The sequence below is a fragment of the Streptomyces sp. NBC_00239 genome, assembly GCF_036194065.1.
Classification (GTDB): Bacteria; Actinomycetota; Actinomycetes; order Streptomycetales; family Streptomycetaceae; genus Streptomyces.
This window is the reverse complement of sequence record NZ_CP108095.1, coordinates 1,716,537-1,947,222: the sequence shown is the minus strand read 5'-3', so window position 1 is coordinate 1,947,222 and position 230,686 is coordinate 1,716,537. Positions and strand designations below refer to the sequence as shown.

Below are 230,686 nucleotides of genomic sequence, written 5' to 3'. Positions count from 1 at the left end.
GCAGGGTGCGCGAGCGCGCCCGCACCCTGCTCGCGGCCGCCCGGGAGCACGCCGAGGACGGCGCCGCCGACGTGGTGCGGACCGTCACCGACGAGTACGCGCTGCTCAACCTGACCGACCTGTTGGGCGTACCGGCCGCCGACCGCGGACTGCTCCTCGACTGGACGGTGCGGATCATCGGCTACCAGGACCCCGAGGACGCGCCCGCCCCGGTCCTCGACGCCGCGGGCCGGCCCCTCAACCCGCGCTCGCCCGCCCTGCTCGGCGAGATGTTCGGCTACGCCCGCGAGCTGGCCGCGTACAAGCGCCGGCGCCCGGCGGACGACGTCATGACCGTGCTGGCCGGGGCCGGGCTCGACGACGCCGAACTGGAGATGTTCTTCTTCCTGCTGACCGTCGCCGGCAACGACACCGTGCGCAGCGCCGCCCCCGGCGGACTGCTGGCGCTGGCCGGCGCGCCGGGGGAGTACCGGCGGCTGCGCGCGGGCGAGGTGGGCACGGCGAGCGCCGTCGAGGAACTCCTGCGCGTCCACCCGCCGGTGCTCAGCTTCCGCCGCACCGCGGCCGCCGACACCGAACTCGCGGGACAGCGCATCGCGCGCGGCGACAAGGTGGTCGTCTTCCACGCCGCCGCCAACCACGACGAGCGCGTCTTCGCCGACCCGCTCCGCCTCGACCTCGGCCGCAGTCCGAACCCGCACGTCTCCTTCGGCGACGGGCCGCACGTCTGCCTGGGCGCGCACTTCGCCCGGCTCCAGCTGCGCACCCTGTACGAGGAGTGGCTCGCCGCGATGCCGGCCCCCGAACTCGCGGGCCCGCCGCGCCGGCTGGTCTCCAACTTCATCAACGGTCTGACACGGCTGCCGCTTCGGGTGTCCGCGCCACCGCGGTGACGTCGGCGACGAGCTCGGTCACATCCGGGCCGTACGCGCGGGAGTTGACCACCTTCAGCAGCAGCACGAACGGCCCGCTGCCGTACCGGCGGGCCAGCCGCTCGTGGTGGCGGGCCAGGTAGCGGGCCGCGGCCTGGTTGCTGACCGCGGTCTGCCCGCTCACCAGGAACACCGGGCGCGCCCCCTCCTCGGTGGTCAGCCGGGCCAGCAGGACGTGCTCGACGACGCCCTTGCGCCACCGGTAGGTCTCCCCGCCGACCCGCAGCGCGCCCCGGTCCGGGCCCTCCGCGGTGCTCGTGTCGACATCCACCCCCGGCAGCATGGACGCCAGGTGGGCGGCGGTGCGCAGGTTGGAGGCGGGCCCGCCGACACAGAACTCGGCCCGCTCGCCGAAGCCCTGGCGGGCCCCGTCGTGCGTGACGATCTGTACGTTCGCCCCGCAGTCCTTGATCAGGGCGGAGATCTCCAGCAGCGCGAATGCGTCGTGCCGGTGCACCGAGCCCTCGGTTCCGCCCATCTGGCGGTTGACGACGAACAGGCAGTCCGACCCGGTGGGCAGCCCGAAGAAGGCCTGCTTGCGGCGGAGCCTGCGCAGCCAGAGGTAGGTCCGGGCGAACCATCCCAGGGACCCGCTGACGCCGGTGCCTATCACTCCGAGGAGGACGTTGCGCAAGTCTTCGTTCATGCGCGGGATGGTAGTGGCAGCCGCCGCGAAGTTACTCTGCGCGGGTCGCCGTTGACCGGAGGTCTTGATGCGCCGCTCCCGCACACGCTCCCTGGCCCTGCTCGCCCTCGCCGCGGCCCTCGCCGCGACGGGTGCGACCGCCCCGCCCACCGGGGCCGCCCCGCCTGCCGCGCCCGCCCGTGCCACCCCGCCGAAGGTGCCGGTCGCCGTCGGCTACGGCGGGGCCGTCGCCAGTGCCGACGCGGACGCCTCCGCCGCGGGCATCGCCGTGCTCCGCGCGGGCGGCAACGCCGTGGACGCCGCCGTCGCCACCGCCGCAGCGCTCGGCGTCACCGAGCCGTACTCGGCGGGCATCGGCGGCGGGGGCTACTTCGTGTACTACGACGCCTCCCGGCGGCGGGTGTTCACCGTCGACGGGCGCGAGACCGCGCCCGCCACCGCGGACGCGCACCTGTTCCAGGAGAACGGCGCGCCCATCCCCTTCGCCGAGGGCCAGACCAGCGGCCTGGGCGTCGGCGTCCCCGGCACCCCCGCGACCTGGCGCGCCGTCCTCGACAGCTGGGGCTCGCGGCCGCTGCGGACCCTGCTGCGGCCCGCCGAGAAGCTGGCCCGCGACGGGTTCCCGGTGGACGCCACCTTCCGCGCCCAGACCGAGCTGAACGAGGCCCGGTTCCGGGACTTCCCCGACACCGCGCGGCTGTTCCTGCCCGGCGGGGTGCTGCCCGTGGTCGGCAGCACCTTCAAGAACCCCGAACTGGCCGACACGTACGCCGAACTGGGCCGTACGGGCACGGCCTCGCTCTACCGCGGCCGGCTCGCCGGGGACATCGTCCGCGCGGTGCGCAAGCCCCCCGTGGACCCGGCCGCCACCCGCGTCGTGCGGGCCGGCGACCTGACCACCGCGGACCTCGCCGGGTACGCCGTCAAGCGCCAGGACCCCACCCGGGTGGGCTACCGCGGGCTGGACGTCTACTCGATGGCCCCCTCGTCCTCGGGCGGCACCACCGTCGGCGAGGCCCTCAACATCCTGGAGCGTTCCGACCTCGGCGCCCTGAGCCAGGCGCAGTACCTGCACCGGTACATCGAGGCCAGCCGGATCTCCTTCGCGGACCGCGGCCGGTGGGTCGGGGACCCCGCGTTCGAGGACGTGCCCACCCGTCAGCTGCTCTCCCAGCGGTACGCCGACTCCCGCGGCTGCCTGATCGACCCGGCCCGCGCCCTGACCAGCCCGCTGGCGCCCGGCGACCCGCGGCACCCGGCGCGCTGCGCGCACACCGGCAAGGCCGCCCCGACCACGTACGAGGGGGAGAACACCACGCACCTGACCACCGCGGACCGCTGGGGCAACGTGGTGTCGTACACGCTGACCATCGAGTCCACCGGCGGCAGCGCGATCACCGTGCCGGGCCGCGGCTTCCTGCTCAACAACGAGCTGACGGACTTCTCCTTCGCCCCGGCGGCGCCCGGCGTGCCCGACCCGAACCTGCCCGGTCCCGGCAAGCGGCCGCGCTCCTCGATCTCCCCGACGATCGTGCTGGAGCACGGCCGTCCGGTGCTCGCCGTGGGCTCCCCGGGGGGCGCGACCATCATCACCACGGTGCTCCAGACCCTGATCGGGCACCTGGACCGCGGCCTGCCGCTGGTCGACGCGATCGCCGCGCCGCGCGCCAGCCAGCGCAACCAGGCCACCACCGAGCTCGAACCGGCCCTGTGGAACAGCCCGCTGCGGGCCGAACTGGAGGCGCTGGGCCACGGCTTCCGGCTGAATCCCGAGATCGGCGCGGCGACCGGCGTGCAGCGCCTCCGGGACGGCCGCTGGCTGGCCGCCGCGGAAACCACCCGGCGCGGCGGCGGCTCCGCGATGGTGGTGCGCCCGTACGGGCGGTAGCGGTGCCGTCCGGCCCCGGCCCGGACGGGATCGTCCGTACGGGCCGGGGCCCGCGCGTCACAGGGCGGTGAGGATCCTCGGGCCGGCGGCGGTGATCGCCACGGTGTGCTCGGCGTGCGCGGCCCGGCTGCCGTCCGTGGTGCGCAGCGTCCAGCCGTCGCCGTCGGTCAGGTAGTCGTCCCCGCCGCCGGCGATCACCATCGGCTCGATGGCCAGCACCATGCCGGCGCGCAGCTTCGTGCCGCGGCCGGGCGGGCCCTCGTTGGGCACGCCCGGGTCCTCGTGCATGGTGCGGCCCACGCCGTGGCCGCCGAATCCGTCCGGGATGCCGTAGCCGGCGCCCCGGCAGACCCGGCCGATGGCGTGCGCGATGTCGCCGATGCGGTTGCCGGGCACGGCCGCGGCGATGCCCGCGCGCAGGGCCGCCTCGGCCGCCTCGATCAGGGCGAGGTCCTCGGGGCGGGCCCGGCCCACCGTGAAGCTGACGGCCGCGTCGCCCACCCAGCCGTCGAGCACGGCGCCGCAGTCGATGCTGACGAGGTCGCCGTCGCGCAGCCGGTAGCCGTCCGGGATGCCGTGCACGATCGCGTCGTTGACGGACGCGCACACCACGGCGGGGAAGGGCACCGGGGCGAACGACGGGCGGTAGCCCAGGAAGGGGGACCCGGCGCCCGCCCCGGCCAGTACCCGCCGCGCCACCTGGTCCAGGTCGGTGAGGGTCACGCCGACCGCGGCGGCCTCCCGTACGGCCTGGAGGGTGCGGGCCACGACCCGGCCGGCGTCCCGCATGCGGGCGATGGACTGTTCCGTCTTCAACTCAACCATGCCCATTACTATACCGGTATAAGAATGGGGTGCCGGCGGGGGATCCGGTATTAGAATGACGTCATGGTGCGCACCCCCCTGACCCCCGAAGAGCGTGAGCGCGGCGAGCGGCTCGGCCTGCTGCTGCGCGAGGCCCGCGGCGGCCGCAGCATGGTCGACGTCGCCGCCCAGGCCGGACTCTCCGCCGAAACCCTGCGCAAGATCGAGACCGGCCGGGCCCCCACCCCCGCCTTCTTCACCGTGGCCGCGCTCGCCGACGCCCTCGGCCTCTCCATGGACGACCTGGTCCGGCGCTGCGCGCTGCTGCCCCTCTGAGGGTCCGTTCGGCGCAATCCGCGGTGCGGCGCCGCCCCGGCGGGGCACACGTGAACGCGTGTCTGAACTGAACGCATCCAAGCGACTCGGCCTCGGAGTCGTCGGAGTACTGCTCGCGGCGGGACTTCTCCTCGCCGCCTGCGCCGCACCCGACGGCCGGGCCCACGGCAAGAGCGTCACCGACGTCGACTTCCGCCACCCCGGAGTCGTCGTCGGCCGCGCCCAACTGGCACACGCCAAGAAGATGGTCGCCCAGGGAGCCGAGCCCTGGGCCTCGGCCCACGCGGCGCTCGCCGGGAGCCGGTACGCCGCGCCCGGCTACACCGCCCACCCCGCCGACGTGGTCCCCTGCCCGTTCGACGCGGGACCGCAGTCCTGCCTCGACGAACGCCAGGACGCCATCGCCGCCTACACCCACGCCCTGCTCTGGTCGGTCACCGGCGACACCGCGCACGCCCGCAAGGCCGTCGAGATCATGGACGACTGGTCGGCCGTCATGACCGGGCACACCGGCGGCAACGCCGGACTCCAGGCCGCCTGGGCCGGCGCCACCTGGGCCCGGGCCGCCGACATCGTGCACGCCGGTTACCCGGCCTGGCGGGCCCCGCGGGTCCGGCGCTTCCAGGACATGCTGCGCACGGCCTACCTGCCCACCGTCCGCGACCAGGTCCCCGCCTTCAACGGCAACTGGGAACTGGCCATGACCGACGCCTCCATCGCCATCGCGGTGTTCCTCGAGGACCAGGAGGTCTTCGCCGAGTCGCTGCGCCGCTTCCGGGACCGGGTCCCCGCCTACTTCTACCTCGCCTCCGACGGCCCGCGGCCCAAGGCGCCCGCCCGCGCCGGCATCGACACCCCTGACCAGGTCAAGGCGTACTGGTTCGGCCAGGGCACCTACCGGGACGGCCTTGCCCAGGAGACCTGCCGCAACCTCATGCACGTCGGGTACGCGCTCGCCGCCTCCGCGCACATCGCCGAGACCGCCTGGCTCCAGGGCGTCGACCTGTACGGGGAGGAAGCCGAGCGGCTCACCAAGGCCATGGAGTTCCACGCCCGCCACCAGCTCGGCGAGAAGGCGCCCGACTGGCTGTGCGGCGGCACGGTCGAGCGCACGATGGGCCCTGACCTGGAGGTCGCGCTCGCCCACTACGAGGGCCGCACGGGAGCGCGGCTGCCGCTGACCCGCGAGCTGGCGCGGCGGATGCGGCCGGCCGGCACCGACGACCTGTTCGTGGCCTGGGAGACGCTCACCCACGCGACCGGGGCGGTCGCGGGTGCCTCGGCGGGTGCTGCTGCGGGGGCTTCTGTGGGGGCCGGCGGGGCAGGGACCCCCGGCGCCGTCTGATCCGTACGGCCCGCCTACCCTCGGCCCATGACCCTGGAAGAGCTCGGCCGCGGCAAGTACGTCAGCCTCACCACCTTCAAGAAGGACGGCACCCCCGTCGCCACGCCCGTGTGGGCCGCCGCCGACGGGGGCGAGCTGTTCGTGTGGACGCGCACCGACTCCTGGAAGGTCAAGCGGATCCGCAACAATCCGCGGGTCGTCCTCACCGCGTGCGACGTCCGGGGCCGGACCGTACCGGAAGCGCCGGAGACGGCCGCCGTCGCCCGGCTGCTCGACGAGGCCGGCACCCGCCGGGTGCGCAAGCTGCTCGCCCGCAAGTACACCTGGCAGTTCTGGGCCGTCGACTGGCCCGCCACGCTCGCCCGGCTGGGTCGCCGACCGCACACCGCAATCGCCCTCTCACCCGCCGTCAACCTTTGAGGCTCCCGTAGCCCGCCCGTAACACGGGTGCGATGCAATGCGGCCATGGACAGCGGAGAAGCGACAGGCTCGACCGGCCCCGTGGACCGACTCGCCGCACACATGCGGGGATTGACCGATCTCCTCGATCCCGCGACCGGCTGGTACGCGGAGTTCCTCAGGCGCGATCCGGACGGCATGCGGGCCTGTCTGCACGGCGCCGCCATCCCGCCCTGGGACGTACTCCAGTCCCTGCTGCACGACTTCGCGGAGCTGCGCGGGCCGCAGCCGGCCGCACGGGAGAGCGCCGTCGCCGCCCGGCTGCGCGCTGCCGCCGTTACCGCCCACGACCAACGGCCGGGCGGCCAAGTCGAGTTGGCCGAACTGCTGGCGGCCGCGCAGGCGCAGCGGAGCGGCTCGGAGGCCGCCCTCCAGCAGCTGACCGCGCAGCTCCAGGCCGCCACCGGCCACGCGCGGGCCGAGGCGCTCACCCGCGAACTGTCCTGGACCCACGACGACCTGGCCCGCGCCCGCTCCCGCTGCGCGGACCTCACCGCCCGCCTGGAGGACCTGGCCGCCCGCGCGACCGCCGGCGCGGCCGCCGTCCCGAACGAGGCCACCACCCCGGGCGCGGCCGCCGCCCCGGACGAGGCCGCGCGGCAGCGCGCCCTGGGCGGCACCGGCCGCCGGCTGCGCGGCGGTGCCCGCGGCCGGGGCGCCCGCTACGCCCCCACCCCCGACCCGGCCCCCACCCACCGACAGCCCGCACCGCCAGCCTCTCCGGCCCCCGCCCCGCGCGGCGCCCGCTACGCCCCCGCCCCCGACCCCGTACCCGCCCCGGCCGATCCGCCGACCGGCACCCATGGCGGCGGCGGGGTCGGCGGCGGGCCCGCGCCCGCGCCCGGCTTCGGACACGGGCCGGACCCGGACCTCGCATCCGGTCACGGGTCGGGCTTCGTGCCCGGACCGGAGTCCGGGCCGGGCTTCGCATCCGCATCCGGATCCGGCGTCCGGCTCGCGCCCGACTTCGTATCCGGGTCCGGGGTCGCGCCCGGCTTCGAGCCCGGAGTCGGCTCCCAGCCCGGGGCAGGCTTGGGGCCCGAGCCCGGCTTCGGATCCGGTCCCGGGGCCGCGCCGGACCCCGCTGCGCGGGGCCGCAGCGGGGTGGACCGGTCGGGCGCCCAGGCCGGCCCGCCGGCCCCGGGGCCCGCGCCCGCGCCCGGATTCCCGGCGGCCGAGCCCGCCCCCGCCGCCACGCCCGACATCGCCGCGCGGGTCGCGGAGCTCGTAGGGCTGCGGGCCGGCGGCCGTACCGGCGAGGCGCACGTGCTGCTCTGTGAGGCGGCGGCCTGGCCGGCGCCCCTGTTGCCCGCGCTCGCCGGACAGTTGGAGCGGGCCGGGCTCGGCGCCGACTGGGCCACCCTGCTCTGGGAGGCGGCCTCGCTGCCGCCCGCGCGGCTCGCCGCCGCCGCGGCCGCCCTCAGCGCGGCCGGCCGGGAGGCCGACTGCGGCCGGCTGCTGCGCCAGGGCGTGGTCCGCCCGGCCGCCGAGATCGCGGACGCGGCCCTGGTGCTGACCGCGGCCGGCCGGGACCGCGAGGCGGGCGCCCTGCTCGGGGCCTTCGTGCAGGTGCGGACGGCCGAGGAGTCGGCGCGGCTGGCCCGGCAGGACCCGCAGCGCCTCGCGCCCCGGCTGCTGACCGCCGCCCGCGGGGTCTCCGAGAGCCGCCACCGCGAGCTGCTCCACGCCCTGCGCGTGGCCGGCGTCGCCGTCGGTTAGCGAGCGCGCACCGGACAGCCGAAGCTGCCGCGCGGTGGCCTGAACTGTCCGGTCCGTGCGCGGAACCGATCACCATCCGGCAGAACATGATCGACTCTGCCGGTTGACGGCGATGGTCTTGCCCAGGTCCCGGACGGGGCTTACGTTCTCCTATCTACGCATTCCGTCTACGTGCGTAGAAGCTCTCTGACGTCCCGTCGAAGGAGCAGCTCATGGCCCACATCGTCCGCGCCGCACTGGTCCAGGCCTCCTGGACCGGCGACAGCGAATCCATGATCCTCAAACACGAGGAACGCGCCCGGGAGGCGGCACGCCAGGGCGCCCAGATCATCGGGTTCCAGGAAGTGTTCAACGCCCCGTACTTCTGCCAGGTCCAGGAGCCGGAGCACTTCCGGTGGGCCGAACCGGTGCCCGACGGCCCGACCGTCCGCCGGATGCAGGAGCTCGCCCGCGAGACGTCCATGGTGATCGTCGTCCCGGTCTTCGAGGTCGAGCAGTCCGGCTTCTACTACAACACCGCGGCCGTCATCGACGCCGACGGAAGCTACCTCGGCAAGTACCGCAAGCACCACATCCCGCAGGTCAGGGGCTTCTGGGAGAAGTACTACTTCCGTCCGGGCAACCTCGGCTGGCCCGTGTTCGACACGGCCGTCGGCAAGGTCGGCGTGTACATCTGCTACGACCGCCACTTCCCGGAAGGGTGGCGCCAGTTGGGCCTGGGCGGCGCCCAGCTCGTCTACAACCCGTCCGCCACCTCCCGCAGCCTCTCCAGCCACCTCTGGCAGCTGGAGCAGCCCGCCTCCGCCGTCGCCAACGAGTACTTCATCGCCGCCATCAACCGGGTCGGCCAAGAGCAGTACGGCGACAACGACTTCTACGGCACGAGCTACTTCGTCGACCCGCGCGGCCGCTTCGTCGGGGACACCGCGAGCGACAAGGAGGAGGAACTCGTCGTCCGCGACCTCGACTTCGACCTGATCGACGAGGTCCGCACCCAGTGGGCGTTCTATCGAGACCGCCGCCCCGACGCCTACGGAGGACTGGTCCAGCCGTGATCTCGCCGCTCTCCCTGCACAGCCGCCACCGCGGGGTCATGCCCGACTGGATGGCCCTCTACTACGACCGCCCCCTGGAGATCACCCACGGCGAGGGCCGCCACGTCTGGGACGCCGAAGGCAACCGCTACCTCGACTTCTTCGCCGGCATCCTCACCACCATGACCGCCCACGCCCTCCCCGAGGTCACCAAGGCGGTCGCCGACCAGGCCGGCCGGATCATCCACTCCTCCACCCTCTACCTCAACCGGCCCATGGTCGAGCTCGCCGAGCGCGTCGCCGCGCTCTCCGGCATCCCCGACGCCAGGGTCTTCTTCACCACCTCGGGCACCGAGGCCAACGACGCCGCCCTGCTGCTGGCGACCACGTACCGGCGCTCGAACCAGGTCCTGGCCATGCGCAACAGCTACCACGGCCGTTCCTTCTCGACCGTCTCCATCACCGGCAACCGCGGCTGGTCCCCGACGAGCCTCTCCCCGCTCCAGACCCTCTACGTGCACGGCGCCGTCCGCACCCGCGGCCCCTTCGCCGCCCTGACCGACGCGCAGTTCACCGAGGCGTGCGTCGCCGACCTCCAGGACGTGCTCGGCCAGACCCGCGGCTCGGTGGCCGCCCTGATCGCCGAACCGATCCAGGGCATCGGCGGCTTCACCTCCCCGCCCGACGGCCTGTACGCCGCCTTCCGCGAGGTGCTCGACCGGCACGGCATCCTGTGGATCAGCGACGAGGTGCAGACCGGCTGGGGCCGCACCGGCGACCACTTCTGGGGCTGGCAGGCCCACGCCGAGAACGGCCCGCCCGACATCCTCACCTTCGCCAAGGGCATCGGCAACGGCATGTCCATCGGCGGGGTTGTGGCCCGCGCCGAGGTCATGAACTGCCTCGACGCCAACTCCATCTCCACCTTCGGCGGCTCCCCGGTCACCATGGCCGCCGGCCTCGCCAACCTCGGCTACCTCCTCGAACACGACCTCCAGGGCAACGCCCGCCGGGTCGGCGGACTCCTGCTGGAACGGCTGCGCGCCATCGGCGCCACCGTCCCGCACGTCCGCGACGTCCGCGGCCGCGGCCTGATGGCCGGCATCGAACTCACCCACCCCGGCACCGACCGGGCCCACCCCGAGGCGACCGCCGCCGTACTCGAAGCCACCCGGGCCGCCGGACTGCTGATCGGCCGCGGCGGCGGGCACGACACCAGCGTGCTGCGCATCGCGCCGCCGCTCTCCCTCACCGTCGCCGAGGCGGAAGAAGGCGCCGAAATCCTCGAACAGGCCCTCAGGAGCCTCTAGTCGGCGGGAGCCGCCCCATGAGCACGCGCACCCTGATCCGCGGCGGTCTCGTCGTCACCGCCGCCGACGAGATCCACGCGGACGTACTGATCGAGGACGGCCGGATCGCCGCACTGGCCGCGCACGGCACCGCCGCGGCCGACAGCTGGACCGCCGACCGGACCATCGACGCCACCAGGAAGTACGTCATCCCCGGCGGCGTCGACGCCCACACCCACATGGAACTGCCCTTCGGCGGCACCGCCGCCTCCGACACCTTCGAGACCGGCACCCGGGCCGCCGCCTGGGGCGGCACCACCACCATCGTGGACTTCGCCGTCCAGAGCGTGGGCCACACCCTGCGCGAGGGCCTCGACACCTGGTACGCCAAAGCCGACGGCAACTGCGCGATCGACTACGCCTTCCACATGATCCTCTCGGACGTCAACGAGGGCTCCCTGAAGGAGATGGACCTGCTGGTGGAGGAGGGCATCACCTCCTTCAAGAGTTTCATTGGCTCGCGTGACCAGGAATCTTCACGGGGACTCGGCGACCTAGTCGGTTCGGGAGCCACGTGATGAGCGATGCGCGGCATCGCGTCGCGGTACGCCGGCATGGCGCTGGCTGCTGCGGCCGACGGGGATACTGCATTCCGTTCGGTACCCCCGTCGGTGGCCCTCCGACTCCGGCATTCTGACGGGAAGGGATTCCTCGGATATGACCAGAACTCTCATTACCGGCGGCCTTGTGATCACCGCTGCCGAAGAGCTGCACGCGGATGTTCTGATCGAGGGCGGCCGCGTCGTGGCGATGGCGACCACAGGCAGCCAGGACTGGACGGCCGATCGGGTGATCGATGCCTCCCGGAAATATGTGATCCCGGGTGGGGTCGACGCGCACACCCACATGGAGCTGCCATTCGGTGGCACCTTCGCGTCGGACACGTTCGAGACCGGGACGCGAGCCGCGGCCTGGGGCGGTACGACTACGATCATCGACTTCGCGGTCCAATCGCAAGGGCAATCCCTGCGATCTGGTTTGGACACCTGGTACGGAAAGGCCGACGGTAAATGCGCGATCGACTATGCATTTCACATGATCGTGTCGGACGTCAACGAGCACACGCTCAAGGAAATGGACGGGCTCGTCGAAGAAGGCGTAAGTTCGTTTAAATTGTTTATGGCATATCCGGGAGTGTTTTATTCGGATGACGGTCAGATCCTGCGCGCGATGCAGCGGGCGTCCTCCAACGGCGGCCTGATCATGATGCACGCGGAGAACGGCCTTGCCATCGACGTCCTCGTCGAACAGGCGCTGGCGCGCGGTGAGACGGATCCGCGCTTCCACGGCGAGGTCCGCAAGGCGCTGCTGGAGGCGGAGGCCACGCACCGGGCGATCCAGCTCGCCCGGGTGGCCGGTGCCCCGCTGTACGTCGTCCACGTATCGGCGGAGGAGGCGGTCGCCGAACTGGCCGCGGCCCGCGACAAGGGGCTCCCGGTCTTCGGCGAGACCTGCCCGCAGTACCTCTTCCTCTCCACCGACAACCTCGCCGAACCGGACTTCGAGGGCGCCAAGTACGTCTGCTCCACCCCGCTGCGGCCGCGCGAGCATCAGGCGGCGCTGTGGCGGGGGCTGCGGACGAACGACCTCCAGGTGGTCTCCACCGACCACTGCCCGTTCTGCTTCCGCGGCCAAAAGGAGCTGGGCCGCGGGGACTTCTCCAAGATCCCGAACGGGCTGCCGGGGGTGGAGAACCGCATGGACCTCCTCCATCAGGCCGTCGTCGACGGACACATCAGCCGCCACCGCTGGATCGAGATCGCCTGCGCCACCCCGGCCCGGATGTTCGGCCTGTACCCCCAGAAGGGCACCGTCGCCCCCGGCTCGGACGCGGACATCGTCATCTACGACCCGCACGCCGAGCAGGTCATCTCCGCCGAGACCCACCACATGAACGTGGACTATTCGGCGTACGAGGGCAAGCGGATCACCGGACGCGTCGACACTGTGTTCTCGCGCGGCGAACTCGTCATCGACCGCCGTGAGTACGTGGGCCGGGCCGGCCACGGGGCCTTCGCCCACCGTTCCACCTGCCAGTACCTCTAGCCGGGCGCCGGGGCCTGCACGCCCCGGCGCCCGCGCCCTCCCGCAAGGAGCGACGCATGGACTTCGGACTCGTCCTGCAGACCGACCCGCCCGCCTCCCAGGTCATCAGCCTCATGAAGCGCGCCGAGCGCAACGGGTTCCGCTACGGCTGGACCTTCGACTCCGCGGTCCTCTGGCAGGAACCGTTCGTCATCTACAGCCAGATCCTCGCCAACACCCAGCGCATGCACGTGGGCCCGATGGTCACGAACCCAGGTACGCGTACCTGGGAGGTCACCGCCTCCACCTTCGCCACCCTGAACGACATGTACGGCAACCGCACCGTCTGCGGGATCGGGCGCGGCGACTCGGCGATGCGGGTCGCCGGGCGCGCGCCCAACACCCTGGCACGCCTGGGCGAGGCCATCGACGTCATCCGGGACCTCGCCGAGGGACGCGAAGCGCAGGTCGACGGCAACCCGATCCGCATCCCCTGGATCCGAGACGGGAAGCTGCCCGTCTGGATGGCCGCGTACGGACCCAAGGCGCTGGCGCTGGCCGGGCAGAAGGCCGACGGCTTCATCCTCCAGCTCGCCGACCCGTTCCTTACGGAGTGGATGGTCAAGGCGGTACGGCAGGCCGCGACCGAGGTGGGCCGAGACCCGGCGTCCATCACCATCTGCGTGGCCGCCCCGGCGTACGTCACGTCCGACGACTCGCCCGAGGCCCTCGCCCACGCCCGCGACCAGTGCCGCTGGTTCGGCGGAATGGTCGGCAACCACGTCGCCGACCTCGTCTCCCGCTACGGCGAGCACTCCTCCATGGTCCCCGACGAACTCACCGAGTACATCAAGGCCCGCCAGGGCTACGACTACAGCCACCACGGCCGCGCCGGGAATCCGTCCACGGACTTCGTCCCCGACGAGATCGTCGACCGCTTCTGTCTTCTGGGCCCGCCGGAGGCCCACATTGAGAAACTGCGAGCCCTGCGTGCCCTCGGCGTCGATCAGTTCGCCGTCTACGACATGCACGACGCGCGGGAAGCAACCATCGACGCGTACGGCTCCGATATCATCCCGTTGTTCGACTGACGCTCGCAAGTGGGGCGGGGCCGACCCAAGAGTCGGACCCCGCAGGTCGGAGCCGTGACCATAGCTGACCACGGCTCCGGCAGTCGTTGCTTCCCACGTACGGGATCTTGAGACCACGAGCAGCCCATGGCAGGCTCGTGCCGCATGATCGATCGGTTCGCGAAAGACAACCTGCACAAGAGACTGCGGCGGGACCGTGAAGCGCTGCTCTGGAAGCTCGATGGCTTGTCCGAATACGATGTGTGCCGGCCTCTGACAGCGACCGGGACCAACCTCCTCGGCCTGGTCAAACATGTGGCCACGGTCGAGGCCAGGTACTTCGGTGAGGTCTTCGACCGCCCTTCGCCGGAACCGCTGTGCCGGTGGCAGGACTCCGATGGCAGCGATCAATGGGCGACCGGGGACGAGACCCGCGATCAGATCATCGGGTTCTACCGGCGCACGTGGGAACACTCGGACGCGACGATCAACGAGCTTCCCCTCGACGCCCCCGGCCACGCGCCGTGGTGGCCGGAGCCTTATCCCAACACGAACCTGTTCGCCATCCTCGTACATTCCTCCTCGGCGAGTCCATCCGGCATGCCGGGCACGCCGACATGCTGCGCGAGGGCCTCGACGGCCGGACCGGAGTGCGCGCCGAAAACGAGCAGCCGATCACCGAGGAAGCCCGTGCCGCCTACTTCGCGAAAATCGAGCAGGCCGCCAGGACGGCCGCACCAACCGAGGCTAAAGGGGATGGTGTGGGCGACGCGCCGTAGCTTGGCGGCGTATGGTCCGGCTGCAAACGCCGGTGGCCCCACGAGCCGTCTCGTGAGTGCCACCGGAGTTTGCCGCGTTGCCGTCACTCGTCGTGGATGTGCTCTTGGAGATTCTCCACAACTTCTACAGCGTCCATATCTTCCGCGAGTTCCCGCAGTCGACCATGATACGAGGAAGAGATCACAAGATCATCCTCGTAAATCCAGCTGCACATGGTATCGAAGGCCAGTCCATACTCGCCCACTATCAAGAATTCGCGAACATTCTTGATCACATCCTCGCGAGTGATCGGTGAGTCCTCTAGGAGTTCCTCGATCGCGGTACGGTAGGGCGGATACTGCATTTTAGGCAACTCTCACTTATACGGGTATCCGGTTATGATGCGATTGGATGCCGGCTCATAGATGACTTTGATATCTACGCCGCTGTGAGTGCCTGTGATCGCCACACGTGAAGCGCTTCCCTTCTTTGTGTAGGTAGACCCCTGAGGCCCCTTAACCCAGTCCCACTTGCTGTTTGGACTTGTCGCCACATCGGCCACGGCGTCGAGGATATCGTCCGTTCCCCAATTCGGAGGGAAGACGCTTTTCCCAGCCTGCCCTGGCCACTTATGGCCACCGCCCGTCTTGTCTCCATGAATGATGTGGAATTGAGCCTGTCCATCGATTAGCTCTCGCCCCACGCCGGTAGGGCAATTCGAATTATGTACGAGGATCGGCGTCTGACCAGCGAGTACATAGTACGTGTGCAGGTCGTCGACTGTGAGGTTGTACGTCGTAGCACGCTTCGTGAAGGGCTTGTTCGCCGTGACGATGACGGTGTCTCCCGACTCCGTCAGCAGTGTTGATCCCGGGGTGAGGTTGCGGGCTTCGACCCATGTGCGGCGGGACGGGGACCAGAAGGGGTGCTCGTGGGTTGCGGTGAGACTTTCGATTCCCTGCTTTGTTGCTATGGACAGCTTGTTGAAGTGCTTGTCGGCTCGTGTGACGATCAGGCGCGTGACCTTGCGCTTGCCGGACTTGCCCGTTACCGGATCCGTGGCCCAGACTTCGTCGCCGATCTTTACTTCTTCAATCTTCTTGGTCTTCCCGCCGGGAAGAAGGACCTTGGTCCCCGCAAGGAAGCACCTGCATCCCGGTCGGGGGGCTGAGTCCATGATTTCATCGATTGCCTCGACCGCGCCCTCGGCAAGTTTTGCGCCGAGTCGGAGTTTCGAGGCCAGGATGGCGTCCTTCGTCAGTTCGGCGCAGGCCCAGAGGTCGTAGGTCTTGCAGTTCTCGTACTCGGTGATGCCGAGTGTTTCCTTGGCCACCGCTACGATCTTGTTCATGGTGACAGTGGCCTGCGGTGCCTTGCTGACGATTCCGCAGAAGATCTGCTGCTGCTGGCACGTGCGCACCGTATTGCAGGCCAGACCGCCGAACCCGCACCTGGCCTGGGTATTCGCTGCGCGGCCGTTGCGGACGTTGTTCTGGTGGACGCGACCGCTGTCCGTCAGCTTGGCCGGTCCAGGGGTGCGGCCTGGGGTCGTGTTCTCGTGATCCGGGGTCGGACGGGTTCCGCAGTCGATCTCTGCGCAAAGGCCCGTCGGGTCGGAGTGGGTGACCGGGTTGTTGTCCGCATAGGCGTACCCGTTCATCTGGAGCGGGCTCGCGATGTTCATGACGGGGTCGGCCGATATGAAGCGGCCGCTGCTGGAGTCGTATTCGCGAGCGCCGATGTGCGTCAGACCCGTCGGGTCGTCAACGCCAACGCCGAGGAAGCTGCGCTTGTTCGGCCATGCGGCCGGCTTGCTGCCGCGGACCTCTCCGTAGGGTTTGAAGGCCCTGCGGGTGATCGGCTGACCGGCGCTGACCCCGACGGTGGTCGTGGCCGTGCCGACCTGGTCGGTCAGGAGGACGTCGAGCTTGTGGCCGGTCGTCGTCCCGTTCGTGGACCGGACCACCGTGGGGGCGCCGGGGTGGGAGTAGCTGCGGCTGGCGCGGGTGATCTTGCCGGCGGACGTGGTGATTTCCGTGTCGCCGAGGTAGAGCACGCTGCCGGACGGAGAGTTCTCCAGGATGCGGTTGCCCAGTGCGTCGTAGACGTACTTGGTGGTCGCAGAACCGTTCTTGATCGTGTCGAGCCGGTTCTCTCGCGTCCACGTCAGGTTCTGAGTTTCGCCGGGCAGCGCGCGCGTCGTGGTGTTTCCGTAGCTGTCGTAGATGTACGTGCTGCTGGTGCCGGCAGGCACCGAGGCCACCGAGGTCAGCGTGTGCGGCTGGTCGACGGACGCCGGCGTGGTGCCGTTGCCGGTGACGAGCTTGCCGTAGCCGTACGTCAGCTCCACGTTCTTTGTCGCGTCCGCCGGATCGTGCTTGACCAGGCTCGCCCGGTTGCCCAGGAGATCAAACGTGTAGCTGTCCCAGTAGCCCGTGGAGCCTGCGGATACCGTGCCGGCGGCCGGGGCAGCCGCGCCCAGCGATGCGCCGAGGTCTGCGTCCGGTGTATTCGTGTCGGACTTGCTGTCCGGTGCCTTGGCAATGGGGCCGCGGACGGCGCGACCGTCGGACCGGGCGCCCCACGTGGTGCCGTCGGAGCTCTTGCAGCCCGTGCCCGCGTTGTTGGGCGTGATGGTGGACGTCCAGGCGTGGACAAGTTCGCCCATCAGGTCGTGCGTGTAGCACTGGGTGTCCCACGTGGAGACTGCGCCGTCGGTGAGGCGCCTGCTCTGCGAGGTGATGTTCCCCGCGTAGTCGTAGGAGTAGTAGGTGTTGCTGATTCGGTGGGAGTCGGGGGTCTCGCGGTCCACCACGGCGCGCTGGAGCTGGCCGGTGTGATCGTTGACGATGTTCGTCGTCCACACGCGGTACGGCTGGGGGCCGCTCACCGTGCGCAGCACCTCGCCGAACGCCGAGTAGGTGACGTTGCTCGTGTACCAGCTGGCGCCCGAGGTGGATTTCGGCAGGCCGTCGTTGTTGTAGCGGGTGGCGACCTTCTCGGCGGCCAGGCCGCCCTTCGCCGGCAGAGTGACCGAGAGCGGCTTGCCTGTTGGGGTGTACGCGTAGGAGTAGGCGTAGGTGCCGGAGAGGCCCGCCGTCATGGTGTTGGCGGGGACGACCGTCTCGCGGCCCGTGGGCCGGTACTCGGTGTCGTAGCCGGTGATGCGACTGATGTAGTCGCCGCTCTCGTCATGCCGGATCGACGCGACGGGCTGACCCACAGCTCCCGGCAGGGTGTCGTACGTGAACTCCTTCTCCGGCGTGCCGGTGGCCGTACCGTTGCGGATCGCGGTCACGCGGTCCAGCTGGTCGTACGTCGTGTAGACGGTGCCGCGGGCATCCGTGGTGCTGACCTTGCGGTCGGCGTCGTCCCACTCGCTTGTGGTGAGCCCGGTGTCAGGATCCCTGGTGCCCACCACGCGGTGACGGGTGTCGAAGGTGTAGGACCATGTGCTGCCGGCTGGGTCGGTGATCTTGTCCTGGTTGCCGCGGGTGTCGTATCCGTACGTCGTTGTGCGCCAGGTCGAGCTGGTTGCGGCGTGCTGGATCTTCACCACCCGGCCGAGGGCGTCGGTCCATGTGTTCACCGCCGGGGCGGCTCCGCCGGGCGGGTAGGCGATGGTGTTGGTGTCTCCGTAGACCCACCGGCTGTAGTTCGCTGACACGCCACCGCGGAAGTTGGTGGCACGGACGGGCCGCTCCTGGCCGTCGTAGAGCGTGCGGGTCAGCATCGGGACGAGGGTGTCCGAGACACGCATGAACTGCGTGGCCTCCGGCTCGCCCTTGACGAGGTAGCCGGTCGTGACTTCCGAGGGCAAGCCGTGGTCGTTGTAGCGCGTGTCGGCGACGATGCGACCGGGGCCGTGTGCCTGCTTCTGGGTCTGCACCGGCCGCATCAGGCCGTCGAAGATCGTGATCTGCCGGGCGTAGGAGTCGTCGTCCTTGATGGTGGAGACGGTGACGGCGGACGGGCGGGTGACGGAGGTCGTCGCCTCGGCCGTCTGGTAGCTCACCATGACGTCGGGCTTCTGCGTGCCGGCAGAGCGGTTCGCCGACCATCCTTTGACCAGTCGGCCGAACACGTCGTACTCCATGCGCGACGTGCGGCCGTTGGTGTCGGTGACGGACAGGGCGAGTCCGCGGCCCGGGTCCGTGGTGGTGACACTGCTGTGGCCCTTGGGGTTGATCGACTTGATCGAGGTGATGGGGCCACCGGTGTCGCCCGGGGTGTACTGGGTCTCGGTGGTGCCCACCACCGGCTTCTTGACGGTGCGCACGCGTCCGAGCGGGTCGTAGGTCATGGTGGTGACGACGCTGTAGTGCGTGCCGTCGTCGTTCGACTCGGCCTTCGTGGTGACCAGGCCCTTGGTGGGTTCGGCGCCGAAGGTGAGGTTGTCGTAGTAGTACGCGTCCGCGCTTATGAGCTGGGTGGCGCCACTGGCGGTGGGGTAGTCCTCGCAGGACGTGGCCGTCTTGCGGGACTTGCTGGTGAGGCCGATCAGGTTGAGGTCGGTGTTGTGGACGTAAGCGTTGACGGTGCAGGTGAAGTCGCTGGAGGTCTCACCCGTGCCGTTGGGCTTGACCACCGAGGTCTCGATCTGCGCGGGCAGTGAGTACGTCGGGTCGGGCGTCGTCTCGGTTCGGACGGCCTGCCAAGTGGTGCCCACGGTCTGGATCTCGTCGGTCCGCTTCACGCCGGCGCGGTATGCGACCAGCGGGCCGGCGCCCCCGTCGCGGTCACGTGAGGCAGTGTCCTTCGACCAGGGGTAGTTGAGGATCCGCTTGAGGACTCTGCCGCCTTTCCCTTCGTAGACGATGGTCTCCGCTTCCATGCCCGCGTACTGCGGCTGGTCGTCGGCGATCAGCGTCCGGGTACCAGTGGAGTCCTTGACCGCACCGCCCGCGCCGCGGAAGTAGCGAGAGACGGAATACGACTGGGTCTGCGGGCTTGTGCTCACCTTGCGGCCCTTGGCCGTGGCCACCTGCTGAAAGCCGCGCCAGTCGCTGTAGGTGCGCAGCTCCGGCTTGGTGAACTCGTCGTCGGACTTGCCCCAGGCCGCGCCGGAGTAGGCGTAGAAGGTCGTGACGCGGTCGGAGACTCCGGTGATCTTGTCTGTCTCGGTGACCGAGTCGACGACGTACTTGTTGAACCAGGCCAGCGCCGGCTTCTTCTCTTCGCCGTCCGGGGACCAGCGGGTGGGGAAGCAGGTGCCGTGGTTGTCCTCGGGGGCCACGCTCGGCTGGTACTGGCAGCCGCCCTTGTAGACCACGTCGATCTGGCCGCCGTGCTCGGTGTTGACGGTGCCGATGCGGGGGCGGGTGAAGGCGGGCCGCTGGTCCTTGCTGTCCTTGCGGACCAGGTTGGGCAGCTGCTTGTCCTTGAGGTAGCCGGACAGCGGGTCGGTGGGTCCGACGGTGTACGGCTCGAAGCTGACGCCGGCTTTGGAAAGGAGCGTGCCGCTGGTGGCTCCGGCAGCGTAGGCGTAGCGGGTGATCCCGTTCAGCCACAGGCTCGGAGAAGTGCTGTACCAGTCGCGCGGGAAAGACTGCTTGAGGACGTACGAGTCCACCTTGACCAGCCCGGTGGCTCCTGGGCGGGTGGCGTAGGTGGTGACGCTGCCGAGCCGCATCCGGGACCAGAACGACGGGAAGGCGGGGCAGAGCTTCGAGTCGGACTTGCAGTTGAGGTTGCCGGGGGTGTCCCACCACGGCCGGTAGGAGGCGGGGTCCTTGGTGTTGTCGAACTTCTCGGAGTCGCAGGCCGTGCCAGAAGCGAGGCAGCGCTGGTAGAGGCCGAAGTCGACCTTCGCTGCGGGGGTTCCGCCGAGGTCGGCGTCTCGCAGGCCGTACTCGATGGAGTCCGGTATGGCGAAGCGGTAGTACTTCTCCGGCGTCTTGAACTTCTTGTTGACCGAGTAGTAGTTGGTGCCTCGCGTCCAGTTCACGATCATTGCGTTGCCGTGGACGTCGACGACCTTGTCGAGGCCCCATTGCCAGGCCTGCTGCTTGCCCGCGCCACAGCGCGAGGTTGCGAAGGCGGAGGCGTAGCAGGGCTCGCCCGGGTGGTTGCCGAAGACGGGCACCGTGGCGACTGAGCCGGTGTCGGCGTGACCGTCACCGATCTTGTTCAGGCCGTAGTAGTACTTCGTGCCGTCGGTGGTCGTGACGATCCAGTGCTCACCGTCGTTGTCGCCGTTGTCCCCGCCGGTCTTCAGCTCGGCGCGGGTGCCGTCGTCATTGCTCGACCGGTAGATGTTGCTGGTCGGGCTCTCGCGCACCAGCTCGGTGGTGCGGCCGTTGAGCGACAACACGGCGTTGAACGAGACCCAGCACAGGTCGAACGACTTGTCCTTCTTGGCGGTGTTGTTGGGTGTGCCCGCCGCAGTGGCCTTCGTGTCGTCCTTGCAAGAACGGTAGCGCCGCTCGATGTGGCCCGGATCGTAGTCCCAGCCCTCGCCGATCCAAGAGGCCTGCGGGGAGCTGGTCGCAGTCTTGCCGTCCACCCACTGCGAGTTGTAGTTGAAGCTGATACTCGGGGCCGGGCCCGCGGGGGCCGGTGGGACCGTCAGCGGGTAGGACCAGGTGAAGCCGCCCGACGAGCTGCCTGCGGTCCACTTGCCACTCCCGCTCAGAGGAGTGGTCTTGAAAGAACCTCCCTCGCCGCTACCGGAGTCGATCGCGGCGACGACAGCCTTGTCCCCGCCTGCCGCGACGGGCTGAACGTAGGCGGCCTGGACTACACCGGAGCCGGAACCCGTGGACTGCGGAGCGAACACTGGCACGGTCGTGCCGTCAGCCGTGGTGTCTACGGTGGCCGTGACCGTTTTCGTCTTGGTGTCGTTGACCGTCTCCAGCTCTTCGTACTGCTGGCACGCCTCGACGTCCGGAGTGGTGGCGTAGCACTCCGGGAACTGGACCAGGCGGATGCGTGAGGCCCAGTCCGCACCGTAGTAGTTCTGGAAATCCTGGTAGTCGACCTGCACGGAAACCGGTACCGAGCCCGAGACCGGTGCGGTCATTGTGAGGACGGTGGCGTCGATGCCGTCGGAGACCGCGGAGGTCGGGCTGGCCATGTCCACCTGCCAGGTGCCGGTCGGGGCTGGCGCACCCTCAGCCTGGCCGATCTTCACGGGGAGGCTGCCGACCGGCTTGGGTGCGACCGGTGCGGGATCCGCCGCAGGCGTGGCGAAGGCGGCCGTCTGGACCCCAGTTCCGAAGGTCACCGTGCCCGCAGCCGCCGGCGGCCGGGTCGTCGTCCCGTTTGGCGCCTGCTCGAGGTTCAACGGAACGGGTGCCCCGAGGCGCTCGAGGTTGGCATCGCGGTTCCGCCCCGAGGCGAACCTGTCGGCCGGTAGCCCTTCCAAGACCAGCGGCCCCCGCGCCACATCCTCAGTGCCTGCATCCGGATCGGGTGGCTGTGCCAATGCCTGTGCTGGCAGAAGCGCAACGAGCATCGCGGCGCCGAGGAATGGCACGACTGCGGTGTGCAGGCGGCGGCGCATGGACGGAAAGGCTGGCACGAAAGTCCCCCCGGACTCCAGAACAGGCCCTGGGTAGAGGCCACATGATCCCCATATCAAGCGTTGCTGATTCTGTGCAGTTGCGAGGAGGAAACGCCAGCGGCCAACCCGCCAAGTGACAATCCTCACGCAGTGCACTGGTGTAATCGCTATTGGTCATGGACTTTCTATGCCTTTAGGGCAACAGGGGCATCCAAGTGCGGCTCGGAGTAATCGGATAATGCTTCTGTGTCGCCAAAAATGGCACCAGGGTGCGTTGGGTGATGAAGCGATTTGCCCTTATTTGGACCTTTTGGGGGAGGGAGGTCGGTGCGTCCTGCTCCACTCTGGTCGAGTTCAACTGCCATGGGGGCCCCTAGATGCGGATGTGCAACTGCATGACTGCGACTTCCTCTTGAGTCATGATCTGCACGTCGCCATCGCGAGCGGGGGGAACTGCAGCCGCGTGATGTGGGACGGGGCGGGGCCTGTCCGAAAACCATCGGCACGGGCCGATTTTATGGGGGAAAGGGAATTCCACTCATGACGACAAGAGGGCGCCGCATGCCCGGTCGCCGTGCACTGGCGGTCGGCGTTTCGGCCGTCGTGCTGGCCTCCGGGCTGGCGTACGTCGGCCTCAATCAGTCGAACGGTGGTGGCCGCACACAGGATTCACAGACTTCTCGGACCACCGTTCCCATTGGTGAAGCCGAGGCTGTGATCAAGGCTGCCCGGACGGGAAAGCCCGTCGAGGCAACAGCCAAGAGGACCGCCTACTCGACGACGTGGGCGAAGCCCGGTGGCGGGATGACGCGTCGAATTCACGCGAGCCCGATCCGGGCCCGCGTGGGCGGCGTCTGGAAGCCCATCGATACCAACCTGGCCAAGGTTGAGGGCGGCTGGTCACCGAAGGCGACAAACACGAATATGACCTTCTCGCCCGGGGCCAGCGCTCCGGGCAAGGCGTCTCAGCGGGCTTCGCGCGCCTCCGTGCGCCGAGTGTCCCTTCTGCCAGGTGACGTCACCCCCGGCACGGGCAACGTCCTCGCCACTCTCACCGTGGGCGAGCACGACATCGTCGTGACCTGGCCGGACGCTATCCCCACACCGATCATTGACGGTTCGCGGGCCCTCTATCCGGAGATCCTCCCGGGTGCCGACCTGGTGCTCACCGCAGACGACGGCGGGTTCGCCCAGCTGCTCGTCGTAAAGACCCGCGCAGCAGCAGCGAACCCGAAGGTCGCGCAACTCTCCTACGGTCTCTCCTCGACCGACCTCACCTTCGCCCTCGACCCCCTGACCCGGATCATCAGCGCGGTCGACGAGAACGGCGACGACGTCGCCGAGTCCCCGACCCCGCTGATGTGGGACAGTGCGGGCATCCCCGCGCAGACGAACGGGGAGGGCGGCGGCACAGCTGATCCCGGACCCGAGGTACTGCCCAGTGACTCGGGCGAGCCCGTGGTGCCCGAGCCCGAGGAGTCGGCCACGGTCACTCCGGAGCCGACGGACTCCGTCAATGACGGCGATGACGGCGACATCTTCAACGAGGTGGTGCCGAGCGTGAGCGACGAGGCACCGGAACCGTCTGAGACCACCGGCACGGGAACAGCGCCTTCAGTCCCGGCGGAGCCGAGCCCCGAGCCCTCCCGGACCGGCGCGGCAGCAACCCTGTCGCTGCCCGCAGTGAACGGCCCGCAGCCGGACTCGCACGGCACGATCGTCGAGACCGACCTCGAGGGCACCGCCTGGACCGTCACGCCCGACCAGGCATTCCTGGACGACCCCTCGACGGTCTACCCCGTGTTCATCGACCCCTCGGTCAACAAGCACACCAACGACTGGACGACGGTCTACGACAGGCACCCGTACGCCAGCTTCTACAACGGCAAGAACTTCAACAAGGGAACCCACGAGGCCCGCGTCGGCTTCGAGTCCGACACCTGGGGAACCTCCCGCTCCTTCTTCAGCATCGACTGGGAGAAGGACCTGAAGGGCGCCGTCGTCGAGAAGGCATGGCTGTACGCACTGGAGACCTACTCCTGGTCGTGCAGCAAACGGAGCATGGACGTTCACATCACGACGCCCATCACCAAGACGACCACTTGGAAGAACGCGCCGCCTATGCACAAGGGCAACAAGATCGGCGGTGACACCTTTGCGCACGGCTGGAAGTCAAGCTCCTGCCCGGACAACTACGTCAGATTCGATGTGAAGCCCACGGCCCAACGTGCCGTCAACGGCGGCTGGCCGACGATGACCATCGGGTTCAAGGCCGTCAACGAGTACGACCAGTACGCGTGGAAGAAGTTCCAGGCCGATGGCGGCAGCGACCCGTACGTCCAGTTGGACTACAACCGCCGCCCCTCCCCGCCGGCCAAGCTCGACCTCGCACCCGACTTCAGCTGCGACACCAACGCCCCGTACATCAATGTCGGCGCGTCGTCCCTCACCTTCTGGGCCGAAGCCAAGGACGACGACGGCAACCTGTCCTCCGTCATGTTCGAACTGTGGAAGACCGGCGGAAGCACCAACCTGCTCGGCGCCAAGGGCAAAGCACCCGTCAACGGGTACAAGGCCAGCACGCACACGGACCCCATCCCCACCGGCAACGTTGCGGGCGGACTGAAACTGGTGGACGGCCAGACCTACTCGTGGCACGCCAAGACCGTGGACAAGACGGGCTCGGCCTCCACCTCCTACGCCCCGGCCAAGACCCCGTGCCGATTCGTGTTCGACAGCTCACGGCCCTCCCCACCGATCGTGACCTCCACCGACTTCCCGGACGCCGACGGCGATGACAACGGCTTCGGCAACGACGGCGAGGACTCGCTCTGGAGTGTCAAGAAGTTCGGCGAAGCCGGCACTTTCCGGTTCCGGGCTGCCCAGACTGACGTCGCCTACTTCGAGTACGGCTTCAACCAAGGTGCGTATCCCTTCAAGGCCGAACGCACCGCAGGCGCCGCCACGACCACCATCACGACGGTCTCCAACGCCAAACCGCCGCTGGCAGGCCCGAACGTGCTCTACGTCCGCGCCGTCGACGGCGCAGAACACCGCTCCGAGCCCCGCAAGTACCTCTTCTACCTGACCCCGCGGGACCAGCCGGACACTCCCGGCGACTTCACCGGTGACAAACTGCCGGACATGATGGTCGTCGACGCCAACGGCAACCTGCGCCTGTACCCGTCCGAATCGCAGACCGACCTCGCCAAGGGCACAGGCGACCTCGGGTTCTCCATGTCGGGTGCCTACCGCAGCAATCCGGCCAAGGACCCCAACGGCAACGACGGCCAGCCCACCTACGCAGGCGCCCCCTCCGGGTACTGGAAGAACACCCTCATCACCCACAACGGCGACGTCTACGGCGCCGACGGCATGCAAGACCTCATTGCCCGCAAGGACGGCAAACTCTGGGTCTACCCCGGCGACGGCTACGGCGCCGTCAACATCGACGAGCGCCAGGAAATCCTGCTCCCGCCGAACGCACCCGATCCAGCCGACTACCGCCAGATCATGGCCGCCGGAGACGCAACGGGAGACGGAAAGCCGGACTTCTTCGTCACCTCCGGCAGCGAGTTCTGGATGTTCACCGGCTACAACGGAGCCCTGGTCGAGCAAGCCACCCGCCTCTCGACATCAGCCTGGACCGACCGAGACCTCGTCACCGCCCAGGACGTCAACAAGGACGGCGTCGCAGACGTCATCTACCGAAACCACACCGAAGGCAAACTGTTCCTGCGCCTCGGCAAGCCCGACCCGGACGGCGGTGTCGACCCGAGCTCGCTCGCCGCGGCGGCGAACTCGGCCTCTCCGGGCGGTGTGGACATCACGTACGGCACGGCCGGCTGGCAACGCGAGAACGTACGCCTGCTGTTCGGTACACCCGACGCCAACGGCGACGGTATTCCCGACGTCTGGACAATCGCGAAGGACGGCGCCGTGCGCTTCTACGCAGGCAAGGCCGACTCCCTTCCCGGTGGCGGCACGGTGATCATTGCCAACACGGCAGGAAGCATCGGCTGGACCCAGAAGATGGCCATCGGCTGACGCAGGTTCCAAGCCCTGTGCGGACCGCACAGGGCTTGGAGCGTGGGCAGTGGTGCGAGCCCGAGGCGCTCAGGCCAGCCTCGCTCTCTCCACGGCTTGATGGCTGAACCCACGGCATTGCGGGACGCCCCGATCGTCTGAGAGAGCTCAGCCTGGCTGAGCCGGACGCTCAGCCCGTCAGGAGACTGCGTCCCCGCCCGCACGAGCCGAGTGAGAGCTCCGGCGAGACGGAGCGGGATACCGGCGGTGGCGAACTCCAGCCGCACCGCTTCAGACTCCCTCACCCGAGCGATCGCGTGGCGTAGCAAGGGGGCGAGCAGGCCGTGCTCTTCGATGAAGCCGAGGAAGTCGGATGCGGGGATGAGATGAACTCGGCAGCCTTCTGCGGCGATCACTGAGGCGGACCGGGGCTTCGGCCTCGTCCTCCAGACCGATCCGCCCGCCTCGCAGGTGGTCAGCCTCATGAAGCGCGCGGAGCGCAACGGCTTCCGCTGCGGCTGGACCTTCGACTCGGCGGTCCTCTGGCAGGAACCGTTCGTCATCTACAGCCAGATCCTCGCCAACACGCAGAAACTGCACGTCGGCCCGATGGTCACCAACCCGGGCACCCGCACCTGGGAGGTCACCGCCTCCACCTTCGCCACCCTCAACGACATGTACGGCAACCGCACCGTCTGCGGCATCGGCCGCGGCGACTCGGCCATGCGGGTGGCCGGGCGCGCGCCGAACACCCTGGCCCGGCTCGGCGATGCCATCGACGTGATCCGCGACCTCGCCGAAGGCCGGGAGGCGCTGGTCGACGGCAACCCGATCCGCATCCCGTGGATCAAGGACGGGAAACTGCCCGTCTGGATGGCCGCGTACGGACCGAAGGCGCTGGCCCTCGCCGGGCAGAAGGCCGACGGGTTCATCCTCCAGCTCGCGGACCCCTTCCTGACGGAGTGGATGGTCAAGGCGGTCCGGCAGGCCGCGGCCGGGGCCGGCCGGGACCCGGACGCGATCACGATCTGCGTGGCCGCCCCGGCGTACGTCGGCGACGACCTCGCGCACGCCCGCGACCAGTGCCGCTGGTTCGGCGGGATGGTCGGCAACCACGTCGCCGATCTGGTCTCCCGGTACGGCGAGCACTCCGGGATGGTGCCGGACGAACTGACCGCGTACATCAAGGACCGGCACGGCTACGACTACAGCCACCACGGCCGCGCCGGGAACACCTCGACCGACTTCGTCCCCGACGAGATCGTCGACCGCTTCTGCCTCCTCGGCCCGCTCGAAGCCCACATCGACAAGCTCCGCGCCCTGCGGCATCTGGGCGTCGACCAGTTCGCGCTCTACGCCATGCACGACGCCCGCGAAGCCACCATCGACGCGTACGGCAGCCACGTCATCCCGGCGGTCAACGGCTGACGGCCGGATGCCGGGGCCGCCACTCCCCGAACACGGCCGGGCGGGCACGCCGTCACGGCCGAGCACGCCATCACCGTGAATCGCTCTGCCTCCGTGCTTACAGGCAGCGGCAGCGGGGGAATACCTTCCGTACGCGCGTCCGCGCGCGGTCCCGCCTTGGATTGGAAGGATCTCGCATGTCCGTAGCCGGAAGCCGTCCCCACCCCCCGTCCGCTGCGGTCGCCCCCACCGGCGGGCCCTTGCCCGGTGCTGCCACGACCGCTCGGGCCGTGGGGATGCTGATGGCCGCGACGCCGTGCACGGCCCGCGACGCGCGGCGGATCCTCGAGGCCGCCGCCGGCCTCGCCGGCACGACTCCCGAGGCGCTGGCGGCCGCGATGGTCGCGCGAACCCCGGGCACCCCCGTTCCCGCGTCCGTCAAGCGGGCCGTGCACCGCGCGATGCAGGCCGGGCGTACCACCGTGGCGGGCGGGGAGCGGGGGAACGTGCTCACCCCGTCGTTGTCCAGGACCGAGGAGGTCCTGACGCGGCTGCGCTGCTGCCGCGCCCGGCTCGCGGCCGCGCCCGAAGACCCCGCGGCCGTGCGGGCCATGGACGACGCCGGCTACACCCTGTGCGTCCTCCTGGGCCGGGCCACCGTGTACGAGGCCGTCCTGGCGGCGGAGGCGCACCTGGCCGCGTCGGCCCCTCGGTGACGGAACGGAGCTGCTCGCCGGCCGCCGACGGGGCCCGGCCGTTTACGGGTGACTCGCGGGGTAGGCGAGGTGAGGGGGAGGCTTCCGAACGCTGCCGGGCCGGCCCGGGAGGTGGACCGTCGTGGCGAAGACGACCGCACTCGTCATCATCGACATGCTCAACACCTACGACCACGAGGACGCCGACGCCCTGATCCCGTCCGTCGCACGGGCCCTGCCCGCCGTGGTGGACCTGCTCGGACAGGCCCGGAGGCAGCGACTCCCGGTGATCTACGCCAATGACAACTTCGGGAAATGGCGCTCCCACCACGGCGAGCTCCTGGAGGCGGCCCTCGCGGGCCCGCACGCCGAGCTCGTCGAACCGCTGCGGCCCGACGAGTCCGCGTACTTCGTCGTCAAGGCACGGCACTCCGCCTTCTACGAGACCCCGCTCGCCTACCTGCTGAACTCCCTCGACGTGACCCGCCTCGTCCTGTGCGGGCAGGTCACCGAGCAGTGCGTGCTCTACTCCGCCCTCGACGCGCACATCCGGCACCTCTCGGTGACGGTCGCCCGGGACGCCGTCGCGCACATCCACCAGGACCTGGCCGAGGCGGCCCTGCGCATGATGGAGATCAACCTGTCGGCCCGCATCGTGCCCGCGGCCGACGCCTTCCGCCGGCACGCCGACGGCGGGTGAGGAGAGTGAAGGCGTCGTACCACCGCTCGCTCACCCACGCCCGGCAGCGCCTCTCCGCACCGACCCCGGAAGGAGGGCGGAAGCCATGACCCAGCGCGCCACGGTCCGAGACCTGCTGGACGAGCACGGACGGACCCACGCCGAGGAAGCCGGCATCCGGCTGCGGAACACGCCCGCCCCGCTCTACCGGCTCCTGACCCTGTGCGTGCTCTTCTCGGTGCGCATCAGGGCCGACATCGCGGTCGCCGCCGCCCGCGAGCTGTTCGCGGCCGGGATGCGCACCCCCCGGGCGATGGCCGACGCCTCCTGGCAGGACCGGGTGGACGCCCTCGGACGCGCCCACTACCGCCGCTACGACGAGAGCACCGCCACCGCGCTGGGGGAGGGGGCCCGGCTGCTCCTGGACCGCTACCGCGGCGACCTGCGCCGGCTGCGCGAAGCCGCCGGCGGAGACCCGGGCAGGATCCGTGAACTCCTCCAGGAGGTCCCCCGGATCGGACCGGTCGGAGCCGACATCTTCTGCCGCGAGGCCCAGGGCGTGTGGCCCGAACTGCGGCCCGCCTTCGACCGCCGCGCCCGAGACGCCGCCGCCGCGCTCGGGCTCCCGAAGACGCCCGCGGCCCTCTCCCGCCTCGTCACCGCCGAGGACCTGCCACGCTTCGCGGCAGCCCTCGTACGAGCCGGGCTCCTGCGGCGGGGCGCGGGTGAAGACCGGCGGACGCCGTCAGGATGACCGCACGCCGAGTACGGCCCCGGCTCCCCTTCCGGGGCCGGCGCGCCGGCGTGGTCAGCGGGCCCGGGGAGAGGGGTGCCATTCGACGAGCAGGATCGTCGCGTCGTCGCGCAGGCGGTGCCGGTGGTGGGTGAGGAGGTTCTGAACGAGGCGCCGCAGTGCTTCCGGGGCGTTCGCGCCCGAGGCGGTGGAGCGGATGACCGTGTCGGCGAGGCGCTCCTCGCCGAAGAGGTCGCCCGTCGGTGAGCGCGCTTCGGTGATGCCGTCGCTGTAGATCAGGACGCGGTCCCCGGGCTGGAGCCGGACGTGTTCCTGTTCCGGGGGGTCGGCGGCGTGGAAGCCGAAGCCGAGGGGGAGGTGGGCCGGGCGTTCGAGGGCGTTCTGCAGCACATGGCCTTCGCGGATGAGGAGCGGTGCCGGATGGCCGCAGTTGATCCAGGTGAAGTCCCCCTGAGTCGTGTCGAGTTCGGCGATGACTGCGGTCATGAGCCGGTCCGGGATCCACTGGGCCAGGGTGCGGTCGATGGTGGCGACGATGTCGGGGAGGTCGCCGCCCGCGCGGCGGGTGGCGCGGCACGCGGCCAGAGCGGCGCCGCTGGCACCCCCGGAAGCGAGGTCGTGGCCCATCGCGTCGACCAGCGTCAGGTGCAGGACCCCGTCGATGAAGCTGTGGTCGAAGGCGTCACCCCCGATGTCGTACGCCGGCTCCAGCACCGCGGAGGACGTGGCCGTGTCGGTGCCGATGGTCCGGGGCGGCAGGAACGCCCACAGCAGTTCGGCCTGGAGGGTCATCGGCCGTACCCGCTGCCCCTGGACGAGCGGGTCGTGGTGGGTGGACTTCGAGACCACCAGGAGGGTGGCCAGGCTCGCCAGCGCCCGGCCGGCCTCCAGCAGGCCGGGCCCGGGCCCGGGCCCGGGCCCGGACCCGGACCCGGAGCCGGGGGCGGGGGCGGAGCCGGAGTGGGGCCCGGGGGCGCGGGCCTGCATGACGCCGATCCGCTCGATGCCGTCGACCATGGGGAACCAGGTCGTGTCCCCGTCGCGCGTCGACTGCACTGCCTGGGTGCGGTAGGCCAGACCGCCGAGGGAGCCGTCCACGTCGAGACCATCGCGTTCCTCGGCCGTGAGGTCGGGCTGGGGCAGCGGGAGCAGCCGCTGCTGTTGCAGGTCGGCCAGGTAGAGGCGGGTCCGCGGGATCCCGAGCCGGCGGGCGGCCTCACCGATGACACCGGCCAGCTGGAGTGCGGACGCACCGTGGGAGCGCTCCAGCACCCACGCCAGAACGGGCCCCAGGCCCCCGGGCGCCGCCGGGGCGGGCTCCTGTGCGGTCACTGCCGCCCTGCTTCCACAGCTTCACGGGCCATTGCGCGCCTCGATCCTCACCGCCGGCCCCCTGTCCCATCCTCGCCCTCCCCGGCCGCGGAGGCGACCGGCATGGCGGTGGGGACCCCGGCGGGTGGGGGAATGCGTACGTGTACCAGTGCCGGCTGCGCGTACGCGTAGCGCCGACCGACCAGCCTCGGCGACGCCGAAGTGGCGCCCGGTGTGAACCGGGCGCCACTTCGTCGTGCTGGGTGGTGCGGGGTGATCAGGACCGGTCGAAGCGGTCGAGTTCCATGACCTTGGTCCAGGCAGCGACGAAGTCCGTCACGAACTTCTCCTTCGCGTCGTCGCTGGCGTAGACCTCTGCGAGGGCGCGCAGCTCCGAGTTCGAGCCGAAGACGAGGTCGGCGCGGGTGCCGGTCCACTTGACCGCGCCGGCGGCGTCGCGGGCCTCGAAGGTGCTCGCGTCCTCGGACGTCGCCGTCCACGTCGTGCCCAGGTCGAGCAGGTTGACGAAGAAGTCGTTCGTCAGGGTGCCGGGCGCCGTGGTGAGGACGCCGTGGCGGGACCGCTGGTGGTTGGCGCCCAGCACGCGCAGGCCGCCGACGAGGACCGTCAGCTCGGGGGCGCTCAGGTTCAGCAGGTTGGCCTTGTCGATCAGCAGGTACTCGGCGGGGAGGCGGTTGCCCTTGCCGAGGTAGTTGCGGAAGCCGTCGGCGGCCGGTTCGAGCGCGGCGAACGACTCCACGTCGGTCTGCTCCTGCGAGGCGTCCGCGCGGCCCGGCGTGAAGGGCACCTCGACGTCGAAGCCGGCGTCCTTGGCGGCCTGCTCGACGGCGGCGCCGCCCGCGAGCACGATCAGGTCGGCGAGCGAGACCCGCTTGTCGCCGGACTGGGCCGAGTTGAACGTCTCCTGGATCCCCTCCAGGGTGCGCAGCACGGAGGCGAGGCGGTCGGGCTCGTTGACCTCCCAGCCGATCTGCGGCTGGAGGCGGATGCGGGCGCCGTTGGCGCCGCCGCGCTTGTCGCTGCCGCGGAAGGAGGAGGCCGAGGCCCACGCGGTGGACACGAGCTGGTCCACGGTCAGGTCCGAGGCGAGGATCCGCTCCTTGAGGGCGGCCACGTCCGCGGCTCCGACGAGTTCGTGCCGTACCTCCGGGAGCGGGTCCTGCCACAGCAGCACCTCGGAGGGGACCTCCGGGCCGAGGTAGCGCACGGCCGGGCCCATGTCGCGGTGGGTCAGCTTGTACCAGGCGCGGGCGAAGGCGTCGGCGAACTCGGCCGGGTTCTCCAGGAAGCGACGGGAGATCTGCTCGTACGCCGGGTCGAAGCGCAGCGAGAGGTCGGTCGTGAGCATCGTCGGCGCGTGGGTCTTCGACGGGTCGTGGGCGTCGGGCACGGTGCCCGCTCCGGCGCCGTCCTTCGGCCGCCACTGGTTGGCGCCGGCCGGGCTCTGGAACAGCTCCCACTCGAAGCCGAACAGGGTCTCGAAGAAGGTGTTGTCCCAGGTGATCGGCGTCTTGGTCCAGATGCCCTCCAGGCCGCTGGTGATCGCGTCGCCGCCCTTGCCGGTACCGAAGGAGTTCTTCCAGCCGAAGCCCTGCTGCTCGATGGGAGCGGCCTCGGGGTCGGGGCCGACGTTCTCGGCGGGTCCCGCGCCGTGGGTCTTGCCGAAGGTGTGGCCGCCCGCGATCAGGGCCACCGTCTCCTCGTCGTTCATCGCCATCCGGCGGAACGTCTCACGTATGTCGCGCGCGGCGGCGATCGGGTCGGGATTGCCGTTCGGGCCCTCGGGGTTGACGTAGATGAGGCCCATCTGGACCGCGCCGAGCGGGCTCTCCAGCTCGCGGTCGCCGGTGTAGCGCTCGTCGCCGAGCCAGGTGGTCTCGGGGCCCCAGTACACGTCCTCGTCGGGCTCCCAGACGTCCGCGCGGCCGCCGCCGAAGCCGAAGGTCTCGAAGCCCATCGACTCCAGGGCCACGTTGCCGGCGAGGATCATGAGGTCGGCCCAGGACAGGCTCTTGCCGTACTTCTTCTTCACCGGCCACAGCAGGCGGCGGGCCTTGTCGAGGTTCCCGTTGTCCGGCCAGCTGTTGAGGGGCGCGAAGCGCTGCTGGCCGGCCCCGGCGCCGCCGCGGCCGTCGCTGATCCGGTAGGTGCCCGCGCTGTGCCAGGCCATCCGGACCATGAAGGGGCCGTAGTGGCCGAAGTCGGCGGGCCACCAGTCCTGCGAGGTGGTCAGGACCTCGGCGATGTCCTGCTTCACGGCCGGCAGGTCGAGGCCCTTGAACGCCTCGGCGTAGTCGAACTCCTCGCCGAGCGGGTTGGCCACGGCGGGGTTCTTGGCAAGGATCTTCAGGTTGAGTCGTTCGGGCCACCACTGGCGGTTTCCGCCGCCCTGGGTCGGGTGGGAGGCGCGGCCGTGTGCGACCGGGCAGCCACCTCCGCCCTCGCTGTTGGCGTCGACGACGATTGCGTCATGGTTCTCAGACATGGGAATCCTTCCGGACCAGGCGGATCACGCGGTGCTCAGGGATTGCATGCAGTGGAACGGTCGGGGCCCGGCCCCGATGGATGGCCGCGGTGGATGGCCTCGGTTTCGCCGCTCGGGAGCCTTCCTGCCCCTTGGCTAGCAATTAATCTGATCCTACGATGGACTAATTCCAAGTCAAGAAGGACACCAATCCCATATCCCATCGGATCCCGGACAACCGGCGGCGCAGCCTCGGGCGTCCCGCCGAACGCGAAAAGGTGAGCCGGTATGAGTGACCTGGTGGTGCGGCTGCGGCAGCGCGGCTGGCGGATGACGTCGCAGCGGCGGGTCGTGGCGGAGGTACTCGACGGCGAGCACGTGCACCTGACCGCCGACGAGGTGCACGCGCGGGCCGCGCAGCGGCTACCCGAGATCTCCCGGGCCACGGTGTACAACGCGCTGGGCGAGCTGGTTTCGCTCGGCGAGGTCGCGGAGGTGTCCACGGACGGCCGCGCGAAGCGGTACGACCCCAACGCGCGGTATCCGCACGAGCACCTGGTGTGCTCGGGGTGCGGCCTCATCCGTGACGTCCACCCGACCGGGGATCCCCTGGACCACCTGCCGGTGCACCAGCGCTACGGCTTCGAGGTCTCCGACGCGCAAGTCACCTACCGCGGCCTCTGCCCGTCCTGCGCCCCGTAGCCACCCCGCGCACCCTCCAGCCTCTTGGGGCTCCGCCCCAAACCCCGCGCCTCAAACGCCGGCGAGGCTGGAAGTCGCCCCCACAGCGCGCCGGCGAGGCCGGACAGTCCCGCTGAGGCTGAGGCCGCCGGGGACTGCGGCACGCAGCGCCGACACGGCTGGAGGTGACGCAGGGCCTCGTACGCAGGGCCTCGTACGCAGGGCCTCGTACGCAGGGGGTCGCGCCGACGGCGGGCTTGGCTTCATCGGGAGTCCATGCAAAGGCGGTGGGGTTTGGGCGCGGGGCGTGATGTGATGGGGGCATGATCGAAGAGTTCCTGGCACGCGACCTGTCCGACGTCGAGGAAGCCGTCCGCAAGGCGGCGGCGGTCGAGATCATGCCGAGATTCCGGCAACTGGCCGAGCACGAGGTCGACGAGAAGAGCGGCCCGCACGACCTGGTCACCGTCGCCGACCGGCGCGCCGAGGAGTACCTCACCGCCTCCCTGACCAAGCTGCTGCCCGGCTCGGTCGTCGTCGGCGAGGAAGCCGTGCACGCCGACCCCACCGTGTACGGGGCGCTGCGCGGCGACGCCCCGGTGTGGATCGTGGACCCGGTCGACGGCACCCGCCAGTTCGTCCACGGCGAGCCCGCCTTCTGCACCCTGGTGGCCCTCGCCCTGCACGGCGAGATCCTCGCGTCCTGGACGTACGCCCCCGCCCTCGACGAGCTGGCCACCGCCGTCCGCGGCGCCGGCTCGTTCGTCAACGGGCAGCGCATCCACAGCGGTTCCCCCGAGGCCGGCGCGGAGCTGCGCGTCGCCACCGCCCACCCGTTCTACACGAGCGACGAGGACAAGCGGGTCCTGGCCCGGCTCGACGTGCCGGGCGTCGTCCCCCGCCCGTGCGGGTCCGCCGGCCTGGAGTACCTGAAGATCGCCCGGGGCGAGATGGACGCCCTCGCGTTCAACTGGCCCTCCGCCTGGGACCACGCGGCCGGCCTGCTGCTCGTCGCCGAGGCCGGCGGCGCGCAGGCCACCGTCGCCGGGGAGCCCTTCCGGGTGGACCGGGACAACGTGCTGCCGTTCGTCATCGCGCGCGACGAGCCGACCGTCGTACGGATCGCGGACCTGTTGCGGGGCGGGGCCTGAAGGCCCTTGCCCGCCGCAATATCCTGGGCGCAGTGCCGCCGGCAGACGAAGGAGTCCGAAGGTGCCGTCGATTCTTGATGCGGTGGTCGTGGGGGCGGGCCCGAACGGGCTGACCGCCGCCGTCGAGCTCGCCCGGCGCGGCCTCTCGGTGGCCGTCTTCGAGGCCGAGCCGAAGGTCGGCGGGGGAGCGCGCACCGAAGAGCTCACCCTGCCCGGCTTCCGCCACGACCCGTGCTCCGCCGTGCACCCGCTGGGCGCCGGCTCGCCGGTGTTCTCGACGATGCCGCTGGCGCGCCACGGCCTGGAGTGGCTGCACGCGCCGCTGCCCATGGCGCACCCCTTCGACGACGGCACGGCCGCCGTGCTCTCCCGCTCGGTGTCCGAGACGGCGGCGTCCTTCGGCCCGCGCGACGCCGGCGCCTACCGGCGGCTCGTCGCGCCCTTCCTCGGCCGGTGGGACACCCTGGCCCGGGACTTCATGTCGCTGCCGTCCACCGCCCTGCCGCGGGACCCGGCCACGCTGGCCCGCTTCGGGCTCGCCGGACTGCCGCCGTCCACCTGGCTGCTGCGCCGGTTCCGCGACGAGCCGGCCCGGGCGCTGTTCGCCGGGCTGGTCGCGCACGTGATCGCCCCGCTCGGCGGGATCGCCACCGGCGCGGTCGGTCTGGTGTTCGCGCTGGCCGCGCACGCCGGCGGCTGGCCGATGCCGCGCGGCGGCTCCCAGGCCATCTCCGACGCCCTCGCCGGATACCTGGCCGAGCTGGGCGGGCAGATCCACACGGACTTCGAGGTCAAGCGCCTCGACGACCTCCCGCCGGCCCGCGCGTACGTCTTCGACACGTCGCCCACCGCGCTCGCCCGCATCGCCCGCCTCGGCCGGGCCTACGAGGGCTACCGCTACGGCGCCGCAGTGTTCAAGATCGACTACGCGCTGTCCGGGCCGGTGCCGTGGACCGCGCCGGAGGCCCGGCGGGCGGGCACCGTCCAGGTCGGCCCCCGGCTGCGCGACATCGACGCCGCCCTGCAGCTGGCCTCCGCCGGCCGGGCTCCCCGTACGCCGTTCCTGATCACCGCGCAGCCCAGCCTGGTGGACCCGGGCCGCGCGCCGGAGGGCAAGCACACCTTCTGGGCCTACGGGCACGTGCCCGCGGGGTGGGACGGCGATCTCACCGACGCCGTCGAACGCCAACTGGAGCGGTTCGCACCGGGCTTCCGCGACCTGGTGCTCGCCCGCGCCACCGCCGGCCCTCCGCAGCTGGCCGCCCGCAACCCCAACTACGTCGGCGGGGACATCGCCTGCGGCGCGGCCTCCGGCCTCCAGCTGCTGCTCCGCCCGAAGCTGTCGCTGCGCCCGTACGCCACCCCGCACCCGGCCGTCTTCCTCTGCTCCTCGGCGACTCCGCCCGGCCCCGGCGTGCACGGCATGTCCGGGCACAACGCGGCCAAGGCGGTCTGGCGGCAGCTGCGCGGCGGGGGCCGCTGAGCGCTCCGGCACGGGTGGGTCCGGGCGGGTCCGGGCCCGTCCGCCGGCCGTCCCCGCCGACGGTTTTCGGACCGAACGGCGGATCCGCGCGGCCGTCGGCCGCGGGCGCCATTTCTCGGCCGTCCTCGGGGAATTCCCGCGCACGGGCCTTCACGGAGCCGCAGGTCATCGCGATCCACTTTCCAGGTAAGGCGAGCCTTACGTAGGAATTTCGGCCGATGGGCGAAACGTGCGGCGCTTGACTCCCGTACATCCGTGCGGTCAAGCTGGCCGCGGCCACGTGCCGATTCGATCATTTCTCGTCTGACCCACGGGAAACATTCCCCGGCGCCGCTCCGCGCGGCGACCGTGCTGCGCACGCGACAAGGCAGCAGGCAATGGGGGCCATTGTGACCTTCGTGATCGCTGAACCATGTGTGGACGTCAAGGACAAAGCCTGTCTGGACGTCTGTCCCGTCGACTGTATCTACGAGGGTGAACGCACCCTTTACATCCAGCCGTACGAATGCATCGACTGTTCCGCATGTGAACCCGCCTGCCCGGTCGAGGCGATCTACCGGGAAAGCGAACTGCCCGCGGAATGGCAGGTGTACGAGCAGGTCAACGCCGAATTCTTCACCCGTACCACCGCACTCGGATCCGCCGGCGGCGCCGCCGTGACCGGCCCGGCCGGAGTGGACCACGCGTACGTCGCCGAGCTGCCCCGCCAGCCGGCCGCCGACTGAACGGCCCGCGCCCCGCCGGATCCGATCCACACGCTACCCGCCCACCACCCACGCGGAAGGTCAGCCTGTGACGCAGTCGAACTGGAACAAGGAGCCACACCCCGCCAGGTTGGAGGAACGCCTGGACGACGGTGTCGTCCGATGTCATCTCAGCCCCCGGAACTGCAAGATGCGGCCCGGTCAGCACGGATTCTGCATGGTGCGCGCCAATCACGACGGACGCCTGGTCACCCTGAACTACGGACGGTCCGTCCACGCCACCGAGGAAACCATCGAGACGGAAGCCGTATTCCACTACGCGCCCGGTGCCCGGATTCTCTCCATGGGCAATGTGGGATGCATGCTCAACTGCGACTACTGCCACAACTGGAAGACCTCGCAGGCGCGTTACGTGGAAGACAAGGACGTCTACCAGTACACCCCCGAGGAAGTGGTGGACATCGCCGTCCGGCACGGCATCAAGGTCATTTCCTGGACCTACAACGACCCGGTCGTATGGCATGAGTTCGTCGTGGAGACCGCCGCGCTCGCCAAGGCCGCCGGCATCGTCAACCTCTACAAGTCCGCCTTCTTCATCAGCGGCGAGGCGATCGAAGAACTCATTCCCGTGATCGACATCTTCTCGGTCTCGATCAAATCCCTTGATCCGACGTACTACCGGAAGATCACCAAGGGCTGGCTGGAACCCGTTCTCGAAGGAACGGAGCAGGTCTACCGGGCCGGCAAGCACGTCGAGGTCTCCACCCTGATGGTCACCGACCTCAGCGACGACGAGAAGACCGCCCGTGAGATGGCCACCTTCGTCGGCGAGCGGCTGGACCCGTCCGTGCCCACCCACTTCGTGCGGTTCCACCCCGACTACAAGATGACCAACACGATCCGCACCCCCGTCGACCGACTGGAGCGGGCCCGCAAGACCGCCCTCGGCATGGGCCTCCAGCACGTCTACCTCGGCAACGTGTACGACACCGAGTCGACCAACACCTGGTGCAGCCGGTGCGGACAGCTCCAGGTCACCCGCTACGGGCTCAACGCCGACCTGGTCGGCATCGACGCCGCCGGCAACTGCGTCGCCTGCGGCGGCCACGCCCCGCTCAGGCTCCTCCCGGACGCCCGGCGCCGGACCAGGGTGGCCGACCTGCCCGCCGGCGCGGACCTCGACGTGGCCGGCTTCGACTGGCACGGCGACGTACGCGCGCTGCACGTCCAGATGCGCAACGACTCCGCCGCCCCGGCCCGCGCGTACACCCGCCGGCACGGCGACGCGGCCGCCGACCAGGGCTGGGAGGTCATCGACCTCGCACCGCAGGAGAGCTTCCGGTACATCGCCGCCAAGAGCACCCCGGGCGAGATCGGCGTACAGGTCGCCATCCCCGCCCGGTGCACCTCCAGCCTCCACCAGGTCTTCGACCGGGCCCACTTCCCGACGACCGAGGTCGCCGCCGGCACCCTCAACCAGGACATCTCGCCGCTGCCCCTGTTCCAGCCGGGCACGCGCACCTGAGCCGGTCCCACGAGGACCGAGAGAGAGGGCATGCCATGAGGCACGGAACCGACTACCGGGTCCTGCCGTTCAGCGACGACACCTCGGCCGTGCTCATCACCGGCAACCACCGCCTGCTGCTCGCACCCGCCGACACCGCGCGCCGGCTGGAGGCGGGCGTGGACGGGCTGTTGCCGGCGGAGCGGCTGGCCTGGGACCGCCTGCGGGCGGGCGCCGGCATCGGCGAGGAGACCAACCGGAGCACGCTGTCGCAGAGCGCGCTGTCGGACGGCGCGGACTTCGCCGTCAACGTCAATCTGACCAACGTCTGCAACCTGGCCTGCACGTACTGCTTCGCCGAGGGCGGGGACTACGGCCGGATCACCGAGGCGATGGGCGAGCACTCGATCGCCTGGATCTTCGACTTCATCGACGCGAACACCGCGCCCGGCCAGCGGGTCCGCTTCGAGTTCTTCGGCGGCGAGCCGCTCGCGAACTTCTCCGTCATCGAGAAGATCTGCGAACGCGCCCGGGGCATCGCCGAGCGTGACGGCACCGAGTTCGTCCACCGCATCTCCACCAACCTCACCCTGATGCCGGCGGGCGTCGAGGACCTGTTCCGGCGGTTCGGCTTCATCGTGTCCGTCTCCCTGGACGGCGGACGCGAGGTGCAGGACGCCAACCGGCCCTCGAAGAACGGCAAGGGCTCCTACGACCGGATCGTCCGCAACCTCCGCCGGCTGCGCGAGGCCTGCGGCGAGGACGTCACCCTGGTCGCGCGGATGACGATCGCCACGGCCGAGCCCAGCCTGCGCGACAACGTGCACGACCTGTGGTCCCTGGACCTCTTCGACTACTTCCAGATCTATCCGGGCGTCTACCCGGTGGAACAGGGCACCAAGGTCCCGATCGCCCTGACCCTGGGCGACCGCAAGCTGTCCGAACCGCAGGGCATCACCTACATCAACCACTTCCTCCAGCCGGGCATCGTCGAGCAGTTCAAGGACTTCCTCGTCCACTACCCGGAGCTGTTCGCCGCCGGCAACCGCTTCAAGGGCGTGCTGGAGTACGAGCGGACCGTGCAGATGGTCACCGAGGGCGCCACCGCACTGGCCTTCTGCTCGGGCGGGCGCACGTACTACACCCACTCGCCCGACGGCAGCGTCAGCCCGTGCCACCGCCTCGTCGGCGACGAGAGCTTCGACGTGGGCACCGGCGCCGAGGGCATCACCCGCCCCCACCCCGAGTGGCGGCGGACCGTGGACGAGCACCCGGTCTGCGGGGGCTGCTGGGCCCGGTACCTGTGCGGCGGCGGCTGCCGGCAGGAGAACCACGTCGCCTCGGGCGACGTCAACGTCCTCAACAACGAGTCCTGCCAGTACCAGTTGATGCTCGCCGAAGAGGTCATCAAGATGCTGGCCGCCTCCGGTGCGCAGTACCGCGGCCGGTCCCGGACCCGCTACGACGACCTGTTCGTCTCGTGCGGCCGCCCGGTCGTCCCCAACGACCGGCCCGCCGCCGACCTCGCCGCCGACTACGGGCCTTTCCGGGTGCTCTGCTGACGGCTCCCGCGCCGTGCGGACACGCCTCGACACCTTCCCCAGCGGGCACCACGAGGAGCGACTGCCAGATGTCCGAGAACATCATCCGCCGCAACATCCACACGTACCCGTTCAAGTACCGCAAGCACGAGTACGAGGAGTACTTCCGCCCCGAGAGCGCCGTGCTCTACGTCCACGTGCCGTTCTGCATCACCAAATGCGGATTCTGCGACTACACGGTCTACATCAACAAGAACGAGAAGCACTTCGCGCAGTACGTCGACGCCCTGGAAAAGGAAATCCGCGCGTTCGCCGCGAACCCCGCCTTCCCGGGATTCCGGGTCGACGCCGTATACTTCGGCGGCGGCACCCCGGGAATCCTCACCGGCGACCAGACCGCCCACCTGCTCGACGTGTGCCGGGAGTCCTTCACCTTCAACGAAGGCGTGGAGATCGCCCTCGAATTCGACCCGTCCACGGTCGACGCGGAGAAGATCGCGCTGATGCGGGAGGCCGGCTTCAACCGGCTCAACCTGGGAATCCAGGCCTTCGACGACAGGCTGCTCAAGATCTGCAACCGGTCCCACGACCTGGCCACCGCCGAGCGCGCGTACCGGACCATCGTCGACGGCGGCTTCACGCACACCAACATCGACCTGATCTTCCCGCTGCCCGACCAGTCCCTCGACGACTGGAAGCACAGCGTGGACCGGGCGATCGAGCTGGAGCCCGCCTGCATCACCGCCTACGGCCTGGAGATCTGGCCGAAGACGGCCTTCCACTCGCTGATCAAGTCCGGGAAGATGTCGCTCCCCTCGCCCGAGGACGAGGCGCGGATGTACGAGTACGCCATCGACGCCCTGGAGGCGGCGGGCTTCAAGCGGCGCAGCTCGACCGGCTACTACCACCCGGACCGCTGCGCCGACTACTCGAAGTTCCTCGAGTACTACTGGCGCACCTGGCCGATGATCGGATTCGGCGTGTCCTCGAAGAGCGTGATCCACGACCGGCTCTTCGTGAACGTCAAGCCGCTCAAGCAGTACTACGAACTCGTCGACGAGGGGAAGATCCCGCTCGACTTCGCCACGTATCTCACCAAGGAACAAGAGATGCGGCGCGTCATGATTCGCGGCCTCAAGATGTGCGAGATCTACCGCCAGGACTTCCACAACCGCTTCGGAATCGCCATGGAGGATGTTTTCGGACACGAGCTGGAGCAGCTTCTCGACAAGGGATGGCTGGAAAGGCAGGGCAGCGACGTGTATTCGCTGACCCGGTCGGGGCAGCTCATGTCAACGAATGTGTACGAGATGTTCTACGCCCCTGACGACCTCAGCCCCGCAGAGGCCGATGAAGTACGCTTCGGGATATCCGAACTCGTCGAATGACCGACGGCGAGGCGTGCTCCAAGGAGGCGGAAGGGATTGTCGCACTTTCGTTTAACCGGAATCGAGAAAACCGGAATGCACAACGGGGGTAAACGGTGAACCTGATTCCGGCGTTGGTCGCCGGACTCGGTCTCGGATTCCTGGTGGCTCTTCCGCTCGGCCCGATCGGCCTGCTCTGCGTACGAAGCGTCCTCAGCAACGGACTCGTACCCGGCATCGCCATCGGACTCGGGGCGGCCCTGGTGGACGCGGTCTACGCGGCACTGGGGCTGGCCGGAGTCGGCAAGCTGCTGGATGTTCCCGTACTGCGCACCACACTGGGCCTCGCCGGCGCAGTGGTCATGGCGTACCTGGGCTTCCGCTCGGTGCGCTCCGCGTTCAAGGCCAAGGGCGCCGTCGACACCGAGGGCGAAGCCGTCCCCGCGTGGACGGCGTTCCGTACGGCCCTCACTGCCACGGCCGCCAACCCGGCGACCATCGGCTACTGGGCCGCGGCGTTCGCGGCGGCCTCCGCCGCCAACGTCACCGGCTCGCTCGCCGCGTCGGTGGCCATGCTCGTCGGCGTGGCGTGCGGCACGCTCCTGTGGTTCACGACCCTGAGTCTGGGGACCGCCGTGTTCCGGCGGTGGTTCACCTCCCGGATGCTCCAGGGCGTGGACCTGCTCGCGGGCGTGGGAGTCATGTTCTTCGGCGGCTTCCTCGCCTACCAGGCCATCGGCTGACGTCGCCGGCACGCGACGTGCCGCAGAAGGCCCGGTTCCGCCTCCGGCGGCCGGGCCTTCGTCGTCCATCCGTCTTCTGGAGAACCGGAGAACCGCATGACCGGCACCGGCGACCGCAGCCTCCCGCCCGTCGACAGGCATCCCGCCGGGCAGCCCGCGGGACGGGTGCGGCATCCCGCGCTCGTCTACCCGGCCGGCTGTCTGCTGTTCTCGGTGGGCGCCCACTTCTTCATACGGTCGCGGCTCGGGACCGACCCCCTGGACGTCTTCGCCCTCGGGGTCCTCGAACACCTTCCGCTGACCATCGGCATCTGCCAGGCGGCCGTCGCCGTCGTCTGCATCGGCATCTGGGCCGGGTGGAACCGGCGGCGCCCGGTCCTCTCGCCGTTCGTGACGTTCTTCCTCTGCGGCTCCCTGATCGACCTGCTCCAGTGGGCAGGCCTCGCCGGACACCTACGCCTCGGCGGCTACCCGCTGATGCTCGCCGGCGCCGTGCTGTGCGCGTACGCCTCGTCCCTGATCATCATGAGCGGCTTCGGCATCCGCGCGATCGACCTGGTCGCGATCACCATCAGGCAGCGGTGGAAGTGGCCGTTCTGGTGCGGGAAGGGCCTGATCGAAGCGGTGCTGCTGGCCGCCGGATGGCTGCTCGGCGGCCCGGTCGGCGTCGGCACGCTGACCTTCCTCGTCTTCGTCGACCTGCTGATCGAGCCCTTCGTCCGCTTCAACCGCCGCTACCTCGACATCCCCGACCGGGGCTTCGCGGCGCCGGCTCCCGCCCGTCAGGGCGCCCCGGTCTCCGGGTAGTGCGCGCCGCGGACGTCCGGCGCGGAGGCGAACCCCCCGAAGCGCGGGGGGATTCGAGCACGACCACACTCTTTCCGGGGCCCTGCCCGCTCGCCGCCGTCAGTGGCGGCAGTGGTGGTGACGGTGGCGCTGGCGGGTGCGGCCGTAGGCGTAGAGGGCCGCCGCCAGCAGCGAAAGGGCGCACCACGCGGCCAGTACCGTAACGATCCATCCGAGCACGCTCATCGCAGCCCCCGCTCCGTCGCCGCGGTCACGAGGAAGGGATACCCGGTACGGGAGCCCGCTATTTCATGATCGACAGCCCTGGCCCAAAGGTGGCACGGAATGCCGAAACCTCCCTCGCGGCATGCCGCGAAGGAGGTTTCGAACACGGTTCCAGGTACCACCACCCGGTCCGGGCCGGGCGACCGGCACGGACCCGCCGGGTCAGAGCGTGTCGGCGGCGATCGCGCGGGCGACCTGCTCCAGCAGCGGGCCCGCGTTCGCGATGCACTTCGCCGTGTCCGGCTCGATCGCGGTGAGCGGGTAGGCGCGGCGGATGCCGGCCGCCTGGAGGGCCTCCTCGGTCAGGGCGAGGCGCCCGCAGACCGCGACGACCTCCTTGCCCGCCGCGCGCGCGGCCGCGGCCACGCCCGCAGGGGCCTTGCCGTGCAGGGTCTGCTCGTCGAGCGAGCCCTCGCCGGTGATGACCAGGGTGGCCCGCTCCAGCGCCGGCGCGAAGCCGAGCACGTCGAGCATCAGCTCGATGCCGGGGCGGAAACTCGCGCCGAGGCCGACCAGCGCGCCGTAGCCGATGCCGCCCGCGCCGCCCGCGCCCGGGGCGAGCGCACACTCGGCCGCCTTGGGGCCGATGGCCTTCTCCAGCACGGTGACGTAGTGCGAGAGCGCCGCGTCGAGCGTGGCCACATCCTCGGGCGAGGCGCCCTTCTGCGGGCCGTACACCGCCGGGGCGCCCTTCGGGCCGGTCAGCGGATTGTCGACATCGCTCGCCAGCACCAGCTCGACCCCGGCGAAGCGCGGGTCGAGTCCGGACAGGTCCGCGGAGGCCAGGTCCGCGAGCGGCCCGCCGCCGGGGCCCACCGGCTCGCCGGCCGCGTCCAGGAACACCGCACCCAGCGCCGCCAGCATGCCCGCGCCGCCATCGGTGGTGGCACTGCCGCCTACCCCGAAGACGATGCTCGTGGCACCCGCGTCCAGCGCCGCCCGCAGCAGCTCGCCCGAGCCGTACGTGGTCGACGTCAGCGGGGCGAACACGCCCCGGGGGAGCAGCTGGAGGCCGGACGCCTCCGCCATCTCCACCACCGCGGTGCCGTCGCGCAGGGCGAAGGCAGCCGTGACCTGCTCGCCGAGCGGCCCGGTGACCCGTACCTCCCGGCGCTCGAATCCGGCCGCCACCGCGGCCGCGACCGTGCCGTCGCCGCCGTCCGCGACGGGGAGGGTCTCGACCTCCACGCCGGGGACCGCGGCCTTCAGCCCGGCCGTCACCCGCTCCGCGACCTGCACGGCCGTGAGCGAGCCCTTGAATTTGTCCGCGGCGATGAGTACGCGCGCGGCCTCAGTTACTGCTCCGTCCGTCACTTGCTGATCCCTTGCTATCGAACGTGCAGTCGCGCCACCCCGAGCCTATCCGGAGGATCCTCCTATGCCCATGCGTGCCCCAGGTCACACCCGGCGCGCCACGCCATAAAAAGGTGATATTCACCCCCATAGTGGGGCCACATGAGTACGGATTCGCTGGACCAGCCACCACCGGCCACCCCGGCCGGCGACCCCGGGGAGGGCGCGCCCGACCACGCCGTGGTCGGGATCGGAATCGCCGCTGTGCTCGCGGTCGTCGCCTGGGCGGCCTTCTCCAAGAGCTCGTTCGACACGGCGTCGAGCACCGCCCTGGCCTGGGTGCTGGACAACTTCGCCTGGTTGTTCGTGATCGCCGCCGACGTCTTCCTCGTGATGTGCGTGGTCCTCGCCATCAGCAGGTACGGGCGGATCCGGCTGGGCGCCGACGACTCCGAGCCCGAGTTCACCACCTCGGCGTGGATCGCCATGATGTTCAGCGCCGGCATGGGCATCGGCCTGATGTTCTACGGCGTCGGCGAGCCGCTCCAGCACTTCCTCGCCCCGCCGCCCGCGAGCGGCGCCGCACCGGGCACCGGCGACGCCGCCCGTACGGCCCTCGCCTACTCGTTCTTCCACTGGACCCTCACCCCGTGGGCGATCTACGGCATCGTCGGGCTGGCCCTCGCCTACGCGACCTTCCGCAAGCGCCGCGGCAACCGGCTCAGCTCCGCCTTCGTGCCCCTGATGGGCGCCCGCCGGGCCGACGGCTGGCAGGGCAGGGCCATCGACCTCCTCGCCGTCTTCGCCACCGTCTTCGGCACCGCGACCAGCCTGGGCCTGGGCACCCTCCAGGTCGCCGAGGGCCTCGGCATCACCGCCGGAGTCGACGACTCGAAGGCCGTCGAGCTGATCATCATCGCGGCGCTCTCCGCCGCCTTCGTGCTCTCCGCCTTCTCCGGCCTCCACAAGGGCGTGAAGTGGCTGTCCACGATCAACATCGTGCTGGCCGGCGCCCTCATGACCTTCGTCTTCGTCCTCGGCCCGACCGTCTACATCCTGGACGTGATCCCCGCCAGCATCGGCGGCTACCTCGACCAGCTGGTGCCCATGGCCACCCGCACCGGAGCCTTCACCGACGCCGCCTGGCTCGGCGCGTGGACCATCTTCTACTGGGCCTGGTGGCTGTCCTGGGCCCCCTTCGTCGGCACCTTCATCGCCCGCATCTCCCGCGGCCGCACCATCCGCGAATTCCTCATCGGCGTGCTGCTCGTCCCCAGCGGCGCCACCGTCGTCTGGTTCTGCGTGATGGGCGGCACCGCGATCCGCCTCGAATCCACCGGCGCCGCCGACCTCGCGTCCAAGGTCAAGGACGGCGCCGAGGCCTCCCTCTTCGCGATGCTCGACGCACTCCCGCTGGGCACCGCCACCTCCTGGGTCGCGATGGTCCTGGTCATGACCTACTTCGTGACCAGCGCCGACTCCGCCTCGCTGGTCATGGGCTCGCTCACCAGCCGCGGCTCCCTGCACCCGCCGACCTGGCTGGTGGTCACCTGGGGCGTGCTCATGGCGGCCGTCGCCGCCGTCCTCCTCGTCGCGGGCGGCCTCAAGTCCCTCCAGACCGCCACCATCCTCGTCGCCCTGCCCTTCGTCATCGTGATGCTGGTGCTCTGCTGGGCGCTGGTGAAGGAACTCCGCGAGGACCCCGGCGCCGGACCCGCCCGCCACCACGCCCTCCACGGCATGCGCGACGCCGTCAAGGCGATGGTCGGCGACGCCCTCACCGAACAGGGCCAGGCCCGCCACCCGCGGCTGCGCCGGGTCGCCGACGCCCGCCGCGACGGCGACGAGCCCGGCGGCACCCCCGCCCCATGACCGCACCGACCCTCCACGACCGGATCCTCGGGGGCTGGCTCGGCCGGATCGCCGGCAACATGCTCGGCAAGCCGGTCGAGCGCGGCGACCACTGGACGCGCGCCCGCATCGACTCCTACCTGCGCCGGACGGGCGCGCTCCCGCTCACGGACTACCTCCCGCCGCCCGGCGCCCTGGTACCGCCCGCCGCGCCCGGCGAGTTCCAGCTCCGCCCGGAGTGGCCGGAGTGCGTGCGCGGCGCCGTCCACGGCAGCTGCCGCGACGACGACGTGGACTGGTCGCTTCTCGTCCTGCGGCTGCTGGAGACCCACGGCCCGGACTTCAGCACCGAACAGGTCGGCGAGGCCTGGCTGCTGGGCATGCCGTACCTCCAGACGTACACCGCCGAACGGGTCGCCTACCGCAACCTCGTGGCCGGCCTGCACCCGCCGCTGACGGCCACCTACGACAACCCGTACCAGGAGTGGATCGGCGCGCTCATCCGCGCCGACGTCTACGGCTGGACCTCGCCCGGCGACCCGCGCCGGGCCGCCTCCCTGGCCCGCCGCGACGCGGTGCTCTCGCACACCGGCAACGGCGTGTACGCCGCGATGTGGGCGGCCGCCACCATCGCGGCGGCCTTCACCGCGCCCGGCCCCCGCCAGGCCGTCGAGGCCGGCCTGGCCATCGTCCCGGCGGGCAGCAGGTTCGCGCGTACGGTCCGCCAGGTGCTGGCCCTGCACGCCGCCGGACTCGACTGGGAGACCACCCTGGCCGAGGTGGAGGCCGCCACCGCCGGACTCGGCTGGATCCACGCCGTGCCCAACGCCGGCGTCCTCACCGCCGGACTCCTCTACGGGGACGGCGACTTCACCCGCACGATCGCCCTCACCGTGCGCGGCGGCCTCGACACCGACTCCAACGGCGCCACCGCCGGATCCGTCGCGGGCGTGCTCAACGGCGCCGCCCGCATCCCGCGGCAGTGGACCGATCCGCTCGCCGACCTGGTGCGCAGCGCCGTCGCCGGCTTCGACGGCGCCTCGATCCGCGAGCTGGCCGCCCGTACGGAACGGATGGCGGCGGTACCGGACACTCCAGGGGGTGTCTGATGGATCCTGGCGGCGTCGCGACGCCCGGCACGCACTCTCGCCGCACCGGACGGAAGCCCGAGTACGCCCGGCACGCGGGCTTCCGTCCGGCACGCCGAGAGCACGCACCGGACGCCGCTCCTTCCCCGCGGAGACCCACCGGACACCCCCTAAGGTGGCCGGGTGACCACGACTGACTACGCCACGTACATCGCGAGCCTGCCCCGGGTGCTGGCCGGGGCCGCCGCACTCTTCCGCGACGCCGGCGGGCGGGTGCTGATCGTCGAGCCCAACTACCGCGAGGGCTGGGCCCTGCCCGGCGGAACCATCGAGTCCGACCAGGGCGAGTCGCCCCGGCAGGCCGCCCGCCGCGAGACGCTGGAGGAGATCGGCCTGGACCTGCCGCTCGGCCGACTGCTCGCCGTCGACTGGGTCCTCGGCATGGACCGCCCCCGCCCGCCCGTCGTCGCGTACGTCTACGACGGCGGGGTCCTCGACGAGGCCCAGCTGGCGTCGATCGAGCTCCAGGAGGACGAACTCCTCTCCTGGCGCACGGTCGCGCCCGCGGACCTCGCCGACTACCTCCCCGGCCACCTCGCCCTGCGGATCGCATCGGCCCACCAGGTCCTGGAAACCGGCTCCGGCGCCGTCGAACTGGAAAACGGCCTCCCGGTCTCCTGACGCCGCTCGTCCTGGTTTGTGCCTGTTTCGGGCCGCTTCCGCGCGGGGACACTGCGCCCGGAAGGGAGCGCCATGACCTGGCTCGGTTGGGAAAGTCTCGGCGGAACTCTGACCAGCGGACCGGGGGTGTCGTCGTGGTCGCGCGGCCGCCTCGACACCTTCGTCCGCGGCACCGATTCCGCCTTGTGGCACAAGTGGTTCGACAACGGCTGGTCCGGCTGGGAGCGCCTGGGCGGAGTCCTCACCTCCGAACCGGCCGCCGTGTCCTGGGGCGCGGGCCGCATCGACACCTTCGTCCGGGGCACCGATTCGGCCCTGTGGCACAAGTGGTTCGACAACGGCTGGTCCGGTTGGGAGAGTCTCGGCGGAGTGCTCACCTCCGGGCCGGCCGTCGCGAGCTGGCGGGCGGGCCGCCTCGACGTCTTCGTCCGGGGCACGGACTCGGCCTTGTGGCACAAGTGGTTCGACAACGGCTGGTCGGGATGGGAGAGCCTGGGCGGGGTGCTCACCTCCGCGCCCACGGCCGTGTCGTGGAGCAACGGCCGCATCGACGTGTTCGCGGTCGGCTCGGACTCGGCGCTGTGGCACAAGTGGTTCGACAACGGCTGGTCGGGATGGGAGAGCCTCGGCGGATTCCTGACCTCCGCCCCCGCCGCGGCCAGCTGGCGGCACGGCCGCCTCGACGTGTTCGCCGCGGGCAAGGACTCCGCCCTGTGGCACAAGTGGTTCGACAACGGCTGGTCGGGATGGGAGAGCCTCGGCGGGCTCCTCACCTCCGCCCCCGCGGCCGTCTCCTGGGACTCCGACCGGATCGACGTCTTCGCCGCGGGCAGCGACAGCGCGATGTGGCACCGCTGGTGGGACCGGGTCCCCACGGTCCGGCTGCACGCCAAGGTGCTGACCGCGCCCACCGTCCCCGTCGCGACCGCCGTGCAGACGATGCGCGACGTGTACGCGGCCGCCGGCATCGCGGTCACCCTGGCCTCCACCGAGACCCTCACCCTGCCCACCCTCGACGACGTCGACGTCGGCGAGTGCCGGCTGGGCCAGACCACCGCCGAGCAGAACCAGCTGTTCGCGCACCGCGCCAACGCGGCCGCCGACGACGTGGTCGTCTACTTCGTCCGCTCGACCAACCCGCCCTTGAACGGCTGCGCGGCCCACCCCGCCGGACAGCCCTCGGCCGTCGTTGCCCAGGGCGCGACCCGCTGGACCCTCGGCCACGAGGTCGGCCACGTCCTGGGCCTGCGGCACGTCGACGACAACGACCGGCTGATGACCGGGAACGGCACGTCCAACATCACCAACCCGCCGCCCGACCTGGTCGCGAGCGAAGTGCAGACCATGCTCGCCAGCCCGTTCAGCCAGGACGTCTAGGAGGCCGCCGTGACCGTGACGATGGAACAGGTACGCCAGGTCCTCGAACCCGAGGAGCCCGACTACGCGGCGGCGGCCCGGCTGGGCCCCGGAAGCCTGCCGCACCTGCGGGAGCTCGCCGAGGGCGCCGACCCGATGCTCGCCTCCAAGGCCGTGTACGCCGCCAGCCTGCTCGACGGCGACCAGGGCGGCGCCGTGGTCGCCGGCGCGGCCCGCAGCGCCGACCCGGTCCTGCGGGTGGCGGCCGCCGGCGCCGCGGCCAACCTGCCGGCCGACGCCGCGGTGGGCCTGCTCGGCGAGCTGGTCGCCGACCCCGACGCCGGCGTCCGCAAGGTGGCCTGGTCCTCGGTGCCGCCGGACGCGCCGGAGGAACTCGTCCGGCGCCTGCGGACCGCTCGGGAAACCGCACGTCCGCGGGACCACCGGGAGGCACCGGGAGCGGACGCGCCGCCGGGGCCGCGGACGCTGCGCTACTCGCCGATGCCCGGTGAGCGGCCGGCGGGCGACCCCGGCCTGATGCCGGGCGAGACCCCCGAAGGGGCGGGCGACGGCCTGATGCCGGGGGAGCGGCCCGGGGGCGCGCCGGACGCGGAGACCCCCGCCCCGGGACTGATGCCGGGGGAGACCCCGCCGCACCCGTGAGCCCGGCCCGCCCGCGGCCTCGGGGCCGCCCCGGCGCCCACCACGCGTCAGAACAGGGCGGCGGCCGCCGGGGCCGGGGTGCGGCCGCTCTCGAAGGCGAGCAGGCGTTCCTTGCGGTCGAGGCCGCCGCCGTAGCCGGTCATGCTGCCGGAGGCCCCGATCACCCGGTGGCAGGGCACGATGATGCCGACCGGGTTCTTCCCGTTGGCCAGGCCCACCGCCCGTGAGGCGTTCGGCTTGCCCAGCCGCGCCGCCAGCTCCCCGTATGACCAGGTCTCGCCGTACGGGATCTGCACCAGCTGGTCCCAGACGCTGCGCTGGAAGTCCGTGCCCTCCAGCCGCAGAGGCAGGTCGAAGTCGGTCAGCTCGCCCGCGAAGTAGGCGGTTAGCTGGCGCACCGCTTCGGGGAAGGGCTCGTCCTCGGCGGCGACCCGCGGGCCGAAGGACTCCTCGGCCGGCCGGTGCCGCTGGCCGGTCATGTAGAGACCGCTGAGGGCTCCCTCGGTGGCGACCAGCGTGAGCGGGCCGTAGGGGCTGTCGATGACGGTGTGCCGGCGTTCCATGACGGTGCTTCTCTCCGGTTCGAGGGGTTCACGAGGGCAGGTGGTTGACGGGGTGGTCGTCGGTCGCCCACAGGTGCTGGACGGCGTACGCGCGCCAGGGCCGCCAGGCGGCCGCCCGGGCGGTCAGCGCGGCCGGGGTGTGCGGCAGCCCAAGCCCCTGCGCGGCCCGGCGTATCCCCAGGTCGGAGGGGAGGAAGGCGTCCGGGTCGCCGAGGGCGCGCATCGCGATCACCTCGACGGTCCACGGCCCGAACCCCGGCAGCCCGGCGAGCTGCGCGCGGGCCCGCTCCCAGTCGCTGTCGATGCCGAGCGGCAGCGAGCCGTCGGCGAGCGCCCCGACCAGGGTGGTCAGCGTGGTGCGGCGGCTGCGCGGCAGCGCGAGGGCCGCCGGGTCGAGCGAGGCCAGCGCCGGCGTGGACGGGAACAGGTGCGTCAGGCCGCCTTCGGGGTCCTCGACCCGCTCGCCGTGGGCATGCACCAGCCGGGCCGCGTGGGTGCGGGCCGCGGCGGTGGACACCTGCTGCCCGAGCACCGCCCGCACGGCGAACTCCGCCGCGTCGACGGTACGGGGCACTCGGCGGCCGGGGGCCCGGGCCACCAGCGGGGCCAGCAGCGGGTCCGTGGCGAGCTGCTCGTCCACGGCCGCCGGGTCGGCGTCCAGGTCGAGCAGCCAGCGGCAGCGGCTGATGGCGATGGTCAGGTCCCGCAAGTCGGTCAGGGCCAGCCGGCACTCGATGTACCCGGCCCGCGGGGCCAGCGCGGCCACCCCGGTGCCGTACGGCAGCCGCAGCGTGCGCCGGTAGGCGCCGTCGCGCCACTCCTCGACCCCGGGCACCGCGGTGGCGGCGAGGTGCCCGAACAGATTGTCGGGGTACAGCGGCGCCCGGTACGGCAGCCGCAGGGACAGCACGCCGGGCGTCTGCGGGGAGGCGGCCGTCCCGCGCGCGGCCCGGGTCCGCAGCTCGCTGGGGGAGAGCGCGAACACCTCGCGGACGGTGTCGTTGAACGTGCGGATCGAGGAGAACCCGGCGGCGAAGGCGACCTCCGCCATCGGCAGCCCGGACGTCTCGATCAGCAGCCGCGCGGTCTGGGCCCGCTGGGCCCGGGCCAGGGCGAGCGGCCCGGCCCCCAGCTCGGCGTTCAGCTGGCGTTCGATCTGGCGGGCCGAGTAGCCGAGCCGGGTGGCGAGCCCGGGCACGCCCTCCCGGTCGACCACGCCGTCCCGGATCAGCCGCATGGCCCGGGCGACGCTGTCGGCGCGCGCGTTCCACTCGGGAGAGCCGGGACTGGTGTCCGGCCGGCAGCGCTTGCACGCCCGGAACCCGGCCTGCTGGCAGGCGGCCGCGCTGGGCAGGAACGTCATGTTCTCGACCTTGGGCGGGACCGCCGGGCAGCTGGGCCGGCAGTAGATCCGGGTGGTCACGACCGCGGTGAAGAACCACCCGTCGAAACGGGCGTCTTTCGACTGCACGGCGCGAACGCACCGCTCGGTGTCGGTGTGCATGCCTCAAGCATCGGCCACGCCGGCCACCCCGGCTGGCGATTTTCCGACATCATGCTTCGCCGACCCGCGTCGCCGTCCCGCCCCGCCCGAGGTCACACCCCGGACCGCAACCGGGGCTCCGACCGGACGACCCCGCGCCGGGCCGAACTCAGCCCGTCCGGCGGTTGAGGACCGGGGTCCGGGGCGGAGCCGCGTACGCGCCGGCCCGCCGGGCAGGGCGTGCACGCGGAAGGGCCCCGGACACCTGGTGGTGTCCGGGGCCCTTCTCGTGCGTGCGGGTCCCGCTAGCGCAGCTCGGTCGCCCGGGCCTCGCGCCGGTTGTTGCGGAAGGCGTTCGCCCGGCGGGTCGTCGCGAACAGCGGGATGGTCGCCGCCATCGCGATCTGCAGGGCGCAGCCCGTCTGCAGGAGCATCTGGCCGCCCGGCGCGTCGAACGCCCAGGCCGCCAGCAGGCCCATCGCCCCGACGATCCAGCTGAGCATCGCCACCGCGAGGACACCCCGCGGCTTGGGGTACTCGACCCGGCTCACCATCAGCCAGGCCACGCCGACGATCGCCAGCAGGGTCGGGACGAAGGGGAGCTCCAGCAGGACGATCGAGACGACCGTCAGCGCGCCGAAGGGGCTCGGCATGCCCTGGAACACGCCGTCCTTCATCGTCACGCAGCTGAATCTTGCGAGTCTGAGGACGACGGCGAGCAGCACCACGATCGCGGCGAGCGCCGACATCTTCTGGTGCGCGTCATCGGCGACCATGCCGTAGACGAGCACGAAGTAGGCGGGCGCCAGACCGAAGCTGATGAGGTCGGACAGGTTGTCCAGCTCGGCACCCATCGGCGAGCTGCGGAGCTTGCGCGCCACGAGCCCGTCGAAGAGGTCGAAGACCGCGGCGAGGAGCATCAGTATCACCGCGGTGGCGGCGCTGTGACGCGCCATGCCGGACTCGCCACTGCCCGTGAGGTGCGGGATGAGGATTCCGGTGGTGGTGAAGTACACCGCCATGAATCCGCAGGTCGCGTTGCCGAGGGTGAGGGTGTCGGCTATCGACAGCCGCAGCGAGAGGGGCATCTCCTCGCCGTCGGTCTCTTCCTCGGCCGCCGGGACCCAGTCCGCCTGGTGGGGCTGTGAATGAGTCTCGGGATCAGTCACGGTCAATTCGAGTCACCCCCGCCGTGGTGGCCTGACCGACCTCGACCGCGACGTCGACACCCTCCGGCAGGTAGATGTCCACGCGCGAGCCGAAGCGGATCAGACCAATCCGTTCGCCCTGTTCCACCTTCGTGCCCGCGGGCACGTACGGGACGATGCGTCGGGCGACTGCGCCCGCGATCTGCACCATCTCGATGTCTCCGAGCTCGGTGTCGAAGTGCCAGACAACGCGCTCGTTGTTCTCGCTCTCCTTGTTGAACGCCGGGACGAACCCACCGGGGATGTGCTCCACGGACGTCACCGTGCCCGCGAGGGGCGCGCGGTTGACGTGGACGTTCAGCGGGCTCATGAAGATCGCGACCCGGGTGCGTCCGTCCTTCCACGGCATGATGCTCTGCACCACACCGTCGGCCGGGGAGATGACGCGGCCCTGGGCGATCTCGCGCTCGGGGTCGCGGAAGAACCACAGCATGCCCGCCGCGAGCGCGGTGGTGGGCACGGCCACTGCGGCCCAGCGTCCGGACTTGCGGGCCCGGGTGAGGCTGAGCGCCGCAGTGGCGACGGTCGGCAGAAGCCACGGCGATGCTCCGCGTGCGAGGCGTGCGCCGGAGAGGCTGTCTCGGTGTGCAGAGGTTTGGCTGTGGGGCATGGATGACCTTCGTAGCGAGTGATTGCCGCGCCGTAAACGGGGGGACGGGACGGCGGCTTTACTGGAATGCTATCGGTTGCGCGCAACAACTGGGCAAGCCAGAAGCCGAGTCGGTGGCCCGAAGCCGGTGACAGGGTGTGACCCTCAACGCGGACTTTCCGCTACAAAAGGGACTTTCAGCCCTGAAGTTTGTACTCCTCGAGCAAGCGTCGACCGATGATCATTTTCTGGATCTCGGCGGTACCTTCACCGATGAGCAGCATCGGCGCCTCCCTGTAGAGACGCTCGATCTCGTACTCCTTCGAGAAACCGTAGCCGCCGTGGATGCGGAAGGCGTCCTCGACCACCTCCTTGCAGTATTCGGAGGCGAGGTACTTCGCCATCCCTGCTTCGAGGTCGTTTCGTTCCCCAGAGTCCTTTTTGCGTGCTGCGTTGACCATCATCGCATGAGCGGCCTCGACCTTGGTAGCCATCTCGGCCAGCTTGAACTGAATCGCCTGGTGCTCGGCGATGGCCTTGCCGAAAGTGTGACGTTGCTGGGCATACGAGACACCGAGTTCGAACGCACGCTGAGCGACGCCGCAGCCACGGGCCGCCACGTTCACGCGGCCGACTTCGACGCCGTCCATCATTTGGTAAAACCCTCGGCCGGTGGTGCCGCCGAGGACCCGATTGGCCGGAATGCGCAGTCCGTCCATGATGAGCTCGGTCGTGTCGACGCCCTTGTAGCCCATCTTGTCGATCTTGCCCGGGATGGTCAGGCCGGGACGGACCTCACCGAAGCCGGGCTCCTTCTCGACGAGGAAGGTCGTCATCGACTTGTGGGGCGCCGTGCCCTCGGGGTGTCCTTCGTCACTGCGCACCAGAACGGCGACCAGCGTCGAGGATCCGCCGTTCGTCAGCCACATCTTCTGGCCGTTGAGGACGTACTCGTCGCCGTCCTTCACCGCCTTCGACGTGATGGCCGACACGTCCGAGCCCAGGCCCGGCTCCGACATCGAGAACGCGCCGCGCACCTCGCCCAGCGCCATCCGCGGCAGGAAGTGGTCCTTCTGCTCCTGGGTGCCGTGCTGCTTGAGCATGTACGCCACGATGAAGTGGGTGTTGATGATGCCCGAGACGGACATCCAGCCGCGGGCGATCTCCTCGACGCACAGGGCGTACGTGAGGAGCGACTCGCCGAGGCCGCCGTACTCCTCGGGGATCATCAGGCCGAACAGTCCGAGCTCCTTGAGCCCGTCGACGATCTGCTGCGGGTACTCGTCGCGGTGCTCCAGCTCGGTCGCGACCGGGATGATCTCCTTGTCCACGAACTCGCGGACGGTCTTGAGGATCTCCCGCTGGACGTCGGTCAGGCCGGCGGTCTGGGCGAGTCGGGCCATGGCTACTTCCCCTGTTCCTTCAGCTGGGGCCGGCCGGGCTGCTCGCCGCCGCGCTCCTTGATGTACGTCTCGGTCGGGACCATCACCTTGCGGCGGAAGACGCAGACGAGGGTGCCGTCCTGCTTGTATCCCTTGGTCTCCACGTAGACGATGCCGCGGTCGTTCTTCGACTTCGACGGGGTCTTGTCGAGGACCGTGGTCTCGCCGTAGATGGTGTCGCCGTGGAAGGTGGGCGCCACGTGCCGCAGGGACTCGATCTCCAGGTTGGCGATGGCCTTCCCGGAGACGTCGGGAACCGACATGCCCAGCAACAGCGAGTAGATGTAGTTGCCGACGACAACGTTCTTGCCGAAATCCGTGGTGTTCTCGGCGTAGTTGCTGTCCATGTGCAGCGGGTGGTGGTTCATGGTCAGCAGACAGAAGAGGTGGTCGTCGTACTCGGTGACCGTCTTCCCGGGCCAGTGCTTGTAGACCGCGCCGACCTCGAACTCTTCGTAAGTGCGTCCGAACTGCATGGGTCCTAGGCCTCCGGGATCTCGAACTTGCTGGTCCGCTGCATGCCGGCCGCCCGGCCCTTGCCCGCGATCACCAGCGCCATCTTGCGGCTCGCCTCGTCGATCATCTCGTCGCCGAGCATCGCGGAGCCCTTCTTGCCGCCGGCCTCCGAGGTGCACCAGTCGTACGCGTCGAGGATCAGCTCGGCGTGGTCGTAGTCCTCCTGGGAGGGCGAGAAGACCTCGTTGGCCGCGTCGACCTGGCCCGGGTGCAGCACCCACTTGCCGTCGAAGCCCAGCGCGGCCGCGCGGCCCGCGACCTCGCGGTACGCGTCCACGTCGCGGATCTGCAGGAAGGGGCCGTCGATCGCCTGGAGGTTGTGCATGCGGGCCGCCATAAGGATCCGCATCAGGATGTAGTGGTAGGCATCCGCGCCGTAGCCGGGCGGCTGCATGCCCACGACCAGCGACTTCATGTTGATCGAGGCCATGAAGTCGGCCGGGCCGAAGATGATGGTCTCCAGCCGGGGCGAGGCGGCGGCGATCTCGTCGACGTTGACCAGGCCCTTGGCGTTCTCGATCTGCGCCTCGATGCCGATCTTGCCGACCTCGAAGCCCATGGTCTTCTCGATCTGCGTCAGGAGCAGGTCGAGCGCCACCACCTGCTGGGCGTCCTGGACCTTCGGCAGCATGATGCAGTCGAGGTTCTGGCCGGCGCCCTCGACGACCGTGATCACGTCGCGGTACGTCCAGTGGGTGGTCCAGTCGTTGACGCGCACGACCCGGGTCTTGCCCGTCCAGTCGCCGTTGTTCAGCGCGTCCACGATGGTGTGGCGGGCGCCTTCCTTGGCGAGCGGCGCGCAGGCGTCCTCCAGGTCGAGGAAGACCTGGTCGGCCGGCAGCCCCTGGGCCTTCTCCAGGAACCGCGGGTTCGAGCCCGGCACCGCGAGGCAGGAGCGACGCGGGCGAAGGCGGTTCACCGGGTGGACTGGCGTGGTCATGCGTGGACCTCCGTGCTTGCAGCGATTTCGAGAGGGGCGAGCTTGTTGGCTTTGCGGATCTCGTCGACGATACGTCCGATGATCTCCGTGATGCCGAAGTCCTTCGGCGTGAAGACGGCGGCGACTCCCGCCGCCTTGAGCGCGATGGCGTCGGCGTTCGGAATGATGCCCCCGACGATCACGGGCAGCTCACCCGCCCCCGCCAGCCGTAGCCGCTCCAGGACGTCGGGGACGAGCGCGCTGTGCGACCCGGACAGGATGGACAGTCCCACGCAGTGCACGTCCTCGGCGAGCGCCGCGGAGGAGATCTCCTCCGGCGTCAGCCTGATGCCCTGGTAGACCACCTCGAAGCCGGCGTCGCGGGCCCGCACGGCGATCTGCTCGGCGCCGTTGGAGTGCCCGTCCAGGCCCGGCTTGCCGACCAGCAGGCGCAGCCGGCCCGAGCCGAGCTCGTCCGCCGTACGAGCCACCTTCAGGCGGACCTCGTGCATCGGCGTGCCGGGCTCGGCGGTGACGGCCACCGGTGCCGAGGAGACGCCGGTCGGGGCGCGGAACTCGCCGAACACCTCGCGCAGCGCGCCCGCCCATTCGCCGGTGGTGACACCGGCGCGGGCGCACTCCAGCGTGGCCTCCATCAGGTTCTCGGTGCCGGCCGCGGCCTCCTTGAGGCGCTCCAGTGCCTGCTGGGTGGTGGGGAAGACGAACGGGTCGCCGTTCCCCTGCCGGTCCGAGGACTCCTGGCGCTCGCTGCGCCAGCGGCCGATGCGCTCGACCGTCAGTGCCTCGACCGCCGCGTCCACCGTCATGATGGCGCCGTCCAGGTCCGAGGTGAGCGGGTTCTCCTCGGTCTGCTGGTAGCAGTTGACGCCGACGATCTTGTCGTCGCCGGCCTCGATCCGGGCCCGCCGCTCGGCGTGCGAGGAGACCAGCTGCGACTTCAGGTAGCCGGACTCGACGGCCGCCATGGCGCCGCCCATCTCCTGGATCCGGTCGATCTCTTCCAGGCACTCGGTCACGAGGGAGTCGACCTTGGCCTCGATCACGTGGGACCCGGCGAAGATGTCCTCGTACTCCAGCAGGTCGCTCTCGTGGGCGAGGACCTGCTGGATGCGCAGCGACCACTGCTGGTCCCAGGGGCGGGGCAGGCCCAGCGCCTCGTTCCAGGCGGGCAGTTGGACGGCGCGGGCGCGGGCGTCCTTGGAGAGGGTGACCGCGAGCATCTCCAGCACGATCCGCTGGACGTTGTTCTCCGGCTGCGCCTCGGTCAGCCCCAGGGAGTTGACCTGGACGCCGTACCGGAAGCGGCGCTGCTTGTCGTTCTCGATGCCGTAGCGCTCGCGGGTGACCTTGTCCCAGATGCGGCCGAAGGCGCGCATCTTGCACATCTCCTCGATGAAGCGGACGCCCGCGTTCACGAAGAAGGAGATCCGGGCGACGACCTCGCCGAAGCGCTCCTCGGGGACCTGGCCCGAGTCGCGCACCGAGTCGAGGACGGCGATCGCGGTGGACATCGCGTACGAGATCTCCTGGACCGGGGTGGCCCCGGCCTCCTGGAGGTGGTACGAGCAGATGTTGATCGGGTTCCACTTGGGGATGTGGTTGACCGTGTACGCGATCATGTCCGTCGTCAGGCGGAGCGAGGGTCCCGGCGGGAAGACGTGCGTCCCGCGCGAGAGGTACTCCTTGACGATGTCGTTCTGGGTGGTGCCCTGGAGCTGGGCGATGTCCGCGCCCTGTTCCTCGGCGGCCACCTGGTAGAGCGCCAGCAGCCACATGGCGGTGGCGTTGATCGTCATCGAGGTGTTCATCTGTTCCAGGGGGATGTCCTGGAACAGCCGCCGCATGTCGCCCAGATGGGAGACGGGCACCCCGACCCGGCCGACCTCGCCGCGGGCGAGGATGTGGTCGGGGTCGTAGCCGGTCTGGGTCGGCAGGTCGAACGCGACCGACAGACCGGTCTGGCCCTTGGCGAGGTTGCGGCGGTACAGCTCGTTGGACGCCTCGGCCGTGGAGTGGCCGGCGTACGTCCGCATGAGCCACGGACGGTCTTTCTGGCGCTCTGTCATCTCAGGCTGTCCCTTTGGCCCTTGAACGATCTCAGACGGGTCGGCGGATCAGATGTTGCGGAAGCGGTTGATCGCGTCGAGGTGCTTCGCGCGCAGCTCGTGGTCGCGCACGCCCAGACCCTCCTCGGGGGCCAGCGCGAGGACGCCGACCTTGCCCTGGTGGAGGTTGCGGTGGACGTCGTAGGCGGCCTGGCCGGTCTCCTCCAGGGAGTAGACCTTCGACAGGGTGGGGTGGATCTTGCCCTTGGCGATCAGGCGGTTGGCCTCCCAGGCCTCGCGGTAGTTCGCGAAGTGGGAGCCGATGATGCGCTTGAGGGACATCCACAGGTAGCGGTTGTCGTACTCGTGCATGTAGCCCGAGGTCGAGGCGCAGGTGGTGATGGTGCCGCCCTTGCGGGTGACGTACACGGAGGCGCCGAAGGTCTCGCGGCCGGGGTGCTCGAAGACGATGTCGATGTCCTCGCCGCCGGTCAGCTCGCGGATGCGCTTGCCGAAGCGCTTCCACTCCTTGGGGTCCTGGGTGTGCTCGTCCTTCCAGAACTTGTAGCCCTCGGCGTTGCGGTCGATGACCGCCTCCGCGCCCATGGCCCGGCAGATGTCCGCCTTCTCGGGGCTGGAGACCACGCAGATCGGGTTGGCGCCGCCGGCCAGTGCGAACTGGGTCGCGTACGAGCCGAGGCCGCCGCTCGCGCCCCAGATCAGGACGTTGTCGCCCTGCTTCATACCGGCGCCGTTGCGGGAGACCAGCTGGCGGTAGGCGGTGGAGTTGACCAGGCCGGGGGAGGCGGCCTCCTCCCAGCTGAGGTGGTCGGGCTTGGGCATCAGCTGGTTGGACTTGACGAGCGCGATCTCCGCCAGGCCGCCGAAGTTGGTCTCGAAGCCCCAGATGCGCTGCTCGGGGTCGAGCATCGTGTCGTTGTGGCCGTCCGAGGACTCCAGCTCGACGGAGAGGCAGTGCGCGACGACCTCGTCGCCCGGCTTCCAGGCGTTGACGCCGGGGCCGGTGCGCAGGACCACGCCCGCGAGGTCGGAGCCGATGACGTGGTACGGCAGGTCGTGGCGCTTGGTGAGCTCCGACAGGCGCCCGTAGCGCTCGAGGAAGCTGAAGGTGGACACGGGCTCGAAGATCGAGGTCCACACGGAGTTGTAGTTGACCGAGGAGGCCATCACGGCCACCAGAGCCTCGCCCGGGCCCAGTTCGGGCAGCGGGACCTGGTCCAGGTGGAGCGACTTGCGGGGGTCCTTCTCGCGGGTGGTGAGCCCGTCGAACATGTCCACCTCGTCCTTGTGCACGGTGATCGCGCGGTAGGACTCGGGGAGCGTCAGGGCCGCGAAGTCGTCGGCCGTAGCGGCCTGCGACTGGATGGCTTCGAGGATGTCCTTCACGGTGGTGCCTCCGGCAGCAAGGGTGCGTCGAGGGAAACGCTGAGGGTGGTCCGGTGGAGGTGTGTGCCGTCGGTTCGGCGTGCGGTGGAGCGGTGGTGCGGGCGCCGTGGTGAGCGCGCTGAGCCTGGTGACGCAGGCCGTCCGGGGCGCGTTCCCGTGCGTGGTGAGCGGGGATCGCGGGGACTTCCGGACGCCTTCAACGTATGGCACCCCGTGTCACTCGGCAAGGCACTGCGTGCCAAAACTTTCTCTCATTTGCCCGCTGACCTGCGCAGATGAGCGATGATCGATCAGAGTTACCCGCGAGTAGGGGCAAGCTGGACAAACGGAAGTGGCCGCCCCCACATCGGGAGCGGCCACTGTGATCCGTGTCGCGTCGTGTTACTTCGGGTAGGGCCCGGGCGCCCGCCGTCAGGCCTGGCGCAGTGCCTCTTCGATGGTGCGCATGACCTCGTCGAGCGGGGCGTCCGTACGCGCCACCGCCACCAGCACCTCACCCTCGGTGCGTACCGCGGCCGGAGCCGGGGCCGCGGCCGGGGCCGCACCCGCCGTGCGGCCCGCCCCGATGCCGCTGCCGAAGGTCTTGCGGACGATCCCGAAGGCGTGGTCGAGCTGCGCCTCCACGTCCCCCTGGCCGCCGGCCCGCAGCCAGCGCCGCAGCACGTGGTTGTGGGCCGTCACGACCGCCGACGCGGCCACCTCGGCCAGCAGCGGGTCGTCGTTGCCGTCGTGGTGGTCCTGCTCGTCGAAGTGGGCCAGCAGGTAGCGGGTGAACAGCCGCTCGTAGCGGGCCACCGAGGCGATCTCCCGCTCCCGCAGGGTCGGGACCTCGCGGGTGAGCCGGTAGCGCTCCACCGACACCGCCGGGGAGGCCGCGTACATCTTCATGACCTCTTTGATGCCCCGGCAGACCGTGTCGAGCGGGTGCTCGTGCGCGGGCGCCGCGTCCAGCACCGCCTCGGCGCGGGTCAGGGTGTCGTCGTGGTCCGGGAAGATCGCCTCTTCCTTGGAGCGGAAGTGCCGGAAGAAGGTCCGGCGGGCCACTCCGGCGGTCGCGGCGATCTCGTCCACCGTCGTCGCCTCGTACCCCTTGGTCGCGAACAGCTCCATCGCGGCAGCGGCGAGCTCGCGGCGCATCTTGAGCCGCTGGGCGGCGGCGCGGGTTCCCGCGGCGCTCTCCGGGGCGTCGGGCGCGGCGGCGCGGGTGATCTTGGCGGACTGGGACATAAGGCGAACGTACTGCATGGCAGCGGCGGAGCGCGCCTGCGGGGGTGGATGCGGGGGAGGGCCCGCACTGGGCACAGAGTGCTTCTCGGGAGGGTATGTCCGCCGTGAGGGTCCGGCGGACCCGAGCAGCCCTCCCCACGCATCCAGCTCGTGGGCGCCGGGCTCAGCGCCGGGCGTACTCACGGAATCCGCGGCCGGTCTTCCGGCCCAGGCAGCCCGCCGCCACCAGGTGCTCCAGCAGCGGGGAGGGCGCCAGGCCCGGGTCGCGGAACTCCTTGTGGAGCACCTTCTCGATGGCGAGGGAGACATCGAGGCCGACCACGTCCAGGAGCTCGAACGGGCCCATCGGGTACCCGGCGCCGAGCTTCATCGCGGCGTCGATCTCGTCGAGGCTCGCGTAGTGCTCCTCGACCATCTTGATCGCGTTGTTGAGGTACGGGAACAGCAGCGCGTTCACGATGAAGCCGGCCCGGTCCCCGCAGTCCACCGCGTGCTTGCGGACCTTCGCGCAGACCGCGCGGACGGTGGCGTGCACGTTGTCGCCGGTCAGGACGGTACGGACCACCTCGACCAGCTTCATCGCCGGCGCCGGGTTGAAGAAGTGCATGCCGATCACGTCCTGCGGGCGCGAGGTGGCGCGGGCGCAGGCGATCACGGGCAGCGAGGAGGTGGTCGTGGCGAGCACCGCACCCGGCTTGCAGATCTTGTCGAGGGCCGCGAACAGCTCCTGCTTGACCGCGAGGTCCTCGGCGACCGCCTCCACGGCCAGGTCCACCCCGGCGAAGGCCTCCAGCGAACCGGCCGGGCTGATCCGGGCCAGCGTCTCGTCGCGGGCCTGCCCGGTCAGCCGGCCCCGGTCCACCGCACGGGCCAGGGACTTGCCGATCGCGGCCTTCGCCGCGTCCGCCTTCTCCTGGCTGCGGGCCGCCAGCACGACCTCGAACCCGGCCTGGGCGAAGACCTGCGCGATACCGCTCGCCATGGTGCCGGAGCCGGCCACGCCCACCGAGGTGACGGGGCGGGCCGCGGCGCCGTCCGCGTCCGCCGACGGGGTCTGGGCGTCCCGCACCACGACCGGGCTGCCCGGAGCCTCGTACGTGTAGAAGCCGCGCCCGGCCTTGCGGCCGGTCAGTCCCGCCTCGGCGAGGTGTCCGAGGACCGGCGCCGGGGCGTGCAGCCGGTCGCCGGAGGCCGCGTACATGGCCTCCAGGACCGTACGGGCGGTGTCCACGCCGATCAGGTCGAGCAGCGCGAGCGGGCCCATCGGCAGGCCGCAGCCCAGCCGCATCGCCGCGTCGATGTCCTCGCGGGAGGCGTACTTCGACTCGAACATCGCGGCGGCCTGGTTGAGGTAGCCGAAGAGCAGGCCGTCGGCGACGAAACCGGGCCGGTCGCCGGCGGCGACGGGCTCCTTGCCGAGCTCGCGGGCCAGCCCCGTGACGGCCTCGACGACCGGCGGCGCGGTGAGCACCGAGGAGACCACCTCGACCAGCTTCATGGCCGGCACGGGGTTGAAGAAGTGCAGGCCGACGACCCGCTCCGGGTGCTGCGACTCGGCGGCGAGCCGGGTCACGGACAGCGCGTTGGTGCCCGTCGCCAGGATGGTGTCGGGGCGCACGATCGCGTCGAGTGCGGCGAAGACCTGCTGCTTGAGCGCGTAGTCCTCCGGCACCACCTCGATGACGAGGTCCGCGTGCGCGGCGGCCTGCAGGTCGGTGAAGGCGCGGAAGCGGGACAGGACGTCCTGGCGCTCCTGCTCGGTGAGGCGCTCCCGGGTCACGGAACGGGCGGTCGCGGCCTCCAGCGCGGTGACGGCCCGGCCGGCGGCGGCCTCGCTGATGTCGATGCCGATGACCTCGCGGCCGGCCGTGGCGAGCACCTCGGCGATGCCGGTGCCCATCGTGCCGAGGCCGACGACGGCGATGGTGGCGAGCGGACTGGGCGGAGTGGACTGACGGTCCATCGCGGGACTCCAGTGGAAGAGATGAGGGTGACGGCTGGGGCGCACCGACGCACGGGTGCACGGATGTGCGGTACGCGGACGTGCACGGGAGGTACGGGGCGCACGGAACGGAACGCACGCGAGCGCGGTCGCACGGGTACGGGCGCAGGGCGCGGATCGCACAGGAGGTGAGGGAACAGAACGCGGCAGCGCGCACGGTGTACGGCGTCGTACGGAAATCCGCAGCCGGGTGCGTCTGGCGTGAGCGGCGGGCTCTGTCCCGGAGCCGCGCCGAAGGAAATGCCGAACCGATCAACACTCGGGCGGCTGCGTCACCAGGCCGCTTCGAGTCACTCGGTCCCGGGCCACACGAGGTGGCCTCAAGGACTCGTTGAGGGGAGATTAACCCGGTGGTAACCAGATCGCCAGTGCGCAGGAAGAACGATCTGTGTGATCTGCGCCGCGCCACCGCCGGGCGGCCCTACCCTGACCGGGTGGACGAGCAACTGGCGGTGCTGGCGGGGCGGGTACGGGCCGAGGCGGCACGCGAGGGGCCGGCGGCGGCCGCGCACTGCGACCACCTGCTCGGGCCGGCCGGACCCGGCGAACTGGCGGACGCGCTGACCGCCCCGGGGGAGCCCCTGTGGGCGCGGGAGACCGCCGCCTTCCGGCTCGGCTGCGCCGGCGACCGGCGCGCCTTCGAGTCCCTCGTCCTCTTCCTGAACCACCGCGACCCGCCGCGGTGCGAGTCCGCCGCCCACGCGCTGGCCCGGCTCGGCGACCCGCGCACGGCCCGGGCGGCCGCCGCCCTCGCGACCAACGCGCTGCGCACCGCCTACGCCCTGCACCCCGTACGGCTGCTCGCCGAGCTCCGCGCCCCCGAGTCGGCGCCGGTCCTCATCGCGACCCTGAACCGGCTGCTGACCCCGCAGCAGCCGTACTGGCGGGTGGCGCTGGCCTGCGTGGAGGGCCTCGGGTCGCTCTCCGACCCGCGCGCCCGCGAGGCCCTCACCGCCGCCCAGTCCCACCCCCGCCTCGCGGTGGCCGCCACCGCGGCCCTGCGCGGACTGCCGTGACGGGAGCGGGACGGGGAGGGGAACGGGCGGCGGCTACGAGCGGAAGCCCAGCAGGCCGTGCAGGGCCGCGCCGCCCGCGGACGGCGCGGCCACGCGGGCGGCCGGGACCGGCTTGGGTTCCGGCTGGGCCGGGCAGGCCGCCGTGCCGCCGGCCGGCAGGGTGCCCGACGTCAGATAGTCCGTCAGGTGGCGGTCCAGGCACTTGTTGCCGCTCAGCGAGATGCCGTGGTTGCCGCCGCCCTCCTCGACCACGAGCGCCGACCCCGCCAGCTTCTCCTGCATCGCCCGCGCGCCCTCGTACGGGGTCGCCGCGTCCTCCGTCGCCTGGAACAGCAGGGCGGGCGGCGCCTGAGTGTTCGTCACGTCCGGCGCCTGCAGCGGTTCGGTCTTCCAGAACGCGCACGGCGCGTTGTACCAGGCGTTGTTCCACGTCATGAACGGCGCCTTGGCGTGGGTGGTCCACATGTCCCGGCGCCAGGTGTTCCAGTCCCGCGGCCACCCCGCGTCACGGCACTGCACGGCGCTGTACACGCTGTAGCTGTTGCCCGCCGCCGGGTCCACCGCGCCGAACCGCTCGTACGCGGCCACCAGCGGCTTGGTGTCCTCCTTCCCCACGTACGCGGCGAACGCCTCGGCCAGCTGCGGCCAGTAGCCGTTGTAGTAGCCGCCCGGCAGGTACGTGTCCTCCAGCTCGGCCGGGCCCACCTTCTCGCCCGCGGGCCGGTCCCGCAGCGACTCCCGCATGCGGTACCAGGCCCGCTCGACCTCCTCCGGGTCGCCGCCCAGCCGGTAGGTGTCGTCGTACTTCGCGACCCACGCCATGAACGCCTTGTGGCGGGCGTCGAAGGCCAGGTCCTGCGTCAGGTTGTCCTCGTACCAGACCCCGCCCGGGTCGACCACCGAGTCCAGCACCAGCCGCTTCACCCGCTGCGGGAACAGCTTCGCGTACACCGCGCCCAGGTAGGTCCCGTACGAGTAGCCGAAGTAGCTGACCTGCGGGGCGCCGAGGGCCTGCCGGATCAGGTCGAGGTCGCGGACCGCGCTGACCGTCCCCACGTGCGGCAGCACGTCCCCGTGCAGGGTGGCGCAGCTCTCCGCGAAGCCGCGCGCCCGGTCGAGGTTGGCCTGCTCCTCCTCCCAGGTGTGCGCCACCGAGTCCGGCCGGACCGGCGTGAAGTGGCCCTTCCCGCAGTTGAGCGCCGGCTCGCTCTTGCCCACCCCGCGCGGGTCGAAGCCGATCACGTCGTACTGCGCCGCCACCTTGGCGGGCAGGGTCGAGGCCACGAAGCCGGCCAGGCTGCGGCCGCTGCCGCCGGGGCCGCCCGGATTGACCAACAGCGGGCCCTGCGAGCGGGCCGCCGTGTGGGGGACCCGGGTCAGCGCCAGGGTGATCTGCCGGCCGCCGGGCTCCGCGTGGTCCAGCGGCACCCGCAGCGTGCCGCACTGGAGGGTGGGGAACCGGGCCGTCGCGCACTTCTGCCAGGCGAGCGGAGCCGCTTTCCCGGGTCCGGCCGTGCCGGCCGCACCGGCGGATGGGGACGCGAGCGTCCCCGCCACCACCGTCGCGATCGACAACAGAACTGCTGCGCGCTTCTTCATCGGGCCTCCCAGCCGCTGGTTCTGGGGGGAATCGTCCCGGAAAGAAACACCGGAACGGCGCACTTCTGCGGTTCATTGGCCCGATTTGATGATGCTTCGGTTACTCCTTGCCGTCCCGGTCGTACGTGTCCGCGCGCCGCCGCGCCTCCTCGGCCTCCGCCTGTGCCCCCGCCGCGCCGAAGGCCTTCGCCGCGGTCCGCAGGCACTCCGCGGCGCCCGCCCGGTCACCGCGGACGGCCAGGGTCTCGGCGAGGTTCGTCAGGGAGACGGCCTCGCCGTGGCCGTCGCGGTCCTCGCGGCAGATGGCCAGGTCCTCCCGGATGGCCCGCTCCGACTCCTCGTGGCGGCCCAGCTCGCGCAGCGCGATGCCGAGGTTGTTGAGCGCGTGGCCGCGCATGGTGCGTTCCCCGGCGGCGGCCAGCAGGACGACGGCCCGCTGCAGCACCGCCACCGACTCCTGCGGCCGCCCCGCAGCCTGCAGCCGCAGTCCGGCCGAGTTGCGCACCCGGCCCTCGTGGCCGGACAGGCCGGCGGCCCGGAACACCTCCGCGGCCGCCAGCAGCTCTCGCGCCTGCGGGTCCGCCGGGCCCTCCTGCGACTCGGTGCCCGCGAGCAGCGAGGCCAGGATGGACTCGGCCAGCCTGCGGTCCTCGCCGAGCAGAAGCGTGATGGCGCCGGCGCACGGAACGCACCCCTCGGCGAACTGCTTCCCGGTGCCCAGCAGGCTCGCGATGTCCCGCAGGACCAGGCCCTCGCCCTCCCGCCGGCCCGAGGCGCGCATCACCTCGACCGCGGCCCGGCACGGCTCCAGCGCGCCCGCCGCGTTCCCGTCCGCGATCATGATGCGCGCGGCCTCGGCGAGGGCGTGCAACTGGACGGCGAACTCGCCGGCGGGGGCCATCAGGCCGGAGATCTCCAGCCAGAGCGCCGCGGACTCGGCGCGGCGGCCGCAGTCCCGCAGGCTGTGCGCGAGGTTCACCAGGACCGTGAACTCCCCGTGCCGGTCCCCGGCGGAGCGGAAGGCCGTCACGGCGGAGCGCAGCGCCGCCATCCCCGCGTCGTGGTCGCCGAGGTCGGTCAGCGCGTTCCCGAGGTTGTTGAGGGCGAAGGCCTCGAAGTGGCGGTCGCCGAGACGGCGCGCGATGGCCGCCGTCTGCCGGTGCACCGCCACCGACTCCTCGACGTGGCCCGCCCGGCGCAGCGAGTTGCCCAGGCTGTTCAGGGCGAGGGCCCGGTTCCGCGGGTGCCGGGAGCCGTCGATCAGCTCGACGGCGCGGCGCCCGTGCCGGACGGCCTCCTCGTACTCCTTCGCGCCCCGGTACGCGGTGCACAGCCCCGTCCGGACCATCGCCTCGGCCTCGTGGTCCCGGGCCGCCTCCGCCGCCGTCAGAGCGGGCAGCAGCACCGCGACCGCGTCCTCGGGCAGCTCGGTGGTCACCAGCGCGCCGGCGTGCGCGAGGAGCATCTCCAGGGCCGGCCCCGCGTGCCCGCCGCCCACGGCGTGCTCGTGGGCGGTCCGGGTGAGTTCCACCAGTTCCTCGCCGGAGCTCCACCACAGCAGGTACTCGGTCACGTTGCGGAGGATCTCGAACGCGGCCGGGTCCCTTGCCGATCCGAGGGCCAGGAAACCGGCGGCCACCAGGTTCGCCGCCTCGGCCTCCAGCCAGGCGAGCGCCTCGGGTACGGCGGCGAAGCGATCGGCGGCGGGCACGGTCCGCACGTTCTGGATCCGGCCGCGGACCGCCCGCGCCCGTCGTACGTAGTGGTCCAGCAGCCGGTCCAGCGCGGCGTCCCGGGCGTCCGCCGCCGCGGCCGCCTCGCCCAGCTCCAGGGCGTACAGGCGCACCAGGTCGTGCAGGGACCAGCGCTCGTCGCCGGCCTGGGAGCGGGTCCGCGCGACCAGGTGGGCGCGCGCCAGGGCGGCCAGCGCGCGCCGGACCTGCGGGGCCGGGCGGCCGGTCAGAGCGGCCATGGCCGCCGTGGAGACGTCCGGCCCCGGGTTCGCCGTCATCAGCCGGAACACGGCGGACTGGTCCGCCGGCAGGTGGCGGTACGAGAGGTCGAAGGCGGCCCGCACCGCGAACTCCCGGCCCTGGGCGTCGGTGCCGCCCAGGTCGAGGGCGTCCAGCCGCAGCCGGTTGTCCGCCAGCTCGTCCGCCAGTTCGCGCAGCGGCCGGTCCGGTTCCGAACGGAGCACCGCCGCGGTGATCAGCAGGGCCAGCGGCAGGCCGCCGCACAGCTCGGCGATCCGCCCGGCGGCGTCCGGGTCCTCGGCGGCCCGGTCGTCCTCCGGGACCGCCACCCGCAGGGCCCGGTCGATCAGCAGCGCACCCTCGGCCGACTCCAGCACCGGCACGTGCAGCGGGCGGGCGTCGAGCGTGGGCAGGGTGTGCCGCGAGGTCACCAGCACGCGGTGGGCCGGGGTCGCGGCCAGCAGCGGGGCCACCTGGCCGGCGTCCAGCGCGTTGTCGAGGACGAGCAGCACCGGGGCGTCCTGCGCGGCGAGTTCGGCCAGCCGGGAGCGCCAGCGGGCGAGCAGTTCGTCCGCGGTCGGAGGCAGGTCGTCGTCGCGGGCGCCGAGTGCGCGCAGCAGGCGGGCGGCGGCGGCGCCCGGCTCCAGCGGGGCGGTCGGGCCGTGCCCGTGCAGGTTGAGGAAGACGGTGCCGCCGGGGAACCAGCCCCGGCCCTCGGCCTCCTGCGCTGCGCGCAGCACCAGGGCGCTCTTGCCCACGCCGCCCATACCGGAGACCACCGTCACGGGCAGAACGCCCCGCGCCGGCCCTCGAGCCGGTCCTCCGGGCATTCCCGGCCCCGCCCCCGCTGGAGCCGTGCCCCGAGCAACCCGGCTCCGCCGGGCACCGGGCTCCGCCCGGACCCGCTCCTCAAGCGCCGGAGGGGCTGGGGGGTGCGCGGGGTTGGCGGGCTCCGCCCGGAGCTGCGCCTCAAGCGCCGGCGGGGCTGGAGGGGCTGGGGGGTGTGCGGGGTTGGTGGGTCCGGGGTGTGGGTTGGGGGGTCGTAGGAAGGCGAGGAGTTGGGCGAGTTCGGTCTCGCGGGCCGTGAAGGCCTCGGGGGCGGGCGGGAGTCCGGCCAGGCCCGGGGAGACGGCGGCGCGCACCGCGAGCGGGCGCGCACCGGCGTACGGATCCCCGAGGCGCTCGCCCCGCACCCCGCCCCGCAGCCCGCCGGCCCCTTCGCCCTGCCAGGAGGCGGCCGGCAGCGGCAGTACGGGCCCGGCCGCGGCCGCCGGCAGCGGCAACGGCAGCGACGGCGCTTGCAGCGAAAGGGATCCGGCCGACGGCACGGCCGCGGGCAGCGGCGGCAGCGGCTCGACGGCGGGAGCGCGAAACGCGGCACCGGGCTCCGGCGGGTCGCTGTCCGCGGAGGCCCGCAGCAGCAGCCGGCGCAACGTCCGGTACGAACGGTGCTCGTGGGAGTCCGGCCTGACGATGCCGGAGTGCCCGCCGGGCAGCGCGGCCGCATCCGGGAACGCGCTGCGCGCCGAGGCCGGCGGCACGATGTTGTCGGCCTCGCCCGCGTACACGGAGAAGGGGATCGGGCAGCTGCGCTCGGTGATCTCGCGGGCGTTCACGACATCCCGCAGCACCGAGCGGTGGACGTCGGCGATCTGCTCGTTCAGGGGCCGCAGCTGGGCCTCCTGCGGGTTGCCGCGCAGCAGCCCGCGGCGCAGCCCGAGCACCACTTCGGAGCCGGTGTTGGGGCAGGCGAAGAGCACCACCCGCCGGATCCGTTCCAGGTCCCGGCCGCGGCCCTCGCCGAGCAGCCGGGTCAGGCAGCGCTGGATGACGAGGCCGCCCTGGCTGTGGCCGACCAGTGCCAGCCGCCGGTACCCCTCGGCCTCGGTGTCGAGGTACTCCTTGAGGCTGTCGGCGACGGTGTCGAAGCTGGGGATCCGCTTCAGCGGACCCAGCTGCACCAGCTTGGTGGCGTACCCGAAGGGCAACGGCCGTACGAAGCCCAGGTCCGGGTCCCCGGCCATCAGTTCGGTGAACGGTTTCCACATCTTCGGTGACGAGGTGAACCCGTGTACGAACACGACGCCCAGCCGCTCGTCCCGCTCCGCCGACCCCACAACGGCCTCCCCGGATCGCCCGACAGGCGACCAAGGTACCCATCCGGACGGGGTCGTACCCCGGTTGTCGGCAGATCGGACGGATCGGCCCGGGACCCCCGGATTTGGGCCGCACAGCCGGAGGTGGTTGGCTTGCCGCCGACCCCCGAAGTCGAGCGTTCACAAGTGCTGGAGGAACAGGTATGGCGCAGGTCGAGGCCACCACGGAGCGGATCATCGCGGCCGACGCGGAGACCGTGTTCGACGCGCTCGCGGACTACACCGGCACCCGCTCCAAGGTGCTTCCGGAGCACTTCAGCGAGTACGAGGTCCGCGAGGGCGGCGACGGCGAGGGCACGCTCGTGCACTGGAAGCTTCAGGCGACCAGCAAGCGCATCCGCGACTGCCTGCTGGAGGTCACCGAGCCCACCGACGGCCAGCTCGTCGAGAAGGACCGCAACTCCTCGATGGTGACCACCTGGACGGTCACCCCGGCCGGCGAGGGCCGCTCCCGCGCCGTGGTCACCACCGTGTGGAACGGCGCCGGAGGCATCGGCGGCTTCTTCGAGAAGACCTTCGCCCCCAAGGGCCTCGGCCGGATCTACGACGCCCTGCTGGCCAACCTGGCCGCCGAGGTCGAGAAGTAGGCCGCCCGGCCGCCGCCGGTCGCCTTCGCCGGCGGCCGGTCACCGGATCGAGTGGATTGTGCGGCCCCCGGGGGCCCGCCGCGCCCCCGCCCGCCATCGGGCCGGGCCCGCCGGCGGGCCCCCTGCGCGTCACACCGGCCGGCCCCGCCGCGCTGATCCGGCCCGGCGGGGCCACGGCCGCCTAGTGTGGGGGAGTCGGACCCGTCCGCCGGGGCGGGTCGTACGCGTACCCACGGGGGGCCGATGAAGATCCTCATCTCCGCCGACATGGAGGGCGCCACGGGGGTGACCTGGCCGGCCGACGTGCTGCCGGGGACCCCGCAGTGGGAGCGCTGCCGGGCCATGTTCACCTCCGACGTGAACGCCGCCGCCGTCGGCTTCTTCGCCGGCGGCGCCGACGAGGTCCTGGTCAACGAGGCCCACTGGACCATGCGCAACCTGCTGCTGGAACGCCTCGACGAGCGCGTCGAGATGCTCACCGGCCGCCACAAGTCCCTCTCCATGGTCGAGGGCGTCCAGCACGGAGACGTCGACGGCATCGCCTTCGTCGGCTACCACACCGGCGCCGGCACCGAGGGCGTGCTCGCCCACACCTACCTCGCGAACTCGATCACCGGCGTCTGGCTCAACGGCGCCCGCGCCAGTGAGGGACTGCTCAACGCCCATGTCGTCGCCGAGTACGGCGTCCCCGTCGTCCTCGTCACCGGCGACGACCTGACCTGCCAGGACGCCCGCGGTTACGCGCCGCACGCCCGGACCGTCGCGGTCAAGGACCACGTCTCGCGGTACGCGGCCGTCTGCCGCCCGCCCGCCCGGACCGCCGCCGAGATCGAGGCCGCCGCCCGGGAGGCCGCAGCCCTCGCGGTGCGCCACGAACCCGTGCACGGCGGCCCGTTCAGCGTCGTGCTCGAGTTCGACGCCGAGCACCTGTCGGCCGCCGCGACCGTCGTCCCCGGCGTCGAGCGCACCGGCGAGCGCCGGGTCGCCTACACCAGCGGGACGATGTACGAGGGGATCCGCACGTTCAAGGCGGTCACGACGATCGTGTCCGCGGCCGTCGAGGAGCAGTATGGCTGACATGCACTCTCCAGAGCAGGCAGGCCGGCCCCCCGGTGAAGCGGCCGTCGGTGAAGCGGCCGTCGTGGACGCGACGGCCCTCGACGAGGCCGTCGAGTTCACCTCCGGCCTGATCCGCATCGACACCTCCAACCGGGGCGGCGGCGACTGCCGCGAGCGGCCCGCCGCCGAGTACGTGGCCGAGCGCCTCGCCGGCGCGGGTCTGGAGCCCGTACTCCTCGAACGCACCCCGGGCCGCACCAACGTCGTCGCCCGGATCGCGGGCACCGACCCGTCCGCCGACGCCCTCCTCGTGCACGGCCACCTCGACGTGGTGCCCGCCGAGGCCGCCGACTGGAGCGTGCCCCCGTTCTCCGGCGAGGTCCGCGACGGGGTGGTGTGGGGCCGCGGCGCGGTCGACATGAAGAACATGGACGCGATGGTCCTGTCCGTCGTGCGGGCCTGGGCCCGGGCCGGCGTACGCCCCCGGCGGGACATCGTGATCGCCTTCACCGCCGACGAGGAGGACAGCGCCGTCGACGGCGCCGGCTTCCTCGCCGACCGGCACCCCGGCCTCTTCGAGGGCTGCACCGAGGGCCTGAGCGAGTCGGGCGCCTTCACCGTCCACCCCTACCCGGGCCTGGCGCTCTACCCGGTCGCCGCCGGGGAGCGCGGCACCGCCTGGCTGAAGCTCACCGCGCACGGCACCACCGGCCACGGCTCCAAGCCCAACCCGGCCAACGCCGTCAGCCGGCTCGCGCACGCGGTGTCCCGGATCGCCGACCACCCGTGGCCGGTCCGGCTCACGCCCACCGTACGGGCCGCGATCACCGCGCTCGGCTCCGTGTACGGGCTGGACGTCGACCCGCAGGCCCGCAGCTTCGACCTCGACGCCTTCCTCACCAAGCTCGGCCCGGCCGCCGCCCTCGTCGAGGCGACCGTACGCAACAGCGCCACCCCGACCATGCTCGACGCCGGATACAAGGTCAACGTCATCCCCGGCCGGGCCACCGCCCACGTCGACGGGCGGGTGCTGCCCGGCGGCGAGGAGGAGTTCCGCGCCACCCTCGACGAACTCACCGGCCCGCACGTCGACTGGGAGTTCCACCACCGCGAGGTGGCCCTGGAGGCGCCCGTCGACTCCCGGACGTACGCCGTGCTGCGCGAGTCCGTCGAGCGGTTCGACCCCGCCGGGCACGTGGTCCCGTTCTGCATGGCCGGCGGCACCGACGCCAAGCAGTTCTCCCGGCTCGGCATCACCGGCTACGGCTTCTCCCCGCTCAAGCTGCCGCCGGGCTTCGACTACTGGTCGCTCTTCCACGGCGTGGACGAGCGGGTCCCGGTCGACGCCCTGCACTTCGGGGTCAGAGTCCTCGACCACGCCCTGCGCACGCTGTAGCGGAGAGGAGCAGGACATGGTGCCCACCGCCCCCTACGGCAGCTGGCCGTCGCCGATCGACGCCGAGCTGGCGGCCGGGCTGGACGGCCGCCCCGAATACCTCGGGGCGGTCGGCGAGGAGCTGTGGTGGACCGAGCCCCGGCCCGCCGAGGGCGGCCGCCGCGCCCTGGTCCGCAGTCGGGCCGACGGCCGTGCCGAAACGGTGCTTCCGCCGCCCTGGAACGTCCGCAGCCGGGTCGTCGAGTACGGCGGCCGGCCCTGGGCGGGCGCCGAACGCCCCGCCGGCGGGCCCCTCGTACTCTTCGTCCACTTCGACGACCAGCGGCTGTACGCCTACGAGCCGGACGCCCCGGGCGCGCCCGCGCCGCGCCCGCTGACCCCGCTCTCGGCGGTCGGCGGGGGGCTGCGCTGGGCCGAGCCTGTGCTCTGCCCGGAACGCGGCGAAGTGTGGTGCGTCCTGGAGGAGTTCACCGGCCCCCGCCCCACCGACGTGCGCCGGGTGGCGGCCGCCGTCCCGCTGGACGGCTCGGCGGCCGGGGACCGTACGGCCGTACGGGAGCTGACCGACGCGCGGCACCGGTTCACCACCGGGCCGCGGCTGTCCCCGGACGGGCGGCGGTCCGCCCGGCTGGTGTGGGACCACCCGCGGATGCCCTGGGACGGCACCGAGCTGAAGGTCGCCGACGTCACTGCCGAGGGCACGCTGACCGGCGAGCGCACGGTGCTGGGCGGGCCCGGCGAATCGGTCGCGCAGGCCGACTGGGCGGCGGACGGCGGCCTCCTGGCCGTCAGCGACCGCAGCGGCTGGTGGAACCCGTACCGGGTGGACCCGGACACCGGGGAGGCGGTCAACCTGTGCCCGCGCGAGGAGGAGTTCGGGGGGCCGCTGTGGAAGCCCGGGCTCACCTGGTTCGCGCCGCTGGCGGACGGCGCGGGCGGGGAGGGCGGCGCGGGCCGTCCCGCGGCCGGGGGTGTCGGGACGGGCCTGGTCGCGGTCCTGCACGGCCGGGGCGCCTCCGTGCTCGGGATCCTCGACCCGGAGTCCGGCGACCTCGTCGACGCGGCCGGCCCCTGGACCCACTGGCAGCCCACCCTCGCCGTACGCGGCACCCGGGTGGCGGGCGTCGCCGCCAGCCCGCGCAGCGCCTACGAAGTGGTCGAGCTGGACACCGCGACCGGCCACGCCCGGGCCCTGGGGGTCCGCGGCGCCGACCCCGTCGACCCGGCCTACTACCCGGAGCCGCAGAGCCGCACCTTCACCGGCCCCGACAACCGGGAGATCCACGCCCACGTCTACCCGCCGCACCACCCCGCCCTCGGCGTCCCCGCCGACGAGCTCCCGCCGTACGTGGTCTGGGTGCACGGCGGCCCCACCGAACACGTGGCGCCCATCCTGGACCTGCACATCGCGTACTTCACCTCGCGCGGCATCGGCGTCGCCCAGGTCAACTACGGCGGATCCACCGGATACGGGCGGGCCTACCGGGAGCGGCTGCGCGAGCAGTGGGGCATCGTCGACGTCGAGGACTGCGCGGCCGTCGCCCGGGCGCTCGCCGCCGAGGGCACCGCCGACCCCGCCCGGCTCGCCGTCCGCGGCGGCAGCGCGGGCGGCTGGACCACCGCCGCCTCGCTCGCGGGGACCCGCACGTACGCCTGCGGAACGATCATCTACCCGGTGCTGGACGTCACGGGCATCGCGCAGGAGACCCACGACCTGGAGTCCCGCTACCTGCCCGACCTCGCGGCCAGGCGCGCACAGCGCTCGCCGCTGACCCGCGCCGACCGGATCATCGCGCCGTTCGTGCTGCTCCAGGGCCTGGACGACCCGGTCTGCCCGCCGGCCCAGGCGGAACGCTTCCTGGCCCGGTTCGCCGGCCGCGGCATCCCGCACGCCTACCTCGCCTTCGAGGGCGAGGGACACGGCTTCCGGCGGGCGCAGACGATGGTGCGCGCCCTGGAGGCGGAGCTGTCGCTGTACGCGCAGACCTTCGGCTTCGAGCGGCCCGACGTACCGCGGCTGGAGCTCAGGAAATGACCGCGCACGCCATCCGGGCGATGCTGGGGGCATGAGCACCAAGTCGTCCACCACGGGCCGCGGGCAGGACCGGGGGCGGGGCGGGGGAGTCCTGACCCCCGGCCGGATCACGATGCTGGTCGTGGCCGCCCTCTCCCTCGTGTTCATCTTCGAGAACACCCGCGAGACGAAGATCAGGCTGCTGATCCCGGAAGTGACCATGCCGCTGTGGCTCGCGCTGCTCGCGATGGCCGTGGTCGGAGCCCTCTGCGGCTACTTCTTCGGGCGCCGCAGGTAGCGCGGGGACGGGCAGCACCGGCGGGCCTTTCCGGGTCGGCGAAACCGGCTCTTCCCCGGCCGTCCGGCCGGCCGGTGTGGCACGATTTCGATGATGACCAGCAGACCCGACGCCGCCCAGCGCCTGCGCGACCTCGCGCAGCTGCGGCGCGTCCGCGACCGGATCGACCGGGAGTACGCGCAGCCGCTGGACGTCGAGGCGCTGGCCCGCGGGGTGCACATGTCGGCCGGGCACCTCAGCCGGGAGTTCAAGCTCGCCTACGGGGAGCCCCCGTACGCCTATCTGATGACGCGGCGCATCGAGCGCGCCATGGCGCTGCTGCGGCGCGGCGACCTGAGCGTCACCGAGGTCTGCTTCGCGGTCGGCTGCGCCTCGCTGGGCACCTTCAGCAGCCGTTTCACCGAGCTGGTCGGCATGTCGCCCAGCGCCTACCGGCGGCAGGAGGCCGGCACCGCGGCGGAGATGCCGTCCTGCGTGTCCAAGCAGGTGACGCGACCGATCAGGAATCGAGAAGCGCGGCCGCCGGGCCGGAGCTAGCGTGATCGTCATGGACATCACGATTCACACCACGTTCCTCCCCCACGACGACGCGGAGGCCGCCCTGGGCTTCTACCGCGACACCCTCGGGTTCGAGGTCCGCAAGGACGTCGAGTACGGCGGCAACCGCTGGATCACGGTCGGGCCCCTCGACCAGCCCGGCACGAACATCGTCCTGGAACCCCCGGCCATGGACCCGGGCCTCACCGAGGACGAGCGCCGCACGATCACCGAGATGATGGCCAAGGGCACCTACGCCCGCCTCATCCTGGCCACCCCCGACCTCGACGGCACCTTCGAGAAGCTCCAGGCCAGCGGCGCCGACGTCATCCAGGAGCCGATCGAGCAGCCGTACGGAGTCCGCGACTGCGCCTTCCGCGACCCGGCGGGCAACCACATCCGCATCAACGAGATCCGCTGAGCCGCTCACGACGACCGAGCGGCCGCCGCCCCGCGAACCGATGGAGAGACGATGAGCAAGGCCCCGCGTACGGATGCGAACCCGTCCGCGCCGCACGTTGCCGACAGCCACGACATGATCCGCGTGCACGGAGCGCGCGTGAACAATCTCAAGGACGTCAGCATCGAGATCCCCAAGCGCCGGCTGACGGTGTTCACGGGCGTCTCCGGCTCCGGCAAGAGCTCGCTCGTGTTCGACACGATCGCCGCCGAGTCCCAGCGGATGATCAACGAGACGTACAGCAGCTTCGTGCAGGGCTTCATGCCGACACTCGCCCGGCCCGAGGTCGACGTGCTCGACGGACTGACGACCGTGATCACGGTCGACCAGCAGCGGATGGGCGGCGACCCGCGCTCCACCGTCGGCACCGCCACCGACGCCAACGCCATGCTGCGGATCCTCTTCAGCCGGCTCGGCAAGCCGTACTTCGGCCCGCCCGGTGCCTTCTCGTTCAACGTCGCCTCGGTCCGGGCGAGCGGCGGGATCACCGTCGACCGCGGTGACGCCAAGACCAAGACGGTGAAGGCGACCTTCAACCGCACCGGCGGCATGTGCACGCGCTGCGAGGGCCGCGGCAACGTCTCCGACATCGACCTCACCCAGCTCTACGACGACTCCAAGTCGATCGCCGAGGGCGCGTTCACCATCCCCGGCTGGAAGTCGGACAACGTGTGGACCGTCGGGATCTACGCCGAGTCGGGCTTCCTCGACCCGAACAAGCCCATCCGCCGGTACACCAAGAAGGAGATGCAGGACTTCCTCTACCGCGAGCCGACCAAGGTCAAGGTCAACGGGGTCAACCTCACCTATGAAGGACTGATCCCCAAGATCCAGAAATCGTTCCTGTCCAAGGACAAGGAAGCGATGCAGCCGCACATCCGGGCCTTCGTGGAGCGGGCGGTCACCTTCACCAGCTGCCCCGAGTGCGACGGCACCCGGCTCACGGCGGGGGCCCGCTCCTCCAAGATCAAGCGGATCAGCATCGCCGACGCCTGCGCCATGCAGATCAGCGACCTCGCCGACTGGGTCCGCGGCCTGAAGGAACCTTCCGTCGCACCGCTGCTCGCCGCGCTCCAGCGGACCCTCGACTCCTTCGTGGAGATCGGCCTCGGCTACCTCTCGCTGGAACGGCCCGCGGGCACCCTGTCGGGCGGCGAGGCGCAGCGCGTCAAGATGATCCGGCACCTCGGCTCCGCGCTCACCGACGTCACGTACGTCTTCGACGAGCCCACCATCGGCCTGCACCCGCACGACATCCAGCGCATGAACGACCTGCTGCTGCGGCTGCGCGACAAGGGCAACACGGTGCTGGTCGTGGAGCACAAGCCGGAGACGATCGTGATCGCCGACCACATCGTCGACATCGGCCCCGGCGCCGGCTCGGGGGGCGGCACCATCTGCTTCGAGGGCACCGTCGACGGGCTGCGGTCCGGCGGCACCGTCACCGGCCGCCACTTCGACGACCGGGCCGCCGTCAAGGAGACGGTGCGCGAGCCCACCGGGGCGCTGGAGATCCGCGGCGCGAACGCCAACAACCTGCGCGACGTCGACGTCGACATCCCGCTCGGGGTCCTCACCGTCGTCACCGGCGTCGCGGGATCCGGCAAGAGCTCCCTGATCCACGGTTCACTGACGGGACGTCACGGAGCCGACGGGGAAGGGGTGGTGTCCGTCGACCAGAGTGCGATCCGCGGCTCCCGGCGGAGCAACCCCGCGACGTACACGGGCCTGCTCGACCCGATCCGCAAGGCGTTCGCCAAGGCCAACGGCGTCAAGCCGGCCCTGTTCAGCGCCAACTCCGAGGGTGCCTGCCCGAATTGCAACGGAGCCGGCGTCATCTACACCGACCTGGCGATGATGGCCGGCGTCGCCACCACCTGCGAGGAGTGCGACGGCAAGCGGTTCGAGGCGTCGGTGCTGGAATACCTGCTCGGCGGGCGCGACATCAGCGAGGTGCTCGCGATGTCGGTCACCGAGGCCGAGGAGTTCTTCGGCGCCGGCGAGGCACACACGCCGGCCGCGCACCGGATCCTGGTCCGGCTCGCCGACGTCGGGCTCGGCTACCTCACGCTCGGGCAGCCGCTCACCACGCTGTCCGGAGGCGAGCGGCAGCGGCTCAAGCTGGCCACGCACATGGGGGACAAGGGCGGGGTGTACGTCCTCGACGAGCCGACCACCGGCCTCCACCTGGCCGATGTGGAGCAACTCCTCGGGCTGCTCGACCGGTTGGTCGACTCCGGCAAGTCGGTCATCGTCATCGAGCACCACCAGGCGGTGATGGCTCACGCGGACTGGATCATCGACCTCGGGCCGGGGGCCGGTCACGACGGCGGCAGCGTCGTCTTCGAGGGCACGCCGGCGGATCTCGTCGCGGCGCGCTCCACCCTGACCGGCGAGCACCTGGCCACGTACGTGGGCGCCTGACGCGCGGGCCCGGGCGGAGCCCGGCCAACCCTGCGCGCCCTTCAGCCTCGCCGGCGTTTGAGGCGCGGGTCCGGGCGGAGCCCGGTGCCCGGCGTCAGCCGGGTTGTCCGCTGGGGCTCCGCCCCAAACCCCGCGCCTCAAACGCCGGCGAGGCCGGGAATTGCACCCCAGGGCGCCGGCGAGGCTGGGGTTGCGCCCCAGGGCACCGGCGAAGCTGGGATGGGCTCCGCCCGAGGCTGCGCCTCCAACGCCGGCGCGGCTGGAGGTTGCGCCCCAGGGCGGTCTGGTGGGCGGGTGGGGGGCGTTGGAGGATGGGGGGATGCGGACTCTGGTACTTGTCGACGCCCCGTCGAATCTGGGCCTGCGGCCCCCGACCCCCGGCACCGTCCCCGGCTGCCACAAACTCGCCATGGCGCTGCGCGAACACGGCCTGCTGACCCGCCTCGGCGCCCGCGACGGCGGCGCCGTCGTCCCGCCGCGCTACGACCGCGGCGACTGGCGGGAGGGAGACGGCGTGTTCCACGCCGAGCAGATCGCCGCGTACACCGTCACCCTCGCCGACCGCATCGAAAAGCACCTGGAGGCGGGGGAGTTCCCCGTCGTGCTCGGCGGTGACTGCTCGATCCAGCTCGGCGCCGACCTGGCCATGCGCCGCCTGGGCCGGTACGGGCTGGCCGTGCTCGACGGGTCGGCCGACTTCCGGCACCCCGGGAACACCGACCGGAACGGGCCGGTCGGGGCCGCCGCCGGCGAGGAACTCGCCCTCGCCACCGGCCGCGGCCAGGACCTGCTCACCGACCTCGAAGGCCGCCGGCCCTACCTGCGCGACGAGGACATCTGCCTCTTCGGGATCCGGGACGGCGACCCGGACCTCGCCGAACTCGCCGGACTCGGCATCACGGCCGCGACGGTCGGCGCGATCCGGGCCCGCGGCGCCGCCGTGGTGGCGCGGGAGGCCCTCGCCGCCTTCCGGGCTTCGGAGGTCCGCGGATTCTGGGTGCACCTCGACGCGGACGTGCTCGACCCGACGGTGATGCCGGCCGTCGACGCCCCCGACCCGGGGGGTCTGATGCCCGATGAACTGGCCGTACTGCTGCGGACGTTGATCGCTTCGCCGCGCTGTGTCGGGCTCAACGCCACCATCTACGACCCGGACCTCGACCCGTCGGGGGAGGCCGGCCGACTCTTCGCCGGGGCGATCGTGGCGGGCTTTGCGCAATCCTGACCCGGCGTGATCCGCGGACCCCCTGTTGCCCGGCCGCGGTGGCGTGTTCCATTCCCTCTGGGGCACGAACCGCCCCGGCGAGAAGGGGAGGTCTCCTTGGCCATGACCGCCACGACCGTCCGTATGACCGTACTCACCCTGCCCGCGGCCCCGTTGGGCCCCGAGAACCCACTGCCCGCCCTGCGCGCCCCCGACGGCGTGCACGTGCTCGACGCGCGGGACCGGGCCGGTCTGCCCCGGGACATGGCGCGCCAGATCGGCTACGAGCCGCTCCGCAGCCTGCTGCCCGTACGGATCCTCGACGGCTACGAACGGCAGCGCTCCGAGCGGGAGTTCGACGCGATCGTGATCGAGAACGGCATGCTGCGGGCGACCGTACTGCCCGGCCTCGGCGGCCGGGTGGTCTCCCTCGTCCACAAGGACACGGCGGCCGTCGGGGCCCTCGGGGCCCAGGGATCCGGCGGCCACCACGGGCCCGGCGGGGTCCGGGCGGCCGACGCGGCAGCCGGCGGGGTCGGCGTGAGCGGCGGGACCGTCCCGGTGGAGCGTGAACTGCTCTACCGCAACCCGGTGTTACAGCCCGCCGCGTTCGCCCTGAACGGCGCCTGGTTCTCCGGCGGCATCGAGTGGAACATCGGCGCCACCGGCCACACCGCCCTGGCCTGCGCCCCGCTGCACGCCGCGGTGTTACCGGCCCCCGACGGCGGGGCGATGGTACGGCTGTGGGAGTGGGAGCGGCTGCGCGACCTGCCGTTCCAGGTGGACCTGTGGCTGCCGGCGGACTCCCGCTTCCTGTACGTCGGGGTCCGGATCCGCAATCCGCACGAACGGCCCGCCCCCGTGTACTGGTGGTCGAACACCGCCGTCCCCGAAGCCCCCGGCACCCGCGTCCTCGCCCCCGCCGACCGGGCCTGGCTCCGCCACAGCCCTTCGGGCGTGGGAGGCGCCCCCGGCCACGAGTGCACCCTGCGGCGGATTCCGGTCCCGGAGTGGGACGGCGCCGACCGCACCTACCCGCTGCGCGGCACGTTCCCGGCCGACTACTTCTATGATCTCGCCGACGGCGCCCGGCCCTGGATCGCCTCGCTCGACGAGCACGGCCGCGGGCTGGTGCAGACCTCGACCGGGGTGCTCCGCGGCCGCAAGCTCTTCGTCTGGGGCGCGGGCCGCGGCGGGCGCCGCTGGCAGGAGTGGCTCACCGAGCCCGGCACCCCCGGTTACGCGGAGATCCAGGCGGGCCTCGCCCGCACCCAGCTGGAGCACGTACGGCTGGACGCCGGGTCGGAGCTCAGCTGGCTGGAGGCGTACGGGCCGCTGGCCGCGGACCCGGCCCTGGTCCACGGCGAGGACTGGGCGGCGGCCCGTACGGAGGCCGCCGCGCGGCTGGCCGGAGTGCTGCCGGCGGCCCGGCTGGAGGAGGCGTACGCGGCCTGGCTGCCGCACGCCGACACCGAGCCGCGCGAACGGCTGGCGGCCGGGTCGGGCTGGGGCGCGCTCGAAGTGCTGCGGGCCGGCCACAAGCTGCCCGGCACGCCCTTCGAGGAGGGCTCCCTGGAGTCCCCGCAGGAACCCTGGCTCGCGCTGTGGCGCACCGGCGCGCTGCCGGTGCCGCGCCGGGTGGCTCCGCCCGGGCCGAGCCTGGTCGCCCCGCACTGGCGGGACATGCTGGAGACGGCGCCGGCCGACCCGCTCACCGAGTACCACCTCGGGGTCGCGCAGTGGCACGCCGGCGACCTCGCCCAGGCGGTCCGCAGCTGGGAGCGCGGGCTGGCCCTCGCGCCGTCCCGGTGGCCGCTGCTGCGGTGTCTGGCGGTGGCCGACGAGCTGGCCGGGCACACGGACCGGGCGGCCGACCGGTTCGCGGAGGCGTTCGACGACCTGTGCGAGGAGAGTCGCGGCGGTCAGGAGTGGACTGCGGCGGAGGCGGCGCTCGGGCGCGAGGCGCTGGCCGCGCTGCTCGCGGCGCGGCGGCCGGCGGCCGCGCGGGCCGTGTGGGAACGGCTGCGGCCGGCCCTGCGGGAGCGGGGGCGGTTCCGGTTGCTCGCGGCGCGGTTGCTCGTTGCCGAGGGGCATGTGGCGGCGGCGCGGCGGGTGTTCGACGAGGGGTTCGAAGTGGCGGATCTCCGTGAGGGCGACGAGTCCCTCGGCGAAGTCTGGGCCTCGGCCACCAATGCCCCCCTCCCCCTCCCCTACGACTTCCGCATCCGCCCCTGACCCCCACCGCCCCGCGGCCCGGGCCCCACCTCAGCCCCCGGAGCCTCACCGGCGCCCAACCTCCAGCCTCGCCGCCGCCCTGCGGGCAACCTCCAGCCCGGCCGGTGCCCAACCTCCAGCCTCGCCGGCGTTTGAGGCGCGGGTCCGGGCGGAGCCCGGTGCCCGGCGTCAGCCGGGTTGTCTTGGGGCTCCGCCCCAAACCCCGCGCCTCAAACGCCGGCGAGGCTGGAGGTTGCGCCCGAAGGCGCCGGCGAGGCTGGAGGTTGCGCCCGAAGGCGTCGGTGAGGCTCGGAGGTTGCGCCCCGCGGCGCTGGCAAGGCTGGGGGTTGCGCCCCGCGGCGTCGGTGAGGCTGGGGGTTGCGCCCCGCGGCGTCGGCGCGGCTGGCAGGGGCCCGCCTGGGCTGAGGGGCGGCTCGGGCCTCGGCGGGGCTGGCGGTGGCGCCGCCGGTACCGGCCCGGCCGGATCACGCGCGGCAGAGGATTTCGCCGTTCAGGACGGCGAACCACGCGTCGGGGTCCGCCCCCCACGCGCGCCACGCGGCAGCGATCCCGTCCAGTCCGGCCCGCGTCGCGTGGCCGCCGGACACGGCGAGCTCGCCGTACGCGGAGTCCGTCGTGCGGTCGGCCCACAGCCCGCTCCACCACGCCCGCTCCTCGGCGCTCGCGAAGCACCAGGACGTCGCCGAGGAGGCGATGTCGGTGAAGCCCGCCTCGCGGGCCCACGCCCGCAGCCGCCGCCCCGCGTCCGGTTCGCCGCCATTGGCCCGGGCCACCGCGTCGTACAGCCGCTGCCACCGCTCCAGTCCCGGCGACGCCGGGTACCAGGTCATCGCCGCGTAATCGGCGTCCCGTGCCGCGACGATGCCGCCGGGCCGGCACACCCGGCGCATCTCGCGCAGCGCCCGTACCGGATCGCCCACGTGCTGGAGCACCTGGTGCGCGTGGACGACGTCGAAGGAGTCGTCGGGGAAGTCCAGCGCGTGCACGTCCGCCACGCGGAACTCGACCGTGTCCAGTCCGCGTTCCGCCGCGTGCGCGCGGGCCTGCCCGAGGACCCCCTCGGCGTGGTCGACGGCGGTGACCGGGCCCGGCGCGACCAGCTCCGCCAGGTCCGCGGTGATGGTGCCCGGCCCGCAGCCGATGTCCAGCAGGGCCATGCCCGGGCGCAGCTCGCCGAGCAGGTACGCGGCCGAGTTCGCGGCCGTGCGCCAGCGGTGCGAGCGGAGCACCGACTCGTGGTGCCCGTGGGTGTAGACGGCGGTCTCCCGGTGCGCGGCGGCGCTCATGGCGGCAACTCCCTCTCGTCGGCAGTGGCGATACGACCGGCTCGAACGTCCCGAATGGCTCGAGCTGCCCTCGAACGACGGTCCGAAGCGGTCTCCACCACCGTAGAGGATCATGTCGGGATATGAGATAGGCGTATTGAGATGTGGACACCCGTCTTGTGGGGCAAGGGGGTTGGGGTGACGGGTGGCGGGGAAGTCCGGGTGCGAGGACAGTGGGACGCAGGGGTCGTCGGGCCCTGCGACGGGCCCCGTGGGGCAGCCGCGAAGGCAGCCCCGCGGGCGGTCGCGCCGCAGGCGGCAGGGGAAGAGGACGGTGGTACCCGTGGCAGCAGACCCGGTGCTCGCGCAGCACTCCGAGGCGCTCGCCCTCTTCGGCGGCCTGGTGCACGCCGTGGCGGACGACCAGTGGGACCGTCCGACGCCGTGTACCGACTGGACCGTCCGGGACCTGGTCAACCACGTCACCGGCGAACAGTTCTGGGTTCCGCCGCTGGTCACGGAGGGCCGCACGGTCGCCGACGTCGGCGACGAATTGGCCGGCGACCTGCTCGGCGACGACCCGGCCGGCGCCTGGGACCGGGGCGCGGCCGGTGCGGCCGCCGCCTTCGCCGCCCCCGGTGCGCTGGAGCGCACCGTCCAGCTCTCGTACGGACCGACCCGCGCGATGGCGTACTGCACCGAGCTGATCGCCGACGTCGTGGTGCACGCCTGGGACCTCGCGCGCGGCATCGGCGCGGACGACCGGCTGCCGCCCGACCTGGTCGAGTTCTCGATCAAGGAGGTCATGCCGTACGCGGACGGCCTCGCCGCCAGCGGCATGTACGCCGAGCCGCTGGAGGTGCCCCCGGGCGCCGACGCGCAGACCCGGCTGCTGGCCCTCCTCGGGCGCAAGGGCTGAGCGGCGCGGCTCCACCGCATCCCCGCCAAGGGGGCAGAATGCGGCATTTGTCGTATAAAGGGGCAGAGGAGTCACGCGGAACGGGCTGCGGAACGGGCGGTGGGGCAGATGCAGCGGACGGCACCGGAAGGCCACGGCCCCGTCCGGTACACCCCGCCCACCCCCGAGCCGGGGCTCCCGCCCCTGCCCGAACTGGTCGCCGTCCTCGCCGGCGCGGCCGGCCGCACCGCACCCGAACCCCCCGGCGGCGGACTCGCCGTACGCGAGGCCGCGAGCGGATTCTGGGCGCGCCGCGGCCTCTACGCGCCGCCCGGGCAGGTGGTCGCGGCCCCCGGCGCGCCCGCCCTGCTGTTCGCGCTGCTCGCCGCGCACGGCGGCGACGTGCTCCTGCCGCGCCCCTGCCCCGCCTGGTGGACCCCGCAGCTGCGGCTGCTGGGCCGCCGCGCCCACCACGCGCCGACCCCCGCCGAGTGCGGTGGCGTACCCGACCCTTACGCGCTGCTGGAGACCGTACGCCGGGTCCGCGCCGAAGGCGGCGACCCCCGCGTCCTGCTGCTCAGCGTGGCCGACGACCCGACCGCCACGGTCGCCCCGCCGGAAGTCCTGCGGGAGGCCTGCGAGGCCGCGGTGTTCGAGGGCATGGCCGTGATCGCCGACGAGACCTGGCGGGACACCCTGCACCGGCCGCAGGACACGGTGCTGGTCAGCCCCGCCGAGATGTGCCCCGAGGCGGTCACCGTGCTCGCCGACCTCAGGGGCGCGCTGCTGCCCGCCGGCTGGCCGGCCGCCGTCGCCCGGTTCCCCGGCACCGCCCGCGGCGAGGAGCTGCGCGCCCGGGCCCTCGACGTCCTGACCGCGACGGGCGCGGTGCTCGCGGGACCGGTGGCCGGAGCCGCCGCGTACGCACTCGGCGAGCCGGACCCCGTCGCCGTACGGGGCAGGGCCACCGCACGGCTGCACGGGCAGCTCGCGGCCGCCGCGCACCGGGCGCTGCTGCGGGCCGGCGCCCTCGCCCTGCCGCCCCTCGCCGGCCGCCACCTGTACGCCGACCTCGGCCCGCTGCGCGCCGGCCTCGCCCGGCACCGGGTCGGCGACGCGCTGGAACTGGAGGACTACCTCGGCGCCCGGCTCGGCCGGCCCGCGCCCGGCGGGCAGCGGTTCGCGGACGACCTCGGTGCCCTGCGCGTACGGCTGGAGACCGCGCCGCTGCTGGGGGAGTCCCCGCAGGAGCGGCTGGCCGCGCTCGCCGCGCCGGACCCGCTGGCCCTGCCCCACGTCGCCCGGTCCCTGGCCGACTTCGGATCGGTGTTCGACGACCTGTCCTGAACCCCCGCCGGCAGGCGGACCGCCCGTGAATGGAGTCGTCCCGATGACGGAACAGACGGAGCAGACCGTGCGCACGGCCCGCGGGCCGCGCACGGAACCGACCGTCGCCGCCGCCCCAGGAGTGCGCCCCCTCGGGGAACTCCGCACCTGGCCCCGGTCGTTCGCCGACCGCCTGACCTCGCCGCTGCCCGGCGTACGGGCCTTCGCCCGGCTCGCCCGCGAAGGCGCCTTCCGGCCCGCCCCCGAAGGTCTCCTCGGCATCCCGGACCTGCCGTACGCGCCGGCGCCGCTGCCGCCGGCCGGAGCCGGCGCCGTCTCGGTCACCTGGGCCGGCCACGCCAGCTGGGTGATCCGGATCGGCGGGCTCACCGTGCTCACGGACCCGGTGTGGTCCCGGCGGATCCTCGGCACGCCGGCCCGGATGACCCCGGTCGGCGTCCCCTGGGAGGACCTGCCGCCCGTCGACGCCGTGGTCATCAGCCACAACCACTACGACCACCTCGACGCGCCCACCCTGCGGCGGCTGCCCCGGGACACTCCGCTGCTCGTCCCGGCGGGGCTGGCCCGCTGGTGCCGGCGGCGCGGCTTCACCCGCGTCACCGAACTGGACTGGTGGGAGGCGGTGGAACTGGGCGGCGTCCGCTTCGACTTCGTCCCCGCGCACCACTGGTCCAAGCGCTCCCTGCTCGACACCTGCCGGACCCTGTGGGGCGGCTGGGTGCTCACCGACCCGGCCGGCCGACGGGTGCACTTCGCGGGCGACACCGGCTACGGGCACTGGTTCGCGGAGATCGGCCGCCGTCACCCGGGCATCGACCTGGCGCTGCTCCCGATCGGCGCCTACGCACCGCGCTGGTGGCTGCGCGAGGTGCACGCCGACCCCGAGGAGGCCGTCCAGGCGTGCCTGGACCTCGGCGCCCGGCGGATGGCGCCCATGCACTGGGGCACGTTCGTGCTCTCCGCCGAGCCGGTCCTCGAACCCCTGCACCGGGTACGCGCCGCCTGGTCCCGCGCCGGACTCGCCCGCGAAGCCCTCTGGGACCTCCCCATCGGCGGCTCCAGGGCCCTGACGCCCGACTGAGCGGAGCCGGCGGGCCGGAGCGGTCGGGGGAGGGGGCGAAGGGCGGCAGGAGGGTGGGAGGCGAAGGCAGCCGGAGGGCGGGAGCCGGCGGGGGAGGGCGGGGTGCGGAAGCGGAACACCGCGCCGCCGCCCGTGCCCCCACGGCCGCCCCCGCCCCCGCCCGCTCAGCCCCGCAGCCGGCGCCAGCCCGCCGGGCCCGCCCCGATCAGCAGGGCCAGGCCGACCGCCAGCGCGACGCCCTTCCACGGCTCGTCGAAGAGCGAACCTCCCAGGATGCCGATCAGCTGGTACGTGGCCGCCCACGCCAGGCAGGCCGGGGCGTCGCCGCGGGCGAACTCCCGCATCGGCATCCGGGACAGCAGGCAGGCCAGCATGACCGGGATCCGGCCCGCCGGGACCAGCCGGGACAGCACCAGCACCTGCACCCCGTGCGCGCGCAGCCGGGTCTGCGCCGCCTCCAGCCGGTCCGGCGACACCCGCCCCCGCAGCGCCGCCAGCCACCGGGAGCCGTTGCGCGAACGCACCCCGCGCTGCCCGAGCCAGTACAGCGCCATGTCACCCGCGAACGCGCCCGCCGCCGCGACCACGAACACCAGCAGCAGCCCGAACGGCTGCGTCCGGTGGTGCAGCGCCACCACCGCCGCGGAACTCACCAGCGGGCCCGTCGGGATGACCGGCACCAGCGCGCCCAGCGCCACCAGCACGAACAGCGCCGGATACCCCACGGCCTGCTGGGTCGACTCCGGCGGCACCTGGCCCGAGACCTGCTCCACCAGCTCCCGCAGCATCAGCCGGCCACCACGCCCTCCCCGTGCCCCAGCCGGTGCACCGTCACCTTCGGCGCGAGCAGTCCCGCCTGGCGTACGAACTCCTCGCCCGGCGCGTGGAACTCGTGCGGCCGCACCCCGTCCATGCCGATCGGCCAGTACGTCCCGTAGTGCACCGGCACGGCCGCGCCCGGCGCCAGCGCCGCCAGCGCCAGGGCCGCCGCCCGGGCGTCGAGATGGCCCGCGCCCAGGTACGGGCCCCAGCCGCCGACCGGCAGCAGCGCCACGTCCACCGGTCCCACCTCCCGCGCCATCGCGTCGAACAGCCCGGTGTCACCGGCGAAGTACGTACGCGCTTCGCCCTCGATCACGTACCCGAGCGCGGGGGACCGGTGCGGGCCGAACGGCAGCCGCCGGCCGTCGTGCCGAGCGCTCACCACCCGTACCCGCAGCCCGCCGACCGCCACCGTGTCGCCCGGCGCGACCTCAGTGATGTGCAGCGCGCGCAGCCGCCGCAGCGCGGGCACCGCGCGCCGCGCGCCGCGCGGCACCAGCAGCCGGGTGCCCGGTGCGAGCCGGGCCAGCGAGGGCAGGTGCAGGTGGTCGGCGTGCAGATGGGAGACCAGCACGGCGTCGGCCACCGCGGCCGCGGGCGGCGGGACGGGCCCGGCGCGGCGCCGCAGATGGGCCAGCCGGCGGGCGAACAGCGGGTCGGTCAGCAGCCGCACCCCGGAGTCCTCGACCGTACAGGTGGCATGCCCCCACCAAGTGATCCCCACCGGCACCCGGCACCCCTTCCGTCCTGCTCGCGCTCCCGAGCTTAGGGGTGTCCGGTGGACATCCGCGGCGTCGCGACGCCCGGCACGCACGCCGCTCCTTCCCCGCGGAGATCCACCGGACACCTCCTCGGGCCAAGACGCGAAGGCCTGCTTCCCACTCCTCCCGGGCGCCCGACCGGAGTAGGGTCGGGCGGCATGAATGAGGTGCGCGTGGCCGCGATCGCGAGTCTGGCCCCGCTCGAAGAACTCGACAGCGACCCCTTCGCGGTCGACACCCGGAGCCAGCACGACATGTGCGCGCGCTGGGCCGCCGACCAGGGCTACGTCGTGACCCGGCAGCTGCTCTTCTACGGGCTGCGCGCCGACCACTTCGGCCTCTGGGCGGACGTGGACGCCGGCCAGGTCGACCTGTTCGTCGCGCCCAGCCGCCGGGTGCTCGCCCGGGCCCTGCGGTCGGTCGACGAGTTCGCGGCCGAGTGCGAGCGTCGCGGAGTCCGGCTGGAAACCGTCGGTCAGGACGAGCCGGCGTACACCTCCGCGATGAAGGCCGAGGTGCACCGGCGGCTCTCCATGCCCACGGCCGGCTACGACGGCACCTGACCACCCGCCCCCGCCGGCGCCCGGGCGACCCCTCCCGCCCCGCCGGTGCCCTGCGGTGCAATTCCCAGCCTCGCCGGCGTTTGAGGCGCGGGGTTTGGGGCGGAGCCCCAGGACTGCAACCCGGCTGGCGCCGGGCACCGGGCTCCGCCCGGACCCGCGCCTCAAACGCCGGCGAGGCTGAGGGTGCCGGCGAGGCTGGATATCGCGCCACAGGTGAGCCGGCGAGGCTGAGGGTGCCGCCAGGCCAGCCGGCGAGGCCGGGTTTCGTGCCCGCAGCGTCGGCGAGGCCGAGGATGTTCCGCAGCCGGTGGGGCCGAGGCCGCGTCGCCCGTGTCGAACCGCCCGTTCGGCCGCCCTGTGCGAGGCTGGGCCAGAGGGCTCGCGGGTGGGGCGCGGGCCCGGGGGTCCCCCCGGACGCGGGTCCGCGGGAGTGAGGTGGGAACGGCGTGCACCAAGGGCGATGGCGGACCGCGGGCAGCGCCCTCTTCCGGGTGGTCACCGTCTGGGCGGTCTCGACCCTGACCATGCTGGCGCTGGCCGGCATCCTCCCCGACTTCCGGCTCCAGTCCGCCGACGGCGACAGCATCACGCGGATCGGACTCACCGCCGCCTGGGGCGCGGGAGCCTTCGGCCTGCTCAGCGCCCTGGTCTGGCCGGTGCTGGTGCGGGCCCTGCTGCTGGTGCCCGCCCTCGTGCTCGGCCTGCTCGTCTTCTTCCTCAACGGCTCGCTGCTGCTCATCGCCCTGGACCTGATCCCGGACGGCCGCGGCGCCGCCGACCCGCAGACCGCGATCGTGGTGGCGGCCGTGATGTCGGCCGTGGCCTCGGCGACCTCCACCGCCCTCGCCGTACGCGACGACGGGGCGTACCGGCGGCGGCTGTCCCGGCTCGCCGACCGCAAGCGCCGCCGCCGGCGCGCCGGGTACGCCGCCGGGGCCGCCGAGACCCGGCCGGGCACGGTCTTCCTCCAGCTCGACGGCGTCGGCCACGAGGTGCTGCGGCACGCCGTCACCACCAGCCTGATGCCCGCCACCGCCCGGCTCCTCGACACCAGCCACCGGCTGATGCCCTGGCGCACCGACTGGTCCAGCCAGACCGGCGCCAGCCAGCTCGGCATCCTGCACGGCTCGAACTTCGACGTGCCCGCGTTCCGCTGGTACGAGAAGGACACCGGCGAGGTCGTCGTCTGCAACCGGCCCACCAGCGCCGCCGAACTCCAGCGGCGCGCGGTCCGACGCACCGGCAGCCCCGGCCTGCTCGCCCGCGACGGCGCCGGCCGCGGCAACCTCTTCAGCGGCGGCGCCGACCAGCTCGCGCTCGTGCTCTCGGTGTCCGCCCGGCGCGGCCGCGAGAACCGCTCGCGCGCCGGGTACTTCGCCTACTTCTCCGACCCCGCCAACGCCGTCCGCACCGCGCTGTCCCTGGTCGCCGAGATCGCCCGCGAGGTGTACCAGTCCCTCGCGGCCCGGCTGCGCGGGGACCGGCCGCGGGTCGGCCGCGGCGGCAGCTATCCCTTCATCCGGGCCTTCGCGACCGTCGTGGAGCGCGACGTCGTGGTGGCCGCCGTCATCGGCGACATGCTGGCCGGCCGCGCCGCCGTCTACGCCGACCTGGTCGGGTACGACGAGGTGGCCCACCACTCCGGGCCGCGCAGCCGCGACGCCCTCCAGGTGCTGCGGCGGCTGGACCGCAGCGTCGAGCTGATCTGCAAGGTGACCGCGCACGCCCCCCGCGAGTACCGGATCGTGCTGCTCTCCGACCACGGCCAGAGCCCCGGCGAGACCTTCCTCGGCCGCTTCGGGCTGACCCTGCGCGACCTGGTGCGGGCCGGCTGCGGGCTGCCCGTACCGCGCCGGGCCGGGCGCACCCACAGCGGAGCCGAGGCCCGGGCCGCCGTACTCGCCGCCCTGCACCGGCCCGTCGAGGAGGAGGACGGGCAGGCGCACCCGGCCCCCGGCTCCGACCCGGTGGTCCTCGCCTCCGGGAACCTCGGCCTGGTGTCCTTCCCCGACGTGCCGCACCGGCTGACGCGGCAGCAGATCGAGCGCCGCCACCCCGTACTGCTGGCCACCCTCGCGGCCCATCCCGGCATCGGGTTCCTGCTCGTACGCGGTGACGACGGCGGCTCCCTGGTGCTCGGGCCGGACGGGGCCGAGGCCCGGCTCGACGTGCCGGGGGAGGCGGAGGCGCTGCTCGCCGCCTACGGCCCGGGCGCGGCCGACGCGGTCCGGCGGACCGACGGCTTCCCGCACGTCGCGGACATCATGGTCAACTCGGCGTACGACCCGGGGAGCGGGTCGGTGCACGCCTTCGAGGAGCAGATCGGCTCGCACGGCGGCCTGGGCGGCGAGCAGGGGCACGCGTTCCTGATGTGGCCCTCGGTGCTCTCGGAGCCGCCCGGCCCGGTCAACGGGGCGGAGCAGGTGCACACGCTGCTGCGGGGCTGGCTGGCGGAGGCGGAGGCGACGGACGGGCCCGCGGACGGGCCCGCGGACGGGCCCGCGGACGGGCCCGCGGACGGGCCCGCGGACGGGCCCGCGGACGGGCCCGCGGACGGGCCCGCGGACGGGCCCGCGGACGGGCCCGCGGACGGGCCCGCGGACGGGCCCGCGGACGGGCCCGCGGACGGGCCCGCGGACGGGGTGCCGCGGGAGGATCGGCTCCAGGAACACCCTCCTGCCGGAACACTTCCGTCCGCATAGCGCTCCGTGCGGGACAAAACCCGGTGATTTGGTGCGACCTCGGCCATCCCTGACGATGTTCGGGTTTGTCCGCCACATGAACAGAGGCACCACCCCCATGGCCATCGAACAGGCCGCCGACCGGGCCGCCGCACCGGTCACCGAAGAGACCGCGCCGCAGACCGGACCCGCGTCCGCGCCCGCCGGCAACCGCCATGCCCGCCGGTTCGGGCTCCCCGTCGCGACCGCCCTGGTCATGGGCAACATCATCGGCGGCGGGATCTTCCTGCTCCCGGCGTCGGTGGCCCCCTTCGGCACGATCAGCCTGGTCGCCTTCGGGGTGCTCACGCTCGGCGCCGTCTGCCTCGCGCTGGTCTTCGGCCGGCTCGCCGACCGGCACCCGCAGACCGGCGGCCCGTACGTGTACGCCCGCGCGGCCTTCGGCGAGTTCGCCGGGTTCCTCGCCGCCTGGAGCTACTGGATCACCACCTGGGTCTCCAACGCGGCCCTCGCCGTGGCCGCCGTCGGCTACCTCGCCGTGCTGTTCCCGGCGGTCGGCGCGCACGCCTGGACGATGTGCCTGGCCGCGCTGGCCGTGCAGTGGCTGCCGGCCCTGGCCAACCTCGCCGGCACCCGCTACGTCGGGGCGGTTCAGGTCCTGGCGACCGTGCTGAAGTTCGTACCGCTGCTGCTGGTGGCCGTGGGCGGGCTGTTCTTCTTCGACCCGGCGAACCTCGGCCCCTTCCGGGCCGACGGCTCCTCGGCGGTCGGCGCGGTCTCCGCCTCCGCCGCGATCCTGCTCTTCAGCTACCTCGGGGTGGAGTCCGCTGCCGTCAGCGCGGGCGAGGTCCGCGACCCGCGGCGAAACGTCGGCCGGGCCACCGTCCTCGGCACGGCGGGCGCGGCCGTCGTCTACCTGCTGGGCACCCTCGCCGTCTTCGGCCTGGTGCCGCACGACCGGCTGGTCGGCTCGCAGGCCCCCTTCTCGGACGCCGTGGACGCCATGTTCGGCGGCGGCTGGGGCGGCACCGCGGTGGCCTGCGCCGCCGTGGTGTCCATGGTCGGCGCGCTCAACGGCTGGACCCTGCTCAGCGCGCAGACCCCGTACGCGGCCGCCCGGGACGGGCTCTTCCCCCGGGCGTTCGCGGTCCGGCGGCGGGGCGTGCCGGTCGTCGGCGTGCTCGTCACCGCGGTCCTCGCCTCGGCGCTGACCGTCTACAACTACACCGCCGGCTCGGAGGGCGTCTTCGAGACCCTGGTGCTGGTGACCACCTTCACCGCGACCGTCCCCTACCTGCTGGCCACGGCCGCTCAGGTCTACTTCCTGGTCTCGGGGCAGTCCGACCGGGTGCGCCGCGGCCGGCTGGTGCGCGACGCCGTCCTCGCGGGCGCCGCCTTCGCGTTCTCGCTGTGGCTGGTCGCGGGCTCCGGCTACGCGGCCGTCTACCAGGGCGTCCTGTTCCTCTTCGCGGGTGTGCTCGGATACGCGTGGATGGCCGGGAAGAAGCGGCGGGCGGGCCTCCCACCAGCGCGGTAGCGTGGAACGAGAGGACAGTCAGGGGGGCTCTAAGGGGTCGCCATGTCCGCGATCAGGAACAGCATCGACATCGACCGCAGGCCCGAGGACGTCTACACGTACATCACGAACCCCACGCACCTGCCGGAGTGGCAGGACAGCGCCGTGTCCGCCGTTCCCATGGGCGAGCTTCCCGTGCACATCGGTTCACGGGTCGTCGTCACCCGGCAGATCGGCAAGCGGCAGATGCCCTCGACCATGGAATTCACGGAGCTCGACCCGCCGAGGAGCTGGCACATCCACGGCGTCGACGGGCCGGTCCGGCCGGACGTCCAGGGCACCATCGAACCCCTCGACGGCGGGACCCGCTCGCGGGTCACGATCTCCGTCGACTTCGAGGGGCGCGGTCTGGGCCGGGCTTTGGTCCCCCTCAAGGTCAAGCCCATGGTCCGCAAGGAGATGCCGCAGAGCGAGGAGAAGCTGAAGCACCTGCTGGAGGCCTGAGCGCAGCCGTCACGCCCTGAGCCCCGCCACTCCCTGAGCGGCCGCCCGCCCCGCGGAGCCGCACACGACGACGCCCCCGACCCGCCGTGCGGCAGGTCGGGGGCGTTCCGCCGTGGGGCCGGATCAGTCGAGGTAGTCGCGCAGCACCTGCGAGCGCGACGGGTGGCGCAGCTTGGACATCGTCTTCGACTCGATCTGACGGATCCGCTCACGGGTGACCCCGTAGACCCGGCCGATCTCGTCCAGCGTCTTCGGCTGGCCGTCGTTCAGGCCGTACCGCATGGACACGACACCGGCCTCACGCTCGGAGAGCGTGCCCAGGATCGACTGCAGCTGCTCCTGGAGGAACGTGAAGGAGACCGCGTCGGCCGGCACGACCGCCTCGGAGTCCTCGATGAGGTCACCGAACTCGCTGTCGCCCTCCTCACCCAGCGGGGTGTGCAGGGAGATCGGCTCGCGGCCGTACTTCTGGACCTCGATGACCTTCTCGGGGGTCATGTCGAGTTCCTTGCCCAGCTCCTCCGGAGTGGGCTCGCGCCCGAGGTCCTGGAGCATCTGGCGCTGCACGCGGGCGAGCTTGTTGATGATCTCGACCATGTGCACCGGGATGCGGATGGTGCGGGACTGGTCGGCCATCGCACGCGTGATCGCCTGGCGGATCCACCAGGTGGCGTACGTGGAGAACTTGAAGCCCTTGGTGTAGTCGAACTTCTCGACCGCGCGGATCAGGCCGACGTTGCCCTCCTGGATCAGGTCCAGGAACAGCATGCCGCGGCCCGTGTAGCGCTTGGCCAGCGAGACCACGAGACGGAGGTTGGCCTCCAGCAGGTGGTTCTTGGCCCGGCGGCCGTCCTCGACGAGGATCTCCAGCTCGCGCTTGAACGCGGGCTTGTGGTCCTCTTCCTCCTCCAGCTTGTACTCGGAGAAGAGACCCGCCTCGATCCGCTTGGCGAGCTCCACCTCCTGCTCGGCGTTGAGGAGCGGCACCTTGCCGATCAGCTTCAGGTAGTCCTTGACCGGGTCGGCGGTGGCGCCGGCGACCATGACCGTCTGCGCCGGGGCGTCGTCGTCGTCCTCGTCGGACAGCACGAAGCCCTGGCCGGCGCCCGCCTTGGGCGCCTCCTCCTCGGTGTCGTCGGCCAGGTCCTCGGCCCACTCCTCGCCCTCGACCTCGGGGTTCTCCGGGTCGGCGTCCTTGGCGCTGGTCTTCTTCGCAGCCGTCTTCTTCACGGCGGCGGTCTTCTTCGCAGCGGTCTTCTTGACCGTGCGCTTCTTGGGCTCGGCGGCGGTGTCGTCCGCGTCCGGCCCGGGCTCTGCCGATATCGCCGCGGCGGCGGCCGCGGGGGCGGCAGCGGTCTTGCGGGCACCGATGGGGCGGGGCGGGGCAGCCGTCTTCTTCACGGCCGTGCGAGCCGGGGCCGCGGCAGCCTTGCGCGGCTTCTTCGCGGCGGTCTTGGCGGCGGGGGCCGCGCTGACGTGCAGCGCCACGCCCTCCTCGTCCAGCACCTGGTTCAGGCTGCGCAGGACCCGCTTCCACTGGTCCACCGGGATGCGGCCGGCCTCGAAGGCCTGGCGCACGTCGTCACCGTTGATGTGACCCTGCTCGCGGCCGCGCTCTACGAGTGCGACGAGGGCCTCCGATTCGGCGATCTCCGGAGGGAACGTACGGGACGGGCTGAGCGACACAAGGAGCCTCTCGTTGCGAACAGACAAAGGACGGGCGGGACATCATCGCGCGACGGCAGGCACCCGATCCGGTCGGGGTCGGAGCACCGGGCTGCGCGAGGACGCCTGGTGGTTCATCGCATGCCCGAGTCGATTCGTTACGCGCGGAATTGAGTGACCTGCGCCACGCTGCCAACGAGCCGTCGCCAAGCTGCAAACGCCCGGCGGCCCCGGATCATTCCGGTTTGCGGGCTTCGATCAGGAATCGTGCCGTGTGAGCGACGAAGGGACCCTCGCGCTCGATCTGCTCGTGCAGGCTGCGCAGCCGGTCCCGGTGGTGGCCGACCGTGAAGCCGGGCACCATCCAGATCACCTTCCGGAGAAAGTAGATCACGGCTCCGATGTCGTGGAACTCCGTCCGCAGCCGCTCCGACCTCAGATCGACCACCTCCAGCCCCGCCGACTCCGCGTCGGCCGCCGCGTCCTCGGGATGCCGCCTGCGCCGTACGTCCTCCGGCTGCGGGCCCAGGAAGTACTCCACCAGCTCGAAGACGCTCGCAGGGCCGACCTGCTGCGAGAAGTACGTGCCCCCGGGCCGCAGCACCCGCGCGATCTCCTCCCACCAGATCGTCACCGGGTGACGGCTGGAAACGAGGTCGAAGGCCTCGTCGCCGAAGGGCAGCGGCGGCTCGTCGGAATCGGCGACGACCACCGCGCCCAGCGGGTGCAGCAGCCGGGTGGCCTTCGCGACGTTCGGCGCCCAGGACTCGGTGGCCACCGTCAGGCGGGGCAGCGGCCCGGCTCCGGCCAGCACCTCGCCGCCGCCGGTCTGGATGTCGAGGGCCGCCTCCGCGCGGGCCAGCCGCTCGCCCAGCAGGTGCTGGTAGCCCCAGGAGGGGCGCTGCTCGGTGGCACGGCCGTCGAGCCAGGAGAAGTCCCAGCCGTCGACGGAAACGGACTCGGCCTCTGCCACCAGTTTGTCGAAAACAGGAGTCATGTCTTGATCGTCCCAGTTCCCGGGTCGGCTGGGCCACCGGATTGCCATTGGGTAGGCTGGACGGCGGGCCGTGACTGGCGCTTGGGTGGATCACCACCGGGGAGCGGCCCGGCGTATTCCGGTTTCCGGCATTCCGGTTCCGGTACGTCGTTACTGCCGCGCGCCTGGGCGAACCGCGATCCCGCAGCGACGTTCAGGAGACCCCGTGACGACTGCCACGACCGACCCGACCCAGCAGAGCGCCCGCCTCATGGACGGCACCGCCGTCGCCCGGCGGATCACCGAGACCACCACCGCCCGCGCCGCCGCGATCACCGAGCGCACCGGCAAGGCCCCCTGCCTCGCGACCGTGCTCGTCGGCGAGGACCCCGCCTCCGTCACCTACGTACGGATGAAGCAGAACCGCTGCGCCAAGGCGGGCATCACCTCCCGCCACGTGGAACTGCCGGCCGAGACCACCACCGAGGAACTCGTCGCGGCGATCACCGAGCTGTCCGAGGACCCCGAGGTCAGCGGCATCCTGCTGCAGCACCCCGTGCCGCACCACATCGACGAGCGCGCCGCCTTCGAGGCCATCGCCCCCGGCAAGGACGTCGACGGCGTCACCATGCACTCGTTCGCCGCCATGGGCTTCGGGCTGCCGGGCTTCGTCTCCTGCACTCCCGGCGGCATCATGCGCCTCCTCGCCGAGTACGACGTCGACCTCACCGGCAAGCACGCCGTCGTCGTCGGCCGCAGCGCCATCCTCGGCAAGCCCGCCGGCATGCTGCTGCTGGGCCAGAACGCCACGGTCACCTACTGCCACTCCCGGACCGAGGACCTGCCCGCCATCGTCCGGCAGGCCGACGTCCTGGTCGCCGCGGTGGGCAAGGCCGAATTCATCCGCGGCGAGGACATCAAGCCCGGCGCCGTGGTCCTCGACGCCGGCTACAACGAGGGCAACGTCGGCGACGTGCACTTCCCGTCCGCCGCCGCCCGCGCCTCGCTGATCACCCCGGTCCCCGGCGGCGTCGGCCCGATGACGATCGCCGTTCTGCTGGAGCAGACCGTCCAGGCCGCCGCCACCCAGGCCGGCCTCTCCCTCGCCGACCTCACCTGATCCCCGCCCCACCCCGCACCCACGGACGCCCCGGAGCCCCAGGCCCGGGGCGTCCGCGTGTCCGGCGGGCGTCCGCGCCGCGTTCGCGGCACCGGGTGGCGCACCGGCGGCCATGACCCCGGAGGTAATCGACCGGGTTGGTGGGGGCGGGCAAGGTGGGGGCATCGGGTCCCGAGGCGGCGCACTCCGGCTCGGGATCCGGGATTCACCCCGCGTTGCCCACCCCACCCGCACCCGACCTCGACGGAGGCTGATCCGGCATGTCCGCGACCCTTGTCACCACCCTGGCCCGCACCACCGAGCCGCGCGCCGTGCTGCGGCGCTTCCTCGCCCTCGACGCCGTCGTCACCACCGCGAACGGGCTCGCCTACGCGGCGTTCTCCGCGCCGCTCGGCCGACTGCTCGGCGTCGGGCAGGAGCTGCTCCTGGGGCTCGGGATCTTCCTCGTCCTGTACGGCGCCGCCGTCGGCCGGCTCGCCTCGCGGCCGCAGCCCCCGGTCCTCGCCGTGAAGCTCGTCATCGAGGCGAACACCGCCTGGGCCGTCCTCAGTCTGCTCTCGCTCGTCCTGTGGCTCTCGCCCACCACCGCCGGAGCGGTGTGGATCCCGGCGCAGGCGGCCACCGTCGGCGGCTTCGCGCTGCTCCAGCACCTGGCGCTGCGGTCAGGGGCCGAGTGAACGCAGGTACTTCACCGTCGCCGGGTCGGCCGGCAGCATGGTCTCGATGGCCAGCTCGGCGACGGTCACGTCCATCGGCGTGTTGAACGTGGCGATCGAGGACACGAACGACAGCACCTGCCCGTCGTGCTCGATCACCAGCGGCAGTGCGAAGTACGGTACGGGATCGGCTGGTTCGGCATCCCCGGGCCGGTCGGCGACCGGGTACGCCGACACCTCCTCGTACAGCGCGCGCAGCGGCTCCGAGCGGGCCAGCGCGATCTGACGCTCCATCTGGGCCAGCAGGTGGCCGCGCCACTCCCTGAAGTTGTGGATCCGCGGCGCCAGTCCCTCGGGGTGCAGCGTGATCCGCATCGCGTTCAGCGGCGGCGCCAGCAGGTGCCCGGGCAGCCCGTCCAGGAGCATCAGGATGCCCCGATTGGCGGCGACCACGTCGTACGTCGCGTCCACGACCAGCGCCGGATACGGCTCGTACCCGGCCAGCAGCCGCTCCAGACCCTCGCGCAGCGTCCCCATCGACGGGTCGGCCAGCGGGGTCTGCGGATAGCGCGGGGCGTAACCGGCCGCCAGCAGCAGGGCGTTGCGGTCCCGCACCGGCACGTCGAGGCGGTCGGCGAGCCGCAGCAGCATCTCCTCGCTGGGCCGGGACCGCCCGGTCTCGATGAAACTGATGTGCCGGGACGAGGAGTCGGCGCGGTTCGCCAGCTCCAGCTGGCTGATCCCGCGCCGCTCCCGCCACGTGCGCAGCAGCGCACCCGCTCCCGCCGGGGTCGTCGTCACCGTCGTCATGACCGCGACCCTAGCCGAGCCGGTGTCAGCCCACGTCGAAGACGTTCCTCAGGCCCAGCCGGTAGCGCAGCCGGTCGTGCCGCCGGAACGGCTCCAGCTCCGGCGGCCGGTGCAGCGGGATGACCCGGCACCGCGCAGCCGCCGAACCGTCCCGTTCCAGAAGCGAGTTGACCGCGGCGCGGGCCGAGGCGTTCGCGCCCTCCATGGTGGCGAGGTCGATGTCGACCGACACGTAGTCCCCGCACAGGAAGAAGTTGGGGATCCGGGTGCCCGCGCTCGGCCGGTTGTGGAAGGTGCCCACCGGATGGATGAGCAGCTCGTCCTGGTTCACCGGATTCGGCGTTCCCAGCCCGTCCACGCCCGGGTCCAGGTGCCACGAGTGCAGGGCGCCGTCCCGCAGCACGGTGCGGCCCGAGTCGTTGAGCGAGGCCTTCAGCTGCGCCCACACCTCGCGGGCGACCTCCTCGCGGGAGCACTGCTTGGCCGTCTTCCCGTACAGGATCCCCGGCTTGTCCCACTCGGAGATGTCCACCGAGAGGACGTCGACGGCCGTGCCGTCGCCGTAGTCGGCCGGGAAGTCCCGGTCCGGCCAGTGCTCCGCCTGCTGGATGGCCGTCAACGACCAGGGGGAGTCAACGCAGTTGAGGTGTCCGTGGACGAGCGGGGCGCGTTCCGTCAGATAGAACTGGATGCCGGTCATCCAGTCCGTCTCCAGCCGGTCGCAGCGGCCCAGCATCGGGTCGGCGGCCCGCAGGGCCGGACCCCAGGTGCGCCGCGCGTGCTCCACCGGCAGCGCGGAGACGTAGTGGTCGGCGGTCACGGTCTGCACGGCTCCGCCCGGGTCCACGACGGTGACCCCGCCGACCCGGCCGTCCGCGTACCGGACCTCCCGTACGGTCCAGCCGATCCTGAACTCGACGCCCAGCGACCGCAGATGGGCCTCCCAGGGGTCGATCCACGCCTCGTTCGTCGGCAGGCTCAGGATCCGGTCCGGCGGGCCGTCCGCGCCGCGGCCCAGCAGGTTGAAGACGAACGCCTCGCCGAGGGTGCCCACCGTGCGGGTCGACGCCTCCTCGGCCTTCGTGGCCACGATGTTGCGCGTCACGCCGACCGCGAGGATCCGCTGGTACTCGTACGACATCTGCGCCGCCCGGGTGAACTCCCACCAGGGGGTGTGCTCCCACACCTCGTCGCGCCGCTCGTCGCAACTCGTCGCGAACACCAGCGCCCGGTCGACGAAGTAGGCCGTCTCGTGCAGCGGCAGCCGTACGAAGGTCTGCAGCAGGCCGGTCAGCGCCCGGCGCAGCTCGTCCGGGCTCAGGTCCGCCGCGCGGTGCCCCGGCCACGGGATCGGCCCGCGCAGGTCCTCGCGGCCGCCGGCGCGCGCGAACATCATCTCGGGCGGTGCGACCAGGTTGTCCCAGACCCCGTTCGCCTTGCCGGGGAAGGGGATCCGCCGCATCGTGTCCGGCAGGTTGTGGTAGATGCCCGGAATGAAGCGGAAGCCGTGCTCGGCCGGCAGGGGCCGGCGGCCGCCGCGGGCACTGTCCGGCACGCCCATGCTGCGCGCCTTGCCGCCCAGTGCCCGGCGCTCGTACACGGTCACGGCGTAGCCGCGCTCCGCGAGTTCGTGGGCGGCGGTGAGTCCGGCGACACCGCCGCCGAGCACGGCGACCCGCCTGCCCGCCGGTGACGCGGCCGCCGCCGCGGCGGCCTCGCCGGCCGTGCCCGCGAGAGTCGTGGCCGCCGCCGTGCCCGCGGCGACACCTGCGATGAACTTACGTCTCGACGTCATGCGCCCTCCCCTGCTACCGCCGGTAACACTTGCGTTCGGCGCAGGAGCTTAGGGCGGTCACACGCGTCGCGGAAGGCACAGAAGGACCCCGCCGCACTATGGCGCGAAAGCTCCCCACGGCATGCCGTGTGGCACGCTGAGTGCTTCACCGATCACGGGAGGAGACGCACATGGCGAACGAGCCGCTGTCCCAGAAGGAGATCGAGGACCGGCTGCGGGAACTGCCCGGCTGGTCGCAGGAAGGCGACCGGATCGCCCGGACGTACGCGCTCGGGTCGCACTTCGCGGCGGCGGCGCTGGTGGTGGGCATTGCCGCCGTGCAGGACGAACTCGGCCATCACAGTGACCTGACGCTCGGTTACCGCTCGGTGCGGCTCACCGTGAACACGCATGACGCCGGGGGTGCGGTGACCGCGCAGGACTTCGCCCTGGCCGAACGCGTCGAGTCCCTCGCCCCGGCCCACGGCGCGGCCTGATGCCCCTCGCCGACGCCCTGAACGGCGACCTCCAGCCTCGCCGGCTGACTGTGACGCGCCTCGGGCTTCGCCGATGGCCTGGACGGCGACCCCCTGCCTCCCCGGCCGGCTGGGACGCGCCTTCGGCCTCGCCGATGGCCTGAGGGGCAACCTCCAGCCTCGCCGGCGTTTGAGGCGCGGGTCCGGGCGGAGCCCGGTGCCCGGCGGAGCCGGGTTGCAGTCCTGGGGCTCCGCCCCAGACCCCGCGCCTCAAACGCCGGCGAGGCTGGGAGTTGCCCAAGTGTCCGCCTCAAGCCCCGGCGAGGCTGGGAGTTGCCCAAGTGTCCGCCTCAAGCGCCGGCGAGGCTGAAAGTTGCGCACCAGCGCACCAGCGCACCGACAAGGCCGGGGTCAGGACCAGGCGCCTGTTGTGGCGGCGGTGTGGGCGTAGGCGGTGAAGGGTTGGGGGTCGCGGCCGAGGGCGCGCTTGACGCCGTCCGTCACCGGCGTGTTGTGCCCGTCCAGCAACGCCGTGAACAGGCCCGCGAGGAAGGCGGATTCCCCGGCCGGCAGTCCGAAACCCACGAGCAGCTCCGCGTACTGCGCCCCGGACACCGGCACGTACCGGATGTCGCGCCCCGCCGCCCGCCCGATCTCGGCCACCGCCTCCCCGAAGGTGAGTGCCCGCGGCCCGGTCACCTCGTGCACCACCCCGGCCCGCGCGTCCCCGGTGAGCGCGGCCACCACCACGTCCGCGAGGTCGTCCGCGAGGATGAACGGCTCGGCCACCTCCCCCGCAGGGAAGGGGAGTTCACCGGCGAGGATGCCGTCCACCAACAGCCCCTCGCTGAAGTTCTCGGCGAAGAAGCTCGCCCGTACCACCGTCACCTCCGCCCCCGACTCCCGCAACGCCGCCTCGGCGGCCTCGGCCTGCGGCTCCCCGCGGCCCGACAGCAGCACCAGCCGCCGTACGCCCTGCGCCACCGCCAGCCGGCCGAACTCCCGCAGCGCGGGCGCCGCGGTCGGCGCCGCGAGGTCCGGAACGTACGCCACGTACGCCCGGTCCACGCCCCGCAGCGCCGGCCCCCACGTCGAGGCGTCCGCCCAGTCGAAGCGGACCTCGCCGTCGCGGGACGCGCTGCGGGTTCCCGCCCGTACGGTGCGGCCGCGCGCCGCCAGCCGCTCCGCCACCCGGCGGCCCGTCTTGCCCGTCGCCGCCGTCACCAGAACCGTCTCGTGCTTCGTGTTCTCCGTCATGGCTCCAGACTGGCTGCTGCTGCCTGGACGATCCATGTTCCGAAGGCTTGTCCGCATGTCCGTGCGTCCACGACCGGGCGCGCTTACGCTCGACGCCATGGACGCGTTGACAGGACTGCTGAACGGGCCCCGCGCGCAAGGCGCCTTCATCCTGCGGATGGTCATGCAGGCGCCGTGGTCGGTGCGGATCGAGGACCGGGCGCCCTTGTGCCTGATGCTCGTGCGGCGCGGCGAGGCGTGGATCGAACCCGAGGACGGGCCGCCGGTCCGACTCACCCCCGGCGACGCGGCCATCGCGCGCGGCCCCGCCCCGTACACCGTCTGCGACCGGCCCGGCACCCCGCCGCGCGTGACCGTCGACGCCGACGGGCAGTGCACCGGCCCGGCGGGCGAGCCGCTCGGCTCCGTGATGCAGCTCGGCGTACGCACCTGGGGCGACCGCGCCGACGGGGACACCGCGCTGCTGGTGGGCACGTACCGGATGGAGGGCGAGATCGGCGGCCGGCTGCTCCAGGCCCTGCCGCCCCTGCTGACCGTGCCCGCGGGGCTCGGCGACTGCCCGTTCGGGCCGCTGCTCGACGCGGAGATCGCCAAGGAGCGGCCGGGCCAGGAGATCGTGCTCGACCGGCTCCTCGACCTGATGCTGATCGACGTGCTGCGGACCTGGTTCTCCCGTCCGGAGGGCGAACCCCCGGGCTGGTACCGGGCGTTGGCCGACCCGGTGATCGGCGGTGCGCTGCGGCTGCTCCAGGACGAGCCGGCCCGGCCGTGGACGGTGGCCTCGCTGGCCGCCGCCGTCGGGCTGTCCCGGGCGGCGTTCGCGCGCCGGTTCACCGAGCTGGTGGGAGAGCCGCCGATGGCCTACCTGACCGGCTGGCGGCTCTCCTTGGCCGCGGACCTGCTGCGGGACACGGACGACACGGTGGAGGCGGTGGCCCGCAAGGTCGGCTACAGCGGTTCGTTCGCGCTGAGTTCGGCCTTCAAGCGGGTCCGGGGCATCAGCCCGAGCCACCACCGGGACGCTGACCGGCACCGGGATCCGGGCCGGCGCCGGGAGCGGGTGTGACCGGCTCCAGCCGCCACCACTGGGACGGCGAGTCGGTGTCCTCCCACTGCCGGATGCCGGCGCCCTCGGCGAGGCTGCCGTCGGCCACCTCCAGCAGCAGGCCGCTCACCCAACTCACCAGCACCACCACGTCGTTGCGGGTCGGATCGCCGAGCAGCCGCTCGACGATCCACTCCTGCGCGCCGTAGTTGTTCGCCTTCCACTGCTGGACGGTGGCGCCGTTCTCCGTCGACGCGCCCGTGACGTCGAGCCGCTTGCCGCTGTGCACGTTCACCAGGTGGTACAGCCCGCCGCCGGAATGCACCGGGGCGAGCTGCCACTGCTGGGCGGCCGCACCGGCCGCCGCCGGGCCCTGCCGCACCTTGGCGCCGCTGCCCTTCGAGCCGCCCGGCACCTCCAGCACCAGGCCGCTCGCCACGTTGCGCAGCAGGTAGACGCCCGGGCTCAGCGGCGCCGGAGCCGGGTCAGGCCGGTGCCCCGGGCGAGCCGGGCCGCCTTCCGGCGCGCCCACGCCCTTCAATTCCAGTCGAAGTCGTCCGGGTCCGGCCCGATGCGCTTGCCGGCGTCCAGGGCGTCGAGCGCGGCCAGGTCCGCGGCGTCCAGCTCGAAGCCGAACACGTCGAGGTTTTCGCGGATCCGGGACGGGGTCACCGACTTCGGGATCGCGATGGTGCCCAGCTGCAGGTGCCAGCGCAGCACGACCTGCGCGGCGGTGCGGCCGTGCTTCTCGGCGGCGGCCAGCACTGCCGGGGCGGCCAGCAGCTCCTTGCCCTGGCCGAGCGGGGACCAGGCCTCGGTGGCGATGCCGTACTCGGCGTGCACGGCGCGCAGCTCGGGCTGGGCCAGGAAGGGGTGCAGCTCGACCTGGTTGACCGCCGGGACGAGGCCGCTCTCGGAGCGCAGCCGCTCCAGGTGGGCGGGCTTGAAGTTCGACACGCCGACGGCCTTGGCCCGGCCGCTCGCCGCGATCTCCTCGAAGGCCTTCCAGATGGCGGGGTAGTCGCCGCGCATCGGGCGCGGCCAGTGGATCAGGTACAGGTCCACGTAGTCGAGGCCGAGCCGCCCCAGCGAGGCGTCGAACTCGCGGAGCACATTGTCCCGGCCCCAGCTCTCGGTGCCGCTGTTCCACAGCTTCGTGGTGATGAACAGCTCCTCGCGGGGCAGCCCGGAGTCCGCGAGCGCCTTGCCGGTGCCGGTCTCGTTCTCGTACACGGACGCCGTGTCGATGCTGCGGTATCCGGCCTCCAGCGCGGTGCCGACGGCGGCGGCCGCCTCGTCGTCCGGCACCTGCCAGACGCCGAAGCCGAGCTGCGGCATGAGCGTGCCGTTGTTGAGCTTGATGGTGGGGACCTGGTTCACGTCGGACCGTTTCCTCGCGTCGTCGTCGTGCGCGTACGGGGGCGGCAACCGGCGGGAACGGGGTCGTATTCCCGCCACCGCGTCCGCGATCGCGGGAATACGACCCCGGCCACCACGGTCCGCGTGTGCGCCGGCACGAGGGCGGTCTACCCGAGCCGCCGCACGGCCGGTGCTCCCGCGCCACCACCGACCGGCGTGCCCGCGCCGCCGCACGACCGGCGCTCCCGCGCCGTACCGACCGGCGCTCCCGGCGCCGTCAGGACGCCCGTCCCAGGTACGCCTCCCGGACGCCCGGATCCGCGCGCACCTCGGCCGGGGTGCCCTCGGCCAGGACCCGGCCCAGGTCGAGTACGACCACCCGCGCGCACAGCTCCATGACGAAGGCGACGTTGTGCTCGACCAGCAGCACCGCGCAGCCGTCCGCCGCGGCCAGCCGCACCACCTCCGCCAGCCGGGCCCGCTCGGGCGCCGACATCCCGGAGGCCGGCTCGTCGAGGAGCAGCACGCGCGGCGGGTCGGCCAGGGCGCGCGCCAGTTCCACCATCCGGGCTCGCCCGACCGGCAGCCCGCCCGCGTACGCGTCCCCGAGCGGCGCCAGCCCGCACTCCGCGAGCACGACCGCGGCCCGGTCCCGGCGGGCCCGCCGCTCCGACGGGCGCAGGGCGCCGCCGCGCCACTCCTGTGCGACGAGGAGGTTGTCGGCGACCGTGAGCTGGCCGAAGAGCTGCTGCCGCTGGAAGGTGCGGCGCATCCCGTGGCGGGCCCGCCACACGGGTGAGCGCCGGGTGACGTCGCGGCCGTCCAGCAGCACCTGTCCGCGGTCCGGGCGGCGGATCCCGGACACCACGTCGAAGAGGGTGGTCTTGCCGGCGCCGTTCGGCCCGATCAGCCCGCACACCTCGCCCGGGCGCAGCGCCAGCGACACCTCGGCCAGCGCCCGCACCCCGCCGAAGCGGACTCCCACGCCGTGTACCTCCAGTGCCGGGTTCATCGGACCATCCCCAGGTAGGCGTCGGTGAGACGGTCAGCTTCCACGTCGGCGCGCGGGCCGCACCAGGAGATCCGGCCCTCCTCGAGGTACGCCACGGTGTCGGCGACCCCGAGGATCTCGGCGGCCTTCTCCTCGACGAGCAGCAGGGCGCTGCCGACCTCCCGGAGCTCGGCGAGCAGCGCGTACACCTCGTCCACCACCCGCGGGGCGAGGCCGAGCGAGGGCTCGTCGGCGATCAGGATCCTGGGCGGGCGCTGGAGCAGCGGGGCCAGGGCGAGGAGCTGCTGCTCGCCGCCCGAGAGCGCGCCGGCGGCCACCGAGCGCCGTTCCGCGAGCCGTGGGAAGCGGGCGTAGACGGCCTCCCGGTCGGCGGCGCGGGTGAGGTGCAGCGCGAGGTTCTCGGCGATGCTCAGGCCGGGGAAGATGCCGCGGCCCTCGGGTGCCAGCAGCACCCCGCCCCGGGCCCGGGACACGGGCCCCTCACCGGTCCGGTCCCGGCCCTCGACGCGGACGTGGCCGCGGGTCGCGCCGAGGGCTCCGGCGGCGACCCGGCACAGGGTGCTCTTCCCGGCGCCGTTGGGGCCGAGCAGGGCGAGGATCTCGCCGGGCCGCACCCGCAGGTCCACCCCGCGCAGCACGGTCCCGCCGTCGTACCCGGCCCACACCCCGCCGAGCTCCAGCGCGACCGCGCCGCCCGCCCCACGTCCCGCTGCCGACCGCGGCGGCGCCCCGGGCGGTGCCGACCCCACGGCCCCGTCGGGCCCCACGCCCCGTACGGGCTCCCGGCGCCGTACGGATTCCACCGGCAGGGCGGGCCCGGGCACGCCCCCGGCCGACTCCCGTACGGGTCCCGCTTCCTGGCGCGCCGGCCCGGTCCGCTCCCGTACCGCCCGCACCTGCGCTGCCTGCTGGACCTGTGGGACCTGCTCTGCCTGCTCTGCCTGCTGGACCTGCCCCGCCTCCTGCGCCTGCCGATCCGTACGGGCCGCCGCCGCGGCGCGGCGGCGGGCGAGGCGCTGGGGGAGGGCCGCGCAGTAGCCGTCCGGGTCGTTCGCGAGCGCCAGCCCCGCCAGGCCGAACAGCAGCACCGGCAGGTGCGCCGAGTCCGTCACGTACCGGTCCACGAGCGGCGGCGCTGCGGCGAAGACCAGGCCCGCGACCACCGCGTACTGCGGGCGCCGCACCCCGGCCGCGACCACCACCGCCAGCCACACCAGTCCGGTCATCGCCGTGAAGTCGGTGGCCGTGATGCGCGTGCTGAACGACGCGTACATCACCCCGCCGAAGCCGGCCAGCCCGGCGGAGAGCGTGAACAGCAGCAGCTGGGTGCGGACGACGGACACCCCCGAGGCCTGTGCGGCCGCCGGGGCGGACCGTACCGCGAGCATCGCCCGCCCGGCGGGGGAGCGGCGCAGCGCGCTCAGGCCCGCGGCGGCCGCGGCCACCAGGACCAGCATCGCTACGCCGAACGCCCGGTCGTCGGAGAGGTCCAGCGGCCCGAGCACCGGCCGCGGGATCAGCCAGCCGAGGTCGCCGTTGCGCAGCGGGCCCAGTTGGAACAGCACCTGGTCGGCGAGGAAGGCCAGGGCCAGGGTGGCGAGCGCCAGCGAGCGGCCGCCCAGGCGCAGCGCGGGCAGCGCGGCGAGCGCGCCCAGCAGGGCCGCCGCGCAGGTCCCGGCCACCGCCGCCGCCAGGAACGGCCAGCCGCGGCTCATCAGCAGGCCCGCCACCAGCGCCGAGCCGGTCACGAAGGTGGCCTGGGCCAGCGACACCATCGCGCCGAGCCCGGTGACCACGGTGAAGGACATGAAGACGAGGGCGAGGGCCAGCCCCTGGGCCAGTACTCCGCTCCAGAACGGGGTGGTGACGGTGTAGAAGGCGGCGCCGAGCAGCACGGCCGCCGCGATCCAGGGGCCGTGGCGGCGGGCAGCCGGGCGCCCGGCCAGGTGGTCCACCGGCGGGGCGTCGGCCGCCGCGGTGCCGGCGGTGCGCTGCCGCCGGGTGAGGACGAGCAGCCCCGCGAAGAGGATGAGGAAGGGGACGGCGGTACGGAAGCCGGTGATCCGCTCGGCGAACGACGCGTACCCGGCGACCAGGTTCTGCAGCACGCCGAGGCCCAGTCCGCCCGCGAACGCGACCGGCACCGACACGAACCGGCCCAGCGCCGCCGCCGTCGCCGACACGAACAGGAAGAGGGTGTAGTCGTGGGCCGACAGGCCGAGCAGGGGAGTGGCGAGCACGCCCGCCAGCCCGGCGAGCCCGGAGGCGAGCATCCACGCCACCGAGGAGAGCCGGTCCGCGCTGATCCCGCGCAGCTCCGTCAGCGAGCGGTTGTCGACCGCCGCCCGCAGTTGCAGGCCGAGCCGGGTGTGCCGCATCAGCACCCACAGGGCCACCGCGACCACGGCCGTGGCCACCCAGGTGATCAGCTGGTCGGAGTCGATGCCGACGCCGGCCGGCAGCTGCCAGGAGACGGCCGGGCTGGGGCCGGCGCCCGGCAGCCCGAACACGTTCTCCGCCTCCGCCACCGGCGCCCCCGCGTCCGCCAGCAGTTCGACCGCCCACAGGCCGGCCGCGGGCAGCGCCACCAGCAGGCCGATGGTGGCGACGATCTGCGCGGTCTCGCCGGCCCGCGCGAGCTTGCGGAACATCAGCCGGTCCAGCCCCCAGCCGAGGCCGGGCGCGAGGAGGAACACCACGGTCAGCGCGGCGGGCACGGCCGGCCAGCCGAAGCCGGAGCGCAGCTCGTGGAAGGCGAGCGCACACAGGTAGGCGGTGGCCCCGTGGGCGAAGTTGAACAGCCCGGAGGCGGAGTACGACAGCACCAGGCCGGTGGCCAGGAGGGCGTACAGCGCGCCGGAGACCAGGCCGCTCAGTACGAAGGTCAGCAGGTCGGCCATGGCCGGATCCCCCGGGCCGCGCTACTTGAAGGGGACCGGCGGGTGGCACGCGAACGGCGCGGACACCTCGTACCGGCCGTTCCTGAGCTGTACCAGCGCCCCGCAGCCGAAGCTCTCCTTCTGGCCCTTGGGCTCGCTGCGGTCGCCGACCAGGCTGCCGGTGTCGGAGAAGCCGTTCGCCGCGGTCTGGAAGGACTCCGGGGTCAGGTCGCGGCCGGCCTTCTGCGCGATGGCGAGGAACAGGTCCGCCGACATGTACCCGGTGACCATATGCATATTTAGCGGGATTTCCTTGCCGCCCGCGGCCTTCTTGATGTCGGCCTTGAACTGCGCCATCTTCGGATCGGCCGACTCGAAGGGCTGGAACTGCAGCAGGACGTGCACGCCGTCGAGGGCCTTGCGGGTGGTCTCCTGGGCGAGCAGCCCGGGGTCGTAGTCCGTCGGGTCGGACAGCACCCCGGTGTAGCCGCTGCGCTTGAGGGCCGTGAACAGGCCGATGTTGTTGGGCGTCTGCATCACCGAGACCACCGCGTCGGGGGCCTTGCCGCCGTTGCTGCGCAGGATGTCCTTGGTGTACGCCGACCAGTCGCTGGGCACGGCCGTCGCGGGCACCGACGGCTTGGCGTAGGAGACCTTGAAGCCGGCGGTCGCGAAGCCCTGGCTGAAGGTGCGGATGCCGAACTTCCCGGCGTCGCTGTCGTTCGCGATGATCGCGACGGACTTGCCCTTCACGCCGCCGAGCACCTTCAGCAGGCCCTCCGGCCAGGTCTGGTTGAGGGTGCCGCCGGGCATCGGGACCAGGCAGCCGTTGAAGCCGTAGAGGTACTTGGGACCGCAGAAGGACGGCAGCGTGCCCCAGCCGAAGGTGGGCACCTTCGACTGCTCCAGGAAGGAGGACCCGGAGAAGGTCACCGAGCTCATCGGCGCGACCGCGAACACCTTGTCCTGCTGGACGAGTTTGCGGGCCGCGGCCATGTTGCGGCCGGGATCCTGCCCGTCGTCCTCGGCGCCCAGGTACTCGATCTTCCGGCCGTTGATCCCGCCCTCGGCGTTGGCTCTGAGGTACCGGGCGCGGGCCCCGAGGTCGGTGTCCTTCTTGCTGTAGCCGCCGGCGCTGGTCATGGAGACGATGCCACCCACCCGGACCGAGTCGGCGGTGACCCCGCGGACCGCCGTGCCGGGCTTCGCGCCCCCGTCCTTCCCGGCGCCGTCGGAAGCGGAGTTGCAGGCGGAGACAAGGGCGAGCGTGGCGGCTGCTGCGACGAGCGTGCGGATGGATCGCGACATGAACTCAGGTCCCTCCGGTCGGAATTCCCGCATTCTGGGCGGAACCTGATGAGGCGTCAATCATTATGCCGAATAGAAATGACGAACCGTCAGATCTGTTGGGGCGGTGCGCTCAGTCCCGGTACAGGGCGGCCACCTCGGACGCGAACGCCTTCTCGATGGCCCGCCGCTTCAGCTTCAGGGACGGCGTCAGCAGCCCGAGCTCCTCGGTGAACGGCTCCGCCAGCACCCGGAACGTACGGATCGACTCCGCCTGCGACACCAGGGTGTTGGCCGCGACCACCGCCCGCCGCACCTCCGCCGTCAGCTCCGGGTCCCGCACAAGCTCGACCGGGTGCAGCGCCGGCCGGCCGCGCATCGACAGCCAGTGCGCCACCCCGTCCAGGTCCAGGGTGAGCAGCGCCGCGATGTACGGGCGGTCGTTGCCGAGCACGATGCACTGGGACACCAGCGGGTGCGAGCGGACCCGCTCCTCCAGGGCGGCGGGCGCCACGCTCTTGCCGTTGGAGGTCACCAGGATCTCCTTCTTGCGGCCGGTGATCGTCAGATAGCCGTCCTCGTCGAGCCGCCCCAGGTCCCCGGTCGCCAGCCAGCCGCCGCGCAGCACCGCCTCCGTCGCCCCCGGGTCGTTGAGGTAGCCCGCGAAGACGTGCGCCCCGTGCAGCCACACCTCCCCGTCGGCCGCGATGTGCACGGAGCACCCGGGAATCGGCGGGCCCACCGTGCCGTACTTGGTGGCGCCGGGCGGGTTCGCGGTCGCCGCCGCGCTGGACTCGGTCAGCCCGTACCCCTCGAACACGGTGATCCCCGCGCCCTCGAAGAACAGCCCGAGCTGCCGGGACATCGCCGAGCCGCCCGACATCGCGTGCCGCACCCGCCCGCCCAGCGCCTCGCGCACCTTGCCGTAGACCAGCTTCTCGAACAGCTGGTGCTGCACCCGGACCGCGGCGGACGGGCCCGGCCCGGTCCCGAAGTTCTTCTGCTCCCGGGCCTCCGCGTACCGGACCGCCGTCTCCACCGCGCGTTCGAAGGGGCCGGTACGGCCCTCCGCCTCGGCCTTGCGCCGGGCCGCCGCGAACACCTTCTCGAACACGTACGGCACGGCCAGCACGAACGTCGGCCGGAACGCGGCCAGGTCCGGCAGCAGCTGGTCCGCGGCCAGCACCGGCTGGTGCCCCAGCTTCACCCGGGCCCGTACGGCCGCCACCTCGACCATCCGCCCGAAGACGTGCGCGAGCGGCAGGAACAGCAGGGTGGACGGCTCGTCGTCCGGACGGGACCGGAACACCGGCTCCCACCGCGTGACCATCGTGTCCGCCTCGAACATGAAGTTGGCGTGCGTCAGCACACAGCCCTTCGGGCGGCCCGTGGTCCCGGAGGTGTAGATGACCGTCGCCACCGAGTCCGGGGTCACCGCCCTGCGGTGCCGGTGCACCACCCCCTCGGCGACCCCCGCCCCGGCCGCCGTCAGCTCCGCCAGCGCACCCGTGTCAAGCTGCCACAGCCGGGCCAGCAGCGGCAGCCGGTCGATGACCGAGCCCACCGTCATCGCCTGGTCCTCGTTCTCCACCACGCAGGCCGTGACGCCGGCGTCGTGCAGCATCCACCACACCTGGTCGGCCGAGGACGTCGGATACACCGGAACGGGCTGCGCGCCCACCGACCACAGCGCGAAGTCGAACAGCGTCCACTCGTACCGGGTCCTGGCCATGATGGCCACCCGGTCGCCGAACCGGACGCCCTGCGCCAGCAGCCCCTTGGCGAGGGCGAGCACCTCGTCGCGGAACTCCGCCGAGGTCACCTCGGCCCACGCGCCGCCCTGCTTGCGCCCGAACACGACCCGGTGCGGATCGTCGACGGCGTGCTCGAAGACGGCATCGGCCAGTCCGCCGGCCGGCGCGGCAGCCGCCACCACCGGCGGCACCGTGAATTCGCGCATGGGACCGCCCCTTCCCGACCGCTCCGCCCGCCCGCACCCGCACCGCGCCGCGAACGCGCCCGCACCCGTTACAGCGCCGCGAACGTACCCCACGGCGGGCCGCGGCGGGAGCCTGTCGGAAGATCCATTGCGAAGCCATCACCACTGGTCAGGCGTCTACGACCGCCCTCGGGCCGATCTCCACAAGATCCACCCCGGCCACCCGCACCCCGTCCACCCCACCCCCGTCCGCTCACCGGTGCCACCCGTCCGCCCACCGGTGGCGGCGGCACGTCCGCCGAGCCCGCCGGGCCGCGGCCGCGCCGGCGTCCGGAAACGCAAAAGACCCCAGCCGAAGCTGGGGTCCTGCTGGTGTCCGAGGGGGGACTTGAACCCCCACGCCCGATAAAGGGCACTAGCACCTCAAGCTAGCGCGTCTGCCATTCCGCCACCCGGACTAGGTGGTCGGCCCCGGTTTCCCGCGGCGACATGGACAACAATACCAGGCGTCCGAGGTGGCTCTGAACCACATTTCCCGTGGTCAGCTCGCTGCGCCGGACTTGTTCTGCTCGATCCACTCCGCGTTGCGCTGCCACCCGTACAGGGTGTCGCCGTCCACGTACGCGTAGTAGATGCCGCAGCGGGCCGTGGCGCGGTCCTTCGCGTCGGCGGGGAACCAGTCCGCCGTCAGGCCCGGGTCGGCGGTGCCCGCGGGCTGCCCGCCGGCGGCGGCCGGGGTGCACTGGGCCGGGAGCCTGCCGTCGGCGAGGGTGGCCTTCAGGAGGCGGTCGCCGCCGGTCGTCCGCATCGCGTACTCGACGGACTTCGCGTCGTCGGGCAGCCAGCCCGGGACCGAGGCGCGGTCCTTCTTCGCCTCGGCGCCGGTGGCGTACGACGAGGTCTGCTCGTGCCGGTTCTCGTACCAGTCCACCGCCGCGGGGACCGCCACGGCCGCGGCGAACCCGGCGGCGACGAGGACTCCGGCGGTGGTCAGGGCGATCTTCTTGGTGCGCACGGCGGCAGGCTCCTGGAGGGACGGGGCGAATCGGTCACTCCATGCTCACCGGCACCGCAGGCGGACGCGTCCGTCCCCGGGACCGTTCCGCGTCCGACTCGGGACGCACCCGCCGCCCGACTTGAGGACCACCCGCCGGCCGCGCGGCTACGGGCAGCGGATGACCTGGCCCGCGTACGAGAGGTTGCCGCCGAACCCGAAGAGCAGGACCGGGGCGCCCGAGGGGATCTCGCCGCGCTCGATCAGCTTGGACAGGGCCATCGGGATGGAGCCGGCGGAGGTGTTGCCGGAGTCGACGACGTCGCGGGCGACGACGGCGTTGACCGCGCCGATCTTCTGCGCGAGCGGCTCGATGATCCGCAGGTTCGCCTGGTGCAGGACGACCGCGGCCAGGTCCTCGGGCGTGATGCCGGAGCGCTCGCAGACCTTGCGGGCGAGCGCGGGCAGCCGGCTGGTGGTCCAGCGGTAGACGGCCTGGCCCTCCTGCGCGAACACCGGCGGGGTGCCCTCGATGCGCACGGCGTGCCCCATCTCCGGGACCGAGCCCCACAGCACCGGTCCGATGCCCGGCTCCTCGCCCTCCCCGCAGGCCTCGACGACCGCGGCGCCCGCGCCGTCACCGGTCAGGACGCAGGTCGTGCGGTCGGTCCAGTCGGTGATCTCGGTCATCTTGTCGGAGCCGATGACGAGCGCGCGGGTCGCGGAGCCGGCCCGGATCGCGTGGTCGGCGGTGGCGAGGGCGTGGGTGAAGCCCGAGCAGACGACGTTGATGTCCATCACGGCGGGCGAGCCCATGCCGAGCTTGGCGGCGACCCGCGCGGCCATGTTCGGCGACCGGTCGATGGCCGTGGAGGTGGCCACCAGTACGAGGTCGATGTCGGCGGGGGTGAGGCCGGCGCCCGCGAGGGCCTTGCCGGCGGCCTGCGCGGCCATCTCGTCCACGGTCTCGTCGGGTCCCGCGATCCGCCTGGTCTTGATGCCGACCCGGCTTCTGATCCACTCGTCATTGGTGTCGACGAGCTCGGCGAGGTCGGCGTTGGTGAGGACCTTGGCGGGCTGGTAGTGACCCAGCGCGATCACGCGTGAACCCGTCATGGGCGGTTTTACCCCCTGGTGCGACGTACAGGATCCCCCAGCTTGTCGTGCTACCGACCGGTACAGGGGCGCGTGATCCCACAGGTTCGGCCGGTCTTCTTTGGAGCTTCCCGAGGATCGCCCCCGTCCGCCGCGGGCACGGCGTACCGGACAATGGAAGGAAACGGTCCGGGTGTGCCGGAGATTCCTGGGAAACGGGTGGGCTGAACAGCATGGGACGGGTCACCGAGCGCCGCCGAGTCGTCCGGATCAGGGACGGCGTGGTCACGCACCGGCCGGACACCCTCGTCGCCGAGGAGCCGCTGGAGATACGCCTGAACGGCAAGCCGCTGGCGATCACGATGCGCACACCGGGTGACGACTTCGCGCTCGCCGCGGGGTTCCTCGTCAGCGAGGGGGTGCTCGGGCGGGCCCACGAACTCCAGTCGATCACCTACTGCGCGGGCGCCACGGAGGACGGCACCAACACGTACAACGTGGTCGACGTCCGCCTCGCGCCCGGCGTGCCCGTCCCCGACATCACCCTCGAACGCAACGTGTACACGACGTCCTCGTGCGGGCTGTGCGGGAAGGCGAGCCTGGACGCGGTCCGCACGGCCACGAGGTTCCCGGACCTGGCGGCCGATCCCGTACGGGTCACCCCCGGCCTGCTCTCCGGGCTCCCGGACCGGCTCCGCGAGGGCCAGAAGGTCTTCGACACCACCGGCGGGCTGCACGCCGCCGGCCTGTTCGACGCGGACGGCACGCTGCTCGACCTGCGCGAGGACGTCGGGCGGCACAACGCCGTGGACAAGATCATCGGACGCGCCCTCCAGGACGGGCGGCTGCCGCTGCGGTCGACCGTCCTCATGGTCTCCGGCCGCGCCTCCTTCGAACTCGTCCAGAAGGCCGTGATGGCCGGCATCCCGGTGCTCGCCGCGGTCTCCGCGCCGTCCTCGCTCGCCGTCGACCTGGCCGCCGAGTCCGGCCTCACCCTGGTGGGCTTCCTGCGCGGTACGTCGATGAACGTGTACGCGGGGGCCGAACGGGTCCGGACCGGCGGCGTGGTGCCGGTGGCGCCGCAGGCCTGAGCGCGCGGCGGCCCGGGGGCGGGCCGGGGCGTTGCCCGGCCGTGCGGCCGGATCGTCGGCGGGTTGTCCCGGACCGTGGCCGGGCCGTGGTTGAGCCGGGGCCGGACCGTGGCCGGGCAGGGGCCCGGCCGTGGCCGGTCAGCGGCGGCGGCCGCGGCGCGGGGTGCGGGTCTCGACGGGCGGGTCGATGCGCTGGAGGTCGAGGGCGGCGGGCGGCTCGGCGACGCCCGGACCGCCGGCGCGCACCCAGGCGATGATCTCGTCGGTGCACGCGTCGTCCAGCGCCCAGCCCAGCCACACCGCGCGCCCGCCCCGGCGGCGGCCCTCGGACGAGGGCTGAACCACGATCACATTGGCCTGCGCGCACGGCCCGAGGCAGTCGGAGGCGCGGACCGCGAGTTGCCCGCCGGACTCGGTGGCGGCCGTGCGCAGCCGCTCCAGCTGCCACGCGTGGTCGGTTCCGGGGTGCTTGCGCGTATTGCCGCAGCAGCAGCCGCGGCACACGACGAGGGTGCAGGGGCGCGCCGCGGTGGGCCGTATCCAGGTCACCACGGAACGCTATCGGTCCAGGTGGTCAGGGGTGCCGGGCGGAGTCCGAGAGCTTCGCCACACCACCGGCGGCGGCCCGGCCGGCGGCGGCCCCGCCGAGGCCGTCCCCGTTCCCGTCTCCCTCTCCGACTCCGTCCCCCTCACCGGCCAGCGGGTCCCGGGAGCGGTGGCGGGCGATGACCGCGCAGGCCATCAGCTGCATCTGGTGGAAGAGCATCAGCGGCAGCACGGCCAGGCTCGCCTGGGCCCCGAACAGCACGCTGGCCATGGGCAGTCCGGCGGCCAGGCTCTTCTTCGACCCCGCGAACTGGATGGCGATGCGGTCCTCGCGGGAGAATCCGAGCCGCTTCGCGCCGTACCAGGTCAGCAGCAGCATCACGGCGAGGAGCACGGCCTCGACGAGGACCAGGGAGCCGAGCCGGGCCGCGCTGACCCGGTGCCAGACCCCGGCGACCATGCCCGCGCTGAACGCGGTGTACACGACCAGGAGGATCGAGCCGCGGTCCACGTACCCGAGGACCTTCTTGCGCCGGGTCAGGAAGCCGCTGATCCGGTTCCGCAGCAACTGCCCGGCCAGGAACGGCAGCAGCAGCTGTACGACGATCTTCAGCAGCGAGTCGAGCGAGAAGCCGCCCGCGCCGGAGCCGAGCAGCAGCGCGGCCAGCAACGGGGTCAGCAGGATCCCCGCGAGGCTGGAGAACGATCCCGCGCAGATGGCGGCCGGAACGTTTCCGCGGGCCATCGAGGTGAAGGCGATCGAGGACTGGACGGTCGACGGGACCAGGCACAGGAAGAGGAACCCGCTGTAGAGGTCGGGGCTCAGCAGGTGCGGCACGAGGCCGCGGGCGGCGAGCCCCAGCAGCGGGAACACCACGAAGGTCGCGGCGAGCACGGTCAGGTGCAGCCGCCAGTGGCGCAGCCCGTCGAGCGCCTCGCGGGCCGACAGCCGCGCCCCGTAGAGGAAGAAGAGGAGCGCGACGGCGCCGGTGGCGGCGCCTTCCGCGAGCGAGGCGGCGGCGCCGCGGGCGGGCAGCAGGGCGGCGAGGCCGACGGTGCCGAGCAGGGCCAGGACGTACGGGTCCACGGGCGGCCCGGCCGGCCTGCGCGGGCGGGGGCCGGTACGGGGGCGGACGCGGGGCATGGAACGCTCGCTCGCTGTCGGCGGGTCGCGGCCCGCCGGGAGCCGGGTCGCGCTGTCGCCCCATCGTCACCCCCGGCCCGGTCATCGGGAAACACGTACACGGCACTGACTGCCATCACGGAACGCGATGGCCGCGTCTATCCTGGAGCCGTGTACGACCCTGTGCAGCTGCGGACCTTCCTGGCCGTGGCCCAGACGCTGAGCTTCACCCAGGCCGCGCGGCGGCTCGGACTGCGGCAGTCCACGGTCAGCCAGCACGTGCGGCGGCTGGAGGCGGCGACCGGCCGGCAGCTGTTCACCCGGGACACCCACAGCGTGGAGCTGACCGGGGACGGCGAGGCGATGCTCGGCTTCGCCGGGACGATCCTCGCCGCCCACGAGCGCGCCACGGCCTTCTTCACCGGGACCCGGCTGCGCGGGCGGCTGCGCTTCGGCGCGTCCGAGGACTTCGTCCTCACCCGGCTGCCGGAGATCCTGGAGGCGTTCCGCCAGGACCACCCCGAGGTCGACCTGGAACTGTCCGTCGAACTGTCCGGGACCCTGCACGAACGCCTGGAGGCGGGCCGGCTCGACCTCGTGCTGGCCAAGCGGCGCAGCCCGGGCGACCGGCATGGGCGGCTGGTGTGGCAGGACCGGATGGTGTGGATCGGCGCGGAAGGGCTGCGCGTCGACCCCGACCGGCCGGTGCCGCTGATCGTCTTTCCGCCGCCGGGGATCACGCGGGCGCGGGCCCTGGAAGTGCTGGAACGCGAGGGGCGGGCCTGGCGGATCGCGTGTACGAGCGGCAGCCTCAGCGGGCTGATCGCGGCGGCGCGGGCCGGGCTGGGCGTGATGGCGCACACGCGGGGGCTGATTCCGCCGGGGCTGGTACGGGTGCCGGAGCGGGTGGGGTTGCCGGAGTTGGGCGGGGTGGAGTTCGTCCTCCTCCAGGGGGCGCGGCCGGGGGCGGCCGCGGATGCCCTTGCCGCCGCCATCCTCTCCAGCGGAGCCCGCCTCAGCCGCCCCGCCTGACCCCGCCCCCGCCGCCCGCCCCGGCGAACCTCCAGCCCCCGACCCCCTCCGGGCGACCTCCGGCCCTGTCGGCTGACTCGGTGCGCCGCCGTTGGGGTGAGGGTCGGGGGCGGTTTGGGTGGGTGGCGGGGGTGGGGTGGGGTGGTGGCGTACGGTCCGGGCGTGACTGATGTGAGTCGGGTGACTGACGGGCTGGGTGTGACCTCGGACGGCGGGGGCGGCCCGCTCCGGGTACTGGTGTTGGCGGGTTCCTCGCGGGCGGGGTCCGTCAACGCCCGGCTGGCCGGGCTGGTCGCCGCGCAGGTCGAACGGTCGGGCGCGACCGTGGACCTGGCGCGGCTGCGGGAGTTCGAGATGCCCACCTACGACGGCGACGCCGAGGCGGACGAGGGCCCGCCGGCCGGCGCGGCACTGCTCCGCGAGCGCCTGCTGGCCGCCCAGGCGCTGGTCATCGCCTCGCCCGAGTACAACGCGTCCGTGCCGGGCGTGCTCAAGAACGCCGTGGACTGGGTGTCCCGGTTCCGGCCGCAGCCCTTCAAGGACAAGCAGACCCTGCTCGTGTCCGCCTCCCCGTCGATGGTCGGCGGCAACCGCGGACTGTGGGCGCTGAGGGTGCCGCTGGAGCACCTCGGGGCGCGCGTCTACCCGGACATGTTCAGCCTGGCCATGGCGCACGCAGCCTTCGGCGAGGACGGCGGGCTGACCGACGCGGGCCTGCGCGAGCGGCTCGCGGCGACCGTAGACTCCTTCCTCGCCCTGGCCGAGGCCGACACCCGCTACCTGTGCCTCCAGCGCCGCTGGTACGAGTTCCTCGGCGACGAGAGCACCGCTCCCGTCACCCACCGCGCCGAGGACTGAGCCGGAGAGGGGAGGGCTGGTTCATCCAGCCGCTCGCCGACTGCCACGCGGTGACCCACCAATCGGGCCCGGGTTCAGGGCCGGGTCCGGTCGCCGCGCCGTTCACGGGGCACCGCCGTGCCCTGGCTTCGAGTTCCACGCCGTACCGCCCTCCGGCTGTTGCGCACGCGCCCGGGCCGGCCCCTTTCCGCCGAGTCCGGGCCGGGCCGGGAGCCGCGGCCCGCTGGACTGGCCCACCCGGGTGAGTGGGCCGGGCGGTGCTGCCGTGTCGAATCCGAGCCTTGATCGTTTCTTCTCCCGGAGCCACCACACGCCGTGGTGCGCCGGAGCGAACCGGGAGGACGTGCGGTGGTCGCTTGGCGGTACCTCGCCGGGGCGGGCCTGGCGGCCGCGCTCTCACCCTTGGCCGGATACGCGGCCCCCGCCGCGGCCGTGGTCGCCGCCGACGCGCCGGACCCGGGCGCCGGACCGGCCCGCTGGTCGGCGCCGGGCGCCCGGCCGGGGCCTGCGGGACGACCGATGTCGGATGCCCGGTCCGGGCCGTTCGGGAAGTCGCGGCCGGGCGGCGGGTCGGCGGAAGCGGGTCGGTCGCCGGCCGGGGCCCGGTCGGGGCTGGTCGGGCGGTCCACGCCTGACGCCCGGTCGGGATCCGTCACGTGGGAGGTGCCCGGGGCCGGAGTGTGTCTGACGCGGGCGGGCGGCGGGAGCGGGTCCCGCCGCCTGGTCGTGTGGACGGGGTCCGGCGCGGGGGAGCGGACGGCCGGGGTGTGGATGGAGTCCGACCCGGTCACCGGACGGAACCGGCTCGCCGCGTGGTCGCTGCCGGGACGCGCCGCCGGTCGTCCGGAGCGGCCCACGTACCCCGGCCACGCTGCCGACCCCGCTCATCCGGTCGGCCCCACCCGCCCCGCCGACCCCGCGCACCCCACACATCCCGCCGGCTCCGGGCACTCCGATCCCCCCGCCGGCCCGTCGCACCCCGGGCAGGCCGAGCGGCCCGCCGGGACCGGCCCCGCGCGCGGGCCCGGCGGCGGCCGGACCTCCGAGGACTGTCGTCCGCCCGCGGCGGTTCCGGCGCGGCCGGCCGTCGTGCCCCGGGTGGTACCGCCCGCGCCGGGACCCCGGCCGCCCGTGCCGGCCGCGGTGCCGCCACGAACCGTCGTACCGCCCGGCCCCCTCGTACCCGTCGTACCGGCCCCGGACCCGCCGGCCGTCGCCCCGGCGCCTGCGCCGCTCGTACGGGCCGCCGCCCCGGTGGCCGGACCGCCGGTACCCGCGCGGCCGCCCGCCGCGCCCCGGCCGCCGGCGCCCGTGGCGCGTCCGGTGCCCGCGACGGCCGCGTCGCCGGTGTCGTTCCCGGTGCGCCCGTACCGCTCGGCCGTGCTGCGGACCCCTACGCCCGGCGGGCTGTCCACGATGACGCTGATGCTCGTCGTGACGACCCCGGCGGTGCTGGCCGCGGCCTCCCTGCGGCCGCGCTCGAAGAGCCGCGGCTCTTCCTGAGCCGGGCCCGTCAGCCGCCGTTGCAGCCGCCGCGTCGCCGATCGGCCGTGCCGCGGCCGGGCGGCCGTACCCCGAGCCCCGAGCCCCGTGTCACCGCTCCACCCCTCCGCCCGACCTCTCACCGGGAGTCCCCTCGTGTCCGAATGGCTGGTCCTGGCCGTCACCATGGCGCTCGGCTGCGCCCTCGTCCTCGCCTTCACGGCCCTGCGGCACCGCAGGGCGTCGGAGGACGAGGACACCAGCGAAACGCCGGACGTCATCGAGTACATGACGATGATGGTGGGGGTGGTCTACGCGATCGTGCTGGGACTGGCCATCGCCGGGGTCTGGGAGGCGCGGGGCGCCGCCGAGGACAACGTACGGCGTGAGGCGCAGGCGCTGTACGAGGTCACCCAGCGGGCCGACGTGTACCCGGCCGCGGTCCGGGACCGGATCCGCGGCGAGGTGGACGCGTACGTCACGCACACCGTCGCCGTCGACTGGCCGCTGATGGCCGACGACGAGCCGGCCTCCGCCAAGGGAGCCGAACTCCTCGGCCGGCTGCGCAGCGACGTCACCCACCAGGCCCCGGCCAACGACCTGCAGGCGCAGGCCTACCAGCCGCTGCTGGACCACATCGCGACGGCCGACGACGCGCGCCACGCGCGGACCCAGAGCGCGTCGACGACGCTGCCGGGGATGGTCTGGTTCGGGCTGCTGACCGGGGCGCTGGTGACGGTCGGGCTGATCTTCACCCTGCAGATCCGCCGCTCGGCCCGCGAACTCCTGCTCGCGGGGCTGTTCAGCGCGCTGATCATGTTCCTGCTGTTCCTGGTGTGGAGCTTCGACGCCCCGTTCGGCCGGGACGGAATCGATTCGGCGGCCCCGTTCGCCGACCTCTTCCCGGCCGCGGCCCAGGCCGCCGCCGCTGCGGCGCCCTGACCGCTGCCGACGGCAGGCCGGACGACGCGCCCCGGGTTCCGCACCCGGGCTCAGGCCTCCGCGTCGGTCCGTGTCATGAAGCGGAGTTCGGACTCGGTCAGCGGGGGGCCGCTCAGCTGCGGCAGCCGGGGGCCGCGCAGCGCGTGCCACAGCACCCGCGGCCGGACGAGCGCACTCAGCGGCGCCGACAGGGCCATCACCTCGGTCAGGGCCGTGGCCACGAGGAAGTCCCCGGTGGCCGTGTGGACGAGCCGGTCCACGTAGCGGGCCAGCAGCCGGTCCCCCGTGGTCGGGGTCTTGCCGATCACGCCGGGGTAGAAGATGTCCTGCCCGGTGGCCAGGCTCCAGGCCACCGACACCGGCCGGGCCACGGCCCGCTGCGCGCGGCGGGCCAGCCGGGGGGCGTGCAGACCGTGCCCGTTCAGGCAGTCCCGCAGGGCCCGGGCGGCCTGCGCGGCCACCGACATGCCGTGGCCGTACACCGGGTTGAAGGCGGCGGCCGCGTCGCCCGCCACGAGGAAGCCCTCGGGCCACGCGCGGGCCTTCTCGTAGTAGCGCCGCCGGTTGGCGGTGTTCGCGAAGGTGGTCACGTCCGACAGCGGCTTCGCGTACGCCAGCAGCTCCGCCACGACCGGGTGGCGGACGGTGCGCGCGTACTCCTCGAAGGCGTCGGGGTCGCTGGTCGGCTGCGCGCCGCGGGTGCCGATCAGGGTCACCAGCCAGCGCCCGCCCTCGACGGGGAGCATGGTCACGGACCGGCCGGGCTGTCCGGAGTTCGCCACCGCCTGGACGGTGACCACCGGGAACTCCTCGGTTCCCGCGGGGGCCTGGTACATGCGGCTGGCATATACGAGGCCGGAGTCCACCACCTCTTCGAGCACGTCCGGCACTCCGAGCTCCGACAGCCACCGGGGCGCCTGCGTGGCGCGCCCGCTCGCCTCGACCGTGAAGGCCGCCGGTATCTCGTCCTCGGTGCCGTCGGGCCGCAGGATGCGGACGCCCGTGATCCGGTCGGCGCCGCCGCAGAGTCCGCGTACCCGGGTGCCTTCCAGGACCCGGACGTTGGGCAGGGCGGTCACCAGGTCCCGCACCACCCAGTCCAGCAGCGGGCGGGTGCACGAGATCAGGTGGTGGGTGGGCTTCCAGCGGCGGTACCAGCCGCGGGGGGAGAAGGCGACCATGCCCGCCGTCAGCGGGATGTGGCGGGCGCCGGCCGCCAGCAGCCGGTCCTCGAAGCCGGGCAGCAGGTCTTCCAGGGCCCGGGATCCGCCCGACCACAGCACGTGCGCGTGCGGGGCCTGGGGCAGGAAGACGCGGGCCTCCGGGCCCGCCGGCAGGGTGTCCCGTTCGATGACGGTGACCTGCTCGGCGTGCGGGGCGAGGGCGGCGGCCGCGAGCATCCCGGCGAGGCCGCCGCCGATGACGACGGCGTGTCTGTGCGCCGGGCGTTGCTCCTGCTGTGCGGCGCCGGTGGTGTCACTCATGGAAGTCTGCTTTCGGTACTGACCGCGTTCCGGCGGGTCTCTTCGACGGCGGGGGACCGCAGGGCGCGGGAGATCATTTCCAGATCACGCTGCCCTTCGGCGCGCGCCGGGGCGTAGGCGTCGGCCGAGCCGATCACCATCTCCTCCGGGTCGGCGGCCCGTGCTCTGATGGCGGCCGTCACCATGACCGCCTCGGCGGTCGCGTGGGCCTGGGCGGGCGAGGCTCCGGCTGCGAGCTGTCCGGCCTCGGTCCGGTCCCGTAGCTCCCGGTCGAAGTAGGGGTCGAGATGCAGGAGTCCGTCGTGGATGTCGGCGACCCGCTGGATGACCCGCAGGTCGCCGGGGGACCACCAGGAGATCCGCACCAGGCGGGCGCCGTGCGGGACGACGGGCCGCAGTTCGCGCCACAGCGGCCCGAGACGGCGGTAGCCGGCCCAGGTGCGCCAGCTCGCCGAGACCCGCTGGACGACCAGCGGCAGGACGAAGCCGGTGCCGATCAGCAGGGCGGACAGCGAGGCCACCGGCGGGGCGACTTTGGTGCTGAGGAAGTCCAGGTCGTGTCCCAGCCACCGGGCGCCGACGGCGGTGAACTTGGCCGCGTCGAAGACCAGGTTGAGGACGAAGCCGCAGACCATCAGCATCAGCCCGTGCCGCAGCGATCCCTGGACGTGCAGGGACCAGCGGCGGCACAGCACGGTCATGACCACGGCCGCGACGGTGTGCGCGACCAGGTAGACCAGGATCATCTCGCGGATGAACGGGGTCGTCGCGTAGTAGGTGTCCAGGTCCTGGAGCCGCTCCACGGGGGCGTCGCCGAGCGCGAACAGCACGATCAGGGACAGGATCACCGCGGCGTACGCCAGGGCGCACCGGCGGGAGGCCCGCCGGGTGCGCTCCTCGGGGCCGCCCCGCCAGTTGATGAGCAGCAGCAGGCAGGAGGCGCTGAACGCGGTCAGGATGCAGTACACGAGGGGGGCCGAGAAGTTCGGCACCCCCGTGATGCGGTTGACCTCGTGGATCGTCGGCGGTGCGGCGAAGAAGAACACCGAACTCGCCACGAGGAGCAGCACGCTGACGGCGCGCACGAGCGGATCCCGCCAGTCGCGGGTCAGCCCGGGGAGCTTGCAGGCGAAGGCGACCACGAGGACGCCCGCGGGAACATAGAAATCAAGACCTTTCAAGGATGCACTCAGCCTCGTGGCCCTCGGTAGCCCAGCGAGGCCTCTATCCGGCCGGCGAGCTTGTTCCGCTCGGTCGGCGCGGGGCCCGCGGAGCCGGCCAGCCAGGACCGGCACTTGCTGCCCAGGAGCAGCCCGAAGGTCTCCGCCTCGGTCTCCTCGGACACGTCGGCGCGCGTGCGGGCCGCGACGCTGCGGACCGTCTCGCTCAGGTCGGCCTCGTCGGACAGCAGCCGGGCGGCGACGGCGGCGCCGTCGACGTGGTGGCTGCAGTGGCCGGCCTTCATGTGCCACAACTCGTGTCCGAGGATGACGAGCTGGTGGTCGGGAGCGGTGCGCTCCTCGATCACCACGAGATCCCGGTCGGCCATGTCGAGCCACAGTCCGCTGGCCGTCCCCGGGGGGAACGAGGCCATGCGGAACTGGACCGGACGCCCGCGGTGCCGGCTCATGCCCTCGCACAGCGCGGCGTAGAGGTCCGCGGGTTCCGCGGGGGCGGGCAGCCGGATCCCGGCCACGAGCTCCCCGCACAGCCGCCGCTGCTCTTTGCCTATGCTCACCGTTCTCCCCGTCGGAGCGGATCCGGATCAGGAACTCTGCCATGCATTCTCGGACTCCGGCGTCGGCGCCGGGCCGGGACCGGGTCAGGACTCGGTCGGTTTGACGCTTTCCAGCAGCATGTCCAGCCACTCCGTGACCTTGTCGCGGTGCTTGTCGCTGGGCAGTTGGGCCGCGCGCCAGGCGATCCCGCGTACTCCGTGGTCCTGGAGGAGCCGGGCGAGGGGGTCGTTCACGGCGGCGGTCTCCGCCGGTACGGTCTCCCGCTCGCGGCCCGCGAAGTCCTGGAGCAGTTGCTGTTCGGTGCGCTGGAGGGCGTCGGTCAGCGCGTCCGCGTCGTGCGCCGTCAGGAAGCCGGCGTGCACTCCGAAGAAGCGCTGGATCGCGTCGCAGTGTTCCATGGTCGGCCGCCGGTCGCCGTTGATCAGGGCGCCGGCCTGCTGCCGGGACATGCCCGCGCCGTCGGCGATCTCCTGCTGGGTGTACCGGCGGCCGTTGGGTTTGACCCGGGTCCGGCGCAGCAGGTCGAGGCGCTGCAGGAAGCGGGTCTGGAGGTCGGGTTCACCGGCGGGCCTGCCGTCGAGGAGGGCCCGGACCACGTCGGCGGGAACGCCCGAGGCGTCCGAAAGTCGCCGCAGGTCGAAGACCTCGCCCTGGGCCCGGCCGAGTTTGCCCGCGAGTTCGGCGACGCGTGCGGCAGTGGCCGCCAGGGGTCCGGTGGCCACTGGGACGGTTGCCTGGAAGCCGTCTGTCACCAGTGGTTCTCCTAGATCACGCGAGGTTGGTACGGGCACGCGGTTGGCCTCTGGAGGCTAACCGCTTCCCCGTCGTACGGCTAGAACTTGCCACAGCTGTGGCGCGAATGAGGTGTCCTGAGGCTGAAATTGCCACAATAGTTGACACTGTCTTGTCGTGGGTAGCAGGATCGCCACACGGAAATGAAGATCGCAGACCGTGAGAAGGGGGAGCTCCCGGTGTCACATCTTGCAGCCGTGGGCCAATCCGAGGTCCTCGCGCGGTCCGGCCAGGAGCGCCTGGCGGGCGAAGAGCCCGTACGCGGAGCCGTCAGGTCGGAGCGCCGCAAGGCACTCCTGCGGCAGCGCCGCGAGGAACTGGGCCTCAGCCAGGAAGACATCGCCGCACGTCTGGGCATCAGCGTGCGCGCCTACGGAAACTGGGAGCGGGGCCTGGTCAAGGAGTGGAACGACCGCAAGCTCCTGTCGCTGGCCCAGGCCCTGGAAATGAACGACCGGCAGCGTTTCTGGCTGTTCCGGGTACTGGTCGACCGGGATCCGCCACAATCGTGGCGCCCGGCGGAGGGCAGCAGGCTCCCCGAGGACCCCGCCCAGCGCGACTACCTGCGCGACTACGCGGCCCTCATGGAAGCCGTGCCCTACCCGTCCTTCCTGCTCGACGGCCGGTGGGACGTCACGCTCACCAACTCGGCCTTCGACCAGCTCTTCCAGGCCGTGCGGCCGCACCCGACCGCGCTGCCCGACGACAACTTCCTGCGCTTCGTGCTCTTCCACCCGGACGCGGCCGCCGTGCTGGAGGACCACGAGCCCGGCTGGTGCGTACCGCTGCTCGCGCAGTTCGCCACCGCGCTCGCGGAGCGGCCCGAGGACGCGGGGCTGCAGAGCATCCGCCAGGACATCGCGCACGACCCCTTCATGGAGGCCGCGTACCGGTACGGAGTGCCGCACTGGCTCGCCACGTACGGGGCCGACGCCGCGCGCAACGACGGCGCGGTGCTCGGTGTCCGGCACCCGGACCCGCGCTGGGGCCGGGCCCGCTGCCGGGTGGTGGCCGAATCCGGTCCGATGCTCGACGTCATGGGCCTGACCAGGATCACCTTCGTACTGTCCGCCCTGCCGGGCGCCCCCACGGGCATGCCGACGGGCGGCGCCGGCATCCCGGTGCCCAACGCACCGCGGCTGCGCGCCGTACCCCCGCTGGGCGACTAGACCGTCCGGCAGGGCGGCGGCTCGCGGTGGCCGTCCGGCACGGCGCCGGTTCGCGGTCGCCGTCCGGGGCGGCGCGCTCCCGGGTGGTGCGGCCGTCGGTGAGACTGTCCGTGCGCGGTGACACCGCACTGCGCGGGGCAGAAGGGCGGCCGGTACGTGAAACTGACGATCCTCGGCGGGGGCGGATTCCGCATCCCGCTGGTCTACGGGGCCCTGCTCGGCGACCGCGCCGAAGGCCGCATCGACCAGGTCGCCCTGTACGACGAGGATCCGGCCCGGCTCACCGCCATCGCCCGGGTCCTCGTGGACCAGGCCGAGGGAGTGCCCGACGCCCCGGCGGTCAGCGCCACCAACGACCTCGACGAGGCCCTGCGCGGCGCCGACTTCGTGTTCTCCGCGATCCGGGTCGGCGGCCTCGAAGGCCGGGCCACGGACGAGCGGATCGCCCTCGCCGAAGGCGTGCTGGGCCAGGAGACCACCGGCGCGGGCGGGATCGCGTACGGCCTGCGCACGGTGCCGGTGGCCTGGGAACTCGCCCGCCGCATCGCCCTGCTGGCGCCGGACGCCTGGGTCATCAACTTCACCAACCCGGCCGGGCTGGTCACCGAGGCGATGGCCTTCCACCTCGGCGAACGCGTCATCGGCATCTGCGACTCGCCGGTCGGACTCGGCCGCCGGATCGCCCGGCTGCTCGGCGCCGACCCGGCCCGCGCCCGCATCGACTACGCGGGCCTCAACCACCTCGGCTGGGTCCGCGGCCTGTGGATCGACGGCCGCGACGAACTGCCCCGGCTGCTCGCGGACCGCGCCCTCCTCGACTCCTTCGAGGAAGGCCGGCTCTTCGGCGCCGACTGGCTGCAGTCCCTGGGCGCCATCCCGAACGAATACCTCCACTACTACTACTTCAACCGCGAGGCGGTACGCGCCTACCAGGAGGCGAAGCAGACCCGCGGCGCCTTCCTGCGCGACCAGCAGGCCCGCTTCTACGCGGAACTGGGCGGGGGCGCCACCGGGCCCGGCGGCGCCGCGCTGGCCGCCTGGGACCGGACCCGCGCCGAGCGCGAAGCCACGTACATGGCCGAGAACCGCGAGGTCGTGGGGGCCGGCGAGCGCGCCGAGGCCGACCTGGAGTCGGGCGGCTACGAGCAGGTCGCCCTCGCCCTGATGCGGGCCATCGCCCGCGACGAGCGCACCACGCTGATCCTCAACGTCCGCAACCGCGGCACCCTGTCGCTGCTCGACGCGGACGCCGTGATCGAGGTCCCCTGCCGGGTCGACGGGCGGGGCGCCCACCCGGAGGCCGTCGATCCGCTGCCGTACCACGCGGCCGGCCTCGTCACCTCGGTGAAGGCCGTCGAACGGGAGGTCCTCACCGCCGCCGCCTCCGGCTCGCGCAGCGCCGCCGTCAAGGCGTTCGCCCTGCACCCGCTGGTGGACTCGGTGGCCGTCGCCCGCCGGCTCCTCGACGGATACGCCGCCGCCCACCCCGGCCTCGCCTACCTGCGCTGACGCGCCCCCGGCGGTCCTCCGTACGGCCCAGCGCGGCATGCGGCCGTCACCCGGCGGTGTGAGAGTCCAGGTGTGACCACAGCCCGCGAGACCGGCCCCGCCGCAGGTGCCTCCGGCGGTGCGAATGCCACGGTCGGCGACACTTCCGGTGCGGCCGTGCCGCCGCCGCCCGTCATGGACCGGCGGCGGCGCAACGTCGTCTTCGGCACGATCATGCTCGGCGTGCTGCTGGCCGCGCTCGACCAGACCATCGTCGGCACCGCCCTGCCCACGATCGTGGCGGATCTGGGCGGCGCCGAGCACATGTCGTGGGTGGTCACCGCCTACCTGCTGGCCGAAACCGTCGCGACCGTGCTCGTCGGCAAGTTCGGCGACCTCTTCGGCCGAAAAGTGATCTTCCAGATCTCCGCGGTCGTCTTCATCACCGGCTCGTTCCTGTGCGGCCTCGCCGGCAACATGACCCTGCTGATCCTGTGGCGCGGCCTCCAGGGCATCGGCGCGGGCGGCCTGATGGTCACCTCCATGGCGCTCATCGCCGACGTGATCCCCCTGCGCGAACGCGGCAAGTACCAGGGCGCCATCGGGGCGGTGTTCGGCGTCGCCACCGTGATCGGCCCGCTCCTCGGCGGCCTGTTCACCGACCACCTCAGCTGGCGCTGGGCCTTCTACGTCAACGTGCCGATCGCGATCCTGGTGGTGGTCGCGGCCGCCCGGACCATCCCCTCGGTACGCTCGGCCTCCCGCCCGGCCATCGACTACCTGGGCATCGCGCTCGTGGCGATCGGCTCCAGCGCCCTGATCCTCGGCACCAGTTGGGGCGGCAACGAGTATGCCTGGGGCTCGCCGGTCATCATCGGACTGTTCGTGGGCGGCGTCCTGGCCCTCGCCCTGTTCTGCGTCGCCGAGACCCGGGCCGCCGAACCGATGCTGCCGATGCGACTGTTCCGCAACCCCGTCTTCACGGTCTGCTCGGTGCTCAGCTTCATCGTCGGCTTCGCCATGCTCGGCGCGATGATCTTCCTGCCGACCTACCTCCAGTACGTGGACGGCGATTCCGCCACGGTCTCCGGCGTACGCACGCTGCCGCTGGTCATCGGGCTGCTCATCGCGTCGGTCTTCAGCGGCAACGTCACCAGCAAGACCGGCCGCTACCGGATCTTCCCCATCGTCGGCTGCCTGGTCATGGGCCTCGGCCTGTACCTGCTCTCGCTGATGGGCCCGGGCACGGGCACCTGGGCGGCCTCCCTGTACATGCTCGTGCTCGGCGCCGGCATCGGCCTGTGCATGCAGGTCCTCACCATCGCCGTGCAGAACACCGTCGACTACGCGGACCTCGGCACCGCCACCTCCGGCGTCACCTTCTTCCGCACCCTCGGCAGCTCCTTCGGCACGGCCGTCTTCGGCACCATCTACGGCAACACCCTCGCCCCGCGGCTCGCCGAGGGCGTCGCCGAGGCCGCCCGGGCCACCGGAACCGACCCGGCCGTCCTCGCCGCCGCCGCCCAGAGCCCGCAGGGCGTGCACGGCCTGACCCCCGCCGAGGCCGGACCCGTCGTACAGGCCTACGCGGACACCCTGCACACGGTGTTCCTGTGGACCGTGCCGGTGGCCGCCGTCGGCTTCGTCGTCGCCCTCTTCCTCAAGGAGGTACGGCTGCGCGACAGCGCCCGGGCCGGCTCCACCGACATGGGCGAGGGGTTCGCCTCCCCGGCCGCCACGGGCGACTCCGCGAAACTGCTGGAACTGGCCGTCGGCAAGCTCGTACGCGGCATGGGACCCGACACCGCGCGCGCGATCGTCAACGGCTCCGACACCCGCCTCGACATGGCCGGCGCGTGGGCCGTGATGCAGGTCGACCTCATGACCCGCACCATCGGCCACGCCAGCCTCGGCCTGATCGCGGCCCGCCGCTCGCTGCCCCCCGAAGTGCTGGTGCCGGTCTTCGACCGGATGGTCGAGGAGGGCTTCCTCGCCCGCCAGAACGGCTACTTCGCGCACACCGCGGCCGGCGCGCGGGAGGCCGCCGAGATCTCGTCGGCGTGGGTGGAGTGGCTCTCCCGGGAACTGGAGAAGGACCGCGGCCGGCCGCGCAGCGCCGAACTGCGGGCCGCGGCCGACGCCATCGCGAAGCGGCTGCTCGCCGAGGACCTCAGCGAGGGCGGCTTCGCGCCGCGCCCCGGAGCGCACCTGTCGGGGACCCGGTCCTAGACCCTGCCGTGGTGCGACCCCCTGGGCGGCGACCTCCGGCCTCGCCGGCGCCTTGGGGCGCAACATCCAGCCTCGCCGGCGTTTGAGGCGCGGGGTTTGGGGCGGAGCCCCAAGACAACCCGGCTCCGCCGGGCACCGGGCTCCGCCCGGACCCGCGCCTCAAACGCCGGCGAGGCTGGGAGTTGCGCTTCGGGTGGCCGGCGAGGCCGGGAGTGTCCCCTCGGGTGGCCGGCGAGGCTGAGGGCGTGGCGCGGTGTCAGCCGGGCGTGCCCAGTACCTCGGCGAGGTCGTAGCCCACGACCTCCTCCAACTGGGCGTACGTACAGCTCTCCGGCGCGCGGTCGGGCCGGTTCCGGCGGAACTGGGCGGTGTGCCGGAACCGGTCGCCCTCCATGTGGTCGTACCCCACCTCGATGACGAGCTCCGGGCGCAGCGGCACCCAGGACAGGTCCTTCTTGCCCGACCAGCGGCTGGGCGCACCGGGGAGCCGGGCGCTCTCGTGCGCCGCCTCGTCGGCCCACGCGGCCCACGGATGGCCGGCCGCGCCGGGCGCCATCCGCAGCGGCTCCAGCTCCTCGACCAGCTCCGCCCGCCGCTTCATGGGGAAGGCGGCGCACACCCCGACGTGCTGGAGCGCGCCCTGGTCGTCGTACAGGCCGAGCAGCAGCGAGCCGACCACCGGCCCGCTCTTGTGGAAGCGGTAGCCGGCCACGACCACGTCGGCCGAACGCTCGTGCTTGATCTTGTACATGAGGCGGGCGTCCGGGCGGTAAGGAAGGTCGAGCGGCTTGGCGACGATCCCGTCGAGGCCGGCTCCCTCGTAGGCGGAGAACCACTCCTGCGCGACGGCCGCATCGGTGGTGGCGGGGGCCAGGTGCACGGGCGGCCGGGCGGCGCCCAGCGCCTCGGCGAGCGCGGCGCGGCGGGCGGCGAGGGGGATGTCGAGCAGGGCTTCGTCGCCGAGGGCCAGCAGGTCGAAGGCCACGAAACTGGCGGGCGTGCGCTCGGCCAGCGTGGCCACCCGGGAGGCGGCCGGGTGGATGCGCTCGGTGAGCCGGTCGAAGTCCAGCCGGCCGCCGTGCGCGATCACGATCTCGCCGTCCACCACGCAGCGTTCGGGCAGGTTCTCCAGGAGCGCGCCCACCAGCTCGGGGAAGTACCGCGTGAGCGGCTTGCCGGTGCGGCTGCCGATCACCACCTCCGGGCCGTCGCGGTGCACGATGGCCCGGAACCCGTCCCATTTGGCCTCGTACTGCATGTCCGGGGGAATCCGGGCCACGGACTTCGCCAGCATCGGCTTCACGGGCGGCATCACGGGAAGATCCATGGACCGATTCTGCGCCGCGGTGCGGGCGGCCGCTCCCCGGCGAGCGGCGGGCGTACACCGCGCATACCGTGGCGCACATGGGTACTGCGCGCACTGCGGTGGAGCTGGACGCCGGCGGCCGGACGGTCAGGCTGTCCAGCCCGGAGAAGGTGTACTTCCCCGAACGCGGGCTGACCAAGCTGGACGTGGCCCAGTACTACCTGGCCGTCGCCGACGGCATCACCCGCGCGCTGCGCGACCGGCCGACCACGCTGGAGCGCTACCCCGACGGGGTGACGGGCGAATCGTTCTTCCAGAAGCGGGCGCCCAAGAACCTGCCCGACTGGATCCCCACCGCGCACATCGCCTTCCCCAGCGGCCGGACCGCCGACGAGATCTGCCCCACCGAGCCGGCAGCGGTGCTGTGGGCCGCGAACCTGGGCTGCCTGACCTTCCACCCGTGGCCCGTGCGCCGGGAGGACACCGACCGGCCCGACGAGCTGCGCATCGACCTGGACCCGCAGCCGGGCACGGACTACCACCACGCCGTGGCCGCCGCCCACGAACTGCGCGCCCTGCTCGACGAACTCGGGCTGCGCGGCTGGCCCAAGACCTCCGGCGGCCGCGGCCTGCACGTCTTCGTGCCGATCGAGCCGCGCTGGACCTTCACGGACGTACGGCGCTGCGCGATCGCGATCGGGCGCGAGCTGGAGCGCCGGATGCCGGGCAAGGTGACCACGGCCTGGTGGAAGGAGGAGCGCGGGGAGCGGATCTTCTTCGACTACAACCAGACGGCCCGCGACCGGACGATCGCCTCCGCCTACTCCGTCAGGCCGCGCCCGCACGCCCCGGTCTCGGCCCCGCTGCGCTGGGACGAGATCGACTCCGCCGAGCCGCGCGACTTCGACATCGTGACGATGCCGGCCCGGTACGCGGAACTCGGCGACGTGCACGCCGACATGGACGACCACGCCTTCACGCTGGACGCCGCCTTGGACCTGGCCGACCACGACCGCGACACGCGCGGACTCGGCGACATGCCGTACCCGCCGGACTACCCGAAAATGCCCGGCGAACCCAAGCGGGTCCAACCCAGCCGCGCCAAGCACGAGGAGGGCGACGGGGAGGAGGGCGCGCACTGACGCCCCGGCCGCTCGCCCTCGTGCGCCGGACCGACCGACGACCGACCGACGACTGGCCGACCGACCGGCCGACGGCCTGTCGGGCTATTCGGTCCGGGCCGCCGGGGCTGTGAACTCTCCCGGCAGCGGGGGGTGTTCGGGCAGGGTCGACGGGTCGGTGGCGGCGGCGCGGAGGCGGCTCAGGATGCCCGTCGCGGCGCGCGTGTAGGCGCGTACGTCGTCGTGGAGCACCGACTCGGAGTCGGCCATCTCCATGAGCGCGATGATCTCGAAGGCCACCTGCGCGGCGTCCAGGTCCGCCCTGAAACCGCCGGCGAGCCTGGCCTCTTCCAGGACCCGTTCCACGTAGCCGGACCAGTTGCGGCGGGCCTTGGCGATCTCGTCGTGGACCGGACCGGGCCGGGAGTCGAACTCCGCCGACACCGCGTGGAAGAAACAGCCCCCGGGGAACACCCGGCGGCCCGAGTAGCCGAGCCACAGCTCGCACAGCCGCCACGCCTTCGCCGCCCCGGCCGGCTCCGCGCGCAGCGGCCGTACGACGTGCCGGACGAACACGTCGACCGCCGACCGGACGGTCTCCACCTGGAGGGATTCCTTCGAGCCGAAGAGCGCGAACACCCCGCTCTTGCTGAGTCCCAGTTCGGTGGAGATCTTGCCCAGGGACAGCCCCTGGAGGCCCTCGGCGGAGGCGATGCCCATGGTGTGGTCCAGGACGAGCCTGCGGGTCCGGTTGCCGCGCTCGATGCGCCCGTCGGTCATCTGCCCAGCTTACTGAACGCATGGTCGTGCGGTCTTCTTCACGGCTCCGGCTCTGCCGGGCGGAGTCCCCGGGGCCGGTGCCAGACTCGAAGGGCAGGAACCGGATCCGACCGGACCCGAGGAGGAGCGGTCATGCTCACCACGGACTACGTCGACGGGGCCCCGAACTGGGTGGACCTCGGCGCCCCCGACATCGACGCTGTGAGCGCCTTCTACGCCGGACTGTTCGGCTGGGACTTCGAGGCGGGCGGGCCGGACGTCGGCGGCTACGGCATGTTCCGGCTCGACGGGAAGACCGTCGCCGGCGGCGTGTCCGTGACCGCCGGGCAGGGGCTGCCCGCCTGGTCGGTCTACTTCCAGAGCGCCGACGCCGACGCCACCGCGGCGGCCGTCCGGCGGGCGGGCGGTGCGGTCCTGTACGAACCGATGGACGTGGTGGACGCCGGCCGGATGGCGGTCTTCGCCGACCCCGCCGGGGTCGTGTTCGCCGCCTGGCAGCCCTGGGGCAACACCGGACTCGACACCGTCACGGCGGTCGGTGCACTGTGCTGGACCGAGCTGTACACCCGCGACCCGGCCGCGGCGGCCGCGTTCTACCGGGAGGTGTTCCGCTGGGAGGTCATCGAGGTGCCGTTCGGGGAGGACACGTACACGATGGTCAAGCCGGCCGGTACGGCCGACGACGCGGCCTTCGGCGGGCTGGTGCCGATCGGCTCGGACCCGATCGAGGACGCGTCGATGCCGTACTGGACCCCGTACTTCGAGGTCGAGGACTGCGACGTGACGGCGGCGCGGGCCGAGGAGCTGGGCGGCAAGGTCCGGCTGACCCCGGTGTTCATGGAGGGCGTGGGGCGCTTCGCCAAGCTGGCGGACCCGTACGGGGCGCGGTTCGCGGTGATCACCAGCGCGCCCCCGGCGGGTGCCGCGTAGAGAGGGCGCGTCGTCGCGTCGTACGGAGACCGTTCGGCGGGACCTGCCGGTGAGCCCCCTGTGAGACCGGCCCCGGCGCCGCCGGGGGAGCCCGTCGTGCGGGGCGTCCACGCGGCGTTGATCAGACGTATATCGGTACCCGGCATGCTGCCGTCCATGCCGATGAACACCACCGCCACGCTGACGACCACCGCCGCGACCGGCCTGCCCACCCTGCCCTGGCAGGCGGACGCGCTCTGTGCCCAGACCGGGCCGGAATTCTTCTTCCCGGAGCCGGGCACGTCCGTGCGGGACGCGAAGCGGCTGTGCGCGGCGTGCCCGGGACGGCTCGCGTGCCTGGAGTACGCGCTGACCCACGACGAGCGGTTCGGCGTCTGGGGCGGGCTGTCCGAGCAGGAGCGCCTGCGGCTGCGCCGCGGCTGACCTGCGGACCCGCGACCCGCGGGCCGCGTCCGCCCCGCATGTGCGGAACGGGCGCGGCCCGGTGCTGCTCGGTGCGCGGCTACTTGGCGCCGCGGGCCGCGATCCGCGCGGCGCGGGCCGCGAGGCGCTCGTCGAACTTCGCGGCCTCGGAGTCCAGGCCGTTCATGTACATGCCCAGCTCGTCCTGCGCCTGCTGGCCGGAGGGGCCGAGGCCGTCGATCTCCATGACCTTCAGGAAGCGGAGCACCGGCGAGAGCACGTCGTCGTGGTGGATCCGCAGGTTGTAGATCCCGCCGATCGCCATCTGCGCCGCGGCCCGCTCGAAGCCCGGCATGCCGTGCCCGGGCATCCGGAACTCGACGACGACGTCGCGGACGGCCTGCATGGTGAGATCGGGGGCCAGCTCGAAGGCGGCGCCGAGCAGGTTCCGGTAGAAGACCATGTGCAGGTTCTCGTCCTGCGCGATGCGCGCCAGCATGCGGTCGCAGACCGGGTCGCCGGACTGGTGGCCGGTGTTCCGGTGCGAGATGCGGGTCGCGAGCTCCTGGAAGGCCACGTACGCCACCGAGTGCAGCATCGAGTGGCGGTTGTCGGACTCGAAGCCCTCCGACATGTGGACCATCCGGAACTGCTCCAGCTTGTCCGGGTCCACGGCGCGGGAGGCCAGCAGGTAGTCGCGCATCACGATGCCGTGGCGGCCCTCCTCCGCGGTCCACCGGTGCACCCAGGTGCCCCAGGCGCCGTCGCGGCCGAACAGGGACGCGATCTCGTGGTGGTAGCTGGGCAGGTTGTCCTCGGTCAGGAGGTTGACGACGAGCGCGATCCGGCCGATGTCGGTGACCTTGGACTGCGCGGGCTCCCAGGCCTCGCCGTCCTCGAAGAAGCCGGGGAAGTTCCGGGCGTCGCTCCACGGCACGTACTCGTGGGGCATCCAGTCCTTGGTCACCTTCAGATGGCGGTTGAGCTCCTTCTCGACCACCTCTTCCAGCGCGAACAGCAGCTTGGCGTCCGTCCACGCCTCCGAGCTGCCGAGGTGGGGAGAGGTGATGGTCACAGGTACTCCAGAGGGCCGGCCGATACTTACGGCTTCGTAGGTTACGAGACCGTAGGTTAAGCCCGGCGTCAGAACCAGCCAAGCCCCCTCGTGTGGAATGCCCGACTACGCGCTGTTATGTGTGGAGGTCGTAGGGGTGAACAGAGAGACATGTCACCCACCGATCGAGCGATTCGAACCCACTGATGTCGACATCTACCGGCCGGTAGCCAGCTGGGTGCCTACCGCAGCAGGTGGTCGGCCGCGCCGGCCTTGACGGCGGCTATCAGCGCCCGGAGCGCGTCGATCGAATCGCTCACGTACAGCGGGGAGTGGGTGGTGCCGATGTACGCCTTGCCGTCGTCGTCCCGCCCGAAGCGGAAGCAGTTCGCGCCTTCGCTGCAGAAGGCCTCGTCCCACGCGATGTGGCTGGTGCGCGTGCTCATGTCGTCTCTCCTCGGGGCTACCGCCGCGGGTCGCGCTCGCGGCCGCGTTCACGGTGGTGGTGACGGTCGTGTGCACGTGTGCGGTCACAGCTCCTGCGCCACGCGGTGGACGAACTCGCGCGAGGCGGGTGCCGGCAGCGCCAGCCGCCGCAGCCGCTCCAGCAGCCCCCGGTAGCGCCTCAGCTTCATGTCCGAGTCCAGGAGCATCGAGCCGTGCGAGGTGTCGAGCTGAACGGTGTCGAGCTGCGCTATCGAGGCCGCGGCGTACGTGAAGGACTGCCCCGCCCCCGGGAAGGCGCCGGCCGTGAACGGGATCACCCGGACCGTGGTGTGATCCTGCTCGGACCGCTCCAGGATGTGCTCCAGCTGCGCGCGGGCCACCTTCGGGCCGCCGAACTGCATGCGCAGCGCCGCCTCGTGGACCACCGCCTCGTACAGCGGTGGGCAGTCCCGGTCGAAGATCCGGCGGCGGGTCATGCGCAGCGCCATCCGGGCCTGGAAGTCGGGCTCCGGCAGCGGCGGGTCGGCGGTGTCGAACACCGCTCTGGCGTGGTCCTCGGTCTGCAGCAGGCCCGGCATGTGCGTGGTCACCGCGGTGTGCAACTCGGTGCTGTGGTGCTCCAGTTCGGCGATGTCCAGCAGGCCGGGCGGGAGCAGGCCGCGGTGCTGCTCCCACCAGCCCTTGTGGCGCTCCTGGGCCATCGAGGCGAGCAGGTCGACGAGGGCCGTGTCGGGGCAGTCGTAGTTGAACGCGAGGGTGCGGACGCGCTCGGCGGTGATCCCGATCCGGCCGGACTCGATGTTCGGGATCCTGGTGCGGTCGACGCCCAGGAGGGCCGCGGCCTGTTGGACCGTCATGCCCGACTGCTCGCGGAGCTTGCGCAGTTCGCTGCCGAGTCGTTGCTGGCGCGCTGTCGGGGTGCTCCTGGGTGGCACGGTTCCCCCTTTCGCCGGGCGCGGGCCGCGCTGCCGCACGAGCCCCACGCCCGAAATGACATGAGAAAGCCTTACGTAGTCATACAAGTAGTAGCACTGTGCACCCGGTTACGCTACGGTCGGTAGTGCAAGTCTCACACGGGGCGACCCCATGTCCGTGGTCGAACGCCCCCTTGCGCCTCGGAATTTGGCCCGGCGCGATGACGGGCGGTCCCGCCGGGCCCGGAGCCGGCGCGCTGCGGATCGCGGCCCGCGGCCGGCACCCGACGCCCCCCGCGCCCGAGGACGGCGAGGAGCGGCCCCGTCCAACCTGCCGCCCCGGGACCGCCGTGCCCCGATGCGCCGGGCGCGGGGCGTCCCCGCGCCCGGCGCATCGGGGCCGGTCAGTCCGCCCAGAGGGTGTCCCGTACCTCTTCCCGTGTGGTGGGGCGGAGTTCGCCGTCGAGCAGCAGCCATCGGGTGATGCCGATCGACTCCAGGAACGGCACGTCGTGGCTCGCCACGATCAGCGCCCCCTCGTACGACTCCAGGGCGCCGGTGAGCTGCCGTACGCTCGCCAGGTCCAGGCTGTTGGTCGGCTCGTCCAGCATCAGCAGCTGCGGAGCGGGATCCGCGAGGAGCAGCGCCGCCAGCGTGGCCCGGAACCGCTCGCCGCCCGACAGGGTGCCGGCCTGCCGGTCCGAGCGCGCGCCCCGGAAGAGGAAGTGCGCGAGCTTCGCCCGGATCTGATTGTTCGTCACTCCAGGTGCCACCCGAGCCACGTTGTCCACCACGGACAGCGCATCGTCCAGCAGGTCCAGGCGCTGCGGCAGGAAGCGCGCCGGCACGTGCACCTCGGCCTCGCCGGCGACCGGGGCCAACTGACCGGCGATGGTGCGCAGCAGCGTGGTCTTGCCCGAGCCGTTGCGCCCCACCAGGGCGATGCGCTCCGGCCCGCGCAGCTCCCAGGCTTCCGGCACGGCGGGCACCGCCGCGCCGTGCGCGAGGGTCAGGCCGCGCAGGGTGAGCACGCCGCGGCCCGGCGGGACCAGGGTGGCGGGGAGTTCGACGCGGATCTCGTCGTCGTCCCGTACCGCCTCGACCGCGTGGTCGAGGCGCTCGCGGGCCTCGGCGAGCTTGCCGGCGTGCAGGATGCGGTGCTTGCCGGCCGACACCTGGGCCTGCCGCTTGCGTTCGCCCATCACGATCTTGGGCTCGCGCTTCTGGTCCCACATCTTCTGGCCGTAGCGCTTGCGCCGGGCCAACGCCATGTGGGCGTCGGCGAGTTCGCGTTTCTGCCGCTGGACATCGGCTTCGGCGACCCGCACCAGCCGCTCGGCCGTCTCCTGCTCGGCCGCGAGCGCGCGCTCGTACGCCGAGAAGTTGCCGCCGTACCAGCGGACTTCGCCCTCGCGCAGCTCCGCGATCCGGTCGACGCGCTCCAGCAGTTCGCGGTCGTGGCTGACCACGACGAGCACCCCGGGCCAGGCCTCGACGGCGTCGTACAGCCGCTGCCGGGCGCGCAGGTCCAGATTGTTGGTGGGCTCGTCGAGGAGCAGCACGTCCGGGCGGCGCAGCAGCAGCGCGGCCAGGCGCAGCAGTACGGACTCGCCGCCGGAGATGTCGCCGACGGTGCGGTCCAGGCCGATCCGGCCGAGTCCGAGCTGGTCGAGGGTGGCGCGGGCGCGCTCCTCGACGTCCCAGTCGTCGCCGACGGCGGTGAAGTGCTCCTCGGTGGCGTCGCCCGCCTCGATGGCGTGCAGCGCGGCCCGGGTGCCGGCGATGCCGAGTGCGGCGTCGACGCGCAGCGCGGTGTCGAGGGTGAGGGCCTGGGGGAGGTAGCCGACGGAGCCGGCCACCGTGACGTGGCCCTCGGTGGCGGCGAGTTCCCCCGCGAGCAGCTTCAACAGGGTGGACTTCCCACACCCGTTGAGGCCGACCAGGCCGGTGCGGCCGGGGCCGACGGCCAGGTCGAGGGAGTCGAACACGGGGGTGCCGTCGGGCCAGTCGAAGCCGAGGGCGGAACAGGTGACGAAGGTGGGGGCGTGCGGGGTGCCGAAAGATCGAGACATGGAGGCCTCCGGTTGCGGATGTGGTTTCCGGGCAACACGTGGAGACACCAGGCGTGGGGTGGTGTCTCAAGGCCTGTAGAGCAACGTCCTTCTCCGATCAACGACAGCAGAGCCGTCGTCGACGCTACGAGCGCGGCCGGCGGACCGCAAAGGATTTATCCGCCGGTCGGGCGCTCGTCGCCGGTGGCGCGGGGTTCAGGGGCTGTCGCGCAGCAGCTCCGCGAGGTCCTGGTCCATGTCGAGGTAGAGGTGCTCCAGGCCGGCCGGCACGACGGCGTCGACCCGTTCCAGGAACCGGTCCAGCTCCGCGGTCTCCATCAGGACGATGGCGGTCCCCTCGGGCGCGTGGAACTCGACGACGGTGCGGCCCGAACCGTACGGCCGGACGCGGACGTCGCCCAGGCCGGCCGCTCTCTCGATCCCGGTCTCGAGCAGCTCCCGCGCGAACGTCCACGAGACCTCGACGCCTTCGAGCGTGGCGGGCGCGGGGAACGCCATCCGGACCGCGAACGGGTCCGCGCGGTCGTAGCACAGCGTGACCGGAACGGACTCGACCTTGGGGGCGGTCGCGACCAGGCGGGCCTGTACTGCTTGCTCGATGACGGTGATCAAGGCCAGCTCCCTTGCGGCGGATCAGTAGGGCACCTTGGTAGACGCAGGAACGGCGGGATCCGTGCACGGGAGGGGTACGTGACGTGCGTCACCGCGTGGCGCAAAACCCGCTGTTTCGTCGCATAGAGTGATCGTTTCCCCGCATGTGGGAGTCGGTTCCCCGGGTGCCGCACCCTTCGTAGAAGGGCTGGTTCTCGCTGCTCCCACCGGAGCCCGGGCGGAGTCCCGCCCGCCGCCCGGCCCGCACCCTGGACGGCGATCACCGGGGTGCGTTAGCTTCCGGCGCCATGAGACTTCTGGCGGTTGGCATGTGCGCGGCAGCATTGGTCGGGGCCCTCGCGGTGCCCGCGGCCCAGGCGGACGGCGGCGCGGAAGGCGGCGCGGGCTCCGGCGGCGCGGACCGCGGCCACGGCGCCCGGCCGGACCCGCGCTGGGAACTGCGGGACAGCGGTACGGACGCCCGGTTCCGCGGGCTGGCCGCGGTCAGCCGGTCCACCGCGTGGGTGTCGGGCTCCAAGGGGACCGTGCTGCGCACCACGGACGGCGGCCGCAGCTGGCGCAACGTTTCGCCGCCCGGCGCGGCCGGCCTGGAGCTGCGCGACATCGAGGCCTTCGACGCGCGGCGGGCGGTGGCCCTGTCCATCGGCGAGGGCGAGGACTCCCGGGTCTTCCGCACCGAGGACGGCGGCGCCAGCTGGACCGAGGCCTTCCGCAACCCCGACCCGCGGGCCTTCTACGACTGCCTGACCTTCTTCGACCACCGCAACGGGCTCGCGATGAGCGACCCCGTGGACGGGAAGTTCCGGATCCTGTCCACGGCCGACGGCGGCCGCTCGTGGCGCGTGCTGCCCGACGCCGGCATGCCCGCGGCGCTGCCCGGCGAGGCCGGCTTCGCGGCGAGCGGCCAGTGCCTGGTCAGCGCCGGACCGCGCGACGTGTGGCTCGCCACCGGCGGCGGGGCCACGGCCCGGGTGCTGCACTCCGCCGACCGCGGCCTGCACTGGACGGTCACCGAGACCACGGTGCCCGCGGGCGAGGGCGCCAAGGGCGTCTTCGGGCTCGCCTTCCGCGACCGCCGGCACGGCATCGCGGTCGGCGGCGACTACCGCGCGGACCAGTCCTCCCCGCGCGCGGCGGCCGTCACCGGCGACGGCGGCCGGGCCTGGTCCGCCGCGGCGACCCCGCCGCCGGCCTACCGCTCGGGCGTGGCCTGGCTGCCGTACGGACCGGGATACGGGCGCGGACACGGGTCCGGCCACGGACAGGGCTCGGCGCTCGCCGTCGGCCCGACCGGCACCGACCTCACCACCGACGGCGGCCGCACCTGGCGGAACCTGGACGGCGGCTCGTTCGACACCGTCGACTGCGCGGCGGACGGCGCGTGCTGGGCCTCCGGCGAGAAGGGCCGCGTGGCCCGCCTGCACCGGCACTGACGTGGACACGGGGTCCCGGGGAGCACCCCCTGGGACCCCGGTTCCGCGCGTCGCGGCCGGCGTGATCGGCCGGGCCGGCGCGGGGGACCGTCCGCCCACGGGCGCACGGGTGCATACGTATGCACCCCGCACCGGCGAGGGGTCGTCTGTCGCAGCGGACCGGAGGTCAGGCGGCCGGCAGGGCCTCGCGGACCGTGCTCAGGTCCGCCGAGGTCTTCGTGGCGATGAACTCCGTGACCCGGTACGTGCACACGCCCGCCACCGTGAACGGGTCCTCGTCCGCGATCCGCTCCACCTCCTCCCGCGAGGTCCCGGCGGCCAGGATCACACCGCCGTCCCGCGGGACCTTGCGGCCCGAGGCTAGGAACACCCCCGCCGCGTAATAGCGGTCCAGCCAGGCGATGTGGTCGTCCAGGACCTCCTCGACGGCTTCGATGGGCGCGGTGTAGGTCAACTCCATTACGAACATGATCGTCAGGCTACTCTCGGACCACCATGACGAGTGTGAAGACCCCCGCCGACGAGGCCGAGGCCCGGGCGATACAGGACGAACTCCGCGCACAGGTGGTCCGGGACGAGCCCGGTCCGCCCCCCGGCGCGGGGCTCGTCGCGGGTGTCGACGTCGCCTACGACGACGAGCGCGACCTGGTCGCCGCCGCTGCCGTCGTCCTTGACGCGGCCACGCTGGAGACCGTCGAAGAGGCGACCGCCGTCGGCAACGTCACCTTCCCCTACGTGCCGGGCCTGCTCGCCTTCCGCGAGCTGCCGACGGTGCTCGCCGCGCTCGACGCGTTGACCGCGGCGCCCTCGCTCGTCGTGTGCGACGGGTACGGGATCGCCCATCCGCGCGGGTTCGGGCTCGCCAGCCACCTCGGTGTGGTGACCGGGCTGCCCACGGTCGGCGTCGCGAAGAATCCGTTCACGTTCCACCATGCGCCGCCCGGTGAACGGCGCGGGGACTTCGCCCCGCTGCTCGGCCCCGACGGCGTCGAGGTCGGGCGGGCGCTGCGGACCCAGCGGGGTGTGAAGCCGGTGTTCGTGTCCGTGGGGCACCGGGTCTCGCTGGACGCGGCGTGCGCGCACACGCTTGCGCTGAGCCCGCGCTTCCGGGTGCCGGAGAGTACGCGGCGGGCCGATGCGCTGTGCCGGCGCGCCCTACGCGAAGCCCAGCGCTGACCGCCGGCACGGGTGGGCCGACCTCCGGCCCTGCCGGTGCCCTGGCGTGTAACACCCCGGCCTCGCCCGCGCCTTGGGGCGCAACACCCAGCCTTGCCGGTGCCCTGAGGCGTAACACCCAGCCCTCGTCGGCGCTGCGTGCGGCAATTCCAGCCTTGCCGGCACCGTGAGGCGCATCCCCGGCTTCGCCGGTGCCCTGGGGCGTAACACCCAGCCTCGCCACGCCCTGTGGGGCAACCTCCAGCCTCGCCGGCGTTTGAGGCGCGGGGTTTGGGGCGGTGCCCCAAGACAACCCGGCTGACGCCGGGCACCGGGCTCCGCCCGGACCCGCTCCTCAAGCGCCGGAGGGGCTGAAGAGTGCGCGGGGTTGCCGGGCTCTGCCCGGACCCGCTCCTCAAGCGCCGGAGGGGCTGCTATCCAGGGGTCGCCGGGCTCTGCCCGGACCCGGGGCTCCAACGCCGGCGCGGCCGGGTATCGCGCACGCAGAGTCGGCGGGGCCGGGGCCGTCAGTGGGTGGCGGCTACGCGGAAGGTGATGCCTGCTGCGCGGAGGCGGGCCGTCAGGGCGTCGCCCATGGCGACTGCCGTGGTGACCTGGCCCGCCGTCGCGGGGAGTTCGTCGTACGCCAGGCACAGAGCCGACTCTGCCAGCATCTTGGCCGTCTCCCCGTAGCCGGGGTCGCCGCCCGAGACCTCCGTGTAGACCCGCCGGCCGCCGCCCTCGCCCACGAACCGCACGGTGAACCAGCTGCGCGCCCGCCGCGCGGCGTCCGGCCCCGAGCCCGGCTCCCAGCGGGCCATCAGCCAGCGCCGGGCCGCCGGGACCTGGGCCAGTGCGACGGTCGCCCCGAGCGCCGCCGTACCGCCCAGCACCACCGGCAGCCGCTTGACGGACGCGTAGTGCCGGTAGCGGAAGTCCGGCCCGTACCGCTCCAGCGCCGCCGCCGACCGGGCGACGATCCGCGGGTCCAGCGACGGCAGCGGCAGCGCCCACGTGCCGGTCTCGCGGCTGAACCGCGGCGCGCCCATCGGCGCCACGGCCCGCCGGCCCAGCAGCCGCGGCTCGTGCAGCCGCCGCTCCCGGGCCGCCGCCAGGGCCTGCGGCCCGCGGCCCATCGCGGTGAGCGCGGAGGCGAGGGTGCCGCCCGAGAACAGGGCGTTCGACCGGACGAACCCGTCCACCCGCAGCGGTACGCCCACCGGTAGCTGCTGCACCGTGAACCAGACGCCGAGGTCGTGCGGCACGGAGTCGAACCCGCAGGCGTGCACGATCCGGGCGCCGGTCTCGCGGGCCCGCGCGTCGTACCGCAGGAACATGCGGTCCACGAACTCCGGCTCGCCGGTCAGGTCCACGTAGTCGGTGCCGGCCTCCGCGCACGCGGCGACCAGCCCCTCGCCGTACCAGACGTACGGGCCGACGGTGGTGGCGAGCACACGGGTGGCGGCGGCCAGCTCGCGCAGCGCGGCCCCGTCACGCGCGTCCGCGACGAGCAGGGGCAGTTCGGCGCAGTGCGGATGCTGCCGGGCGAGCCGCTCGCGCAGCCGCTCCAGCTTCTCCTTGCTGCGGCCGGCCAGGGCCCATCGGCAGCCCGCGGGCGCGTGGCCGGCGAGGTACTCGGCGGTGAGTTCGCCCACGAAGCCCGTCGCGCCGAAAAGCACCACGTCGTACGCCCGCTCGGGCCCGTCCGGTCTGTTCATGCCCGCTCCTCCCGGCTGTTGTCGGTGGCCGAGGCTAGCGTGAGCCCCAGAGGCCCGCGCGACCAGGGAGGCAAGGCGATGAGGAACGCCGTCCGCAAGTGGGAGCAAGTACGGGCATTCGCCCTCGATCTGCCGGGTGCGGCCGAGGAGTTCCCGTGGGGGCCCGAGGGCTGCGTGGTGAAGGTCAACAAGAAGATCTTCGTCTTCCTGGGCAACGCCGACGGCCCGAATCCGCCCGGAGTGTCCGTGAAGCTCAAGGACGAGACCCTGCACGAGCACGCGATGGCCGCGCCCGGCGCCGAGCCCACCGGGTACGGGCTCGGGCGCGCGGGGTGGGTGTCGGTGCCGCTGGGGGAGAAGGGGGCGCCCGCGGCCCAGGTGCTGTGCGAGTGGGTCGAGGAGAGCTACCGGACCGTGGCGCCGAAGACCCTGGTCAAGACCCTCGACGCGCGGCCCGGGGGCAGACCGTAGGCCGTGTCCGGCCCGGGCCCGGCCGGAGTGCGGCCCCGCATCCGCCCGGGGGCGCATGAGGTCCGGCCCGAGTCCGGCCCCGGTGCCGCCCGGCCCCGGCCGCGCGGCCGAAAAGAGCTAAGCGCTTGCTCGCCCAGGGGCTTGTGCTGAGTGGAACGCGTTCCTAGCATCACTGGTGTGACATCAGTTGTGTCACATACCTGGGTACCTGGGGGCTCGATGGCAGTGACAGGGAACGAGACCGGCGGCGCGACCGGCGCCGGCACCGGCCCGCTGGTCGGGGTGCGGGTCGTGGAGCTGGCCGGCATCGGACCCGGCCCGTTCGCCGCCATGCTCCTGGCCGACCTGGGCGCCGACGTGGTCCGGGTGGACCGCCCCGGCGGCGGCGGGCTCGCGATCAACCCCGCCTACGACGTCACCAACCGCAACAAGCGCTCCGTACTCGTCGACCTGAAGGCACCGGACGGCCCCGCCACCGTGCTGGACCTGGTCGAGCGCGCCGACGTCCTCATCGAGGGCTTCCGCCCCGGCGTCGCCGAACGCCTCGGCGTCGGCCCCGACGCCTGCCGGGCCCGCAATCCGAGACTGGTCTACGGCCGGATGACCGGCTGGGGCCAGGACGGCCCGCTCGCGCAGCGCGCCGGACACGACATCGGCTACATCGCCATCACCGGCGCCCTCGGCATGATCGGCAACCCGGACGAGCCCCCGGCCGTCCCCGCCAACCTGGTCGGCGACTACGCCGGCGGCTCCCTCTACCTGGTCATCGGGGTGCTCGCGGCGCTCCAGCACGCCCGCGCCACCGGCACCGGCCAGACCGTGGACGCCGCGATCGTCGACGGCACCGCCCACCTCACCGCGATGATCCACGGCATGGTCGCGGCGGGCGGCTGGCAGGACCGGCGCGGCGCCAACCTGCTCGACGGCGGCTGCCCCTTCTACGGCACCTACGCGACCTCCGACGGCCAGTACATGGCGGTCGGCGCGCTGGAGCAGCAGTTCTACGACGAGTTCACCGCGCTCCTCGGCATCAAGGACGCGGCCCCGGCCCGCAAGGACCCGGCCCGCTGGGGCGAGCTCCGCGAGACCGTCGCCGCCGCGTTCCGCACCCGTACCCGCGCCGAGTGGACGGCCGTCTTCGAGGACTCGGACGCCTGCGTGGCACCCGTGCTCTCGCTGCGCGAGGCCCCGCACCACCCGCACCTCGCCGCCCGCGGCACCTTCACCGACTTCGGCGGGATCACCCAGCCGGCGCCCGCCCCCCGGTTCTCGGCCACCCCGGGCGCCGTGCACAGCGGGCCGGCCCAGCCCGGTGCCCACACCGCGGAGGTGGCCCGCGACTGGGCGGTCCCCGCCCTCGACGCACCCGACGCCCTCGACACCCCAGCGGAGAACCGATGAAGCGCCAGATCTTCGACGCGGACCACGAGGCGTTCCGCGAGACCGTCCGCACCTTCCTCGCCAAGGAGGTGCTGCCGTACTACGACCAGTGGGAGCAGGACGGCATCGTCAGCCGGGACGCCTGGCGCGCGGCCGGCCGCCAGGGCCTGCTGGGCCTCGCCGTGCCCGAGGAGTACGGCGGCGGCGGGAACCCCGACTTCCGCTACGCCGCCGTCCTCGCCGAGGAATTCACCCGGGCCGGCGCCCCCGGCCTGGCGCTGGGCCTGCACAACGACATCATCGGCCCGTACCTCACCTCGCTCGGCACGGAGGAGCAGAAGCGCCGCTGGCTGCCCGGCTTCTGCAGCGGCGAGACCGTCACCGCGATCGCCATGACCGAGCCGGGCGCCGGCTCCGACCTCCAGGGGATCCGGACCGCCGCAGCGGACCGCGGCGACCACTGGCTGCTCAACGGCTCCAAGACCTTCATCTCCAACGGCATCCTGGCCGACCTGGTGATCGTGGTCGCGAAGACCACCCCGGAGGGCGGCGCGCACGGCCTGTCGCTGCTCGTCGTCGAGCGCGGCGCCGAGGGCTTCGAACGCGGCCGCAACCTCGACAAGATCGGCCAGAAGTCCCAGGACACCGCCGAACTGTTCTTCCACGACGTCCGCGTCCCCAAGGAGAACCTGCTCGGCGAGCTCAACGGCGCGTTCGTGCACCTGATGACCAACCTCGCGCAGGAGCGGATGGGCATCGCGATGGCCGCCATCGCGGGCGCCGAGCACCTGCTGGAGATCACCACCGGGTACGTCAAGGAGCGCGAGGCCTTCGGCCGGCCGCTCGCCAAGCTCCAGCACATCCGCTTCGAGATCGCGGAGATGGCCACCGAGTGCGCCGTCACCCGCACGTTCCTGGACCGCTGCATCGTGGACCACGCCAACGGCGAGCTCGACGCCGTACACGCCTCCATGGCCAAGTGGTGGGCCACCGAGCTCCAGAAGCGGGTCGCGGACCGCTGCCTCCAACTTCACGGGGGATACGGCTACATGACCGAATACCGGGTCGCCCGGGCCTTCACCGACGGCCGCATCCAGACCATCTACGGCGGCACGACCGAGATCATGAAGGAGATCATCGGCCGTTCCCTGCTCGGCTAGGGGTGTCCGGTGCGAAGACCGCCCGACGGCCACGGCACCCACCCCTCCTCACCTCCCGCCCCGCACTTTCGAAAGGCTTGACCAGTGAGCACCGAAGCTTACGTATACGACGCGATCCGCACGCCGCGCGGCCGCGGCAAGGCCAACGGCGCCCTGCACGGCACCAAGCCGATCGACCTGGTCGTCGGTCTCATCCACGCGCTGCGCGAGCGCAACCCCGGCCTGGACCCGGCGACCATCGACGACATCGTGCTCGGCGTGGTCGGCCCGGTCGGCGACCAGGGCTCCGACATCGCCCGGATCGCGGCCATCGCCGCGGGCCTGCCCGACACCGTGGCCGGCGTCCAGGAGAACCGCTTCTGTGCCTCCGGCCTGGAAGCCGTCAACATGGCGGCCGCCAAGGTCCGTTCCGGCTGGGAGGACCTGGTGCTCGCCGGCGGCGTCGAGTCCATGTCCCGGGTGCCGATGGCCTCCGACGGCGGCGCCTGGTTCGCCGACCCGATGACCAACTGGGACACCGGATTCGTCCCGCAGGGCATCGGCGCCGACCTGATCGCCACCATCGAGGGCTTCTCCCGGCGCGACGTGGACGAGTACGCGGCGCTCTCCCAGGAACGGGCCGCCGCCGCCGTCAAGGCCGGACACTTCGCCAAGTCCGTCGTCCCGGTCACCGACCGCAACGGGCTGGTCGTCCTGGACCACGACGAGTTCATCCGCCCCGGCACCACCGCCGACACCCTCGCCAGGCTGAAGCCGTCCTTCGCGGACATCGGCGAGCTCGGCGGCTTCGACGCCGTCGCCCTGCAGAAGTACCACTGGGTCGAGAAGATCGACCACGTCCACCACGCCGGCAACTCCTCCGGCATCGTCGACGGCGCCTCGCTCGTCGCCATCGGCTCCCGCGAGGCCGGCGAGCGCAACGGCCTCACCCCGCGCGCCCGGATCGTGTCGGCGGCCGTGTCCGGCTCCGAGCCCACCATCATGCTCACCGGCCCCGCCCCCGCCACCCGCAAGGCCCTCGCCAAGGCCGGCCTGACCATCGACGACATCGACCTCATCGAGATCAACGAGGCCTTCGCCGGCGTCGTGCTCCGCTTCGTCAAGGACATGGGCGTCTCCCTGGACAAGGTCAACGTCAACGGCGGCGCGATCGCGCTCGGCCACCCGCTCGGCGCCACCGGCGCGATGATCCTCGGCACCGTCGTCGACGAACTGGAGCGCCAGGACAAGCGCTACGGCCTCGTGACCCTCTGCGTCGGCGGCGGCATGGGCGTCGCCACCGTCGTCGAACGCCTCTGAACCGTCCGTTCCCCATCCCCCCTCTCCGACCCGTCTGACACGGAAGTAGCGAACATGAGCGAGTCCACCACGATCCGCTGGGAACAGGACGAGACCGGCGTCGTCACCCTCGTCCTGGACGACCCCAACCAGTCCGCGAACACGATGAACCAGGCCTTCAAGGCGTCCATCGACGCGATCGCCGACCGGGCCGAGGCCGAGAAGGACTCCATCCGCGGGATCATCTTCACCTCGGCGAAGAAGACCTTCTTCGCGGGCGGCGACCTCAAGGACATGATCCGGCTCCGCCCCGAGGACGCCCACCTCGCCTTCGAGACCGGCACCGCCATCAAGCGGTCCCTGCGCCGCATCGAAACCCTCGGCAAGCCGGTCGTCGCCGCCATCAACGGCGCGGCCCTCGGCGGCGGTTACGAGATCGCCCTGGCCTGCCACCACCGGGTCGCCCTCGACGCCCCCGGCTCCAAGATCGGCCTGCCCGAGGTCACCCTCGGCCTGCTCCCGGCCGGCGGCGGCGTGACCCGTACGGTCCGCCTGATGGGCATCGCCGACGCCCTGCTCAAGGTGCTCCTCCAGGGCACCCAGTACAACCCGCAGCGCGCCCTCGACAACGGCCTGGTCCACGAACTCGCCGCCACCCCCGAGGAGATGCTCGCCAAGGCCCGCGCCTTCATCGACGCGCACCCCGAGTCGCAGCAGCCCTGGGACGTCCCCGGCTACAAGATCCCCGGCGGCACCCCGTCGAACCCGCGGTTCGCCGCCAACCTGCCGGCCTTCCCGGCCAACCTGAAGAAGCAGCTCGCCGGCGCCCCCTACCCGGCGCCGCGCAACATCCTCGCCTGCGCCGTCGAGGGCACCCAGGTCGACTTCGACACCGCCCTGGTCATCGAGGCCCGCTACTTCACCGAGCTGGTCACCGGGCAGACCGCCAAGAACATGATCCAGGCGTTCTTCTTCGACCTCCAGGCCGTCAACTCCGGTGCCAGCCGCCCCCAGGGCATCGCACCGCGCCGGGTCCGCAAGGTCGCCGTGCTCGGCGCCGGCATGATGGGCGCGGGCATCGCGTACTCCTGCGCCCGGGCCGGGATCGAGGTCGTCCTCAAGGACGTCACCGCCGAGGCCGCCGCGCCCGGGAAGGCGTACTCCGAGAAGCTCCTCGACAAGGCGCTGTCCCGGGGCCGCACCACCGAGGCCAAGCGCGCCGAGCTGCTGGCCCGGATCACCCCCACCGCGGACGTCGCCGACCTCGCGGGCTGCGACGCCGTCATCGAGGCCGTCTTCGAGGACACCGGGCTCAAGCACCGGGTGTTCCAGGAGATCCAGGACGTCATCGAGCCCGACGCGCTGCTGTGCTCGAACACCTCCACGCTGCCCATCACCGGGCTCGCCGAGGGCGTCAAGCGGCCCGCCGACTTCATCGGCCTGCACTTCTTCTCGCCCGTCGACAAGATGCCGCTGGTGGAGATCATCAAGGGCGCGCAGACCGGCGACGAGGCGCTCGCCCGCGCCTTCGACCTGGTGCGCCAGATCAACAAGACCCCGATCGTGGTCAACGACTCCCGCGGCTTCTTCACCTCGCGCGTCATCGGCCAGTTCATCAACGAGGGCGTCGCCATGGTCGGCGAGGGCATCGAGCCCGCCTCGATCGAGCAGGCGGCCGCACAGGCCGGCTACCCGGCCAAGGTGCTCTCCTTGATGGACGAGCTCACCCTGACCCTGCCCCGCAAGATCCGCAACGAGTCCCGCAAGGCCGTCGAGGCGCAGGGCGGCAGCTGGACCGAGCACCCGGCGGACCGTGTCATCGACCGCATGGTCGACGAGTTCGAGCGCCCCGGCCGCAGCGGCGGCGCCGGCTTCTACGAGTACGCCGACGGCAAGCGCGTCCGCCTGTGGCCGGGGCTGCGCGAGCACTTCGCCAAGCCGGACGCGGAGATCCCCTTCGAGGACATGAAGGAGCGAATGCTCTTCGCGGAGGCGCTGGACACCGTGCGCCTCTTCGAGGAGGGCGTGCTCACCTCGGTGGCCGACGCCAACATCGGCTCCATCATGGGCATCGGCTTCCCGGCCTGGACGGGCGGCGTGATCCAGTACATCAACGGCTACGAAGGCGGCCTGCCCGGCTTCACGGCCCGCGCCCGCGAACTGGCCGCCGCCTACGGCGAGCGCTTCACCCCGCCCGCCCTGCTCGTCGAGAAGGCCGAGCGCGGCGAGACGTTCACCGACTAGAGCCGTGCGGGAGCAGGCGGGCCGGGTAGCGCCCTGCCCGCCTGCCCCTCCGCGGCCCCCGGGCCAGGGGGAGCGTCCGGGCCGGGGAAGCGTGCGGGTCAGGGGAGCGTCCGGGTCAGGGCAGAGTCCAGAACACCTCCGTCACGAGGTAGAAGACGCCGACCCAGAACACGGTCAGCGCGGCGACGATGCCGCCCCCGACGAGTCTGGTCCTGGCGGGCGATTCGCCCGGTGCGGGCCACAGCCACCGCCGGAGCAGCCGGTTCACGTAGTGCGGCATCGTGAAGAAGCTCATGATGAAGCTCGACAGCAGGTTGCCCACGAGGAGCCCGAGCCAGAACGGCATGCCCAGCGGGTGCAGGGCGAGGCTCAGCAGCACGACGGTCGGGTACAGCCCGACCCAGACCGCGACGGCGGTCTTGGTGTCCGAGGGCGGCGGCGCTTCCTTGCCGTTCTCCTCGAAGGCGAACCAACTGCCGAACGAGTTGTCGATCGTGCGCAGTCTGAAGTCGTCGAACCTCTCCCCCTCGGCGAGCATCTCCCGCCGCTTCTCCGACGTCAGCCAGGCGTCCAGGTGCTCGGCGTTGTCGTAGCGGTACAGGGTGGTCCACTCGTCCTGGAGGCCTTCGACGGGGCGGAAGATCTCCGTACCGCGAAACCCTTCGAACTTGCTCTCCTCCTGGCGCAGGCGCTCCTGCCAGGCGAGGAAGTCGTCGACGTTGTCCGGGCGGACGCGGTGGCTCACCACCACGGTCACGAGCGGGTCCGTCGGCTGCGTGCCGCCGCTGATCACCTGCTGGGTGGCCGGACCGTCGAAATAGTGCGCGCCGACGTCGAGGAGCCGCTGCCTGGTCGCGCCGTTCATCCACGCCTGTAGATGGGCCACCGAGTCGAACCGGTAGACGATCACCCATTCGGGCTGCAGGGCGGTCGGCTTGGTCACCTCGGCGCCGAGGTGACCGGCGTAGCGGGCGGCGGCGGCGTTGACCTCCTCCTGCCACTTCTCGTACGCCCGCTCCATGCCGGGGCGGACCTTCCGGCCGATGATGACCGTCGCTGCGGCGTCCGTCTGCCCGTTGGCCGTCATCGTCGCGTGCCCGTCCGCGCCTGCCGGCTCTCCACGAGCCGCGCGTAGATCCGTTCCGGAGTGAGGGGCAGCTCGCGGTAGCGGATACCGGTGGCGTCGCGGACCGCGTTGGCCAGCGCGGGGGCCACCGGGTTGATGCAGCACTCCGCCATTCCCTTCGACCGCAGGGCCCCGACGGAGTCCGAGGAGCCGACCAGGAGCACGTCGGTGCGGGGCACATCGGCGTAGGTCGGGATGCGGTAGTTGCGGAGGTTCGGGTTGGCCATCATGCCGTCCGCGTCGACCTGGAAGTTCTCGGTCAGCGCGAATCCGATGCCCTGGGCGACACCGCCTTCCACCTGCCCCCGGACCTGTTCCGGGTTGATGAGCACACCGGCGTCGGTCGCCTGGACGCTGTGCAGGACCCGGATCTCACCCGTCACCCGGTGGACGGCGACGCGGAAGCCGTGCGTGTTGGAGGTGACGCTGCGGGGCGAGCCGTACGCCTTGCGCGCGGCCGTGAACCGGATGCCGCGCGCCCGGGCCTCGGCGACGAGCGTGGCCAGCGGGACGCGCTCGTCCCCGCAGACGACGTCGTCGAGGTCCATCGAGCACATCACGACGTGCACGCCCGTGTACGTGGCGGCGAAGTCGAGAATGCGGTCGCGCACCGCGTCGGCCGCCCGCAGGACCGCGTTGCCCGCCACGAAGAGTCCGGCACTCGCGAAGGCGCCGGTGTCGAACCCCGTGCGGTCCGTGTCGGACTGCACGAGGCGGATCCGCGACGGCGTCGTACCCAGTTGGTTGGCCGCGATCTGGACGTGCGCGGTCGACGTGCCCTCCCCGAACTCGACCGTGCCGACGGCCAGTTCGTACACGAGGTCGTCGCCGAGCGTGAGCCAGGCCTCGGAGACGTGCTCGGTCGGGGGCGCGGTCTCGTGCATCGAACTGGCGACGCCGACCCCGACGAGCCAGCCGGGTCCGGGAGAGGGCTGGTCGGCCGTACGGGCCAGCTCGCCGGCCACGAGGTCGATGCACTTGCCGAGCCCGTCCTCGTGGAACACCACGTCGTCGGGCCCGTCGTGCAGGGCGACGAGCGGCTCGCCCGGGCGCACGATGTTGCGGCGCCGCAGCGCGAGCGGATCCATGTGCAGGGCCAGGGCCAGCTCGTCCATCGCCGATTCCACCGCGAAGGCCGGCTGGGTCATGCCGTAGCCGCGCAGGGCGCCGCTCGGAACGGTGTTCGTGTAGACGGAGAAGGCGTCGTACTTCTTGTTGGGGCAGCGGTAGATCATGACGGCGGCGCCGCCCGCGTACAGGGTCTCGCCGCCGTGGTTGCCGTAGGCGCCCGTGTTGGACACGTTGCGGACCTGGAAGGCGGTGAGCGTGCCGTCGGCCTTCGCGCCGAGCTTGACCGTCAGCTTCATCGGATGCCGGGGCGAGGCCGTGGTGAACTCCTCCTCGCGCGTGTACTCGAAGGAGACGGGCCGCCCGGTGTCGAGGGCGGCGAGCGCGGCCAGGTCCTCCGAGATGACCTCCTGCTTGCCGCCGAAACCGCCGCCGACGCGCTTGCAGAACACACGGAGCTGGTCCGGGCGCAGCGCGAACAGATAGGCCAGTTTGACCTTCGCGATCGACGGCGACTGGGAGCTGGTGCGGACGTTCAGCCGGCCGTCCTCCATCCAGGCGATCGAGCCGTGCGTCTCCAGGTGCGCGTGCTGCACGCGCGGTGAGACGTACGTGCCCTCGTGGATCACGTCGGCCGCGGCGAAGCCCGCGTCGACGTCGCCGATGTGCGAGTGGAGCTCCAGCAGGAGGTTGTGCACGTGGTCGCTGGCGAACGGGTCCTCCGAGCCGTGCAGTTGCGGCGCCCCGTCGGCCATGGCCTTCTCGGGGTCGAAGACCGCCGGCAGCACCTCGTACTCCACGGCCACCTTCCGGCAGCCCTCCTCGGCCGCCCCGACCGTGTCGGCGAGCACCGCGACGACGCGCTGGCCGGCGAAGCGGACCGTGTCGTCGAGGATGTACGTGTCGTCCGGATCGACGAGGTGGTCGGTGTGGATCGCCGTGGTGAAGCGTTTGCGCGGCACGTCCTCCCAGGTGTAGACGCGCTGCACGCCGGGGACCGCGAGCGCGGCGGTCTTGTCGATCGAGAGGATGCGGGCGTGCGCGTGGGGCGAGTGCAGCACCTTGAGGTGCAGCATGCCGTCCATGCGGGTGTCCATCGTGAACTCGGCGCGACCGGTCACCACGTCCTCGGCCGCCGGCGCGCCGACGCTCGTTCCGACGGCCCGTCCCGGCGCGGCCGTCTGCACGCCGGTGACGCCCTTCACCGCGTCCTCGATCGCCCGGTAGCCGGTGCAGCGGCAGAGGTTGCCCTTCAACGCCCGTGGCAGGTCCGCCTTCTGGGCCTCGGTGAACGTCGCCGACGTCATGATCATCCCTGCGGTGCAGAAACCGCACTGGAAACCCGGGGCGTCCCGGAAGCGGCGCTGGGCGGGATGCAGGTCGCCGGGTGCTCCGAGGCCCTCGATCGTGGTCACCTCGTGGCCTTCCGCGCGGAAGGCGGGGGTGATGCAGCTGTGCACCGGAGCGCCGTCCAGCCACACGGTGCACGCGCCGCAGTCGCCCGCGTCGCAGCCCTTCTTCACGCCGAAGTGCCCCAGCGCGCGCAGGAACGTGCGCAGGCACTGGCCGGGGTCCGGTTCTTCGGAGAAGTTACGGCCGTTCACGGTGTAGGTCATGCCTGGCCCCCAGCCGTGAGTGCGTGGCGGATCTCTTCGGCGAAGTGCAGGGTGAGGTGGTGGCGGTGGTCCGGGGTCCCGTTCGGGTCGGCGAACCAGACGTCGGCGGGGATCGCGTTGATGCTCTGCTGCACGGCGCGGGCATCGGGCGCGGAATCGAAGGCGATGCGCACCGGGCGCGTGGTGCCGGCGGTGACGGTGAGCAGCAGGTCGCTCCTCCCCGGCGTCCGGGTCCCGACGAGGAACACCGTGGAGCGGCCGAGGCGGGTCAGGGTGAAGCGGCGGTGGGCGGTGCGCTTGCGCAGGGCGTGTGCCGGAATGCGGATGCGCCGCAGGATTTCCCCGGGGACGAGGACGTTCCGGTGGTTCCCGGTCACGAAGTCGAGGGCGTCGACGGTACGTATCGACCCGTCGGGAGCCCACAGCTCGTACGCGGCCTCGAGCGCGACCGTCAGCGTGATCATGGGGCCGGCCGGCAGGGACAGGCAGATGTTCCCGCCGACGGTCGCCGCGTTCCAGACCTTGAACGAGGACAGGAACGCCTCGCAGCTCTGCGCGAGGAGGGGGCCCGCGATCCAGTCGGCCGGCGGTGTGAACGCGTACAGGTCCCGGATGGTGCACGTGGCGCCGATCTCCAGGCCCGCGTCGCCCGGCACGAGGGGGTCCCAGCCCAGTGCCGTCAGGTCGACCAGGCGGCGCAGGTCCGGCTGCTCGGCGGAGAACAGCCACGTCCCGCCCGCGAGCCAGGCATCGCCTTCGCGCCAGTCTGCGCCCGGCCGGTCGGACGGCCGCCGGACGACTTCGCCGATGGTGTTGAGGTCCATGGGAACACCTGCCCCTCACGCGCAGGGGTGGCCGCCACCTTGAGCGGCAGAGTCCGCAGGGGGGCCGCCGGGAGCAGACCCGCTCGGAGCAGGGGGCGGCGGGCGCGAAGACTCCCTTCCAGCGTACTGAGGACGGGCCCGCCCCGCGAAGGCAGGGCGTTGGGCTGCGGCTACGGTCCGCCGGGCGTCTCGCCGGACTCGAACGCCGCCCGCAGCTCTTCCCTCAGCGACCGCTGGAAGGCGGTCACCAGCGCCTGCACCACCATCGGCTGCATGTGCGCGGACAGCAGCTTCATCGACTCCACGCGCTCCGGGTCCCGTTCCTCCTCGGTGAAGGGACCCCACACCTCGTCCCGGAACAGCCGGGTCAGTTCGTGCGCCGCCGACCGGGTGTGCTCCACCAGCACCCGCCGCGCCGCCAGGATCGTCTCGTGCGCGATCGGTACGTCGAGCAGCGCGACCCCCAGCCGCAGCAGCCCCACGTCCACCCGGAACCCGTCGCCCGAGGCGGCGAGGACGTTCATCGCCGTCAGCCGCCGGACGTCGGTGTCCGACAGGCTCCGCCCGGCCCGCTTCTCCAGGTCCTCGCGCGAGACCTCCTGGGCCGTGTCCGGGGCCCAACTGGCCACCATCGCCCGGTGGATCGCCAGGTCGTGCGCGCTCAGGTCGTCGGGCAGCGCTTCCAGGTAGCGCTCGATGGCGGACAGGGTCATGCCCTGGTGCTGCAGTTCCTCGATCAGGGCCAGCCGGGACAGGTGCTCCGGCCCGTAGTGGCCCACCCGCCGGGGACCGATCACGGGAGGGGGCAAAAGCCCGCGCGTGCTGTAGAAACGTACGGTACGGACGGTGACGCCGGCCCGCGCGGCCAGCTCGTCGACGGTGAGCGCGGGCTCCTGCGCCTGGGTGGTCATCGGCTGTGCCTCGCTCTCTGATCCTCCGCTTCAGGTTCAACAGTATTGCTGTCGCACCATCGATGTGAAACGGCCAGGAGCTGCCCATGCCCACTGCACTGCGACTGCCCGCACCTCCCGACTCCCTCACCCTCCCCGTCCTGCTCGCCCGCAATGCCGAGGAGTACGGGGACCTGCCCGCCGTCTCCTGGCGGACCGGCGCCGACTGGCAGACCCTGAGCTGGTCCGAGGTCCGCCGCAAGGTGGCCGTCCTCGCCGCCGGCTACGCGGCCCTGGGGGCCGGCCGCGGCGACCACGTCCTGATGATGATGGGCAACCGGCCCGAGCACTGGCTGAGCGACCTCGCGCTCGTCCACCTCGGCGCCGTCCCCGTCACCGTGTACGGGACCTCGGCGCCCGGCCAGATCGCCCACATCGCCCGGCACAGCAGGGCCCGCCTCGCCGTCGTCGAGGGCGCCCGCGAACTGGCCCGCTGGGAACCGCTGCTGGACGACCCCGGCATCCCGCTGGAGCGGCTCGTCGTCGTGGAGCCCGCAGAGGCCGGCCGGCACGACAGCTACCCGTCCCTCTACGCGAGCGCGGCCCGCCTGCACGACCCCGAGGGCTTCGAGAAGGGCTGGCGCCAGACCCGCCCCGAGGACCCGCTGACCGTCGTCTACACCTCCGGCACCACCGGCGACCCCAAGGGCGTCCGGCTCAGCCACCGCAATATCGTGCTCCAGGCCGTCCGCCTCGACCGGCACGTGGACCTGCCCGAGCACGCCGAGCACCTCTGCTACCTGCCGTTCGCGCACATCGCCGAACGGATCCTCGGCATCTACCTGCCGCTGCTGCGGGCCGCGCACGTCCGGCTGTGCGCCGACCCCGCCGCGGTGGCCGCGTCCGTACGGGAGCTGCACCCGGTGCAGTTCTTCGGCGTGCCCCGGGTGTGGGAGAAGCTCGCCGCGTCCGTACGGGCCGTACTCGCCCGGCTGCCCGCCGAGCAGCAGGCCGCCATCGAGGCCGCGAACGACCTCGCGCGCAGCCACGCCGAGCACCGGGAGCGCGGCACCGAGGTGCCGGCCGCGCTGGAGGAGGCGTACCGGCGTGCCAAGGAGCAGGTCCTCGATCCCCTGCTGGGCATGGCCGGCCTCGACCGGCTGGTGTGGACGGCGAGCGCCACCGCACCGATGCCGATCGACGTGGTCCGCTTCTGGGCCGGCTGGGGCATCACGGTCCTGGACGCGTGGGGGCTGACCGAGACCGCCGGCGTCTGCACGGTCAACAGTCCGGACGGCTTCCGGCTGGGCTCGGTGGGCCGGCCGATCGAGGGCCTGGAACTGCGGGTCGCCCCGGACGGCGAGATCCTCACCCGCGGCGCCACCGTCTTCTCCGGCTACCTGCGGGCCGACGGCACGGTCGAGGACGCCCGCGACGCCGAGGGCTGGTTCCCCACCGGGGACGTCGGCCGGCTCGACGAGGACGGCTACCTCTGGATCACCGACCGCAAGAAGGAACTCGTCATCACCTCGACGGGCAAGAACATCTCGCCCGCGCTCGTCGAGAACACCGTCAAGGAGCACCCGCTGATCGGCCAGGCCATGGTGCACGGCGACGGCCGCTCCTACCTGGTCGCGCTGCTGGTCCTGGACGCGGAGCTGGCACCCGCCTGGGCCGCGGCCCGCGGCATCGAAACGCAGCCCGGCCCCGCCGGCCTCGCGGAACTCGCCGCCCACCCGGCCGTGCGGGAGGAGGTCGCCCGGGCGGTCGAGGCGGCGAACGCCCGGCTCAACCGGACCGAGCAGATCAAGAAGTACCGGCTGCTGACGTCCGAATGGGGCCCCGAGAGCGGCGAGTTGACCCCCTCGCTCAAGCTCCGCCGCCGCGTGGTGTCCGAGCAGTACCGTCAGGTCATCGACGGCATGTACGAGGAGGGTTAGCGGCCCGGCAGTCACCCGTACGGCCCTGTCCGGTGGGCGGCCGCCCGCCCACCGGACTCCGCGCATCCGTTCACCCCGACTGCCCGGACACGGCGAAGCCGCCCCCTGCCCGACCCGAGGGCGAGAGGGGGCGGCGCACACGGCTACCGGGTCAGGAGCCGATCACCGGGTAGTGGTCGCTCAGGTTCGAGTACGTGTACGAGGTGCCCCAGCTGGAGACCGTCCAGGGAGCGCTCTGCTCCTTGACCACGTTGTTGTTCCAGCCCGCCGGCCGGGCGTGGCCCGCGCGGTGCAGGACGTAGTCCAGGTCCTCGCGCGGGTCGGTCGGGTAGCGATAGTTCGCGATCGAGTTGTCCCGGGTGTCGAAGGAGTACGTGTGGCCGGTGCGGGCGTCGGCGCCCGCCAGGCCCGCGTCCGCCAGCATCGTCGCGTACTCCGGGGTCCGCGAGTCCACGTTCATGTCGCCCGCGACCATGACCTGCTCGTTCGCCGGGATGTTCTTGGCGTCGAGGAACGCGTCGATGTTCTTGAACTGGCGGCTGCGCATCTGCGCCGCCTCGCCCGCGTCGCAGCCCGGGTCGGTGGACTGGGCGTGCGTGCCCACCACGTGGACCTTGGTGCCGTTCACGTTCAGGACCGTGTACACGAAGCCCTTGTTGGACCACCAGTCGGCGCCGCACGCGTCCTTGTAGACGTACTGCTCCTTGCGCACGATCGGCCACTTGCTGAGGATCGCGACGCCGCCGTCCTCCGGGGTGGTCGCCGAGTACGCGCCGCCGGTGGCGTCCCAGCCGTCCTTGCTGCGGCCCATCACGGGGGTCTGGTACGGGTACTGCCCGGCCGCGCCGGCCTTCAGGGTGTCGCCGGCGGAGTTGTCGAACGCCTCCTGCACCACGACCACGTCGTGGCCCTGGAAGAAGGACGCCTTCGGTATCTCGCGCGCCCGGTGGTCCTGGCCCCAGTTCGGGTACAGGTTCTTGCTCATCAGGAACACGTTGTACGAGAGGACGCTCAGCCGCGGGGTCGCGGCGGCCTCGGCCCCGGCGGCCGAGGCGGGGGTGATGGCGGTGGCGGCCAGGGCGGCGGCGGCCACGGCCGTCACGGCCGTGGCGGCGACCTTGTTGCGGCGGTGCTCGACGAGCGGCATGCGGTCTCCAGCGATGCTGTGGGGAAGATCGACCGCGCCATCAAAGCAGCCCCAGTTACCTCTGGGTAACACCCGTGCACCGGGAATCTGGACGGGCCATGGCCATACTGGAGGAGAACGACCGGAACGATCTCGGGAGCACCAGGTGGGAGCACGTCCGAAGCCGCCGCAGGCCCCCGCGCCGCCGCCCCCCGGCGGAGTGCTCTGGACGATCGCGGGCGACGTCCGCAGCCTCCTGATGCTGCCCACCGCCTTCACCCTCCAGGTCGCGCACCCCGCGATCGGCGCGGGCGTGGACACGTACTCGGTCTTCCGCACCGACCCCTGGGGCCGTGGCGAACGCTCCCTGCGGTCCGTCCAGCTGTGGGTGTACGGCGGGGAGCGGGCCGCCGAGGAGGGCCGCCGGGTGCGCCGCCTGCACCGGGACATCCGGGGCACCGACACCCGGGGCCGCCCGTACCACTCCCTGGAACCGGGCTGCTACTCCTGGGTCCACGCCACCGGCTTCCCCGTCTACCTCTACGCCGGCCGCTACCTCTTCCGGCCCTTCACGCCCGCCCAGGAACGGCAGTTGTACCGCGAGTGGCTCCAGGTCGGCCGGATCCTCGGGATCCGCGACCGCGACATGCCGCAGAGCATCGAGGAGTACTGGCCGTACTACCACCGGATGCTCGCCGAGGAGGTCGAGCCCACCAAGGTGGCCCGCGAGCTGCTGGCCGCCGACGCGCCGCTGCCCTGCCCGACGGGCGGCCCGCTGCCGGTGCGGCTGCTGGTCCGCGCCGCCTGGCCGGTGCTGCGCCGGCTCTTCCTCCGCCTGCGGGCCTTCGTCACCGTCGGCTACATGCCGCCGGAGGCGCGGGCTGCCCTCGGGCTGGAGTGGAGCGAGGCCCGGGAGCGGCGGCTGCGCCGGTTCAGCACGGCCGTACGGCTGCTCGTGCCGGTGCTCCCGGAACGGCTGCGGTACCTGCCGGTGGCCCGGGCCGCACGCGCACGCCGGCGCGCCGCCGCCCGCTGACCGCCGTCCGCACGGACGGCGGACGGCGACGGGCGACGGCGTGTATCGGCCGGGGAGGCCGGGTGGGGCTCAGTGCTCGTGGATGGTGTTCGTCGCGGCGATCTTCTTCCACGACTTCGGCTGGACCGCCTTGGCGGGCTTCTTCGACGGCACGGCGAGGGACCACGGGGTCGCCGAGGAGCCCTTGCGCAGGGACGGCTTCACGACCGGGCCGACGGCCGGCTTGCCCGGCGTGTACAGCCAGGTCTCCAGCAGCTGGGCCAGCGGCTTGCCCGAGACCCGCTCGGCGTACCGCAGGAAGTCGCCGACCTTGGCGTTGCCGTACGCGAACTGGGTGGGCCAGCCCTTGAGGACCGCGAAGAACTTCTCGTCGCCGATCTCGTTGCGCAGCGCCTGCAGGGCGATCGCCCCACGGTCGTAGACGGCGCCGTGGAACTGGTTCTCGGCACCCGGGTCACCCGGCTTGACCTGCCAGAACGGGTCCTCGGCCGGGCGGGACGCGTACGCCCAGTCGGCGAGCTCCTGAGCGGTGCCCTCGCCCTCCTTCTCCGACCACAGCCACTGGCTGTACCGGGCGAAGCCCTCGTTGATCCAGATGTCCTTCCAGTTGTCGACGGACACGCTGTCGCCGTACCACTGGTGCGCCAGCTCGTGCACGACGACCTGGATGTTCGAGCCGTTCGCGAACTGCCGCGGGCTGTAGAACGGCCGGGTCTGCGTCTCCAGGGCGTAACCGCTCGTCACGTTGGGCACGTAGCCGCCCAGCGCGTTGAAGGGGTACGGGCCGAAGACCTCCGAGAGCCAGTCGGCGACCTCGCCGGTGCGCTCCAGGCTGGCCCGTGCGGCGCCCGCGTTGTCACCGAGGTCCTTGCTGTACGCGTTGAGGACCGGAATGCCGCCCTCGGTGGTGTCGGTGGTGATGTCGAACTTGCCGACCGCGAGCGTGGCCAGGTAGGTGGCCTGCGGCTTGTTCGACCGCCAGTTGTAGCGGGTCCAGCCCAGCTTCGAACTCGACGACTGGAGCACGCCGTTGCTGATGGCCTGGGTGCCGTCCGGCACGTTGACCGACACGTCGAAGGTGGCCTTGTCCAGCGGGTGGTCGTTGCTCGGGAACCACCAGATCGCCGAATCCGGCTCCTGGGCGGCGACCCCGCCGTCCGGGGTGCGGTGCCAGGCCGTCCAGCCGTCCACCTTCAGCTCCGACGGCTTGCCCGCGTACGTGACGACGACGGTGACGGACTTGCCCTTCGGCAACGGCGCCGCCGGCGTGATCTCCAGCTCCTGGGTGCCGGAGGTGGCGAACTTCGCCTTCCGGCCGTTGACCCGCACGTCGCTGACCTTCAGCCCGAAGTCCAGGTTGAAGCGGGACAGGTCCTGCTTGGCGGTGGCCAGCAGCGTCGCCGTGCCCTCCAGGAGGTCCGTCGCCGGCTGGTACTTCAGTCGCAGGTCGTAGTGCGAGACGTCGTACCCGCCGTTCCCGCTCGCCGGGTAGTAGGCGTCGCCGATGCCGGGGGCGCCGGGACCGAAACTCGCCGCGGATGCCGGGATCGCCAGCAGCAGGGAGGCGGCGAGAACGCTCGGGGCGATGACTTTGCGGTGCACGAAAGCTCCAGGGGTGAGGGGCCGTTGTCCGTCTGTTGCGTCGACCGTATTCAGACCCGCCACCCCGCGTCATGTCCATGGCCACTCCTGTCACACGATCGCCATTCGGCCGTCATGATCTTGAGCGTGCGGGGCCGGAGCGGGCCGCCGTGGCCCGTCCCGCGGGCACCGGGCGCCCCGGGAGCCCCGCAGCGGAACGGCCGAAAACCGAGACCCTCCCGGGCACCACGTAGGATCGGTGCCCTCATGACTGCAACCCTCGTCGCCAAGGAACTCGCCGCCGGCCACGGCGAACGCACCCTCTTCGCCGGACTCGACCTCGTGGTCGCCCCCGGCGACGTCATCGGCCTCGTCGGGGTCAACGGAGCCGGGAAGTCCACCCTGCTCCGGCTCCTCGCGGGCCTCGACACCCCGGAGGAGGGGGAGCTGCGGCTGTCCCCGCCCACCGCCGCCGTCGGCCACCTCCCGCAGGAGCCCGAGCGCCGCCCCGGCGAGTCCGTACGGGACTTCCTGGCCCGCCGCACCGGCGTCGCCGCAGCCCAGGCCGAGCTCGACACCGCCACCCAGGGCCTGGTCGACGGCACGCCCGGCGCCGACGACGCGTACGCCACCGCCCTCGACCGCTGGCTGAACCTCGGCGGCGCCGACCTCGACGAACGGGCCGAAGAGGTCGCCGCCTCGCTGGGCCTGTCCGTCGGCCTCGACCTGCCGATGACCGCGCTCTCCGGCGGCCAGGCCGCCCGGGCCGGCCTCGCCTCCCTGCTGCTGTCCCGGTACGACGTCTTCCTGCTCGACGAGCCCACCAACGACCTGGACCTCGACGGCCTGGAACGCCTGGAGGAGTTCGTCAAGGGCCTGCGCGCCGGCACCGTCGTGATCAGCCACGACCGCGAGTTCCTCACCCGGACCGTCACCAAGGTCCTGGAACTCGACCTCGCCCAGCAGCAGATCAACCTCTACGGCGGCGGCTACGACGCCTACCTGGAGGAACGCGACACCGCCCGCCGGCACGCCCGCGAGGACTTCGAGGAGTACGCCGACAAGCGCTCCGCGCTGGAGGGCCGCGCCCTCATGCAGCGCAACTGGATGGACAAGGGCGTCCGCAACGCGCGCCGCAAGGCGGGCAACGACAACGACAAGATCGGCCGCAAGCTGCGCGGCGAGTCCAGCGAGAAGCAGGCCGCCAAGGCCCGCCAGACCCAGCGCGCCATCGAGCGCCTGGAGGTCGTCGACGAGCCGCGCAAGGAATGGGAGCTGCGGATGGAGATCGCGGCCGCCCCGCGCTCCGGCTCCGTCGTGGCCACCCTGCGCGACGCCGAGGTGCGCCGCGGCGACTTCTCCTTCGGCCCCGTCAACGTCCAGATCGACTGGGCCGACCGGGTCGCGATCACCGGGGCCAACGGCGCCGGCAAGTCCACCCTGCTCGCCGCGCTGCTCGGCCGGCTGCCGCTGGACTCCGGCGACGCGAGCCTGGGCTCCGGGGTGCTGGTCGGCGAGGTGGACCAGGCGCGCGGGCTGTTCCTCGGCGACGAACCCCTGCTGGAGGCGTTCTGCGCCGCCGTGCCGGAGACCGAGCCGGCTGAGGTGCGGACGCTGCTCGCCAAGTTCGGGCTGAAGGCCGCGCACGTGCTGCGGCCTGCCGCCACGCTGTCGCCGGGCGAGCGGACGCGGGCGGCGCTGGCGCTGCTGCAGGGCCGCGGGGTGAACCTGCTCGTCCTCGACGAGCCGACGAACCACCTCGACCTGCCCGCGATCGAGCAGCTCGAAGCGGCGCTGGAGTCGTACGAGGGGACGCTGCTGCTGGTGACGCACGATCGCCGCATGCTGGACGCGGTCCACACGACCCGCCGCCTCCGCATCGAATCCGGCAAACTCCACGAGTCCTGACCCCCTCGGGGGTCCCCCTCCCTCGTCAGGACCCCTCCCTCGGCAGGGCCCCCTCCCCGCCGCACCCTTCAGCCTCTCCGGCGTTTGAGGAGCGGGTCCGGGCGGAGCCCGGGGACCCTGCGCGCCCTTCAGCCCCTCCGGCGCTTGAGGGGCGGGTCCGGGCGGAGCCCGGTGCCCGGCGCCAGCCGGGTTGCAGTCTTGGGGCTCCGCCCCAAACCCCGCGCCTCAAACGCCGGCGAGGCTGGGAATTGCGCCCTGTAGCACCGGTGGGGCTGGGAATTGCGCCCTGTAGCACCGGTGGGGCTGGGAATTGCGCCCTGTAGCACCGGTGGGGCTGGGAATTGCGCCCCGCAGCACCGGCGGGGACGGGATCGCGCCCCGCAGCACTGGCGGGCTGGGCGTTGCGCCCCAACGCACCGACCAGGCTGGAGGGGGCTGAGGTCCGCCGGGAGGCTCAGGCGTCCGCAGGGGGGCGGCGGGTCCGGGCCAGGCGGGTTGCGACGAGGTGGCGGGGGAGGTGCCGGGCGGCTTGGGCGTAGAGCCGGTACCGCCACCCCGCCACGCTCACCGGACGCCCCACCGCAAGATCCCGCAACGCCCTCGCCACGACGTCATCCGCGTCCAGCCACACCGAGTCCTTGAGCGCGCTCACGTCCATCCCGGCCCGCTCCTGGAACTCGGTCCGCGTGAAGCCGGGCACCACCGCCAGCACCCGCACCCCGTACGGCGCCAGATCCACCCGCAGCGATTCGCTGAAGGCGGTCACCCACGCCTTCGCCGCGCCGTAGGTGCCGGTCGGCAGCAGGCCCGCCACCGAGGACACGTTCAGTACGGCGCCCCGCCGCCGCTCCCGCATGCCGGGCACCGCCGCGTGCGTGAGCCGCATCGGCACCCGAACCAGCAGCTCCAGCATCCGCTCCTCGTCCTCGACGGGGTTGTACGGGAAGGGCGCGGGCAGCCCGAAGCCCGCGTTGTTCACGAGCATGTCCACCGGCCGCGCCGGGTCGGCCAGCCGGTCGGCGACCGACCGGCAGTCCGCCGGGTCCAGCAGGTCGGCGGCGAGCACCTCGCAGGTCACCCCGTACGAGGAGGACAGCGCCTCGGCGGCCCGCTCCAGGCGTTCCTTGTCCCGGGCGACCAGGATCAGGTCGCAGCCCTTGGCCGCGAAGCCGCGCGCGAACGCGGCACCGAGTCCGGCGCTCGCGCCGGTGATGAGCACAGTGAGGGTCACGGGTATTCGCTTTCGGTGGGTGGGGCGGGTGGTCACGGCCCCGCGGGCCGGCCGGCGGGCGCGGGGCGGAAGGAGGCGGTGGCGGCCGACCGGTAGGCGTCGGCCACCTCCACGAGGAACCGCCGCTCGCCGTCGAGTCCGCTGCCGTCGCGCCCGGCGGCCCCGTACGTGCCGGGCCGCGGGTCCAGTCCGCCGGCCTTGGCCCGCCGGGCCTCGCTGAGCACGCAGGCCAGGACGGCCGCCTCGGCGCGCGGCGCGGGCACCCCCGCCGCCGCGACGTGGCCGCGGGCCAGGTCGGGCACGCCGGGGGCGACGTAGTCGTGGAGCACCAGGATCGCGTCCCGGGTCTCGATGACCTTGCGGTAGACCAGCAGGTCGCGGGGGAGCGGCGGCCACAGCAGCTCGACGAGCCGGGTGGCCCGCGGCTCGTGCAGCGCCACGTGCGGCACGGCCTGGACGAGGTCCCGCCACAGCGGCCACAGGTGCCAGGCGGCGGCGCTGTCGGCGAGGGTGCGGCGCAGCGTGAACAGCGTCGGCACGAGGATGGCGGCGGCCCGCAGCACGCCGTGCAGGTTCATCAGCAGCGGCAGGTACGGCAGCGGCCAGGTGACGGAGAACAGGGCCTTGAGCAGGTACGCGCACCAGAACAGCCCGGCCAGCGCCGTCCCCAGCCCGAACAGGCGCAGCCCGGCGGCGAGCCCGCGGCTGTCGGCCCGCCGGCTGTAGCGCCAGCACACGAACACGCACACGGTGTTGGCGACCAGGTGCGCCGACATCAGCGTCAGCCAGTACGCGAGGGACGGCACGGGGTCGCCGCCCGGCGGCATCCCGTGCAGCCGGTGCGCCGGCGCGACGGTGTCGAGGACCACCATCGCGCCCAGCAGGCCCGCGGTGGCCGCGGCCGAAGCCAGCCGGAGGCGGCGCCCGCGGGTGGCGGCAGACACGAAGTACAGCACCACGCCCGCCGACAGCACGCCGATCAGGTTCCGTACGAGCCCCACCAGGTGCGCGGTGTCCGGGTCGCGCTGGGCGGCCTCGACGACGTCCGGCAGGTTCAGGGTCATCGCGGCGGCGGCCGTGGCCACCGCCAGCAGCAGGCCGCGCTGTTCGGGGGAGCGGACGGCGGACGGGGCCCGCAGCAGCACCGCGCACCACAGCAGCACCACGCTCGGCACGGCGAGCCAGTCGCCGAGCGCCGCGAGCTCAGCCGACATCGGTGGGCCTCACACCGAGCGCCGACCCCAGTTTCTCGAGCGTGCCCTGCGGCCCCCGGCCCGGCAGCAGGCCGGCCTTGGTGCGGATCAGGCTGGCCAGGAGTTCGGCCTCGCGCTCCTGCCGGGTGGTGTAGTTGGTCCGGCCCAGCACCACGGGCGGGCCCGGCAGGGGCTCCTCGCCCGCCACGGGTTCCCGGGCCGCCACGGGTTCCCCGCCTCCCACGGGCCCCTCGGCCGCCAGGGAATGGTGGTCGAACAGGATGTGCCCCAGCTCGTGCAGCACGATGTGCTCCTGGTGCAGCCGCGAGGTCTGGGCCTCGTAGAACACGTAGTCCACGGCCGCAGTGCCCACCCACAGCCCGCACACCCCGGACTCGGCGGCTTCCCTGGGCAGCGGGTGCAGCCGTATCGGCCGCCCCCGCTGCTCGGCTATCCGCGCGCACAGTCCTTCGAGCGAGAAGGGATGTGACAGATCGAGACCGCTGATGATCGATTCACAGCGCTTGCGCAACTGCTGATGGCCGTATGGCATGTGATCCCTCTTAGGACCCGTCCTCGGGCAGCGTCGGTAGGCGGGTGCGGAAACGGTCATGGTCCTGAGCCTTCAAGACGGCCTCTGTGGAATGCGGTCCGCAGGGGGGAATGGCGGAAGCCGCCCACCGTGGCGGCAGACGGCTTCCGTCATCCCTACCGATCTTGTCCGTCGGGTGCAAGACGGCCCGGCACATGTGGTGCCGATCCGGCCATCACCCGCGGCGGCGCTCCTTCGGGTCGGTCAGCCCGGCCCGCCGCAGCGCGTCGGCCATCGCGCTGTTCGCCGGCGGCGGGGTGTTCTCGCGCCGCCCGCGCCCCGCGCCGGCCGCGCCTCCCGCACCCGCGGAACCCGCGCCGCCGCGCTGCTGCTGCGGCTTGCCGCCGCCCCCGCGCCGCTCCTGGCGCGGTCCCCGGCCGCCGCCCTCGCCGCCGCCGCGGCCGCCCTCGCGGGCCTCCGCCTCGTCGTCGAGCCGCAGGGTCAGCGAGATCCGCTTGCGCGGAATGTCCACGTCCATGACCTTGACCCGGACGATGTCCCCGGGCTTGGCCACCTCCCGCGGGTCCTTCACGAAGGTCTTCGACATGGCCGATACGTGCACCAGCCCGTCCTGGTGCACGCCGATGTCCACGAACGCCCCGAAGGCGGCCACATTGGTGACCACTCCTTCCAGGACCATCCCGGGCGCCAGGTCGCCGATCTTCTCGACGCCCTCCTTGAAGGTCGCCGTCTTGAACGCCGGCCGCGGGTCGCGGCCCGGCTTCTCCAGCTCCCGCAGGATGTCCGTGACCGTCGGCAGGCCGAACGCCTCGGTGACGAAGCTCTCCGGGCGCAGCGACCGCAGCACCGCCGTGTTGCCGATCAGCGCCGCCACCTCGCCGCCCGCCGTCTTGCCCATCGCCCGCACCACCGGATACGACTCGGGGTGCACGCTGGAGGCGTCCAGCGGGTCGTCGCCACCGCGGATCCGCAGGAAGCCCGCGCACTGCTCGTACGCCTTGGGGCCCAGCCGCGCCACGTCCTTGAGCGCGCGGCGGCTGCGGAACGGGCCGTTGGCGTCGCGGTGCGCCACGATGTTCTCGGCGAGCCCGCCGCTGATCCCCGACACCCGTGAAAGCAGCGGCGCCGACGCGGTGTTGACGTCCACGCCGACACCGTTCACGCAGTCCTCGACCACCGCGTCCAGCGACCGCGACAGCTTCACCTCGGACAGGTCGTGCTGGTACTGGCCGACCCCGATGGACTTCGGGTCGATCTTCACCAGCTCGGCCAGCGGGTCCTGGAGCCGCCGTGCGATCGAGACCGCACCGCGCAACGAGACGTCCATGTTCGGGAGTTCCTGCGAGGCGAAGGCCGACGCCGAGTACACCGACGCGCCCGCCTCCGACACCATGACCTTCGTCAGCCCGAGTTCGGGATGTTTCGCGCACAGCTCCCCGGCGAGCTTGTCGGTCTCGCGGGACGCCGTGCCGTTGCCGATCGCGATCAGGTCGACAGCGTGCTCCTTCGCCAGCCGGGCCAGCTTCGCGAGCGCCTCGTCCCACTTGTTGGCGGGCACGTGCGGGTAGATCACGTCCGTGGCGACGACCTTGCCGGTCGCGTCGACCACCGCGACCTTCACCCCCGTACGGAAGCCGGGGTCCAGGCCGAGGGTGGCGCGCGTCCCGGCCGGCGCCGCCAGCAGCAGGTCCCGCAGGTTCGCCGCGAACACCCGCACCGCCTCGTCCTCGGCGGCCTGCCGCAGCCGCAGCCGCAGGTCCAGCCCCAGGTGCACGAGGATCTTCGTGCGCCACGCCCAGCGGACCGTGTCCGTCAGCCACTTGTCGCCGGGCCGGCCGCGCTCGGCGATCCCGAAGCGGTGCGCGACGATGCCCTCGTACGAGGACGGGCCGGCGGCAGCCGCGTCCTCGGGGGGCTCCGGCTGCAGCGTCAGGTCGAGGACGTCCTCCTTCTCGCCGCGCAGCATCGCCAGCACCCGGTGCGAGGGCAGCGCCGTGAACGGCTCGGCGAAGTCGAAGTAGTCGGCGAACTTGGCGCCCTCCTCCTCCTTGCCGTCGCGGACCTTCGCCGCCAGCCGGCCGCGCGTCCACATCCGCTCGCGCAGCTCGCCGATCAGGTCGGCGTCCTCCGCGAACCGCTCGGTGAGCACTGCCCGGGCGCCCTCCAGCGCCGCGGCCGCGTCGGCCACGCCCTTGTCCGCGTCGACGAACGCCGCCGCAGCGGTCGCCGGCTCCACCGACGGGTCCGCGAGCAGCCGCTCGGCCAGCGGCTCCAGACCGGCCTCGCGGGCGATCTGCGCCTTGGTCCGGCGCTTCGGCTTGAAGGGCAGGTAGATGTCCTCCAGCCGGGCCTTGGTGTCCGCGGCCAGGATCCGCGCCTCCAGGGCCGCGTCCAGCTTGCCCTGCTCCCGTACGGACTCCAGGATCGCCGCCCGCCGGTCCTCCAGCTCCCGCAGGTAGCGCAGCCGCTCCTCCAGCGTGCGCAGCTGCGCGTCGTCGAGCATCTCGGTCGCTTCCTTGCGGTAGCGCGCGATGAAGGGCACGGTCGAGCCGCCGTCGAGCAGCTCGACGGCGGCCTTCACCTGCCGCTCCCGTACGCCGAGCTCCTCGGCGATCCTGCCTTCGATGGACGTCGTCACGATCGGTCCTGCCTTCGTATGGGCCAGAAGGCTGCCAATTGTGGCAGGTGGCGCCGAGGGAGCAGGTCAGGGCCGGGCCGTCTCTTGCGGATCGGGCCGGACTCTCCCGGAACGCGCCGCAGGAGGCCGGGGCCGGGCCGGACGGGCCCGGGCCCGCCCGGCCCCCTCCGGGTCAGGCCTTGCCGAACAGGTCCGCCGGGAAGCCGCCGTTGCCGAGCGCGATCCGGAACCAGGTCTGCCCCAGCTCCGTCAGCCGCGCCGTGCCCGCCGCGCCGATGTGCTCGTACGGCGCCCGGTCCAGCCGGTCGGTCTCCACCTCCACCGCCTCCCGCAGGTCGCGGCCCTCCTGGGTGAGGTCGCCCGCGGCGTCCAGCAGGCCGCGCTCGCGCAGCCGGTCCTTGGCGGCCTCCAGGTCCTCCTGGGTCCAGCCGCGGGTGTCGCGGATCCGCTGCCCGCTGATGCCGGTGCCGGACGCGGAGTGCGCGACCATCGACTCGACCGGGTCCAGCCCGGCGGCGAGCAGGGCGGCGTTGTGCCCGTCGCCGCGGTGCTCGCGCAGCAGGGTGGCCGCGTGCCAGTACGCCACGTGCGGCACCTCCGGCACCGGCAGGTCGGCGTGCGCCGCGAACAGCGTCTTGCCGGGCCGCTCGCACGCCTCGGTGGCGCGCAGCGCGAGCGCCGCGGCCTCCTTCATCTCGGGCGAGGAGACGACGTCCGCGCCGAACAGCCGCGGCAGGGCGGCCTCCGCGGCCCGCGCCCGGGCGGCGAGCACGTCCGCCGGGCTCGCCTCCTGCCAGACGGCCGGGAAGTGCCGCGCCAGGAACGCGTAGTCGTGGTTGAAGAACGCGCCGGCCGCGGCGCCCGGGCCGATCGGACCCAGCGCCGCGGCCCGGACCGCGAGGATGCCGCGGATGCGCGAGGTGATGCCGACGGCCTTCAGTTCGGCCTCGTGCTCGGGCGCGAAGATGACGACGGCGTGGGTCGTGTTCATGGTGCCCTCGCCGCAGTTGCGCACGGCCCGGGCAGGCAGGAGGGAGGTCATGCGCGCACGCTAACGGCCGGATTCCGGCGCCGGTGAGAGATTTCCGGCCGACCCGTCCGGCGACCTGGCGAGGTGGGCCCGACTCCGTACGGCCGTGGCCGAATAGGTGGGAGGCCCGTCATTGCAGCCATCCGCCGGGTCGGCACAGGATGGGGCCATGCCGCAGCGAACCGTGTTGGCCCTGCTCTTCGACGGAGTCCAGAGCCTCGATGTCACCGGGCCCGTCGAGGTGTTCAGCGGAGCCTCGCTCCTGGACCCGCGGGCCGGATACCGGATCCGTACCGCCTCCCTCGACGGCGGTCCGGTCCGGACCAGCAGCGGCCTCACCGTGGTCCCCGACGGTCCGCTGGCCACCGCCCCCCGCCCGCACACCCTGCTCGTCCCGGGCGGCGAGGGCACCCGGCGGCCCGACCCTGCCCTCATCGGCTGGCTGCGCGAGCACGGTCCCGGCGCCGAACGCCTGGTGTCCGTGTGCACCGGCTCGCTGCTGCTGGCCGAGGCCGGACTGCTCGACGGCCGCCGGGCCACCTCGCACTGGATGCTCTGCGAGGCGTTCGCCGACAAGTACCCGGCGGTGCGGGTCGAACCCGACCCCATCTACGTACGCGACGGCCACATCGCCACCTCGGCGGGCGTGACCGCCGGCATCGACCTCGCCCTCGCGCTGGTGGAGGAGGACCTCGGGCGGGAGATCGCCCTCCAAGTCGCCCGCCACCTCGTGGTGTTCCTGCGCCGGCCCGGCAACCAGGCCCAGTTCAGCGCCCAGCTCGCGGCCCAGACCGCACAGCGCGAACCCCTGCGCGAGGTCCAGCAGTTCATCACCGAGCACCCCGCGGAGGACCTGAGCGTGCCGGAACTCGCCCGCCGCGCCCGGCTCTCGCCCCGGCACTTCGCCCGCGCCTTCCAGGCGGAGACCGGGGTGAGCCCCGGCCGGTACGTGGAGCGGGTCCGCGTCGAGCACGCCCGGCGGCTCCTGGAGGACAGCTCCGCCGGGGTCTCCCAGATCTCCCGCGCCTGCGGGTACGGCACGCCAGAGGCGCTGCGGCGCGCCTTCGTCCGCACCCTGGGCCAGCCGCCGGCCGAGTACCGGCGCCGCTTCGGCGACCACCCGGCCCCGTAACCGCCGACCGGCCCGCACACCCCGGCCCGCACACCCCGGCCCGTTCGTTCCGTCGGCCCTGCCGAGTCCGGAAGAAACGAAGAAAAGAAAAAACGAAGCAAGAGGAAAGAGGAAACCCGTGCAGATCGCGATCCTGCTCTACGACCGCGTCACCGCGCTCGACGCCATCGGCCCCTTCGACACCCTGGGCCGGCTCCCCGACTCCGAGACGGTGTTCGTCGCGCAGCGGCCCGGCCCCGTGCGCAACGACTCCGGGCAGCTCACACTGATCGCCGAGCGGTCCCTCGACGAGGTGCCCAACCCCGACATCGTCCTCGTGCCGGGCAGCCCCGTCGCGCACGCCCAGACCGACAACAAGGAGGTGCTCGACTGGCTGCGCGCCGCCGACGCCACCAGCACCTGGACCACCTCGGTGTGCACCGGCTCGCTGCTGCTGGGCGCGGCCGGCCTGCTCCGGGGCCGCCGGGCGACCTCCCACTGGCTCGCCCTGGACGCGCTGGCCGGCTTCGGGGCGCACGCCACCGGCGAGCGGGTCGTGACCGACGGCAAGTACGTGACCGCGGCCGGCGTCTCCTCCGGCATCGACATGGGCCTGACCCTGCTCGGCCGGATCGCGGGCGACCGGGTCGCCCAGTCGGTCCAGCTGCTCACCGAGTACGACCCGCAGCCGCCCTACGACGCGGGCTCGCCGGAGAAGGCCCCGGCCGACCTGGTCGCCGAACTGCGGGCCCAGAGCGCCAGCATCCTGCGGTAGGCGCCGGTCCCGCGCAGGATTCCCGTCACACCCCCCGCAGCGGTCACGCGTCGGGCGTCAGGCCCGCGGCCGGCCAGGCGAAGCGGGGCGTACGGCGCTCCAGGAAGGCGGCGACACCCTCGGCGGTGTCGCCGCTGGTGCGCTGCTGCCCGGCCCAGTACGCCTCCCGGCCGGTGCGGCCGTCCGCGAACTCCTTGGCCGCCGCCTGGGTCAGGAGCGAGCGGCCGGTGAGGATCCGGGCGAACTCGGCCACCCGCTTGTCGAGTTCGCCCGCCGGCAGCACCTCGTCCACGAGCCCGGTGCGCAGCGCCCGCTCGGTGTCGATCAACTCGGCGGAGAACAGCAGGTACTTGGCGGCCGCCGGGCCCACCAGCGAGGCCAGCCGCCGGGTGGACGACGCCGGGTAGACGATGCCCAGCTTCGCCGGGGTCACCCCGAAGGACGCGCCTTCCTCCGCGAACCGCAGGTCGCAGGCGGCCGCGAGCTGGCTGCCGCCGCCGACGCAGTAGCCGCGGATGGCGGCCAGCGTCGGCCAGGGGAAGGCGGCGAGCGCCTCCTCCGCGGCCACGGCCAGCGCCTGCGGATCCGCCGCGGCGGCCGGCCCGCGCAGCGTGGAGATGTCGGCCCCGGCACAGAAGGTGTCGCCGGCCCCGGTGAGCACCAGGGCCCGTACGGCGGGGTCGGCCGCCAGGGTGTCCAGGAGCTCCGGCAGCGCCCGCCACATGTCCGTGGTCATGGCGTTGCGCTTGGCGGGGTGCGAGATGACGACCGTGGCCACCGCTCCGTCCACGGTGTGCTGCAGCTGCGCGTCCATGCGCCGGATGCTATCCCGGCCCGCAACGTCCACACCGGGGTGGCGTGGTCGCCGGCCCGGCGGATGCCCGGAGCACCGCGGAGGCGGCCGGGAACAGCGCCCGAGAAGATCAGTAGCAGTCGAACAACTGACGCTGTCATACGCCAACGCTCAAAAGCGTGCGAATAGTGCTGACTTCTTGTCAGCAGCCCGGTGCGAACCTGCCCCGTCCGCACCCTTGGCCTGTGGAGACGATCGAGCGTGAAGACGGGGGCGGGGACATGGACGCGCCACCCCCCAGCGAACCACTGAGCGAACCACCCGCCTATGACGGCGTATGGAGGTTCACGGCACCCGCAGTTGAAGAATCCGTTCCGCAGGCCCGACACGCGGTGCGCGATCTGCTGGGCCGCCAAGGCGTACCGGTGGGCGGCGACACCGCCTACTCCCTGCTGCTGATCGTTTCGGAGCTCGTCACCAACTCCGTACGGCACGCGGCGCTGCTCTCGCCCGAGGTCGCCGTCGAGGTGGCCATCGGCCGGGAGTGGGTAAGGGTGGCCGTCGAGGACAACCACCCCTACCGCCCCAAGGCACTGGAGGCCGATTTCGGCCAGACCGGCGGCCGCGGCCTGCTGCTCGTGCGCGAGATCACCCTGGAATCCGGGGGCGTCTGCGACGTCGAGCACACGGCCGGCGGCGGCAAGGTGATCTGGGCGGCCCTGCCGCTCGTGCCCCGCAGCCGGACCGCGCGGGGCTGAGCGCAGCCGGACCGTGCGGACCGGAGCGGTCTCGCGTCCTACCAGCCCGCGGCGTCGCCCGTCAGCTCGCGGATCGCCGGCCGGGCCGCGTCCAGCACCGTCATGAACCAGGCCGAGAACGGGTCGGCCGCGTGCCGCTTGGCGAGCTCCTCCGCGGTGACGAAGGCGGTGTCGCCCACCTCCGACGGGTCCACCCGCAGCTCCGCCTGGGCGAGTCCCACGAACAGGTGGTTGTACTCCTGCTCCACCAGGCCCGAATCCGGGTCGGGGTGGTTGTAGCGGACGGTGCCCGCCTCCGCGAGCAGCGAGGGCGACAGACCCAGCTCCTCGTACGTACGCCGGGCCGCGGCCGCGAACGGCGACTCACCCGGGTACGGGTGACCGCAGCAGGTGTTCGACCAGACGCCGGGGGAGTGGTACTTCCCGAGGGCCCGCTGCTGAAGGAGCAGGCGGCCCGCCCCGTCGAACAGGAACACGGAGAACGCCCGGTGCAGCCGACCGGGAGCCTGGTGTGCGGAGAGCTTCTCCGCGGTGCCGATGGTGTTGCCCGCCTCGTCGACCAGTTCGAGCATGATCGGCTCGTCTGCGGTGCCGTTGGACGCGCCGGCGGCGGCGGTGGCTGGTGTGATCGGCATGACCATCCTTCGCTTCGGACTTCGGCCTTCAGTCTGCCGCACAAATGCGGCTTGTCCGCACTTCGGTGATCCACGCATGTCTGCCCCCCGCCACGTGATATGCGACGGGGGGCAGTGGTGCACGGCCGGCTCACGGCCGCTCCCTCAGGACTCCGGTTGGGCTCCGGTTCGATTCCGCTCCGGGTCCTCCCGGATTCCGGTCGGGCGTCCGGCCGGACGCCCGGTCAGACTCCGAACGGGGCCGGATACCGGATCGTGCCCGCCGGCACCGGCACCGAACCGTCGAGGACCAGCAGCATGTTCGCCTCCTCCGGCACCTCGAACGCGTGGCTGACCCCGAAGGCTGCCGCCGGCACGAAACCGAACCGCGGGTAGTACTCGGGATGCCCGAGCACCAGCACCAGCGGCGCTCCGCTGCGGCGCACGGCGTCCAGCACCGCCCGCACGACGGCGCTGCCGGCGCCCGTGCGCTGGTACTCCGGCGCCGTCGCCACCGGCGCGAGCGCCAGCGACGGCACCCCGTCGATGTGGCAGCGGGTGACCAGCGCGTGCGCGGCCACCGACCCGTCGGGCGCCTGCGCCACGTAGGAGAACCCGGGGATCCACGCCCCGTCCGCGCGCAGCTCGTCGACCAGCTCCGCCTCGTACGGGGTCGGGAACGCGGCCGCGTGGACCGCGAACACGGCCTCCCGGTCGGCGGGCCGCTCCTCGCGGACCGTCCAGCCGGCCGCCCCGGCGGGCCGCAGCACGTAGCCGCTGTACCCGTACTCGCCGCCGTGGTCCCGGCGCATGGCGATCTCCGTACGGGCCCCGGCGATCGCCTCGGCCATTCCGGGCACCGACGGGTCGGCGGCCTCGGCCCGCTCGCCGAGCGGCCCGTAGTACTCGTCCCAGTCGGACTGCGGCTGCGGGTGGACGCCGAGCACCTCGTACCCGGCGGCCTCGGCGGCCGCCGCGTTGTCGGCGTCCCGGCGCAGTGCGTAGTGCTCCTCCCAGAAGGCCCGCGCCTGCCCGGAGGGCTCGTCGGAGGTCCACACGCACTCGGTCAGCACGAGCGCGCCGCCCGGGGCGAGGAGCCGCTTCCACTCCCGCAGGGCGGTGTCGAAGCCGATGTTGTAGACGGAGCTCTCCGCCCAGACGAGGTCGAAGGAGCCGTCGGGGAACGGCAGCGCGCCCATGTCGGCGAGCACCGGACGCACCCGGTCGGCCAGCCCGCGGGCCGAGGCGGCCGCGCGCAGCTCGTCGAGGAAGCCGTCGTACAGGTCGACGGCGGTCACCTCGGCGCCCGCTTCGGCGGCGAGGAGCAGTGCGCTGCGGCCCGGGCCGCAGCCCAGGTCGAGGACCCGCGGCCGCTCGGGGAGGGGTCCGGCGAGGGAGAGGAGGCGCCGGGTCGTCGCGTCGGAGCCCGGCCCCTGGCGCGGCAGACCGCGGTGGAGAGTGAGAAATGCCTCGAACAACGTGTTGTCGGTCAACGTGAACCCTTGAGGAAGTGGGCCCCGGACCGCGGCGCGATCAGCGCGCAGAAAGCGTGATCAGACCCGGCCGGACGCCCGGAACGTGGGGATGGACCTGTCGTCGCCGCACACGGCAGCGAACACTGCGACGGTCATCAACCCACCTCCTTCAGGCATTCGGGGCGCATCACACGCGTCGAACGAGACGGCATGTCTCTGCGAGCACCCTAACACCGGGCCGTTTGTCGGCGGAAGCGTCGATCGACCATGATGATCACGGCGGGGGGAGACCGCCCGGAGCCCCGCGTTCATCGGCTTATCGGGGCGTAAACGGGTGATGAACGCCCCCTTCCATTCATCCGATAGCCTCTGCCGGACGTGTCGCCGCCCCCGTTCGGGCGCCCGTTCCGCACTTGTCCCAAGGAGTGAGTCCGTCCTGCCGACCGCCATCCTCACCGGCCCGCCGGTCCCCGGATCGCCGCTCGAAGGCGAACTGCGCTCCCTCGGTTTCGACGTGCGCCACGCCCCCGCCCCGTGGGACGCCGGCCACGTGCTGTCCGCGCTGCCCGCCGCCGAGCGGGTCGCCCTCGTCGACAGCCGCTTCGTCGGGCACACCCACGCCCTGCGCCTCGCGCTGACCGACCCGCGCTTCGAGGCCTGCGCCATCCCCGGCGCGCTCGGGGTGCAGGCGCCGCTGCGGGCCGAGCTCACCGCGGCCGCCGCGGAACCCGACCCGCTCACCGCCAACCTCCCGGACCGGCTCGCCGCCGCCCTGGAGTCCGCGGGCACCCCCGTGCAGCGGCCCGAGCTGGGCACCCTCGTCGCCGAGGTGCCGCAGGACCCCGGAGCCCGGACCGCGGCCGCGGCCGCCGTCGCCGCCGTGGACGACGAGGCCGTGCGCCTGCGCACCGCCGTGAAGTCCCGCGACGGCTTCTTCACCACCTTCTTCATCAGCCCGTACTCGCGCTACATCGCACGCTGGTGCGCCCGGCGCGGGCTGACGCCCAACCAGGTCACCACCGCCTCGCTGATCACCGCGCTGATCGCGGCGGGCTGCGCCGCCACCGGCGAGCGCACCGGCTACATCGCCGCCGGCGTGCTGCTGCTCGTCTCCTTCGTGCTCGACTGCACCGACGGGCAGCTCGCCCGGTACGCGCTCAAGTACTCGACGATGGGCGCCTGGCTCGACGCCACCTTCGACCGGGCCAAGGAGTACGCCTTCTACGCCGGCCTCGCGCTCGGCGCCGCCCGCGGCGGGGACGACGTATGGGCCCTCGCGCTCGGCTCGATGGTGCTGATGACCTGCCGGCACGTCGTGGACTTCTCCTTCAACGAGGCGAACCACGACGCCACCGCCAACACGAGCCCCACCGCGGCCCTGTCCGGCAAGCTCGACAGCGTCGGCTGGACGGTCTGGATCCGCAGGATGATCATCCTGCCGATCGGCGAGCGCTGGGCGATGATCGCGGTCCTCACCGCGGCCACCACCCCCCGCATCACCTTCTACGCGCTCCTGATCGGCTGCGCCTTCGGCGCCCTCTACACCACCGCGGGCCGTGTCCTGCGCTCCCTGACCCGCAAGGCGAAGCGGACCGACCGGGCCGCGCAGGCGCTCGCGGACCTCGCCGACACCGGCCCGCTCGGCGAGCTCGTCGCCCGCCTCACGGCCCGCCCGGCGCACCCGCTGCGCCTGCTGTTCGCCCTGGTCGGAGCGGTCGTCGTGACCGGCGCCGCCTGGACCGAGCCGTTCGGCAGCCCCACGGTCGTCTACGCCGCCCTGCTGTACGCGGTGCTCGCGGGGAACGCGGTCTCGCAGCCCCTCAAGGGCGCCCTGGACTGGCTGCTGCCGCCGCTCTTCCGGGCCGCAGAGTACGGCACGGTGCTGCTGCTCGCCGCCAAGGCGGACGTGCCCGGGGCCCTGCCGGCGGCATTCGGCCTGGTGGCGGCGGTCGCCTACCATCACTACGACACGGTGTACCGCATCCGCGGCGGCACCGGCGCGCCCCCGCACTGGCTGGTGCGGACGACCGGCGGCCACGAAGGCCGGGTGCTGATCACCACGGCCCTGGCCGCCGTCCTCGCGCGCAACACGGACTTCCCCGTCGCGCTCACGGCCCTGGCCGTGTTCGTGGCACTCGTGGTGCTCGCCGAGAGCATCCGGTTCTGGGTCTCTTCCGGAGCACCCGCCGTACATGACGAAGGAGAACCAGCATGATCGGCCTTGTACTCGCTGCCGGTGCCGGACGCCGCCTGCGTCCCTACACCGACACCCTTCCCAAGGCCCTCGTGCCGGTCGGCCCCGAAGGCCAGGAGGAGAGCCTCACGGTCCTCGACCTGACCCTGGGCAACTTCGCCGCGGTCGGCCTCACCGAGGTCGCGATCGTCGTCGGCTACCGCAAGGAGGCCGTGTACGAGCGCAAGGCCGCGCTGGAGGCCAAGTACGGCCTGTCGATCACGCTCATCGACAACGACAAGGCCGAGGAGTGGAACAACGCCTACTCCCTGTGGTGCGCCCGTGACGTCCTGAAGAAGGGCGTCATCCTCGCCAACGGCGACACCGTGCACCCGGTCTCCGTCGAGGAGACCCTGCTCGCCGCCCGCGGCAACGGCCAGAAGATCATCCTCGCCCTCGACACGGTCAAGCACCTGGCCGACGAGGAGATGAAGGTCATCACCGCCGAGGGCCAGGGCGTCCGCACGATCACCAAGCTGATGGACCCGGCCACCGCGACCGGCGAGTACATCGGCGTCACCCTGATCGAGCCCGACGCCGCCGAGGCGCTGGCCGACGCCCTGAAGGCCACCTTCGAGCGCGACCCCGACCTCTACTACGAGGACGGCTACCAGAAGCTCGTCAACGACGGCTTCGTCATCGACGTGGCCCCCATCGGCGACGTCAAGTGGGTCGAGATCGACAACCACGACGACCTCGCCAAGGGCCGGACGATCGCATGCCAGTACTGACGCGGCTCATCCCGTCGCCGGTCGTCGTCGACATCAGCTGCGGCGCCATGGACGACCTGGCCGGCCTCCTGGCCGACCAGCGGATCTCGGCGTCCGGCAAGCTCGCGATCGCCATCAGCGGGGGATCCGGCCAGGCGCTGCGCGCCAAGCTGGAGCCCGTACTGCCGCACGCCGACTGGTACCCGGTCGTCGACGGCACGATCGACTCCGCGGTCAAGCTCGCCGACGACATAAAGGGCCGCCGCTACGACGCAGTGGTCGGCCTGGGCGGCGGCAAGATCATCGACGTGGCGAAGTACGCCGCGGCGCGGGTCGGGCTGCCGATGGTGGCCGTCGCCACCAACCTCTCGCACGACGGCATCTGCTCGCCGGTGTCGATCCTCGACAACGACAACGGGCGGGGCTCCTACGGCGTCCCCACGCCGATCGCCATGGTGATCGACCTCGACGTCATCAAGGACGCCCCGGTGCGGTTCATCCGCGCCGGCATCGGCGACGCGATCTCCAACATCTCCGCGATCGCGGACTGGGAGCTCTCGCACCGCCTGACGGGCGAGCCCGTGGACGGCCTCGCCGCCGCCATGGCCCGCACCGCCGGCGAGTCCGTGCTGCGCCACCCCGGCGGCTGCGGCGACGACGAGTTCCTCACCGTGCTCTCCGAGGCCCTGGTGCTCTCCGGCATCGCCATGTCGATCAGCGGCGACAGCCGCCCGTCGTCGGGCGCCTGCCACGAGATCAGCCACGCCTTCGACCTGCTCTACCCGGGGCGCTCCGCGCTCCACGGCGAGCAGGTCGGCATCGGCGCCGCCTTCGCCATGCACCTGCGCGGCGCCCGCGACCAGGCCGGGCTCTTCACCGAGGTGCTGCGCGGCCACGGGCTGCCGGTGCTGCCTGAGGAGATCGGGTTCAGCGTGGACGAGTTCGTCAAGGCCGTCGAGTACGCCCCGCAGACCCGCCCGGGACGCTTCACCATCCTGGAGCACCTCAACCTGTCCGCCGCCGAGATCAGGGACGCTTACTCCGACTATGCCAAGACCATCCGTAGCTGAGCTCCGTCCGGTCGTGCACCCCGCGGGGGTCAAGGACCGGCGCAGCGGAGAGCACTGGGGCGGGCGCCTGTACATGCGCGAGATCTCTCTGCGCATCACCCGCATCCTGGCCACCACCAAGGTCACGCCCAACCAGCTGACCTACCTGATGACGCTCGCCGGCGTCCTCGCCGCCCCGGCCCTGCTGGTGCCGGGCGTCTGGGGTGCCGTACTCGGCGTGGTGATGGTGCAGCTCTACCTGCTGCTCGACTGCGTCGACGGCGAGCTCGCCCGCTGGAAGCAGCAGTTCTCGCTGTCCGGCGTGTACCTGGACCGCGTCGGCGCCTACCTGTGCGACGCGGCGGTCCTGGTCGGCTTCGGCCTGCGCGCCGCGGACCTGTGGGGCACCGGCCGGATCGACTGGCTGTGGGCCTTCCTCGGCACCCTCGCGGCACTCGGCGCGATCCTGATCAAGGCCGAGACCGACCTGGTCGGCGTCGCCCGCCACCAGGGCGGACTGCCGCCGGTGAAGGAAGCCGCGGCCGAGCCGCGCTCCTCCGGCATGGCCCTCGCCCGCCGGGCCGCGTCGGCGCTGAAGTTCCACCGGCTGATCCTGGGCATCGAGGCGTCGTTCCTGATCCTGGCGCTGGCCGTCGTGGACTCGGTCCGCGGCGACCTGTTCTACTCGCGGCTCGGCGTCGCCGTACTGGCCGGCATCGCGCTGCTGCAGACCGTGCTGCACCTGGTCTCCGTCCTCGTCTCCAGCAGGCTGAAGTGAGTACCGCGATGCGGCTGGGCGCCGTCATCATCACGATGGGCAACCGCCCGGACGAGCTGAACGCCCTGCTCGACTCGGTCGCCAAGCAGGACGGCGACCCGGTCGAGGTCGTCGTGGTCGGCCAGGGCGTCAAGATCACCGGGCTGCCCGAGGGCATCCGTACGGTGGACCTGCCCGAGAACCTGGGCATCCCCGGCGGCCGCAACGCGGGCATCGAGGCCTTCGGGCCCGGCGGCCGCGAGGTGGACGCCCTGCTCTTCCTCGACGACGACGGCCTGCTGGCCCGCACCGACACGGCCGAGCTGTGCCGGCGCGCCTTCGCCGAGGACCCCGAGCTGGGCATCGTCAGCTTCCGCATCGCGGACCCGGACACCGGCGTCACCCAGCGCCGCCACGTGCCGCGGCTGCGCGCCTCGGACCCGATGCGGTCCTCGCGCGTGACCACGTTCCTCGGCGGCGCCAACGCGGTGCGCACCAAGGTGTTCGAGCAGGTCGGCGAGCTCCCCGGCGAGTTCTTCTACGCGCACGAGGAGACCGACCTGGCCTGGCGCGCGCTCGACGCGGGCTGGCTGATCGACTACCGCGCCGACATGGTCCTGCACCACCCGACGACGGCGCCCTCCCGGCACGCGGTCTACCACCGCATGGTGGCCCGCAACCGGGTCTGGCTGGCCCGCCGCAACCTGCCGGCCCCCCTGGTCCCCGCCTACCTCGGGGTGTGGATGCTGCTCACGCTGCTCCGCAAGCCCTCGGGCCCGGCGCTCAAGGCCTGGTTCGGCGGCTTCCGCGAGGGCTGGGCCACTCCGTGCGGGCCCCGGCGCCCCATGAAGTGGCGCACCGTGTGGCGGCTGACCAGGCTGGGCCGACCACCTGTCATCTGACGAGCCCGCTTCTGGGAGCATGTCCGTACCCCGGGACACTCCCGGGGCACGGGGCCCAGAGCCCGATGTCCGCCCTTGCTGCGCATCTTGAAGACGAAAGTTTCAACTTGTGAGTGACACAACCCACGACGGCGCCCTCGCCACGAGCAAGCCGCCGTCTCCCGACGAGGGGCTGACCCCGGCGGAGCTCGCCGCGAAGTACGGCCTGTCGGTGAGCGGTGCCCGCCCCGGGCTCATGCAGTACGTGCGGGAGCTGTGGAGCCGCCGCCACTTCATCCTGGCCTTCTCCTCGGCCAAGCTGATGGCGCAGTACAGCCAGGCCAAGCTCGGCCAGATCTGGCAGGTCGCGACTCCGCTCCTGAACGCGCTGGTCTACTACCTGATCTTCGGGCTGATCCTGAAGGCCGGCCGCGGCATGGACCAGGACACGTACATCCCGTTCCTGGTCATGGGCATCTTCGTGTTCACCTTCACGCAGAGCTCGGTGATGGCCGGTGTCCGGGCGATCTCCGGCAACCTCGGCCTGGTGCGCGCCCTGCACTTCCCGCGCGCCTCGCTGCCGATCTCGTTCTCGCTCCAGCAGCTCCAGCAGCTGCTGTACTCGATGATCGTGGTCTTCATCGTCGCGGTGGGCTTCGGCAACTACCCGAGCCTGTCGTGGCTGCTGGTGATCCCGGCGCTGTTCCTGCAGTTCGTCTTCAACACCGGACTCGCCATGGTCATGGCGCGGGCGGGCGCGAAGACCCCGGACCTCGCCCAGCTGATGCCGTTCGTGATGCGTACGTGGATGTACGCGTCGGGCGTCATGTTCTCCATCGGCGAGTACCTCAAGGAGGCGCCTGCCTGGGTCGCGGACGTGCTCCAGTGGAACCCCGCCGCCATCTACATGGACCTCATCCGGTTCGCCCTGATCGACAAGTACGACTCGTCGTTCCTGCCGCCGCACGTGTGGGCCTTCGCGGTCGGCTGGGCCGTGGTGATCGGCCTCGGCGGCTTCGTGTACTTCTGGAAGGCTGAGGAGCGTTACGGCCGTGGCTGATGAACTCTCCCCCAACTACGCCCCGGACGGCGCGCGCATCCCCACGGTGATCGCGGACGACGTCCACATCGTCTACCGCGTCAACGCGGGCGGCGGCGGCAAGGGCAGCGCCACCGCGGCGCTCAACAAGATAATCCGACGCAAGGGCGAGCAGCCGGGCGTCCGCAAGGTGCACGCGGTGCGCGGGGTCTCCTTCACCGCGTACCGGGGCGAGGCCATCGGCCTCATCGGCTCCAACGGCTCCGGCAAGTCCACCCTGCTCCGCGCCATCGCCGGCCTGCTGCCGTGCGAGTCCGGCAAGGTCTACACGGACGGCCAGCCCTCGCTCCTCGGCGTCAACGCGGCGCTGATGAACGACCTGACCGGCGAGCGCAACGTGATGCTCGGCGGCCTGGCGATGGGCATGTCCCGCGAGGAGATCAAGGAGCGCTACCAGGGCATCGTCGACTTCTCGGGCATCAACGAGAAGGGCGACTTCATCACCCTGCCGATGCGCACCTACTCCTCCGGCATGGCCGCCCGCCTGCGCTTCTCGATCGCCGCCGCCAAGAACCACGACGTGCTGATGATCGACGAGGCGCTCGCCACCGGTGACCGCCGCTTCCAGATCCGCTCCGAGGAGCGCATCCGCGAGCTCCGCAAGGAGGCCGGCACGGTCTTCCTCGTCAGCCACAGCAACAAGTCGATCAGGGACACCTGCGACCGCGTCCTGTGGCTGGAGAAGGGCGAGCTCCTGATGGACGGCCCCACCGAAGAGGTCGTGAAGGCGTACGAGAAGGAGACGAGCCGCTAGACGGCCCGGCGCGGCGGGGCTCCCAGGGGGTCGCGCCGCACGCCCCGCCGGCTCCTCTGCTCGTCGCGGGACCCCCGCCGCAGCACTTGCGGCGGGGGTCCCGTGCTGCGTGCGGCGGGGCCGCGCGGGGGCCGCGACATCACGTAACGGGGCGTACACCCGGTGGGGCCGGTTCGCGTTGTACAACGTAAGCTGGACCGGTGCTGAATCGCGGCAAGTGGGGACGATTCCCCATAGCCGAGAGGGCACCCTCCCGGGGCGGACCGGCGGCGTGTCCGAAATAGGATGTATTGAGTCAGCAGTGTAGAACGGGAGATGTGACGGCAATGGCTACGGGAATTCTCCTGCCCCTCCGGGTACGAGCCGTCCCCGCCGCGGGCGGCGGCCGGTGACGCCGGCACCCGGCACCCGTCCCCGGACCGACGCGGACCACGCGCGCGCCACGCTCGGCAAGGCCGCCGACGAGAACTTCCCCGTGGCCCCCTTCTTCGTCCCCCGCGCCTGGCGCGCCGGGCTGACGGCCGTCTACGGGTACGCGCGCCTGGTCGACGACATCGGCGACGGCGACCTGGCCCCCGGCGGCCGCGACGCCGAACTCCTCGGCCTCGGCGCCGACCGCGCGGACGACCGCCTCGCGATGCTCGACGCCTTCGAGGCCGACCTCGGCCGGGTCTTCGACGGCACCCCGCGCCACCCCCTGCTGCGCGCCCTGCAGCCCGTCGCGGCCCGGTACGCGCTGACCCCCGAGCCCTTCCTCGGCCTGATCGAGGCCAACCGCCAGGACCAGCGGGTCCGCCGCTACGAGACGTACGAGGAGCTGCTCGCGTACTGCGAGCTGTCCGCGAACCCCGTCGGCCGGCTGGTGCTGTCGATCACCGGCACCAGTACCCCCGAGCGGGTCCGCCACTCCGACCGGATCTGCACCGCGCTCCAGATCGCCGAACACCTCCAGGACGTCACCGAGGACCTCGCCCGGGACCGGATCTACCTCCCGGCCCAGGACATGCGCCGCTTCCACGTCACGGAGGCCGACCTCAAGGCGCCCTCCGCCGGCATGTCGCTGCGCTCCCTCGTCGCCTTCGAGGCGGAACGTGCCCGCGCCCTGCTGAATGACGGCACCCCGCTGGTGGGTAGCGTCCACGGCAGGCTCCGGCTGCTGCTCGCCGGGTTCGTCGGCGGCGGCCGCGCGGCCCTGAAGGCGATCGAGCGGGCCGGGTTCGACGTGGCGCCCGGCCCGCCCAAGCCCACCAAAACCGGCCTGCTCCGCGAGGTCGGCGCCGTTCTGCGCACCGCGCCGAGAGAGGGGTGAGCCCGACTGTGGAGGGCCAGCCGCACGTGTCCGCACCCGTACTCGCCGCATACAGCTACTGCGAGGCCGTCACCGGCGCCCAGGCGCGCAACTTCGCCTACGGCATCCGGCTGCTGCCCGCCGACAAGCGGCACGCGATGTCCGCGCTGTACGCCTTCTCCCGGCGCGTCGACGACATCGGCGACGGCACCCTGCCCGACGACGCCAAGCTGATCCGTCTGGAGGAGACGCGCGCGCTGCTCGCCCGGGTCCGCGACGGCCGCGTCGACGAGGACGACACCGACCCGGTCGCGGTGGCGCTGGCACACGCCGCCGGCCGCTTCCCGATCCCGCTCGACGGCCTCGACGAGCTGATCGACGGCGTCCTCATGGACGTCCGCGGACAGACGTACGAGACCTGGGACGACCTGAAGGGCTACTGCCGGTGTGTCGCCGGTGCCATCGGACGCCTCTCCCTGGGCGTGTTCGGCACCGCGCCCGGCGCACGCGACGCCGCACGCGCCCCCGAGTACGCCGACACACTGGGTCTCGCCCTCCAACTCACCAACATCCTCCGGGACGTCCGGGAAGATGCGGGCAACGGCCGCACCTACCTGCCCGCCGAGGACCTCGCCAAGTTCGGCTGCGACGCGGACTGGCTCGGGGACTCCGGTACGGGCCGGATGCCGGCCGGTTCGGACTTCGCGGGGCTCGTCCACCACGAAGTACGGCGCGCCCGGGCCCTGTTCGCGGAAGGGTACCGGCTGCTGCCGATGCTCGACCGGCGCAGCGGCGCGTGCGTGGCCGCGATGGCCGGGATCTACCGCCGCCTGCTCGACCGCATCGAACGCGAGCCGGAGGCGGTCCTGCGCGGACGCGTCTCGCTTCCCGTGCGGGAGAAGGCGTACGTCGCCGTGCGCGGCCTGTCGGGGCTCGACGCGCGGACCATCTCGCGCCAGGCGGCCAGGAGGCGGGTCTGATGAGCAGTCCGACGAGCAGTGCGGTGAGACAGAACACCGGAACACCGGCAGAACAGACGAACGGCCGCAAGCGGCACGCAACCCCGGCGCCGGCGGCTGCGTCCCCCAAGTCAACACCCGCACGACCCGAGCGGACGGGCCCGGTATCCCAGGAGGGCGTATGACCGCGAACCACGCGGTGGTCGTCGGCGGCGGACTGGCCGGAGTGACCGCGGCACTCGAACTCGCCGACGCGGGACTGCAGGTGACCCTGCTCGAAGGCCGCCCGCGGCTGGGCGGCCTCGCCTTCTCCTTCAAGCGCGGCGACCTCACCGTCGACAACGGCCAGCACGTGTACCTGCGCTGCTGCACCGCCTACCGGTGGTTCCTCGACCGGGTCGACGGCGCCGCCCTCGCCCCCCTCCAGGACCGCCTCGACGTACCCGTCCTCGACGTCGCGCACCCCAAGGGGCCGCGGCTGGGCCGGCTGCGCCGCAGCGCGCTACCCGTACCCCTGCACCTGGCCGGGGCGCTCGCCCGCTACCCGCACCTCTCCCTCGCCGAACGCGCCGCCGTCGGACGCGCCGCCCTCGCGCTGCGCTCCCTCGACCCGGCCGACCCGGCCCTGGACGGCGTGGACTTCGCCACCTGGCTCGGCCGGTACGGCCAGACCCCGCGCGCCGTCGAAGCGCTGTGGGACCTCGTCGGCATCGCCACCCTCAACGCCACCGCCGCACAGTCCTCGCTCGGCCTGGCCGCCATGGTCTTCAAGACCGGCCTGCTCTCCGAGCCGGGCGCCGCCGACATCGGCTGGGCCCACGTGCCGCTCGGCGACATCCACGACACCCTCGCCCGCAAGGCCCTCGACGCGGCCGGCGTGCGCACCGAGACACGGGCCCGGGTCACCGGCATCGCCCGCACCGACGACGGCGGCTGGCGGGTGGCCACCGAGACCGGCCCGCTCGACGCCGGCACGGTCGTCCTCGCCGTCCCCCAGCGGGAGGCCCACGGCCTGCTGCCGCACGGCACCCTCGACGACCCGGACACCCTCCTCGACATCGGCACCGCACCCATCCTCAACGTGCACGTGGTCTACGACCGCAAGGTGCTCAAACGTCCCTTCTTCGCCGCGCTCGGCTCCCCGGTCCAGTGGGTCTTCGACCGCACCGACACCTCCGGGCTCGCCGACGGCGGCCAGTACCTTGCGCTCTCCCAGTCCGCCGCACAGGACGACATCGACGAACCCGTCTCCGTGCTGCGCGCCAAGTACCTCCCCGAACTGGAGCGGCTGCTGCCCGCCGCGCGCGGCGCCAAGATCCGCGACTTCTTCGTCACACGGGAGCGGACGGCGACGTTCGCCCCCACCCCCGGCGTGGGCCGGCTGCGCCCGGCGGCCCGCACCCACGCCCCCGGCCTGTTTCTGGCCGGGGCATGGACCGCCACCGGCTGGCCCGCGACCATGGAGGGCGCCGTCCGCAGCGGTCTCACCGCGGCACACGCCGCGCTGGCCGCACTCGGCCGCCCCCGCGAACACCCGCTGCAGGAGGCGGCATGACGATCAGCACGTCAGGCACGACGGCACGTACAGGAACCAGAGGAGAACCAGTGAACCCGGGGAACCCGGCTGTCGACAACGCGGCGAAGACGGCGCCGGCGGCGCCCGCCGCCGGTCCCGCCGGCGCCGAGAAAGCGGACACGCTCGCGCTCCTGGAGCGCGGCCGCACGCTGTCGACTCCCGTACTCCGCGCGGCAGTCGACCGCCTCGCACCGCCCATGGACACCGTCGCCGCCTACCACTTCGGCTGGATCGACGCCGAGGGCAACCCCGCCGACGGCGACGGCGGCAAGGCCGTCCGTCCGGCGCTCGCGCTGCTCTCCGCGGAGGCGGCCGGCGCCGCCGCCGAGGTCGGCATCCCCGGCGCGGTCGCCGTGGAACTCGTGCACAACTTCTCCCTGCTGCACGACGACCTGATGGACGGCGACGAGCAGCGCCGCCACCGCGACACGGTGTGGAAGGTGCACGGCCCGGCCCAGGCCATCCTCGTCGGCGACGCGCTGTTCGCGCTGGCCAACGAACTCCTCCTGGAGCTCGGCACCGTGGAGGCCGGCCGCGCCACCCGCCGCCTGACCACCGCCACCCGCAAGCTCATCGACGGCCAGGCCCAGGACATCTCGTACGAGCACCGCGAGCGCGTCAGCGTCGAGGAGTGCCTGGAGATGGAGGGCAACAAGACCGGCGCCCTGCTCGCCTGCGCCGTCTCCATCGGCGCCGTGCTCGGCGGCGCCGACGACCGCACCGCCGACAAGCTGGAGGAGTACGGCTACCACCTCGGCCTCGCCTTCCAGGCCGTCGACGACCTCCTCGGCATCTGGGGCGACCCCGACGCCACCGGCAAGCAGACCTGGAGCGACCTGCGCCAGCGCAAGAAGTCCCTGCCGGTCGTCGCCGCGCTCGCCGCGGGCGGACCCGCCTCCGAGCGCCTCGGCGAGCTGCTCGCCGCCGACGCCAAGATCACCGACTTCGCGAGCTTCTCCGAAGAGGAGTTCGCCGCCCGCGCCGCCCTCATCGAGGAGGCCGGCGGCCGCCGCTGGACCGAGGAGGAGGCCCGGCGTCAGCACGCCGTTGCCGTACAGGCGCTCGACGAGGTCGACATGCCGCAGCTTGTCCGCGATCAGCTCGTGGCGCTTGCGGACTTTGTCGTCGTCCGCAAGAGATGATCACCGTTCGGAGATGAATCGCGAGTCGCCGGCCGGCGCTCTCCGTCCGTGACCGGGCGCCGGCCGACGTCGGACCCCAGCACAGCAGAGGACACTGCGGGAAGGGGAAGGCATGACAGCGACGACCGACGGAAGCGGCGGGGCTGCGCCCGGCGCGGACGCGGCCAGCGGAACGGCACGACCGGGCCCGCCGGGTGCACCGGGCCCGGCGGGAACCGCCGGAGCACCGGGCGCCCGGGGAACGGGTGCCGGGGGAACGGCGGGAGCGGTCGGGCGGCCGGCGCCGGCCGGGGCCGGCGGCGGTGACGCAGGCCCGGTCGCGGCGGGCACCGCCCAACGGGCCGCCGAGGAGGCCGCCGCCCGCGCCACCCGGGCCCTGCTGGCCCGCCAGGACGCGGCCGGCTGGTGGAAGGGCGACCTGGAGACCAACGTCACCATGGACGCCGAGGACCTGCTGCTGCGCCAGTTCCTCGGGATCTCCGACGAGGCCGTCACCCGGGCCGCGGCCCTGTTCATCCGCGGCGAGCAGCGCGACGACGGCACCTGGGCCACCTTCCACGGCGGGCCGCCCGAACTCTCCGCCACCATCGAGGCGTACGTCGCCCTCCGGCTCGCCGGGGACGCACCCGACGCGCCCCACATGTCCCGGGCCTCCGCCTGGATCCGCGCCAACGGCGGCATCGCCGCCGCCCGCGTCTTCACCCGGATCTGGCTCGCGCTCTTCGGCTGGTGGCGGTGGGAGGACCTGCCCGAACTCCCGCCCGAACTGATCTTCCTGCCCTCCTGGGTCCCGCTCAACATCTACGACTTCGGCTGCTGGGCCCGGCAGACCATCGTGCCGCTCACCGTCGTCTCCGCGAAGCGCCCGGTGCGCCCGGCCCCCTTCGCCCTCGACGAGCTGCACACCGACGCCCGCCGCCCCAACCCGGCCCGGCCGCTCGCCCCCGCGCTGAGCTGGGACGGAGCCTTCCAGCGACTCGACCGGGCCATGCACCTCTACCACCGGGTCGCGCCCCGCGCGGTGCGCCGGGCGGCCATGAACGCGGCCGGCCGCTGGATCGTCGAACGCCAGGAGAACGACGGCTGCTGGGGCGGCATCCAGCCCCCCGCCGTGTACTCCGTGATCGCCCTGCACCTCCTCGGCTACGACCTCGGGCACCCGGTGATGCGCGCGGGCCTGGAGTCGCTCGACCGGTTCGCGGTCTGGCGCGAGGACGGCGCCCGGATGATCGAGGCCTGCCAGTCGCCCGTGTGGGACACCTGCCTCGCCGCCATCGCGCTGGCCGACGCGGGCCTGAGGCCCGACCACCCGGCCCTGGTGAAGGCCGCCGACTGGATGCTCGGCGAGGAGATCCGCCGCACCGGGGACTGGGCGGTGCGCCGGCCCGGCCTCGAACCGGGCGGCTGGGCCTTCGAGTTCCACAACGACACCTACCCCGACATCGACGACACCGCCGAAGTGGTGCTGGCGCTGCGCCGCATCAAGCACCCCGACCCGTCCCGGGTCGAAGCCGCGATCGCCCGCGGGGTGTCCTGGAACCTCGGCATGCAGTCCCGCAACGGGGCCTGGGGCGCCTTCGACGCGGACAACACCAGCCCGCTGCCCAACCGGCTGCCGTTCTGCGACTTCGGCGAGGTCATCGACCCGCCGTCCGCCGACGTCACCGCCCACGTCGTCGAGATGCTCGCCGTCGAGGGCCGGGCCGCCGACCCGCGCACCCGGCGGGGCATCGACTGGCTGCTCGCCGAACAGGAGCCCGGCGGCGGCTGGTTCGGCCGGTGGGGCACCAACTACGTCTACGGCACCGGCTCGGTGGTGCCCGCCCTGGTCGCCGCCGGGATCTCCCGGACGCACCCGGCCGTCCGGCGGGCCGTGACCTGGCTGGAGGCCGTACAGAACGAGGACGGCGGCTGGGGCGAGGACCAGCGCTCCTACCGGGACCCCGGAGCCTGGGCCGGCCGCGGCGTGTCCACCGCCTCGCAGACCGCGTGGGCCCTGCTCGCGCTCCTCTCGGCGGGCGAACGCGACGGCAAGGCCGTCGAGCGTGGCATCGCCTTCCTCACGCAGAGCCAGCGCGAGGACGGCACCTGGGACGAGCCGTACTTCACCGGCACCGGCTTCCCGTGGGACTTCTCCATCAACTACCACCTTTACCGGCAGGTGTTCCCGCTGACCGCCCTGGGCCGCTACCTGTACGGCGAACCGTTCGGCGGCGGTCCGGCGGGCGGCCCGGCGGGAGCCGCGGCCGACACGCCCGCCGGAGTTCCCGCCGGCGGGGGAGCGCCCTGATGGAGCCGGGGCGCGGGCACACGACCCCACCGGACGGGCCGGGACCGGTGGACGGCCCCGCCCTGGTGATCGCCTGCGCCCTCGGCATCGAGCGGTTCGCGCTGCGCAGCGCCGGCCGGCACGGCGCCCCGGACGGCTTCACCGTGCTGCGCACCGGCATGGGACCCAAGGCCGCCGAACGCGCCGTGGTCCGCACCCTCGGCGCCCCCCGGCTGCGGGACGCGGCCGTACTCGCCACCGGATTCTGCGCCGGCCTCGTCCCCGGCATGCACCCCGGGGACCTGGTGGTGGCCGCGGAGACCCGGGACGAGGAGGGCCGCACCCCCTGTACCGGGACCGGCCTGCTCGTGCAGGCACTGGCCCGCGCGGTACCGGGCCGGACCGTCCACACCGGCCCCCTGACCGGCTCCGACCACGTCGTACGGGGAGCCGAACGGGCGTCTCTGCGCGCGGGCGGCGCCGTCGCCGTGGACATGGAGTCCGCGGCCACCCTCCGTACGGCGGCCGGGGCGGTCGGAGAGTCCGGGTGGCGCCCGGTTGCGGCCGTCCGGGTGATCGTGGACGCTCCGGAGCATGAGCTCGTCCGAATCGGCACGGTACGCGGTGGAATATCGGCCTTCCGCGTCCTTCGTGCCGTCCTACCTGCTTTCTTCGACTGGCACCGTTCTTTGCTGCTCCCCAGGAGGTGAGCCAGATGGCCATGCCGCTGCGACAGTCCATCAGGGTCGGGACCTATCTCTTCGAACAGAAGCTCCGCAAGCGTGAGAAGTTCCCGCTGATCGTCGAGCTGGAACCGCTCTTCGCGTGCAACCTGAAATGTGAGGGCTGCGGCAAGATCCAGCACCCGGCGGGGGTGCTGAAGCAGCGCATGCCGGTCGCGCAGGCGGTCGGCGCCGTCCTGGAGTCCGGCGCGCCGATGGTCTCCATCGCGGGTGGCGAACCGTTGATGCACCCGCAGATCCACGAGATCGTGCGACAGCTCGTGGCCAAGCGGAAGTACGTGTTCCTCTGCACCAACGCCATGCTGCTCCGCAAGAAGATCGAGAACTTCACGCCCTCGCCCTACTTCGCGTTCGCCGTGCACATCGACGGGCTGCGCGAACGCCACGACGAGTCGGTCGCCAAGGAAGGCGTCTTCGACGAGGCCGTGGCCGCCATCAAGGAGGCCAAGCGGCGCGGCTTCCGGGTCACCACCAACTCGACCTTCTTCAACACCGACACCCCCCAGACCATCATCGAGGTGCTCAACTACCTCAACGACGACCTGAAGGTCGACGAGATGATGATCTCGCCCGCGTACGCCTACGAGAAGGCCCCCGACCAGGAGCACTTCCTCGGCGTCGAGCAGACCCGCGAGCTCTTCAAGAAGGCCTTCGCCGGCGGCAACCGCCGCCGCTGGCGGCTCAACCACTCCCCGCTGTTCCTGGACTTCCTGGAGGGCAAGGCGGACTTCCCGTGCACCGCGTGGGCGATCCCCAACTACTCCCTCTTCGGCTGGCAGCGGCCCTGCTACCTGATGAGCGACGGGTACGTACCGACGTACCGGGAGCTGATCGAGGACACCGACTGGAGCAAGTACGGCCGCGGCAAGGACCCCCGATGCGCCAACTGCATGGCGCACTGCGGGTACGAGCCCACCGCCGTCCTCGCCACCATGGGATCCCTCAAGGAGTCCATCCGGGCCGCCCGGGAGACCGTCACGGGCAACCGCGGCTGACCCGGCACCCCGCCCGAAGCACCCGGTAGCCAGCGCCAACGAGGGGGGCCGGCATGTCGATCCTGGAAGGAATCCGGGGACCGCGCGATCTGAAAGCGGTCCCCGGGGAGCGGCTCGCGGAACTCGCCGCCGAGGTCCGGGAATTCCTGATCCACGCGGTGGCGCGGACGGGAGGCCACCTCGGGCCCAATCTCGGCGTGGTCGAACTGACGATCGCCCTGCACCGGGTCTTCGATTCGCCGACGGACCGAATTCTCTGGGACACCGGTCATCAGAGTTACGTGCACAAAATCCTGACCGGCCGCCAGGACTTCTCCAAATTGCGCGGAAAGGGCGGCCTCTCCGGATATCCGTCGCGCGAGGAGTCCGCGCACGACGTGATCGAGAACTCCCACGCCTCGACGGTCCTGAGCTGGGCCGACGGGCTGGCCAAGGCCGCGCGGGCCCGCGACGGCGGGCGCGGCCGCACCCGGGCGGGGCGCGTCGTCGCCGTCATCGGCGACGGGGCGCTCACCGGCGGGCCGGCATGGGAAGCGCTCAACAACATCGGCGCGGCGAACGCCCGCCGCCCGCTCGTCATCGTCGTCAACGACAACGGGCGGTCGTACCTGCCCACCGTCGGCGGACTCGGCGAGCACCTGGCCGCCCTGCGCACGGGTCCCGCCGGCGGCGGCGGGAGCGGCGACCGGGACTCCACCGACGGCGGGACCGGCACCGACGACGGGACCGGCGGCGGCTCCCGGGCCGGCGGCGTGTTCGGGCACCTGGGGCTGGAGTACATCGGCCCCGTCGACGGACACGACGTCACCGCCGTCGAGTCCGCGCTGCGCCGGGCCGCCCGGTGCGGCGGCCCGGCGCTCGTGCACTGCGTCACCGAGAAGGGCCGCGGCTGCCCGGCCGCCCTCGCCCATCAGGCGGACCGCTTCCACACGGTCGGCGTGATGGACCCCTTCACCGGCGAACCGCTCGGCCCGCCGCCCGGCCCGTCCTGGACCGACGTGTTCGGCGCGGAACTGGCCCGGATCGGCGCCGAGCGCCCCGACGTCGTCGCCGTCACGGCGGCCATGCTGCACCCCGTCGGGTTCACCGGCTTCGCCGAGCGGTTCCCGGACCGGGTCTGGGACGTGGGCATCGCCGAACAGCACGCCGTCACCTCGGCGGCCGGCCTGGCCACCGGCGGCCTGCACCCCGTCGTCGCCGTCTACGCCACCTTCCTCAACCGCGCCTTCGACCAGCTGCTGATGGACGTGGCCCTGCACCGGTGCGGGGTCACCTTCGTCCTGGACCGGGCCGGCATCACCGGCGTGGACGGGCCCTCCCACCACGGCATGTGGGACCTTTCCCTGCTCCAGGTCGTGCCGGGGCTGCGGATCGCCGCCCCGCGCGACCCCGACCAGCTGCGCGCCCAGCTCCGCGAGGCGCTCGACGTGGCCGACGCCCCGACCGTACTGCGCTTCCCCAAGGAGGCGGCCGGGGAGCCGGTGCCCGCCGTGGGGCGGGCCGGCGGCATGGACGTCCTGCGCTGGGCCGGTGCGCAGCACACCGCCGCCGGTGACGCCGACGGCGCCGCCGCGCCGCAAGGGGCCGACCGGGCCGGCGGGGACGTGCTGCTCGTCGCGGTGGGCGTGCTGGCGCCCGTGTGCCTGGGGGCCGCCGAACTGCTCGCCGGGCGGGGCGTCACCGTCACCGTGGTCGACCCCCGCTGGGTCAAGCCCGTGGACGAGGCCCTCGCCCCGCTCGCGGCCCGGCACCGGCTGGTCGCCGTCGCCGAGGACAACAGCCGCACCGGCGGGGTCGGCTGGGCGGTCGGCCAGGCGCTGCGGGACGCCGGGGTCGACGTACCGCTGCGCACCTTCGGCGTTCCCGAGCGGTTCCTCGCGCACGCCAAACGCGGCGAGGTCCTCGCGGACATCGGCCTCACGCCGGTCGAGATCGCCGGGGCGATCGGCGCGGCCCTGACCCGGAACACCATCGACGACCACGAGGAGATGACCACATGACGGACGGGTCCGGGGGGTTCGACCTGGGGCGCCTGCTGGCCGAGCGGGGTGCGGAGCGGTACGAGCTGCACGCCCGGCACCTCAACCACCAGCTCCCGCGCATGCTCCACACCATCGGATTCGACAAGGTCTACGTACGGGCCGAGGGAGCGCACTTCTGGGACGCCGAGGGCAACGACTACCTCGACATGCTCGCCGGGTTCGGGGTGATGGGCCTGGGCCGGCACCATCCGGTGGTCCGCAAGGCGCTGCACGACGTCCTGGACGCCTCGCTCGCCGACCTCACCCGTTTCGACTGCCAGCCGCTGCCGGGCCTGCTCGCCGAGCGGCTGCTGGCGCACAGCCCGCACCTGGACCGGGTGTTCTTCGGCAACAGCGGCACCGAGGCGGTCGAAACCGCGCTGAAGTTCGCGCGCTACGCGACCGGGCGGCCCAGGGTCCTGTACTGCGCGCACGCCTTCCACGGGCTCACCACCGGCTCGCTGTCGGTCAACGGGGAGAGCGGTTTCCGGGACGGCTTCGCGCCGCTGCTGCCCGACACGCAGATCCCGCTGGGCGACCTGGGCGCGCTCGAACGCGAGCTGCGGCGCGGCGACGTGGCCGCGTTCGTGGTCGAGCCGATCCAGGGCAAGGGCGTGCACGCGCCGCCGCCGGGCTTCCTGCGCGCCGCGCAGGACCTGCTGCACCGGCACAAGGCACTGCTGATCGCGGACGAGGTGCAGACCGGGCTGGGCCGGACCGGGCGGTTCTACGCGTACCAGCACGAGGCCGGGGTGGAGCCGGACCTGGTGTGCGTGGCGAAGGCGCTGTCGGGCGGGTACGTGCCGGTCGGGGCGACCCTCGGCAAGGACTGGATCTTCAAGAAGGTCTACTCGTCCATGGACCGCGTGCTCGTGCACTCGGCGAGCTTCGGGTCCAACGCGCAGGCGATGGCGGCCGGGCTGGCGGTCCTGTCCGTGATGGCGGACGAGGACATCGTGGCGCGTGCCGCGGCCACCGGGGACCTGCTGCGCGGCCGGCTGGCGGCGCTGGTGGACGAGTACGAGCTGCTGCACCAGGTGCGGGGCCGCGGCCTGATGATCGGCATCGAGTTCGGCCGGCCGTCCTCGCTCGGGCTGCGCAGCCGGTGGTCGGTGCTGCAGGCGGCCCGCAAGGGGCTCTTCGCGCAGATGGTCGTCGTTCCGCTGCTGCAGAAGCACCGGATCCTGACCCAGGTGTCCGGGGACCACCTGGAAGTGATCAAGCTGATTCCGCCGCTGGTGATCGACGAGAAGGACGTCGACCGGTTCGTCACGGCCTTCCGGGAGGTCATGGACGAGGCGCACGGCGGCGGCGGGCTGATGTGGGAGTTCGGCCGGACGCTGGTGAAACAGGCCGTCGCGAATCGGTGACAGAATCGCTCGCATGGACGACAGCGAGACCAGCGGTACGGACCCGGAGCCGAGGACGGGGGCCCGCCGGTTCATCGAGGACCGGATTCCGCGGGGGCTCGCGATCCGGGTCTTCGTGTACGTCGTGGCGGGCCACCTCTTCGCGGCCTTCGTCTACCTGCTCTTCACCGTGGGCGGCGAGCGCTAGCGGGCCTCCTCCAGGAGCCGGGTGCGCAGCCGCTCCAGGGTTTCGGGGCTCAGCCCCAGGCCGTCGGACAGGTACGGGTCCACCCCGCCCCAGGTCTCGTCGATGGCGGCGAAGGCCGCGTCCAGGTACTCGGCGCGCGCGTCGAAGAGGGGGCCGAGCAGCTCCAGTGCCTCGGGGCTGTGCTCGTCCTCGGGCCCGCTGCGCTTGACCCGGTAGCGGCGGTGCGGGGCGTTCGATTCCAGGTAGTCCGCCGTGATGGCGTCGCGCTCGACGCCGAGCGCGAGCAGGGTGACGGCGATGGACAGACCGGCGCGGTCCTTGCCGGCCGCGCAGTGCAGCAGCACCGGCACGCTGTCGTCGGCCATCGCGTGCACGACCCGGCTGTGCTCCGCGGTCCGCTCCTTGATCATCCTCTGGTACGAGAAGGACATGCGCGCGGCGGCCTTGCCCTCGCCGAGGATGTCGCGGAGCTGCTCGACGCCGCCCTCGCGGACCATCCGCCAGAAGTCGCCGCCGTACGCCGGGTCGGACAGCGGGAGGTTCACGTGCCGCACGCCGGTGAGTGCCACGTCCGCACCCTCAAGGGCCTGATCGGACGCGTTGCGGAAGTCGAAGATGGTGTGGAGGCCGAGCGAGTTGAGGTACTCGGTATCCGTTTCGGTGGCATGTGCCAGATGTCCGCTTCGGAAGAGATGACCGCTACGCACCCGACGTCCGTCAATGGTCGGAAGGCCGCCTACGTCACGGAAGTTACGGACTCCGGTCAGCCGGGGCTCGGTCGGTATGCGCTGGGTCACGTGGGCTCCTTGCGGCGAAGTGGGGCACCTGGGGCTATGTCCGAATTGCGCTACTTGGCGTCAAGTTACCGCAAGGGTCGGGCAGATGTGGAGGGGCGTGCGGGCACGTCCGCCCCTCGCTCGTGAGCAGGATCATACGGTGACCGTGCGTGCTGGGGGGTCCGAGTCGAAACCCGTTGTGGGGACGGCTGTTACGTGCCCGCAATAGACGGACAGTGACCGTAATTCCGGCGATCATTCAGCTCCCCGATTCCTTTGGGGAATTCATGACTTGTTCCGCCCGGCCGAACTCGATTACGTTCACGGCCGAGCCGGGTGGAACGCCAAATCCTGCCGCCACCCGGAAACCGCATCCGACCAATTACGTACGGCAGGAGCGGGGGAACCAGGTAAGCCGCCGTTCTGGATCTTTACTCCGGAACGGCTTGGGGTGAAGCCGTACTCGTACGGCCGGACATCTCCAGTCCGAACCCGACAGCTCACCTCGCAGGCGACGGAGAGGAATTCGCCATGCCCGGAAAGGGTAAGCACCGCCGCCCGAAGAGCAACCCGATGGCCCGCGGCCTCGTCGCCGCCGGCACGGGAAGCGCGGCGCTCGCGCTGCCGCTGATGGGCGCCACCGGCGCCCACGCCGCCGAGAAGGCGGCCGCCCCGGCCGCGGTTCCGGCCCAGGCGGCGGCGCACGTCCAGGCCCAGGCGCCGGCTTCGGCCGCTGCGACGAAGGCCGCGCCGACCACGTACACCGTCGTCGCCGGCGACTACCTCTCCAAGATCGCCGCGGAGCGGAACCTCGAGGGCGGCTGGGAGCGGCTCTACGCCGACAACCGCGCGGCGGTCGGCACCGATCCGTCGCTGATCCACCCGGGTCTGGAGCTGACCCTCGGCGGCACGGCCAAGACGAAGGCCGGCGCCAAGGCCGAGGGCGAGCCGAAGCGCGAGCGCGCTTCCCGGTCCGGTCACAAGTCGGCGGCGCCGCAGAGCGCGCGCACCTCGGGCTCCTCCGAGTCGGGCTCCGCTTCCTCTGCCGACTCCTCTTCTTCGTCTTCTTCGTCTTCGGCTTCCGGGTCCGCCGTGGCCGCCGGCTCGAAGTCCGCCGCCGGGTTCGTCGCGCCGGTGTCCGCCCCCATCTCCACCTCGTACCGCCAGGGCGGCAGCATGTGGTCCAGCGGTTACCACACCGGTGTGGACTTCACCGTCGGCTCCGGCACCACCGTCCACGCCGTCGGCGCGGGCACCGTGGTCTCGGCCGGCTGGGCCGGCTCGTACGGCAACGAGGTGATCATCCGCCACGCCGACGGCCACTACTCGCAGTACGCCCACCTCTCCTCCCTGAGCGTCTCCTCCGGCCAGAGCGTGTCGGCCGGCGACTCCGTCGGCCTGTCCGGCTCCACGGGCAACTCGACCGGGCCGCACCTGCACTTCGAGATCCGCACCGGGCCGTCGTACGGCGACGACATCGACCCGCTCGCCTACCTGCGTGCGCAGGGCGTGAGCGTCTGACGGCTCACGCCGTCCGACGGCCGGGGCCGGAATCCGAGGGGGATTCCGGCCCCGGCCGCGTGTGCGCCCGCTCTTATTCCTGACGTATTCCAAATGGCTGAAACTGACCGGGTGGTATAGATCACCCCGCGTCAACCCCTTCCTACGGTCGCGTAAGTCACATCGCGAGGTGAAAGATGTGCTCCCGTGGCAGGCGATTCGACTTTTCTCTCATCCGGACGGGGTCCCGTGATCCCCTTCGGCTCCTACGCGGCGATCGGCGACAGCTTCACCGAGGGTGTGGGCGACCCCGGCCCCGGCCCGGGCGGGCCCGGCGGCCCCGGTATCCCGGACGGCCGGGTCGGCCTCGACGTCCCCGGAGCGAGTGAGGCCTTCGTGGGCTGGGCGGACCGGCTCGCCGTCCTCCTCGCCGACCGGCGCGAGGAGCACGACTTCCGGTACGCCAACCTCGCGGTGCGCGGCCGGCTCCTCGACCAGATCGTGGCCGAGCAGGTGCCCCGGGCCAAGGAGCTGGCCCCCGAACTCGTGACCTTCTGCGCGGGCGGCAACGACATCATCCGGCCGGGCAGCGACCCCGACGACGTCGCGGAGCGATTCGAGGCGGCCGTCGCCGACCTCACCGGCGCGGTCGGCACGGTCATGATCACCACCGGGTTCGACACGCGGGGCGTCCCCGTCCTGCGCCACATCCGGGGCAAGGTCGCCACGTACAGCGCGCACGTCCGGGCGATCGCCGACCGGTACGACTGCCCGGTGCTCGACCTGTGGTCCCTGAAGTCGATCCAGGACCGGCGGGCCTGGGACGACGACCGGCTGCACCTGTCGCCGGAGGGGCACACCCGGGTGGCCCTGCGGGCGGCCCAGGTCCTGGGCCTGGAGGTGCCGGCCGACCCGGACCAGCCCTGGCCGCCGCAGCAGCCGCGCGGCTCGGCGGAAGTCACCCGCGACAACATCCAGTGGGCGCGGGACTACCTCGTACCGTGGATCGGGCGGCGGCTGCGCGGCGAGTCCTCCGGGGACCACGTCGAGCCGAAGCGGCCCGACCTGCTCCCGCTGTAGCGGCTGCCGGGCGGTGAGGACACGCCGTCCGGTGCGTCCGAACGATCCGCCCACTCCACCCGTCCACCGGCCCGTCCACACGATCCGTCCACCCGAAACGGCGTGGCCGGAATCGTTCGGGTCGGGTACGCGTTGGGATGGGCAGAGACACAGCGGACCACATCAGTTCCCACCGCCCCAGGAGGCGCTTTGACCGGCTCCCGACCACTGCGTTCAGAACTCCGCGCGCTGCGCCCGGCCGCCTTCGGAGCGGACCCGTCCGGTGACCGGATGGAGCGGATCCGCCGTTCGCCGAACTTCGCCGACGGCGTGTTCCAGAACCCCGTCGGGGCGCGGCGGCGGCCGTCCGGGTCGATGCTGAACTTCGCGAAGGTCTACTTCCGCAAGGAGGAGCGGGTCCGCCGGGTGCCGGCGGCACCCATCCCGGTCCACCCGACCACCCTCAAGGACCTCTCGCACCCGCCGCAGAGCGGACTGCGGCTGACGTGGATGGGGCACAGCAGCGTCCTCGCCGAGATCGACGGCCGCCGGGTGCTCTTCGACCCGGTGTGGGGAGAGCGCTGCTCTCCGTACAGCTTCGCCGGCCCCAAGCGCCTGCACCCGGTGCCCGTGCCGCTGGCCTCGCTCGGCCCGGTCGACGTCGTGGTGATCTCCCACGACCACTACGACCACCTGGACCTGCCGACGATCAAGGCCCTGGTGGGCACGGACACGCTCTTCGCGGTGCCGCTCGGCGTGGGCGCGCACCTGGAGCGGTGGGGCGTCGCGCCGGACCGGATCCGCGAGCTGGACTGGAACGAGAGCACGAAGATCGCGGGCCTGTCGCTGACGGCCACCCCGGCCCGCCACTTCTGCGGCCGCGGCCTGCGCAACCAGCAGCACACCCTGTGGGCCTCGTGGGTCGTCGCGGGCGACGCGCACCGGATCTACCACAGCGGTGACACCGGATACTTCCCCGGCTTCAAGGAGATCGGCGCCGAGCACGGTCCCTTCGACGCCACGATGATCCAGATCGGCGCCTACAGCGAGTACTGGCCCGACATCCACATGACGCCCGAGGAGGGCATGCGCGCCCACCTCGACCTGCAGGGCGGGCAGCCGTCCGGCACGATGCTGCCGATCCACTGGGGCACGTTCAACCTGGCGCCCCACCCGTGGGAGGAGCCGGGCGAGGGCACGGTAGAGGCGGCCGCCCGCGCGGGCGCCCGGATCGCGCTGCCGATCCCCGGCCTCCCCTTCGAGCCCGGCACGGACGACGTGCCGGCCACGCCCTGGTGGCGCGAAATCGCCGCCGGGGGCGGGACGCCCGCCACCCGTCGACCGGCTCCGCTCCCGGCCGCGGCCATCCCCGCGGGCGAAGTCGACGCCCCCGGAACGGCTCCGGTCGCCGGGTCCGGCGCGGCGCGCGGCCCGGAGGACGAGGAGCGGACCGCGGCCCCCCTGGCGTAGCTCGCGACCGAGGCCGCGGGCGCTGCGGGCCGGGCGTGGCTGCCCGTGGGCCGCGGGTGCGGCCCGGCCGGGCGGTTTCGCGCCCCGGCGGCGCGGTGTGTTACGCCCCGGTGGCGCGGCGGCGCCGGGTCCGTCGTACGTAGGCCCATGCGCCCGCCGCCGACGCCGCTGCCAGCAGGCCGATGCCGGCCGCCCACCGGCCCCGGGACCCGCCGCCGGACTCCTCGTCCGCCTGCGCCGCGCACCGCGCGGACGGCGTGTCCGCCGCGTCCGGGGTGACGGTGAGCGTCGCGGTCAGCCGTACCCGGTCGGTGCGGGTGCGGATGCCGGTGCCCTTGAGGGTCACGGTGTAGGTGCCGGGGCGGACGTCGCAGCGGATGCGCGTCTCGCCCGACAGGGTGGCGCCCTTGCCGTAGGCGGCGAGCGCCGCCGGCGCCGTGAAGGCCGGCGACTCGCCCCGCCAGTCCGGGCCGGCCGCCGACACGTCGACGCCCTCGGCGTCCCCGCCCGCTCCGCCCGCGAGGAACACCCGTACGGCGTCGCCGCGGTGGGCGGCGGTAGGACTCACGCTCAGCGGTGCGTCCCCGTCGGCGGCCGCGGCGGGGAGCGCCGGCGCTCCGGTCGCCACCGTCACGGCCGCCGCCGCGGAGAGAAGAACGGCTGTCGTGCGCATCGCACCCCCATGGCGGGCTCGGTCGCCCCGCACGTGCGGGGCCGCCCGTATGGATCATATGTACGCTTGCGGGCGGCGTCGCAAAAGGCGGGCGATTCATGCCTTTTGGATGGACTGATGGGCGTGCGAAGTGCGCCGTCCACCCCGAAATGCCGGGCTATGATTCCCGTCTCCGGGGGGAACATTTGTGCGACCAATCCTCTCGGGCGTTCATGCACCACGGAGGGGAAAACCAGACATGCCATTCGGGCACCGGACACGAACAGGCCGCATCCTGCGGACCGCGGGCGCTCTGCTCGCGGGCGCGGTGATCGCCGGCACGGGGGCAGTATCCGCACTGGCACACAGCCCGTCTCCCGCACCGACCGCCACGGCGGCGACGGCAGGGAAGACGGCACCCGGCCCCACCGCCGCGCCGGGCCGGCGGTCCGAGGCCGGCACCACGCCGAGCCCGTCCCTGACCAGGGCGGTCGGTAAGGTCAGGCCGACACGGACGTCGACGCCGGGCCCGAATCCCACACGGCCGCGGAAGGCGGCCCCGAAGGCCACGCCGACCCCTGTGGCGCCGCTCCCCGCGAACCCCGCGAAGTGGACGCGCGCCCAGGTCGAGCAGTTCTGGACGCCGGCCCGCATGGCGGCCGCCACGGACGCCATGGCGGTCGCCGACACGCCGAAGTCCGCCGTTCGCGAAGGCATGCTGCGCTCGCAGATCGCCGCGGGCCCGGCCGGCGAGCACTTCGGGGGCGTCGCCACCATCGGCGTCCTCTTCGGCATCAACACCGACCTCAGCCTGCACGCCTGCACGGCCAGCGCGGTGGACAGCCCCGCCGGCAACCTGATCGTCACGGCCGGCCACTGCAACCCGCGCGCCGGCAGCGCGTTCGTGCCGCAGTACACCAAGGGCAAGGCCCCGGCCGCCCAGCCGTACGGCATGTGGCCGATCGAGCGCGGCTTCGTCGACGCCCGCCGCACCAGCGAGGGCCCGAACTCGGACCTCGACTTCGCCTTCGCCCGGGTGCAGCCGAACGCCCGGGGCCAGCAGCTGAAGACGGCCGTCGGGGGCGCCAACGTCCTCAAGCGCGCCACCAGTTACACCCAGAAGGTGACCATCATCGGTTACCCGAAGAAGCAGTACGACGCCAACGACACGGCCATCCGCTGCTCGCCCATCACCTCGCAGCTGCCCGGGTACGACCAGATGCAGATGACCTGCGACGGCTACTTCGGCGGCGTGTCGGGCAGCGCCTGGATGACCGACTTCAACGGCAGGACCGGCAACATCATCGGCATCCTGGGCGGCCTCGGCGAGGGCGGCCCGAACGACCACCTGTCGTACGCGGTGATGGCCCACGACGAGATGTTCAAGCTGTACGACGACGCCGTCGCCAACCGCGACCCTGTCCGCTCCGCCTACCGGCAGCCGTCCCTGCCGTTCTCCCTGGGCAGCGGCGACACCTGGACCCACGCCAAGCTCCTCGCCTCCGGCGAGTACACCGGCGACCCCTACTCGGACCTCATCGTGGTCTGGACCGACGGCGAGGTCACCCTCTACACGGGCAACGGGGCGAACGGTTTCAGCCGCGAGACCCGGCTGCGCGCCGCGAACGCCGAGTGGAAGGACGCCGTGACGATGACCGGCGGCGACTTCTCCGCGGGCGCCCGGTCCGACCTCCTCGTGCGCTGGGCCGGCGGCGAAGTGACCCTGTACAGCGACGTCACGCCCGCCGGCATGGGCGCGCAGACCCAGCTCGCGGCCATGGGCTCGGTGTGGAAGTACGCGGACCAGATCATCGGCGGCCGGTTCGGCACCGCCGGCCTCACCACCGACCTGGTCGTCCGCTGGTCCGACGGCGAGACCACCCTGTACACCGACACCAGCACCGCGGGCTTCGGCACCGAGCACCAGCTGCGGGCTCCCAGCGACGCCTGGCGGAACGCCACCCTGCTGACGGCCGGCGACTTCACCGGGAACGACAACTGGGACGTCACGATCCGCTGGTCCGACGGCCGGCTCGACCTGTACCGCGACATCAGCCCGGCCGGCATCGGCACGCAGAAGCAGATCGCCCCGGCGAACGAACTGTGGACCCACGACCTCGCGATGACCGCGGGCAGCTACAACACCAACGGCCACCCCGACGATCTGATCGTCCGCTGGTCCGACGGTGAGACCACCCTCTACGCCGACACAGGCGACAACCTGGGCACCGAGTACCAGCTCGTCGCGCCCAAGGCGTAACCCCTCGGCCTGCGGGCCGGAGGCAGAGGCGAAGGCCCGGGTCGGGAGACCCGGGCCTTCGTCGTACGGGCCGTCGTACGGGCCGTCGTACGGGCCGTCGTACGGGCCGTGGTGCGGGCCGTGGTGCGGGCCGTGGTGCGGGCCGTGGTGCGGCCCCTCCCGTGGCCGTTCCCTGCCCGTGCCCCGCGGTTCCGCGCCTGGCCCGCGCCCGCGCGCCGGACGGGCGCAGTGCTCCGGCGGGGAATCGGGCTGTCGTGCGAGCGCTCCTTCTGGAGCGGGAAGCGGGCCCGAACAGGCCCTCCAGGGGCGGCGGGTGCGGGCTAGCGTGGGGAGCCGGTGATCAAATGCTGGGCCCCCGCGGCCCCGCGACCCACGTACCGAGGACGACGATGTCCGGACTCCGCACACCCGCGGCGCGCGCCGACCGCCGAGAAGGCGGGCGGCGCGGCCGCGTTCCTTCCCGCCCCCGGCTCCGCCTCCGCGGCCAGCTGGTCCGGGCCGCGGTGCTGCCCACGCTGGCCGCCGGGCTCAGCGGCGCGGCCGCGGTGATCTTCAGCCTCCAGCTGGGCGGTTCGCGCGCCGACGCCCGGCTGTGGCCGGTGCTCACCGGGTGCGGGCTGCTGTTCGGTGCGGCCCTGTGGGCGGCGGTGCTCGGCGCGCAGCGCGGGGCGCGGACCGTACAGGAACGGTGCGAGGCGCTGCGGCGGTCCAGTGCGCGGGGGCGGCAGGAGTTCAGGGCCGCGGCCGAGCGGGTCGAACGGGGTGAGCCGCTGCCGGTGCGCCGGGCGGTCCTGCCCGGCCGGGGCGGCGACGAGTTCGACCTGCTGTCGCAGGAGCTGCGGCTGGCCCGGGAGCAGGCGCACGCCGTACTCGGGCGCAGTGCCGTGCCGGGCGGTCGCAGCGACAGCGAGCAGAAGGTGGAGGTCTTCGTGAACCTCGCGCGCCGGCTGCAGTCGCTGGTGCACCGGGAGATCCGGCTGCTCGACGGGCTGGAGGACACCGTCGAGGATCCCGACCTGCTCAGAGAGCTCTTCCACGTGGACCACCTGGCCACCCGGATCCGGCGGCACGCGGAGAACCTGGCCGTGCTCGGCGGGGCCGCGTCCCGCCGGCAGTGGACCCGGCCCATCGACATCAGCGAGGTGCTGCGCTCCTCGGTCGCCGAGGTCGAGCAGTACACGCGGGTCAAGGTGGTGCCCCCGGCGGCCGGCAGCGTACGCGGCCACGCCGTCGCGGACGTCGTCCACCTGCTCGCCGAACTCGTCGAGAACGCCACGGTGTTCTCCGCCCCCGACACCGATGTGCTGCTGCGCGCGGAACGGGTGACCGCGGGCATCGCCATCGAGGTCGAGGACCGCGGACTCGGCATGCCGTCCGAGGAACAGCACCGTATGAACGCGCTGCTCGGCGACCCCGACCAGGTCAGCGTGCGGCGGCTGCTGCACGACGGCCGGATCGGCCTGTACGTCGTCTCGGCCCTGGCCCGGCGCCACGGCATCGCGGTCGAGCTGAAGTCGAACATCTACGGGGGAGTGCTGGCGGTGCTCGTCCTCCCGCAGGAACTGCTGGGCGCCGAACCGGCCGAACAGGCCGGGGCCGCCGGTTCGGCGGGGGAGGCCGGGCCCGTCCCGGCAGCCGCAGGGGTACCCGCGCCCGCGCCGACGACCGCGCCCGTACCCGCACCGGCAACCGCGCCCGCACCGGCAACCGCGCCCGCACCGGCGCCCGCAGCGGCATCCGTACCGGCACGGGCACCGGCTTGGGCACAGGTACCGGCACCGGCACCGGCTTCGGCACCCGCTTCGGTGGGCAGCCCGGCCGGGACGGCGCTGGGCGCACCGGAGGGCGCCGGGAACCCGGTGACCTCCGCGTCCTTCCTCGCGCCCGTACGGGTGGCCCCGGCGGAGCAGCGGGCGGTGCCGGGGTGGGCCGCGGTGCCGCAGCCCGCCGGGCCGCCGGCGCCCGTCGCGGACCCGCGGGCACCACTGCCCCGCCGCACCGCGCCCGCCGCGGACCCGGAGCGGCCGCCGCTGCCCCGGCGCACCGTCCGGCAGCACGCCGTACCGGAGCCGAAGGGACCACCGGCCGCCCGCGCCGCCGGCGCCGAGACACCGGTGCACGATCCCGGGCTGATGGCGGCCTTCCAGCGCGGCTTCGGACTGGCGCAGGCGGCCGAGTCCGAGCCCCGGAGCTGACCCCCGGCCCCGCCCGCAGGCGAGCCCCCGTACGCCAACCGACCGCACGCGAACGAACCGCACGCGAACCCCCGGCAAGGAGCACAACCCCATGGCCAGCGAAGTGCCGACCAGTCAGCTGTCCGATCTCGACTGGCTGTTGAGCGGCCTCGTCCAGCGCGTCCCCTACACCCGCAGCGCGGTCCTGCTCACCGCCGACGGGCTCGTCACCTGCATGCACGGCCTCGACGCGGACAGCGCGGACCACATGGCCGCCCTGGCCTGCGGGCTGTACTCGCTCGGCCGCAGCGCCGGAGCCCGGTTCGCGGACGGGGCGGAGGTGCGGCAGGTGGTCGTCGAACTGGACTCGGCGCTGGTGTTCGTGTCCGCCGCCGGCTCCGGGACCTGTCTCGCGGTGCTCGCCGACCGAGAGGCCGACGCCGGTGTGCTCGGGTACGAGATGGCGATGCTGGTCAAGAGCGTACGGCCGTACCTCGCGGCGCCGCCGCGGCAGCCGGCCGGCGCCCCCGGAGCGCCGTAGCGGTGCGGACGTACCTCGCCGCGCACGACATGCCCTGGCTCGACGACTCGGCGGGGCGGCTGATGCGCCCGTACACGGCGAGCGGCGGCCGGACCCGGCCCAGCGCCGTCCTGGACCTGCTGTCGCTGATGACCGCCACCGGGGTGCGGCCGAAGGCGCCGCTCGGACCGGACCACGCGCACGCGCTGAGGCTGTGCGCGGGCCCCGCCCACGTGTCGGTCGCGGAGATCGCCGCGCAGCTGCGGCTCCCCGCGGTCGTCACCAAGGTGCTGCTGTGCGACCTGCTGGACTGCGGGGCGGTACGGGCACTGGCCCCGCGCTTCCCGGTCGGGCCCGGCCTCGCGGCCGACGACCAGTCCCTTCTGCGGGCGGTGCTCGATGGCCTGCGACGAAGGCTGTGAGACCGCGGCCGCCGACCTCCCCGCTCTCCTCCCCGCCACCCTGAAGATCCTGGTGGCGGGCGGCTTCGGGGCGGGCAAGACCACCTTCGTCGGAGCGGTCAGCGAGATCGAGCCGCTCAGCACGGAGGAGCTGCTGAGCGGGCTCGGGGCGGACGAGCACCCGACGGCCGGCGTCGACGGGAAGACGTCGACGACCGTCGCGCTCGACTTCGGCCGGATCACCCTCGACAACGGGCACGTGCTCTACCTGTTCGGGACGCCGGGGCAGCAGCGCTTCTGGTTCCTGTGGGAGGAGCTGAGCGCGGGCGCGCTGGGCGCGGTGGTGCTCGCCGACACGAGACGGCTCGAGGACTGCTTTCCGGCCGTCGACTTCTTCGAGCAGCGGGGGATCGCCTTCATCGTGGCCGTCAACGAGTTCCACGGCAGCCACCGCTACACGGCCGAGGAGGTGCGGGACGCGGTCGGGCTGCCGGCAGGGGTGCCGGTCGTCCGCTGCGACGCGCGGGAGCAGGCGTCGGGCACCAGGGCGCTGGCCGCCCTCGTCGCCCACCTGCTGGCGGCCGCAACGGTTTCCGAACAGGGGGTATCGCCGACATGACCTACTACGAATCGACCGGGCACCTGCTGCTCACCCCGGTGGACCGGGAGGCGCCGGCGCGCGCCGAGCGGCTGCGCGCGCTGGGCCTGGGGGAGCGGGCCGACGCCGAGTTCGACGCCTTCGCCCGCCGGATCGCCGACACCGCGCGCACCCCGTACGCGGCGGTCAACTTCATCGACCAGGACCGGCAGTTCTTCGCCGGGCTCTACCACCGCCCCGACGCCCCGGCCGGCGCGTACACCGGCCGGCTGCTCGCCCGCGACCACGGCTACTGCCCGCACGTGGTGGTGCGGCGCCGTGCCCTGGTGCTGGAGGACGTACGGGACTTCGCGCGCTTCGCGCCGAACGCCGTCGTGGACGAGAGCGGGGTGCGGTCCTACCTGGGCGCCCCGCTGACCGACCGGCAGGGCTTCGTCCTGGGCACGGTGTGCGCGGTGGACCTGGAACCACGGCGGTGGGGGCGCGCCGGCCTCGACACCATCAAGGAGCTGGCCGCCGAGCTGATGAACGTGATCCACGGGCGGGAGGACGGGACGGCCCACACCCCGCCCGGCCGGACCCAGCCCGACCAGGCCCCGCCCGGGCAGGCCCCGCGCGGCCAGGCCCCGCCCGGCTAGGGCGGTGACCGGCTAGGCGCCCGGCAGGAAGGCGGTGATCCGGTCGCGGAGGCCGGCCGGGTCCAGTCCGTGCGCTGCCGTGTGCTCGGCGATGGTGCCGTAGCGGCGGAGCTCCGCGCGGCCCACGCCGAGGCCCAGGACCCGGTGCGGGACGTGTGCGAGCGCGTCGGCGGCCGCCCGGGTCGAGGTCCCGGCGAGATAGGGCTCGACCAGCACGACGTCGGCGCCCGTGCCCCGGGCCACGGCCGCGCGCAGCGCCGCGTCGTCGAAGGGCCGCACGGTGCTCGCGTACAGCACGCTCACGTCGAGCCCCTCGGTCGCGGCGAGCACGTGGTCGAGGAGCGGTCCGACGGCCACGACCACGCCGGCGCGCCCCTCCCGCACGGTCGTGAACCGCAGCCCGTCCACGGGCTGCGCGGCCCGGTTCGACTGCTGCGAGAGCCGTACGTAGACCTTGTCGTCGCCGGCGGCGTACGCGTGCCGCAGCAGCGCCTCGGCCTCGTCGGGGTGCCCGGGCACGTGCACGGTCCAGCCGTCGAGCGTGTCGAGGAGCGCCACGTCACCGGGGGACATGTGCGTGAACCCGCCCGCCGGCCAGTCGTACGAGGCGCTCGCGCTGACCAGGACGCCCCCGACGCCCTGGTGCCCGAAGTCCAGCTTGACCTGCTCGAACGGCCGCTCGACCAGGAAACTCGCGAAGGTGTGCAGGACGGGCCGCAGCCCGGCGAGGGCCAGTCCGCCGCCGACCCCGAGGAGCAGTTGCTCGCGGATGCCGACATTGATCACCCGGTCCGGGTGGCGGTCCTGTACGGGCCGGAAGCCGTCCATGCTGATCTCGGCCAGTGCCAGCGCCAGCCGGGGGTCCTCGTCCAGCAGTCGCGAGGTCACCGCGACGAACCTCTCACGCATCGTGTCCATGTCGTCCGCCCCTTTTGTTCGTTCGCTTGATCGGTTGGATCGATCGGTTGGTTGGTTGATTGGTCGGTCTGATCGGATCGCCTGCTCGGCGAGGGTGTGGTCAGCGCTTCTTCTCCACCCGGGCGACCACCGCGTGCGGGCGGCCCGGGTGGGGTGCGGTGAAGGCGGCGAGGAGCGCCTCGTGGTCCCGGCCGTCCACGGTCGCGGCGGACCAGCCGGCCGCCTCGAAGCGGGAGGCGATGCCGCCGCGCCAGCCGTGGGTGGTGGAGTCGTTGTCGATCACCACGGTGTGCAGGCGGTCCAGACCGGCCGCCCCCGCGTAGGCGAGGGCCTCGTGGTTGCTGCCCTCGTCGAGCTCGGCGTCGCCGATGAGCACCCACACGGCGGGGTCGGTCAGCCCCTGGGCCCGCAGCCCGAGCGCACTCCCGACGGCGAGCGGCAGCCCGTGCCCGAGGGATCCGCTGCCGATCTCGACACCGGGGACGAGCAGCCGGTCCGGGTGGTGGCCGAGCGGCGAGTCGTAACCGCCGAAGGTCTCCAGCCACTCCACGGGGAAGAACCCCTTGGCGGCGAGGACGGCGTAGTAGGCCATCGGGCCGTGTCCCTTGGACAGCAGGAAACGGTCCCGCCCGGGCGCGTCCGCCGATCCGGGGCCCACGCGCAGCACCCGGTCGTAGAGCACCCACAGCACGTCGAGGGTGGAGGTGGCGGCGGGCCCGTGCTTCTCGTCCCCGGTCATCAGCCCCATGAGCGGCCCGAGGTCCTGGTAACCGTACGTCGCGTGCGCTGTCGTCTGCGTCATGCCCCCAGCGTGCAACCTCAAGCAAGCTTGAGGTCAACCCCCGTCCGGAAAGGCGCGCGCAAGCACCCCGAGAAGTGCGGTATCGTTCTCCTGCGCGTTCAACCCGGGGGAAACCCCAGGTCAACGGGCATCGGGACGTGGCGCAGCTTGGTAGCGCACTTGACTGGGGGTCAAGGGGTCGCAGGTTCAAATCCTGTCGTCCCGACTAGAGGTTCGCCTCGTAGTCGCAGATCAGAGCCCTGTCTCACTTCGGTGAGGCAGGGCTTCTGTATGTTCTCTGGGGCGGTCGTGTCACATTTCGTCACAGACCTGGTAGATCTTCCTCAGCCGGAGAGCAGCTCCCCAAGCTTGTCCGAAACGGCCTTGAGGCTCTGCGGGTCGGGGTGCACGTAGACCCGCTTGGTGAAGGACAGATCGCTGTGGCCCGCCCACGCGGAAACCACGGTGTCAGGCACGCCGTTGTTGGACATCCAGGAGAGACACGCGTGGCGAGCGTCGTAGAGGCGCACCTTGCGAACACCGGCCTCGGCCATGAGCCGGGTGGTCATCGGAACGCTTCGTAGGTCTCTCCTGAAATGCTCTCCAAACCAACCAGTCCAGAACGAGTAACTGGGAGGATGGAAGTGAAATAGCTGGGCCTGGGGTTGAACAAAGCGCGTGTCCAGTAGCTGCTCTTGTGCTGGTGCTTAGGGTCCGCGACCTCGCGGGCTGCACCAAGAGCGTCCTCCAGCGCAGTCAGCCACGAAATGGCTTCCCGCAAACCGGCGCGTCGCGTTTCACATGCTCGATTGGTCTCCGCGAGGCTCTCGCAAAGAGACTCGTACTTACTCCGGAAGTCTTCGCTATCCCAAACATCTTCGTCCCACTCACGGTACTGTGGCTCGGTGCGCTGCCTGCTCACCTTCTTGGTTCGGATAGGTGTGCAATCGAGCTCCCCGGCCACGGCCTTCGAGTCATCACCTGAGTGAACGGGTCAAACCCGTTTACGTGTTCATTCATATCTACAGAGCGCAGAGATCCGGCGTTTCTTGGGAGAAATATATAGAGGCACTTACGCACGCCTATTGCCAACCCGAGAGCTTACTCAGCGACGCTTCACAGCGACTGAGTAGATCTCTTGCGCCGTCTTGGTCGTGCCGTCCCGGCCCTGGTACTCCCGGTCATGGATGTAGCCCACGACCTCGCTCTCATTCCCCTTCACCAGTTCGCCAGCCTCCAGGCGCTTCTTCAGCGCGGCCGCACGATCGTTGAAGGCGGGACGTCGTGCCACTTGGTCGTGCCGTCGTCGAGGTGGACGGCCAGGGGAAACTTGGCGACGAGCTTGCCGGCCGCGGTTTCGCGGACAGTGGGGGTGCGTCCGATCCGGCCGACGAGCTTTACCCGCTGGCGGTCGGCCACTGTGGGTTCCCGAGCTGCGTCATCCGGAGGGGTATCGACTTGCGGTAGTGCATCAGCGACGACACGAACGCTGGCGGTCTCGGGTGTAGGGCTACCAACGCGCTGGATCATCGGCCGTTCGTCCGGGAAGGCCCCGAACATACGGGCCGGCTTCTCTGGTGGCTTGGCTGCGTTGACCGGGGAAGGTGGTAAGGACTCAAGAGCCTCGGCCGGCGTGCTCACGGCCTCGCGGCTGGTGATGATCCGCCCGGTGTCCTCGATGTCCTGGGGAAGACCGTCGACAGCGACAGGGCCTGTGTCGAGCTGGTACCCCATGGTCAAACCGCCGGTGGGGCTCAGAGACACCGTGGAGTGTTCGTGCTCGGAATCCTTCTGGAGGAAGACGATTCCCTCGTCCTCGACTCTTGGGAGCATGCCCCCGAGCAGCTCGATACGAGCACTTTTGGTGGTAATGCGGGAGACGCCGCTCTCAGGGAGGTGTCGAGGCTCAGGAAACTGCCGTTGCTGCGTACCTGAAAGTGCTGGCCCTCGCCGTAAGCGGGATCAGTGACCTCTTGGGCCTGGGTGCCGAGTGCCTTCGCAAAGGCTACCTGGTCAAACTCTTTTGCTGGTTGTTCTCGTTCTGCCATATGAGGACGGATTATAAGCGGGAGCAACGGCAAAAGATGTAAGGAGGATTACAAGTTCTTGTCCGGCCTCAGAACTTCTCCTGCTTGTTCCTCGATCTCGGAAACAGGAGAAATCTCCGCGAAAAGATCGACGAGTACGTTCTCCTGCCTCTGTTGCTCGCCAGCAGATAGTTCTACGAATGCTTGCGAGCCTGAGACTGCGGCCAGAAGACCACCAGGTGGGCCTGCGGTGTCCGCATAGTATGCATTGTGCAAGAACATCGAGTCGCTATTTACTAGCTCCACGATTCCTCGGGAGGTTCCCGGAGTGAAATCTGCTTTACTCAAAACCTTCCTCCGTCTCCCCCTCAACGCGCAGGCACTTGATGTTATTCGTTCGGAAGTCATCCTTTTTAAGTCTAGTGGGTGGTAGATGAATTGTCAACCATTGCGATTCAAATCCTTCGTGTATGAACGAACGCGCGTGATGAAGATGGCAAGGAGAAATGAGAAATTGAATATGGAGACACAGGTAAGAGTGAACCACCAGCCATTAAACTCATGCAGCCCTTGACCGAAGAAGGAAAGATTCCAGGGCGGCCAGTCAAGGTGGGGGGATAGCGCGTATAGTAGCGCGCTGGCGACGGAAAGAACTGAAACGGTGAAAAGGCCGAGGCGTGAGATCAGAGGGGCTCGCAGGATGCTGTCTCTGTCTGAGGTGAAGCCGAGCCAGGACGGAACAACAGCAAGGAAGGCGAGGAGGAAGGCGGGGAACGTTGGAAGGCTGGAAGGGGAAATGTAATGAGGGTAGAACCAGGTGAAGGCGCCGACGAGAAAAGCGATCGCCCCAGACAGTAGGACTGTCGCACCAAGAACGCCAGGTGGGACTTCCATGAACTCAATTGTGGTACCTATCCTGGCTCTTTGGTCGGTGAATAGAGAGAATCTTCGTAGATATAGATGGGCGTAAGGCAGACCCGAAGGTTCCTCAGTGCGGATCTGTGGGTAGTCGGCAGCGCCTGCCGGGATTTCATTTCTGAGAATTCGCTCATTCGCGCCGATGGTCATTAGGTAAGTGGCCGTAACGTACTCGCCTGCTTCTCCTTCGAGCCTAAAGTGGTAGCTTGACGCTCTGAATGGCCATTCGAGCGGCAGGCTTACCTTGTCCGGCCGTGCCCCGAGTAGCACACGACGAAGATGCCCTTTTGTCGTTGGCGGCCCGAGCTCCCGAAGGAGTGGCACAGTTCGACTGCACTCGACTATCGTATGGCCATTCTGACTCTTTGCTTCGGTTATCAATACGTAGTGGCCGGCGAGCAATGTGCAGAGGCGCTTCAGTGTTTCATGCAAGATCGTCTCGGGCATGCCAGGTGTAAGGTGCGTGCGGGACGCAAGTCGATCAAGAATGCGTTCCACCTGTCGCTCACGGAGCATTCCAGTTCTCCACGCGCATTCTGAAACTAGCCGCTGTGCAGCTTGTGCAGTGATACTGCCAGAAGCTGGCCGGCCCTGAAAATAGGCCAAGCGCAGAAGTTGATCAACGAGCACAGATAGAATTGCCTTCGTTTTTATCTGAGGTAGGACGGGTAGCGGTTTCTTATCTCGGTCCCTTATTGTGAAATTCGATACTAGGGCTCCTTTTTCGACCCAAATGGTGGGAAATAGGAATCGTGTCTCGCTGGCTCCGTAAGGCGTCGCTATGTGAACTGATGTATTGATAGTGAGCGTGAGATGCTGAATCTCGACATCCTCAAATACTCGCTCGATGTAGGTGTCGGAGCCCGTGAGCAGGTCGCGAAGGAATCCGAGTATGGGGAGCCCTTCTTGTGTGCCGTACTCGGATTTCAGTGCTACTCGGGTTGCGTCCCGAGCGGCTATGGAAATCTCTGGATGAATGGGCTCTCCCGGAGATCGATCAATGCGGACGAGACTGTGGCGTGCCTTTAGGCTGCGAATCAAGAGCCAAGTAGTACCGACGATGATTACGGGGCAGGCAGTCCGTCGTATCAACAGGGCATTTTCGTCAGATACTCCCAGAGTGCTTGCTGCGACATCGTCGACTACGGCAACCGCAATTATGAAAGCTAGTGTGAGGGTCAGAACCGCTGCTGTCGCAAAAAGGCAATGCTTCTTCATGGGGTGCCTCGCTGCGGCGGCCCGTAAGCCGCGGAATCACTAGTTGCCTCGGCGATAGTCGACTTAAGAGTCGTAAACGAGACGGCCAGTCAGGTGAGGCATTAGTGAGCTGCTGGTGTCCCACTACCACTCTGGGGTGTCTCCCCAGCAATAGGAGGTGTCTGTCCGCTGATTGCGGCCAAGGCCGATTGGGCTGTATTCGACGCTGCCCTGATGCCGAAGTATGCCGTGGTGATGGAAGTTATCGCCGTAAACGCGCTGGTGAGAATGGCAACTGCCTCGGGACCTGCTCCGACGTGCAGCGCAACCAGAATCGCACCTATGGCGACACCTGCATCACCGATAAGGACCACGAGTAGGCCAGCCCAGGCCCGTGTGGTTTGGATTGTCTTGATGTGATCGCTGCTCAGCATCGATCCTCCAGCGGCATTGGTAGCAGCCAAACTACATAGCCTGCACCCCGTGAAGTTGCAACGCGTTACTCCCAGGCTTGCACGACAGAGCGCAACGCACATCTCGGCAAGATGAGAAGCACAGGGTCGGCCCTGCGAGCCGTTGCAACGCTTGGCCCTCTGGATCTTTCCGCTGCTCAGGAGACCCGCCCCCGCTAGACGGCCTTGACCGTATGCACCCCAAATGTCAGTGGCGCGGTGGAAGATGTCCCGGTGACAGAAGTCCCTTCGGCACCTGAGTCCGAACCTCCACCGAACCCCGACCATGCCTGGAAGGCCCTTGGCTTGGTCATCGATTGGATCAAGCACGCCGAAGCCAAGGCCGGAGCCACCCTGGCGGCCGCCGGCGTCACTGGCGGCGTGCTCTACAACCTCGTCAAGGACGCCAGCACCCCTTCCAGCTGGCTGATCGCAAGCGCCCTCGTGTGTGCCCTCGCCGTCTTGGGTGCCGGACTCTGCGCCAGCATGGTTCTCTGGCCGCGCCTGAGGATGAAGGAAGACCCAACCAGCCTGCTGTACTTCCACCACATCGCCCGCGGCCATGCCGCTGGCGACACCTACGCCACGTCGCTGGTCGCTTTGACCAAGGACATGGAGGCACTCGTCACCGAGATCGCCAGCCAGAGCTGGGCGAACTCGCGGGTTGCCCACGACAAGTACATGTGGGGCGGCCGAGCGATACGCCTTCTGCTGTGCGCCCTCATCCTTCTGTCTGTAACCGCAGGTCTTCGCGTGATCGACTAGCAAGGGGGAAACCTTGGACAGTAACTACAAGCTCTACGATCACGTGGCCAGTGCCAGTCGCATCAAGGAGTATCTAACCGGAGCCCAGGGAAACTACGAGGAAGTAGACACGCTTCCCGACCGGGACAAGCTGACCTTCACCAACGGGTTCTATGCCAACTGCTCCGCGATCTTCGTCGACATCCGTGGGTCCTCCCAGTTGCCTACCCACTACAAGCGGCCTCGGTTGGCGCGGATCTACCGAGCCTATATCTCCGAGCTCGTCGCGATCTTCAACGGAAGTGTGCTGACACGCGAGGTCAACATCGCAGGCGACGCTGCCTGGGCCGTCGTCAACACCCCGTCGAAGCCCAACATCGACGCCGTGTTCGCCATGGGGTACATGGCGAACTCGATGGCCAAGCTGATGAACTACCACATGAAGAAGGCCAACTACGAGGTACCGATCAAGATCGGTGTTGGCATGTCCTACGGCCGCGCCCTCATGGTCAAGGCGGGCTACAGCGGAAGCGGTATCAATGACGTCGTCTACATGGGTGACGTAGTCAATGAAGCAGCCAAGCTCGCCAATCACGGGAACAGTCAGTGGCACATCCCGGCGCTCGTCGCTTCAGAGGACTTCCACTACAACCTGAACAAGGATAACCAAGCCTTCTTCAAGAAGGACCACTCGCGAGGCTGCTACACCGCGGACGTGGTGCATACAGGGATGGAGGATTGGTTCCAGGCGAACTGCACCTAGTGTGCAGTGATCGCCACTAAACTTGCCGCCAGCCCGTGCCGGACTGGAGTGCGCGGGATAGGCCCTGGTGCCCCGCCTCGCGGGACGCAGTACGACTGGGGCCGCGCTGCCCCGGGTGGCTCGTGTGGTCATCCCGGGGCATACCTCTCAGCGGGCATGTAGATCCATGAGGCAGGCGCTTGCCGCTCCATGATCAAAGTGTCAACTGCCGTCGTACCCGACCTCTGGGGGTTCCTGGTGACCTCAGGCGGTAATCAGCAGCTGGTTGCCGGCTCAGCGCTCACTCTGAACCGGAAAAGATCTCGGACACCGGCAAGTAACAGTGTCCCGTCTGGCTGGCGTGGCCCTTCTTGCGGTCCAGCAGGTCGTCCAGCCTGATGCGCTGGTCGAGAACGGCCATGAAGTCGCTGCCGTCCATCGTGATGAAGGGCGTGCTGTAGCTGTAGACCGCCAGGGCATCCTTGCTGTAGCCGCTCATGCTGACGTAGAGCCCGAGCGTGTTCTTGCCCTTGCGCTCGATGTTGGCCTTGAATACGTCGAGCTCCCTGCGGCCAATGGCCTCCTTCCACCACTTGGCTTCGAGCACGTAGTGGTCCGTGTTGAAGGAGAAGGCGCCATCGATCTGCTCGTAGTCCAGGTTGTAGGAGGCCCGCGGCTCCAGGTCGTAGAGCGCAAAGAGCTCGTTGATGAAGCCCTCGAAGGCGGTGCCCCGCTTGTGTGGGTCGCCGGCCGAGTGCATCACGAGGAACCGCTGCTTCAGCTCCTCGTGGGACTGGGCGAACGCCCGTCCGTCTTGCGCCTTCTTGGCGCTCTCCGTGATGGCAGCGGCATGGGCCTCGCGCTCTTGGATGACCTCTTGTTGCTTGGCCGTCCAGCGACGCAACTCCGTCACAGCCCCCGCGGCCTTGGCCACCATCTCGTCAGCATCGACCTGGTTCATCAGGTTCGGGAAGGTGTCCATGGCGGTGATGTCGAGCATCAGCGCGATGGTCAGGTCAAGGTAGCGAGCTTCGTTGGCTCGCAAGAGGTTGACTACCTGTCCGGACACTTCGCGTTTGGTGGCCCCGAAGTCCAGCCGTGCCAACAGCTCGCTGTGGTCCTGGAACATCCCCCGGAGGTACAGCTCAAACGGCTTCTTGTTCCAGAAGATCAGCGTTAGGGCCTCAATGAGAGCCAGGTACGCGCTTGGGTTGATCGTCTTCTTGCGAGCACCGTTGTGCATCCGTCCCCCTCCTGTGGGCCACCACTCACGGTCACCGACCTGTAACGGTAGCGCGCCGCGGGCTGATGATCTGCCCCTAAGACAGATCCAATCCCCAGTCCGGGATGGGCGATGGCGACACCGCCGGTGATCTAAGAGAAACCGCCTTCCTGCGTGCCGAAGGCCTGGAGGATCAGGCGCCCTCGTGGGGCATCGCCCGACATACGTCAAACCCGAGTCGTGACGGTCTGGCCCGCTCTAGCCTGGGGACATGCCTGATGTACCCAATGCTCACGCGAGCCGGAACCAGCAGCGGCTGACAACCCAACCGCCAGCCCAGCTGTCCATCAGCACGTCGACGCTGTCACTCAGCTCGACTCGCACGCACAGGGCGATGCGCTCATCCACCTGGCCGAGGTGGTAGCGAGCACCGGCGCCTTGGCAGCGGCCGTGAGCACCGTAGCCAAGGCGAAGATCGAGAAGCGGGCAGACGTACGTACGGCCGAGATCGAGGCGGAGACGAGACGCCTGGAGATCGAAGCTGAGACCAGGCGCACCCAGATCCAGGAGTCCGCCGAGACCCGGCGTGAGCGAATCCGCCAGCAGAACGGGCAGCCGGCGATCGCCCCCTCCGCACCGGCCCCGCCGACCGCCTGACACATGCCGACCGTGTCACCAATTTGTCACGCACCCCAGCCCGCACCCCAGGAGACAACCCGCTGACCTGGACGTTTCCCCGACCGTGTGGACTGGATGGACGGTGGGGACTGGGCGTCAGCTTCTGGGGGTCAAGGGGTCGCAGGTTCAAATCCTGTCGTCCCGACCATGCTTTACGCAGGTCGGAGGTCGTTCTCTCATCCATGGGAGAACGGCCTTTTCCATGCCGGGGCCCCGAGCCGGCCGGCAGTGGGATGCGGGGGGCCTCAGGCCGGGGAGCTACCGGCTGGGTCGTGAATTCGCGTTCACGGAGGCGAGATCAGTGTGCTGTGGTGGAAGCCGAGGCGTGGGTCGTGCCACCGGGGGAGGCCGTCGACGTACTGGCGGAGTTCGGGCATGCGCACCCGCTGACGGACGGTGTTGGTGGGGTAGTCGTAGATCGTGATGGTGTTGAGCCCTCGGTTGGCGGTGAACAGCAGGGTCTGGTCGGCGGAGAGCTGGCAGGCGTAGACCGAGTCGAGCAGGGTCCCGCGCGAGATCCGCAACGCCGCGAGGAAGTGCCTGCTGCTCGCGGTGGGCGACCCGCGGGTGAAGGCGTCGGTCACCTGGTGGAGGGATTGCCGGCCGGCGAGGAGCTGCTCGGGCAGGTCGGGGCGTTCGTCGATGATCCGGTGGGTGGAGAAGTCGTCCAGGTCGATCATGACGATGGTGCCGCTGCCGCCGTTGCAGTAGATCAGTTCACGGTCGGAGACGCAGACGTCGGAGTTGATGTGTGCCGGGGTCTCTCGGGGGGCCGTCCAGTGGCGCAGGACCTGGCCGTGTGCGGCGTCGATCTCGAAGACGTATTCCTTGAGGTAGGCCATGGCCCATTCGTGCCAGTCGTGTCCTTCCTGGGGCAGGACGCGGAAGGACAGGGCGTAGAACCGGTCCTCGCGGGGGTGGACGGCCACGTGCCAGCAGGTGGCGGGTAGGTCGACGCGGCGGGCCGTGCCGGTGTGCAGGTCGAAGATGCCGACCTCGCGGGCCTCGCCGCGGCCGGGGTGGTCCATGCCGCCGTAGACGAGGTAACGGCCGGAGGCCGTGGTCTTCATGGCGTGGGGCAGCTTCAGCGCGTGCGGGCCCAGTCGCTCCGGACGGCCGAGCTTGTCGACGTCGAACCGCCACAGGTGCTCGCCGACCGCGCCGACGACGTCCCGGTTTCCCAGCCAGGCGATGTGGGTGGTGCCTTTGATGGACGAGTCGGTGGGCTCGATCCGCAAGGTGGACAGGCGGTCGGTCTCGGTGAGGGTCGCGGTGTCGTAGAAGAGCAGGTGCTGGCCGGTGTTGCCGAGGAATCCGAGCGCCTGGTCCGGGCTGACGCTGACGGCGTGGCCGCCGGCGATGCCGTCGTAGTAGTCGATCTTGTACGCGTACCGGCCGGTGGCGGGGTCGTAGCGGAAGACGCAGACGCCCGCGCGGCCTTCCAGGCCGTTGAGACCATTGCCGTCGAGGGCGATGTGGAAGGCGTACGGGTACTCGTGTGGCTGGGTGGCCGACGGGATCAACGGGGCTGCCTTTCGGGCCTGAAGTGGCGGAAGCCGGAACTGTCGGTGTACTCCGGCCGGGCGGGCCGCCGCAGGGCCGCGGGGGTCAGCGGCTCGGCCACCCGGACTACGGCGTCCCACAGCGAGGAGGCGGCGCGGGCTGGCTCCTCGACCGGCACGGCACTGCCCTGCCCGTGTGCCGCGATGGTGTTCAGGGTGGTGAGGAAGGACCTGCGGTAGGCGTCCTCGACCAGGGCGCGCCGGAACGCGGACCACAGGACGGGGGTGATCGCCTGCCAGATCGGTGGGAGGGCGAACTGCTGATAGGCGCTGATGGTCACTCTGGTGCCGCCCGCGGTCCGGGCGAAGGACACCGAGCCGTCGTCCTGTAGCGCGGAGCCGTTCGCGCTGTGGACCTGCCGCCAGCGCATCAGCTGCTCGTCCGGGCCGTAGCCGATGGTCTCCAGCTTGCAGACGTCGAGTACGTCGGCGCCGGACAGCGCGAGATAGGCGGGCTGGGCACGGCTGATGCTGCGCTCGAGCTGCCGAATCGGCCTGCCGGCCTCGTCCCGTGCCCGGACGTCCGTACTGCCGTCGAGGTAGCCGCAGGTCAGGCCGATCACCCGGCTGATGTCGAGGGACGTGGTGAAGTCATCGAACCGGGTGGGCACTTCCCTCTCGCAGCGGAACATGACGACGTCGTCCAGATAGCGCCACCGCATCCCGTCCGCGTCTGGGGGGACGGCCGCGATCAGCTGGTCCAGCGGTTTCAGATGGCCGGCCACCGCCTCGAACTCGGCCGGCCCGAAAGCCAGTGCATCGACGCCGAGCGTGTCGCCGCCGTACGGTCCGCGGCGTCATCCGGGCGGATCCGAAGGGCGGTCGCCAACTCCGCCGTCTGGTCGACGACCGTCAGCACACTTCGCAGCGCCGCTCCGGCCAGGGGGATGTTGGGCATGCCTCCGCCCTACCCGGCGCCACCACCTTCCATACCGGCCGCGCCTACGGCCGGGCGCACGTGGTCGACCGTTACGTGTCCGATGTGGGGGCGGAGCCCCGTGCCGGGGGCGGTGATGGGGAAAACGCTTGGACGGTGTGGGAGTCGGCGCGGGACACTGCGATTCCGGTTCACCGGGTCCACCGGTGCCGCGAGGCGCACGTGGCCAGCCGGCACACGACACCACGGGGTGGTGCGATGGGAACGTCAGAATCACCCGGGAGTCCTCCGGGCAGGGGGCCGGTGCTCCTGGCACTTCGTTACTACGGTGGGGAGTTGGCCCGACACCGGCGCTGGGCGGCGCCCGGGATGCTGCTGCCCGCACTGGGGAACATCGGCATCAACTACATCGCGCCGCTGATCGTCGCCAAGCTCGTCGGACACATCGCCGACGGCTCGGGGGGAGGCTCGGGTTCGGGCTCCGGTATCGGCGTCGGCATCGGCTCGACGCTGCCGTACCTCCTCGGCTTCGCCGGCGTCCTGCTGCTCTCCGAGGCGCTGTGGCGCGTCGGACTGCACTGCCTCAACCGCATCGACGCCCTCGGCATCGAGCACCTGTACGTGGTCGGCATGGACGAACTGTTCGCCAAGGACGCCGTGTTCTTCCACCGCAACTTCGCCGGGTCGCTCACCAAGCGGGTGCTGAGCTTCGCCTCCCGCTTCGAGGATTTCGTCGACTCCCTGACCTTCTCCGTCGTGGGCAAGGTCGTACCGCTGATCTTCGGATCCGTGGTGCTGTGGCTCTACGAACCCCTGCTCGTCGTCGGCCTGTTGGCGATGATCGTCCTGACGGGCCTGTGCGCGGCGCCGCTCATCCGCCGCCGCCAGAAGCTCGTCGCCCAGCGCGAAGCGGCGATCGCCCGGGTGTCGGGCCACGTCGCCGACAGCCTCATGAACATGGACACGGTCCGGGCGTTCGCCGCGGAGGAGCGCGAGGCCGCCGAACACCGGTCCCGCGTCGCGGAGTCGAGGCGCCTCATGCTCCGCTCGTGGGACTACGGAAACCTGCGCATCGACACGCTCGTCGCGCCGATGTCCGTGCTGACCAACGCACTCGGGCTGCTGCTCGCCGTCGCGCTCGGCGGCGGCGAGCAGGGCGTGGAGGAGGTCGTCGTCGCCTTCACCTACTACGCCAACGCGACCCGGATCATGTTCGAGTTCAATCAGATCTACCGCCGTCTGGAGAGCTCGATGACGGAGGCCGCGCAGTTCACCGAACTGCTGCTGACGCCGGCGACCGTGCTCGACCCGCCGGTGCCGGAACCGCTGCCGGCCGGCCCCGCCGACGTCCGCTTCGAGTGCGTGACCTTCGCCCACGCCGGCGGGAAGCCGCTGTTCGAGTCCCTCGACCTGGCCGTGCCCAGCGGGGCCAAGGTCGGACTCGTCGGCCGCTCCGGCGGCGGCAAGACCACGCTCACCCGGCTGCTGCTGCGGATGACGGACATCGACGCCGGCCGGATCCTGATCGGCGGCCGGGACATCAGCCGGATGTCCCAGACCGACCTGCGCAGCCTGATCGCGTACGTGCCGCAGGACCCGGCGATGTTCCACCGGACCCTGCGGGACAACATCGCCTTCGCCCGGCCGGACGCCACCGACGCCGAGATCCGCCGCGCCGCCGAGGCCGCGCACGTCACGGAGTTCGCAGACGCGCTCGCGGACGGCTTCGACACCATGGTGGGCGAGCGCGGCGTCAAGCTGTCCGGCGGACAGCGCCAGCGGGTCGCCCTCGCCCGGGCGATCCTGCGCGACGCGCCGATCCTGCTGCTGGACGAGGCGACCAGCGCCCTGGACTCGGAGAGCGAGATCCTCGTCCAGGAAGCGCTGTGGCGTCTCATGGAAGGCCGGACGGCCCTCGTCGTGGCGCACCGCCTGAGTACGGTCGCCACCATGGACCGGCTGGTCGTCCTCGACCGCGGACGGATCGTCGAGGAGGGCAGCCACCGGGAACTGCTCGCCGCGGAAGGCGCCTACGCGAAGCTGTGGCAGCACCAGTCCGGCGGCTTCCTCGACGACACGCCCCGAACGGTCCAGCCGGATCTGACGTGACGCCAATCGCTCGCGCCCGGGGGAGGGTTGCGGCTGGACCGCCTTGGCCATCCGATCGGGCGGCGGGAACGGCACCCGGCCGGTTCGGGGCGTACGGGGCCGCAGGGGCGCCGGGTGTGCAACAGGTCAGGGGGGCGTCAGAGTTGGCGGCTCCGGCGTCAGAAGACCGTCAGTAGAGCCGCCTGCTGTTCGATCGCGGGAGTTCCATGTGAGGGACGGACGGGACGACGAGCAGGAGGGCGGATCGGTGCGAGCACGAGTCGTGGTGGGTACGGGCGGTTCCCTGGGCAGTCTTGCGGCCCTGCACCGGGCGGCGGTCGAGGCCCGCGCCCGGGATGCCGAGCTGTGGGCGGTACTGGCGTGGCAGCCGCCCGGCGGCGGGCTCGGCAGCCGGAACCCTTGCGGGATGGCGGGCCTCGAAGGGTGCCGGGTGGCCGCGGCGGACCAGCTGCGGGAGGCGCTCGACACGGCGTTCGGCGGGTACCGGCCGGGGCTGGTGCCGGTCGCGCTGACCGTACGGGGTACCCCCGGCGCGGCGCTCGTCGACTGCGTGCGCGATCCGGACGACCTGATCGTGGTGGGGACCGGCAGGCGCGGGGGGCTGTTCGGGGCGCTGCGGCCGTCTGTGGCGCGGTACTGCATGGCGCACGCGCCGAGTCCGGTTCTGGCGGTGCCGCCGAGTCCCTTGCAGGCCGATCTCGCGGCCGTGCGGCGGCGCAATGCGTGGCGCGTGCCGTTGGGGGTGGGGGACGTCGTGAGGTGAGCGGGGTCTGGGCGGGGCCCACGGGCAACCCGGCTCCGCCGGGTACCGGGATCCGCCCGGACCCGCGCCTCAAACGCCGGCGGGGCTGAGTGGGTGCCGGGGCTGGGTGCGCGCCGGGGCGGACGGCGGGGCTGGGTGGGCGCCTGGTCGGGTGGCGGGGCTGACGGTCAAGTGGGGTTTGGGGTGGGGGGTCGGGCGGGCAGGGTGGGGCCTGAGGCTGGCGGGCGACGTTATCGGGAGCAGGCATGGCAGCGAAGATCCTCATCGTGACCGGCGACGCGGCGGAGTCGCTCGAAGTCCTCTACCCGTACCAGCGGCTGCGCGAGGAAGGGTACGAGGTCCACATCGCGGCCCCCTCGCGCAAGAAACTGCGGTTCGTCGTGCACGACTTCGAGGACGGCTTCGACACGTACACCGAGAAGCCCGGCTACACCTGGCCGGCCGACCTGGCCTTCGCGGAGGTCGACCCGGAGCAGTACGCGGCCCTGGTCATCCCTGGCGGCCGGGCGCCGGAGTACCTGCGCAACGACCCCGAGGTGCGCCGGATCCTGACCGCCTTCGGGGCGTCGGACAAGCCGGTCGCGCAGATCTGCCACGGGCCCCTGCTGACGGCCGCCGTGGACGGGCTGCGCGGCCGCCGGGTCACCGCGTACCCGGCGCTGGAGCTCGACATGAAGGCCGCCGGCGCCACGTTCGAGGACGCCGAGGCGGTCGTCGACGGCACCCTCGTGTCGGCCCGTGCCTGGCCCGACCACTCCGCCTGGATGCGCGAGTTCCTGACCGTACTGCGGTCCAAGGCGCCGCAGGGCTGACCCGGTCACGGCGCGGCGGACCGTCCGCGCCACCCCCGCCCGAGCCGGCGAAACCGTCCCGGTCACGGCACTAGGGTGGCGCGCATGCAGCACTACACCATTGGACAGGCCGCCAGGCTCCTCGGCGTCAGCCCCGACACGGCCCGCCGCTGGGCGGATGCCGGGCGGGTGGCGACGCACCGGGAGGACTCGGGGCGCCGGCTGATCGACGGCCGTGACCTGGCGGCGTTCGCCGTGGAACTGGCCCAGGGCGGCGCGGCCGCCGGTCAGGACGAGGACGTGCCGGAGCGGACCTCGGTGCGCAACGCCTTCGCGGGCATCGTGACGGCGGTGAAGCTCGGCGACGTCGCCGCCCAGGTCGAGATCCAGGCGGGCCCGCACCGGCTGGTCTCGCTGCTGACGCGCGAGGCGGTGGAGGAGCTGGGCCTGGAGGTCGGCATGCAGGCGACGGCTCGGGTGAAGTCCACGAGCGTGCACGTCGACCTCTCCTGAGCGGGCGGTACGGGCGGGCTCCGGGGCGGCGTCCGGGGTGCCCGGTGGCGAGGTGGGGCCGAGGGCGGGCGGTGGGGTCCCGTGCACGGCCGCCATGCCCGATGATGTTCGGGTCGTCGCATCGTGCCGGCGGATCCATGCCGGATCCGCACCCTGATGTGTCCCTGATCCAGTCCGCCCCTGCCCGTGTGTCGCCCGAGCCCGCCGGAGTCCGCATGTCCCGCACCAGCAGCCTCACCCCCGCACGCATATCCGGCCGTGGTCGCGGTCCGGCTCGCGCCCGCGGCGTCCTCGCGGCGGCCGCGGCGGCAGCCGTGGTGCTGCTGGCCGCTGGCCCGGCGGCCGCGCACGTCGAGGTCGAGGCGGAGGGGGCCCGCGCCCTGGGGGAGAACGTGACGATCGGCTTCGAGGCCGAATCGGAGTCCGACAGCGCGGGCATCGCCGCCCTGCGGATCGTGCTCCCCAAGGGCATCAGGCCCGCCGACGTCACCTACGGGAAGGGCCCCAAGGGCTGGCAGTTCGTCGAGGAGGCCGACGGTTACACGGTGAAGGGGCCGGCCCTGCCGGTCGGCGAGAGCGCCGCGTTCTCGGTGACCGTACGGCAGCTGCCCGACGCGAAGGAGTTGGCCTTCAAGACGCTCCAGACGTACGGGGACGGGCGGGTGGACCGCTGGATCGAGCTGGGGACGGGCAACGGGAACCCGGCGCCGGTCCTGAAGCTCCGGGCCGCGCTGCCGGGCGCGAAGAGCGTACGGCCGATCAGCCCCGGCGGCCGCGCGCCGTCCGCGGCGTCGTCGGCGCCCGCGTCCGCGTCGGTCGCGCCCGCACCCGCGCCCGCCGCGACCGGTTCCGCTTCCCCGGGCGTGCGGGGTACGGCGACGGAGTCGGACGAGGGGCTGTCCGCGGGCGCGTGGGCCGGGATCGCGGCCGCCGTGGTGGCGGTCGTGGGCGCCGCGGTGATCTTCGGCCGCCGCCGACGCCGCGAGGGCGGCAGCTGACCCGTCCCGCTCCCGCGCCGTCCCCGCGCCGTCACGCCGGCGGGCCGCTCCCGCGCCGCGACGTTCCCGCGCCGCGACAGCCCCGCGGCTCGACGACTTCCGCCCCCCGTCCCGTACCCGTACGGCGTTCTCGTTTCGCGTCAGGCAGGGACCGCGTACAGCGCCGACAGGGCGGGCAGGCGCCGGGCCAGCTCCGCCGTGTCGTCGAAGTCGAAGTCCCAGGCCGGATCGAGCGCGGGGTACCGGATCGTGCACGTGCCGGCCGGCAGGTCGGTGCCGGTCCGGGCCCGGTGGGCGTGCCAGACCAGGGCCAGGGCCTGCTCGCACTCCAGCTCCTCGCCGGCGCGGGCCGCGCCGCGGACCTCCGGCAGCGCGGCGAGCGCGTCCGGGTCGGCGAGCACCCGGTCGAACACCTCCTGGCCCTGGAGGATCAGCCAGCCGCGGAAGTAGTCGAAGCCGTCGTCCGAGCAGCCGCCGTTGATCAGGTACGCGGCGGCCCACAGCGGGCTGCGGTACGAGTCGGCGAGCAGGTCCCACAGGGTCTGCTGGGCGGCCTTCATCTCGGCCACCGGCAGTACGGCGAGCAGCGCCGACGCGCGCCCGGCTATCGCCTCGCCGGCGGCGCCGTCCGGCTCCTGGGCGCGCGCCTCTTCGATCAGCTTCCAGAACTGTTCCTTGTTCATGGCGCAGAGCGTGGCACACGGGTCTGACAAAGACCGGTAGCCGGCGGGCCGTTCCGGCCGCGAGCCGCTGCTGCCTGCCGCGCGGCGGGCACGGCAGGCAGCAGCGGCAGGCAGCAGCGGCAGGCAGCAAGGCAGGCGGCGGCAGGAAGTACGCCGGGCGGCACGGCAAACGGGCGCGTCAGCTCCCGCTGTCGCGGAACGCCGTCAGGATCTGTTCGGCGGCCAGAGTGGCCGTCAGTTCGCCGTCCCGGACGCGCTGTTCGAGGTCGGGGGCGACCGCGCGCACCGCCGGGTCGGAGCGCAGCCGCTCCAGGAGCTCGTCGCGGACCATCGACCAGGTCCACTCGATCTGCTGGTCGCGCCGCTTGGCGGCGAGCCGCCCCGTCGAGTCCAGCACCGCGCGGTGCTGCTCCAGCCGCTCCCAGACCACGTCGAGGCCGACGGACTCGCGGGCGCTGCACGTCAGCACCGGAGGGGTCCACGAGGCGTCCGCCGGGTGCATCAGCCGCAGTGCGCCCGAGAGTTCGCGGGCCGCCGTACGGGCCTCCCGCTCGTGCGGGCCGTCCGCCTTGTTAACGGCGAGGACGTCGGCGAGTTCCAGCACGCCCTTCTTGATGCCCTGCAACTGGTCGCCCGTACGGGCCAGGGTGAGCAGCAGGAAGGAGTCGACCATGCCCGCGACCGTGGTCTCGGACTGGCCGACGCCGACCGTCTCCACCAGGACGACGTCGTACCCGGCGGCCTCCATGACCACCATCGACTCGCGGGTGGCCTTGGCGACGCCGCCCAGCGTGCCCGCGGACGGCGAGGGCCGCACGAAGGCCGCCGGGTCCACCGACAGGCGCTCCATGCGGGTCTTGTCACCCAGGATCGAGCCGCCGGTGCGGGTCGACGACGGGTCGACGGCGAGCACCGCCACCCGGTGGCCGAGCCCGGTCAGCAGCGTGCCGAACGCGTCGATGAAGGTGGACTTGCCCACCCCGGGGACGCCGCTGATGCCGATCCGGCGGGCCGTGCCGGAGTGCGGGAGCAGCTCCGTCAACAGCCGTTGCGCGAGCACCCGGTGGTCGGGGCGGGTGGACTCGACGAGGGTGATGGCGCGCGCGATGTGCGCCCGCTTCCCGTCGAGCACCCCCTTCACGTAGGCGTCGATGTCGATCCTCGGTGGCATGCCCGGTGCCGCCCCCCGCCTACAGCTCGTGGCCCAGGTCCGCGGCCAGCCGCGTCACCAGGTCGTGGGCGGCGTCCGGGATCACCGTGCCGGGCGGGAACACCGCCGTCGCACCCATCTCCAGCAGCGTCGGCACGTCCTGCGGCGGGATCACCCCGCCGACGACGATCATGACGTCCTCGCGGCCCTCCTCCGCCAGCTGCTCGCGCAGGGCGGGAACGAGGGTCAGGTGGCCGGCCGCCAGCGACGAGACGCCCACCACGTGGACGTCCGCCTCGACGGCCTGGCGGGCCACCTCCGCCGGGGTCTGGAACAGTGGGCCGACGTCGACGTCGAAGCCCAGGTCGGCGAAGGCGGTCGCGATGACCTTCTGGCCGCGGTCGTGGCCGTCCTGGCCCATCTTCGCGACGAGGATGCGCGGCCGGCGGCCCTCCGCCTCCTCGAACCGGTCGACCAGCGCGCGGGTGCGCTCCACGTTCGGGGACTCTCCTGCCTCGTTGCGGTACACGCCGGAGATCGTACGGATCTGGCTGGAGTGCCGGCCGTACACCTTCTCCAGGGCGTCCGAGATCTCGCCGACGGTCGCCATGGCGCGGGCCGCGTCCACGGCGAGCGCCAGGAGGTTGCCCTCCAGGCCCTGGCCGGGTCCCTGCTCGGCGGAGCGCGTCAGCGCGCGCAGCGCCTCCTGGCAGCGCTCCTCGTCGCGCTCCTCGCGCAGCCGCTTCAGCTTGGCGATCTGCTGGGTGCGCACCGAGGAGTTGTCGACCTTGAGGACGTCGATCTGCTCGTCGCTGTCCACCCGGTACTTGTTGACGCCGATCACCGGCTGGCGGCCGGAGTCGATCCGGGCCTGGGTGCGGGCCGCGGCCTCCTCGACGCGCAGCTTCGGGATGCCCGCGTCGATGGCCTGCGCCATGCCGCCGGCCGCCTCGACCTCCTCGATGTGCTGCCAGGCACGCCGCGCCAGGTCGTACGTCAGCTTCTCCACGTACGCGCTGCCGCCCCACGGGTCGATGACCCGGCAGGTACCCGACTCCTGCTGGAGCAGCAGCTGGGTGTTGCGGGCGATGCGCGCCGAGAAGTCGGTGGGCAGCGCGAGCGCCTCGTCGAGGGCGTTGGTGTGCAGCGACTGGGTGTGGCCCTGGGTCGCGGCCATCGCCTCCACGCAGGTGCGGGTGACGTTGTTGAAGACGTCCTGCGCCGTCAGCGACCAGCCCGAGGTCTGCGAATGGGTGCGCAGCGAAAGGGACTTGGGGTTCTTCGGGTCGAACTGCTTGACCAGCCGCGCCCACAGCAGGCGGGCCGCGCGCAGCTTGGCGACCTCCATGAAGAAGTTCATGCCGATCGCCCAGAAGAACGACAGGCGGGGCGCGAACGCATCGACGTCCAGGCCCACTTCGATCCCGGCCCGCAGGTACTCCACGCCGTCCGCGAGGGTGTACGCGAGCTCCAGGTCGGCCGTCGCACCCGCTTCCTGGATGTGGTACCCGGAGATCGAGATGGAGTTGTAGCGCGGCATCTTCTGCGAGGTGTACGCGAAGATGTCGGAGATGATCCGCATCGAGGGCTTCGGCGGATAGATGTAGGTGTTGCGGACCATGAACTCTTTGAGGATGTCGTTCTGGATGGTCCCCGCGAGCTTCTCGGGCGGTACGCCCTGCTCCTCCGCGGCCACGATGTACAGCGCCAGCACGGGCAGCACCGCGCCGTTCATCGTCATCGACACCGTCATCTTGTCCAGCGGAATGCCGTCGAAGAGCTGGCGCATGTCATAGATCGAGTCGATGGCCACGCCCGCCATGCCGACGTCGCCGGTCACCCGCGGGTGGTCGCTGTCGTAGCCGCGGTGCGTCGGCAGGTCGAAGGCGACCGACAGGCCCTTCTGGCCCGCCGCGAGGTTGCGGCGGTAGAAGGCGTTGGACTCCTCGGCCGTGGAGAAGCCGGCGTACTGCCGGATCGTCCAGGGCTGGTTCACGTACATCGTCGGGTACGGGCCGCGCAGGTACGGGGCCACACCCGGGTACGTCTCCAGGAAGTCCAGGCCCTCCAGGTCCCGGCCGGTGTACAGCGGCTTGACGCCGATGCCCTCGGGCGTCTCCCACAGCAGGTCGTCGGTGCCGGCGCCGCCGGCCTCCTTCACCGCCGCACGCCACTGGTCCTCGGAACCGTCCGCCCCGACGGGGGAGGTGAGGTCGATTCCGGAGAAGTCGGGGATGTGCTGCATCACGCCACTCCCATGCGATCGAGAACGGAGGACAGCACGGCGACGGCGTCGCAGCCCGCGAAGACGTAGTCGTCCACCGCGTCCGCGCACGTGCCCGGCTTCCCCGCGAGGAACACGGTGTCCGCGCCCGCGGCACGCAGGGCGCCGGCGACCGCGTCGCCCTGCTCCTCGTACTGCGCGTCGCCGGACACCAGGCAGGCCATCGACGCGCCGCTCGCCGTGAAGGCGGCGGCCGCGGTGGAGGCGTCCACCGACACCGGGTCGTGCACCGGCTCGACGCCGCCCGCCTGGAAGAGGTTGGAGGCGAAGGTGGCCCGGGCGGTGTGCGCGGCGGCCGGACCCAGCGCGGCGAGGAAGATCCTCGGCCGGGTGCCGGTGGCCGCGAGGTGCGCGTCCGAACGGGCGCGCAGCGCCTCGTACGCCTCGTCCCGGCGCACCCTCGGCAGCCCGCCGGAGGGCGGGGCGGGGGCGGGCTCGCGCTCCACCGGCTTCTCCGCCAGGTGCGGGAACTCGCTGACGCCGGTGATCGGTTCGCGCCGCTTGGCGAGCTTCTTGGCGCGCGCGGCCCAGGTGGCCGCGAGCCGGTCGCCGACGAGGCCGGAGCGCAGCGCCGCGGCCAGGCCGCCCGCCCGCTCGATCTCCTGGAAGAACTCCCAGGCGGCGTGGGCGAGTTCGTCGGCGAGCTGTTCCACGTACCAGGAGCCGCCGGCCGGGTCGATCACCCGGGCGAGGTGGGACTCCTCCAGCAGGATGGTGGAGGTGTTGCGGGCGATGCGGCGCGCGAACGCGTCGGGCAGGCCCAGTTCGTGGTCGAAGGGGAGCACGGTGACGGAGTCGGCGCCGCCGACGCCCGCGGCGAGGGTGGCCACGGTGGTCCGCAGCATGTTCACCCACGGGTCACGGCGGGTCATCATCACCGGCGAGGTCACCA

At 72.2% G+C, this 230,686-nt stretch carries 188 protein-coding genes, 2 tRNA genes, 4 pseudogenes and 2 riboswitches (2 of these 196 only partly in view); of the genes and pseudogenes, 112 read left to right on the top strand and 82 right to left on the bottom strand.

The genetic code is table 11. The features are described from left to right. On the top strand, positions 1-893 hold the 3' portion of the coding sequence (locus OG764_RS08450; protein WP_328967781.1) for a cytochrome P450. It extends 427 nt beyond the left edge of the window; the window shows 893 of its 1,320 coding nt (coding positions 428-1,320); the start codon falls outside the window, past its left edge; it ends in the stop codon at positions 891-893. Here the strand turns inward: OG764_RS08450 and OG764_RS08445 are convergent. Then, entirely contained in the window at positions 844-1,578 is a 735-nt protein-coding gene (locus tag OG764_RS08445) for a hypothetical protein (protein WP_328967780.1), read from the bottom strand. The genes OG764_RS08450 and OG764_RS08445 overlap by 50 nt on opposite strands. A 67-nt stretch (positions 1,579-1,645) precedes the next feature. Between OG764_RS08445 and ggt the strand changes: the two genes are divergently transcribed. Further along, on the top strand, positions 1,646-3,466 hold the full coding sequence (ggt, locus tag OG764_RS08440) for a gamma-glutamyltransferase (RefSeq protein ID WP_328967779.1): 1,821 nt from the start codon (positions 1,646-1,648) through the stop codon (positions 3,464-3,466). A gap of 57 nt (positions 3,467-3,523) precedes the next feature. Here ggt and map read toward each other — a convergent pair whose 3' ends face one another. Continuing rightward, complete coding sequence (map, locus tag OG764_RS08435; protein WP_328967778.1) at positions 3,524-4,291, bottom strand: type I methionyl aminopeptidase; 768 nt, start codon at positions 4,289-4,291, stop codon at positions 3,524-3,526. A 63-nt stretch (positions 4,292-4,354) separates the two neighbouring features. Between map and OG764_RS08430 the strand changes: the two genes are divergently transcribed. The 10 genes and pseudogenes from OG764_RS08430 to OG764_RS08385 all read left to right on the top strand — a co-directional run bounded on the left by OG764_RS08430 (position 4,355) and on the right by OG764_RS08385 (position 14,386). Further along, a complete protein-coding gene (locus OG764_RS08430; RefSeq protein WP_328967777.1) occupies positions 4,355-4,606 on the top strand; it encodes a helix-turn-helix domain-containing protein in 252 nt (83 codons plus the stop codon). 58 nt (positions 4,607-4,664) lie between these two features. Beyond that, on the top strand, positions 4,665-5,951 hold the full coding sequence (locus tag OG764_RS08425) for an alginate lyase family protein (protein ID WP_328967776.1): 1,287 nt from the start codon (positions 4,665-4,667) through the stop codon (positions 5,949-5,951). A 27-nt stretch (positions 5,952-5,978) separates the two neighbouring features. Beyond that, a complete protein-coding gene (locus tag OG764_RS08420; RefSeq protein ID WP_328967775.1) occupies positions 5,979-6,371 on the top strand; it encodes a PPOX class F420-dependent oxidoreductase in 393 nt (130 codons plus the stop codon). Between the two features lie 45 nt (positions 6,372-6,416). Beyond that, positions 6,417-8,129 carry a hypothetical protein gene (locus tag OG764_RS08415; protein WP_328967774.1) on the top strand — a complete coding sequence of 571 codons (1,713 nt, stop codon included), beginning with the start codon at positions 6,417-6,419 and terminating at the stop codon, positions 8,127-8,129. A 212-nt stretch (positions 8,130-8,341) separates the two neighbouring features. Next, the gene (locus OG764_RS08410; RefSeq protein WP_328967773.1) at positions 8,342-9,184 is read left to right on the top strand and encodes a nitrilase-related carbon-nitrogen hydrolase; all 843 of its coding nucleotides are present in this window, start codon (positions 8,342-8,344) and stop codon (positions 9,182-9,184) included. A gap of 38 nt (positions 9,185-9,222) precedes the next feature. Next, positions 9,223-10,473, top strand: a complete 1,251-nt coding sequence (locus OG764_RS08405) for an aspartate aminotransferase family protein (RefSeq protein WP_328972920.1) — start codon at positions 9,223-9,225, stop codon at positions 10,471-10,473. A 17-nt stretch (positions 10,474-10,490) separates the two neighbouring features. Next, positions 10,491-10,967 (top strand): annotated as a pseudogene (locus tag OG764_RS08400) (amidohydrolase family protein); the annotation flags it as partial. A gap of 202 nt (positions 10,968-11,169) precedes the next feature. Beyond that, complete coding sequence (gene hydA / locus OG764_RS08395) at positions 11,170-12,558, top strand: dihydropyrimidinase (RefSeq protein ID WP_328967772.1); 1,389 nt, start codon at positions 11,170-11,172, stop codon at positions 12,556-12,558. Between the two features lie 56 nt (positions 12,559-12,614). Then, positions 12,615-13,628 (top strand): TIGR03842 family LLM class F420-dependent oxidoreductase, encoded by a 1,014-nt coding sequence (locus OG764_RS08390; RefSeq protein ID WP_328967771.1) that lies wholly within the window; start codon positions 12,615-12,617, stop codon positions 13,626-13,628. Between the two features lie 144 nt (positions 13,629-13,772). Then, positions 13,773-14,386: pseudogene (locus tag OG764_RS08385) on the top strand (DinB family protein). Positions 14,387-14,469: 83 nt separating this feature from the next. Here OG764_RS08385 and OG764_RS08380 read toward each other — a convergent pair. Continuing rightward, a complete protein-coding gene (locus OG764_RS08380; protein WP_328972919.1) occupies positions 14,470-14,730 on the bottom strand; it encodes a MafI family immunity protein in 261 nt (86 codons plus the stop codon). Between the two features lie 12 nt (positions 14,731-14,742). Continuing rightward, a complete protein-coding gene (locus OG764_RS08375) occupies positions 14,743-21,870 on the bottom strand; it encodes a polymorphic toxin-type HINT domain-containing protein (protein ID WP_443055869.1) in 7,128 nt (2,375 codons plus the stop codon). A gap of 996 nt (positions 21,871-22,866) precedes the next feature. Between OG764_RS08375 and OG764_RS08370 the strand changes: the two genes are divergently transcribed. The 5 genes from OG764_RS08370 (at position 22,867) to OG764_RS08350 (ending at position 29,431) form a co-directional block, all read left to right on the top strand. Then, a complete protein-coding gene (locus OG764_RS08370) occupies positions 22,867-25,917 on the top strand; it encodes a VCBS repeat-containing protein (protein ID WP_328967769.1) in 3,051 nt (1,016 codons plus the stop codon). A gap of 390 nt (positions 25,918-26,307) precedes the next feature. Beyond that, positions 26,308-27,324, top strand: coding sequence for a TIGR03842 family LLM class F420-dependent oxidoreductase (locus tag OG764_RS08365; RefSeq protein ID WP_443056194.1), 1,017 nt, complete (start codon positions 26,308-26,310; stop codon positions 27,322-27,324). A gap of 176 nt (positions 27,325-27,500) precedes the next feature. Then, positions 27,501-28,019, top strand: a complete 519-nt coding sequence (locus OG764_RS08360; protein WP_328967767.1) for a DUF5133 domain-containing protein — start codon at positions 27,501-27,503, stop codon at positions 28,017-28,019. Between the two features lie 121 nt (positions 28,020-28,140). Beyond that, positions 28,141-28,698 (top strand): isochorismatase family cysteine hydrolase, encoded by a 558-nt coding sequence (locus OG764_RS08355; protein WP_328967766.1) that lies wholly within the window; start codon positions 28,141-28,143, stop codon positions 28,696-28,698. A gap of 85 nt (positions 28,699-28,783) precedes the next feature. Continuing rightward, positions 28,784-29,431: an endonuclease gene (locus OG764_RS08350; RefSeq protein ID WP_328967765.1), complete on the top strand. Its 648-nt coding sequence runs from the start codon at positions 28,784-28,786 to the stop codon at positions 29,429-29,431. A gap of 54 nt (positions 29,432-29,485) precedes the next feature. Here OG764_RS08350 and OG764_RS08345 read toward each other — a convergent pair whose 3' ends face one another. Together OG764_RS08345 and katG are read right to left on the bottom strand one after the other, a co-directional pair. Then, positions 29,486-30,763 carry a PP2C family protein-serine/threonine phosphatase gene (locus OG764_RS08345; protein WP_328967764.1) on the bottom strand — a complete coding sequence of 426 codons (1,278 nt, stop codon included), beginning with the start codon at positions 30,761-30,763 and terminating at the stop codon, positions 29,486-29,488. Positions 30,764-31,019: 256 nt separating this feature from the next. Next, positions 31,020-33,248 (bottom strand): catalase/peroxidase HPI, encoded by a 2,229-nt coding sequence (gene katG, locus OG764_RS08340; RefSeq protein ID WP_328967763.1) that lies wholly within the window; start codon positions 33,246-33,248, stop codon positions 31,020-31,022. Positions 33,249-33,515: 267 nt separating this feature from the next. On the opposite strand from katG, the gene OG764_RS08335 reads away from it, so the two are divergent. The 9 genes from OG764_RS08335 to OG764_RS08295 all read left to right on the top strand — a co-directional run bounded on the left by OG764_RS08335 (position 33,516) and on the right by OG764_RS08295 (position 43,208). Continuing rightward, positions 33,516-33,929, top strand: coding sequence for a Fur family transcriptional regulator (locus OG764_RS08335; RefSeq protein WP_328967762.1), 414 nt, complete (start codon positions 33,516-33,518; stop codon positions 33,927-33,929). 302 nt (positions 33,930-34,231) lie between these two features. Further along, positions 34,232-35,059, top strand: coding sequence for an inositol monophosphatase family protein (locus OG764_RS08330; protein WP_328967761.1), 828 nt, complete (start codon positions 34,232-34,234; stop codon positions 35,057-35,059). Positions 35,060-35,120: 61 nt separating this feature from the next. Continuing rightward, positions 35,121-36,542: a phytoene desaturase family protein gene (locus OG764_RS08325; RefSeq protein ID WP_328967760.1), complete on the top strand. Its 1,422-nt coding sequence runs from the start codon at positions 35,121-35,123 to the stop codon at positions 36,540-36,542. A gap of 389 nt (positions 36,543-36,931) precedes the next feature. Next, positions 36,932-37,267, top strand: a complete 336-nt coding sequence (gene fdxA / locus OG764_RS08320; protein ID WP_328972918.1) for a ferredoxin — start codon at positions 36,932-36,934, stop codon at positions 37,265-37,267. 67 nt (positions 37,268-37,334) lie between these two features. Continuing rightward, complete coding sequence (gene amrS, locus OG764_RS08315) at positions 37,335-38,771, top strand: AmmeMemoRadiSam system radical SAM enzyme (RefSeq protein WP_328967759.1); 1,437 nt, start codon at positions 37,335-37,337, stop codon at positions 38,769-38,771. A gap of 35 nt (positions 38,772-38,806) precedes the next feature. Continuing rightward, entirely contained in the window at positions 38,807-40,312 is a 1,506-nt protein-coding gene (locus OG764_RS08310; protein WP_328967758.1) for a radical SAM/SPASM domain-containing protein, read from the top strand. 68 nt (positions 40,313-40,380) lie between these two features. Beyond that, on the top strand, positions 40,381-41,679 hold the full coding sequence (gene hemW, locus OG764_RS08305) for a radical SAM family heme chaperone HemW (RefSeq protein WP_328967757.1): 1,299 nt from the start codon (positions 40,381-40,383) through the stop codon (positions 41,677-41,679). A gap of 95 nt (positions 41,680-41,774) precedes the next feature. Beyond that, complete coding sequence (locus OG764_RS08300; RefSeq protein ID WP_328967756.1) at positions 41,775-42,401, top strand: LysE/ArgO family amino acid transporter; 627 nt, start codon at positions 41,775-41,777, stop codon at positions 42,399-42,401. A gap of 96 nt (positions 42,402-42,497) precedes the next feature. Beyond that, positions 42,498-43,208, top strand: a complete 711-nt coding sequence (locus tag OG764_RS08295) for a YczE/YyaS/YitT family protein (RefSeq protein WP_328967755.1) — start codon at positions 42,498-42,500, stop codon at positions 43,206-43,208. A 99-nt stretch (positions 43,209-43,307) separates the two neighbouring features. On the opposite strand, the gene OG764_RS08290 is transcribed toward OG764_RS08295, so the two are convergent. Together OG764_RS08290 and OG764_RS08285 are read right to left on the bottom strand one after the other, a co-directional pair. Beyond that, positions 43,308-43,433 carry a hypothetical protein gene (locus tag OG764_RS08290; protein ID WP_328967754.1) on the bottom strand — a complete coding sequence of 42 codons (126 nt, stop codon included), beginning with the start codon at positions 43,431-43,433 and terminating at the stop codon, positions 43,308-43,310. A gap of 201 nt (positions 43,434-43,634) precedes the next feature. Continuing rightward, positions 43,635-44,786 carry a glycerate kinase gene (locus OG764_RS08285; protein WP_328967753.1) on the bottom strand — a complete coding sequence of 384 codons (1,152 nt, stop codon included), beginning with the start codon at positions 44,784-44,786 and terminating at the stop codon, positions 43,635-43,637. 141 nt (positions 44,787-44,927) lie between these two features. Here OG764_RS08285 and OG764_RS08280 point away from each other — a divergent pair, with 141 nt between their 5' ends. From OG764_RS08280 to OG764_RS08260, 5 genes are all read left to right on the top strand, one after another. Continuing rightward, positions 44,928-46,637, top strand: a complete 1,710-nt coding sequence (locus OG764_RS08280) for a BCCT family transporter (RefSeq protein WP_328967752.1) — start codon at positions 44,928-44,930, stop codon at positions 46,635-46,637. Then, entirely contained in the window at positions 46,634-47,725 is a 1,092-nt protein-coding gene (locus OG764_RS08275; protein ID WP_328967751.1) for an ADP-ribosylglycohydrolase family protein, read from the top strand. Before OG764_RS08280 ends, OG764_RS08275 begins: the two co-directional genes overlap by 4 nt. Before the next feature lie 162 nt (positions 47,726-47,887). After that, positions 47,888-48,385, top strand: coding sequence for an NUDIX hydrolase (locus tag OG764_RS08270; RefSeq protein WP_328967750.1), 498 nt, complete (start codon positions 47,888-47,890; stop codon positions 48,383-48,385). Positions 48,386-48,457: 72 nt separating this feature from the next. Beyond that, complete coding sequence (locus OG764_RS08265) at positions 48,458-49,762, top strand: hypothetical protein (protein WP_328967749.1); 1,305 nt, start codon at positions 48,458-48,460, stop codon at positions 49,760-49,762. 9 nt (positions 49,763-49,771) lie between these two features. Next, a complete protein-coding gene (locus tag OG764_RS08260) occupies positions 49,772-50,404 on the top strand; it encodes a hypothetical protein (protein ID WP_328967748.1) in 633 nt (210 codons plus the stop codon). Positions 50,405-50,451: 47 nt separating this feature from the next. Here the strand turns inward: OG764_RS08260 and OG764_RS08255 are convergent, their stop codons facing one another. The 11 genes from OG764_RS08255 to OG764_RS08205 form a co-directional block, all read right to left on the bottom strand. Then, positions 50,452-50,967, bottom strand: coding sequence for a methylated-DNA--[protein]-cysteine S-methyltransferase (locus tag OG764_RS08255; protein WP_328967747.1), 516 nt, complete (start codon positions 50,965-50,967; stop codon positions 50,452-50,454). Positions 50,968-50,995: 28 nt separating this feature from the next. After that, positions 50,996-52,471, bottom strand: coding sequence for an AlkA N-terminal domain-containing protein (locus tag OG764_RS08250; RefSeq protein ID WP_328967746.1), 1,476 nt, complete (start codon positions 52,469-52,471; stop codon positions 50,996-50,998). Between the two features lie 284 nt (positions 52,472-52,755). Further along, on the bottom strand, positions 52,756-53,625 hold the full coding sequence (gene pssA, locus OG764_RS08245) for a CDP-diacylglycerol--serine O-phosphatidyltransferase (RefSeq protein ID WP_328967745.1): 870 nt from the start codon (positions 53,623-53,625) through the stop codon (positions 52,756-52,758). Further along, complete coding sequence (locus tag OG764_RS08240) at positions 53,612-54,268, bottom strand: phosphatidylserine decarboxylase (RefSeq protein WP_328967744.1); 657 nt, start codon at positions 54,266-54,268, stop codon at positions 53,612-53,614. The genes pssA and OG764_RS08240 overlap by 14 nt, the downstream gene beginning before the upstream one ends. Before the next feature lie 176 nt (positions 54,269-54,444). After that, complete coding sequence (locus OG764_RS08235; RefSeq protein ID WP_328967743.1) at positions 54,445-55,650, bottom strand: acyl-CoA dehydrogenase family protein; 1,206 nt, start codon at positions 55,648-55,650, stop codon at positions 54,445-54,447. 2 nt (positions 55,651-55,652) lie between these two features. After that, a complete protein-coding gene (locus tag OG764_RS08230) occupies positions 55,653-56,165 on the bottom strand; it encodes a MaoC family dehydratase (RefSeq protein ID WP_030155134.1) in 513 nt (170 codons plus the stop codon). 5 nt (positions 56,166-56,170) lie between these two features. Then, entirely contained in the window at positions 56,171-57,145 is a 975-nt protein-coding gene (locus OG764_RS08225) for an HpcH/HpaI aldolase/citrate lyase family protein (RefSeq protein ID WP_249768874.1), read from the bottom strand. Beyond that, the gene (locus OG764_RS08220; protein ID WP_328967742.1) at positions 57,142-59,211 is read right to left on the bottom strand and encodes a protein meaA; all 2,070 of its coding nucleotides are present in this window, start codon (positions 59,209-59,211) and stop codon (positions 57,142-57,144) included. Before OG764_RS08220 ends, OG764_RS08225 begins: the two co-directional genes overlap by 4 nt. A gap of 48 nt (positions 59,212-59,259) precedes the next feature. Next, positions 59,260-60,597 (bottom strand): crotonyl-CoA carboxylase/reductase, encoded by a 1,338-nt coding sequence (ccrA, locus tag OG764_RS08215; protein WP_328967741.1) that lies wholly within the window; start codon positions 60,595-60,597, stop codon positions 59,260-59,262. 411 nt (positions 60,598-61,008) lie between these two features. Further along, positions 61,009-61,842: a TetR family transcriptional regulator gene (locus OG764_RS08210; RefSeq protein WP_328967740.1), complete on the bottom strand. Its 834-nt coding sequence runs from the start codon at positions 61,840-61,842 to the stop codon at positions 61,009-61,011. Positions 61,843-61,987: 145 nt separating this feature from the next. Further along, entirely contained in the window at positions 61,988-63,787 is a 1,800-nt protein-coding gene (locus OG764_RS08205; protein ID WP_328967739.1) for a 3-hydroxyacyl-CoA dehydrogenase family protein, read from the bottom strand. 473 nt (positions 63,788-64,260) lie between these two features. Here OG764_RS08205 and OG764_RS08200 point away from each other — a divergent pair, with 473 nt between their 5' ends. Continuing rightward, positions 64,261-64,842, top strand: coding sequence for a HEAT repeat domain-containing protein (locus OG764_RS08200; RefSeq protein ID WP_328967738.1), 582 nt, complete (start codon positions 64,261-64,263; stop codon positions 64,840-64,842). 33 nt (positions 64,843-64,875) lie between these two features. Here the strand turns inward: OG764_RS08200 and OG764_RS08195 are convergent, their stop codons facing one another. Both OG764_RS08195 and OG764_RS08190 read right to left on the bottom strand, forming a co-directional pair. Continuing rightward, positions 64,876-66,441: an alpha/beta hydrolase gene (locus tag OG764_RS08195; protein WP_328967737.1), complete on the bottom strand. Its 1,566-nt coding sequence runs from the start codon at positions 66,439-66,441 to the stop codon at positions 64,876-64,878. A gap of 100 nt (positions 66,442-66,541) precedes the next feature. Further along, on the bottom strand, positions 66,542-70,531 hold the full coding sequence (locus OG764_RS08190; RefSeq protein ID WP_328967736.1) for an alpha/beta fold hydrolase: 3,990 nt from the start codon (positions 70,529-70,531) through the stop codon (positions 66,542-66,544). A gap of 182 nt (positions 70,532-70,713) precedes the next feature. On the opposite strand from OG764_RS08190, the gene OG764_RS08185 reads away from it, so the two are divergent. The 10 genes from OG764_RS08185 to OG764_RS08140 all read left to right on the top strand — a co-directional run bounded on the left by OG764_RS08185 (position 70,714) and on the right by OG764_RS08140 (position 82,784). After that, on the top strand, positions 70,714-71,157 hold the full coding sequence (locus OG764_RS08185) for an SRPBCC family protein (protein ID WP_328967735.1): 444 nt from the start codon (positions 70,714-70,716) through the stop codon (positions 71,155-71,157). 243 nt (positions 71,158-71,400) lie between these two features. After that, a complete protein-coding gene (locus tag OG764_RS08180; protein ID WP_328967734.1) occupies positions 71,401-72,234 on the top strand; it encodes a M55 family metallopeptidase in 834 nt (277 codons plus the stop codon). After that, positions 72,227-73,612, top strand: coding sequence for a M20/M25/M40 family metallo-hydrolase (locus OG764_RS08175; RefSeq protein WP_328967733.1), 1,386 nt, complete (start codon positions 72,227-72,229; stop codon positions 73,610-73,612). Before OG764_RS08180 ends, OG764_RS08175 begins: the two co-directional genes overlap by 8 nt. Before the next feature lie 16 nt (positions 73,613-73,628). After that, complete coding sequence (locus tag OG764_RS08170; RefSeq protein ID WP_328967732.1) at positions 73,629-75,647, top strand: prolyl oligopeptidase family serine peptidase; 2,019 nt, start codon at positions 73,629-73,631, stop codon at positions 75,645-75,647. 31 nt (positions 75,648-75,678) lie between these two features. Then, positions 75,679-75,924, top strand: a complete 246-nt coding sequence (locus OG764_RS08165; protein ID WP_328967731.1) for a LapA family protein — start codon at positions 75,679-75,681, stop codon at positions 75,922-75,924. Between the two features lie 93 nt (positions 75,925-76,017). Then, a complete protein-coding gene (locus OG764_RS08160) occupies positions 76,018-76,461 on the top strand; it encodes a helix-turn-helix transcriptional regulator (RefSeq protein WP_328967730.1) in 444 nt (147 codons plus the stop codon). 10 nt (positions 76,462-76,471) lie between these two features. Continuing rightward, on the top strand, positions 76,472-76,882 hold the full coding sequence (locus OG764_RS08155) for a VOC family protein (RefSeq protein ID WP_328967729.1): 411 nt from the start codon (positions 76,472-76,474) through the stop codon (positions 76,880-76,882). 51 nt (positions 76,883-76,933) lie between these two features. Then, positions 76,934-79,345, top strand: coding sequence for an excinuclease ABC subunit UvrA (locus OG764_RS08150; protein ID WP_328967728.1), 2,412 nt, complete (start codon positions 76,934-76,936; stop codon positions 79,343-79,345). Positions 79,346-79,664: 319 nt separating this feature from the next. Beyond that, complete coding sequence (locus OG764_RS08145) at positions 79,665-80,570, top strand: arginase family protein (protein WP_328967727.1); 906 nt, start codon at positions 79,665-79,667, stop codon at positions 80,568-80,570. A 102-nt stretch (positions 80,571-80,672) separates the two neighbouring features. Further along, positions 80,673-82,784: a DUF5107 domain-containing protein gene (locus OG764_RS08140; protein ID WP_328967726.1), complete on the top strand. Its 2,112-nt coding sequence runs from the start codon at positions 80,673-80,675 to the stop codon at positions 82,782-82,784. Between the two features lie 464 nt (positions 82,785-83,248). On the opposite strand, the gene OG764_RS08135 is transcribed toward OG764_RS08140, so the two are convergent. Continuing rightward, positions 83,249-84,070, bottom strand: coding sequence for a methyltransferase domain-containing protein (locus tag OG764_RS08135; protein ID WP_328967725.1), 822 nt, complete (start codon positions 84,068-84,070; stop codon positions 83,249-83,251). A gap of 322 nt (positions 84,071-84,392) precedes the next feature. On the opposite strand from OG764_RS08135, the gene OG764_RS08130 reads away from it, so the two are divergent. The 3 genes from OG764_RS08130 (at position 84,393) to OG764_RS08120 (ending at position 87,375) form a co-directional block, all read left to right on the top strand. Then, entirely contained in the window at positions 84,393-84,968 is a 576-nt protein-coding gene (locus OG764_RS08130) for a TIGR03086 family metal-binding protein (RefSeq protein WP_328967724.1), read from the top strand. Positions 84,969-85,076: 108 nt separating this feature from the next. After that, complete coding sequence (locus tag OG764_RS08125; protein WP_328972917.1) at positions 85,077-86,294, top strand: pyridoxal phosphate-dependent aminotransferase; 1,218 nt, start codon at positions 85,077-85,079, stop codon at positions 86,292-86,294. Positions 86,295-86,337: 43 nt separating this feature from the next. Beyond that, a complete protein-coding gene (locus OG764_RS08120; RefSeq protein ID WP_328967723.1) occupies positions 86,338-87,375 on the top strand; it encodes an MBL fold metallo-hydrolase in 1,038 nt (345 codons plus the stop codon). A 164-nt stretch (positions 87,376-87,539) separates the two neighbouring features. On the opposite strand, the gene OG764_RS08115 is transcribed toward OG764_RS08120, so the two are convergent. Both OG764_RS08115 and OG764_RS08110 read right to left on the bottom strand, forming a co-directional pair. Further along, positions 87,540-88,163, bottom strand: a complete 624-nt coding sequence (locus OG764_RS08115) for a DedA family protein (protein ID WP_328967722.1) — start codon at positions 88,161-88,163, stop codon at positions 87,540-87,542. Beyond that, the gene (locus OG764_RS08110) at positions 88,163-88,927 is read right to left on the bottom strand and encodes an MBL fold metallo-hydrolase (RefSeq protein ID WP_328967721.1); all 765 of its coding nucleotides are present in this window, start codon (positions 88,925-88,927) and stop codon (positions 88,163-88,165) included. The genes OG764_RS08115 and OG764_RS08110 overlap by 1 nt, the downstream gene beginning before the upstream one ends. Before the next feature lie 189 nt (positions 88,928-89,116). On the opposite strand from OG764_RS08110, the gene OG764_RS08105 reads away from it, so the two are divergent. The 4 genes from OG764_RS08105 to OG764_RS08090 all read left to right on the top strand — a co-directional run bounded on the left by OG764_RS08105 (position 89,117) and on the right by OG764_RS08090 (position 94,222). Beyond that, positions 89,117-89,521 (top strand): hypothetical protein, encoded by a 405-nt coding sequence (locus OG764_RS08105; protein WP_328967720.1) that lies wholly within the window; start codon positions 89,117-89,119, stop codon positions 89,519-89,521. Between the two features lie 446 nt (positions 89,522-89,967). Then, positions 89,968-92,223, top strand: coding sequence for a phage holin family protein (locus tag OG764_RS08100; protein WP_328967719.1), 2,256 nt, complete (start codon positions 89,968-89,970; stop codon positions 92,221-92,223). Between the two features lie 76 nt (positions 92,224-92,299). Next, entirely contained in the window at positions 92,300-93,739 is a 1,440-nt protein-coding gene (locus tag OG764_RS08095) for an amino acid permease (RefSeq protein WP_328967718.1), read from the top strand. Between the two features lie 42 nt (positions 93,740-93,781). Next, entirely contained in the window at positions 93,782-94,222 is a 441-nt protein-coding gene (locus OG764_RS08090) for an SRPBCC family protein (RefSeq protein ID WP_328967717.1), read from the top strand. A gap of 123 nt (positions 94,223-94,345) precedes the next feature. Here OG764_RS08090 and OG764_RS08085 read toward each other — a convergent pair whose 3' ends face one another. Together OG764_RS08085 and OG764_RS08080 are read right to left on the bottom strand one after the other, a co-directional pair. After that, entirely contained in the window at positions 94,346-95,908 is a 1,563-nt protein-coding gene (locus tag OG764_RS08085; RefSeq protein ID WP_328967716.1) for an RNA polymerase sigma factor, read from the bottom strand. Positions 95,909-96,122: 214 nt separating this feature from the next. Then, positions 96,123-96,884, bottom strand: a complete 762-nt coding sequence (locus OG764_RS08080; RefSeq protein ID WP_328967715.1) for a class I SAM-dependent methyltransferase — start codon at positions 96,882-96,884, stop codon at positions 96,123-96,125. Positions 96,885-96,944: 60 nt separating this feature from the next. Next, positions 96,945-97,061: riboswitch (ZMP/ZTP riboswitch) on the top strand. A gap of 73 nt (positions 97,062-97,134) precedes the next feature. Between OG764_RS08080 and OG764_RS08075 the strand changes: the two genes are divergently transcribed. Both OG764_RS08075 and OG764_RS08070 read left to right on the top strand, forming a co-directional pair. After that, positions 97,135-97,983 carry a bifunctional 5,10-methylenetetrahydrofolate dehydrogenase/5,10-methenyltetrahydrofolate cyclohydrolase gene (locus OG764_RS08075; RefSeq protein ID WP_328972916.1) on the top strand — a complete coding sequence of 283 codons (849 nt, stop codon included), beginning with the start codon at positions 97,135-97,137 and terminating at the stop codon, positions 97,981-97,983. Positions 97,984-98,243: 260 nt separating this feature from the next. Further along, a complete protein-coding gene (locus OG764_RS08070; RefSeq protein ID WP_328967714.1) occupies positions 98,244-98,660 on the top strand; it encodes a hypothetical protein in 417 nt (138 codons plus the stop codon). Here OG764_RS08070 and OG764_RS08065 read toward each other — a convergent pair. Both OG764_RS08065 and OG764_RS08060 read right to left on the bottom strand, forming a co-directional pair. Continuing rightward, positions 98,646-99,449, bottom strand: a complete 804-nt coding sequence (locus OG764_RS08065; RefSeq protein WP_328967713.1) for a helix-turn-helix domain-containing protein — start codon at positions 99,447-99,449, stop codon at positions 98,646-98,648. The genes OG764_RS08070 and OG764_RS08065 overlap by 15 nt on opposite strands. Positions 99,450-99,474: 25 nt before the next feature. Next, on the bottom strand, positions 99,475-101,244 hold the full coding sequence (locus OG764_RS08060) for a hydroxysqualene dehydroxylase (RefSeq protein ID WP_328967712.1): 1,770 nt from the start codon (positions 101,242-101,244) through the stop codon (positions 99,475-99,477). A gap of 170 nt (positions 101,245-101,414) precedes the next feature. Between OG764_RS08060 and OG764_RS08055 the strand changes: the two genes are divergently transcribed. Then, on the top strand, positions 101,415-101,720 hold the full coding sequence (locus OG764_RS08055; protein ID WP_328967711.1) for a 4a-hydroxytetrahydrobiopterin dehydratase: 306 nt from the start codon (positions 101,415-101,417) through the stop codon (positions 101,718-101,720). A gap of 390 nt (positions 101,721-102,110) precedes the next feature. Here OG764_RS08055 and OG764_RS08050 read toward each other — a convergent pair whose 3' ends face one another. After that, the gene (locus OG764_RS08050) at positions 102,111-102,956 is read right to left on the bottom strand and encodes an NAD(P)H-binding protein (protein WP_328967710.1); all 846 of its coding nucleotides are present in this window, start codon (positions 102,954-102,956) and stop codon (positions 102,111-102,113) included. A gap of 97 nt (positions 102,957-103,053) precedes the next feature. Between OG764_RS08050 and OG764_RS08045 the strand changes: the two genes are divergently transcribed. Beyond that, on the top strand, positions 103,054-104,022 hold the full coding sequence (locus OG764_RS08045) for an AraC family transcriptional regulator (protein ID WP_328967709.1): 969 nt from the start codon (positions 103,054-103,056) through the stop codon (positions 104,020-104,022). Here the strand turns inward: OG764_RS08045 and OG764_RS08040 are convergent. The 10 genes and pseudogenes from OG764_RS08040 to OG764_RS08000 form a co-directional block, all read right to left on the bottom strand. Next, on the bottom strand, positions 103,955-104,533 hold the full coding sequence (locus OG764_RS08040; RefSeq protein WP_328967708.1) for an RICIN domain-containing protein: 579 nt from the start codon (positions 104,531-104,533) through the stop codon (positions 103,955-103,957). The genes OG764_RS08045 and OG764_RS08040 overlap by 68 nt on opposite strands. Before the next feature lie 5 nt (positions 104,534-104,538). Continuing rightward, positions 104,539-105,381 carry an aldo/keto reductase gene (locus tag OG764_RS08035; RefSeq protein WP_328967707.1) on the bottom strand — a complete coding sequence of 281 codons (843 nt, stop codon included), beginning with the start codon at positions 105,379-105,381 and terminating at the stop codon, positions 104,539-104,541. A 256-nt stretch (positions 105,382-105,637) separates the two neighbouring features. Further along, a complete protein-coding gene (locus OG764_RS08030; RefSeq protein ID WP_328967706.1) occupies positions 105,638-106,372 on the bottom strand; it encodes an ABC transporter ATP-binding protein in 735 nt (244 codons plus the stop codon). Next, a pseudogene (locus OG764_RS41715) lies at positions 106,369-106,992 on the bottom strand (ABC transporter ATP-binding protein); the annotation flags it as partial. The gene OG764_RS08030 and the pseudogene OG764_RS41715, both read right to left, overlap by 4 nt. A gap of 546 nt (positions 106,993-107,538) precedes the next feature. Then, positions 107,539-109,272 (bottom strand): annotated as a pseudogene (locus OG764_RS41710) (ABC transporter permease subunit); the annotation flags it as partial. Positions 109,273-109,293: 21 nt separating this feature from the next. After that, entirely contained in the window at positions 109,294-110,559 is a 1,266-nt protein-coding gene (locus OG764_RS08020; RefSeq protein WP_328967704.1) for an ABC transporter substrate-binding protein, read from the bottom strand. A 112-nt stretch (positions 110,560-110,671) separates the two neighbouring features. Further along, positions 110,672-112,498 carry an AMP-dependent synthetase/ligase gene (locus tag OG764_RS08015; protein ID WP_328967703.1) on the bottom strand — a complete coding sequence of 609 codons (1,827 nt, stop codon included), beginning with the start codon at positions 112,496-112,498 and terminating at the stop codon, positions 110,672-110,674. Between the two features lie 349 nt (positions 112,499-112,847). Next, positions 112,848-112,935, bottom strand: a tRNA-Leu gene (locus OG764_RS08010). Positions 112,936-113,018: 83 nt separating this feature from the next. Continuing rightward, positions 113,019-113,492: a hypothetical protein gene (locus OG764_RS08005; protein WP_328967702.1), complete on the bottom strand. Its 474-nt coding sequence runs from the start codon at positions 113,490-113,492 to the stop codon at positions 113,019-113,021. A 147-nt stretch (positions 113,493-113,639) separates the two neighbouring features. Then, the gene (locus OG764_RS08000; RefSeq protein ID WP_328967701.1) at positions 113,640-114,587 is read right to left on the bottom strand and encodes a beta-ketoacyl-ACP synthase III; all 948 of its coding nucleotides are present in this window, start codon (positions 114,585-114,587) and stop codon (positions 113,640-113,642) included. Between the two features lie 212 nt (positions 114,588-114,799). Between OG764_RS08000 and fdhD the strand changes: the two genes are divergently transcribed. Further along, positions 114,800-115,657, top strand: coding sequence for a formate dehydrogenase accessory sulfurtransferase FdhD (fdhD, locus tag OG764_RS07995; protein WP_328967700.1), 858 nt, complete (start codon positions 114,800-114,802; stop codon positions 115,655-115,657). 138 nt (positions 115,658-115,795) lie between these two features. Here fdhD and OG764_RS07990 read toward each other — a convergent pair whose 3' ends face one another. Next, on the bottom strand, positions 115,796-116,206 hold the full coding sequence (locus OG764_RS07990) for a (2Fe-2S) ferredoxin domain-containing protein (RefSeq protein WP_328967699.1): 411 nt from the start codon (positions 116,204-116,206) through the stop codon (positions 115,796-115,798). Positions 116,207-116,231: 25 nt separating this feature from the next. Further along, positions 116,232-117,347, bottom strand: a complete 1,116-nt coding sequence (locus tag OG764_RS07985; protein ID WP_328967698.1) for a bile acid:sodium symporter family protein — start codon at positions 117,345-117,347, stop codon at positions 116,232-116,234. 150 nt (positions 117,348-117,497) lie between these two features. Between OG764_RS07985 and OG764_RS07980 the strand changes: the two genes are divergently transcribed. The 4 genes from OG764_RS07980 to OG764_RS07965 all read left to right on the top strand — a co-directional run bounded on the left by OG764_RS07980 (position 117,498) and on the right by OG764_RS07965 (position 121,640). Beyond that, positions 117,498-118,358 (top strand): LysR substrate-binding domain-containing protein, encoded by an 861-nt coding sequence (locus tag OG764_RS07980; protein WP_328967697.1) that lies wholly within the window; start codon positions 117,498-117,500, stop codon positions 118,356-118,358. Positions 118,359-118,520: 162 nt separating this feature from the next. Beyond that, positions 118,521-119,216, top strand: a complete 696-nt coding sequence (locus tag OG764_RS07975; protein ID WP_443055868.1) for an NADPH-dependent FMN reductase — start codon at positions 118,521-118,523, stop codon at positions 119,214-119,216. Between the two features lie 678 nt (positions 119,217-119,894). Then, positions 119,895-120,719, top strand: a complete 825-nt coding sequence (locus OG764_RS07970) for a hypothetical protein (protein ID WP_328967696.1) — start codon at positions 119,895-119,897, stop codon at positions 120,717-120,719. A 135-nt stretch (positions 120,720-120,854) separates the two neighbouring features. Further along, on the top strand, positions 120,855-121,640 hold the full coding sequence (locus OG764_RS07965; RefSeq protein WP_328967695.1) for a bestrophin-like domain: 786 nt from the start codon (positions 120,855-120,857) through the stop codon (positions 121,638-121,640). A 50-nt stretch (positions 121,641-121,690) separates the two neighbouring features. Here OG764_RS07965 and OG764_RS07960 read toward each other — a convergent pair whose 3' ends face one another. The 4 genes from OG764_RS07960 to OG764_RS07945 all read right to left on the bottom strand — a co-directional run bounded on the left by OG764_RS07960 (position 121,691) and on the right by OG764_RS07945 (position 125,615). After that, positions 121,691-123,124, bottom strand: a complete 1,434-nt coding sequence (locus OG764_RS07960; protein WP_328967694.1) for an NAD(P)/FAD-dependent oxidoreductase — start codon at positions 123,122-123,124, stop codon at positions 121,691-121,693. After that, complete coding sequence (locus tag OG764_RS07955) at positions 123,121-124,305, bottom strand: MAB_1171c family putative transporter (protein WP_328967693.1); 1,185 nt, start codon at positions 124,303-124,305, stop codon at positions 123,121-123,123. Before OG764_RS07955 ends, OG764_RS07960 begins: the two co-directional genes overlap by 4 nt. An 8-nt stretch (positions 124,306-124,313) precedes the next feature. After that, positions 124,314-124,862, bottom strand: coding sequence for a toxin-antitoxin system, toxin component (locus tag OG764_RS07950; protein WP_328967692.1), 549 nt, complete (start codon positions 124,860-124,862; stop codon positions 124,314-124,316). A gap of 84 nt (positions 124,863-124,946) precedes the next feature. Further along, entirely contained in the window at positions 124,947-125,615 is a 669-nt protein-coding gene (locus tag OG764_RS07945) for a helix-turn-helix domain-containing protein (protein WP_328967691.1), read from the bottom strand. 237 nt (positions 125,616-125,852) lie between these two features. On the opposite strand from OG764_RS07945, the gene OG764_RS07940 reads away from it, so the two are divergent. The 3 genes from OG764_RS07940 to OG764_RS07930 all read left to right on the top strand — a co-directional run bounded on the left by OG764_RS07940 (position 125,853) and on the right by OG764_RS07930 (position 130,541). Continuing rightward, positions 125,853-126,824 (top strand): helix-turn-helix domain-containing protein, encoded by a 972-nt coding sequence (locus OG764_RS07940; RefSeq protein WP_328967690.1) that lies wholly within the window; start codon positions 125,853-125,855, stop codon positions 126,822-126,824. 156 nt (positions 126,825-126,980) lie between these two features. After that, on the top strand, positions 126,981-128,333 hold the full coding sequence (locus OG764_RS07935; protein WP_328967689.1) for a 6-phospho-beta-glucosidase: 1,353 nt from the start codon (positions 126,981-126,983) through the stop codon (positions 128,331-128,333). Positions 128,334-128,405: 72 nt separating this feature from the next. After that, the gene (locus tag OG764_RS07930; RefSeq protein WP_443055867.1) at positions 128,406-130,541 is read left to right on the top strand and encodes a DHA2 family efflux MFS transporter permease subunit; all 2,136 of its coding nucleotides are present in this window, start codon (positions 128,406-128,408) and stop codon (positions 130,539-130,541) included. Between the two features lie 256 nt (positions 130,542-130,797). Here OG764_RS07930 and OG764_RS07925 read toward each other — a convergent pair whose 3' ends face one another. Then, complete coding sequence (locus OG764_RS07925) at positions 130,798-131,868, bottom strand: ATP-dependent DNA ligase (protein WP_328967688.1); 1,071 nt, start codon at positions 131,866-131,868, stop codon at positions 130,798-130,800. 77 nt (positions 131,869-131,945) lie between these two features. On the opposite strand from OG764_RS07925, the gene ligD reads away from it, so the two are divergent. Then, the gene (ligD, locus tag OG764_RS07920; RefSeq protein WP_328967687.1) at positions 131,946-132,989 is read left to right on the top strand and encodes a non-homologous end-joining DNA ligase; all 1,044 of its coding nucleotides are present in this window, start codon (positions 131,946-131,948) and stop codon (positions 132,987-132,989) included. An 84-nt stretch (positions 132,990-133,073) separates the two neighbouring features. Here ligD and OG764_RS07915 read toward each other — a convergent pair whose 3' ends face one another. Continuing rightward, complete coding sequence (locus OG764_RS07915; RefSeq protein WP_328967686.1) at positions 133,074-133,748, bottom strand: TetR/AcrR family transcriptional regulator; 675 nt, start codon at positions 133,746-133,748, stop codon at positions 133,074-133,076. Between the two features lie 132 nt (positions 133,749-133,880). Between OG764_RS07915 and OG764_RS07910 the strand changes: the two genes are divergently transcribed. Both OG764_RS07910 and OG764_RS07905 read left to right on the top strand, forming a co-directional pair. Beyond that, positions 133,881-134,678 (top strand): VOC family protein, encoded by a 798-nt coding sequence (locus OG764_RS07910; protein WP_328967685.1) that lies wholly within the window; start codon positions 133,881-133,883, stop codon positions 134,676-134,678. A gap of 156 nt (positions 134,679-134,834) precedes the next feature. Beyond that, entirely contained in the window at positions 134,835-135,101 is a 267-nt protein-coding gene (locus tag OG764_RS07905) for a WhiB family transcriptional regulator (protein WP_443055866.1), read from the top strand. 79 nt (positions 135,102-135,180) lie between these two features. Here the strand turns inward: OG764_RS07905 and OG764_RS07900 are convergent, their stop codons facing one another. The 5 genes from OG764_RS07900 to OG764_RS07880 all read right to left on the bottom strand — a co-directional run bounded on the left by OG764_RS07900 (position 135,181) and on the right by OG764_RS07880 (position 140,179). Further along, positions 135,181-136,155 (bottom strand): acyl-ACP desaturase, encoded by a 975-nt coding sequence (locus OG764_RS07900; RefSeq protein WP_328967684.1) that lies wholly within the window; start codon positions 136,153-136,155, stop codon positions 135,181-135,183. Positions 136,156-136,376: 221 nt separating this feature from the next. Next, the gene (locus OG764_RS07895) at positions 136,377-136,580 is read right to left on the bottom strand and encodes a hypothetical protein (RefSeq protein WP_328967683.1); all 204 of its coding nucleotides are present in this window, start codon (positions 136,578-136,580) and stop codon (positions 136,377-136,379) included. A gap of 84 nt (positions 136,581-136,664) precedes the next feature. Next, complete coding sequence (locus OG764_RS07890; RefSeq protein WP_328967682.1) at positions 136,665-137,516, bottom strand: helix-turn-helix domain-containing protein; 852 nt, start codon at positions 137,514-137,516, stop codon at positions 136,665-136,667. Positions 137,517-137,899: 383 nt separating this feature from the next. Then, positions 137,900-139,567: an ABC-F family ATP-binding cassette domain-containing protein gene (locus OG764_RS07885; RefSeq protein ID WP_328967681.1), complete on the bottom strand. Its 1,668-nt coding sequence runs from the start codon at positions 139,565-139,567 to the stop codon at positions 137,900-137,902. Between the two features lie 195 nt (positions 139,568-139,762). Further along, positions 139,763-140,179, bottom strand: a complete 417-nt coding sequence (locus OG764_RS07880; RefSeq protein WP_328967680.1) for an SsgA family sporulation/cell division regulator — start codon at positions 140,177-140,179, stop codon at positions 139,763-139,765. Between the two features lie 287 nt (positions 140,180-140,466). Here OG764_RS07880 and OG764_RS07875 point away from each other — a divergent pair, with 287 nt between their 5' ends. Further along, entirely contained in the window at positions 140,467-141,612 is a 1,146-nt protein-coding gene (locus OG764_RS07875) for a WD40/YVTN/BNR-like repeat-containing protein (protein ID WP_328967679.1), read from the top strand. A gap of 166 nt (positions 141,613-141,778) precedes the next feature. Here the strand turns inward: OG764_RS07875 and OG764_RS07870 are convergent, their stop codons facing one another. Beyond that, a complete protein-coding gene (locus tag OG764_RS07870; protein WP_328967678.1) occupies positions 141,779-142,081 on the bottom strand; it encodes a YciI family protein in 303 nt (100 codons plus the stop codon). Between the two features lie 26 nt (positions 142,082-142,107). On the opposite strand from OG764_RS07870, the gene OG764_RS07865 reads away from it, so the two are divergent. Continuing rightward, positions 142,108-142,788, top strand: coding sequence for an endonuclease V (locus OG764_RS07865; RefSeq protein ID WP_328967677.1), 681 nt, complete (start codon positions 142,108-142,110; stop codon positions 142,786-142,788). Between the two features lie 506 nt (positions 142,789-143,294). On the opposite strand, the gene OG764_RS07860 is transcribed toward OG764_RS07865, so the two are convergent. After that, a complete protein-coding gene (locus tag OG764_RS07860; RefSeq protein ID WP_328967676.1) occupies positions 143,295-144,485 on the bottom strand; it encodes a saccharopine dehydrogenase family protein in 1,191 nt (396 codons plus the stop codon). Positions 144,486-144,563: 78 nt separating this feature from the next. On the opposite strand from OG764_RS07860, the gene OG764_RS07855 reads away from it, so the two are divergent. The 5 genes from OG764_RS07855 to OG764_RS07835 all read left to right on the top strand — a co-directional run bounded on the left by OG764_RS07855 (position 144,564) and on the right by OG764_RS07835 (position 151,018). Beyond that, positions 144,564-144,956 carry an MmcQ/YjbR family DNA-binding protein gene (locus OG764_RS07855; RefSeq protein ID WP_328967675.1) on the top strand — a complete coding sequence of 131 codons (393 nt, stop codon included), beginning with the start codon at positions 144,564-144,566 and terminating at the stop codon, positions 144,954-144,956. A 219-nt stretch (positions 144,957-145,175) separates the two neighbouring features. Next, positions 145,176-146,357: a CaiB/BaiF CoA transferase family protein gene (locus OG764_RS07850; RefSeq protein ID WP_328967674.1), complete on the top strand. Its 1,182-nt coding sequence runs from the start codon at positions 145,176-145,178 to the stop codon at positions 146,355-146,357. After that, positions 146,354-147,496 carry an acyl-CoA dehydrogenase family protein gene (locus OG764_RS07845; protein WP_328967673.1) on the top strand — a complete coding sequence of 381 codons (1,143 nt, stop codon included), beginning with the start codon at positions 146,354-146,356 and terminating at the stop codon, positions 147,494-147,496. Before OG764_RS07850 ends, OG764_RS07845 begins: the two co-directional genes overlap by 4 nt. Positions 147,497-147,580: 84 nt before the next feature. Next, the gene (locus tag OG764_RS07840; RefSeq protein ID WP_328967672.1) at positions 147,581-148,795 is read left to right on the top strand and encodes an acetyl-CoA C-acetyltransferase; all 1,215 of its coding nucleotides are present in this window, start codon (positions 147,581-147,583) and stop codon (positions 148,793-148,795) included. Between the two features lie 54 nt (positions 148,796-148,849). Further along, on the top strand, positions 148,850-151,018 hold the full coding sequence (locus OG764_RS07835) for a 3-hydroxyacyl-CoA dehydrogenase NAD-binding domain-containing protein (RefSeq protein ID WP_328967671.1): 2,169 nt from the start codon (positions 148,850-148,852) through the stop codon (positions 151,016-151,018). Between the two features lie 115 nt (positions 151,019-151,133). Here the strand turns inward: OG764_RS07835 and OG764_RS07830 are convergent, their stop codons facing one another. From OG764_RS07830 to OG764_RS07815, 4 genes are all read right to left on the bottom strand, one after another. Next, complete coding sequence (locus OG764_RS07830; RefSeq protein ID WP_328967670.1) at positions 151,134-152,105, bottom strand: antibiotic biosynthesis monooxygenase; 972 nt, start codon at positions 152,103-152,105, stop codon at positions 151,134-151,136. Beyond that, positions 152,102-154,828: a molybdopterin-dependent oxidoreductase gene (locus tag OG764_RS07825; protein WP_328967669.1), complete on the bottom strand. Its 2,727-nt coding sequence runs from the start codon at positions 154,826-154,828 to the stop codon at positions 152,102-152,104. Before OG764_RS07825 ends, OG764_RS07830 begins: the two co-directional genes overlap by 4 nt. Beyond that, on the bottom strand, positions 154,825-155,652 hold the full coding sequence (locus tag OG764_RS07820) for an FAD binding domain-containing protein (protein ID WP_328967668.1): 828 nt from the start codon (positions 155,650-155,652) through the stop codon (positions 154,825-154,827). Before OG764_RS07820 ends, OG764_RS07825 begins: the two co-directional genes overlap by 4 nt. A 170-nt stretch (positions 155,653-155,822) precedes the next feature. Then, positions 155,823-156,563: a MerR family transcriptional regulator gene (locus tag OG764_RS07815; RefSeq protein WP_328967667.1), complete on the bottom strand. Its 741-nt coding sequence runs from the start codon at positions 156,561-156,563 to the stop codon at positions 155,823-155,825. Between the two features lie 86 nt (positions 156,564-156,649). Between OG764_RS07815 and OG764_RS07810 the strand changes: the two genes are divergently transcribed. Further along, the gene (locus OG764_RS07810) at positions 156,650-158,482 is read left to right on the top strand and encodes an AMP-dependent synthetase/ligase (protein ID WP_328967666.1); all 1,833 of its coding nucleotides are present in this window, start codon (positions 156,650-156,652) and stop codon (positions 158,480-158,482) included. 151 nt (positions 158,483-158,633) lie between these two features. Here OG764_RS07810 and sph read toward each other — a convergent pair whose 3' ends face one another. Continuing rightward, complete coding sequence (gene sph, locus OG764_RS07805; protein ID WP_328967665.1) at positions 158,634-159,629, bottom strand: sphingomyelin phosphodiesterase; 996 nt, start codon at positions 159,627-159,629, stop codon at positions 158,634-158,636. Positions 159,630-159,774: 145 nt separating this feature from the next. On the opposite strand from sph, the gene OG764_RS07800 reads away from it, so the two are divergent. Continuing rightward, positions 159,775-160,644, top strand: coding sequence for an oxygenase MpaB family protein (locus OG764_RS07800; RefSeq protein ID WP_328967664.1), 870 nt, complete (start codon positions 159,775-159,777; stop codon positions 160,642-160,644). A gap of 69 nt (positions 160,645-160,713) precedes the next feature. Here the strand turns inward: OG764_RS07800 and OG764_RS07795 are convergent, their stop codons facing one another. Next, entirely contained in the window at positions 160,714-162,246 is a 1,533-nt protein-coding gene (locus tag OG764_RS07795) for a M1 family metallopeptidase (RefSeq protein WP_328967663.1), read from the bottom strand. A 246-nt stretch (positions 162,247-162,492) separates the two neighbouring features. On the opposite strand from OG764_RS07795, the gene OG764_RS07790 reads away from it, so the two are divergent. Then, the gene (locus OG764_RS07790; protein WP_328967662.1) at positions 162,493-164,133 is read left to right on the top strand and encodes an ABC-F family ATP-binding cassette domain-containing protein; all 1,641 of its coding nucleotides are present in this window, start codon (positions 162,493-162,495) and stop codon (positions 164,131-164,133) included. 454 nt (positions 164,134-164,587) lie between these two features. Here the strand turns inward: OG764_RS07790 and OG764_RS07785 are convergent, their stop codons facing one another. The 5 genes from OG764_RS07785 to OG764_RS07765 all read right to left on the bottom strand — a co-directional run bounded on the left by OG764_RS07785 (position 164,588) and on the right by OG764_RS07765 (position 170,790). Beyond that, complete coding sequence (locus OG764_RS07785) at positions 164,588-165,364, bottom strand: SDR family NAD(P)-dependent oxidoreductase (protein ID WP_328967661.1); 777 nt, start codon at positions 165,362-165,364, stop codon at positions 164,588-164,590. A gap of 32 nt (positions 165,365-165,396) precedes the next feature. Next, positions 165,397-166,578, bottom strand: coding sequence for an MAB_1171c family putative transporter (locus OG764_RS07780; protein WP_328967660.1), 1,182 nt, complete (start codon positions 166,576-166,578; stop codon positions 165,397-165,399). Next, positions 166,568-167,110: a hypothetical protein gene (locus tag OG764_RS07775; RefSeq protein WP_328967659.1), complete on the bottom strand. Its 543-nt coding sequence runs from the start codon at positions 167,108-167,110 to the stop codon at positions 166,568-166,570. The genes OG764_RS07780 and OG764_RS07775 overlap by 11 nt, the downstream gene beginning before the upstream one ends. A 214-nt stretch (positions 167,111-167,324) precedes the next feature. Continuing rightward, positions 167,325-169,748 (bottom strand): Tex family protein, encoded by a 2,424-nt coding sequence (locus tag OG764_RS07770; RefSeq protein ID WP_328967658.1) that lies wholly within the window; start codon positions 169,746-169,748, stop codon positions 167,325-167,327. A 172-nt stretch (positions 169,749-169,920) separates the two neighbouring features. Further along, complete coding sequence (locus OG764_RS07765) at positions 169,921-170,790, bottom strand: SCO6745 family protein (protein ID WP_328967657.1); 870 nt, start codon at positions 170,788-170,790, stop codon at positions 169,921-169,923. Positions 170,791-170,947: 157 nt separating this feature from the next. On the opposite strand from OG764_RS07765, the gene OG764_RS07760 reads away from it, so the two are divergent. Further along, complete coding sequence (locus tag OG764_RS07760) at positions 170,948-171,910, top strand: GlxA family transcriptional regulator (RefSeq protein WP_328967656.1); 963 nt, start codon at positions 170,948-170,950, stop codon at positions 171,908-171,910. 118 nt (positions 171,911-172,028) lie between these two features. Continuing rightward, complete coding sequence (locus OG764_RS07755) at positions 172,029-172,664, top strand: DJ-1/PfpI family protein (protein WP_328967655.1); 636 nt, start codon at positions 172,029-172,031, stop codon at positions 172,662-172,664. Positions 172,665-172,707: 43 nt separating this feature from the next. Here the strand turns inward: OG764_RS07755 and OG764_RS07750 are convergent, their stop codons facing one another. Beyond that, the gene (locus tag OG764_RS07750) at positions 172,708-173,478 is read right to left on the bottom strand and encodes an enoyl-CoA hydratase/isomerase family protein (RefSeq protein WP_328967654.1); all 771 of its coding nucleotides are present in this window, start codon (positions 173,476-173,478) and stop codon (positions 172,708-172,710) included. Positions 173,479-173,738: 260 nt separating this feature from the next. Here OG764_RS07750 and OG764_RS07745 point away from each other — a divergent pair, with 260 nt between their 5' ends. After that, complete coding sequence (locus tag OG764_RS07745) at positions 173,739-174,215, top strand: ATP-binding protein (protein ID WP_328972912.1); 477 nt, start codon at positions 173,739-173,741, stop codon at positions 174,213-174,215. A 38-nt stretch (positions 174,216-174,253) separates the two neighbouring features. On the opposite strand, the gene idi is transcribed toward OG764_RS07745, so the two are convergent. Together idi and OG764_RS07735 are read right to left on the bottom strand one after the other, a co-directional pair. Then, positions 174,254-174,850: an isopentenyl-diphosphate Delta-isomerase gene (gene idi, locus OG764_RS07740; protein WP_328967653.1), complete on the bottom strand. Its 597-nt coding sequence runs from the start codon at positions 174,848-174,850 to the stop codon at positions 174,254-174,256. A 224-nt stretch (positions 174,851-175,074) separates the two neighbouring features. Next, the gene (locus tag OG764_RS07735; RefSeq protein WP_328967652.1) at positions 175,075-176,322 is read right to left on the bottom strand and encodes a bifunctional class I SAM-dependent methyltransferase/N-acetyltransferase; all 1,248 of its coding nucleotides are present in this window, start codon (positions 176,320-176,322) and stop codon (positions 175,075-175,077) included. Positions 176,323-176,740: 418 nt separating this feature from the next. On the opposite strand from OG764_RS07735, the gene OG764_RS07730 reads away from it, so the two are divergent. From OG764_RS07730 to OG764_RS07650, 17 genes are all read left to right on the top strand, one after another. Further along, a complete protein-coding gene (locus tag OG764_RS07730; RefSeq protein WP_328972911.1) occupies positions 176,741-178,519 on the top strand; it encodes a DUF5941 domain-containing protein in 1,779 nt (592 codons plus the stop codon). Next, positions 178,516-179,268, top strand: coding sequence for a phosphocholine cytidylyltransferase family protein (locus OG764_RS07725; RefSeq protein ID WP_328967651.1), 753 nt, complete (start codon positions 178,516-178,518; stop codon positions 179,266-179,268). The genes OG764_RS07730 and OG764_RS07725 overlap by 4 nt, the downstream gene beginning before the upstream one ends. Further along, complete coding sequence (locus OG764_RS07720; RefSeq protein ID WP_328967650.1) at positions 179,256-180,317, top strand: iron-containing alcohol dehydrogenase family protein; 1,062 nt, start codon at positions 179,256-179,258, stop codon at positions 180,315-180,317. The genes OG764_RS07725 and OG764_RS07720 overlap by 13 nt, the downstream gene beginning before the upstream one ends. Further along, positions 180,295-181,074 carry a CDP-alcohol phosphatidyltransferase family protein gene (locus OG764_RS07715; protein ID WP_328967649.1) on the top strand — a complete coding sequence of 260 codons (780 nt, stop codon included), beginning with the start codon at positions 180,295-180,297 and terminating at the stop codon, positions 181,072-181,074. The genes OG764_RS07720 and OG764_RS07715 overlap by 23 nt, the downstream gene beginning before the upstream one ends. A gap of 8 nt (positions 181,075-181,082) precedes the next feature. Next, positions 181,083-181,955 (top strand): glycosyltransferase family 2 protein, encoded by an 873-nt coding sequence (locus OG764_RS07710; RefSeq protein WP_443056193.1) that lies wholly within the window; start codon positions 181,083-181,085, stop codon positions 181,953-181,955. A gap of 109 nt (positions 181,956-182,064) precedes the next feature. Continuing rightward, complete coding sequence (locus OG764_RS07705; protein WP_328967647.1) at positions 182,065-182,994, top strand: ABC transporter permease; 930 nt, start codon at positions 182,065-182,067, stop codon at positions 182,992-182,994. Then, positions 182,987-183,787 carry an ABC transporter ATP-binding protein gene (locus OG764_RS07700; protein ID WP_328967646.1) on the top strand — a complete coding sequence of 267 codons (801 nt, stop codon included), beginning with the start codon at positions 182,987-182,989 and terminating at the stop codon, positions 183,785-183,787. The genes OG764_RS07705 and OG764_RS07700 overlap by 8 nt, the downstream gene beginning before the upstream one ends. Before the next feature lie 388 nt (positions 183,788-184,175). After that, the gene (hpnC, locus tag OG764_RS07695; protein WP_328967645.1) at positions 184,176-185,096 is read left to right on the top strand and encodes a squalene synthase HpnC; all 921 of its coding nucleotides are present in this window, start codon (positions 184,176-184,178) and stop codon (positions 185,094-185,096) included. Further along, positions 185,093-186,055: a presqualene diphosphate synthase HpnD gene (gene hpnD / locus OG764_RS07690; protein WP_328967644.1), complete on the top strand. Its 963-nt coding sequence runs from the start codon at positions 185,093-185,095 to the stop codon at positions 186,053-186,055. The genes hpnC and hpnD overlap by 4 nt, the downstream gene beginning before the upstream one ends. A 160-nt stretch (positions 186,056-186,215) precedes the next feature. Then, positions 186,216-187,589, top strand: coding sequence for a hydroxysqualene dehydroxylase HpnE (hpnE, locus tag OG764_RS07685; protein WP_328967643.1), 1,374 nt, complete (start codon positions 186,216-186,218; stop codon positions 187,587-187,589). A gap of 50 nt (positions 187,590-187,639) precedes the next feature. Beyond that, the gene (locus OG764_RS07680) at positions 187,640-188,752 is read left to right on the top strand and encodes a polyprenyl synthetase family protein (protein WP_443055865.1); all 1,113 of its coding nucleotides are present in this window, start codon (positions 187,640-187,642) and stop codon (positions 188,750-188,752) included. A 112-nt stretch (positions 188,753-188,864) separates the two neighbouring features. Beyond that, a complete protein-coding gene (shc, locus tag OG764_RS07675) occupies positions 188,865-191,042 on the top strand; it encodes a squalene--hopene cyclase (protein WP_328967641.1) in 2,178 nt (725 codons plus the stop codon). Then, positions 191,042-191,731, top strand: a complete 690-nt coding sequence (locus OG764_RS07670) for a phosphorylase family protein (protein ID WP_328967640.1) — start codon at positions 191,042-191,044, stop codon at positions 191,729-191,731. Before shc ends, OG764_RS07670 begins: the two co-directional genes overlap by 1 nt. Positions 191,732-191,736: 5 nt before the next feature. Continuing rightward, positions 191,737-192,759 (top strand): adenosyl-hopene transferase HpnH, encoded by a 1,023-nt coding sequence (gene hpnH / locus OG764_RS07665; RefSeq protein WP_328967639.1) that lies wholly within the window; start codon positions 191,737-191,739, stop codon positions 192,757-192,759. Between the two features lie 53 nt (positions 192,760-192,812). Next, positions 192,813-194,759, top strand: coding sequence for a 1-deoxy-D-xylulose-5-phosphate synthase (locus tag OG764_RS07660; RefSeq protein WP_328967638.1), 1,947 nt, complete (start codon positions 192,813-192,815; stop codon positions 194,757-194,759). Beyond that, positions 194,756-196,150 (top strand): aspartate aminotransferase family protein, encoded by a 1,395-nt coding sequence (locus OG764_RS07655; RefSeq protein ID WP_328967637.1) that lies wholly within the window; start codon positions 194,756-194,758, stop codon positions 196,148-196,150. Before OG764_RS07660 ends, OG764_RS07655 begins: the two co-directional genes overlap by 4 nt. 13 nt (positions 196,151-196,163) lie before the next feature. Beyond that, the gene (locus OG764_RS07650) at positions 196,164-196,337 is read left to right on the top strand and encodes a DUF6126 family protein (RefSeq protein WP_328967636.1); all 174 of its coding nucleotides are present in this window, start codon (positions 196,164-196,166) and stop codon (positions 196,335-196,337) included. Here OG764_RS07650 and OG764_RS07645 read toward each other — a convergent pair. Then, positions 196,334-197,134 carry a tyrosine-protein phosphatase gene (locus OG764_RS07645; protein ID WP_328967635.1) on the bottom strand — a complete coding sequence of 267 codons (801 nt, stop codon included), beginning with the start codon at positions 197,132-197,134 and terminating at the stop codon, positions 196,334-196,336. The genes OG764_RS07650 and OG764_RS07645 overlap by 4 nt on opposite strands. Before the next feature lie 344 nt (positions 197,135-197,478). After that, positions 197,479-197,642, top strand: a riboswitch (cyclic di-AMP (ydaO/yuaA leader). A gap of 2 nt (positions 197,643-197,644) precedes the next feature. Between OG764_RS07645 and OG764_RS07640 the strand changes: the two genes are divergently transcribed. From OG764_RS07640 to OG764_RS07630, 3 genes are all read left to right on the top strand, one after another. Then, positions 197,645-198,634 carry a LysM peptidoglycan-binding domain-containing M23 family metallopeptidase gene (locus tag OG764_RS07640; protein ID WP_328967634.1) on the top strand — a complete coding sequence of 330 codons (990 nt, stop codon included), beginning with the start codon at positions 197,645-197,647 and terminating at the stop codon, positions 198,632-198,634. 186 nt (positions 198,635-198,820) lie between these two features. Next, entirely contained in the window at positions 198,821-199,693 is an 873-nt protein-coding gene (locus tag OG764_RS07635) for an SGNH/GDSL hydrolase family protein (RefSeq protein WP_443055864.1), read from the top strand. A gap of 189 nt (positions 199,694-199,882) precedes the next feature. Then, complete coding sequence (locus tag OG764_RS07630) at positions 199,883-201,142, top strand: MBL fold metallo-hydrolase (protein ID WP_328967632.1); 1,260 nt, start codon at positions 199,883-199,885, stop codon at positions 201,140-201,142. Positions 201,143-201,242: 100 nt separating this feature from the next. Here the strand turns inward: OG764_RS07630 and OG764_RS07625 are convergent, their stop codons facing one another. Further along, the gene (locus OG764_RS07625; protein ID WP_328967631.1) at positions 201,243-201,815 is read right to left on the bottom strand and encodes a hypothetical protein; all 573 of its coding nucleotides are present in this window, start codon (positions 201,813-201,815) and stop codon (positions 201,243-201,245) included. A gap of 559 nt (positions 201,816-202,374) precedes the next feature. Between OG764_RS07625 and OG764_RS07620 the strand changes: the two genes are divergently transcribed. From OG764_RS07620 to OG764_RS07595, 6 genes are all read left to right on the top strand, one after another. Continuing rightward, entirely contained in the window at positions 202,375-204,054 is a 1,680-nt protein-coding gene (locus OG764_RS07620; protein WP_328967630.1) for a trypsin-like serine peptidase, read from the top strand. A gap of 389 nt (positions 204,055-204,443) precedes the next feature. Then, positions 204,444-206,249 carry a sensor histidine kinase gene (locus tag OG764_RS07615; RefSeq protein WP_328967629.1) on the top strand — a complete coding sequence of 602 codons (1,806 nt, stop codon included), beginning with the start codon at positions 204,444-204,446 and terminating at the stop codon, positions 206,247-206,249. A gap of 91 nt (positions 206,250-206,340) precedes the next feature. Then, positions 206,341-206,769, top strand: coding sequence for a roadblock/LC7 domain-containing protein (locus OG764_RS07610; protein WP_328967628.1), 429 nt, complete (start codon positions 206,341-206,343; stop codon positions 206,767-206,769). A 29-nt stretch (positions 206,770-206,798) separates the two neighbouring features. Further along, positions 206,799-207,170, top strand: coding sequence for a DUF742 domain-containing protein (locus OG764_RS07605; RefSeq protein WP_328972910.1), 372 nt, complete (start codon positions 206,799-206,801; stop codon positions 207,168-207,170). After that, the gene (locus OG764_RS07600; protein WP_328967627.1) at positions 207,148-207,768 is read left to right on the top strand and encodes a GTP-binding protein; all 621 of its coding nucleotides are present in this window, start codon (positions 207,148-207,150) and stop codon (positions 207,766-207,768) included. The genes OG764_RS07605 and OG764_RS07600 overlap by 23 nt, the downstream gene beginning before the upstream one ends. After that, on the top strand, positions 207,765-208,385 hold the full coding sequence (locus tag OG764_RS07595; RefSeq protein WP_328967626.1) for a GAF domain-containing protein: 621 nt from the start codon (positions 207,765-207,767) through the stop codon (positions 208,383-208,385). Before OG764_RS07600 ends, OG764_RS07595 begins: the two co-directional genes overlap by 4 nt. Before the next feature lie 12 nt (positions 208,386-208,397). On the opposite strand, the gene OG764_RS07590 is transcribed toward OG764_RS07595, so the two are convergent. Further along, the gene (locus tag OG764_RS07590; RefSeq protein ID WP_328967625.1) at positions 208,398-209,303 is read right to left on the bottom strand and encodes a transketolase family protein; all 906 of its coding nucleotides are present in this window, start codon (positions 209,301-209,303) and stop codon (positions 208,398-208,400) included. Positions 209,304-209,403: 100 nt separating this feature from the next. Then, complete coding sequence (locus tag OG764_RS07585; protein ID WP_328967624.1) at positions 209,404-210,105, bottom strand: transketolase; 702 nt, start codon at positions 210,103-210,105, stop codon at positions 209,404-209,406. A gap of 131 nt (positions 210,106-210,236) precedes the next feature. On the opposite strand from OG764_RS07585, the gene OG764_RS07580 reads away from it, so the two are divergent. Next, a tRNA-Pro gene (locus tag OG764_RS07580) sits at positions 210,237-210,310 on the top strand. 118 nt (positions 210,311-210,428) lie between these two features. Here OG764_RS07580 and OG764_RS07575 read toward each other — a convergent pair. The 3 genes from OG764_RS07575 to OG764_RS07565 all read right to left on the bottom strand — a co-directional run bounded on the left by OG764_RS07575 (position 210,429) and on the right by OG764_RS07565 (position 214,247). Continuing rightward, the gene (locus tag OG764_RS07575) at positions 210,429-210,653 is read right to left on the bottom strand and encodes a tyrosine-type recombinase/integrase (protein WP_328967623.1); all 225 of its coding nucleotides are present in this window, start codon (positions 210,651-210,653) and stop codon (positions 210,429-210,431) included. A 679-nt stretch (positions 210,654-211,332) separates the two neighbouring features. Continuing rightward, positions 211,333-211,818, bottom strand: coding sequence for a hypothetical protein (locus tag OG764_RS07570; RefSeq protein ID WP_328967622.1), 486 nt, complete (start codon positions 211,816-211,818; stop codon positions 211,333-211,335). Positions 211,819-212,552: 734 nt separating this feature from the next. Beyond that, positions 212,553-214,247 (bottom strand): hypothetical protein, encoded by a 1,695-nt coding sequence (locus OG764_RS07565; RefSeq protein WP_328967621.1) that lies wholly within the window; start codon positions 214,245-214,247, stop codon positions 212,553-212,555. 650 nt (positions 214,248-214,897) lie between these two features. Between OG764_RS07565 and OG764_RS07560 the strand changes: the two genes are divergently transcribed. Then, entirely contained in the window at positions 214,898-215,443 is a 546-nt protein-coding gene (locus OG764_RS07560) for a Pycsar system effector family protein (RefSeq protein WP_328967620.1), read from the top strand. Positions 215,444-215,456: 13 nt separating this feature from the next. Next, a complete protein-coding gene (locus OG764_RS07555) occupies positions 215,457-216,185 on the top strand; it encodes an adenylate/guanylate cyclase domain-containing protein (RefSeq protein WP_328967619.1) in 729 nt (242 codons plus the stop codon). Positions 216,186-216,465: 280 nt separating this feature from the next. On the opposite strand, the gene OG764_RS07550 is transcribed toward OG764_RS07555, so the two are convergent. After that, the gene (locus tag OG764_RS07550; RefSeq protein ID WP_328967618.1) at positions 216,466-217,407 is read right to left on the bottom strand and encodes a restriction endonuclease; all 942 of its coding nucleotides are present in this window, start codon (positions 217,405-217,407) and stop codon (positions 216,466-216,468) included. A gap of 429 nt (positions 217,408-217,836) precedes the next feature. Here OG764_RS07550 and OG764_RS07545 point away from each other — a divergent pair, with 429 nt between their 5' ends. Next, positions 217,837-218,043 carry a hypothetical protein gene (locus OG764_RS07545; protein WP_328967617.1) on the top strand — a complete coding sequence of 69 codons (207 nt, stop codon included), beginning with the start codon at positions 217,837-217,839 and terminating at the stop codon, positions 218,041-218,043. A gap of 305 nt (positions 218,044-218,348) precedes the next feature. Here OG764_RS07545 and OG764_RS07540 read toward each other — a convergent pair whose 3' ends face one another. Together OG764_RS07540 and OG764_RS07535 are read right to left on the bottom strand one after the other, a co-directional pair. Beyond that, positions 218,349-219,587, bottom strand: a complete 1,239-nt coding sequence (locus OG764_RS07540; protein WP_328967616.1) for a hypothetical protein — start codon at positions 219,585-219,587, stop codon at positions 218,349-218,351. After that, positions 219,584-220,351: a hypothetical protein gene (locus OG764_RS07535; protein ID WP_328967615.1), complete on the bottom strand. Its 768-nt coding sequence runs from the start codon at positions 220,349-220,351 to the stop codon at positions 219,584-219,586. The genes OG764_RS07540 and OG764_RS07535 overlap by 4 nt, the downstream gene beginning before the upstream one ends. A gap of 410 nt (positions 220,352-220,761) precedes the next feature. Here OG764_RS07535 and OG764_RS07530 point away from each other — a divergent pair, with 410 nt between their 5' ends. From OG764_RS07530 to OG764_RS07510, 5 genes are all read left to right on the top strand, one after another. Further along, the gene (locus OG764_RS07530; RefSeq protein WP_328967614.1) at positions 220,762-222,612 is read left to right on the top strand and encodes an ABC transporter ATP-binding protein; all 1,851 of its coding nucleotides are present in this window, start codon (positions 220,762-220,764) and stop codon (positions 222,610-222,612) included. Between the two features lie 247 nt (positions 222,613-222,859). Beyond that, the gene (locus OG764_RS07525) at positions 222,860-223,375 is read left to right on the top strand and encodes a universal stress protein (RefSeq protein ID WP_328967613.1); all 516 of its coding nucleotides are present in this window, start codon (positions 222,860-222,862) and stop codon (positions 223,373-223,375) included. Positions 223,376-223,620: 245 nt separating this feature from the next. Beyond that, positions 223,621-224,187, top strand: coding sequence for a DJ-1/PfpI family protein (locus OG764_RS07520; RefSeq protein ID WP_328967612.1), 567 nt, complete (start codon positions 223,621-223,623; stop codon positions 224,185-224,187). An 84-nt stretch (positions 224,188-224,271) separates the two neighbouring features. Further along, positions 224,272-224,679 carry a TOBE domain-containing protein gene (locus OG764_RS07515; protein WP_328967611.1) on the top strand — a complete coding sequence of 136 codons (408 nt, stop codon included), beginning with the start codon at positions 224,272-224,274 and terminating at the stop codon, positions 224,677-224,679. 215 nt (positions 224,680-224,894) lie between these two features. Continuing rightward, the gene (locus OG764_RS07510) at positions 224,895-225,677 is read left to right on the top strand and encodes a DUF1775 domain-containing protein (RefSeq protein ID WP_328967610.1); all 783 of its coding nucleotides are present in this window, start codon (positions 224,895-224,897) and stop codon (positions 225,675-225,677) included. 140 nt (positions 225,678-225,817) lie between these two features. Here the strand turns inward: OG764_RS07510 and OG764_RS07505 are convergent, their stop codons facing one another. From OG764_RS07505 to mutA, 4 genes are all read right to left on the bottom strand, one after another. Continuing rightward, positions 225,818-226,360, bottom strand: coding sequence for a DUF4240 domain-containing protein (locus OG764_RS07505; RefSeq protein ID WP_328967609.1), 543 nt, complete (start codon positions 226,358-226,360; stop codon positions 225,818-225,820). A gap of 178 nt (positions 226,361-226,538) precedes the next feature. Next, a complete protein-coding gene (gene meaB / locus OG764_RS07500) occupies positions 226,539-227,531 on the bottom strand; it encodes a methylmalonyl Co-A mutase-associated GTPase MeaB (RefSeq protein ID WP_328967608.1) in 993 nt (330 codons plus the stop codon). A gap of 19 nt (positions 227,532-227,550) precedes the next feature. Continuing rightward, a complete protein-coding gene (scpA, locus tag OG764_RS07495) occupies positions 227,551-229,755 on the bottom strand; it encodes a methylmalonyl-CoA mutase (protein ID WP_328967607.1) in 2,205 nt (734 codons plus the stop codon). Then, a protein-coding gene (mutA, locus tag OG764_RS07490; protein WP_328967606.1) for a methylmalonyl-CoA mutase small subunit crosses the window boundary here: on the bottom strand, positions 229,755-230,686 show its 3' portion. Its footprint extends 922 nt past the window's final position; the window shows 932 of its 1,854 coding nt (coding positions 923-1,854); its start codon lies off the right edge, out of view; the stop codon is at positions 229,755-229,757. The genes scpA and mutA overlap by 1 nt, the downstream gene beginning before the upstream one ends.

Bases quoted from the DNA above. Each gene is read 5' to 3' on its own strand.
- OG764_RS08445 (WP_328967780.1), bottom strand. From the start codon at position 1,578: ATGAACGAAGACTTGCGCAACGTCCTCCTCGGAGTGATAGGCACCGGC.
- ggt (WP_328967779.1), top strand. From the start codon at position 1,646: ATGCGCCGCTCCCGCACACGCTCCCTGGCCCTGCTCGCCCTCGCCGCG.
- map (WP_328967778.1), bottom strand. From the start codon at position 4,291: ATGGTTGAGTTGAAGACGGAACAGTCCATCGCCCGCATGCGGGACGCC.
- OG764_RS08430 (WP_328967777.1), top strand. From the start codon at position 4,355: ATGGTGCGCACCCCCCTGACCCCCGAAGAGCGTGAGCGCGGCGAGCGG.
- OG764_RS08420 (WP_328967775.1), top strand. From the start codon at position 5,979: ATGACCCTGGAAGAGCTCGGCCGCGGCAAGTACGTCAGCCTCACCACC.
- OG764_RS08415 (WP_328967774.1), top strand. From the start codon at position 6,417: ATGGACAGCGGAGAAGCGACAGGCTCGACCGGCCCCGTGGACCGACTC.
- OG764_RS08410 (WP_328967773.1), top strand. From the start codon at position 8,342: ATGGCCCACATCGTCCGCGCCGCACTGGTCCAGGCCTCCTGGACCGGC.
- OG764_RS08405 (WP_328972920.1), top strand. From the start codon at position 9,223: ATGCCCGACTGGATGGCCCTCTACTACGACCGCCCCCTGGAGATCACC.
- hydA (WP_328967772.1), top strand. From the start codon at position 11,170: ATGACCAGAACTCTCATTACCGGCGGCCTTGTGATCACCGCTGCCGAA.
- OG764_RS08390 (WP_328967771.1), top strand. From the start codon at position 12,615: ATGGACTTCGGACTCGTCCTGCAGACCGACCCGCCCGCCTCCCAGGTC.
- OG764_RS08380 (WP_328972919.1), bottom strand. From the start codon at position 14,730: ATGCAGTATCCGCCCTACCGTACCGCGATCGAGGAACTCCTAGAGGAC.
- OG764_RS08375 (WP_443055869.1), bottom strand. From the start codon at position 21,870: ATGCGCCGCCGCCTGCACACCGCAGTCGTGCCATTCCTCGGCGCCGCG.
- OG764_RS08360 (WP_328967767.1), top strand. From the start codon at position 27,501: ATGTCCGTAGCCGGAAGCCGTCCCCACCCCCCGTCCGCTGCGGTCGCC.
- OG764_RS08350 (WP_328967765.1), top strand. From the start codon at position 28,784: ATGACCCAGCGCGCCACGGTCCGAGACCTGCTGGACGAGCACGGACGG.
- katG (WP_328967763.1), bottom strand. From the start codon at position 33,248: ATGTCTGAGAACCATGACGCAATCGTCGTCGACGCCAACAGCGAGGGC.
- OG764_RS08335 (WP_328967762.1), top strand. From the start codon at position 33,516: ATGAGTGACCTGGTGGTGCGGCTGCGGCAGCGCGGCTGGCGGATGACG.
- OG764_RS08330 (WP_328967761.1), top strand. From the start codon at position 34,232: ATGATCGAAGAGTTCCTGGCACGCGACCTGTCCGACGTCGAGGAAGCC.
- OG764_RS08310 (WP_328967758.1), top strand. From the start codon at position 38,807: ATGAGGCACGGAACCGACTACCGGGTCCTGCCGTTCAGCGACGACACC.
- hemW (WP_328967757.1), top strand. From the start codon at position 40,381: ATGTCCGAGAACATCATCCGCCGCAACATCCACACGTACCCGTTCAAG.
- OG764_RS08295 (WP_328967755.1), top strand. From the start codon at position 42,498: ATGACCGGCACCGGCGACCGCAGCCTCCCGCCCGTCGACAGGCATCCC.
- OG764_RS08290 (WP_328967754.1), bottom strand. From the start codon at position 43,433: ATGAGCGTGCTCGGATGGATCGTTACGGTACTGGCCGCGTGGTGCGCC.
- OG764_RS08280 (WP_328967752.1), top strand. From the start codon at position 44,928: ATGAGTACGGATTCGCTGGACCAGCCACCACCGGCCACCCCGGCCGGC.
- OG764_RS08275 (WP_328967751.1), top strand. From the start codon at position 46,634: ATGACCGCACCGACCCTCCACGACCGGATCCTCGGGGGCTGGCTCGGC.
- OG764_RS08265 (WP_328967749.1), top strand. From the start codon at position 48,458: ATGACCTGGCTCGGTTGGGAAAGTCTCGGCGGAACTCTGACCAGCGGA.
- OG764_RS08255 (WP_328967747.1), bottom strand. From the start codon at position 50,967: ATGGAACGCCGGCACACCGTCATCGACAGCCCCTACGGCCCGCTCACG.
- OG764_RS08250 (WP_328967746.1), bottom strand. From the start codon at position 52,471: ATGCACACCGACACCGAGCGGTGCGTTCGCGCCGTGCAGTCGAAAGAC.
- OG764_RS08240 (WP_328967744.1), bottom strand. From the start codon at position 54,268: ATGCCCCACAGCCAAACCTCTGCACACCGAGACAGCCTCTCCGGCGCA.
- OG764_RS08235 (WP_328967743.1), bottom strand. From the start codon at position 55,650: ATGGCCCGACTCGCCCAGACCGCCGGCCTGACCGACGTCCAGCGGGAG.
- OG764_RS08230 (WP_030155134.1), bottom strand. From the start codon at position 56,165: ATGCAGTTCGGACGCACTTACGAAGAGTTCGAGGTCGGCGCGGTCTAC.
- OG764_RS08225 (WP_249768874.1), bottom strand. From the start codon at position 57,145: ATGACCACGCCAGTCCACCCGGTGAACCGCCTTCGCCCGCGTCGCTCC.
- OG764_RS08220 (WP_328967742.1), bottom strand. From the start codon at position 59,211: ATGACAGAGCGCCAGAAAGACCGTCCGTGGCTCATGCGGACGTACGCC.
- OG764_RS08210 (WP_328967740.1), bottom strand. From the start codon at position 61,842: ATGCAGTACGTTCGCCTTATGTCCCAGTCCGCCAAGATCACCCGCGCC.
- OG764_RS08205 (WP_328967739.1), bottom strand. From the start codon at position 63,787: ATGGACCGTCAGTCCACTCCGCCCAGTCCGCTCGCCACCATCGCCGTC.
- OG764_RS08195 (WP_328967737.1), bottom strand. From the start codon at position 66,441: ATGAAGAAGCGCGCAGCAGTTCTGTTGTCGATCGCGACGGTGGTGGCG.
- OG764_RS08185 (WP_328967735.1), top strand. From the start codon at position 70,714: ATGGCGCAGGTCGAGGCCACCACGGAGCGGATCATCGCGGCCGACGCG.
- OG764_RS08180 (WP_328967734.1), top strand. From the start codon at position 71,401: ATGAAGATCCTCATCTCCGCCGACATGGAGGGCGCCACGGGGGTGACC.
- OG764_RS08175 (WP_328967733.1), top strand. From the start codon at position 72,227: ATGGCTGACATGCACTCTCCAGAGCAGGCAGGCCGGCCCCCCGGTGAA.
- OG764_RS08170 (WP_328967732.1), top strand. From the start codon at position 73,629: ATGGTGCCCACCGCCCCCTACGGCAGCTGGCCGTCGCCGATCGACGCC.
- OG764_RS08165 (WP_328967731.1), top strand. From the start codon at position 75,679: ATGAGCACCAAGTCGTCCACCACGGGCCGCGGGCAGGACCGGGGGCGG.
- OG764_RS08160 (WP_328967730.1), top strand. From the start codon at position 76,018: ATGACCAGCAGACCCGACGCCGCCCAGCGCCTGCGCGACCTCGCGCAG.
- OG764_RS08155 (WP_328967729.1), top strand. From the start codon at position 76,472: ATGGACATCACGATTCACACCACGTTCCTCCCCCACGACGACGCGGAG.
- OG764_RS08150 (WP_328967728.1), top strand. From the start codon at position 76,934: ATGAGCAAGGCCCCGCGTACGGATGCGAACCCGTCCGCGCCGCACGTT.
- OG764_RS08145 (WP_328967727.1), top strand. From the start codon at position 79,665: ATGCGGACTCTGGTACTTGTCGACGCCCCGTCGAATCTGGGCCTGCGG.
- OG764_RS08140 (WP_328967726.1), top strand. From the start codon at position 80,673: ATGACCGCCACGACCGTCCGTATGACCGTACTCACCCTGCCCGCGGCC.
- OG764_RS08135 (WP_328967725.1), bottom strand. From the start codon at position 84,070: ATGAGCGCCGCCGCGCACCGGGAGACCGCCGTCTACACCCACGGGCAC.
- OG764_RS08125 (WP_328972917.1), top strand. From the start codon at position 85,077: ATGCAGCGGACGGCACCGGAAGGCCACGGCCCCGTCCGGTACACCCCG.
- OG764_RS08120 (WP_328967723.1), top strand. From the start codon at position 86,338: ATGACGGAACAGACGGAGCAGACCGTGCGCACGGCCCGCGGGCCGCGC.
- OG764_RS08115 (WP_328967722.1), bottom strand. From the start codon at position 88,163: ATGCTGCGGGAGCTGGTGGAGCAGGTCTCGGGCCAGGTGCCGCCGGAG.
- OG764_RS08105 (WP_328967720.1), top strand. From the start codon at position 89,117: ATGAATGAGGTGCGCGTGGCCGCGATCGCGAGTCTGGCCCCGCTCGAA.
- OG764_RS08095 (WP_328967718.1), top strand. From the start codon at position 92,300: ATGAACAGAGGCACCACCCCCATGGCCATCGAACAGGCCGCCGACCGG.
- OG764_RS08090 (WP_328967717.1), top strand. From the start codon at position 93,782: ATGTCCGCGATCAGGAACAGCATCGACATCGACCGCAGGCCCGAGGAC.
- OG764_RS08080 (WP_328967715.1), bottom strand. From the start codon at position 96,884: ATGACTCCTGTTTTCGACAAACTGGTGGCAGAGGCCGAGTCCGTTTCC.
- OG764_RS08075 (WP_328972916.1), top strand. From the start codon at position 97,135: ATGGACGGCACCGCCGTCGCCCGGCGGATCACCGAGACCACCACCGCC.
- OG764_RS08070 (WP_328967714.1), top strand. From the start codon at position 98,244: ATGTCCGCGACCCTTGTCACCACCCTGGCCCGCACCACCGAGCCGCGC.
- OG764_RS08065 (WP_328967713.1), bottom strand. From the start codon at position 99,449: ATGACGACGGTGACGACGACCCCGGCGGGAGCGGGTGCGCTGCTGCGC.
- OG764_RS08060 (WP_328967712.1), bottom strand. From the start codon at position 101,244: ATGACGTCGAGACGTAAGTTCATCGCAGGTGTCGCCGCGGGCACGGCG.
- OG764_RS08055 (WP_328967711.1), top strand. From the start codon at position 101,415: ATGGCGAACGAGCCGCTGTCCCAGAAGGAGATCGAGGACCGGCTGCGG.
- OG764_RS08050 (WP_328967710.1), bottom strand. From the start codon at position 102,956: ATGACGGAGAACACGAAGCACGAGACGGTTCTGGTGACGGCGGCGACG.
- OG764_RS08045 (WP_328967709.1), top strand. From the start codon at position 103,054: ATGGACGCGTTGACAGGACTGCTGAACGGGCCCCGCGCGCAAGGCGCC.
- OG764_RS08030 (WP_328967706.1), bottom strand. From the start codon at position 106,372: ATGAACCCGGCACTGGAGGTACACGGCGTGGGAGTCCGCTTCGGCGGG.
- OG764_RS08020 (WP_328967704.1), bottom strand. From the start codon at position 110,559: ATGTCGCGATCCATCCGCACGCTCGTCGCAGCAGCCGCCACGCTCGCC.
- OG764_RS08015 (WP_328967703.1), bottom strand. From the start codon at position 112,498: ATGCGCGAATTCACGGTGCCGCCGGTGGTGGCGGCTGCCGCGCCGGCC.
- OG764_RS08000 (WP_328967701.1), bottom strand. From the start codon at position 114,587: ATGACGGGTTCACGCGTGATCGCGCTGGGTCACTACCAGCCCGCCAAG.
- fdhD (WP_328967700.1), top strand. From the start codon at position 114,800: ATGGGACGGGTCACCGAGCGCCGCCGAGTCGTCCGGATCAGGGACGGC.
- OG764_RS07985 (WP_328967698.1), bottom strand. From the start codon at position 117,347: ATGCCCCGCGTCCGCCCCCGTACCGGCCCCCGCCCGCGCAGGCCGGCC.
- OG764_RS07960 (WP_328967694.1), bottom strand. From the start codon at position 123,124: ATGAGTGACACCACCGGCGCCGCACAGCAGGAGCAACGCCCGGCGCAC.
- OG764_RS07925 (WP_328967688.1), bottom strand. From the start codon at position 131,868: ATGGATCTTCCCGTGATGCCGCCCGTGAAGCCGATGCTGGCGAAGTCC.
- ligD (WP_328967687.1), top strand. From the start codon at position 131,946: ATGGGTACTGCGCGCACTGCGGTGGAGCTGGACGCCGGCGGCCGGACG.
- OG764_RS07915 (WP_328967686.1), bottom strand. From the start codon at position 133,748: ATGACCGACGGGCGCATCGAGCGCGGCAACCGGACCCGCAGGCTCGTC.
- OG764_RS07910 (WP_328967685.1), top strand. From the start codon at position 133,881: ATGCTCACCACGGACTACGTCGACGGGGCCCCGAACTGGGTGGACCTC.
- OG764_RS07905 (WP_443055866.1), top strand. From the start codon at position 134,835: ATGCCGATGAACACCACCGCCACGCTGACGACCACCGCCGCGACCGGC.
- OG764_RS07895 (WP_328967683.1), bottom strand. From the start codon at position 136,580: ATGAGCACGCGCACCAGCCACATCGCGTGGGACGAGGCCTTCTGCAGC.
- OG764_RS07885 (WP_328967681.1), bottom strand. From the start codon at position 139,567: ATGTCTCGATCTTTCGGCACCCCGCACGCCCCCACCTTCGTCACCTGT.
- OG764_RS07875 (WP_328967679.1), top strand. From the start codon at position 140,467: ATGAGACTTCTGGCGGTTGGCATGTGCGCGGCAGCATTGGTCGGGGCC.
- OG764_RS07870 (WP_328967678.1), bottom strand. From the start codon at position 142,081: ATGTTCGTAATGGAGTTGACCTACACCGCGCCCATCGAAGCCGTCGAG.
- OG764_RS07865 (WP_328967677.1), top strand. From the start codon at position 142,108: ATGACGAGTGTGAAGACCCCCGCCGACGAGGCCGAGGCCCGGGCGATA.
- OG764_RS07860 (WP_328967676.1), bottom strand. From the start codon at position 144,485: ATGAACAGACCGGACGGGCCCGAGCGGGCGTACGACGTGGTGCTTTTC.
- OG764_RS07855 (WP_328967675.1), top strand. From the start codon at position 144,564: ATGAGGAACGCCGTCCGCAAGTGGGAGCAAGTACGGGCATTCGCCCTC.
- OG764_RS07850 (WP_328967674.1), top strand. From the start codon at position 145,176: ATGGCAGTGACAGGGAACGAGACCGGCGGCGCGACCGGCGCCGGCACC.
- OG764_RS07845 (WP_328967673.1), top strand. From the start codon at position 146,354: ATGAAGCGCCAGATCTTCGACGCGGACCACGAGGCGTTCCGCGAGACC.
- OG764_RS07835 (WP_328967671.1), top strand. From the start codon at position 148,850: ATGAGCGAGTCCACCACGATCCGCTGGGAACAGGACGAGACCGGCGTC.
- OG764_RS07830 (WP_328967670.1), bottom strand. From the start codon at position 152,105: ATGACGGCCAACGGGCAGACGGACGCCGCAGCGACGGTCATCATCGGC.
- OG764_RS07825 (WP_328967669.1), bottom strand. From the start codon at position 154,828: ATGACCTACACCGTGAACGGCCGTAACTTCTCCGAAGAACCGGACCCC.
- OG764_RS07820 (WP_328967668.1), bottom strand. From the start codon at position 155,652: ATGGACCTCAACACCATCGGCGAAGTCGTCCGGCGGCCGTCCGACCGG.
- OG764_RS07815 (WP_328967667.1), bottom strand. From the start codon at position 156,563: ATGACCACCCAGGCGCAGGAGCCCGCGCTCACCGTCGACGAGCTGGCC.
- OG764_RS07810 (WP_328967666.1), top strand. From the start codon at position 156,650: ATGCCCACTGCACTGCGACTGCCCGCACCTCCCGACTCCCTCACCCTC.
- sph (WP_328967665.1), bottom strand. From the start codon at position 159,629: ATGCCGCTCGTCGAGCACCGCCGCAACAAGGTCGCCGCCACGGCCGTG.
- OG764_RS07790 (WP_328967662.1), top strand. From the start codon at position 162,493: ATGACTGCAACCCTCGTCGCCAAGGAACTCGCCGCCGGCCACGGCGAA.
- OG764_RS07780 (WP_328967660.1), bottom strand. From the start codon at position 166,578: ATGTCGGCTGAGCTCGCGGCGCTCGGCGACTGGCTCGCCGTGCCGAGC.
- OG764_RS07775 (WP_328967659.1), bottom strand. From the start codon at position 167,110: ATGCCATACGGCCATCAGCAGTTGCGCAAGCGCTGTGAATCGATCATC.
- OG764_RS07765 (WP_328967657.1), bottom strand. From the start codon at position 170,790: ATGACCTCCCTCCTGCCTGCCCGGGCCGTGCGCAACTGCGGCGAGGGC.
- OG764_RS07760 (WP_328967656.1), top strand. From the start codon at position 170,948: ATGCCGCAGCGAACCGTGTTGGCCCTGCTCTTCGACGGAGTCCAGAGC.
- OG764_RS07750 (WP_328967654.1), bottom strand. From the start codon at position 173,478: ATGGACGCGCAGCTGCAGCACACCGTGGACGGAGCGGTGGCCACGGTC.
- OG764_RS07745 (WP_328972912.1), top strand. From the start codon at position 173,739: ATGGACGCGCCACCCCCCAGCGAACCACTGAGCGAACCACCCGCCTAT.
- idi (WP_328967653.1), bottom strand. From the start codon at position 174,850: ATGCCGATCACACCAGCCACCGCCGCCGCCGGCGCGTCCAACGGCACC.
- OG764_RS07725 (WP_328967651.1), top strand. From the start codon at position 178,516: ATGATCGGCCTTGTACTCGCTGCCGGTGCCGGACGCCGCCTGCGTCCC.
- OG764_RS07720 (WP_328967650.1), top strand. From the start codon at position 179,256: ATGCCAGTACTGACGCGGCTCATCCCGTCGCCGGTCGTCGTCGACATC.
- OG764_RS07715 (WP_328967649.1), top strand. From the start codon at position 180,295: ATGCCAAGACCATCCGTAGCTGAGCTCCGTCCGGTCGTGCACCCCGCG.
- OG764_RS07710 (WP_443056193.1), top strand. From the start codon at position 181,083: ATGCGGCTGGGCGCCGTCATCATCACGATGGGCAACCGCCCGGACGAG.
- hpnE (WP_328967643.1), top strand. From the start codon at position 186,216: ATGACCGCGAACCACGCGGTGGTCGTCGGCGGCGGACTGGCCGGAGTG.
- shc (WP_328967641.1), top strand. From the start codon at position 188,865: ATGACAGCGACGACCGACGGAAGCGGCGGGGCTGCGCCCGGCGCGGAC.
- OG764_RS07670 (WP_328967640.1), top strand. From the start codon at position 191,042: ATGGAGCCGGGGCGCGGGCACACGACCCCACCGGACGGGCCGGGACCG.
- hpnH (WP_328967639.1), top strand. From the start codon at position 191,737: ATGGCCATGCCGCTGCGACAGTCCATCAGGGTCGGGACCTATCTCTTC.
- OG764_RS07660 (WP_328967638.1), top strand. From the start codon at position 192,813: ATGTCGATCCTGGAAGGAATCCGGGGACCGCGCGATCTGAAAGCGGTC.
- OG764_RS07655 (WP_328967637.1), top strand. From the start codon at position 194,756: ATGACGGACGGGTCCGGGGGGTTCGACCTGGGGCGCCTGCTGGCCGAG.
- OG764_RS07650 (WP_328967636.1), top strand. From the start codon at position 196,164: ATGGACGACAGCGAGACCAGCGGTACGGACCCGGAGCCGAGGACGGGG.
- OG764_RS07640 (WP_328967634.1), top strand. From the start codon at position 197,645: ATGCCCGGAAAGGGTAAGCACCGCCGCCCGAAGAGCAACCCGATGGCC.
- OG764_RS07625 (WP_328967631.1), bottom strand. From the start codon at position 201,815: ATGCGCACGACAGCCGTTCTTCTCTCCGCGGCGGCGGCCGTGACGGTG.
- OG764_RS07615 (WP_328967629.1), top strand. From the start codon at position 204,444: ATGTCCGGACTCCGCACACCCGCGGCGCGCGCCGACCGCCGAGAAGGC.
- OG764_RS07610 (WP_328967628.1), top strand. From the start codon at position 206,341: ATGGCCAGCGAAGTGCCGACCAGTCAGCTGTCCGATCTCGACTGGCTG.
- OG764_RS07605 (WP_328972910.1), top strand. From the start codon at position 206,799: ATGCCCTGGCTCGACGACTCGGCGGGGCGGCTGATGCGCCCGTACACG.
- OG764_RS07600 (WP_328967627.1), top strand. From the start codon at position 207,148: ATGGCCTGCGACGAAGGCTGTGAGACCGCGGCCGCCGACCTCCCCGCT.
- OG764_RS07595 (WP_328967626.1), top strand. From the start codon at position 207,765: ATGACCTACTACGAATCGACCGGGCACCTGCTGCTCACCCCGGTGGAC.
- OG764_RS07590 (WP_328967625.1), bottom strand. From the start codon at position 209,303: ATGGACACGATGCGTGAGAGGTTCGTCGCGGTGACCTCGCGACTGCTG.
- OG764_RS07585 (WP_328967624.1), bottom strand. From the start codon at position 210,105: ATGACGCAGACGACAGCGCACGCGACGTACGGTTACCAGGACCTCGGG.
- OG764_RS07575 (WP_328967623.1), bottom strand. From the start codon at position 210,653: ATGACCACCCGGCTCATGGCCGAGGCCGGTGTTCGCAAGGTGCGCCTC.
- OG764_RS07570 (WP_328967622.1), bottom strand. From the start codon at position 211,818: ATGGGGTACCAGCTCGACACAGGCCCTGTCGCTGTCGACGGTCTTCCC.
- OG764_RS07565 (WP_328967621.1), bottom strand. From the start codon at position 214,247: ATGAAGAAGCATTGCCTTTTTGCGACAGCAGCGGTTCTGACCCTCACA.
- OG764_RS07550 (WP_328967618.1), bottom strand. From the start codon at position 217,407: ATGCACAACGGTGCTCGCAAGAAGACGATCAACCCAAGCGCGTACCTG.
- OG764_RS07530 (WP_328967614.1), top strand. From the start codon at position 220,762: ATGGGAACGTCAGAATCACCCGGGAGTCCTCCGGGCAGGGGGCCGGTG.
- OG764_RS07520 (WP_328967612.1), top strand. From the start codon at position 223,621: ATGGCAGCGAAGATCCTCATCGTGACCGGCGACGCGGCGGAGTCGCTC.
- OG764_RS07515 (WP_328967611.1), top strand. From the start codon at position 224,272: ATGCAGCACTACACCATTGGACAGGCCGCCAGGCTCCTCGGCGTCAGC.
- OG764_RS07510 (WP_328967610.1), top strand. From the start codon at position 224,895: ATGTCCCGCACCAGCAGCCTCACCCCCGCACGCATATCCGGCCGTGGT.
- OG764_RS07505 (WP_328967609.1), bottom strand. From the start codon at position 226,360: ATGAACAAGGAACAGTTCTGGAAGCTGATCGAAGAGGCGCGCGCCCAG.
- meaB (WP_328967608.1), bottom strand. From the start codon at position 227,531: ATGCCACCGAGGATCGACATCGACGCCTACGTGAAGGGGGTGCTCGAC.
- scpA (WP_328967607.1), bottom strand. From the start codon at position 229,755: ATGCAGCACATCCCCGACTTCTCCGGAATCGACCTCACCTCCCCCGTC.